Genomic DNA, 188,459 nt, shown 5'->3' on the forward strand with positions numbered 1-188,459 from the left:
CGGCACCAAGGCCGTCGCCAAGAGCGATCCCGATGGCTACACGCTGGTGCTGGGCTATACCGGCACGCTGGCGATCGGGCCCTCGCTCTACAAGAGCGCCGGCTACGATCCGCGCAAGGATTTCGCGCCGATCGGCCTGATCGGCAATGCGCCGAATTCGCTGGTGGTGCATCCGTCGTTTCCGGCCAAGACCGTCGCCGAACTGATCGCCCACGCCAAGGCCAATCCCGGCAAGGTCAATTTCGGCTCGGCCGGCGCCGGCACGGTCAGTCACATCACCGGCGAATATTTCGCCCGCGCCGCCGGCATCACGCTGGTCCATATTCCCTACAAGGGAACCGGTCCGGCGCTGACCGATCTGTTGGGTGGCCATATCCCGATGGCGTTCGCGCCGATCCCGGCCTCGCACCCCAACGTCTCGGCCGGCAAACTGCGTGCCCTCGCGGTGACCAGCACGACCCGCTCCAGCCTGCTGCCCGACGTGCCGACGATGGCGGAAGCGGGCCTGGCCGGCTTCGATGCGTCGCTGTATTACGGCCTCGCGGCGCCTGCCGGCACGCCGCGGCCCATCATCGACAAGCTCAACAAGGTGCTGCGCGATGCGCTTGGCTCCGACGAGGTCAAAAGGCAATTGGCCAATGACGGCACCGAGATCACGCCGGGCACGCCGGAGGATTACGCCGAATTCATCGACAAGGACGAAAAGAAGTGGTCGCAACTGATCAAGACCAGCGGCGTCGAGCAGGAGTGAGCGGCCCAGCGTCCCGCCGTTTCGGGCACTTTGTTAACTGACTTGAGCCCGGCAATTGATACAACGGGGCCATGCGCCTGCAATTGATTCGCCTTTATTTCTGCCTTGTCGCGCTCGCGCTTCCCGCGGGCGGGCCGCCGGCTTTGGCCTTGGACGCGCTGCCGGCCTCAACGGTGGATGCGATGGCGCAGGCGGCCTCGCCGCAGGCGATCGCGGAATATCGCCGCAAGCTGAAGGAATATCAGGCCGCGCGCGCCGCGTTCGAGCAGGAAGCCGAACCCTACTGGACCGCGATTGCCGAAAAGCGGCGCGGCCGCAACGCCAAGCGGCGCGAGCGCCAGGCCATCACGCTCGATGATTATGTGCTGACGCAACCGCCACTGTACGACGGGCCGAAGCGGCCGGTGGATCCGGAGCCCGACGACAAGCCCCGCGAGCGCAAGCCCCTTCCGGTGGTCGCCGATTTCCTGCAAGCCGCCGCGGCGCATTTTCAGTTTACGCCGCAGCGGCCGGCCAGCGAGGTCGAGTTCAAGCGCGCCTATGGCCGCGTCGCATTGGCTTCCGGGCTGACGCGCGAGCAGATCGTGCGGGTCTATTCGTTCGAGACCGGCGGCAACGGCAATCACGACATGCAATCCGGATTGAGTTCCTCGCGCCCGGGCTCGCGCGCGATCTCGACGGCGGTTGGTTACAACCAGTTGCTCACCACCAACACCGTCTCGCTGCTCGCCGAACAGGGGCATGACATCGTCAAGGCGTTGACGGAAAAGGCCTCCGGCCTGTCAGGACCGGCGCGCAAGGCGATGGATCACAAACTGGCGGTATTGAAGCGGATGGTGGCGTTCACGCGCTCGGTGCCGGTGCAATGGTCGGAGCACGAGAAGCTCGCCAACACGCCGCAGGGCTGGGGGGTCCACGCCATGGTACTGGACATCGACGTCGGCCCGCTGCTGCAGACCCACAAGCTGCTGACCTCGGTGCTGTTCGCGCGCGCCAAGGGCTATACCAGACCGCTCAGCGCCGCCGAACTCGAGATGATGAACCTGACCGGCGACAGCACCGGTCTCGACATGGTGACGATGCCGCAGGCGATGCGCGAGCAGGTGCCGACCTCGAATTTCTTCCAGCGCGGTGGCTACGAGCGTAACCCGGTCGCGATCCGCCACAACACGGTGGCAAAACTGCTTGCGATCACCGACGAGCGGATGGACGTCAACAGCGGCAAGCCAGGTGCGAAGGAACTGGCGGCGGCGTTTTAGTAAAGCTTGCGATGTCGTCGTCCCGGCGAAGGCCGGGACCCATACGCCGAGTCCCATCGTTGGGCAGTGGCGTTAGATACCTTCCTTGAACTACAGGCGCCGCGGAGTATGGGTCCCGGCTCAAGGCCGGGACGACATAGGTGGGCTCAGCCCTCAATTCGAGCCGAACTTGAACTTGCCGTCGTCTTCGAGGTAGGGGCCGGTCCGCATGTAAAGCTGGCCGTTCTCTCCGACGAAGAACAGCGTGCCCTTCGGCACTTTCTTGGCGCCCTTCAGCAGTGTGCCGGCATTGCTGGTGCCCAACTTGTACGCGAGCGTCTTGCCGTCCTTGCCGTAGGCATAGCCCATGTCGGACTTCAGTTCCCAGGGCGTCGGTGCGGCGGCCTGTGCGAATGCTGACGACGTCAGCACGCTGAGCGCGGCCGCGATCAAAAAGGTTTTGGTTGAAATTCTCGTCATCGTCATCCCTCCCAGCGGCCAAATTGGCTTCCGTCCCATCTCATTGAACAAATCACGAACGTCATTATTCCGTCAATGGTGCCTTTGCCGCATCACGCCTTCTCTGTGACTTTGTGATTTCCCGCCTTCGACTTCGCGACTATGTTCCGGTTTCCGGTTACAAACGCGCTATTGCCAGAAACGTTTATAGGGATGATTCGGATGAACCTCGTCGTGAAGATCGGTTTTGGTGTTGCGCTGTCGTTCATGACGCTGGCCTCCGCGGTCCAGGCCGACGAATTCAAGCTCAGCAACAACCAGCGGATTGCCTGCAGCCGCGGCCTGAGCCCCGGCAAGCTCAACACCGCGACCTGCAGATCGTACGCGTATGTCTTCAACATCAAGACCTCGGAATATTTCCGCTGCCAGGTCACGCTGGCGCTGACGCGCGACAACAAGGAAGTCATCAACGTGCAGGCGGACGGCAACTGCGCCAAGAAGCCCCGCATCTTCGAGACCGATTCGAACTATTCGTTCGACGCCACCGAAACCGAACCGCCGAACACCAACTCGTTCTTCGGACCCGGCGGCTATGCGGTGTGGGCCAGCGACAACAATGCGCGCAAGGTGCGCGGCTGCATCATCATCTCGTCCGGCCTCGGCTCCGACATCTCGAAATGTCTCGACATGAAGTTCGATTGATGGGCGGCGGGCGTGACAGCCGCCCCCTCCGCGCCGGGCTCGCCACCACCGCCCTGGCCGTTTCCTGAACGGCTTCCGTTCGAGGGACGCGCGGTGTCCCTCGAACCGCTTCGCGTCGGACACGCGGACGAGCTCTGGCACGCCGCGCAGGGCGCCGACGCGTCCTTTGCCTATTTGCGTTACGGGCCGTTCGCGCAGCAGTGCGACTTGCTGGCGCTGGTCACCGAATTGGCCGGGCGGGCGGATCAGCCGTTCTGGGTGGTGCGGCCCAACAGCAGCGGCGTGGCTCAAGGCTGGCTATCGCTGTGCGATATCTACCCGGCCGAGGGTGCGATCGAAATCGGGGCGATCTGGTTTTCGCCGCGGCTGCAGCGAACCCGGGCCGCGACCGAAGCGATCTTTCTCCTGATGCAATATGCGATGGAGGAATTGCAGTACCAGCGGCTGGTCTGGCGCTGCAACGCGGCAAACCAGGCGTCGCTGAACGCGGCGGCGCGCTACGGTTTTATGCCGGAGGGGACATGGCGTGGCTCGGCCCTCAGCAAGGGGCGTCGCTGCGACGTGGCGTGGCACTCGATCATCGCCGCCGAATGGCCGTTGCGCCGCGCCGCCATCGCCGCGTGGCTCGCGGACGGGAATTTCGATGAACATGGCCGCGCGCGCACGCGGCTGGTTCATCCGTGAGCCAGTTCTTGATGAAGTTCGGCTGAGTCGGGCCGAACGATCCCTCACGGCTTTTGCCTGGAGGGGGATGGCAGCACGTGGGGCGAGCGGGCAAATTTCTTGACCCCGAGCGGCTTGCTGAACAGATAGCCCTGGACCAGATCGAAGCCCATGTCATGCGCGGCGAGAAAATCGGTGCGGGTTTCGACCCCCTGGGCGATAGCGCGCGCACCATGGTCCTGCGCCAGCTCGACGATGTGGCGGCATACGGTCTGCTTCAAGCGGTCATCCGCGCAGCCGGTGACAAACTGATGATCGACCTTCAGCTCGACGAATGGAAAGTTCCGGAGCCCCAGGAGCGCCGGCCATTCCGGGCCGACATTGTCGACGGCAATCGCGATATTATGCAGGCGCACCTGTCTGGCGACGTCGATCACGAGATCCAGATTGTCCATCACCTCGGCGCTGTCGATCTCGATGATCAAACCGCCGAATGCGGGATGGTCGGGCATTCCGAGACACAGGTCGCGCACCGTCTCGCGGCCCCTTAAAAACGAAACCGGCAGGTTGATCGAGAGATCAACCGGACCTTGCTGCTCCAGAAGGTAATGCCAATCCTCGATCGCGCGGCCGATCACGAACTCGGACAGCGCGCGATAATGCGGATCCTTGTCGTCCGGAATGAAATACGCCGGTGGAACGACCCCCCAGGCGGGATGTCGCATCCGCACCAGCGCCTCCGCGCCGCTCGGAACCAGGGTGCGCGCATTGATCTTTTGCTGATACCACAATTCGAGCCACCCGGCCTTCAGCGCCTCGGCCACGTCCACCGCCGGGCTCGGCGCCGGTTCGGTGGGCAGCAGTGAAGCGACGCTGGCCCGCAACGTTCCGGCGCTGAAGGGCGTCGGCAGCGAGGGCAGCATCGCGATATCGTATTCCTCGGCAATTTGCCGAACCGCCTTTACCATAATCGAGTCCGGTGGGCCGATAATGAGCACCTTGCCGCCGAAATTTTTCCGGACCAGAACTTCGAGAATTTCGCCGACTTCGGTCCCGTTGACGGACACGCCGAGCACGACGAGGTCGGGCTGTTGTGCGTCAAGCACTCCCGCCAACTCGCTTGCACAAGCGCATGCGCTGGTGATGAAGCCGAGTTCCTCGAGCGCGTCAGAGAGGAACAGTCGCAGGTGTTTCTTGGCATCGGCCACGCAGGCCCGGGGCATCACCCTTCGCAGCCCGAAGCCACCGGTGCGCGCATGCGCGTTAGCATTGATCAGATTCATTCCGTCCCCCTGCACAGATATCGACGCTAGTCGTACATCCGCGCGGCGGCGCTAATCATGGAGTTTTAGGGACGCGGTGATGAATGCGCGGGTAAGGTTAAAGCCGCCAATGAAACTAGAATTGTAACGAAAGCGGCAAGTCATCTGGCTGTAACATGGCAACTCGTGAGCCCGATGGAGACCGATCCGTGCTCGTTGCTGTCGTGGGCATGCGCTATGAACGGATGCGTGCATTTGTGCGCTGTTTCATTGCTGGACGCGCGTTAACGCCTGTGGTCGCTTGTCGGCGCGACCACAGTTTATGTTCGTGCCGAACAGAAGAAACGCTTCATCGCAGGCGGGGCGTGCGGAATGCGATCGTCACTCGGGCTTGATGCCGGCGAACTTGGCCACCTTGCCCCACTTCTCGGTTTCCGCCAGCACGTAAGCTTGCATGTCCGCGGGCGACCCGCCGGCGGGCTCGGCGCCGAGCTTGCGCAGCCGCGCGATGCCGTCGTCGGTCTTGAGAAACTTGTCGACGCTGGCGTTGAGCCTGTCGATGATCTCCTTCGACGTCTTGGCCGGCGCGCCGATGGTGAACCAGGAGGACGCCTCGTAACCGGGTACGCCGGCTTCCGCGATCGTCGGCAGATCAGGCAGACCCGGCCAGCGCTTGGCGGAGGAGACCGCCAGTGGACGGATCGAGTTGGATTCGGCGAATGGCTGCGAGGCCGGCAGATTGTCGATCGTCAGTTGCACGCGGCCGGCGATCAGGTCGGTCAGTGCGGGGGCGCTGCCCTTGTAGGGCACATGGGTCATCTCGACGCCGGTCATCGACTTGAACAATTCGGTCGAGACATGCGCGGTGCTGCCGAGACCCGGCGTGCCGTAGAACAACTCGCCCGGCTTCGATTTGGCATAGGCGATCAGCTCCGCAACCGATTTCACCGGCAGCGAATTGGTGACCGAACAAAGATTGGGTACCCGCGCGATGATGATGACCGGAGCGATATCCCTGGCCTGGTCGTAGTTCATGTTCTTGAACACGAACTGGTTGATGGCGTGGGTGCCCGGCGTTCCCACCACGAACGTGTATCCGTCGGGCTCGGCCTTCGCGACGAATTCAGCCGCGATGTTGCCGCCGGCGCCGGTCTTGTTTTCGACGATGAATTGCTGGCCGAATTCCTCGGAAACTTTTGCCGCGACCACGCGCGCCAAAATGTCGGTAGTGCCGCCGGCCGCGAACGGCACGACCAGTTTCACCGGCCGTGTCGGCCATTGATCGGCGCCCGCCCGGCGCGGCAACAGCGACATACCGCCAAAGGCAGCGGCGCCGGTCAGCACAGCGCGGCGGTTGAGGCGGTACGGATGGATAATCTTCGAAGTCATGGCGGTCCCTCCAGAATTTCGGCGGACCGTATTGGTTAATCGGCGCGACCACCACCCCCGTCGGCGTCATGCCTCGCGGTCTCCGGCATCATGGCGCAAAACCCGATCAGGCCGACAGCGGCAACGCCAGCGAGAAACAGGAATGCTGCGCTGTAGCCGGCCTTGACGATGATGAAGCCGGCGACCGCGGTGCTCAACGCGCCGCCGAGCCCCGCGGCGGTTGCGATGGCGCCCTGGCTGACGTTGAAATGTCCGGTGCCGCGCGTCAGGTCGGCGACCACGAGCGGAAACAGTGCGCCGAAGATCCCGGCGCCAACGCCGTCGAGCAACTGCACGGACACCAGCCAATACGGGTTGTCCGAGAGGGGATAGAGCGCGCCGCGTAGCGCCAGCACTGCCAGCGCGGCGGCGAAAATCGGCTTGCGTCCCCAAGTGTCGGCCTTGTGTCCGACCAGCAATGCCACCGGCACCATGACGATTTGGGCCGCGACAATGCAGACCGACATCAGCGTGGTGCCGAGGTCGCGGTTGACCAACGCCAGCTTCTGCCCGACTAACGGCAACATTGCCGCGTTCGAAAAGTGGAATGCCACCGTCGCCAGCGCGAAGATCAGGAGTGGCCTGCAGGTCAGCAGCACCTGAAACCCCGAAGGCTTGTCGTGCGCGCCCGGTCCCCGTTCCGTCTGATCGTCGAGGCCGCGCGCGACGTGATCGTCGATCGCATCGGCGGGAATGGACAATGTTGCGAGGATACTGGCCGTCGCCATCGCGGCCAGCAGCCAGAACACCACAACAGGTCCGAATGAGTAGGCCGTAATACCGGCGATGGCCGCCGCGACGGCATTGCCGGCATGATTGAAGGCTTCGTTGCGTCCGGTCCGGCGCGCAAATGCCTTCGGCCCGACGATGCCCAGCGTCACCGCGGCGACGGCCGGCGCGAAGATGGCGCCCGCGGCCGCCGCGACCGCCTGCGTTGCGGCCACCAGTTCAAACCGCTGGATCAGCGGCAGCGTGAGGCACGCCAGCGTGACGAGGATCGCGGCTGCGACCATCAGCGCACGCTTGGCCGTGCTGCGGTCGATCAGTGCGCCGGCAGGTGTCTGGGCAATGATGCCGGCGAGTGCGGCCACCGACATCACGACGCCGATCGAGGCCTCGTCCCATTTCTGTTCGGTCAGGAGGTAAATCGCAAGATAGGGGCCGAGGCCGTCCCGCACATCGGCGAGAAAGAAATTCAGCGCATCCAGCGGGCGCTCGAAGTCAAATGGGTTGGCGCGCGCCAAAGCTCACTCGCGGTTGGGCCTGCCAGCAAACTATTCTGCAGCCGTCAGGTTCCATCCGACCAAAGAAATGACCGCGGTCCTTGCAGACCGCGGTCAAACTCAATCGATCGAATGTTGGAAGCCGGCTTAGCCGCCGATGCCTTTTTCCTTGAAATACTTCAGCGCACCGGGATGGAACGGGATCGGCGAGCGGTCCTGCACCTGGTTGTCGAGCGAGAAGCTCTCGGCTTCCTTGTGCACGGCAACGATGTCGGCCTTCTTCTCCACCAGCGTCTTGACGATCGTGTAGGCGTCGTCGTTGCTCATCTTGTCGCCGGTCACGATCAGGTTCCAGACCTCGGCGATGGAATTGTCCTTGTCGTAGCCGGGATAGGAGCCCGCCTTGATCTTGCTTGAAGTGTAGAGCTTGCCGTACTTGGCATTCATCTTCTCGGCAAGATCGCCGTGGTCGACCAGCTTCATCTTCAAGCCGGGCGTGGCCGCCAGATCGGTCACGGCCGCGGTCGGAATGCCGCCGACCCAGAAGAACGCGTCGATCTTGCGGTCCTTGATGGCGTTGACGGATTCAGCGACGCCGAGCCGCTCGCGCTTCATGTCCTTGTCCTTGTCGAGACCGGCGGCTTCGATGACGCGGAACGCCATCACTTCGGTCGCGCCGCCCGGAGAACCCGTCGAGACGCGCTTGCCCTTGAGATCGGCCATGGTGTTGATGCCAGTGCCTTCGATGGTCACCACGTGCATGCGGTTCGGATAGACCACGAGCAGCGCCTGCAGCGGCAGCTTGCCGCTCTTGAACTTGTCCTGGCCCTGCAGCGCGTCGAGCGCGGCATCGGCCATGGTGAAGCCCATCTCGCTCTGCCCGGTGCCGATCAGCTTGAGATTGTCGATCGAGCCGCCGGTGACCTCGGCCGTCGCCTGCACGTTGGGAAGGCTCTTCGACAGAACGTTGGCGACGGCGCCGCCAAGCGGATAGTAGACGCCGCCGGTTCCGCCGGTACCGATCGACATCGTCTTCTGCTGGGCATGGACGATGCCCGCGAAGGCGAGTCCGGCCGCAACAGTCACAGCCAGCACGGCCACGGTCTTTTTCATTATTTTCATCTCAATTACTCCCTTGACCCTATCCTTGACGTTATTCTTGGACTTAAGTTGTAAGCGCCGGTCGTTTCGGCGCCCGCGTTCTCGACTGCCACAGCAACACGCCGAAGCCGATGATCAGCCCGGGCACGTAAGTGTAGCTGATATCGCGGCCGATCATCCATTCGACGATCGCCTCGATCAAACTCGGAAATACCAGCAGCAATCCGGATAGCAGAAGCAGGCCGCCCTCGACCCGCGTATTTTGTCGCAGCGCCCAGTTCTGGGCAACTGAGGCCAGCGCCAGCAGTCCCAGGGTCGTCTTGATCGTGATTTCGAGGATGTCGAGCCATGATCCGCCCTTGGGGATTGCGAGCAGCAATCCGACGCCCTGCGGATCGAGCACGAACACGAACGGCACCAGGAACGCCGGCAAGGTGTATTTCCAGGACTGCAGCGTGGTCTTGTAGGGATCGCCGCCGGTGATGGCGGCGGCCGCAAACGGCGACAGCGCGGTCGGCGGCGATACCTCCGACAGCACGGCGTAATAGAAGATGAACATGTGCGCGGCGTAATCGGGCACGCCGAGTTTGATCAGCGCCGGTGCGGCGATCACCGCGCAGATGATGTAGGAGGCGGTCACCGGCACCGCGAGGCCGATGATCCACACGATCAGCGAGGTGTAGATCGCCGTCAGCAGCAGGCTGCCGCCGGCATAGCTGATCACGATCGCTGAGAATTTGAGACCGAGACCGGTCAGCGTCACGATGCCGACCACGATGCCGGCGCAGGCGCAGGTGGTCGCCGCATTCAGCGCGCCGGTCGAGCCTTCCGCCAACGCCTTTACCAGTTTGCTCGGCACCAGCGCGGTTTCCTTGCGCAGGAAGCTCAGCGCGAAGGTCACGACGATGGCATAAAACACCGACAGCGACGGCGAATAGCCGATCACCATGAACACGACCACGGCGAGCAGCGAGATGAAATGAAAGCCGTAGCGCCGGGTCATCTGCCCGAGCGACATCTCCGGCGTGAAGTTGACTTCCTTGGCGCCGAATTTTTTCGCGTCCAGTTCGACCATGAACAGCAGCGACATGTAATAAAGACAGGTCGGGATCGTCGCCATCCAGATCACGTCGAGATAGCTGATCTTGAGAAACTCGGCGATCAGGAAGGCCGCGGCGCCGAGCACCGGCGGCGACAGGATGGCGCCGAGGCCGCCGGCCGCCAGCAAGCCGCCGGCGGCGTTTTTCTCAAAGCCGGCCTTGGCCAGCATCGGGGAGGCCACGGTGCCGATCATCACTGTCGTGGCGACGCCGGATCCGGAGGGGCCGCCGAGCAGGAACGAGGACAGCACGACGGTTCTGCCGGCGCTGTTCGCCTTGCCGCCCATCAGTGCCAGCGAGAAATCGATGAAGAACTTGCCGGCACCGGATTGCGCCAGGAACGCGCCATAGATCGTGAACAGGATGATCAGGGTCGCCGACACGTCGACCGCGACACCGAAAATACCTTCCAGGGTGATGAAGAGATGACCGACCAGCCGGGGCAGATCGTAGCCGCGATGGGTCCATGGCGCCGGCAGATGCGGTCCAAGCATCGCATAGGCGATGAACAATACGGCCACGACGGGCATGATCAGCCCGGTGGTGCGCCGCGTCGCTTCCAGCACGAGCACGATGAAGACGACGCCGACGATGACGTCCCAGCGGTCGGGCGAGGTGGCGCGGTCGGTAAAGTCCTCGCCGCCCCACAGCGCATAGACGATGGTCGCGACCGCAAAGATGCCCGGCACCACGTCCCACCAGCGCACCCGGTTGCGAAACCGCGTCGCCAGCGGAAACAGCAGGAAGCTCAGCACCAGCGTGAAGGCGACGTGGGTGTAGCGCAGTTCCTGGGTCGGAACGATTGCGTAGGCCGCATAGAGGTGGAACAGGCTCATCACCACCGCAATGGTGGTCGAGATCCGTCCCGCCCATCCCATCAGGCGGTTGGCCGCGCCTTCCTCGGCCTCGATGAACAATTCAGCCTTATGCAGCGCTTCGTCGGAAACGGCGACGACGTCGTCATTGGGCAACGAATTGCCTGGTGGTTGACCCTGTGCGGCCATGCTTCCCCCGGAGCGCTCTTTCACTTCCCGGCTGGATCGCCGGGCCTTCAATGGCGGCGCATTCATGCCGGTTTGGGCAGGCGTGGCAAGGGCTTAAATCGAGAGACTTTGGGATGGTTACATCCATGCGAGGGTTGCATCGGCCGCCACGCGCTGGATGGGTTGACCGCGGGCCTATGCCCGTTCAACTTCCGGCCAAATCAAGGGGAGAGAAGTCGATGGAACGGCTCAAGGGCAAGACGGCGATGGTGGTCGGCGCGGGTTCGATCGGGCCCGGCTGGGGCAACGGCAAGGCGACCGCGGTGACTTTTGCTCGCGAGGGTGCGCAGGTGTTCTGCGTCGATCGCAACGCGGCGGCGGCCGAAGAGACCGTGAAGATCATCACGGGCGAGGGCGGCAAGGCGGCGGCCTTCACCGCCGACGTCTCGCGCGCCGCCGAAGTCGAGGCGATGGTGGCGGCGTGCCTGAAGACCTATGGCCGTATCGATGTGCTCGACAACAATGTCGGTATTGCCGAGATGGGCAGCGTGGTCGAGACGACGGAGTCCGAATGGGACCGCGTGTTCGCGGTCAACCTCAAGAGCGCCTTCCTCGCCATGAAGCACGTTATTCCGGTGATGCAGAAACAGGGCGGCGGCTCGATCATCAATATTTCGTCGATCGCCTCGATCCGTCACGTCGGCATTTCCTACGTCTCCTATGGGGCGTCGAAGGCGGCGATGAACCAGATGACGCGCACCACGGCGGTGCAGTTCGCAGCCGATCATGTCCGGGTGAACTGCATTCTGCCGGGCTTGATGAAAACGCCGATGGTCGAGCACTCCGCAGGGCTTGCGGCGAGTTATGCCAAGGGCGATGTCGAGGCGATGTGGCGGGCCAGGGATTCGCAAGTGCCGATGGGGCACATGGGCGACGCCTGGGATGTCGCCAATGCGGCGCTGTTTTTGGCTTCCGACGAATCCCGCTACGTCACCGGGCTCGAACTCGTGGTCGATGGCGGGATGACGGCGAGGTCGGCATAAGCCAAGCGCGGGTTCGGGCTTCCGCTACTGCGCCATCGCCAATATGCCGCCGGCAAAGGAGTGCCACATCGGCGTCATGCTGATCGGCCAGTTCAGCAGCTTGACGGCGATCAGCGCGGCGCCGCCATAGATATAGACCGGATGCGGGCGGCCGCGCGTGCGCCAGTCGTGCACGATGGCAACCACGAGCAGCAGATAGGCGACCAAGGCCGGCGGGATGGTGACCGGCACCGGCGGCGGGCCGAGCGGCCCGGGAGGCGCCAGGAAGGTGAGAAACCAGCGCGCCACGGCCGCATCCAGCAGCGAAATGCCGGCCAGCAGCATCAACCGCTTGTGGGTTTCGCCCCGGCGGATGTTCGCAATGGCCAGCGCGAACACCACCGCAAAGAAAAGAATGCCGCTGAGCGGGACGATCGCAAACGCGATGCCTGCGCTGGTCAGCCCCGCCGCCGCCGACCGCTTCATCGCGTTGACCGCAACCAGGAAGCCGAAAATCGTCATCGCGGTCGCCAGCGACACGCCGATCATTCCGATTGCGCGGTGCCGGGTGACATTTCCCGATGCGGCGAGCCAGGTCTGGAACGCAAAGTAGAGCGACCAGGCAAAAAACAGCAGGCCGTGAAAATGGACGACGGGCGAGGCTGACAGCGATCGCGACATCATCGGCAGCCAATAGGTCCGGGCAAAGCCGAGAAACGCGACGGCCGTGCAGGCCAGCGCCATGTAGAAGTAAAAATAGCCGGTTTGGGAATACGCGATCGCGCGCGGCGGAGTCGTGTCGGTCAGGATGGCCATGGTTTTGAGTCGATTGGGAAGGGGAAAGGTTCAACGAAAATTCTTCAATGGATAGACACACTTGCACGCGAAAAGCGCGGCTTCCCGGACGTCATGTTTCAGCCAGAATCGGGTTTCGAACGGCTGACGAAATTCGCGTTGGCCGCTGTCGGAAGCGCACCTCGCTTGCTAGGATTGTCCGTCGTCGAGAGCGTTTTTCCGGGTCTGTTGATGCGAGGTTGTCCTATCATCCGCAATATCGTCGTCGCTTCCCTGCTGTGGACGGCGTTCGGGCAAGCCGCCTTTGCAACCGGCGCCGAGCCAGCCAGGGATCCGCAAGTCGATCCCGCGCCTTGCATTGCGGCGGCGGCGGCCAATGACGACGACAAGACCATCAGCATTTGCGGCGCGTTGATCGGCAACGAAAAGACCGCGAGGTCCGACCGCATCAAGGCATTGATCGCGCGCGGCGGCGCCAACGATCGCAAGGATCTGATCGACCGCGCCATTGCCGATTATGACGGCGTGCTGCGGCTCGATCCGGCGCTGGCCGATATCTTCAACGCGCGCGGCGAACTCTGGCGCAAGAAGGGCGACCGGCCGAGGGCATTGCAGGACTTTGGCGTGGCGATCAAGCTCAACCCGGAGCATCCCACCGCGCGCGGCAATTACAAATCGCTGGCGCAGGAACTCGAGCGTCTCGGCGCGCTGATGGCGGTCTACAACAAGCCGAGCTTCAACTGCGCCACCACGAAGCAGCCGGTGGAAAAGGCGATCTGCGCCAGTCCGGACCTTGCCAAGTTTGACCGCGAGATCAGTGCCGTGAACACCAAGGTGGTCCGCGATGCGAGTGCCGACAGCCCGCGCGCCCGTGCCCTGCAGCGTGAGCAGGATGATTTCGTCGCCCGCCGCAGCGCCGCCTTCGGCCAGCCGGGTTACGATTTGCGCAGGGCCATGAAGGAACGGCTAGACCAATTGCTGGCGATTGAGTCGCGCTGAATGGTGGTCGGGCTTTAGCCGATCGCCAAGCTGTTCCGGCTTGATCTGGCGCCGCTTCCCGTGACAATGCGTGGCAAATATGATTGTCGCCCGCCGTAATGGCCGGGCTTGTCGCGGCCATCCACGTCTCGCTTCTCCAATGGTGAGCAAGGAGCGTGGATGCCCGGGACAAGCCCGGGCATAATGAAGGAGGAGGCGACAGACCGGGAGCGCGCCATGAACGTCGACGACAAAAGCCGGTACCACGAAATCCACGCCAGCTCGCTGAGGGATCCCGAAGGCTTCTGGGCCGAGGCGGCACGCGAAATCGACTGGATCGAGGCGCCGAAGAAAATCTTCGATCCCACGATGGGACCCTACGGCCGCTGGTTCACGGATGGCGTCGTCAACACCTGCTACAACGCGCTCGACCGCCATGTTGCAGGCGGGCGCGCCGATCAGGTGGCGCTGATCCACGACTCGCCGCTGACCAACGCGGTCACCAAATTTACATATGCGCAGATGCTGCAGGAGGTGCAGACGCTCGCGGCCGTCATGCAGGATTTTGGCGTCACCAAGGGTGATCGCGTCATCCTCTATATGCCGATGGTGGCGGAGGCCGTGTTCGCGATGCTGGCCTGCGCGCGGATCGGCGCGGTTCATTCGGTGGTGTTCGGCGGCTTTGCGGCGAAAGAGCTCGCGAGCCGGATCGAGGATGCGAAGCCAAAGCTGATCTTCTCGGCGAGCTGCGGTATCGAGCCCGGCCGCATCGTGCAATACAAGCCGCTGCTCGACGAGGCGATCCGGCTGTCGAGCGTTAAGCCGCAAACCTGCGTGATCCTGCAGCGGCCGCAACAGGCCTGCGAACTTAACGATGGCCGCGACCACGACTGGGCGCAATTGCGTAGCGCTGCGCTCGATGCCGGCAAAACCGCGCCCTGCGTGCCGGTCAAGGCGACAGATCCGCTCTACATCCTCTACACCTCGGGCACCACGGGGATTCCGAAGGGCGTGGTGCGCGACAATGGCGGGCATCTGGTCGCGCTGAAATGGTCGATGTTCAACCTCTACGGCGTCAAGCCCGCCGAGGTCTGGTGGTGCGGCTCCGACATCGGCTGGGTGGTCGGCCACAGCTACATCATTTACGGGCCGCTGATCCATGGCGCGACCTCGATCATGTACGAGGGCAAGCCGGTCGGCACGCCGGACGCCGGCGCGTTCTGGCGTGTGATCTCCGAGCACCAGGCGGTCGCCTTCTTCACCGCACCGACCGCGTTCCGCGCCATCAAGAAGGAAGACCCTGATGGCACCTTCATCCGCAAATACGACCTGTCGAAATTTCGAACGCTTTTTCTCGCCGGTGAACGCGCCGATCCGCCGACGGTGGAATGGGCGGAGCAGCAGTTGAAGGTGCCTGTCATCGATCACTGGTGGCAGACCGAAACCGGCTGGTGCATCGCCGGCAATCCGGTGGGGCTCGGCATGCTGCCGGTCAAGCACGGTTCGCCGACGGTGCCGATGCCGGGCTATCAGGTCGATGTGGTCGACGAGGCGGCAAGACCGGTGCCCGCGGGCACCATGGGCTCGATCGTCATCAAACTGCCGATGCCGCCGGCCTGCCTGCCGACGCTGTGGGAGCAGGAGGCGCGTTTCAGGGAAGCCTATCTCACTGAATTTCCCGGCTATTACAAAACCTCCGATGCCGGCTACAAGGACGAAGACGGCTACGTGTTCGTGATGGGCCGCACCGACGACATCATCAACGTCGCCGGCCACCGGCTTTCCACCGGCGGCATGGAGGAAATCCTGGCCTCGCATCCCGACGTCGCCGAATGCGCCGTGCTCGGCATCAAGGATGCGATCAAGGGCGAGGTGCCCTGCGGTTTTCTGGTGCTGAAGGCCGGGGTTTCGAAGAGCCCGGCGGAGGTCGAGAAAGAAGTCGTGGCGCTGGTGCGCGACAAGCTCGGCCCGGTCGCCGCCTTCAAGCTTGCGATCACGGTCGGTCGCCTGCCCAAAACCCGCTCCGGAAAGATCTTGCGCGGCACCATCAAGAAAATCGCCGATGGCGATGCCTGGACCATGCCGGCGACCATCGAGGATCCCAAGGTGCTCGACGAAATCGGCGACGCGCTGAAGGGCAGGGTGTAGCTGCTAGCGCCGTCATTCCGGGGCGATGCGAAGCATCGAACCCGGAATCTCGAGATTCCGGGTCTGGTGCTAGCGCACCATCCCGGAATGACGGGGTTTCATTTCGGGCAAAATGCCTTGATTTCGATGGATTGCCGGGTCAAGCCCGGCAATGACGAAACCGGACCCATGGATCAGTCATGCGACATAACCCCGCTCGACTTCTCATCGCGCTGCTACTCACCGCCCCGCTGCTCGCCGGCTGCCTGGAGAAGGGCCAGCCGACCATGGCCGATAGCAGCGCCGACGACGATGCGTTCTGCCGCGCCAACAACGTGGCGCCGGGGTCGAACGACTATGTCATCTGCCGCAAGAACCGCGACGTGCAGCGCGGCAACGCCAACGCCCGCACCGACCGTGCCCAGCGAAACCTCGCCGAGCAGATGCTGAACAATCCGACCAGGCCGTGATCAGGAGGTCATCATGAACGAAGACGTTTTCAACACCAGCCTGCGCGGCTTTCTCAAGAAGGTCGGCATCACCTCGCAGCGCGAAATCGAAAAAGCGGTCCGCGACGCCGTCGCCAGCGGCCGCCTCAAGGGCAACGAGAAGCTGCCGGCCAAGATGACGCTGACGCTCGGCGGCGTCAGCCTCACGCACGAGATTAACGACGAGATCGAACTGGGCTGAGCGACTCTTTCTTCCCCTCTCCCCTTGTGGGAGAGGGTGGCTTCGCGAAGCGAAGACGGGTGAGGGGTTCTCTCACCACGGTACACCTTGGATTAGGATAGAGACCCCTCATCCGGCGCGCTTCGCGCGCCACCTTCTCCCACAAGGGGAGAAGGAAGGAAGAGGCACTTCAACTTTTTTGGAAAGACACTTTTGTGGACATCAAGGTCAGAGATTCCAACGGCGCGCTGCTGGCCGAGGGCGACACCGTCACGCTGATCAAGGACCTGAAGCTGAAGGGCTCGTCCACCGTGCTGAAGCGCGGCACCGTGATCAAGAACATCCGCCTCACCGACAACGAAGACGAGATCGAAGGCCGCACCGACAAGGTCAAGGGCCTGGTGCTGCGCACGGAGTTCTTGAAGAAGGCGTGAGGGAAGCTCGCCGCAGCGAGGCACGCAGCCAACTACCGCTCATTCTTCGAATCGATGTTATAAGAACCCCATGGAACCGATTGCCATCAAGCTGCTGGGCTTTGCCGCCGCAACGTGCACGACGCTCGCTTACGTCCCGCAATTCGTAAAAGTCTGGCGAACCCGCTCGACGGAGGACATTTCGCTCGGAATGTTTCTCGTCATGGTGGTCGGCATCCTGCTGTGGCTGGTGTACGGCCTGCTTTCCGGAGATGGACCGTTGATCGTCGCCAATGCCATCACGATCGTGCTGGCCGGCGGAGTTTTGTTCATGAAACTGAAATACGGTTGAGCACCTAGGCATTGAAATACAAAAGCCTGCCAATACAAAAACGCGGCAGGTTGCCCCGCCGCGTTTGAAATCCCGTAATCGGAATACAGGAAACCTATTCCTCTTCGTCGTCCTGCTTCTTGCCGCCGATCCCCTTCAACTTCGCAAACACCGCATCCACGTTGAGGTCGTCGCGCTGCTTTTCGGTCGGCTCGAATTCCGGCTCCTTCTTGGTGGTCTCGGAGGCCGGCAGCAGGGTGGCGCCGCCGTAGGCCGCGGGAACCGGCTTTTCCTTGGCGGCGCGCTGCACCTCGAAATCGAGCTCGATCTGCGAGCACAGGCCCAATGTCACCGGGTCCATCGGGGTCAGGGTCGAGGCGTTCCAGTGGGTGCGGTCGCGGACTGAGGCAATGGTGGTCTTGGTGGTGCCGACCAGGCGCATGATCTGGGCGTCCTTCAGCTCGGGATGGTTGCGCACCAGCCAGAGGATCGCGCTCGGCCGCTCATGGCGGCGCGACACCGGGGTGTAGCGCGGGCCCTTTTTCTTGGCCGCCGGGGGCAGGGTAACCTTGCTCTCGCCGAGCTTGAGGCGGTAATTCGGGTCCTTTTCGCCCCTTTCGATCTCGTCGCGGCTCAATTGGCCGGTCGAAATCGGGTCCATGCCCTTGATGCCCTGCGCGGCGTCGCCGTCGGCGATGGCGCGGACCTCCAGGGGGTGCATTTTGGTGAAGTCGGCCACCTGGTCGAAGGTCAGCGCGGTATTATCAACCAGCCACACGGCAGTCGCCTTTGGCATCAGCGGTGCATTGCTCATGGCAAATCTCCTTTGTGCCTCGCCCACCTCTTTTGGAGGCGAAGTCTGCGGTCATCGGGGATGACGGGAATTCCGGGCCTATATACCCCTTGAGGGCCTATTGGCGCAATGGCCTGCTAAAGTGCCTTGACAGCGCCCAAAAGCAGCCCCAAGTCCTTATACGAATTGGCCGTTCCCCGCCCACTGGCGAGGGGTGATTCGGTCCCTGAGATAGCCCCCATGTCTTCCTTGTCAGCGTCAGCCAAACCCGACCTGAAAATCGTGCTTTGTTCCCCCCGCGGCTTCTGTGCCGGCGTGGTACGGGCAATCGACACCGTCGAGCGGGCGCTCGCGATCTATGGCGCCCCCGTCTATGTCCGCCACGAGATCGTGCATAACCGCTATGTCGTGGACAGCCTGAGGACCAAGGGCGCGATCTTTGTCGAGGAACTGGCCGAAATTCCCGACAATACCAACGCACCGGTGGTGTTCTCCGCCCACGGCGTGCCGAAGTCGGTTCCGGCGGACGCCCGCGCGCGCAATTTCTTCTCGCTGGATGCCACCTGCCCGCTGGTCACCAAGGTGCACCGCGAGGCCGCGATCCATTTCAAGCGTGGCCGTGAAATCCTGCTGATCGGGCATTCCCATCATCCGGAAGTGGTCGGCACGCTCGGCCAGTTGCCGCCGGGCGCGGTGACGCTGATCGAGACCAACGAAGACGCCAAGACGTTCACGCCGAAGAACCCGGACAACCTTGCCTTCGTGACCCAGACGACGCTGTCGATCGACGACACCGCCGAAATCGTCGCGATGCTGAAGGAGCGTTTCCCGAACATCTCCGGCCCGCACAAGGAAGACATCTGCTACGCCACCACCAACCGCCAGCTTGCGGTGAAGAAGGTGGCGCCGGTGGTTGACGCCCTGATCGTGGTCGGTGCGCCCAACTCGTCGAACTCGCAGCGCCTGCGCGAAGTCGCCGAGCGCGAGGGCTGCCCGGTCTCGGTGCTGGCGCAGCGCGCCAGCGATCTCGACTGGTCGCGGTTCGAAGGCATCAAGAGCCTCGGCATCACGGCGGGCGCCTCCGCGCCGGAAGTGATCGTCGAGGAGATCATGGGCGCGTTCGCCGAGCGCTATACGCTGCATGTGGAGACGGTCTCGGCCGCGGAAGAAAACGAATTCTTCCCGCTGCCGCGTTCGCTGCGGCCCGACGCAGCTTAGGGCGCACTAGTAATAAGATTTTTCTGGTGTCCCTTTGATCCCGAAGTTCGCATCCAAGGGGCCGCGGGGGCGTGCGAACTTCGGGATCAAAGGGACACTACATGGCGGTTTACACGGACGTTGCCGCCGAAGACCTCGCGGAGTTCCTCAAGAGTTACGATATCGGCGAATTGCTCTCCTACAAGGGCATCGCCGAAGGCGTCGAGAATTCCAACTTCCTGATGCACACCAGCAAGGGCGCCTACATCCTCACGCTGTATGAAAAGCGCGTGGCGGTGGACGATCTGCCTTACTTCCTGTCGCTGATGGCGCATCTGGCCGAGCGCGGCGTGCATTGCCCGCAGCCGGCGAAAAACCGCCAGGGCGAAGTCTACAGCCATCTCGTCGGGCGGCCTGCTGCGATCATCAATTTCCTCGAAGGCATGTGGCCGCGGCGGCCCAACGCCGCGCATTGCAGCGGCGTCGGCGGGGCGCTCGCCAAAATGCATCTGGCGGGCGGCGACTTTCCTCTTGTCCGGAAAAATCCGCTGTCGGTCGAGGGATGGCGGCCGCTGTTCGACCTGTCGGCGCCGCGTGCCGACACCGTGCAGCCGGGCTTGGGCGATTTCATCGCCCGCGAACTCGATCACCTCGAGGCGAACTGGCCAAAGGATCTGCCGCTCGGCGTCATCCATGGCGATCTCTTCAATGACAACGTCTTCTTCCTCGGCGACAAGCTGTCCGGGCTGATCGACTTCCCGTTTTCCTGCAACGATATCCTGGCCTACGACGTCGCGATCTGCCTCAACGCGTGGTGCTTCGAGCCGGATCATTCCTTCAACGTCACCAAGGCGCGGGCGCTGCTCGGCGCCTATGGCCGCGAACGGAAATTGTCCGATGCGGAGCAGGATGCGCTGCCGCTATTGGCGCGCGGCTCCGCGCTGCGCTTTTTGCTGACGCGTCTGGTCGATTTCCTCGACGTGCCGCCGGGCGCGCTGGTGAAGCCGAAAGACCCGCTCGAATATGTCCGCAAGCTGCGCTTCCACCAGAGCGTCCAGTCCGCGCGCGATTACGGCCTGATGCAGGCGGGATGCGCTGCGTGAGCGATTCCAAGCCGCATGTCACGGTCTTCACCGACGGCGCCTGCTCGGGCAATCCCGGCCCCGGCGGCTGGGGTGCGATCCTGAAATTCGGCGACACCGAAAAGGAATTGAAGGGCGGCGAAGCGCACACCACCAACAACCGCATGGAATTGATGGCGGCGATCTCGGCGCTGGAAGCACTGAAGAAAGCCTGCGTCGTCGACCTCACCACCGACAGCCAATATGTGCGCAAGGGGATCACGGAGTGGATCCACGGCTGGAAGCGGAACGGCTGGCGCACGTCCGACAAGAAGCCGGTCAAGAATGTCGACCTGTGGCAGCGCCTCGACGCGGCGCTGAAGGCGCATGAAGTACGCTGGCACTGGATCAAGGGCCACGCCGGTCACGACGAGAACGAACGTGCCGATCAGCTGGCCCGCGACGGCGTCGCGATGGCACGGTTGAAGGCGTAGGTTTCGGGGAGCTGCCCTCTGTTTCCCTCTCCCCTTGTGGGAGAGCGTGAATGTTGACCTGCGCGCGCTCAACATTGAAATAGAACGAATACAGGGAGTGAAGATTGGTCTAGACGCTCCGCTTCAACAGTCACCAGCGAACCTGATGACCGGTGGCGCGGCCCGCGTGGTTATTTAGAACGGCGCCCTCCGGGGCGCTATTGCTTGTTGAACCCATCGGTTCTTCTCTTCGACAAAAGTAACGATATTCTCGGTATGGGGCGAGGCCTGACCTGTTTCAAACCCGACAGCGGCGGCACCGAACAAGCGACGGAGAGGCGAATATGAGTTCGATTGGATCGCTAGTCAGGAGGGGACTGCTTGTGGCTGGTTTGCTTATATCAGCGGGACCGGCGCTGGCGGCGGGGAGCGATGACGGTTTCGCAGCGTTCTGGATGCAATTCAAAGCTGCAGTCGCCAAGAGCGATCAGAAGGCCGTATCGCAGATGATCAAATATCCGGTCCTACTCTATGATCTGCGGCAAGAGGCTGACTTCCCTGTGATCTGGAGAGGCGCTTTCAAACCGGCACATCGGGCGTGTCTTGCCAAGCAGAAACCCGTCATGGACAAGCAGAAGGACAAAGTCAGTTATTCTGCCTTTTGCGACTCGCTCATCTACGTTTTTGGCAAGGATAGTTCCGGCTGGAAACTGACGGACTTTGCCGTAAACGACTGATCGAATTGGCCTTGCAAGAACTGATTGCCAACAATCCCGATGCTGTGTGCATAATACCTGGGTGGGGAATAAGAACACCGGGGCGGGGCGGCCGACAGGCTTCAAGCCCGAGTATATCCAGCAAGCCGCTAAGCTCTGTTTGCTCGGTGCGATCGATAAGGACATTGCAGAATTCTTCGGTACGAGCGTTGTGACGCTGAACGCATGGAAGAAGAAGTATCCTGAGTTTCTTAAGTCCCTCAAGGATGCCAAGGCCGAAGCTGACGCCCGTGTTGTGAGGAGCCTTTACCAAAGGGCGGTGGGCTATGAAGGCCCGGCCGTGAAGATATTCAACGCCAACGGCTCGGCGCTGGTTGTCCCTTACACAGAGCATTATCCCCCTGAAACGGCGGCAGGCATATTCTGGCTGAAAAACCGTGACCCTGAGAACTGGCGCGACCGACACGAGGTGACAGGCGCCAACGGGAAGCCGGTTGGCGGGCCTACCTTCGCCCTCGATTCTAAGACGGCAGCGGCGATTGCCAAGAAAATCAATGAGGACGTGTGATGCGTGACGCCGGAAGAGATTGCCGTCGCACGCGCCCTGGCTGAGCAAAGCCTCCTCTTCTTCACCCGCTTTATGTTCAAGGCCCGGTTCGGGTCGAAGTTCATGGTCAACTGGCACCATGAGGAGATTTGCGAGCACCTAGAGGCGGTCCACCGGGGGGAGATACCGCGGCTGCTGGTGAACTGCCCGCCCGGCTCCAGTAAAACGGAGTTGGCCGTCATCAACTTCGCCGCGTGGGCTGAAGCCAAGAACAGCTGGTGTCGGAATCTGCACCTCTCTTACTCTGACACGCTGGCCACGCTGAACAGCGCCACCACGCGCAAGTCATCAGCTCTGAAGAGTTTCAGGAACTTTGGCCGATGGCGATTGCGCCAGACGCCAAAGCCAAAGCGCAGTGGAACGTCCTCGAAGGGACGAAGGTGGCGGGCGGGATGTACGCCACGTCCACCGATGGGCAGGTGACCGGCTTCCGTGCCGGCCGGTTGGTGGGTGACGGGTTCCAGGGCGCCATCCTCATTGACGACCCCATCAAGCCCGCCAACGCGGAAAGCGATGTTCTCCGGGAGCACGCGAATACCCAGCTTGCGCAAACCGTCCGCTCGCGCCGGGCTCGGCCGGATACGCCTATTGTCTGCATCATGCAGCGGCTCCATGAGCGCGACGTGTCTGGCTTCCTGCTGGAAGAGGACATAGGCGAGCCCTTCGAGCACCTGAAAATTCGTGCGCTCGACGACGCGGGCAAGAGCTACTGGGAAATCAAGGAGCCTGCGGCGCAGCTCCTCTCCTTCGCGGCAAAGCAGCCGTACATCTTCTCTGGTCAATACCAGCAAGATCCCACGCCGGAGCAGGGCAGATGCAAAGCATCGCGGACGGGTGAGGGTTCTCTCCGCGGATGCAACTCCCTCTACGGATAGAGACCCCTCATCCGGCGCCATAGCCGATGCAACGCATCGGCGTTCTAAGAACGGCGGCCGGAGGCCGCCTATGCCACCTTCTCCCACAAGGGGAGAAGGGAAGATATGTGCGAGCGCAGCTCTTACAGCTGCCCCAGCAGCGTATCGCCGCCGGAAACTTCGACCTTGCCGGGGGCCGGCTCGAGGTTGAGCTTCTTGACCACGCCGTCTTCCACCAGCATCGAATAGCGCTTGGAGCGGATGCCGAGGCCGTTGCCGGACGCGTCAAGCTCCATGCCGATCGCCTTGGTGAAGTCGGCATTGCCGTCGGCCAGGAAGATGGCTTCGTCGCGCTGGTCGGTGTCGCGCTTCCATGCGTTCATCACGAAGGCGTCGTTGACGGAGACGATCGCGATGGTGTTCACGCCCTTGTCCTTGATGGCGTAGGCGTTGAGGAAGATGCTCGGCAGATGCATCTTGTGGCAGGTGCCGGTATAGGCGCCGGGCACCGCGAACAGCGCGACCTTCTTGCCCTTGAAAATATCGTCGGTGGTTTTGACCTGCGGCCCTTCAGCCGTCATCACGCGAAACTTGGCTTCCGGCAGCTTGTCGCCAACTTGGATCGTCATCGTCAATTCTCCCTCAATGTGCGGATGGGTCTTATAGCGTTTTCGAGCGAAGTGGGTACCGGTTCGCGTGAAGAAAACGCGTCAAAACAAGACTAACCTTTGCGGATGACCGGCACAATATTCGGTGTCCCGGAAACGGCAATGCCGCCGTGCCTTCACTGTTCTGTCATCAGCCGGTAAAGCCGCCGGCGTCGAGGAATGCCTGTTCTTCAGGCGTCGTTTCGCGCTCCAGGATGCGGTTACGGTGCGGAAAGCGCCCGAACCGGCGGATGATGTCGGCGTGATGCTCGGCGTATTCCCTGTTTTCGGTATTGGCCGTGCCGCCGAACAGTTCGATGCAGCGCAGCTGGTCGGGCAAATGTTCCGAATGCATGAACGGTAGATAGAGGAATTCGAGCAACGCCGGGTCGATGCGCTTGTCGGTGCCCCGGTCGATGGCGCGGGCGGCGACGTCGCGCGCCAGCCTGTCGCTCGCATAGGTCAGGGCGTCACCACGAAACATGTTGCGGGGAAACTGGTCGAGCACGATGGTGAGCGCCAGCGCGCCGTCATCGCTGGCTTCCCAGGACGACAACTCGCCTGCGGCCGCCTTCCGCCACAGCTCGAGATACCGCTGACGCACTTCCGCGTCGAACGCATCGTCGCGCTTGTACCAGCGGTCGTGGCCGGCTTCGCGCCAGAATCTGAGGATGTCAGCCGGCACAGGCTCGCGAGCGTCAGACATGATCGGACGCTCGCGCTAGAGCGTTTTCAAGCGAAGTGGGTACCGGTTCGCGTAAAGAAAACGCGTCAAAATAAGAAGATAGCATTGGCCTTCAGGCCGCGGCCTTCTTTTCGTCGCGCAGCTCGCGGCGCAGGATCTTGCCGACATTGGTCTTGGGCAGGTCGGCCCTGAACTCGATCTGCTTGGGGACCTTGTAGGCGGTCAGCTGCGTGCCGCAGAACTTGATGACGTCGTCGGCCGTGAGGTTCGGGTCCTTCTTGACGATGAAGGCCTTGACCGCTTCGCCCGATTTTGCGTCCTGGACGCCGATCACGGCGCATTCCAGCACGCCCGGATGGCTGGCGATCACTTCCTCGATCTCGTTCGGATAGACGTTGAAGCCGGAGACCAGGATCATGTCCTTCTTGCGGTCGACGATCTTGGTGTAGCCGTCCGGCGTCATCACGCCGATGTCGCCGGTGCGGAAGAAGCCGTCCGCCGTCATGACGTTCGCGGTCTCTTCCGGCCGGTTCCAGTAGCCGGCCATCACCTGCGGACCCTTGGCGCAGATCTCGCCGGCTTCGCCGAGCGGCACTTCCTTGCCGTCGTCGTCGCGGATCGAGAGGTAGGTCGAGGGCACGGGAATGCCGATCGAACCGGAGAACTTGTCGGTGTCGGCCGGGTTGCAGGTCAGCGTCGGCGAGGTTTCCGATAGGCCGTAGCCTTCCGACAGTGCGCAGCCGGTGACCTTGAGCCATTTCTCGGCCACGGCCTTTTGCGTTGCCATGCCGCCGCCGAACGAGGTCTTCAGCTTGGAGAAATCGACCTTCTCGAAACCGGGCGAGTTCAACAGGCCGTTATACAGCGTGTTGACCGCCGGGAAGCTGTTGACCTGGTATTTCATCAGCTCCTTGATGAAGCCCTGCATGTCGCGCGGGTTCGGGATCAACAGATTGACGCCGCCGGCCCGCACCCCGAGCAGGAAGCACGCCGTCAGCGCGAAGATGTGATAGAGCGGCAGTGCGCAGACGATGAACAGTTCGTCGACATGCGGCGGCTTCTTCAGCGCCGGCTGCAGCCAGGCGTCGTTCTGCAGCACGTTGGCGAGGATGTTGCGGTGGAGCAGCGTCGCGCCCTTGGAAACGCCTGTGGTGCCGCCGGTATATTGCAGGAAGGCGACGTCATCGCGGCTGAGCTGCGGCTTGTTGAGCTTCATGCCGCGGCCGGCGGCCAGCGCGTCGTTGAACGAAACCGCGCCCGGGATCGACCAGGCCGGCACCATCTTCTTCACCTTGCGGACCACCAGATTGACGATCACGCCCTTGAAGCCGAGCAGGTCGCCCATGCTGCCGACGATCACATGCTTGACCGCGGTCCTGGCGATCACCTGCTGCACCGTGGTGGCGAAATTCTCCAGCACCACGATCGCCTCGGCGCCGGAATCCTTGAGCTGATGTTCGAGCTCGCGCGGGGTGTAGAGCGGGTTGACGTTCACCACCGCATAGCCGGCGCGCAGCACGGCGGCGGTCGAGACCGGATACTGCAGCACGTTCGGCATCATCAGCGCGACGCGGGCGCCCTTTTGCAGGCCCTTGCTCTGCAGATAGGCGCCAAGGGCAGCCGACATCTGGTCGAGGTCGCGGTAGTTGATCGACTTGTCCATGCAGATGAACGCCTTGCGGTCGGCGAACTTCTTGAAGCTCTCTTCCAGCAACTCGACGAGCGACGAGTACTGATTGACGTCGATATCGGCGGGCACGCCGGCCGGATATTGCTTGAGCCAGATCCGCTCCATGGTATTTCCCCTCTGGTTAGTTCCCGATTTCTCGAATTCTTGGGCCGGGATGCCTTGTTTTGGGCAGTATTGAGAATGCCGCCGCCGATGGCAAGCGGCTGCGCGCTATCGACGCATTGGGAATCGACAAGTCCACGTCCGGAACGGGTGAAAACCGCCTGATTGCGGGGCCTTGCGGGCCTGTTAACCAGCCGGTTTGGATTCGCTCTTAGGTTTTGCGGCGGCCTTGGGCTTGGCGGGCTTCGCGGCCGGCTTATCGCCCGAAGCGGCAGGCTTCTCGGCAGGCCTGGCGGCGGGCTTGGCAGCTGCGGCAGGTTTTGCGGCGGCAGCAGGCTTTGTGGCGGCAGCAGGCTTTGTGGCGGCGGTGTCCGGTTTGACATTCGCGTGCCGGGCCGCGGCCGGCTTGGGCGCGGGTTTTGTGGCCTCGGTCCTGGCGGCGGTCTTGGCCTCAGACTTGGCCTCAGACTTGGCTTCAGTCTTGGCCTTGTCCGCGTCCGGCTTCTTCGCCGCGACCCGCGATTTCTTTCCGCGCCGCGTAACCTGCTTCTGGTCATCCGCGGCCACGGCGGCAATCAGCTCCGTGCCGGTCTTCTTCGGGCCGGTATAGACCACCATGGGCTCGCCAGCCGTGTACGCCGCGGCGAGCAGCTCCGAGGGTTTTGCCGTCGGCGCCTGCAGTCCAGCGGAAAAGAACGCCAGCGCCGGGCTTTCGCCCCCACCGGTGGCCACTGTCGTGTCCGCATCCTCGTCGGTGGCGGGCCGCTTGCGCCGGCCGTTGCACATCTCCTCGCGCAGGTTCGGCGGCGTGGCGTCGATCGGCACCAGATTGTCGACGGTGCCGAGCGAGGGTCGCAACCATCCCAGCCCGTTGCTGGCAAAGCCGCGCTCCAAGAGCTGGGCGGCGCGCACCGCGCGCGCCTGGCCGGAGGTCGAGCCGAGCACGACCGCGATCAGCCGCTTGCCGTCGCGTGTCGCCGAGGCCACCAGATTGTATCCGGACGCGCAGATGAAGCCGGTCTTGAAGCCGTCGGCGCCGGCATAGCGGCCGATCAGCTTGTTGAAATTGTTGGTGGTGCGGCGGCCGAAACGGATCGCCGGGATGTGCATGAAATATTCGTATTCGGGCAGATCGCGAATCACGGCACGCGCCAAAATCGCAAGATCGCGCGCCGAGGTGATCTGGCCATCGGCGGGCAGGCCGTTCGGATTGACGTAGCTCGTCTGCGTCATGCCGAGCCGCTGCGCGGTCGCGTTCATCATCCCCGAGAAGCCGTCGACGGAGCCGCCGACGCCTTCGGCGAGCACCACGGCCATGTCGTTGGCCGACTTCACCATCACCATCGCCAGCGCGTTTTCGACGGTGACTTGCGTGCCCGGCTTGAAGCCCATCTTCGACGGCGATTGCGAGGCTGCCACCGGCGAAACCGTCAGCACGCTGTCTAGGCGCAGGCGTCCTTCCTTGACGGCTTTGAGCGTGACGTAAGCCGTCATGATCTTGGTCACCGAGGCCGGATACCAGGGCATCGTCGCATTTTCGGCCTGCAACACCTTGCCGGTTTCGGCTTCGACCACCAGCAACGCCTCGGCATGCGCGGCGCGGGGCGTTGCGACCGCAAGCGCGGCGACGAGCAGGATCAGGTTCAACAATGGATGGCGAAGCAGCGGGCGAAGAAAATGCACTTTTGCGTTCCGGTCCTTTGAGACCCGCCTTCGAAGGAGGTCCTGAAATCTGACGTTCGGGTTTCAAGCGTGCGATCTTGAAACCAAATTTGCGCCGTCGCTCACGGCGGTTGCAAACCTATACCGGCTCGTTGATCGAGAACAGAGGCCGGGCAATTAAATCGTGGACGAAAAGGCGCAATTTCGCCGATAATTCAATGCGGATGGCGCAGGGGCGGGCTATTGTGCCTCAATGCTGGCCCGCGCGTCGGCCTGCACCATGAACTGGGCCCGCGCGAGTTCCGCGAAGCGGCCGCCTTTGGCCACCAGTTCATCGAAAGTTCCGCTTTCGATCACGTGGCCGTTGTCGAACACCAGGATGCGCGTCGCGTTGCGGATGGTCGAAAGCCGGTGCGCGATCACGAAGGTGGTGCGGCCCTTCATCACTTCGTCGAGAGCGGCGTTGACTTTTGCCTCGGTGACCGCGTCGAGCGCGCTGGTGGCCTCGTCGAGGATCAGGATCGGCGGGTCCTTCAACAGCGCGCGCGCGATCGACAGCCGTTGCCGTTCGCCGCCGGACAGCATGCGGCCACGCTCGCCGGCATGGGTCTCGAATTTCTTGTCGCTGCGTTCGATGAATTCGAGCGCCTGCGCCCGCGACGCCGCGATGCGCATTTCCTCTTCAGTGGCGTCCGGTTTGCCGACGCGCAGATTGTCGGCGAGCGAGCGGTTGAACAGCAGCGCCTCCTGGAACACCACGCCGATATTCCGCCGCAGCGCCGTCAGCTTCAGGGCGCGGATATCCATGCCGTCAATCTTGATGATGCCGGACTGCGGATCGAACGCGCGATGCAGCAGCGCGATCGCCGTCGATTTGCCGGCGCCGGTCGGGCCGACCAGCGCGATGGTCTGGCCGGGCAAGGCGGTGAAGGAAAGATCCTCGATCGCGGGCCGCTTGCCGTCATAGGAGAACGAGACGTCGTTGAATTCGACCAGGCCCGAGAGCCGCCCGGTGTCGACGGCGCCGGGCCGGTCGCGCACCGCGGGCACGGCGTCCAGCACGTCGAAGAATTCCTGCAGGCGCGGCGCTTCCATGAACACGCTGTTGATGAAGCTCACCACCTGTTCGAGCTTCTGGATCAGCATGGTCGCGAAAGAAACGAACATCACGATCTCGCCGACCGTGGTCAGCCCCTGCTGGTGCAGATAGATGCCGACGGTGAAGATCGCGAGCACGGTGATGGTGGTGGAGGCGCGGGTGATCACGGTGACCAGCGCCCACCAGCCGAGCACCGGCATCTGCACCGCGAGCAGCTTGTCGGCGACGTAGCGCAGGCCCTGCACCTCGGCGTCGATGCGCACGAAGCTCTGCACCAGCGCGACGTTGCCGAGCGCGTCGGAAGCGCGCGCAGAGAGGTTTGAGTAATGCTCCTCCACCTCGCTCTGCATGCCATAGGTCTTGCGCACCACCAGCGTGGTCAGCACCGTGAATATCACGCACAGCAGGAACAACAGGATCGCCATCCGCCAGTTGATGTAGAGCGACAGCGGCAGCAGCACCACCAGCGACATGATCGCGGCAAAATGTTCGCGGAAGAATCCGAGCCAGAGCCGCCACAGTGAATCCGTGCCGTTCAGCATCACCTTCATCAACCGCCCGGAATGGGTGCCGGTGTGGAAGGTCAGTGGCAGCTGCATGATGTGTTCGAAATAGTCGGTCAGCACCGCCTGGCGCTGGCGGTGCGCCAGCTTGTCGGCATGGAGCGCGACGAGGGCGCTGCAGGCGATGGTGAACAGTCCGAACGCGACCCAGGCCCCCAGCAGCGGCCAGGCCCCTGACGACGACAGCGGACCCGGCGCCGCCTTGCCGGAGAGCACGTCGATGATCTTGCCGAACAGCACGGGCTCGGCGAATTGCGCGCCGGCCAGCAGCAGATTGGCGCCGGCCAGAATCCAGCCCAGCCGCGCCTCCTTGCCGAGCAGCTCGAGCACGCGGGTGTAAAGGCGAATCATGGACATGCCGCAAGCACTGGAGGGGCAACGGGGCGATCAGTCGAGCCGCATTCTAATCAGGGATCGCCGCCGAGAACCAGCGTCCGCGCGACTTTTACTCAATTGATCAGCCGGCCGTTGACCGGGGGCAGGAACTGGTCGTCGAAAATATCAGCTGCTACCGGCCGCTTCTGGAATTTGAAGCCTTCCGCGAGCTGATCGATCGACCGCTCGAACCTCGCAACATCGATGCCGCCGATGCCGTTGCGCCTGACCTCGCCGGTCAGGATATTGTCGCGCAGGATGGCGCTCAGCCGTTCGAGCTCCAGATCGCGCGAGCCGCCGTCCATGCGGTTGACGATCTCGGTCACTGCGGCCGCGGGGTCCTTGACGGCCAGGTGCGTGCCGCCGATCACCGCCCGCACAAATCCCTTCACGGCTTCCGGCTTGGCCGCCGCCAGCGCCGGGTTGACGACAATGGCGAAACCATAGGCGTCGCAGCCATAGTCGGCGAATTTCAAGACCGCCAGATCGTCGGCCGGCACGCCACGGTCTTTCAGGTTGATCGCCGACAGATAGGAAAATCCGGTGACGGCATCGATCTGGCCCGCCGACAGCATCGGCTCGCGCACCGCGGCGCTGATATTGCTTTGCTTGACGCTCGCGATCTTGATGCCGTTCTGCTTCGCCACCGCCGGCCATAGCCGGATCGAAAGATCGCCCTCGGCGACGCCGAGATTCTTGCCTTCGATGTCCGACAGCGCCCGGACGCCGCGGCTCTTGCGGGCGATGATGGCGTAGGGTGCCTTGTTGAACAGCACGAACACCGCCTTGACCGGCGGGACGCCCTGCTTGTCCTTGTCGCGAAAGCGCACCAGCGCGTTGATGTCGACCAGCGCGAAATCGCTGGTGCCCGCTGCGACGCGCGCGATCGCATCCGGCGATCCGCTGGCGATGTTGATGGTGACGGCGAGCCCCTCGGCGGTGAACAGGCCGCCGGTGGCCGCCATCACGAACGGCGCGTCCGTCGCATCGATCGGCCGGTCGAGCGAGAACTGGATCGCGAGCGGCGGCCGTGGTTCGTCCGCGGCAAGGCTCGGCCCCGCACCAAAGCACACCACTCCGCAAAGGCCTGCAAGCGAGGCCAGCATCGAGCGAAGGGCGTTGGTTCGGCGTGCACGCATAGAGCTTACGTCACTGGGAGATGGGACAAGTTGCCGCGTGGGCCATTGTTGGATCGCAGGTCTGTTTCAGGACAAGAACACCGGCATTACAAGCCTTAAACGCAGGCATTCTGTCGCATCCAACGTGAACGGGCGATGACTGCCACGATTTGGCCAGAGATCGTTCAGCTTGCATTTGGTTTGGGGAACCTAATATCCGCTCGGTGGTTAGCAATTCGAGGCCTGTCAGGCCAAGCTCCCACGGAGGATATTGAGATGTTTGCACGATCAGGAGTGTTTTCATCGATCGGCCGCGCCGGCGCGGTGGCGACGGTTGTCGCGGTAGCGCTGACGGCCTACCAGCCGTCGGCAGCTTTCGCAGGCTCCGCGCCCGCCAAGGGCGTAACGGCCACGACCGGCACCAGCGACGCGACGGACTTCAGCTCGCGCGGCAGGAGATATTATGGCGGCGGTGGCGCTGCGGCGGCTGCGGCCTTCGCCGGCATCGTCGGCACCGGTATCGCGATTGCGGCCACCCAGAACCGCCGAGCTTATTACGGTGACAGCTATGGTTATTACGACGGCGGCCCGGCCTATTACGCTGCTCCCCCGGCCTATTACGGCGGCGGCCCGTACTACGGCGGTGGCTATTACGGCGGCGGTAACCAGTACTATGGCGGCTACAAGAATCCCAACGCCTGGTAATTCCAACGCCTTGTAATTGCGCGCGTTGCTAAGGCCGCTGTTAAACACGAATCCACCGGCCGCACCGGCCGGTGGATTTTTTTTGGTTGTCAAGTCGGCCGTTAACACGCTGGCCACGGCTTTCGATTAGGTTTGAGGGATGAGTGATTCGCTCGAACGGCTCTATCAGGCGGTGCTCGCGGCCAGGGATCTCGATCCGGCAATTTCGCGAACGGCGCGGCTGTTTCAGCGCGGCCCGGCCAAGATGGCCAAGAAGCTGGCCGAGGAAGCCATCGAAGTCGTGATCGACGCCGTCAACGGCGACACTGATGCGGTGGTCCGCGAGAGTGCTGATCTACTCTACAACCTGACCGTTCTGTGGGCGGCCGCCGGCGTCAAGCCCGAGGATGTCTGGCGCGAGATGGCGCGGCGCGAGCTGATGCTCGGCATCGCCGAGAAGCTGCCGAAATCGACGGTCAAGGCGCCCAAAGCGCTTCGTGACAAGGAGGCCTCCGCCAAGGCGTTACCCAAAGCGGTGACACCACCTGCGGTTCGGCGGCGAATTGTCGCGCTGGAAGGCCGCAGCCTGCGAAAGCGGCACTAAATCTTCCAAAATTCAGTCGTTTGCCGGCATGGACAAATCCGCTCCATGATGGTTCATGCGGCCATGCTTAAACGATCTTACGACTGGTTCATCGGCGCCGCCGACAAGCCCTACGCGCTCTGGATTTTGGCGGCGGTATCGTTCGCTGAAAGCTCCTTCTTCCCGATCCCTCCCGACGTCATGCTGCTGCCGATGTCGCTGGCGCGGCCGAAGCGGGCATGGTGGTTCGCGACCGTGTGCACGATCGCCTCGGTGGCCGGCGGCGTGGTCGGATACGCGATCGGCGCGTTGCTCTACGACTCGGTCGGGCAGTGGCTGATCAACGTCTATGGTCTCAGCGGCAAGGTCGAAGCGTTCCGGCAGTCCTATGCCGAATGGGGCGCGCTGATCATTATCGGCAAGGGGCTGACCCCGATCCCCTACAAGCTTGTCACGATCACGTCAGGGTTCGCCGGCTACAATATCTGGCTGTTCATCCTGTGCTCGATCATCGCGCGGGGCGGCCGGTTCTTCGTGGTCGCGATCCTGCTCAACCGTTACGGCGACCTCATTCGCAGCGAGCTGGAAAAGCGCCTCGGCCTCTGGGTTGCGATCGGCGCCGCGGTGCTGGTGCTCGGGTTCGTCATCGCGGTCAAATTGGTCTGACCTGCGCGCGGGGCGACTTGCCGGCCCAAAGGCTTCAGAACATGCACGCTTCAGGCTACGCTCGCTCCATGCCTGATCGAATCGGCCATCTTTTCAAGTCATTCGGGACGGCGTTCGCGGCCGCTTGCCTCGCGCTGTCGATGCTGGCGCTCGCCTCGGACGTCGGCTGGTCGCAAGGCGCGTCTCAGCCCTCGCTCGGCGTGCAGTCACCGGCCCAGCAGCCGGTGCCGCAAGGACCGGCGCCGCAGCAGATCGAACCGCCGCCGCAGCCGGAAAATCCCGGCCTGATCAATGAAATCGGCAAGCTGCTCGAGAAGTCCAAATCGATGCTGCCGAGCCTGAAGAGCCCGGGCGAGACCGACCCCAACACCCGCGCCAAGGATACTGCAAGGGATGCTGCAAAGGATACCGGCGACAGCCGGTCGAACCTGGCGCTTCCGTCGATCATGGTCACAGGACGCGCGGCCTGCCTGGTGTCGGCCAATGGCGCGCCGGACTGCAAGGCGGGGGCCGACAGACTGTGCCAGACCAAGGGTTACAGGGAAGGCAAGAGCCTCGACACCGACGCGGCCGAGAAATGCTCGCCGAAAGTGTTCATCCCGGGCCGCAAGCGCGAACCGGGCGACTGCAAGACCGAAAATTACGTGACGCGCGCGATATGCCAATAGCGTATGATGCGGACCCGCAGGGCCGCGTCTAGAGCGTTTTCCAGCGAAGTGGACATCGGTTCGCGTGAAGAAAACGCGTCAAAACAAGAATCTAGAGCCCCGTTCCGATTCCATCGGAACGGAAAAGGCTCTAGCGCAAAGCGGGCGCCGGTTTTCCCTCGGGACAAACTCGGGAGCGTTTGCCCGGAGATCATGCGCAAAAAAATAGCGCCAAAACGCAATACTTGACACTGGAAAGATTGCCTTGTTGGTATGACGTCTGGCATCTCTTGAGGCACCTCTCGGGTTATGCCCATGCCAGTTCCGGAACACGCATAAGGATTGCTTCGAATGTCCATGCCTGCCTTGTTCAAGGGCCGTCTGTCGATCCCCGTCATCGCTGCGCCGCTGTTCATCATTTCCGTGCCTGATCTCGTGATCGCGCAGTGCAAGGCGGGTGTGGTCGGATCGTTTCCGGCGCTGAACGCGCGGCCGCCGGCGCTGCTCGACGAATGGCTGGCGCGGATCAAGGAAGAACTCGCGGCGCACGACAAGGCGCACCCGGAAGCTCCCTCGGCGCCGTTCGCGGTGAACCAGATCGTGCACAAGTCGAACAACCGGCTCGATCAGGATCTGGCGCTTTGCGAAAAGCACAAGGTGCCGATGATGATCACCTCGCTCGGTGCGCGCGAAGAGCTCAACCAGGCCGCGCATGGCTGGGGCTGCATCGTGTTCCACGACGTCATCAACCAGAAATTCGCGCACAAGGCGGTTGAGAAGGGCGCCGATGGCCTGGTCCTGGTGTCGGCGGGCGCCGGCGGCCATGCCGGCGAAATCTCGCCATTGGCCTTCGTGGCCGAGACCAGGCAATGGTTCGACGGTCCGATCGCATTGTCGGGCGCGATTGCCAACGGCCGGGCCATTCGCGCGGCACGCATACTGGGTGCCGACTTCGCCTATATCGGCTCGGCCTTCATCGCCACGGCGGAGGCCAATGCGGTGGAAGGCTACAAGCAGATGATCACGGCCTCAGGCGCGGAAGACATCGTCTATTCCAACCTGTTCACCGGCGTGCACGGCAACTATCTGAAGCCGTCGATCGTCGCCGCCGGCATGGATCCCGACAATCTGCCGACCTCGGATCCGTCCAAGATGAGTTTCGGCACGGATGCTTCGGGTGAGCGCGCCAAGCCGAAGGCCTGGAAGGAAATCTGGGGCAGTGGCCAGGGCGTCGGCAGCGTGGAAAAAATTCTGCCAGCGGCCGAACTGATCGCAAGGTTCAAGAAGGAATACGCAGAGGCGATCGATCCGCCGCTGTGACCTTCCTTCTCCCCTTGTGGGAGAAGGTGCCTTCGCGCAGCGAAGGCGGATGAGGGGTCTCTATCCTCATCTTCGAACCCTACGGCGAGGAAAGAACCCCTCACCCGTCCGCGATGCTCCGCATCGCGTCCACCCTCTCCCACAAGGGGAGAGGGGAAGAACGCGATGCTCTCGCGTAGAGCATCACACGTTCAGATTCATCCACACCGCTTTCGGCTCGGTAAAATTCTCGATCGCGGCTGAGCCGTGTTCGCGGCCGAAACCGGAATCGCGCACGCCACCCCATGGCAACCGCACGTCGGTATAGCCATAGGTGTTGATCCAGACCGTTCCGGCCTTTGCATTCTTCGCGAAACGCTGCACCCGCCCGATGTCGCGGCTCCACACCCCGGCCGCGAGGCTGTAGGCGGTGCCGTTGGCGATCCGCAGCGCATCGGCTTCATCTCTGAACTTGATGACGCTGACCACCGGGCCGAAAATTTCCTCCTGCGAGATGCGCATCTCGTGTTCGACATTGGCGAACACGGCGGGGCTGATGAAATAGCCGCTGGTGCCGACGCGTGTCCCGCCGGTGGTCAGCAGCGCGCCTTCCCTTTGGCCGATATCGACATAATCGAGGATGCTCTTCATCTGCTTTTCGGAAATCACCGGACCCAGCGCCGTGGCGCGATCACCGGGATCGCCGATGCGGATCGACTGGGCGCGTTGCGTCAGCCGTTCGACCACTTCATCGTAGACTTTCTCATGGACCAGCACGCGGGAGCCTGCCGAGCACACCTGCCCGGCGTTGAAGAAGATTCCTGAAGCCGCGGCCTTGCTGGCGGCCTCGATATCGGCGTCGTCGAAGATCACGTTGGCGGACTTGCCGCCGAGTTCGAGCGACACCCGTTTGAAGTTGCCGGCGGCACCGCGCAGGATGCCGCGGCCGACGCCTGGCGAGCCCGTGAACGTGACCTTGTCGACATCAGGATGATTGACCAAGGCGTCGCCGACGACCCGGCCGGGGCCGGTCACGATGTTGAGCACGCCCGGTGGCAGGCCGGCTTCCAGCGCCAGTTCGCCGATCCGCAGCGCCGACAGCGAGGTCAGTTCGGCGGGCTTCATCACGATGGTGCAGCCACAGGCGAGCGCGGGCGCCAGTTTCCACATCCCGATCATCAGTGGAAAATTCCAGGGAACGATCGCCGCGACCACGCCGACCGGCTCGCGCACCGTGTAGGTCAGCGCATCGTCCCGCGTCGAGATCACCTCGCCGTGGATCTTGTCGGCCCAGCCCGCGTAGTAGGTCAGCGTGTCGATGGCGGCCGGAAGGTCCTGCCGCAGCACGCCTGAGATCGGCTTGCCGGCATCCAGGCTTTCGAGTGCTGCGATTTCGTCGGAATGCTTCTTCATCAGTTCTGCAAGACGGAGCAGGATCTGCCCGCGCTCGGAGGCGCGCATGCTGCGCCAGGGGCCTTCGAAGGCCCGGCGGGCCGCGGCGACGGCGCGATCGACATCGGCCTCGTTGCCTTCGGCCACGGTGGCAATGACCTGTTCGGTGGCCGGATTGAGCGTCTTGAAGGTGCGCCCGGAGATCGACGGCACGTGCTGGCCGTCGATCAGCAGCAACCGGGGCCTGGCGGCCGCGATCGCAGGCGCCGTCGCGGTGTAATCATATGCAATGGACATCATATTTCCTCCGTTTCTGTATCTCAAACTAGGAGGATATTCGGTGCAGTAAATATGATATGATCTGCCTATGGACCGCGAAAATATGCAGTCGACTTCATAGGTTGAGCGCCAATGCACCACATCGAGATCGAAACCGTCTGGCGATTTCACAAGGAGGGCAGCCCGCAGACAGCCGTGGTGATGCTCGGAATTCTCAACGAGATCCGTAAAACCGGAAAACTCACCAGCGCGGCCACGCACGCCCAACTGTCCTATCGCCATGTCTGGAATCTGGTCGAGCAATGGTCGGATTTCTTCGGCGTGCCGCTGGTCGAGACCCAGCGCGGCAAGGGCACGACGCTGACCGCGTTCGGCGAAAAGCTGGTCTGGGCCGGCGAGCGGATGCAGGCGCGTCTCGGCCCGCAGCTTGAAAACCTCGCGCAGGAGCTCGCGACCGAGATCAAGCCCTTCCTGCACCAGCGTCCGTCCGTGATCCGCGTTCACGCCAGCCATGGCTTTGCGGTCTCGAAACTGCGCGAACTGCTCGACCGCGAACCCGGGATCGGCGTCGATCTGCGCTATGTCAGCAACCAGAATTCGCTGCTGTCGCTGGCGCAGGGCGCCTGCGATCTCTCCGGCGTGCATCTGCCGCGCGGCGAGTTGCGGGCACAGGGCATCCGGGCCTGCAAGGAATGGCTCGATCCGCGCGAAGACCGCGTCATCAGTTTCGTGACGCGCGAAATGGGGCTGATGGTCAAACCGGGCAACCCGCTCAAAATTGCATCCATCAAGGATATCGTTGATAGCAAGGCGCGCTTCGTGAACCGCGATCATGATTCCGGAACGCGGCTGCTGTTCGATCAGTTGCTTATCCTGCACAGGATCGACGAAGCGAAAATCAACGGCGCCCAGCAGATGGAATTCACCCACGCGGCGGTCGCCGCCTACGTCGCCAGCGGCATGGCCGATGTCAGTTTTGGCGTCGAGGCGGCCGCACGGCAGTTCGGGCTCGATTTCATCCGGTTGCTGACCGAGGATTATTTCTTCGTCTGCAAGCGCGCATTTCTGGAGACCGAGCCGATGCGGCGCGTCATCGACATCATGAAGGGCCGCGAGTTCCAGCGCGAGGTGGCGAGCCTGCCCGGTTATGTCGCGACCGACACCGGTACGGTCAGCAACGTCAAGGCGTTCTTGGAGAGCGTGGCTAGCGGCGCGGCGTGAGAATGATATCGTTACGCCCATCCATGCTTTGCGACGGACGGGACCGATGACGAAACAGGACTTAAGCGCGCGTGTCGCGCTGGTGACGGGCGGCTCGCGCGGCATCGGCGCCGCCATTGCGATGACGCTCGCCGAACTCGGGGCCGCAACCGCGGTGAATTATCGCGAGCGGGCGGATGATGCGGAAGCGGTCGTCGCCAAAATCAAGGCTAGTGGTGGCCGCGCCATCGCCGTTGCCGCCGATGTGTCGCAGGCCGACTCCGTCGCTAAAATGGTCGAACAGGTCGCCCGCGACCTCGGCCCGATCGATATCCTCGTCAACAATGCCGGCATCGCGATCGTGCGCAGCGTCGACGAACTTTCCGAGGCCGATTTCGACCGCACCATCACGGTCAATCTGAAGTCGGTATTCCTGTGCACGCAAGCCGTGCTGCCGATGATGCGGGCGCGTAAATGGGGCCGCATCGTCAACATCTCCTCCGGTGCCGCGCGCGGCGCCGGCGCGATCGGCCCGCACTACAACGCCTCCAAGGCCGGCATGGAGGGACTGACGCGAGGGTACGCGGCGCGGCTGGTGAAGGAGGGGATCACGGTCAACAATGTGGCGCCGTCGCTGATCGAAACCGACATGATGCGCGGCCGCACCGATCTTGCGCGCAATATTCCGCTGGGCCGAATGGGGCAACCTGCGGAAGTGGCGCAGGCCGTCGCGATGGTGCTCGGCAACGACTACATGACCGGCCAGACCATCATCCTCAACGGCGGCATGGCCTTCATTTGACGCGAGGCGTGGGTGCGTTGCGTGCTAATGGCGCACAGGGGTCTGTGCCGCCGAGCCCTCGACTTGCGCGAGCGGAGCGGGCAGAAAAGCGCTTTCCTTCTCAAGGGATCATTGATTGATGGACGCTATCTTTCGCGTGGACGGCAACAGCGTCCTCACCAGCCCCCACGCGGCGGGGCCGTGGGATCCGAGCATGCAGCACGGCTCACCGCCGGCGGCGTTGGTGGTCTGGGCGGCGGAAGCGTTGCCGACGCCGGTACCGATGCGGATCGCGCGCGTGACGGTGGATCTGATGCGACCGGTGCCGGTCGCGCCGCTGACGATCGAGACCGAGATTCTGCGCGAAGGCCGCAAGATCCAGCTCTGCGCGGTAAAACTTCGCGCCAACGGCGTCGTCGTGGTCGCCGCCACTGTTTTGAAGATCAAGCTGCAGGCCAACGAATTGCCGCCGGAGGCGGACATCGAACAGGTCACGCTGCCGGGACCGGAGCAGTCGCGGGTCGAGCCCGCGGATTTTTCTTCCAGCCCGTTCGTGACCGGCATGTCGCTGCGCGCCGCCCGCGGCCGGTTCGGCGTGCCGGGTCCGGGCGCGATCTGGTATCGCGTCGATCGCCCGATCGTCGAAGGGGCGGCGGTGTCTCAGGCAATGCGCGCGATGGTGGCCGCGGATTTCTGCAACGGCACTTCGGCGGTGCTGGATTTCCGGCAATGGACGTTTCTCAATGCCGACCTCACGGTCAATTTCGCGCGCCAGCCGGTCGGCGACTGGATGCTGCTCGACGCCGAATCCTGGATCGGCCCCGACGGAGCGGGCCTCGCGATGGCGCGGCTCGCCGACAGCAGCGGCTATTTCGGCCGCGCCGTCCAGAGCCTGGTGATCGAGCGGCGTTGACGCGAGGGCGATCGGGTTGTCAGCCGATCCGGCCCGGCACAAACCGATCAAATTGCCACCACTTTTGCTAACCGCCACCGCTCATTGTAACTTCGGGTAGCTCTCGTGTCGCTCTTCTGGCGCCACGCGGCCGCTGAATGAGTTGTCATAATTAATCACTCATTAACCAAATCAGTCCCATCCTTAATTATTCAGTAACCAGGAATGGGTGGACCACCATGCAGGCAACAGCGGGGGCAACGCGACAATTGGTTCGCATGCGGGGCCGCTCGTATGTCGCCTTCGTGTTCACGCCGGAGATTCCGATTCTCGGCTGGCTCGAGGAGATCGATGCGACACTGGCGCGTTCGCCCGGCTTCTTCGTCGGCAAGCCTGTCGTGCTCGACCTGGCGGCGCTGGACCTCAGCCGCGCGGCCATCACCCACCTCGTCAATAATCTGGAAGAACGCAACATCCGCGTGCTGGGGATCGAGGGCGTGGATGCCGAGAAGCTCACGACCAGCATGCCGCCGCTGCTGACCGGCGGTCGTTCCTGCGTCATCACGCGAACCGAGCCTGTGGAAAAGCCCGAAGAAAAGGTCGAGGCCAAGCCGAAGCCGAACTCACTGCTGCTCGACAGCCCGGTCCGCTCCGGCCAGTCGATCGTCTTCACCGATGGCGACGTCACCGTGCTGGGCTCGGTAGGCTCAGGCGCGGAAATCGTCGCCGGCGGATCGATCCATGTTTACGGCACGCTGCGCGGCCGGGCGATGGCCGGCGTCAACGGCAATTCGTCGGCCAGGATTTACTGCCAGAAGATCGAGGCGGAACTGCTCGCCATCGACGGCTACTACCAGACTGCTGAAGAAATCGACGCCTCGCTGCGGAATCGCCCGGCCCAGGCCTGGCTGCAAGGCGACACCATGAAAATTACACCGCTGAATTAATCGGCTACGGAGATCAATTATGGCAAAGGTCCTGGTCGTTACATCAGGCAAGGGCGGCGTTGGAAAGACGACGTCCACGGCCGCGCTCGGTGCGGCGCTGGCCCAGGCCGGCGAGAAGGTCGTCGTCATCGACTTCGACGTCGGCCTGCGCAACCTCGATCTGGTGATGGGCGCGGAACGGCGCGTGGTGTTCGACCTCATCAACGTGGTGCAGGGCGTCGCCAAGCTTCAGCAGGCGCTGATCCGCGACAAGCGCCTGGAGAATCTGTGGTTACTGCCAGCTTCCCAGACCAGGGACAAGGACGCGCTGACCGACGAAGGCGTCGGCCGGGTCATCGCTGAGCTGCGGACCAAGTTCGACTGGATCCTGTGCGACAGTCCCGCAGGCATCGAACGCGGCGCGATGCTGGCGATGCGTTATGCGGACGAAGCCGTGATCGTCACCAACCCGGAAGTCTCCTCGGTGCGCGACTCCGACCGCATCATCGGGATGCTCGATTCGAAGACCGTCAAGGCGGAGCAGGGCGAGCGGGTGACCAAGCACATCCTGATCACAAGGTTCGATCCGGTGCGCGCGGCGCGCGGCGAGATGCTCAGCATCGATGACATCCTCGAAATTCTCGCAACCCCGCTGCTCGGCATCATCCCCGAGAGCCAGGATGTGCTTCGCGCCTCGAATGTCGGCTCTCCCGTCACCCTGAACAATGTGGCCAGTGCGCCGGCCCGCGCCTATACCGACGCGGTCCGCCGCCTGATGGGCGAAACCGTCGACATGGTCGTCCCGGCCGAACGCAGGGGATTTATGAACCGATTGCTCGGACGGAGGGCGGCATGAGTATGAATCTGCTTCGCCTGTTCAGCGGCCGCAAGGCAACCGCCCCGGTGGCGCGGGAGCGGCTGCAGATTCTGCTGGCGCACGAGCGCGGCCTGCGCGGTCAACCGGACCTGCTGGCGACGCTGCGCGAGGAGATCCTCGCCGTGGTTTCGCGGCACATCCAGCTCGATCCTGACAAGGTCACGGTCAAGCTTGACCGCGGCCCGGCCGTGTCGACGCTGGAAGTCGATATCGAAGTGCCGAATAATTTCGAGAAGACCAAGGCTCACGCTGAGAGGCGAGCAGGGGCGGCTTGATACCGCCATGAGGCCGGGCGATGGCGCTGCGGCGGGGAGCGCCGTTCCCCGCTTGCCGTGAAGCCGGCCGTCCAACGCTGGCCATGTCACCAACGAATTTCCGGCTGCTGGCCGGAAAATGGCGGGATGTGATCCGAATTTCCCCCTCATGGTTCCATCTCCGGGGAACCCCCTGATATCGCCGGAGTTGCCCTCCGTTAGGGGGCCTTATGAACGCAGCTGCAATACCCACAGACAAGGCAAAATCGGGCGTGTGGGGCCTGGACGACATCCTGTCCGGCGGCTTTTCGCGTGGCCATCTGTTTTTGCTCGAAGGCGAGCCCGGCACCGGCAAAACCACCATTGCGCTGCAATTCCTGATGGAAGGCGCGCGCGCCGGCGAAAAGTGCCTCTACGTCACGTTGTCCGAAACCGAACGTGAGCTGCGCGAGGGCGCGGCGTCCCATGGCTGGGCGCTCGATGAGCGTATCGACATCTACGAATTGTTGCCGCCGGAGAGCCTGCTCGATTCCGAACAGCAGCAGAGCCTGCTCTATTCGTCCGATCTCGAACTCGGCGAGACCACCAAGCAGATATTCGAAGCCGTGGAACGCACGCGGCCGGCCCGGGTGGTTCTGGACAGTCTTTCCGAAATCCGGCTGCTGGCGCAAAGTTCGCTGCGGTATCGGCGTCAGATCCTGGCGCTCAAGCATTATTTCGCGAAGTTCAATACCACTGTCATGCTGCTCGACGATCTGACCGCCGAGGCTGCGGACAAGACCGTTCACAGTGTGGCACACGGCGTGGTGCGGCTGGAGGAGCTGGCGCCGGCCTACGGCGCAGAGCGACGGCGGGCGCGCGTCGTCAAATATCGTGGCGTGAAGTTTCGCGGCGGCTATCATGACGCCACCATCACGACCGGCGGGATGAATATCTTTCCGCGGCTGGTGGCCTCGGAGTTTCGCAGGGCGGTTGAGCGAACCACGATGTCCAGCGGCATCGCGGAGCTCGACAGGCTGCTGGGTGGCGGCGTCGAGTCGGGATCGAGCACCCTGATCCTCGGGCCCGCGGGAACCGGCAAGTCGCTGGCCGCGATTACCTTCATTGTCGCGGCGGTCGCGCGGGGTGAAAGGGCGGCGTTGTTCGTGTTCGACGAAGAGCTCGGGCTGTTGTTTTCGCGCATGATCGGGCTCGGCATCAATCTCGAGGAAATGCAGCGCAGCGGCAGCCTGTTCATCGAGCAGGTCGATGCCGCGGAGCTGTCCCCCGGTGAATTCGCCCATCGCGTCCGCAAGCGGGTCGATGACGACCTGATCAAGACCGTCGTGATCGACAGCCTCAACGGCTATCAGGCCGCCATGCCCGAAGAAAATTCCCTGATCCTGCACGTACATGAATTGCTGCAGTATCTGAACCGCCAGGGTGCTGCGACATTCATGACGGTGGCACAGCATGGACTGATCGGAGATATGAAGGCGCCGGTGGATGTCACGTACCTTGCCGATACGGTTGTGCTGCTGCGCTATTTCGAAGCGCTGGGCAGCGTGCGGCGTGCGATGTCGGTCATCAAGAAGCGTACCGGCATGCACGAATCGACGATTCGCGAATATCGCATCGGCAATCGCGGACTGACGATTGGTGAACCGCTGGACGGTTTCCATGGCGTTCTGCGTGGCGTTCCGGTTTATGTTGACGAAGGGCAGCCCTTGCTGCAGGAACGCCACTTGTTCGAGGAGCAGCAGCCGTGAAACCGGGCGCATCGTCTGAGCGCGCCGTCATTCTCGCACCGACCGGGCGCGATTCGTCCGTGGCCGCTACGCTCATCAGGGAAGCGGGGTATTACGCCAATACCTGCAGCGATCTTGCCGGCTTGATCCATGAGATCGAAAGCGGGGCTGGCCTTGCGGTCGTCGCTGACGAGGCGATCAAGACCGCGGATCTCCGGGGATTGGTAGATTGGCTGAGCAGCCAGCCGCCGTGGTCGGATTTCCCGATCGTGCTGCTGACGCGACAGGGTGGCGGTCCCGAGCGCAATCCGGATGCGATGCGGCTCGGGCAAATCCTGGGCAATGTCACCTTCATCGAGCGCCCTTTCCATCCGACGACGCTTGTCAGCATTGTCGGCTCTGCGGTCCGGGCCAGGCGCCGCCAGTACCAGACGCGCTCGATCCTCGCCGATCTGACCGAAAGCGAAGGCCTGCTGCAGACCGCGCTGAATGCCGGTCATCTCGGGGCGCTTGAACTGCATTTGCCGGAATACAAACTCGAAGCATCGGAAACCTGCGCGCGCTTTTTCGGCCGCAAGCCGGGCGAGTCTTTTACTTTTCAGGATTTGTCGGCTGCGGTTCATCCCGACGACCGGGAGCGCCGTCTTGAAGCCATCGATCAGGCGATCAAGACCGGTGGGGATTACCGCATCGAATATCGGATTATCTGGCCGGACGGCTCGCAGCACTGGGTGGACACCCGCGCCCGCGCGGTACGGTGGCCGGACGGCAGCATCAAGTCGCTGGTCGGCGTCTGCTCCGATATCACCGCGCGCAAGGTTGCGGAAATCGAGCGCGAGGCCCTGCTCGCGCAACTCGCCGCCGAACGCACCGCGCTGGCGGAACTGACGGCGACACTGGAGCAGCGCGTCGAGCAGCGCACCGCCGATCTGATGAAGGAAGTCGCCGCGCGTGAAAAGGCGCAGGAACAGTTACGCCAGGCGCAGAAGATGGAGACGATCGGACAGCTTACCGGCGGCGTGGCGCATGATTTCAACAATTTGCTGATGGCCGTGATGGGTAACCTTGATCTGCTGCGCAAGCGCATGCCCGACGATCCCCGGCTTCACCGCCTGGTCGATGGCGCCATGCAGGGCGCGGAACGGGGTGCGTCATTGACCCAGCGCCTTCTGGCCTTTGCGCGCCAGCAGGATTTGCGCACGGTCTCGGTCGACCTCCGTTCGCTGATTCAGGATATGACCAACCTGCTGGAACGCTCGCTCGGCCCGCGCGTGGAAGTGCGGCTGGACATCAAGGACGGCCTGCCTCCGGCGCGTATCGATCCCAACCAGCTTGAGCTTGCGATCCTCAATCTGGCGATCAACGCGCGTGATGCGATGCCCGACGGCGGTCCGATCGACATCAGGCTGGACGAGCAGAAGATCACCAGGGATGCGGTGCTGAAGCCTGGCCGTTATCTCAGGCTGTCCGTCGTCGATACCGGCACCGGCATGACATCAGAGACACTGGAGCGGGCGATTGAACCCTTCTTTTCGTCCAAGCCACTCGGCAAGGGCACCGGCCTTGGCCTGTCGATGGTGCACGGCCTGGCGGTGCAACTCGGTGGCGCCTTGCGGCTTGCAAGCGCGGTCGGAAAAGGCACCAGCGCGACGCTGATACTCCCGATAGCTACCGCCGCACCGGAGGTCGAGGCTCCGGCGCCGGCGACGCAAGGCACCAAACGCTCGGCCGTGATCCTGTTTGTCGACGACGATCCGCTGATTGCCATGTCGACCATGGAGATGCTGGAAGACCTCGGTCACCACGTGATCGGCGCCAATTCCGGCCTGCATGCGCTCGACATTCTCAGGAGCGAGCAGCCGATCGATTTGATGATGACCGATCACGTGATGCCCGGGATGACCGGCATTGAACTCGCGGCAGCGACGCGCCAGGTGCGCCCGTCGCTGCCCATCCTGCTGGCAACAGGTTATGCCGAATTGCCCGAAGGCGCGCAGCTCGATCTGCCGCGGCTTGCAAAACCTTATCACCAGGACCAGTTGCGCGAACGGCTCGATCAGTTGCTGGCGTGAGCCGGAAATTTACCCCACCATCCGGTCGCGGCCGGTCCAGAAGCCTGCCTTCAGCACCTTCTTGTCGACCTTGCCGACGCCGGTCATCGGCAACTCCGTGACGAACTTGATGTGCTTCGGCGCATGCGCCGAGCCTTTTTTCGTTTTCACGAGATTGATCAACTCATCCGCATTCGGCTTCGCACCTTCGCGCGCCACCACCACCGCGGTGACGGCCTCGCCCCATTTGTCGTCGGGCACGCCGACCACGGCGACCATCGCGACGTCGGCATGCTGCGACAAGACGTCCTCGACCTCGCGCGGAAAAATGTTGAAGCCGCCGGAGACGATCATGTCCTTCTTGCGGTCGAGGATGAACATATAGCCGCGCTCGTCCTTGCGAGCGATGTCGCCGGTATGCAGCCAGCCGCTCTTGAGCGCTTCGGCGGTCTGCTCCGGCCGCTTCCAGTATTCGGCCATCACATGCGGCGCGCGCACGCAGATTTCGCCGGCCTCGCCGGTCGCAACCTCCTGGTCGTTGTCGTCGAGCACCTTGACCTCGCACGCCGAGATCGGGAATCCGCAGGACGTAAACATTTCCGGCGCCTTCGGATCGTGGTCGGCCTTGCGCAGCACCGACACTGGATAGCACTCGGTCTGGCCGTAGAGCTGCGAGAACACCGGCCCGATCCGCTCGATGCCCTCGACGAGGCGGCTCGGCGACATTGCGGATGCGCCATAGAGCAGCAATTCGAGCGAGGAGAGGTCGGTCCTGTCGAGCGATGGATGATCGAGCATCACGTAGATCATCGTCGGCACGAACAGCGTAAAATTGATGCGCTCGCGCTCGATTGTCTTGAACACGGCCTCGGGATCGAAGCCCTTCAGCATGTGCACGGTGCCGCCGCGCATCAGCGTCGGCAGCACTTTGGTGCCGGCGACATGGCTGATCGGTGCCACCGTGAGATAGCTCGGCCGATTCGGGATTTCGAAGTCCGCGAGGATTGCGCTGGCGGAGCCGCCAAGTTCGCGGTGGTATCGCAATGCGCCCTTGGATTTGCCGGTCGTGCCGCCGGTGTAATTCAGGGTCGCGATATCGTCGAGGCCGGCAAAGCAGCGTGCCGTGGCGCTGCCGGCAGCCTCGACCGCGGCGAGCAGGTCGGCGCCGTAATCGGCGGGCCCGAGCGTGAACACGGTCTTCAGACCGGTGGCCTTGGCCGCGAGTTCGCCGCCGCGATCGCGAAAGGTGACGCCGTCGACCACCAGCATCTGCGCTTCGGAGTCCTCCAGCTGGAACAGCTGATCGTCGAGCGAGCCCAGCGGATGCAGCCAGGTGATCGAAAGCCGCGACAATTGCGCGGCGACGCCCGCGCACCAGGCGTCGGCGCGGTTGGCGGTGAGGAAAGCGACGCGGGTACCGGGCTCGAAGTTCAGCCGCATGAACACGGCTTGAATGCGGCCGATCAGGTCGGTCGTGCCTTGATAGGTGATCGATCCGCCGGGCCAGCTGAACGCGGTCCGCTCCGGGTAACGCGCCAGCGCCCGCAGCGTCTGTTCGCAAGCAACCGGAGACGCGTACAGCGGATTGCTCATCTCAAAATTCCTCCCGCAACTTTTGTATTTGGCTCTCGATCATGCCAATGTTGATCCTATAGCGTTTTCAAGCGAAGTGGATACCGGTTCGCGTGAAGAAAACGCGTCAAAAAAATAAAGCCGCTAGCACACCAAGGCCACGGCTCAAGTTGCGATGATGCATACAACCGATCTTCTCGCGCGCTTTCAGGATCGTCTCAGCCTGCCGCTGATCGCGGCGCCGATGTTTCTCGTTTCCGGCGTCGAGCTTGTGGTCGCCGCATGCCGCAACGGCGTGATCGGCTCGTTCCCGACGGTGAATTGCCGCAGCCACGAACAACTCGAAGAATGGCTCGGCGAGATCGAAGGCCGTTTGCAGCGTCATTCGGACGAGAGCGGCAAGCCCGCCGCGCCGATCTGCGCGAACCTGATTGTGCATCGCTCCAATGCGCGGCTGGCGCAGGACCTGGCGGTGCTGCTGCGGCACAAGCCCGAGATCGTCATCACCTCGGTCGGATCGCCGGCACAGGTCGCGGCGCCGTTGCATGATGCCGGCGCGCTTGTCTTCGCCGACGTCGCCAGCATCCGCCACGCCGAACGCGCGGTCGCTGCCGGCGCTGATGGCCTCGTACTGCTGACCGCAGGTGCGGGTGGCCAGACCGGCTGGCTCAATCCGTTCGTGTTCGTGCGTGCGGTGCGCGGCTTCTTCGACGGGCCGCTGGTGCTCGCGGGCGGCATCAGCGACGGACATGCCTTGCGCGCGGCGCAGGCGCTTGGCTGCGACCTCGCCTACATGGGCACCAGGTTCATCGCCACGCGCGAGAGCATGGCGGATCCGAGATACAAGGATATGCTGGTCGCCAGCAGCGCCGACGACATTCTGCTGACCACGGCTTTCACGGGCTTGCAGACCAACATGCTGCGGCCGTCCATCGAAGCTGCCGGCCTCGATCCCGACGATCTGCCGGCGCGTGGCGCCATCGATATCGGCAAGGACATCGACATCGGCGCGCGCGAAAGCCGCCCCAAGCGCTGGAAAGACATCTGGAGCGCCGGGCATTCCACCTCGGGGGTGACGGAAGTGCTTGGCGTCGATGAACTCGTTGCACAGACGCTTGCGGAGTACCGCGCTGCGACGGCGAAAATCCAGATCACCTAGTTCGCCACAAAATACCAATTCTTGTCGTAGTGAACGAGCTGGCTCGGCGGCTTGTCGTCGAACTCGAAGAAGTCTTTGGGATCGCTGCCCGGCGGCACGTGCAGGAAGCCGGTGAAATAGTGTTTTAGGCCGCGCGAGGTCAGGAACAGCACGTAGGTGCCGTCCTTGGCCGTGTCGACGACGATGTCGTTTCCGCCGGCGGAAACGTTGGGCTCGGTTGCGCCCAGCGCGATCATGGATTTGTTGTAGGGGACGTTCGGCTTGAGCTCGCCGGCTTCGACGCGGGCCACGATCCGTTCGCGGTCGGCGCGGTGCCAGTGGAAATTCCGCTGCAGCGCGACTTGCTGCAAGGGTGCGTAGACCAGCAGCGCCAGCGTCGCCGCGCACATCAGGAACGGGATCGCGAATTTTGTCCCGCCCCGTGGGATGCGAAGCAGCAGTGTCGCCGTCCAGAGGCAGCAACCGAAGAACACCAGCGCCGTCAGCGGCAGGATGCCGAGCAGGACAAAGCCGGACGGCCACTCGGCCATCGACAATTCGAAGGTCGCGAGCAGCAGCGTGCCGATCGAAATGCCCGCGGCCGCCAGCAATGCGGCGCGGACCGACGGCCCGTTCGTGGCGGTCGTCGCTTCCTGAGTTGTTTCCGCCATGCAGGGTTGTTTCCCGTGCCGTTCCCGGATTAACGGGCCATTAACCAAATCCGCCCCAACAATAGAACCACAGGATAGCCGGCCGCACGGCCGGGCGATCCGCAAATAAGGGGGCGCAAGATGGATTTCGATCAGTTTTATGCCAAAACCCCGGCCACCATCGACGAAATCAGGTGGCGGGTGACCCGCGCGCTGGACCGGCATCCGCTCTGCCGCAATGTCGAATTCGACATCGTCAGCATGCCCCGCACCGGCAAAAGCAACTGGACCATCAGCCTGCGCTCGGTCGCCCCCGATGCGCTCTGGGAGGCCTCCGATATCGTGGCCGACATCCAGGAAGCCTATGATCTGGCCGCGGCGGCCTGATTTTTTGCCGATTCGACGCGAATCTCGCGCTTTTCCGGGGGCACTAACCCCTTGAGCGGCATGGTAAAGCCTTAATTACCGTCCAGTTTTCGGGCATCCTCGGTAGCGTTTTCGAGCGAGGTGGATACCGGTTCGCGTCAAGAAACGCGTCAAAATATTAAAGACTGGAGCCGACAGGCTCCGGGATCGGCGGAATGGAGACGTTGTTGACCAAAGTCATTACGATCGTTGCGTTGACCTGTTTTCTCGTGGTCGCCGCCGCCGCCACCGCAATTCTCGGCCGCGACAGCCTGTTCGCCGCGCATTACGAACTGGCCTCCGTACCGGCCGCGGTCCAAAACCCGGTCTCCAACAAGGAAAGCAAGAAGGACAAGCTCGCCATCGCGACAATGGCGCTGGCCGCGTTCGAACCGCCGCAGGCCGCGCCCGTGCTGAGCGAGCCGCTGCGCCAGGCCTATGCCTCGACCGGGCCGGCCGATCTCGGAATTCCGAAAGTCGCCGCACCCGCTATGGCGCCTGCTGCCGCACCGCCCAAGCCCAAAGCCGCCGCCAAGCCGGCCCCGCAAAAGAATTACGCGCTGCTCAGCGACATCCAGATCGCCGGGATCAAGGAGCGCCTCAAGCTTTCTGCCTCGCAGGAATCTTATTGGCCGCCGGTGGAGACCGCGTTGAAGGCTGTCGCCCGCAAGATTCACGCAAAGCGGCAGGCCGATCCCAATTCGGCGGCCGGCATTCCGATCGATCCCGATGCTGAAGAAGTCCAGCAACTGAAATCGGCGGCGATGCCGTTGTTGTTCCAGTTGCGCGAAGACCAGAAGAGCGAAGTGCGCTCGCTCGCCCGCATCATCGGGCTCGAAAAAGTAGCCTCCATGATCTGAGCGATTGCGGCGGCCGCAGCCCACGCCGCCGGTTCCATCGTTTCCACATTTTCCCATATCGGAACATCGGCCCTATCAGCGCGTTTTCCCGCGTGGATCAAGGAGCCGAACCATGCGCATTTCGACGGCATATTTTGCAGGCGTGGGAACCGTGGTCGCGGCTGTTGTCGCGGGCCTTGGCGGCGGCATGTTGATTTCGAACATCGTCAGCCCGCATGCGCCCAGGATCGAAACGAGCAAGCTTGAGCTGCGGATGTCGGAGAAGCCGATCCCGGCGAAGGCTTCGGAACCGGCACCGAACGTGGCGGCGGTCGCACCGAATGCAGCGCAGACCCAGCCACAGAACGAACCCGTCACGACCACCTCGACCCAGGCCCAGCCCGCGGGAGCTGCAGCGAGCACGCCGCCCGCAGCGTCACCACAGCCGACGACCGCCGCACCCGTGACGCAGGCGGCAACGTCTGAAAAGACAAATCCTGAGCCGATCAGAACGCCCGAAGCCGCTTTTGCCAAAACGCGCGACAGCGATGTCAGGGCGCGCGATGCCGACGTGAAGTCACGCGACGCCGATATCAGGCGAGAGGCAAGACGCGCCACTGAGGAGAAGCGCAAGGCCGAGCGTCGTCAGCACTGGGTTGAACGACGCCGGCCGCGGCAGGATCAGGAGCTTCGCGAGGTCGAGGAGAAGGTCCGCGAAGAGACCGAGCCGCGGCAGGTCTTTGCGGCCGAGCCGGTCGGGACGCCGCGGATCAGATTGTTCGATCTGGACTGATCGATCCGTTACCTTCCGATCCGGATCGCATCACCTATCCGCCACGCGATTCCACCACCCTGCGACAGGGGTCGGAGAGCTTCGACTTGTTGTCGCGGAGGCAGGCGTTCATCTGCGGCGGCTTGCCGATATGCTCGGCGCAGAATTTCCCGGCGTCGGAACGGCAAGCCATCTGTTCTTCGCGGCTCGGCCCGGATTGGGCTGAGACCACCCCACTGCCGGCGATCAGAAAGATCAGCGAGACGAGGGCAGTTGCGGCAGGCGTGGATTTTTGAACTGACTTTTTCATGGATCACCTTGGCTGGGGCGTTGACGGATTGAACGACAGTTCGCGGAAACTCGTCGAGGCCGGCTGCGCGGTCCATGCCATGTTCATGGCAGCGAAAATTCCCCTGCAAGCGCCCCGCGACATCGACACACCATCTTCATGGGATGTTGCCGCACGCCGGTCTGGCCCAAGTACCTTTCCGCGTCGGCTGCGGTGACCGGTCGGTCCATCGCAAGGCTGCACGGCAAAATCAGGAGAGGTTACATGCTGAGGAATTCTGGATGGCTGAGCGCCGGTCTGACCGCGGCGGCGCTTTCGACCGTGGCTGCGCTTTCGCTAGGCACCGGCTCGGCCCAGGCGGCGGTGGTCTATTGCAAGACGGTGGGCGTGCCGCAGGGCTGCGTGGTGCGGCCGACGCCGGTGGCCGCCGCCGTGGTCGCGACGCCCCGCGTCGGCGTGGTTGGCGTCGGCGCGCGCGGCGTCGGTGTCCGCCCCGGCACAGCGTGGAATCGTGGCGGCCCGGTCAACCGCGTCGGGCGGCGCTGAGGCATGATGTTCCTTTTACCTCGCCCCGCTTGCGGGGAGAGGTCGGATCGCATCGCAGATGCGATCCGGGAGAGGGGGTACAGGTCCATCGATAGATCGAGATGGAGGAGAGAGCCCCTCACCCCAACCCTCTCCCCGCAAGAGCGGGGCGAGGGAGAAGTACGCCGCTCTCATGCTCGGTCGATTCAACCATTCGCGTCGCTGTCGGGAAAGCGGTGCGGCAAGGTCAGCCGCACCCGCGTTCCGCCGGCGCCGGATGTCATTTCCAACCCGGCGCCGCAGCGGGCGGCGCGGCTTCGCATATTGCGCAGGCCGCGTCCCGCTTTGGCGCCCTCGGCTGGCGCTTCGCCGTCAGGCGCCAGCGCAAAACCCTTGCCGTCGTCCGCAATCGTGATGCAGCCCTGATCGAGGCCGTCAGGCTCGCGTCGCGTCTCGATGCTGACGGTGATGCGGCGCGCGCGGGCGTGCTTGACCGCATTGGTCAGGGCTTCGTCCAACAGCCGCATGATCTGGATCACGTGCCAGGGCCGCAATTCCGGATGCACCGGCAGGCCCGGCGGCGTTATCAGCCAATCGAGTTCGATGTCGTGCGGGCGTAGCTGCGCCATCGCGCGCTCGCGCCACGATCCCAGCGCCAGCATCAGGTCGCCGCCGATGTCGTCCATGGAGTCGATGACAAGGCGCAGATCCTTCAGCGCCGCCCGGGCGGCGTCGCCGATACCAGCGCTCGCATCATTGCCGCGTTCGCTGAGCGCCACGATGCTGACGAGCTGGCCGCCGAGGCCATCGTGCAGATCGCGCATCAGCCGGGTGCGCTCGCGGGCCAATGCTGCGGCGCGGGCGCGTTCTTCTTCGCGGGCGAAACTGGCCTTCAATTTGTCTTCGGCCTCGCGCACCTGGGTGACGAGCCGGCCGGCAAAACTGTCGACCTGGTTGAGCGCGCGTGCGAACCGCCAGGTCAGCGCCGCGCCGATCGCCACCAGCATCGCCGAATAGGACAATCGCGAGAAGAAGATGCGTCTATCAGGGACGATCTGCAGCACGGAGAGCATGTCGTGGATCCAGCTGGTCAGCACGATGGTGACCGCGCAGCCCAAGAGGATGCTGGCGACGTCCTGCCGCCGCAGCACCACATTCCCGGCGATGACCGCTATCGCGATCAGGCAAAGTCCAACCGTCGGCGTGCCGATGAAAAGATACAGCGACCGGACCGCGGCCTGGCCGCTGATCAGCCCGGTCATGGCGAGGATCACGCCGGGTGCAAAGATCAGCGCGCCCCAGCGCGGCCATTTGCGGCCAAAGAACAGGATCGCAAAGGCCAGCACAAGCCCGCTCTCGAGCGGCGCGGAGGCGATCGCAATGGCGTTGAGGCCGGCGTACGGTGAGTTATCGATCGGTGTCGACAGGAATGCCTGCAGGACGCCGACGGCCATCGCCGCCGCCAGCATGCCGTAAGCCGGTTCATGCCGTCGCATCACCCACATGATGGTCAGGATCACTGCGAGGATTGCCTGCCAGGCCGAAAACACGATCGGCAACGTGACGAACAGCAGCGCCCGCCGGTCGTAATAGGGACGAACGACATCGTCAGGTCCAACGTAGGGCGTGTCGAGAAACGCCGAGATCGGGCCCCACACCAGCACGCGAATGGTGAGTTCGTTCGAACCGCCGTGTAGCAGCGCCGACGGAATCACGGCGATCTGCGGCGTGGAGCGGTCAGGCCGGTTGGCGACCGGATCGCGCCTCGTGTCCAGCACCACGACGCCGTTGACGGCGACTTCGGCGGCATTGGTGAAGCGTGGCAGGTAGATCGACCAGGCGCGCGGCGGTTGCTCGGCAGGCCATGTGAACCGGCCGGAATAGGTTGGCTGATCGTCGGCAAGCGACCGCGCGCTGGCGAAGTGCGGCAACGTGACAGACCGCTCGGTGTCGCCTTGCCTCAGCTTGAACTCGGTCACGGCAAAACTCTGGGGCGGTACGGGCAGCGGCTGTCGCAGGATGAAGCCGCAGGCAGCGGCGATCAGCAGCTGCAGCAGCACGTATTGCAACAGGCGGGAGAGCTGCAGCCGTCGGCGCACCTCGCCGGGAGGAGCCTCGATTGCGGCGTCCTCGCTCACAGCCGGATCAGGCCTTGCTGCACCGCCTCGAACACCGCTTCGCCCCGGGTGTGCACTTCGAGCTTGCGATAGATGCTCTTGATGTGCCCGGGCACGGTCTGCCGCGACAGGCCGAGATGGCCCGCGATTTCGGCGTAGCTGAAACCCTTGGCAATGCCCCAGAGGATATCGATCTCGCGCGGGGTCAATTTGGCGGTGTTGAGCGGCGGGCCGGGCGGCGGCTCTGGATTGTTCTGGGTCCGGCGCACGATGAAACGCGCGATCGAGGCCGAGATCGGCGAATGCCCGGCCACGAGGTCGCGGACGGTGGCCGCGATGTCGGTCGGAAACGCGTCCTTGAGCAAATAGCCGGTGGCGCCGACGGTGATCGCCGAGATCACGCTCTCTTCGTCGCCGAGGATCGATATCACCATGATTTCGGTGTCGGGAAAGCGCTGGCGCGTCTCGCGGATCAGATCGATGCCATGCCCGTCAGGCAATTGCAGATCGGTCAGCAGCACCTTTGGCGCACCCTGCGCCAGGCCGGCCCTTGCCTCGGCCAGCGTCGCCGCCGCGCGCACCTGATATCCGGCCTTGGTCAGCGCATCCTGCAGCCGCCACAACGTCGGCGCGTCGTCTTCGACCAGCAAAACGGAAATGGCCTGCGAAAGCGGTTCGTCGCTCAACGGCGTCATGGAATTGGCTCCGGCCGCCTGTCCCCGCGCGGCCCTGCGCGAGTTTAACCGTTCGAGGGGGATTTGGGACAGCCATGTTTATGGGGGAGTAAGGGGAAGAGGGGCCATGCGGGGTATCGGTCGAAGGGTACGACATGGCCTGCGGAGCCTAGTGCGGACTGGGGGTGGTTAGAAAACTGTGGCACTTCAAATTTGGGCCACAAGGCCCACATAACTCCGACTACGCTTCCCTATCGCCAAAGGACAAGGCTGCCTACCCTGGTAAGTCTCGTCGCATGGTCCACGACGCAGTTTGATCGCGAATAGACCGCTCCCGCGAAAACGGGGCGGTCATTCTTGGGTGAGGGAAAGTGAATAGACAATGCCCTATGATTTTCCAGACCTTTATGCCGAAAAGCATAGCGTAGTAAGGGAACTCTTTATCTCTACGGCCGATGATAATTACACCCTGGCCAGATGGTGTTTCCAACAGAAGTTGAATGTTGATTTCTTCTGGTTGGCCGTCCATTGCCTCGAGAAGTACTTCAAGGCTGTGCTTCTCATGAATGGACGATCGTCGCGCGGATTCAGCCATAACATAGAAAGGTTGTACGAAGCGGTGAGGCCGCTTGCTCCGGAACTGCTGATCTCTCAATTCGTACGGCCTGAGAATATGCCGGAACGTATGTGGCGCGAAGAACCCGTAGTCGATTTTATTCGTCGCCTGTATCAGGACGGAGATGCTGACAATCGCTACCTGCTTTATGGGTATGGAAGAAACCCCGAGGATCTGTTCAAGCTGGATCAGGTTGTGTTTTCAGTCAGGCGGCTCGCGCAAGCATTGGAAGTGCGGTACGTGGGCGACAGAGAGGATGACGGATTGCCGAGGTATTCCCGCCGTGAAGCCTTGGCCATGAGGCCGACCAGACATGAAAACCTGCAAAGTAATCTTGAGCAGACGATGGAAGGCAAGCGAGGCGAAGAGTTGCAGAGCGTCTTGTTGAACTGGAATTTTCCGTTCACTGACCATCACTATCGGCATGAACAATCAACGTTCACCTTCGCGTACCAGAATCCCATTTTAATGACACGTCTCTACGAACCCCTCGACTGCGTCAGAGTCACTTCGCCGAGGGGGATAGATTGTGGGAATGGGTCCAAGCAAATATTCAACTGCCGTCCGCTCTTGTTGCGGAAATCGAAGCCGAGCGAGTGACGCGCAAAGCGGCGACACTTGCCGCTGGACGAGAGTAACTTGCTTGCAAGCGATACTTCTGGAGCTATTCAGGTCAAGTAGATCTGAACAGGGTTCCTCCGATCTGCGTCTCCCCCATCTGTCTCTGGTCGCGACACTCGATTGCCCGTCTGCGCGTCTGGCAAATAGGTTCTGGTTTTCGGAAGTCGTGTCAAGCCCCAAAATAAAATAAATTTCTGTTTACCAGAATGAAAATCGAGGGTATGTGTTTGGCCATCCCGTCCTACTCAGAAGGGCGTCGGCCGTCGTCACGGATGTTGGACGGGTTGCGGTGGACGCTGGTTTGCGCTGAGACGACGGCGCGGACGGGCGTACGGCAAAACCGTGTGGTCCTGGCGCCCGTTGCCGGCGTCAAGCTGTCGGATAAGCGCAAGCGGAAACGGCAGCGACGGAGTCAACCAAGAACTCGTCTCCGGGGAGATCACGGCATAAGCCGTAAAGCCATTGCGCAGGGAAGGCCGGGTGTTCTCCGCTGCCCTGTATGCTCGTGTGCAGCCTACTTAGTGCAAACCGCACGCGAGACCGCGGGTGCAGCGCGCACCCGGTCTTCCCTGCGCCCTCTTATTTCGAGGGCGAGGAATTTCTGGCAAAGCTCGGGCATATCGTGCCGCGAGATCGTGAAATCATGTTCAACCGTCATTGCGAGGAGCGAAGCGACGAAGCAATCCATTTCTCCGCATGCGGCGCAATGGATTGCTTCGCTGCGCTCGCAATGACGGGGGTAGGCCGCGGCGTACTGGACACCCCGCATGCGCGGGGTATGACGGCCTGGTGTGGAAGCCGACACTAGGAAGATCCCCCGTCTCCTGATCTTATCAAGCCCCCAGACACTCCGGCGAAAAGGTCCCCCCGATGACGACGCGACGCGAGCACGATCTCCTGGGCGACCGCGATGTTCCGGCAGAGGCCTATTACGGCGTCCACACCTTGCGGGCGGTGGAGAATTTCCCGATCAGCGGCACCCCGATCTCGATCTATCCGGATCTCATTGCGGCCCTGGCCTCGATCAAGATCGCCGCGGCGAAGAGTAACCGCGAACTGGGACTGCTCGATGCCAAACTCGCCGACGCCATCGTCGCCGCCGCGGAGGAAGTGCGATCGGGTGAATTGCACGACCAGTTCGTGGTCGACGTCATTCAGGGCGGCGCCGGCACCTCCACCAACATGAATGCCAACGAGGTGATCGCGAACCGCGCCCTGGAGCTGCTCGGCCGGCCCAAGGGCGATTACAAATTCCTGCACCCCAACGAGCACGTCAACATGAGCCAGAGCACCAACGACGTCTATCCGACGGCGCTCAAGCTCGCGGCTTACGGCGGCATCATGCGGCTGGTCGAAGCGATGGCGGTGCTGCGCGAGGCGTTCGAGCGCAAGTCCGACGAGTTCAGGGACATCATCAAGATGGGCCGCACCCAGTTGCAGGACGCCGTGCCGATGACGCTGGGGCAGGAATTTTCCACCTATGCCGTCATGCTGGGGGAAGACGAGCAGCGGCTCAAGGAAGCCGTGCTCTTGGTGTGCGAAATCAACATGGGCGCGACCGCGATCGGCACCGGCATCAACTCGCACCCGGACTATGCCGGTCTGGTGTGCCGGCATCTGCGCTCCGTCACCGGCATTCCGGTCGTGACCGCGTCGAACCTGGTCGAGGCGACGCAGGATTGCGGCAGCTTCGTTCAGCTTTCCGGCGTGCTCAAGCGCGTCGCCGTCAAGCTGTCGAAGACCTGCAACGATCTGCGGCTGCTGTCCTCAGGTCCGCGCGTCGGGTTAAACGAGATCAACCTGCCGCCGATGCAGGCGGGCTCCAGCATCATGCCGGGCAAGGTCAATCCGGTGATTCCCGAGGTCGTCAACCAGATCGCCTTCGAGGTGATCGGCAACGACATTACGGTGAGTTTTGCGGCCGAGGGCGGCCAGTTGCAGCTCAATGCGTTCGAGCCGATCATCGCGCACAGCCTGTTCAAGAGCGTCAATCATCTGCGCGCCGGCTGCCTGACGCTGGCCGACAAATGCGTCAACGGCATCACCGCCAACCGCGAGCACCTGCGCCGCGGCGTCGAAAACTCGATCGGCATCGTCACCGCGCTCAATCCCTATATCGGCTACGCCAACGCCACCGAGATCGCGCAGCAGGCGCTGGTCACGGGCGAAAGCGTCTACGATTTGGTGTTGGCCAGGAAACTTCTGACGCCGGAGCAGCTCGACCAGATCCTGCAGCCGGAAGTGTTGACCCGGCCACGCGCGATTACGGTGACGTTGGTGCAGGGCAAGGCGGAGGCAGGGACCGCAGGACCGAGTCAGATCGACTGATCGCGCATGCCCGTGTGGATTCGATCATGATTGCGTGAGGCGTTGCGACCGTGCGCAGCGTGATCCGCGCTGGCGGCGCGCGATGCTGTTCCTCATCATTGCTTGTGTGCGGCGCGAAAAGCATCCGTACTTCCGCGGCAAAGTCGCCCGATCAGGCCATTTCAACCTGTTCCGCGAATAATTTGTGAACCACATGGGGCGAATTCACCTGGCCTTTAACGCCTAACTCGTTCCATCGGCGCACAAAAGGCGATGGCAACGTCTTGCAAGGTGAATTCCGTGGCAATAGCGGAAGCCAATAAACCAGCGTGGAAGTCGCTCTGGTCGCGCGAACCCGACGAGACAGGTGACGCTTCCGGCTGGGCATGGACGCAGTCGCATCACCGGATGACCATTTCGGTCATTCTGCTGGCGCTGAGCTTCTCCGCGGTGTGCGGCTGGGTGCTGCTGGAGGCGCGGCGGGCGACCGAAGCGCGTGCCACCGAGGTCGCCACCAGCCTCGCCAATTCGCTCAAGGCCGATATCGCTCGCAACGTGGATCTGCTCAATCTCTCGCTCGAGGGGTTGATGAGCAATTTGAAGCTGCCCGGTCTCGATCGTCTCAGTCCGGAAATGCGCCAGCTGGTGCTGTTCGACTATTCCGCAACCGCGCGTCATCCGACATCGATGTTCGTCATCGATGACACCGGACGGATCACGCACGATTCCAAGAATCTGATCCCGCCGCGACAAAACATGTCCGACCGGGATTATTTCCAGTTTCACAGAGACAATGAATTTCCCGGCCTGTACATCAGTCGTCCGATCGCATCCCGTGTCACTGGCCTCTCGCTGGTGGCGTTCAGCCGGCGGCTGTCGCATCCGGACGGCTCCTTTGCCGGCGTCGTGCTCACGGCCATGCTGCAGGACCATTTCCAGGCGATGTTCAAGGATGCTTCGCTCGGCCCCAATGGCACGGTGACATTGGCGCGCACCGACGGCATCGTGCTGATGCGCTGGCCGTTCCGCCAGGATTTCATCGGCAGCAGCATCAAGCGCGCCGAACTGTTCACGCACTTCCCGAAGGCTCCCAGCGGCCACTATGAATCGAGGGCGGTATCGGACGGGATCAAACGGCTGTTCGTCTATACCCAGGTCGGCAATCTGCCGCTGATCGTCGTGGTCGGCCAGTCGCTGGACGATGTCCTTGCGGCGTGGTGGCGGCAGGCGATCGCGATCGGCGTCTTGATGGCCGTGCTGTGCGCCGTGACGGTGATGCTGGCCGCTTTCCTGCATCGCGAATTCGCGCGCCGCAGTGCCGCGGAAAAGAAGCTCACCATTCTGGCCACGATCGACGGGCTCACCGGTCTTGCCAATCGCCGGCATTTCAACCGCGCGCTGGCCTATGAATGGCGCCGCGCGATGCGCAGCCGCGCGCCGGTCGCACTGCTGATGATCGATGCCGACCATTTCAAGGTCTACAATGACGCGCGTGGCCATCAGGCCGGCGACAGGCTGCTGCAGGACATTGCCGCGTCGATCGCGGCGAATGTGAAGCGCCCTTCGGATATCGGTGCGCGCTATGGCGGCGACGAGTTCGCCGTTCTGCTGCCGGAAACGCCGCTCGGCGATGCGGCAGCGCTGGCGGCGCGGATTCGCGAGGATCTGATCGTCCGGTGCGGCGCGGACGAGATTCAGCGCGGCCATGCGAAATTGAGCATCGGCGTCGCGTCCCTGGTGCCCGGCGCGGAAACCAAGCATCGCGATCTCATCGCCGCCGCCGACAAGGCGCTCTATGAGGCCAAACGGCTCGGCCGCAACCGCACCGAATTGGCGGAAACCGAGGCGGGCTCGATCGTGCCCGATGCCGGCGCGTATTCCGGTGAAGAGAGCAGGGCTGCCCAGATGGCCAATCAAGCGCGATCTTCCGCGGTCGCCCGGATCTAACGGCCGGCCTCCCACGGGGAACGCGGCGCTACAGCAGCCCGCGATAAATCCCCGGCTCCGAACCTTCGATGGCCACCGCGCCGACCGCCTTCGAATAAAACTCCGCCGGCCCCACGCCGCCGATGATGGCGTAGCCAAAGCCCTGTTGCCGCATGTCCTCGAGGCAGGCGAACAGCAGGGCCTTTCCGACCCCGCCTTGCCGAGCCTTCGGATCGACGCCGGTCGGACCGAAGAAGTTGCGACAGGTCGCATCATGGCAGGCGAAGCCGATGATGTTTTTCTCCCGGATCGCGATGAAGCAGGAGACCGGCTGGCGACTGAACGCGACATCGGTTTCGCTGGCCCATGCCTCGCTGAAATTCTGCCGCACCCAGCCTGTGACCTTGTGCTTTTCGGGGGCCAGCGCACGGCGCATGACGATTCCGGCGCCACGCAATCGATCATACGCAGGCCGGGAATCCGGTAGCGCATAGAGTTTGACGAGCATGTCCATCGGGTGGCCCTGGTGATTCCTGACCGAGGTGGCAGTCCTGACAGACGCTACGAGGGGATCGCTTCGCTTCGCAAGAGGCTATGCCAGGCGCTCTTCGTAAGCGGCAGCGTGGCCGCGCCACGCGTAGCCGCAGGCGAAGCGTGGTGCCCCTGGCCGGAATCGAACCAGCACTCCTTGCGGAACTCGATTTTGAGTCGAGCGCGTCTACCAGTTCCGCCACAGGGGCCCTCGGGGCGTCGGCCAAAGGCCGGTGCCGCGAAGCCGGCGGAATATAGCGGGCGGTTTCGGCGGGTCAACCCGCGCGGATGTGATTGTCCCGCACCTCGACAGCGCCATATCAGCGGGATAGGACCTTGTTATCGTTGGAGAACGCCCGTGACGCTCGATGCCACCGCAAATCCGTCACATGCCGGGCTTGGTGCCAATCCCGTTGTAGTCGCCGCGCTGGCGATCGCGGGCATCGCGGCGGCGACGCTGGCGGGCGCCTGGTTCTTCCAGCTGGTGCTGGATATCCGCCCCTGTCCGCTCTGCCTCGAACAGCGCTACGCCTATTATCTGGCGGTCCCGCTCGCCCTCCTGGTCGCCTTCGCAGCCTCGCGGGACGCGCCGCGGCCGGCGCTGCTGGCGGGCCTTGGGCTGCTGGCGCTGGCGGCGCTCGCCAACGCCTGGCTCGGCGGCTACCACGCCGGCGTCGAATGGAAGTTCTGGCAGGGCCCGACCGATTGCTCGGGCCCGCTCGTCGATCTCGGCAGCGCCGGCACGCTGCTCGAGCGCCTCGACACGGTGAAGGTGATCCGCTGCGACGATGTGCAGTGGCGCTTCCTCGGCCTCTCGCTCGCCGGCTACAATGTGCTGATCTCGCTGGCGATGGCCGCGATCGCGGCGTGGGGCATGAAGTCCGTCAAGCGATAGCGTTTTCGAGCGAAGTGGGTACCGGTTCGCGTGAAGAAAACGCGTCAAAAATAAAGGAGCCTAGTCGTCCACGTCATCCTGCGGCCGTCCGAACAGATGGATGATTCCGGGCGTGGTGATGGAGACGAACACGAAGCGCGACAGATGGTGCGCGCCGACGAAAATCGGGTCGATATGCAGCGTCAACGCCAGCGCCAGCATGGCGTCCATCGCGCCCGGTGCGAACGCCACCAGGACGTCAGCCAGCCGCACATGGGTGGTCAGCGCGATGATGGCGACGAAGATCGCCGAGATCACGATCGCCACCGCAAACGAGCCCAGCCCCGCATTGACATGGCTGAGCAGCGTCGACCGTTTCACCCGCGCAAAGCGCGTGCCGATCACCGCGCCGATGCCGACCAGCGCCACGCCGCGCATCCAGGGCGGCAGCCCGCCCTCGATCATGTCGGTGCCGTGCAGCACGCTCGAGGCGATCATCGCGCCGAACATCCAGCTCGCCGGAAATTTCATCAGCAGCAACAGCAGCGCGACCGCGACCGCAGCCGCGATCAATACGGCCAGTTCGAGCGGCGAGGCGATGATGGCGGCGATGTTCGGCGGCGCCGATGGCGCGATTCCGGTCAATGCCAGCAGCAGCGGCAGGGCGGCGGTGAGGATGATCACGCGCATGGTCTGAACCACGGCGATACCAGCGACGTCGGCGCCCTTCTCGGCGGCGAGGATGGTGATTTGCGACAGCGCGCCGGGGCTTCCGGCCAGCAAGGCCGAGGTCTGGTCCCAGCCGTGGAAGCGCTGCAGATAGAAGCTGCTGCCGAAGGTCGAACAGAAGGTGGCGAGCGCCAGAAGTCCGATGGTCAGCGGATAGGAGCTCATGTGCTGGATCAGCTGCCGCGACACCAGCGAGCCCAGCGTGATCCCGAGCAGCAGCAGCACGCTTTGCGTCAGGATCGGCGGCATTGCGAGCGGCCGTCCGCAGATCGCGGCGATGCCGACCGCGAACATCGCGCCGGAGATCAGTCCACCGGGCAGGTTTGCCCAAAGAAACAGCAAGCCGCCAGCGGCGCCGAGGACGATTGTCTCGATCGTGGAGAGAATCCTGGCGCGGTCGGGAATCGCAGACGTCATCGATGCGGGGATCAGGCTCACGCCGCCTTATGGCAAATCCCGCATGAGGGGACAAATGCGCCACGCGATTGCTGCAATGCGTGCATCAGCCATCATCGGCCCTGGCGCGGGCGGTCAATGCGCGGGCAAGCCTTTGGCGCCCGCGCGGGTTCACGGGCGCCAACCAACACCGTCAAACATGCAGGTGCGAAATAGCCCTTGCCCTGAAGCAGCAGCGGCGGTGGTCACTTCGCCCCGGTGGCCGCCTTTTCCTTGTCGGCAAATTCCTTCTTGCAGGCGGAACGGAATTTCTTGCGTTCCTTGCCCTTGAGCCCCTTCTCGTCGGCTTGCTTGGAGCATTCGAGCGAGCCTGGCGTCCGCGGCTTCGCGGCGGCCTTTTTGTCGGCCGGTGCCTTGGTTTCGGTCTTCGGCGCCTCGGTCTTGGTTGCCGGCGCAGCGGTTTGCGCCGACGCCACGCCCATCAGCAGGAACGAAGCAATCGCGGTCGCGGTGACAAGGGAAGAGATCTTCGTCATGGGGCACCTCGGATTGAAGACAAGGGCGCGACCGTCGCGCCGTGATGCTGAACGTCAAGTGAATGGACCGGACTATCCGCGTCTTTGACAGCCACATTATTTTGAACGGAATATCGCGGCTTTCGTTGCCGCAAGCTTTGGTTGCGTTAGGATGGCGGTGCAGGTCAAAACCCCTGAATGATTGCACAGTAACTGCACAAGGACGACCTGCCCAAGTTGAATGGGGCAAGCTAATTTGCCCCGGTTGAACTGCTCCAAGGAGTCTTAGGATGACCAATCAAGCAAAAATACTCTGCGCAATGGCGGTGTCGGGTTTTGCGGCGTTCATGGTGACGTCGCCGGCGCAGGCCCTCACTACGCAGGAATGCAGCGCGAAATACCAGGCCGCCAAGACCGCCGGCACGCTCGGCGGCCAGAAATGGAATGACTTCCGCAAGGCGCAATGCGGTGCGGATGCCACTGCCGCGGCGCCTACTGCCGCGCCGGCCGCAGCACCCGCTGCCGCGCCCAAGGAAGCAAAGGCCAAGAAGGAAACCGCCCCCGCAAAGGAAGCTGCGGCGCCGGCGGTGCCGTCGGGACCTGCGGTCTATCCGAACGCCGTGGATCCGAAATACGCCAAGGAGACCGCCGGCAAGCAGCGCATGCACACCTGCCTCGATCAGTACAACGCCAACAAGACCAGCAACGGCAATGGCGGCCTGAAGTGGATCCAGAAGGGCGGCGGCTATTACAGCGAATGCACCAAGAAGCTGAAACCTACCGCCTGAGCCATCGCTGAGTTCTCAGGGCGCGGCCAATTGGTTCGGCCGCGCCTAACTAGTTCTACGCGTCATCCTAAGGTGCACGCTCTTGCGCGCCTCGAAGGATGAGAAGCGCCCGTGGCCCATCCTTCGAGGCTCGCTCCGCTCGCACCTCAGGATGACGGGTGCCGATCCGATTCAAAATCCTCACGCGCCTTAGCCTTCATCCTCGAGCAGCTTCTCGGCTGACTTTGCGATCAGCTGCGCGCGCTTGCGCGGGCCGCGTTCGAGGAACAGCAGGCTCTGGCCGAAGATGAAGCAGTAGAACAGGAACGCCTGCGCGTCGGCTTCCTCCGCCGCCAGCCCCGCCGCCCGATAGAGCTGCCCGACATTTTGCAGGCGCGCGGCATCGACGCTGGCGACCGCCGCGGCCGCGGCCTCGTCCGATCGCGCCCATTGCCGGATCGCAAGCTCCACCGCCATGCCCTCGGTATTCATCCGTTCCGAATAAAGCGCGACCAGCGCCCGCAAGCGTTCCCGCGCTGTGGCGCCATCGAGGCTGGTCTGCCTTTCGATCGCGGCGATGCGCCCGGTGCTCCAGTTCTGCAGCATGCCGTCCAGCAGCGCCGCGCGATCCTTGAAGCGGCGATAGAAACCGCCCTTGGTGACGCCAAGATTCTTCGCCAGCACCTCGACCCGCACGCCCTCGACGCCGGTTCGGGCGATTTCCGCCATGCCGGCCTCGATCCAAGTCCTGTCCTTACACGTCGCGTCCTTGCGGTTCTCGCTCTTGCCGTCGGTCATTGAGTCCAGCCTCACCGATTCTTGATACGGTGCCGTATTGCTAACCCGCATCCGCCCTGATACGCTACCGTATCAAGAATCGAAAGCCGGCCAGAAACGATAAGCGGGAGCGAGACGATGGAGACGGACGCGACCTATCGCGGCACGGTCTATCCGTGGCAATGCGATCATGTCGGGCACATGAACATCATGTGGTACGTCGGCAAATTCGACGAGGCGAACTGGAATATGTTCGCAAGGCTCGGGCTGACGCCTTCCTATTTGCGCGAATCCGGCCGCGGCATGGCCGGCGTGCAGCAGAACATCAGCTACAAGCGCGAACTTTTCGCCGGTGATATCGTCGAAGTCAAAAGCCGGCTGCTGGAAATCCGCGACAAGTCGATTCGCTTCCTGCACGAGATGCGCAACGCCGAAACCGGCGAGATATCTGCGACCTGTGAAATCACCGCCGTGCACCTCGACCGGCAGGCCCACAAATCGATGCCGTTCGCGCCTGAGATCCGCAATACCGCGCTGAAGCATCTCAGCCCGGCTGAGGCGGTGCCGGCATGAGCAGCATGGCGCGCTTCGAGCCGAAAAACCCGGACTATCGTGAGATCGCGACCGATACGTTCGAGCGCCAGCACGCGATGCGTACGCTCGGGATTTCGATCGCGCGGCTGGAGCCGGGCGAGGTCGAACTCGCGATGGCCTATTCCGCTGAACTCACCCAGCAGAACGGTTTCGTGCATGCGGGTATCATCACAGCCGGGCTCGACAGCGCCTGCGGCATCGCCGCCTTCACGCTGATGCCTGTTGGCTCCGACATCCTGACCGTGGAGTTCAAGACCAATCTGCTGGCGCCCGCACGCGGCCAGCGCTTTGCCTTCCGTGCCAGCGTCGTCAAGCCGGGCCGTACGCTCACCGTGTGCGAAGGCCGCGCCTATGCCGAGCACGACGGCGTCGAGACGCTGGTCGCGACCATGACCGGGACGCTGATGGCGCTGCCGCGGCGCGCCAGCGCTCCGTTGCAGGACAAGGCCCTCGCGCCCGCCTGACGTCGGACATTGTCCGAAACAACGCCGGCGCGCGGGGAACGCTGTTGCAGTGCAGGTTTGTGCTGCAGCCATGGCAGTCCATAGAAATTTCTTCTATGGTCGCGCCGTGCACATGAGTCTTCCATCTTGATCATCTCCACGACGCAAAGCGTGCTGGGGCTGGCGTCGGGGATGCTGGTCGGGTTTTCGCTCGGCCTGGTAGGCGGCGGCGGTTCGATCCTGGCGGTGCCGCTGATGGTCTATGTGGTCGGCGTGCCCGAACCCCATGTCGCGATCGGCACCAGCGCCATCGCGGTCGCCGCCAACGCCGCGGTCAATCTGTCCAACCATGCGCGCGGCGGCACGGTGGTGTGGTCCTGCGCGCTGACATTTGCTGTCGCGGGGATGGCCGGGGCCTTCGGCGGCTCGATCCTCGGCAAGATGGTCGACGGTCAGAAACTGCTGGCGCTGTTTGCGCTGGTCATGATCGTAATCGCGCTGCTGATGCTGAAGACGCGGTCGCGGATCGGGCTGCCTGATGTCAAGATGTCGATGTCCAACATGCCGGCCATCGTCAGCCTTGGCCTCGCGACCGGAACGCTATCGGGCTTCTTCGGCATCGGCGGCGGCTTCCTGATCGTGCCGGCGTTGATGCTGGCGACGGGGATGCCGATCATGAACGCGGTCAGTTCCTCCCTGGTCGCCGTCACCGCGTTCGGCATGACCACCGCGGCAAGCTATGCTTGGTCCGGCCTCGTCTCCTGGGCGCTGGCGGGGTTGTTCGTCGCAGGCGGTATTACCGGCGGCTTGGCCGGCACCCGCGCCGCCCGTCACCTCGCCGAGCGGCGCGGCGCCCTCAACATTGTGTTCGCCGTGGTCATTATTGCGGTGGCGCTCTATATGCTGGCGCGTAACATATCCTCATCCTGGGCGTAGACAGGGGTGAGGCCGTCGCGAGAGCAGCAATGAACCAGCAGAACAAACCAGCCGCAACCAATCCGGGACCCAGCCGGCGCGAAGCGCTCGGCCTGATTGGCGCCGGCGCAGTCCTGCTCGGCACCGCGGCGATGCCACATCAGGCGTTGGCGCATGATGACGACGCGGTGCTGACCGAAGCGCTGGTGCTGCGCGACCCGGATATTCCCGCGGCCGGCAACCCCGACGGCGACATCAACATCGTCGAATGGTTCGACTATAATTGTCCCTATTGCCGCAAGATCGCGCCCGAGATCGCGCAGGTGGTGCAGGACGACGGCAAGGTCCGCCTGGTGCTGAAGGACTGGCCGATCCTCGGCGACGTTTCCAAGATCACGGCACGGATGGCGCTGGCCGCCAAGTATCAGGACAAGTTCATGCCGGCGCACGAGGCGATGATCGGCGTCAGTTCACGGTTGACCGAGGCGCGCGCCCGCGAGTTGCTCACTGAGAAGGGCATCGACATGGACCGCCTCAACCGCGACCTCACCACCAACGCCAAGGCGATCGACGCCATCCTCGCGCGCAACCACGCCCAGGCCGAAGCCTTCGGTTTCCGCGGCACGCCGTCCTTTATCGTCGGCAAGTTCCGCGTGCCGGGCATCCTGACCATGGCGGAGTTCGAAATGGTCATCAAGGACGCGCGGAAGGCGAAGGCCGCGAACTAAGCGCCAATAGAAAGGACGCCCTCGTCGGTGACGAGGACGCCCTGATTTGGTGGGAGTTGGTCGCGTGATTACTTCGACGCGATCCTGGTCCACTCCTCATGGGCGCGCGTTTTCAGCGCCTTCCAGTCGGTCGCAGCGACATCCCAGTTGACGATCGTGCGGTTGGCCTGCGCGACCTGACCGTTCGCCACGCTGGATGTGTTCATCGAATCATAGACGTAAACGCCGCAAACCAGCAGCAGCGCGCCCAAAATCATTCCAAAAAAAGTTCGCATGACGTCCTCCGATGATGCGCTGATAACGTGGACCGTGGAGGAAAGTTCCGCATCAAATGCGACCGAACGCCCGCATCACATACTCGATGAACACGCGCACGCGCGGCGAGAGCTGGCGGTTGCGCGGATAGAGCAGCGATACCGGCACCCATGGCGGCGGACAATCCGCCAGCACCTCTATCAACGTCCCGTTCGCCAGATCGGTCTCGGCGTGAAAGCGAGGCACTTGCACAAGCCCAAGGCCGAGCCGCGCTGTGGCGAGATAGCTTTCGGGTCCCGTCACCGACATCACCACCGGCAACGGGATCTCGCGCAGCGCATCGCCGATCATGAACTCCATCGGCCGCAACCGTCCCGTGGTGAGCGAGCGCAGTCCGATCATGTGATGACCATCGAGTGCGTCGGGATCGGTCGGCGTGCCGTAGCGCGCGAAATAATTTGGCGCGGCACAGGTCAATCGCTCCAGCACCACCACCTGCCGCGCGATCATGTCGCTGTCGGGAAGATGGCCGAAGCGCAGCACGCAGTCGACGCCTTCGCGGATCAGGTCGATCCAGCGATCGCTCTCGCTCATATTGATCTCGATGTCGGGGTATTGCGCGAAAAAGCCCGGCAGGTTCGGCAGCAGGAAGTGCCGCGCCAGCGTGCCCTGCACCTCGAGCCGCAACATTCCCTTCGGCCTGGCGCCGCCGAACGCGCCCTCGGCATCTTCGAGGTCGGCAATCAGGGAAAGGCAGCGCCGGTAATGCGCCTCGCCATCCAGCGTCGGGCGGACCTGCCGCGTGGTCCGCTCCAGCAGCCGCACGCCGAGACGCGCTTCCAGCGTCTTCACGGCGTCGGTCACGGTCGAGCGCGGCAGGCCGAGATCATCGGCCGCGAGCGAAAAACTGCGCCGCTCCACCACCCGCGTGAACACCCGCATTGCGTCGAATCGGTCCATGGAATTATTCGTGTTTTCCGGATAGTGATGCCAATAAAGGCATGATTATCCGGGAAGGGGAAGGCCATAGGTTTCTTCCATCAGCAGCGGCCAAGCCGCTCAATTGTGGGAGAGATAGAATGTCAAACGAAACCAATAAGGTAGCTATCGTAACCGGCGCTTCGCGCGGGATTGGCGCTGCGGTCGCCGAACGGCTCGCGGCCGACGGCTTCACCGTCGTCATCAACTATTCCGGCGATACCAAATCGGCCGAGGCGCTGGCCCGCAAGATCGAGGGCAGGGGTGGCCGGGCGCTGACCGCCAAGGCCGATGTCAGCGACGCGAGCGCGGTACGCGGCATGTTCGACGCGGCGGAAGCGGCGTTCGGCGGCGTCGACGTGCTGGTCAACAATGCCGGCATCATGAAGCTGGCAAAAATCGCCGACAGCGACGACGCGTTGTTCGACCAGCAGGTCGCGATCAATCTCAAGGGCAGTTTCAATGCGATGCGCGAAGCCGCCAGACGGCTGCGCGATGGCGGCCGCATCGTCAACTTCTCGACCAGCGTGGTCGGAACCCGGATCGAGACCTACGGCGTTTATGCCGCGACCAAGGCGGCGATCGAAACCATGACGGCGGTTTTGGCCAAGGAGCTGCGCGGCCGTTCGATCACCGTCAATGCCGTGGCGCCCGGACCGACCGCAACGGATCTGTTCCTCAAGGGCAAGACGCAGGAAATCATCGAGCGCTTTGCCAGGATGAATCCGCTGGAACGGCTCGGCAAACCCGAGGACATCGCGGCCAGCGTCGCCTTCCTCGCCGGTCCCGACGGCTCGTGGATCAACGGCCAAACCCTGCGCGCCAATGGCGGCATGGTCTGAGGCGGTCAAGCACGTCCCATCCGCGTCATTGCGAGCGTTAGCGAAGCAATCCATCGCGCCGCAAGTGGACAGATGGATTGCTTCGTCGCTATCGCTCCCTTGCACAAACGCCTCGCGTTTGTTGCAGGCAATGACGAAACATGGCGCCTCAGGCGCCGTCGGCCGATTTCCCGCGCAGCCAGGCCAGCATCGGCGCGTTGATCTCGCGCGGGTAGGTGTGGCTGAGATCGTCGATCTCGCGATAGGTCACGTTGGCGCCGGCAGCCGACAGCAATTGCCGGGTTTGCCGCGCCACTTGCACCGGAAACATCCAGTCGAGCTTGCCATGCACGAGGTGAATCGGCAGGCCGCGCAATCTCTCCGCATCCGCCATTTCAGCCATCAGCGGATGGAACGTCGCCGAGACCGGCGCGAGATGCGTGAAGGGCGAGGCGCTTTCGAGCCCGCTGACATAGCAGAAGGTGCCGCCGTCGCTCATGCCGGTCAGCAGCATTTTTGTCGCGTCGATATTCCAGCGTGAGCGCACCTGTTCGAGGATACGCATCAGGTTCGGCGTGTCGGTGTCTTCGCCCATCAATGCCCAGGTACTTTTGCTGCTTGAAGCATTTCCGGTCGCGGTCGGCGCGATCAGGATGGCGCCGTGGCTTCGCGCGTCGCGCAGCCAGCTCCACAGAAAACCGCGACCATTGCCGCTGCCGCCATGCAGCGCCATCACCAGCGGCCAGGCACGATCGGGCGTGTAATATTCCGGCACATAGAGCGAGAAGCCACCGCGGCTGCCGGGCTCGTTATGGTCGTGGAAAATGCCGGTGTTTTCGTTGGCCGGTTGCGCCAGCCGTGCGGCGAGATCGGCATCCTCGCGCAACGAAGGCTCGACAAAGAACTCGCTGACCGGCGGCAATTTTTCGACCAGCGCATAGAGCGCCTCCTGCGCGCGCGGCGAATAGCGCAGTGCCCGAAACACGCTGACCAGATCGCCATTGCCGTTCTGCACTTCGCGCAATCCTGCGAAGGCGGCCAGCGCCGCGTCGCTGGCGGTCTCGAGGGCGGTCCTGATCTCGCTGAATTCCGCGGGCCACTGCGAAAGCCGCGGGCGCACCGCGCGCAGCGCCTCGTCCGGCGTGCCGGCAGCTTCCATCACGCGGCCGAAATCCGGCGGGTTCAGATGGCGCGCGACAAAGCCGAGCGCTTCGAGCGACTGCAGCAGCGGCGGCAGCACGGCCACGATGTCGTCCACCACGGCCTCGCTCATCGCGCATTCCCTGCTTATTGGAGCTTTTGTTCGAGCGCAGCGTTCTCGGTGCGGTCTTCTTAGTGAAGCCTTCTTAGTGAAGCCTTCTTAGTGCAGTCTTGCTCAGTGAAGTCTTCTTAGTGAAGTCTTGGCGCCTTCAGCAGCTTGGCGCGTTCGACCGAGGTCAGCACCACGTCGAAAGTGACGCCCTCATGATAGACCGTGAGCGGCACGTCGACGCCGGCAGGCCCCAGCGACCAGAGTTTTCGGTAGAAGCCGGTCTGGCTGGTGATCTTGTCGCCGTTGATCGCGAGGATGACGTCGCCGGTCTTGATTTCGGCGCGCGCCGCGGGACCCTTGCCGGCGACGCCGACCACCACGATGCGGTTGTCGATCTCGGTCGAAAACATCCCGAGCCATGGCCGCGCCGGCTTGTTGACGCGGCCGAACTTGCGCAGATCGTCGAGCACCGGCTTCAACAGGTCGATCGGCACGATCATGTTGACGTGTTCGGCCTTGCCCTCGCGCTCGCGTTCGAGCTGCAGCGAGCCGATGCCGATCAGCTCGCCCCGGCCAGAGATCAGCCCGGTGCCGCCCCAGTTTGGATGCGCGGGGTGGGTGAAGAGCGCTTCATCCAGCAGATATTCCCAATAGCCGGCGAATTCCTGCTTGGCCGCGATCTGGCTCGCAACCGATCGCGTGCGGCCGCCGGCGCCGCCGAGCACGACGCGGTCGCCGACCCTTGTGATGGCGGAAGAGCCGAGCGGCAGCGGCTCGATGTCGAGACGCCCGAGCGCCTGCACCAGGCCGAAGCCGGATTCGAAGTCGAAGCCGAGCGGATGGCCCTGCATCACGCGGCCGTCGCCCAGATGCAGCCACACGGTCTCGGCCTCGGTGATGAGATAGCCGATGGTCAGCACCAGGCCGTCGTCGATCAGCACGCCATTGCCGGCGCGCTCGGTGCCGAGCGTTTCCGCGCTGAAGGCGTCGGCGGGGATAATCGAATGCAGCCCGACCACCGAGGCCAGTGCGCGGTCGAGATCAAAGCTGTAATCGCCCGGGCGCGGCTGGTTGGCCGGCGGCACTTTCCATTCGGTCAAAGAGGGCATGAAGGGTCTCCCGTACGGTTGCGCGTCGCTTAACCAACGCCGCGCAACCCGAATAGATCATGGTCCTGTCAGCGGCAGCCTTTGCTGGATTATATCAGCGAAACGGCCGCGGATCGAGATCGCGGATCGAACGCGGGTTTGCGATCCGTGCATCGACGGAACGCGCGTCAGCTCCGCCATTCCCGATAATCGCGCTTGACTTTGTCGGCCGCCACCGCTGCGGCGGCGTTCAGCCAGCCGCGCGGGCGTCTGTCCAGGTCGGCCTTCAGCGTCTTGACCGGCACTTTGCCTGCCGCGTGGATTGACGCGAGGTCGAATCCCATCGCCTCCAGAATATTGACCTTGATCTTCGAGCCTCCAATGTCGGCGAGTTCGATCTTGCGGGAATCGGCGGCGATGCGCCGGAAAATGAACTTACCGTTCACTTTGAGAAACGGATCCGGTGCCCGGAATTCGCCATTCGCCAGGGCACGGAAATGCGACGCTTTGGATTTTCTGTCATTGGCCCAGGTCCAGGCCGATGGTACCAGCGCCTTCGCCTCGCGCAGGACATGTCCACCACGCCAGAACGCGACGGCCACATAGCGTGGCCGCCCGAGGCTGCCGCCGCCGGCGACGCGCGAACGGAGGTGGATGCGTTTTGCACCCTTCGGCAGGCTCGCAACCAGGGCCCTGGCAACCTTGCGCGGCGGGCTCGCCTTTGGATAATCGGCAACCTCTTTCCAGAATTTTTTTGCTTTTTTCTCGGTGTCGGCGGCATAGGGGCGCAGCCAGGTTTCGCCTTCGTCGAGCAATGCCGGCTGAGGTCGGGCCAGACCCGCCTGGTATCCCTTCAACAGCGCCTTGGCGGCGGCCTGATTGCGGACCCCGAGCCGTGGCGCAAGGTAGATGCTGGTGGCAAGCCGGACCAAGTCAAGCACATAGGGCATCACGGCTGCTTCGTCGAAATCGTTGACGCCCCAGACCAGGCGTCCGTCGGCGTCGCGCCAGGTGCCGAAATTCTCCAGGTGCATGTCGCCGATCGAAAGCACTTGCGGCGCGTCCATCAATTCCGGACACCAGTCGCCGATTTTTCTGGCCCAGCGGAAATAGGTCGCCCGCAGGAAGATAAAAGGGCTTTCTTTCATCCGCTCGTGCTTGCGGGCGATGTCTTTTTTGACGACGCGGCACTGCCTGGCCAGCCAGGCTTCGTAAGCCTTGTTGTCGCTGCGGAAAGACATTGCAGATCCTCATGCGGTGCGGCCGGCGACCGGCACGTCAATCGGATCATCCTACCTCAGGATGTCTTGATTTAGAACATCGCGAAAAACGAGAGGTGGCTTTCTTGACACTTCAGGCGGTCGCGCTGTTCAGTCCGCCCTCACTCCGCCTTGGCCCGCGCCCGCGCGGGCAATATCCGGAACGCGCGATTCTCCTTCAGCCAGGCGGCGCGTTCGTCGCGCAGCAGGGTGCGGCGGACCTTGCCGGAATCATCGCGCAGGCCGAAATTGACCACTTCAAAACTTTCCGGGTGCTTGTAGCGGCTGAGCAGGTCGGAGAGGAAATCGCCCATGCCGTCGGCGACCGATTGCGCGTCGGTGTCGGGCCCAAGTTCCAGGATTGCGTGCACGCGCTGGCCGAATTCCGGATCGGGCAGGCCGACCGCAACGCAGGAGCGAACTTTAGGATGCGCTGATACCGCAGCCTCGATTTCGGCCGGGTAGATGTTGGCGCCGCCGCGCAGGATCATGTCGGCGAGCCGGTCGCCGAGATACAGATAGCCGTCGGCGTCCAGCCTTCCGATATCGCCGAGCGATTCCCAGCCGTCGGCGCGGCGCTTTGGTTCGGCGCCGAGATAATGATAGCTGCTGCCGGCGCCGTCATTGGGCAGGAAATAGATTTCACCGGTCTCGCCGGTGGCGACCTCGTTGCCGTCCTCGCCGATGATGCGCAGGCGGGAGGTTTCGGCGATCTTGCCGACCGATCCCCTGTGTTCGAGCCATTCGACACCCGAAATGATGCATGCGCCCTGCGCTTCGGTGCCGCCATAGAGCTCATAGATGCGCTCGGGCCCGAGCCATTCGATCCATTTTTCCTTCAGCCATGGCGGCATCGGCGCCGCCATGTGAAACACGATTTGCAGGCTCGACAGATCGTAGCGGCTCCGCACCTCGCCCGGCAGCGCCCAGATCCGGTGCATCATGGTCGGCACGAAATTGACCCACTGCACCCGGCTCTCTTCGATCAGGCGCAAGCTTTCCTCGGCATCGAACTTGACGAGGCCGGTGACGCGCCCGCCATGGAACAGCGCGGTGTGCGAAACAATGAAGGGCGCGTTGTGATAGAGTGGGCCGGGGTTGAGCAGGGAAGCGCCGAGCGGCATGCCGAGCGCGGCGGGGCCTGCGGTATCGATCACGGCGGGCCGGTGGTCGAGGATCACCTTCGGCCGGCCGGTCGAGCCGCCAGAGGTCATCGCCTTCCAGTAGCGCGCCACCGGGTTGTCGATCGGATCTCCGGAAAAGCCGTCCGGCATGAAATCAATCGGTAGGGCATTTGGCGCATTCCAGTCCGGCTGACCGCCGACGACAAGCGAAGGCTTGAGAATTTCCAGCACCGCAGCGGCCTCGCCCCGCGGCAACCGCCAGGTCAGCGAGGTCGGCGTCGCGCCGCATTTCCATACCGCAAACGTGGTCTCGAAGAACGCGTTGCTGTTGGGCAGGCCGATGGCGACGAAATCGCCGGGCTTGACCCCCTTGGCGGCAAAAGCGCGGGCGCGGGCGTTGGCATTGCGCTCCAGCTGCTCCCAGCTCAGCGTCTCAGCGCCATGGCTGACCGCGATCGTGTCTTTCGGTTTGCGCTCGGCATACCAGCGCGGCACGTCGGCAAGGGGGATCAGCATGGGGAGTTTCCATTGCGGGGCGTCTTGATGCCGCTCTTGTGTTTCGTATCAGGCGGCTACGGCCACCGCTGGCACTTCGCCAACAGGAGACATTGTCACTCAAGACGGGCGCGGCGTCCATATTGCCGCAGATATCCCCGATCGCGAGCGTTCACCTCATTGCGCGGCTCGGGCGCCTGACCGCCGACGGCTTCCGTTCACGGACATTCCCGGGGTTCACCGTCATGTCTCAAAAGTGCTACCTGCCGATATCGCAATGGGCTCGCGCACCGATAGGTCGCGTCCGCTTCCATCGTGTGCCGTGCGCCGGAATTGGAACCACGCGTTCCGCATTACTACGGTGCTACGCATGCGCATTTTATTGTTGCGTCCGTCGCATTTGCATCTAACTCTTTGCGATGCTGCGAGCAGAAATCCACATCGCGGCCGACGGTTAGAGTTTTTTGTTGGGAGCAAATTTTTTGTCGAGAGTAACAGCGTACCAGGGTGAGTTTGATCTGTTGGCAAGATCGCCGTTTCGCGACGCTCCAGATGAGGAAGGCCGCGAATGTCTCATCGCGGGCTTCCTTCAGTGAAGCCTCTGGGCGGAACTGGTAACCGCCTTCTTGCAGCGCTGGCGCCGTCGGACCTCGACCTGCTGGGGCCCGTGCTGGAGACGGTCGCGCTCGCTCCGGACGAGGTCATTTCGCGAGCGGGTGACCCGATCGAGGATGTCTTTTTCCCTCATAGCGGCGCCATCTCGCTGATGATCGACATGGCGGACGGACAGACGGTTGCCACCGCCGCAGTCGGGCGCGAGGGAGCAATAGGCATTCTTTCAGTGCTCGGGCCGTCACCTTCGGCTGTTACCGCGGTCGTTCGCGCGGCGGGCATCGCCTCGCGGATTCCTGCATCGCGCTTTCACGCCGCTTTCAATCGGTCTCCGGCGATCCGGCACCAGGTCCAGAATCACGTCAGGGCGATGCTGGTACAGTTCCAACTCGGCTCGGCCTGCAATGCGCTGCACCCGGTCGAAGCCCGCATGGCGCGCTGGCTGCTGCAGTTTCGCGACCGCATCGACCACGACGTGCTCCCGCTCACCCAACAGGCGTTGTCGCAAATCCTTGGTGTGCGACGAACGACGGTGACGCTCTTGATGGGCAAACTGCGCGCTTCCGGAGCGATCAGGTCCGATCAACGAGGCCGGATCGAGATCGACCGATCGCGGCTCGCGGCGGCATCGTGCGAATGCCACGGCACCATGCGTCTCGAAGTCGAGGAGATCTTTTCGTCGAATACGGCCCGATCACGTGCGGCAGTTCCGCCCGTTGGTGTGCGCATCCCGGAAATTGAATCGGGCGATGTCGTGTGAGCGCGACCGCCGATCTATCCGCGCTGCGACTGGCCGTTGTGTCGTTTCTTCCCGTTGCGTCGTTTTTTCTTCGCCTCGAGCTTCGCAAGCTCGCGCAGCACCTTCGCTGTCTGGCGCAGCTCGTTGCGCGCGGGGCCCGGCTTTAGCCGTCGCGCTTCTTCAAGAAAGTCCCTGGCCTGCAGCAGCCAGGTCGACGTTTCAGTTGAGATTTCCATGCGCGCCATGGTGTCCCCCATTGCGCTAGCGACGATCAGGCGCTGGAGCCCGCGCCGAGACGCCGCGTCCGGATGCTCGGCTCGTGGACCCAGGCTTCCCGCGCGAACCAGTCGTGATAGGTGCTGCAGATCGGGCAATGCGTGCGCGAGAAGAACACCGCGCTGCGTCTAAAGCTCTCGCGATCGATCTTGATGCCGGTGGGGATCGCGCGTCCGCTTTGCGGACATTTCACCATAACCATACCCATGTTTCCCTCCCTTGAAATGGTACTTGCTGTCTTTGCAGCAAAGCACCGGCCGGTTGGATTGCGCCTCTTGTCGGTGCGGTGACTGGGGGGGCATAGCGCACCTGTGCCTTTGTTTGATCGAGCATGGGGTGGGCATGCTCGTTGCGGGGCTTAATCCAACCGGCCGGATCCCTCCTGAACGAATCCTCTATGTGAATGGAGCGCCGTTTTTTTAGCCGGCTTTGTGAAGAATCTTGGTGAAGTGATCTCTGATCGGCTCACCCGTTTCCGTCGCAAGCTTCTGGGCAAGGGCCAGCAATTCCTTGTTCTGGCCGGATGCGGCGTCGAAGGTCTTGCGCGCCTGCGACGCAGACAAGGTAAAGACATCCGAAACGGACTTGCTGCCCAGCAGATTGACGAAGAAATCGATCGCGGAGGCGGCATTGGCGTTCGAGATTTCGAGCACCTTGAGCCCGTAGTCGGTGGTGCTTCTGGCGTTGCTCGAATAGCTCTCGCGCAGCGCTTCCGTCATCGCATCTGACGCGACCTTCATCTTTTCGAAACCTTCCCGCGCGCGGGCAAGACCCTGCTCGGCCAACTCGAAGCTCACGCCAGGCAACGCGATCTTCGGGAGTTCCAACATCGGCATCCCGAATACATTCGTTCCGTTCGGTAGAACTTTCCCGTTCGGTAGAACTTTCGTTTCGCTTTCACTCACTGCGGAATCACCTTTCTCAAGCGAAAGCCCTTTCCCGAGACGCTCGCTTGCGTCACGAGAGCTCACGCTCCGTGTTCGATCTGCTTTTTTTGATGAGCTTCAATCCAGCCCCGCACCACTGTGCCCTGCGAAAACGGGGCGGTCGGTTCGATTTGCGACTCTCGATTAAAATTTTTTCGATGATGTCAATTCACACCATCGTATATAGGTATGGTTAACGGGGATGATGTTGTGAATTGAGTGGACACTGCGAGGCGCGGGCTTTCGTTCCGTTTCCGCCGCTGTCCTGGGCGGCCGCGTCGCCCAGGGGTAACCCAATAGGGCGCGTCTCAGGGGCATGCCCGTGCGGTAAAATTGCTGCCGATCGGCATGCACGCAGTATCGGAGCGGAGACCGAGATGCGCGAACCGACCGGGGAATTGCATTCAACAAATGGAGCTGATCATGAGCAGGATGGCACAGGTGATTGCATTCGTGCTGGCGTTGATCGGACCTGCGTCGGCACAGAAGGCGGAAATCGAGGCGACAAACGCCAAATGGATCGAATTCTTCAACAAGGCGGATTTCGCCGGGATCGCATCATTCTACACCGCTGATGCCATCGCACTTCCGCCCGGTGCTGCGATGGTGCAGGGACGAGCGGCGATCGAGGCAATGTGGAAAAGCATGGCCGAACAAGTTGGCGATCCGAAACTCACAGTGCTGGACGTCAAGCCGCTCGGCCCCTCTGCGGCACGCGAGATCGGGAATTTCAGCCTGAAGACGAAGGGCCCGACGCCACAGGAAGTGAGCGGGAAGTATGTTGTAGTCTGGGAAAAGGTCGGAAATGACTGGAAAATGACGACCGATATCTGGAACGATGGCAAGTAGGCTCCTCGCGGTTGTTGGCTGACAACACTCCGCTCGTGATGCTTTGGCTCGCCGCTGCAATCATGTTGGTCAGGTCATCCTGGCCCGCGACGGTAACGCTGGCACTCCAGGTCCCATTACCGCTCGGTTATGGCTCGGCAATCCGGGTCCGAACGTGCCAGAAGCGGAACTCTAACTTATTCTTCGTTTGGTCAGGACCTGCGTCCGCGCGTACCCGTCGTCGGCGACCCTGATCACGTAGGGCTTCTCGAGTTTGCGCTCTACATCAAACTCGGAGCGTCCAGTGTAGTTGATGTGCCGGCCGTAAGTGTGCAGCGACATCGAGATGCCTGTTCCAACGTTCCGGACGCTATGTATGTGTTCAGGATAACAACAGGCAGTGTCACCAACGGTCATCACTTGTTCACCGCTGCGTTTCAGGTCGGCATAGCCGGGCTTACCACCGTCATCGCGCCGGTCGTAGTTGATCTCTTGTTCCTGGCCTTCGATACCGACCACCACGGCCCAGGTTTTGTGGTTGTGCGGGGTGGTGCCGCGGTTAGGCAGCCACGATACCAGGAAAACGGCCAGATCGTGATTGGGCTCTTCATGGAGCATGTGAACGCCGAAGCCTTGCTCGGCATCGCATTCACGATATTCGGGGCGGCGTAGTTCCGGCGATTGCGCAAATTTCTTGGCGAGCGGTACGACTAGGTCCGTGATTTCAACTGGATCAGAATGCTGAGCAGTAATCTCGCGCAGGTCACGCACATACTGGTCGAGGGTCATTGCATCTACCTCCAGGGTTTCAAGGCGTTGCAATCCGGACGAAGTTTACGACGTTGGCTGCGAAACTCAATGTCTGCTCCGGGTCCAAAAGCCTGCATCTTCGCGCGGACACCCTGTGCGGGATACCTCTGTGTTGCCCGACGGGCAAATCAGTTCCGGTTTTCAGAAATCGTGTCAAGCCCTAGAATAAAAAATATTTCTGTTTACCAGAATGAAAATCAGGTGCATATGTTTGGCCATCCCGTCCCACTCAGAGGGCGTCGGCCGTCGTCACGGACGTTGGACGGGTTGCGGTGGACGCTGATGTCGCGAAGACGTAACGCGACAAAAGCGTACGGCAAAACCGTGTGGTCCTGGCGCCCGTTGCTGGCGTCAAGCCGTCGGCTAAGCGCAAGCTGAACCGGTGGTGACGGAGTCAACCAAGAACTCGTCTCCGGGGAGAGCACGGCATAAGCCGTAAAGCCATTGCGCAGGGAAGGCCGGGTGTTCTCCGCTGCCCTGTATGCTCGTGTGCACTTTGTTTTGTGCAAACCGCACGCGAGACCGCGGGTGCAGCGCGCACCCGGTCTTCCCTGCGCCCTCTCATTGGAGAGGGCGAAAAATGACGTAAAACTCGGGCATCGCATGCCGCGAGAACGTAGAACCTCGCGTCATCAGAGCGGGCGTCAGCGCCGATACTGCAGAGCAATGATGACAACAGACTCCCGGAGTGGCAGTGTTGGTGGCAATAGCGGCGTATGCGGTCAGGTCCATGGCAGCTCAATAAGGTTACGCCAAGCCGCCGATGATCCGGATCATTTTGATATCTGCGGAGCTCTTCTCGCTCGCCAATAGCTGGGCCAAATTCTACCAGGTGGACACCCACCGAAAGCCCGTTGCGATGAAGGATGAGTTCTAGCAAGCTGTCACAAGGAATGCAGCAAACTCCGTGGGATGTCCGTTTGAACGAAGATCACAAAATCGATTTCGAACGGCTCAATTCGACAATCATTGGATTGGCAATTCGACTGGCGTTTTTGGGCGCCATTTTATTTTTGGCGTTATCGATCGTTCGTCCGTTCCTGGAGACCATCGCCTGGAGCGTCGTGCTGGCCGTAGCGCTGTATCCGTTTTTTGATTGGATGGCGAATGTCCTCGGTGGACGTCGGAAATTGGCGGCAGCACTCATCACGATCCTGCTTCTCCTGATCGTATTTGGGCCTGTAACCTGGCTTGGTCTGGATCTGGTCGAAGTTCCGCGCATGATTTACGCGCGCCTCGACTCCGGCGCGATATCCGTTCCTGCACCGGACGAGAACGTAAAAAAGTGGCCCTTGATCGGCGAGCCGGTGTTTCAGTTTTGGGAGCTTGCATCGACCAATCTGACCGGAGCGCTTGCTAAAGTCGCTCCCCATCTTAAGCCGGTTGGGGGCACCTTGCTTGTTGCAGCCGGGAGCGTTGGAGCCGCGATCCTTCAATTCCTGGCCTCGGTAATCGTAGCGGGATTTCTGCTTTCACCGGGTCCGATGCTGGTGGAAGCCGTTGCCACCTTCTTGCATCGGCGTGTGTCGCAACGCGGCAGCGAATTCATGCAATTGGCCGGCGCAACCATTCGGAACGTATCCCAGGGGGTCATCGGCGTTTCACTCCTGCAGGCGCTGCTCGCGGGTATCGGGCTCATGGCGGTAGGGGTGCCCGGCGCAAGCCTGATTGCATTCGGCGTTCTCATCCTGGGGATCATTCAAATTGGCCCAACCGTGATCATAATTCCGGTTGTGATCTGGGCGTGGATGACAAAGGAGACAGCTACGGCGCTGATCTTCACGGCCTATATCGTGCCCGTAAATCTGATCGATAACGTTCTCAGGCCGATCATATTCACCCGCGGCCTGAAGACGCCGATGCTGGTGATCATTGTCGGCGTCATCGGAGGCACTCTGTCGAATGGCATCATCGGCCTTTTCGTCGGTCCGATCGTGCTGGCCGTCGTCTGGGATTTGCTGGTCGCTTTCGTCCGAGATGGCGATGCCAAGTCAGCCTAGCCAAGTCAGCCTAACCAAGTCAGCCTGGCTCATTTGTGCAAGGGTACCCGAGGGCAGGCGGGCCCCGATCGCGCAGGGAGCACAGACCTGCCACTGCAGGGGAGGTCCGATCATGGGTACCGAGCCGAGTCCGGAAGCCAAACAATTTCGGGTCGAACGTTCGCGCTTTGAGCAAACCGTTCTGTTGCTGCAGGGCGGCGGCGCACTCGGCTCGTATCAGGCCGGCGTCTACCAGGCGCTCGCTGAGGCCAATTTGCATCCGGACTGGGTTGCCGGTATTTCGATTGGCGCGGTGAATGCGGCGTTGATTGCCGGCAATCCGCCAGAGAAGCGCGTCGAAAGGCTGCGGGAGTTCTGGGAGGCCGTGAGCACGCCGCCGCTGGGCGTGCCTTATCTCAAATCGGTCGACATCAAAGACGATTTCACCCATCGCCTGGTCAATCAAACGCGGGCGCTCGGCATCATGATGTTCGGCGCGCCACATTTCTTCACGCCCCGTCCGCTCTCGCCGGTGTTCTGGCCGTCACCAGATGCCGACCAACTCAGTTTTTATGACGTCGCTCCGCTGAAGGCGACGCTCGAGCGCCTGGTGGACTTCGACCGGCTCAACGCCGGCGCCATGCGCTTCAGCGTCGGCGCGGTGAACGTCAAGACCGCGAATTTCGCCTATTTCGGCACCACGACCCATCGTATCGGTCCCGCGCACATCATCGCCAGCGGTTCGCTGCCGCCCGGCTTCCCGGCCACCGCGATCGACGGCGAATTTTATTGGGACGGTGGGCTCGTTTCCAACACGCCGCTGCAGTGGATTCTCGACAGTCGGCCGCGGCTGGACACGCTGGCCTTCCGGATCGATCTGTGGACACGGCAAGTTGCCGCGCAATCTGGGCGAAGCCGACGTGCGGCAGAAGGAAATCCAGTTCTCCAGCCGCACGCGTGCGGCGACCGATCAGTACAAGCGGGCGCAGAAGCTCCGCATCGCCTTCGCCAGTGTCCCCCGGCTGTGATCATCGTTAAGAAAAAGGGGGCCCCAGGATGGGCCCCCTCAATTTCGAGCCTAGTTGTAATCCGAATATTTGAACTGCGGCATCGCCTTGAGCTGCTCCTTGGTGCCGCTCATCACGGCATGATCGGGTACCCAATCATTGGCGCCGGCCGTGCGCGCGGGGGCCGTCGACGTTGTCGTGTTCGCCGGGGCTGTGGCTGCACCGGTAGTGCTATCACGCGTCGTCGCCGGAGCGGTTGAGGCGGTCCGGGCGGGCTCTTCCATGAACTTCAACTTGTCCATGGAAACGGCGATGTCGTGCTCGCCCATTCCCAGGAAGCCGCCGACGCCGATAACGACAGCACTAACCTTGCCGTTTTTGTCCAGGATGATTTCGTTGACATCACCCAACTTTTCATTGGCTTCATTGTAGACGTCGAGGCCCATGAGCTTCGACGCGCGCCAGTTTCCCTTGAGCATCATCTTGGTGTTGGAAGCCGCCGGGCTGGTGGTCGCGGCCGGGGCAGCGCGATCAGCAGGCTGAGCGGTCTGGGCATAAGCCGGGGTGCTAATTACGGCAACACTCAAAAGAGCGGCAGTGACGAGAGTCTTCATTTCATCCTCCAGTGTTTAAACAGTTCTTGGAGAACAGAACAGAAGATCAAATGTTCCAGCGGGCCAGAGGAAGCCGACAGCCCGCCGCACACGACGTGGCGGGGCGGTCGCCGTGCCGCGGCTTGCTCACTAGACCAGGAACAAGTGGCAATTGGGCAGGTTAGACCCTGTGATCGGCAGGGTTTTCTTTGCCCGGCGTTTTTTGATTTGCGGCGGCTCATTCAAAATCAGTGGCCGCGGAACGATTGGTACTCGCACTCGTTTGCGTTCGTTATCAACCGATGGGATGGCAGCACCCAGCGTGCGGCTTTCGACTGATCCGAACGCCAGGAACTTATCCTCGCTTCCCCGCTTTTCCCTGCAAGGTATCGTTCAGGCCTTTGACCTGTTGGCCGCAGGACGTCGACAATGGAGAGCACTTTAGTCAGGCGCGACCAGTTCAATATCACTCCGCAAGGCATCGTGCATAAGCCGACCGACGCAGCCTTCACGCCATATCCGGGCGATCCCTTTTCGGGAATCGAACGCTCAGGTCAACTCGCAAACAGACATCCGAATGGAAGCGGCTTCAGGGCTGAGGACGTAAGGCGGATGATGCGCGAGCTTTGGGCTGAATACGTCACGAGCAATCCGCAACTGTTTAACCTATGAGACGTCCGCGGGCCGGGCGGGATCGAGGTCGTCAAGGCGGCGAGCTGACGACGACGCTGGTTGCTGCCGCGGCGAAGCCTCAAAAAAGAACGGCCTCAGCGCACGGGGGGAAGCGCGCTGAAGCCGTTTAGGGGTCCTATGTCCGTGTCTATCAGACGCGGGATAACGCCAAGAATTGCCACTTGTTCCCGGACATAGGGAAGAAAGATTGCAGCATCCTGGTGAGCCGAAGCAGCACTTTCAGCCGCTTGAGCCATTCCTGTAAAGTTTTGCGCCCGGAACAAGATATAAGGCTGGCTATCCCCCGGACCGAGGCGCAGACGCGATGATTATTCGCAGCGTTGTTTTCGCATCGTGTTGCTAACCCTGACTTGAGCCTGCCGGAGATCTCATCCGGCGGGTTTTTTCGTTGGCGGTTTCCGGCGACGTGCGATTGCCGGCTCAGTTGCGATGCGGCTCAAAGGCCTGCCCGAGCCGCTCCACTTCGAGGCTGGCGCAAAACAGCGCGAACAGACATCCCGCCAAAATCACGCCGCGCCTGACGGCGAGCAGAATGTCGATGCCGCGATCAAGCTCGGGGAGGTGCCTGAAGACGGCGATGCCGAACAGCGCGCCGCCGAAGATGAAACTGAGCTTACCCAGAAACAGGAAGAACGTGATTGAGAATCAGGTTCGAACGCCGAAACGGAATCGGAACGCGGCGCATCACGGCACCAGAACGCGATTTGCATCACGCATAGAAGGCTGAAGGAGATGAGATCGGACCAGCCGTCACGCGGCAGCTGCTCGCCGGGATTGATTGCGACCTGCCTGAACTCAGGCATTGCCTGCCAGATGAAAGTGATCGTCCCCAATATCTGGATGGCAGGCAGCAGCAGATAGAGGGCGGATTTGCGAGGCTCGTTGTTCGCGTTCATCCGGGGTGATGATATCCGTCAATCAGTGCCGGTCTAAGACTGGCGCATGATCGTTTTTTACGGATGCAAGTGTGTTGTCGAAGCAAGAGCAAGGCGGCGAGGGGAGAACGTTCGAACCAGCCTGCCGTTGCCGTTTCGCAGCTATGGGGCGGCACCCGCCTTCGCTTGGGCTTCACCGCGGCACGCCGCGCCGAAGCGTAAGCGAAGGCGGGTGGCCTGCCACCCGAAGCCCGTCAGGGCGAAGGGTGGCGGAGCCGGAGGGATTCGAACCCTCGATAGGGCTTTACAACCCTATAACGGTTTAGCAAACCGCCGCCTTCAGCCACTCGGCCACAGCTCCGTAAGGGCGGATATGCCCGACGCGGGGGCGGGCCGCAAGCGGCAGATTCAGGTTACGCCGGGGCCATTTAGCGACGCTGCCGCCTCCCGGCACGGCTGGTACGCCAATTCGCATCTAGCGGCGCCGGTTTGAGAGGCTTCCTTGAGGGCTTCGGCAGCTCCCATGCGGCCAGGCGGTCAGCCGGCGTCCGTTCAATAAAGCCGGCTTTGGGATCATTTCGCGCGCGCCCTGGCTTTGACGTCTTCAAAATGCGGGATCCGTTGATTCAGGCGACACGCTGTCAGCGATTCGGCGCCACCCACCGCGGATTCGGATGAGGCGGGTTGCCCGCAAAGGTAAAGGCGCGTTTCGGCCGCCAGGTAATAGGGACTTTTGCAATCCTGGGGCGGGAGCTGTTCGTGGCCGCACCCGTTCCGGTAATGCGACACCCGCGGCCCCTGAGCCTTTATATGGCTGCGATGGATATATGGCGGCGAACGGGCATTACGGCGGTCGTTTCGCCGATCCTCGTTTCACCACGGGTGTGACGGTCTGACGGGGATTCGGTGATTTCGGGTGCTCGATTCGACGCTGCGACATGCCCGAGGAGGGAAAACCGCCCCCCGGCCGGCCGCCAGCAACAATTCAGGAGGCAAATGGAACTTTTAAAAAATGTCTATTTGAAACAATTAGTTACGGAGAAAGTCCGATCACGTCCGCGTGTTATTTGTGCAACACCCTCTGGAAAAGGCGCTGAGTCATGCGTCTGGAAGCGGTTCCTTTGTTGCGTGTGCAGAAGTCCTCGGTAATTGTGATCACGCGACGGAGGGGGGCATCCCGAGGTCGTCCCGTTAGGTGGTTCGCTTAAGTCCCTCGCGTTCATGCGGGAGTGTCCGAAGGCGCGAAGCGACTAAGCGGGTTTCAGGGATTAAGGGAACCAACCTTAGGGTGTTTGCACCCGGCGGATCCGGAACCTTCCCTACAGAGCAACTTGGAGGTTATCATGAAGATGGTTAAGAGCCTTATCCTCGGCTCAGCGGCGGGTCTGATCGCCATGAGTGGAGCACAGGCTGCCGATCTTCCCGTCAAGGCCAAAGCGGTCGAGTACGTGAGGATCTGCTCCCTGTACGGTGCTGGTTTCTATTACATCCCCGGCACGGACACCTGCATCAAGCTGGGTGGTTATCTGCGCGTTGAAGTGGCGCTCAACAGCCCCGGCCCCTTCGCCGGTGCTTACGCGACACAGGCGGGCGCTCAAAATCGCCTGTCGAACTATTATACCGCTCGTTCCCGCCAGGACCTGAACATTGATACGCGTACCGCGACCGAATACGGCGTCGTCCGCACCTACTTCGATGCGACGTTCTCCTGGACGTCGGGTCAGTACGCCGGTAACGGCGTCGGCGGCACGTTCTACTCTGGTGCTGCCCAGGCCGGCGGCTTCGGTGGCGTTGGCAACCCGTCTGACGGCGGTCTCTCGGGCGGTTCGCTCGGCGTCTACCATGCGTTCATCCAGTTCGCTGGGTTCACGATGGGTAAGACGATCTCGCAGTTCGACGCTCCCTGGAACAACTACCCGGGCAACAACTTCGACGGTCTCGTCGGCGGCAGCGGCATGGTCACTGGTGTGAACCAGTTCACCTACACCGCTCAGTTCGGCAACGGCATCTCGGGCACCGTGTCGCTCCAGGATCAGACTGCCTACTCGCAGGCTTCTGTGCTTAACACGAGCGCAGGCCTCGTCGCCCCCGCGACCTTCATTGGTGGCGGCTACGGCGCCAACGACATTGGCGGTTCAAGGGTTCCGGACATCATCGGCGTGCTCAAGGCCGACCAGGCTTGGGGTATGGTCCAGTTGTCGGCAGTGGGGCATAACATTCATGCTGCTTACTACGGTGGCACTGAACCCACCGGTCATCCCAGCGACACGTGGGGCTGGGCTGTCCAGGGTGCCTTGCAGATCAAGAACATCCCGACCGGTCCTGGCGACACGATCAACGTCCAGGCGGTCTATACCGACGGTGCGAGCCGCTATAACTTCCAGAACCTTGCTCCGCAGGGCTTCGCGATGTACGGCGGCACCAACGTGCCGGGCGCGTACCAGAGCGTTGGCCTCGCAGCAGTGGCTGACGGGATCTTCGGTTTGGGAACCAGCATTTCCAAGGTTCAGACCTGGGGTATGCGCGGTGCCTTCAACCACAACTGGGATCCCTACTGGAGTTCGTCACTCTACGGAGCTTACGCCCAGCTTAAGTATGGTAACGGCGGAACTGCTCTGCTCTGCGGCCCCGGTGGCGCTCTGACAGGCGTCGTGGGCATTACCAACTGCAACCCGGACTTCAACGTCGCCCAGATTGGTGTCATCACCCGCTGGACGCCTGTGAAGGGCCTGACCTTCTCGGCGGATGTTCTCTACACCCATCTCGACCAGAAGTTCGCTGGAACGGTTACGCCGGCAGCCCAGGCTGGTATCGCGAAGCCGGCAGCTACCTACGAGCTGAAGGATCAGAACACCGTCAGCATGCTGCTCCGCGCTCAGCGCAACTGGTAATCCAGTTCGTCTGATCAACGTCTAAGCGAGCCCCCGGCGGGAAACTGCCGGGGGCTTTGCTTTGTTCGGCAAGACATTGCGCGAGGTTTGCTCGCGCCACGACAAGTTGACGCGAGCATCGAGTGGCGCGATCGGGTGCCTGATGTAGGGTGCCGGTCGGTCGGATGTTACCGGAAGCCATTTCCCGGGCTTCAAGAAAGACCACCGTTCAGAGGTGACACACGATGCGTTGTTTGTTCTCGATCGCCGTCGCGCTTTCTGCTGCCGTTTCGACCGGCATCACGACGGCTTCAGCCCAGGCACGGGACTATCCGTTCTGCATCAAGGGCGCCAATTACGTTAGCTCGGTCGGGGATTGCAGTTTCGATACCTACCAGCAGTGTCTGGACACCGCGTCGGGCCGCTACGCCTTTTGCGACCGCAATCCCTACTTTGCCCAAACGAGCAAACCGAAAGTTGCGAAACGGAGGATTCGGAGCGGGCAGCAGTAGGCAAGACCGCCCCGGGGCCACGCTCGTGCGACGGCGCTACTCGACGCTGGAGCCGCGCCGCAAATCGGCTTCGATCTGAAGCCTGGTCCCGCCGCCGAACCGCGCGCGGTAGACCTGCAGGTTCTCCATGATCCGCTGCACGTAGTTTCGCGTTTCGGAGAACGGTATCTGCTCGACCCAGTCGACCGCGTCGACCTTGGGATCGCGCGGATCGCCATAGCGCTCGATCCATTTTTTGACGCTGCCGCGGCCGGCATTGTAGGCCGCGAAGGTCAGGATGTAGGAGCCGCGATAGTCCTCGAGCAAGCCGCCGAGCTCGGCGGCGCCCATTGCGGCGTTGTAGACCGGATCGGTCTTCATCCGGTTGAGGTCGAAGCTGACGCCGGCACGCTTGGCGACATAGCGCCCGGCATCCGGCGTTACCTGCATCAGTCCGTAGGCCTGCGCCGGGGAGACCACGGCCTGGTTGAAGGCGCTTTCCTGCCGGCAGATGGCATAGACGATGCTCTGCTCGACCTCCGGCCCGATCGACTTGAACGGCGGGATGCCGTTGACGGGATAGGCGTAGTGGTCGAACGGCAGTCCGCGATTGAGGGCGGCCTTGCCGAGCAACAGCATGCCCCGGGCATCGGTGTAGCGCGCGGTCAGTTCGCCGAGCCCGGCCAGCGCGTCAGGATCGCCATTCTCGCCCATGTCGCCGAAAATCGGGATGGCGAGCTCGCGCTCCTGAAGCTCGTAAAGCAATTGTACCGCGCGCACGATCTCGAGCCGCTCGGCGCCGCGCCCGCGGGGGACGCCGTTCAGTTCGATCTGCGGCAATCCAAGTTTGGCGCGCGCCAGCTGGCCGTAATAGCTGGTCGACTGTTCGGCAGCCCTTGTGTAGGCGGCGCGGGCCTCCTGGGCGCGGCCGGCAGCTTCCGCCGCGCGGCCTTGCCAATAGCCGGCGCGGGCCAGCGCGGTCGGGTTCACGCTGCCGACGCCGATCCGCGCGAAATGCTGGGCGGCTACCGCAGGGTCTTTGAGGAAGCGCAGCGCAATCCAGCCGGCGGTGAATTCCTGCTCGGTCTTGTAGATGTCGCGTGAGGGCAGGGCGGCGTCCCGCGCGATCAGATAGGCGTTGCGATGTTCGCCGACGTCCATCATCTTGCGCGCCAGGAGCCGCCGCTCGATCCACCATTCGTTGAGATTGTGCAGGCGGCCCGGATCCTTCGGCGCGCTCAGCATCAACTGGGCGGCCTCATTGAATTTCTCATCGCGGCGCTGCAGCTGGATCTTGCTGAACAGATAGCCGGGATCGCCGTGCAGCTCGCGCGGCACCGCATCGAGCAGCGACTTGCTGTTGGAGGCCTTCTTGTTGGCGGCGATGCGCGCCTTGGCCAAGGCCATGTGGCCCGCACCCAGCCGCTTCGCGGCGCGCAGGCCGCCGGCTTCCTGCTCGGTGCCATAGAGCAGAAAATCCATCCGCGCCTTGTGATCGCCGGCCGTCAGCAAGGCGCCGAACAGGTCGAGTGCGGCGTTTTCGGTGTCCTCGGTCATGCCGTCGTGCCGCCAGGCATCGCGGACCAGGCGTTCGGCGTTGGCGCGATCGCCGCGTCCGATCATCACCCGCGCCAGCGCGAACTTGCCCTTGGCCGAGATCGGCGATTCGTTTTCGAACCACGACCAGACGGTGGCGTCGTCGCGGCGGTCGTCCCACAGCGCGGCCTCGATGCGCCGGCGCAGGAAGGTCTGCGAGGGCCAGCTTGGATTGGCCGAGACGAAAGCGCGATAGCGCTCGACCGAAGCGCCATTGTCGTCGCTGCGCAGGATCACCCATTCCGCAAGCTTGCGGGCGACCGGATCTGAAATCGTGGCCTGCGCCTGCGTCGCATCCCCCGGTTTGCGCTTTCGAACGAGCTCGATGACGTTCTCCAGGGCGTCCTTGTCGGACTGCGAGGTCGACGACGTCGCGGCGACCGCGGCAGCGGTCGCGGGCTTACGCGCCGCGGGCACGGCGGCGTGCTGGCGCGTCGCAGGCGCCAGCACCGGTGCTGGAAGTGGCGCGGCGGGAGCTGTCGTTGCGGGCGCAGAGTGCTGTGTCGGGATTGCAGCCGTCGGGTTTGCAGGTGAGGTCTTGGGGACCACGTTGCGGGCGATCGGACGCGGCTTCGGCAGTGGAACCTTCGGCTGGGCCCAGGCATCCACCGACATTGCGGATAGCCCCAGCACCAGCCCTGTCGCCAGTGCGGTCGATCGCAATGCGGCTGCGCGGACGGAGCGGGTCACGGATTTCCTCTGCGGCGGCGAATCACTCAATCGCTCAAGCCTTAGGTCTATTTGATTGAATATGTGGACAAAATGCTAAAAACGTCGCGGCCGGGGGTGTTTGCGCCAACACCACGGCAAAATCGCGGCTACCGCGTTTTCGAGCCTTCCGGATTCGATCCGGGAACGCTTGCGCCTTGCGGCCGGAAAACGCGTCAAAAACAAAGGCCTGTGGTCATATCCTTCGGCCCTTTCGCCAGATCGCCAGACCCGATATGAATTGGCTGGTCATTTTTAGCCGTGCCGTCACGAACGCGTTGGGAGGAAATCCATGGCAGCCAAGACAAAATTCCAAGGATCCTTCACCGCCTTGGTCACGCCATTCAAGAACGGTTCGCTCGACGAGGCGGCGTTCCGCGGTCTCGTCAGCTGGCAAATCGAGCAGGGTTCGCACGGTCTCGTTCCCGTCGGCACGACAGGCGAAAGCCCGACGCTGAGCCATGCCGAGCATCACCGCGTGGTCGAGATCTGTATCGAGGAGGCAAAGGGGCGCGTGCCTGTGATCGCCGGCGCGGGCTCGAACTCCACGCGCGAGGCCGTCGATCTGGCTGTCCACGCCGAGAAGGCCGGCGCCGATGCCGTGCTGGTGGTAACGCCCTATTACAACAAGCCGACCCAGGAAGGGATGTATCAGCACTTCAAGGCGGTGAATGACGCGATCGGCATCCCGATCATCATCTACAACATCCCGCCGCGCTCCGTCGTCGATATGTCCGTCGAGACCATGACCCGGTTGTTCGAACTGAAGAACATCGCCGGCGTCAAGGACGCCACCGCCAATCTCGCGCGGGTGTCGCAGCAGCGCCATGCGATGGGACCGGATTTTATCCAGCTGTCCGGTGAGGACATGACGGCGCTGGCCTACATGGCGGCGGGCGGACATGGTTGCATTTCGGTGGTCGCCAACGTGGCGCCGAAACTGTGCGCCGAGCTGATGACGGCCGTCCTGAAGGGCGATTTCGCCACCGGACTGAAGCTCCAGGACCGGTTGACGCCGCTGCACGATGCCGTCTTCAAGGAGCCGGGCCTCGCGGGCGCCAAGCATGGCCTCAAGCTGTTGGGACGGCTGGAAGAAGAAGTGCGTCTGCCGCTGATGAATGTGACGCCGCCAACCGGCAAGGTGATCCGCGACGCCATGGTCCATGCCGGCCTGATCAACTGAAGCCGGCCTCTCACTTCGCCTGATGCACGAAGGAAACCGACTATGCTGAAGGAATTCCGCGAGTTTGCGATGAAGGGCAATGTCGTCGACCTCGCCGTCGGCGTCATCATCGGTGCGGCCTTCGGCGCCATCGTGACCTCGCTGGTCGGCGACGTCATCATGCCTATCATCGGTGCGATCACCGGCGGTCTCGACTTCTCCAATTATTTCACCGGATTGTCGAAGTCGGTGACGGCGACCAATCTGGCCGATGCCAAGAAGCAGGGCGCCGTGCTGGCCTGGGGCAGCTTCCTGACCCTGACACTGAATTTCGTCATCATCGCCTTCGTGCTGTTCATCGTCATTCGCGCCATGAACACGCTGAAGCGCAAGGATGAAGCCGCGCCCGCGGCACCGCCGAAGCCGACGCGCCAGGAAGAGCTGCTGACCGAGATCCGCGATCTCCTCAAGAAGAGCTAACGTGGCCGAGAAGAACGAGCGCCCCATCAAGGTCGTCGCCGAGAACCGCAAGGCCCGGTTCAACTATGCGATCGAGGACACCATCGAGACCGGCATCGCGCTGACCGGCACCGAGGTGAAATCAATTCGCAACGGCAAGACCACCATTGCGGAGTCCTATGCGGACACCAAGGACGGCGAGATCTGGCTGATCAACGCCAATATCCCCGAATATCTGCAGGCCAATCGCTTCAACCACGAGCCCAAGCGGCCGCGCAAACTGCTGCTGCACCGCAAGCAAATCAACAAGCTGATGGGCGCGGTCGATCGCGACGGCATGACGCTGATTCCGCTAAAACTCTATTTCAACGAGCGCGGCCGCGCCAAGCTGCTGCTGGCGGTGGCCAAGGGCAAGAAGCTGCACGACAAGCGCGAGAGCGAGAAGAAACGCGACTGGGGCCGGGAGAAGGGCCGCCTGCTGCGGGCGCGGGGTTAGCGGCTCCCTAATGTCTTTCCGTCATTGCGAGGAGCACTTGCGACGAAGCAATCCATCTTCCTTGCGGTACCATGGATTGCTTCGCTTCGCTCGCAATGAGGACGATGGAGAGTTGCAACAATGAATCAAAAAAACCTTCTCGAAGTCGATTGGAGCAAGATCCCGGCGCCGTCGGATGATGGCGCAGCTGCCCATCTGGTAGGCCTGGCGATCCCGCCGCTCAGCCTGATGGCGACCGACGACAATTCGGTCACGCTATCGGCGTTGCCGGGCAGGGTCGTCGTATTCGCCTATCCCCGCACCGGCGAGCCCGGCAAGATCAGCCTGGTCGATGATTGGGACATGATCCCGGGCGCGCGCGGCTGCACGCCGCAGACCTGCTCGTTCCGCGATCTGTTCGCCGATCTGAAGGCCGCCGGCGCCAGGCACGTCTTCGGCCTGTCGACGCAAAGCAACATCTACCAGACCGAAATGGCGTCGCGGCTGCATCTGCCGTTCCCGGTGCTGTCGGATGAGAAGCTGGCGCTGACCCGCGCTTTGAAATTACCGACCATGGAGGTGGCGGGGCTGACGCTGATCAAGCGGCTGGCGCTGATCATCGATGGCGGGCGCATCAGCCACGTGTTCTATCCGGTGTTTCCGCCGGACCGGAATGCCGGCGACGTGCTGGCGTGGCTGAAGGAAAACCGGGTTTGATCTTGTAGGGGTGGGCAAAGCGAAGCGTGCCCACCATGCTCGTTTCGATGAAGATGGTAGGCACGGCGCAAGCGCGCCTTTGCCCACCCTACGAATCCAGATCCGCCCTTACTTTCGCAAACACATTGCGAAACATTTCCGGCGTCAGCACGCGCGTATTGGTGTTGTAGCGGGAGCAGTGATAGCTGTCGTAGAGCCTGAGCGCGCCGGCCGTATGCACGGCGCCGTGCGCAAATGGCACCGCGGCGTTTCGCAGCCCCAGCGCTTTCACCGTCGATTCATGGGCGATGCGCCCGAGCGCCACGATGGCGCGAAGTTTTGGCATGCCGGCGATGGTCGTGATCAGGAATTGCCGGCAGGTGTTGATCTCGACCGGCAGCGGCTTGTTCTGCGGCGGCACGCAGCGCACCGCGTTGCTGATCCGGCAGTCGGCCAGCCGCAACCCGTCGTCGGGCCGTGCCTGATAGCTGCCTTTGGCAAAGCCATATTCCAGCAAGGTCGCATAGAGCAGGTCGCCGGCGTAGTCGCCGGTGAAGGGGCGTCCGGTGCGATTGGCGCCCTGCAGGCCCGGTGCCAGCCCCACGATCAATAGCCGGGCCTTCGGATCGCCGAACGAGGCCACGGGTGCATTGTGCCAGCCCGGCTCGCGCAGGCGCGCCTGCCCACGAAATTCGGCGAGCCGCGGGCAGAGCGGGCAGTTGCGGTCGGGTTCGGTTGCGGGAAGGGCGGCGACGCTAGCCATCTACGACCATAGCGTTTTCGAGCGCAGCGAATACCGGTTGGTGTGAGGAAAGCGCGTCACGACAAAAGCCAAAGCCCGGTTCTGATTCCAGAACCGGGCTCTAGCAGTGCAGCGGATCATTCTCAATCTTCGAAATCGTCGTCGCCGGCGGCCCGCGGCGCCATGGTGGTGGCGCGCTGCAGGAATTGCGGTGCGTGATGACGCGGCTCGCGCGGAGCGGGGCGCTCCGAGGGATCGCGGCCGAGCTTGGATTGCAGCTCGACCAGATCGGTGAAGACGTCGGCCTGGCGGCGCAATTCGTCGGCGATCATCGGCGGCTGGCTCGAAATCGTCGACACCACCGTGACGCGAACGCCGCGCCGCTGCACCGCTTCAACCAGGGAGCGAAAATCGCCGTCGCCGGAGAACAGCACGATCTGGTCGACGTGCTCGGCGAGCTCCATGGCATCGACGGCGAGCTCGATGTCCATATTGCCCTTCACCTTGCGGCGGCCGCTGGCGTCTATGAATTCCTTGGTCGCCTTGGTGACGACGGTGTAGCCGTTATAGTCGAGCCAGTCGATCAAAGGACGGATCGATGAATATTCCTGATCTTCGATGATCGCCGTGTAGTAGAACGCCCGCACCAGCGTACCGCGACTCTGGAATTCCTTGAGAAGACGCTTGTAGTCGATGTCGAAGCCGAGTGTCTTTGCGGTTGCATAGAGATTGGCGCCATCGATGAAGAGCGCGATCTTGTTGGAAGCGGGTGACATCAAAGGGTTCTCGCGTTGTTGTTAACGTTTTTAGCGCAGCGGGAATCGACCGCGCGCACTTTCCAGTTCAGCTGCCTAAAGTTCGGTGAATCTTTCCCCACGACAATCACCACTGCAATTATGGTGAGGCGAGGGCGAAATACCTAGTCTTTTGACGTTGTAAGGAGAGAATACTTGTCCCGAACGGTGTCCCGCCGTCTTCGGACGCTCCGGCCTTCTGGCCCCGGGAATTGGGTTACCAGAGCCCATTAAGAAGGCAAATCACAAATTTAGTCTTGCGAAATGCCATCCGCCCCTATAACTAGCCCCCATAACCGACATATTGGGCCCCATTTAACGGAGCGACAGTCTATGGCGCGCGTCACCGTGGAAGATTGCATTGATAAGGTCGACAACCGGTTCGACCTGGTCCTGCTGGCAGCACATCGCGCCCGTATGATCTCCTCCGGATCACAACTCACAGTTGATCGCGATAACGACAAGAATCCGGTCGTTTCGCTGCGAGAAATCGCCGACTCCTCGATCTCCCCGGAAGATCTGCGCGAGGAACTGGTTCATTCCCTGCAGAAATTCGTCGAAGTCGATGAGCCTGAGCCCGATACCGTGCCTTTGATCGGCTCGGCCGGCGCCAGCGTCGATGCCGACGACACCGAGGTTGCGGTCGAGCGCATGACCGAAGAAGAGCTCCTGAAGGGCCTCGAGGGCCTGGCGCCGCCGGAAGAGCAGCCCGAAGAGGACGAATAGACCCGGCAACGGGACGTCCCGAACACCCTGATCTGACAAAGGCCCGGACATTCGTCCGGGCCTTTGCTTTTGTTGACATTTTTTCAGGTACGATGCGTGCTTGGCGGATGGGTGCGAGATCGCCTGAACCGGGTTGGCGGCAGCTTGGCCGGGTTCGGCATCACAATCGTCCCAAGCCATGCGAAATTGATCGTTCGCGGACCCCTAACGGGGTGCAGCTTCGCTCGAAATCGCATTAGTGTTCTTGAGGCATTCTTGCAGCGGGCCGAGTTCGGCGCGCGGATGAGGCAGTAAATCGATGGCGTTCTGGCGCCGCATATCCCGGCAAATGCAGGCTGCGACCGATTCGGTCGCGGTGGCGCCGGCCTTGCCCGCGGTGGAGCGGCCCAAATCCCCCCGCTCGCGCATGATGCGGCAATACGATCTGGTCGAGCGTGTCCGCTCGTACAATCCGGACACTGACGAAGACCTGCTCAATCGCGCCTATGTCTACGCCATGAAGGCGCACGGCACCCAGACCCGCGCATCGGGCGATCCTTATTTCTCGCATCCGCTCGAGGTCGCGGCGATCCTCACCGGCCTCAAGCTCGATGATGCCACCATCGTCGCAGCGCTGCTGCACGACACCATCGAGGACACCGAGGCGACGCGCGCCGAGATCGACAACGTGTTCGGCCACGAGATCGGCGCGCTGGTGGAGGGCCTCACCAAACTGAAGCGGCTGGAACTGGTTTCGCGCGAGGCCAAGCAGGCCGAGAACCTGCGCAAGCTGCTGCTGGCGATCGCCGACGATGTCCGCGTGCTGCTCATCAAGCTCGCCGACCGCCTGCACAACATGCGGACCCTGGAATTCGTGCCGCACGCCTCGCGTCGCAGGATCGCCGAGGAGACGCTCGACATCTATGCGCCGCTCGCCGGCCGCATGGGCATGCAGGAAATGCGCGAAGAGCTCGAGGACCTGTCGTTCCACACGCTCGATCCCGAAGCCTATGCGGTGGTGATGCAGCGGCTCGACGCACTGGCCGAGCGCAACCGCAATCTGATCGGCGAGATCGAAAGCCAGCTGTCGAAGAATTTGCAGAAGAACGGCATCACCGCGCGGGTCTATGGCCGCCGCAAGCAGCCATTTTCGATCTGGACCAAGATGGAGCGCAAGTCGGTCGGCTTCGAACAATTGTCCGACATCTACGGTTTCCGCGTCGTGATGGGTGACGTCGAATCCTGCTATCGCGCGCTCGGCGTCGTCCATACCACCTGGCCGGTGGTGCCGGGGCGCTTCAAGGACTACATCTCGACGCCGAAGCAGAACGACTATCGTTCGCTCCACACCACCGTGATCGGTCCCGGCCAGCAGCGCGTCGAATTGCAGATCCGCACCGAGGAGATGAACCAGATCGCCGAATTCGGCATCGCTGCGCATGCGTTCTACAAGGAGGGGGAGGGCTCGCCGACCGAGCGGCTCAAGCACGAGTCCAACGCCTTTGCTTGGCTCCGTCACACCGTCGGCATCCTGTCCGAAAGCGCCAATCCGGAAGAGTTCCTGGAGCACACCAAGCTCGAACTGTTCCACGACCAGGTGTTCTGCTTCACCCCGAAGGGCAAGCTGATCGCGCTGCCGCGTCAGGCCAACGTGATCGACTTCGCCTATGCGGTGCATACCGACGTCGGCAACAGCGCGGTCGGCTGCAAGATCAACGGCAAATTCGCGCCATTGTCGTCGGAACTGCAGAACGGCGACGAGGTCGAGGTCCTGACCTCGCAGGCGCAGGCGGCGCCGCCGTCGGCCTGGGAGTCGCTCGCGGTCACCGGCAAGGCGCGGGCGGCGATCCGCCGCGCCACCCGGACCGCCGTGCGCGATCAATATGCCGGACTTGGCCGCCGTATCGTCGACCGCCTGTTTGCCCGCGCCAAGATCGAATACGCCGATGACAAGCTGAAGGGCGCGCTGCCCCGGCTGGCGCGCGCCTCGATCGAAGACGTGATGGCCTCCGTCGGGCGCGGCGAACTGAAGGCGTCCGACGTCGCGCGGGCGATGTATCCGGACTACAAGGAAGAGCGGATGGTGCGTTACGGGGCCAAGAGAAGCCTCGCGGACAAGCTGAAGCTGAAATCGCCGCCGCATCCGGCGCGCAGCGCGTCGGTGATCCCGGTGCGTGGCCTCAATTCCGACCTGCCGGTCAAGTTCGCCCCGAACGGCGGCGCGGTGCCGGGCGACCGCATTGTCGGCATCGTTTCACCGGGTGAGGGGATCACGATCTATCCGATCCAGTCGCCGGCGCTGAAGGATTTCGAGGAAGAGCCGGAGCGCTGGCTCGACGTGCGCTGGGACGTCGACGAGACCATGCCGCAACGTTTTCCGGCGCGGATTCTCGTGCACAACGTCAACGAGCCCGGCAGCCTTGCCCAGGTCGCCACCGTGATCGCCGAGCATGACGGCAATATCGACAATATCAGCATGTCGCGCCGCTCCCCCGATTTCACCGAGCTGACCATCGATCTCGAGGTCTATGACCTGAAGCATCTCAGCGCTATCATCGCCCAGTTGCGCGCCAAGGCCGTCGTCGCACGGGTCGAGCGTGTTAATGGGTAACTTCGCCCACAGGATTCCAAGAGAGTGAAATGCCGAAAGCTCTTCCGCTGCGCCTCGGGGTCAATGTCGATCACGTCGCTACCTTGCGTAACGCACGGGGCGGCGCGCGGCCCGATCCGGTGCGCGCCGCGCTGACCGCGATCGAGGCGGGGGCCGACGGCATCACCGCGCATCTGCGCGAAGACCGCCGCCATATCCGCGACACCGACATGGCGCGCCTCAAGGCCGAAATCTCAAAACCCCTGAATTTCGAGATGGCGGCGACCGAGGACATGCTGCGGATTTCGCTGGCGACCAGGCCGCACGCGGTCTGCCTGGTTCCCGAGCGTCGCGAAGAACTCACCACCGAAGGCGGGCTTGATGTGGTCGGCCAGCACAATGCGCTGGCGCCGTTCATCGCGCGCCTGAACGATGCCGGCATCCGGGTGTCGCTGTTCATCGCCGCCGATCCCGCCCAGATCGAGATGGCCGCGCGCCTCCGGGCGCCGGTGATCGAAATCCATACCGGCGGCTGGTGCGACGCGGTGGTGGATGGCCATGCCGCCAAGGCCGAGGCGGAATGGCAGCGCATTGTCGCGGGCGCGAAGCTGGCGCGCGCCGCCGGGCTTGAGGTTCATGCCGGCCACGGCCTCGACTACGACACGGCCGAGACGATCGCCGCTCTGCCCGAGATCGCCGAACTCAACATCGGCTACTTCATGATGGGGGAGGCGCTGTTCGTCGGCCTCGGCGAAACCGTCCGCAGTATGCGGGCAGCGATGGACCGCGGGCGCCAGCGCAGCGTGGCTCCGGCATGATCATCGGCATCGGCTCCGACCTGATCGACATCACGCGGGTTGCCAAGGTGATCGAACGCCATGGTGAGCGCTTCCTCGACCGCATCTTCACCGATGCCGAGCGCGCCAAGGCCGCGCGCCGCGCCAACAACGAGAAGATGCTGGTCGCGACCTATGCCAAAAGGTTCGCGGCCAAGGAGGCCTGTTCCAAGGCGCTCGGCACCGGCATCCGCCAGGGCGTCTGGTGGCGGGATATGGGGGTGGTGAACCTGCCGGGCGGCCGTCCCACCATGAAGCTGACCGGCGGGGCGCTGGCCCGGCTCGAGAAGCTGACGCCGGAGGGGTTCGAGGCCCGGATCGACCTTACCATCACCGACGACTGGCCGCTGGCGCAGGCCTTCGTCATAATTTCGGCGGTCGTTGCGGACAAATCATAGGGCAGGCGGCCGTTCGCGCCGGGGGACCGACGTAAAACTAAAAAACATTGATTTATCAATGGATTACGAAGTTTTATCGAGGCGCTTGATTGCACGGCCGCGAACAACCGTCTAAAACGCCGCAGCGACACTACCGAGCCAGGGCGAATTCGGGTTTTGCGCCGGAATTTGCCTTCAACATCAGTATCGAAGACCATTTTCTTGACGCGAACGGAACTCTCGATTCGCGTGAGGAAAACGTTCTGCCACCGTGCAGGCCAAGCCTCTGTTTAAGACTAGCCTTGCTTGAAGCAGCCTTGCGGGAATTGGGAAAGCGATGAGCGTGACATCCGGGACAAAAACTGAAAGCGGCTTGGGCGAAACCATCCGTGTCGTCATCCACGCCCTCCTGATCGCGCTCGTGATCCGCACCTTCCTGTTCCAACCCTTCAACATTCCCTCGGGATCGATGAAGGCGACGCTGCTGGTCGGCGACTATTTGTTCGTCTCGAAATATTCGTACGGCTACAGCCACTACTCGATCCCGCTGTCGCCGCCATTGTTCTCGGGCCGCATTTTCGGCTCGGAGCCGTCGCGCGGCGATATCGTCGTGTTCCGTCTGCCGAAGGACGATTCCACCGATTACATCAAGCGCGTGATCGGCCTGCCGGGCGACCGCATCCAGATGCGCGAGGGACTGCTCTACATCAACGACGCCCCGATCAAGCGCGAGCGCCTGAGCGATTTCATCGGTGAGGACCCGTGCGGCTCCGACGCCACCGCGCGCGTCAAGCGCTGGAAGGAAACATTGCCGAACGGCGTCTCCTATGAGTCGCTCGATTGCGTCGACAACGGCTTCTACGACAACACCACCATCTATACCGTGCCGGCCGGCCATTTCTTCATGATGGGCGACAACCGGGACAATTCGACCGACAGCCGCGTGTTGTCGGCGGTGGGCTATGTGCCGTTTGAAAACATCGTCGGCCGGGCGCAAATGATCTTCTTCTCCATTGCCGAGGGCGAACATGCCTGGATGTTCTGGCGCTGGCCGACCGCGGTGCGCTGGAATCGCATTTTTTCAATCGTGCGATGAACGACGAAACGCCCGTCATCAGGAATACCCCGACACAGGGCGAGAGCCCGCAGCCTGATGCCGGTGGCGAACCTGCGCCCAAGAAGAAGCGCGGCAGGGGCTCGGCCAAGGAATCGGCGAAGGCCGCGGCGGCTGCGCTTGAAGCGCGCATCGGCCACAAATTCGGCGATCCCAACCTCCTGACCACCGCGTTCACGCATGTGTCCGCGCTGAAACCCGCGCGCAATCGCGCCGAAAGCTATCAGCGCCTCGAATTTCTCGGCGATCATGTGCTCGGGCTGATCGTGTCCGACATGCTGTATCGCGCCTTTCCGAACGCCGACGAGGGCGAGCTGTCAAAACGCCTCGCCGATCTCGTGCGCAAGGAAAGCTGCGCCGATGTCGCCAAGTCGCTCGGGCTGGTCGACGACATCAAGCTCGGCCAGGTGGGCGCCAGCGCCAGCGCCCGGTTGCGTAAATCCGTGCTCGGCGACATCTGCGAAGCCGTGATCGGGGCGATCTTTCTCGACGGCGGCTACGGTGCTGCCGCCCAATTCGTCGAACGCAACTGGACCGAGCGGATGCGCAAGCCGCGCCGGCCGCTGCGCGATCCCAAGACGGTGTTGCAGGAATGGGCGCAGAGTAAGGGGATGCCGACGCCGGTCTATCGCGAGGTCGAGCGCACCGGGCCGCATCACGATCCGCAGTTCCGCGTTTCCGTGGAACTGCCGGGCCTCGAGCCGGCCGAAGGCGTCGGCGGCAGCAAGCGCGCGGCCGAGAAGGTTGCGGCGTCCGTGATGATCGAGCGCGAAGGCGTCGGCGGTGGTGGCAATGACAGCTGAATCTCCGGCCCAGACCGCTTGCGGCTTCGTCGCGCTGATCGGCGCGCCCAATGTCGGCAAGTCTACACTGGTCAACGCGTTGGTCGGCTCCAAGGTCACGATTGTGTCGCGCAAGGTGCAGACCACGCGGGCGCTGATCCGCGGCATCGTGATCGAGAACAACGCGCAGATCATCCTGGTCGATACGCCCGGCATCTTCGCGCCGAAACGGCGGCTCGACCGCGCCATGGTATCGACCGCCTGGAGCGGGGCGCATGACGCCGATCTGGTCTGCGTGCTGCTCGATGCCAAAGCCGGCCTCGACGAGGAAGCGGACGCGATCCTGAGCAGGCTTGCGAGCGTGCAGCACCCGAAAATCCTGGTGCTGAACAAGATCGATTTGATCCCGCGCGAGAAATTGCTGGCGCTGGCGCAGGCCGCCAATGACCGCATGAAGTTCGAACACACCTTCATGATCTCGGCGCTGTCGGGCGACGGCGTCGACGATCTGCGCGCCGAACTCGCCAAAATGGTGCCGGCAGGCCCGTTTCACTATCCCGAAGACCAGATGTCGGATGCGCCGATGCGGCATCTGGCGGCCGAGATCACCCGGGAGAAGATCTACCGCCAGCTGCACCAGGAGCTGCCGTATCAATCCACCGTCGAGACCGACAGCTGGACCGAGCGCAAGGACAAATCGGTCCGCATCGAGCAGACCATCTTTGTCGAGCGCGAGAGTCAGCGCAAAATCGTCCTCGGCAAGGGCGGCGCCACCATCAAGTCGATCGGCGCGGATTCGCGCAAGGAGATCGCCGAGATACTGGGTCAGCCCGTGCATCTGTTCCTGTTCGTCAAAGTGCGCGAGAACTGGGGCGACGACCCGGAGCGCTACCGCGAAATGGGAATTGAATTCCCCAAAGAATAATCAAGAAACATCAGCGATGATCGGCGTCTTCGATGACCTTGCCCAGGAACGTAGTTTGGTTTGAAGTGCTGCTCTATCTGTCGCTGACGCTGGATGCGGTGTCGGTCGCGTTCCAGGACCGGACGCCGAAAGCCGACATGACCGAGCAGATGGTCATGGTCGCGACCCTGATGGCGGCGGGCCTGATCCTGCTGCTGGTCTATTTCGTTCGGCTCGCGGCGCGGGACCGCAAGAACTGGCCGCGCTGGGTGCTGGCCGCGGCGCTGGTGCTGTCGGTGATCTCGCTGGTGCAGGTGATCGGTGCGAACGGCCTGCAACTCGACAGCGCCATCGAGGTCGTGTCCTGCGCGCTGACGACGGCGGGGCTGTATTTTTCCTTCACCGGCGATGCGGTGGGCTGGTTCAACGCGTAGTGATTGATGCCGTCATTCCGGGATGGTGCGTAAGCACCAGACCTCAGGTGCGCAATTGCGCACCTGGGAATCTCGAGATTCCGGGTTCGATGCTTTGCATCGCCCCGGAATGACTATCCTGAGATAGCTGCCCGCGCTGCCGGAATCCTGTAAACTCCCGCCCATGGAATGGACCGACGAAGGCATCGTGCTGGGGGTGCGGCGGCATGGCGAATCTTCCGCCATTGTCGAACTCTTGACGCGCAGCCACGGCCGGCACCTTGGCCTGGTGCGCGGCGGCGCGGGGAAACGGATGCGGCCGCTGCTGCAGCCCGGCAACAGCGTCACCACGGTGTGGCGGGCGCGGCTCGACGAGCATCTCGGATATTACGCCATCGAGGGCACGCGGCTGCGCGCGGCGACCTTGCTGGCGTCGGCGCATGCGACCTATGGCGTCACCCATCTGGCTTCGCTGGTGCGGCTGTTGCCGGAGCGCGATCCGCACGAGGACATCTACGAGATGTTCGAGCGCACGCTGGACGATTTCGACGACGTCGGCGGCGCCGCGGCGCATCTGATCCGGTTTGAGCTCGCGATGCTGGCCGAACTCGGCTTCGGGCTCGACCTGGAAAACTGCGCCGCGACCGGGGAGACAACGGAATTGATTTACGTGTCGCCGAAATCCGGCGGTGCGGTGTCGCGGCGCGCCGGCGAGCCCTACCGCGAACGGCTGCTGCCGCTCCCGGCATTTTTGCGAGAGGGCGAGGGCGGGGCGAATGGCTGGTCGGACCAGGACTTGCAGGACGGCTTTCGTCTGACCGGCATGTTCCTGCTCCGCCACGTGCTGGAGCCGCGCGGGCAGGGCCATTCCGACGCCCGCGATGGATTTATCAACGCGGTGACCAAATACCGGGCGCGAATCAGTTCCGCGGTCTGACGGCAGGGCCCGTCGTCCCGGCCTTGAGCCGGGACCCATACGCCGCGGCTTATCGATAAGAACCGTGGCCCCAGTCGATTTCTTTCAAAAACACCTGTGGTTATGGGTCCCCCGATGCGCAATTGCGCATCTGAGCCTTCGCCGGGACGACGCTGAAATGGTGTTGCCCCGATTCGCGGCTTGCCCGATTCAGCCCAAAAGTTTAACCCCTCCCCATGGGAAAACGAACGTTACCGCCGGAAGAGCCGGCCGAAATCCATGAAGTCATGCTGCGGGATGCGCTGGAAGAGCGCTATCTCACCTATGCGCTTTCGACCATCATGCACCGCGCGCTGCCGGACGGCCGCGACGGCCTGAAGCCGGTGCATCGGCGCATCCTTTACGGCATGCGGCTGCTGCGGCTCGACCCCGGCACGGCGTTCAAGAAATCCGCCAAAATCGTCGGCGACGTGATGGGCTCGTTCCATCCGCATGGCGACCAGGCGATCTACGACGCCATGGTGCGGCTGGCGCAGGATTTCTCCTCGCGCTACCCGCTGGTCGACGGCCAGGGCAATTTCGGCAATATCGACGGCGATAATCCGGCGGCCTATCGGTACACCGAAGCGCGCATGACCGCGGTGGCGCAGCTGCTGCTGGAGGGCATTGACGAGGACGGCGTCGAGTTCCGTCCCAATTACGACGGCCAGACCAAAGAGCCGGTGGTGATGCCGGGCGGCTTCCCGAACCTGCTCGCCAACGGTTCCCAGGGCATCGCGGTCGGCATGGCGACGTCGATTCCGCCGCACAACGCCGCCGAGCTGTGCGACGCCGCACTGCATTTGATCGACAAGCCGGATGCCAAATCGAAGTCGCTGCTGAAATGGGTCAAGGGGCCGGATTTCCCGACCGGCGGCATCGTCGTCGATTCCAAGGAGGCGATCGCCGAAGCCTACATGACCGGGCGCGGCTCGTTCCGCACCCGCGCGCGATGGACCCAGGAAGAGGGCGCGCGCGGCACCTGGGTCGTTGTGATCACCGAGATCCCGTGGCTGGTGCAGAAATCCCGGCTGGTGGAGAAGATCGCCGAACTGCTCAACGAGAAGAAGCTGCCGCTGGTCGGCGACGTCAGGGACGAATCCGCCGAAGACGTCCGTCTCGTGATCGAGCCGAAATCTCGCGCCGTTGATCCCGCGCTGATGATGGAATCGCTGTTCCGGCTGACCGAGCTTGAAAGCAAGATTTCGCTGAACCTCAACGTGCTGATCAAGGGCAAGATCCCGAAAGTGGTTGGCCTTGCCGAATGCCTGCGCGAATGGCTCGATCATCTGCGCGATGTGCTGCTGCGCCGCTCAAACTACCGCAAGACCCAGATCGAGAACCGGCTGGAAGTGCTTGGCGGCTACCTGATCGCCTATCTGAACATCGACAAGGTGATCAAGATCATCCGCACCGAGGATGAACCGAAGCCGGAGTTGATGAAGGCGTTCAAGCTGACCGAGGTCCAGGCCGACGCCATCCTCGACATGCGGCTGCGCCGTTTGCGCAAGCTCGAGGAATTCGAGATCCGCACCGAGGACAAGAACCTTCGGGCCGAGTTGAAGGGCATCAAGGCGCTGCTCGGCTCCGAGACCGAGCAATGGTCCAAGGTCGGCGATCAGGTCCGCAAGGTCCGCGACATGTTTGGTCCGAAGACGCCGCTCGGCAAGCGCCGCACCACCTTCGCGGATGCACCCGAGCACGATCTGGCCGCGATCGAGGAGGCCTTCGTCGAGCGCGAGCCGTGCACGGTGGTGATCTCCGAAAAGGGCTGGGTGCGCACGCTCAAGGGCCATGTCGAGGATATCTCCGGGCTCGCCTTCAAGACCGACGACAAGCTCGACCATGCGTTCTTCGCCGAGACCACCTCGAAGCTCTTGGTGTTCGCGACCAACGGCAAATTCTACTCGCTCGACGTCGCAAAGCTGCCGGGCGGCCGCGGTCATGGCGAGGCGATCCGCATGTTCATCGACATGGAGCCGGAAACCGCGATCGTGTCGCTGTTCGTCAACAAGGGCGGCCGAAAATTCCTGATCGCGAGCCACGAAGGGCAGGGCTTTATCGTCAACGAAGACGATTGCGTCGGCAACACCCGCAAGGGCAAACAGGTGCTCAACGTCGAAATGCCGAACGAGGCCTGCGCGATCACGACCGTTGCCGGCGACACCGTGGCCGTGATCGGCACCAACCACAAGATGGTGCTGTTCCCGCTCGACCAGGTGCCGGAGATGGCGCGCGGCCGCGGCGTGCGGCTGCAGAAATACACCAGCGCGAAACTATCCGACGTCGCGGTATTCGATTCCAAGGCGGGGCTCGGCTGGAAGGATTCCGCCGGCCGCGACCAAAGCATGAGCTGGAAGGAACTGGCCGATTGGCGCGGCAACCGCGCCGACGCCGGTCGCCTCGCGCACGGCCTGCCGAAGTCGAACAAGTTCCTGCGGGGTGTGGAGTAGGGCGGGGACGGGCTATACCAAACGTCGTCATGCCCGGCCTTGCCGCCTTCGCTAAAGCTCCGGCGGGCCAGCGACTCGTGGCCTCGTCGAAGCCTTGGCGGAGACGGGTGCCAGGCATCCACGTCTTGGCGGCGGATTACGATTTCGTTATCCGCTCGCGGTTTTGCTGGATGCCCTTTGACTGCATCAGGGTTCTCGCCGATGCTCTCCAGAAAAGGGGAGGCGGCATTGCGCAAAGCGGAATGGCAACGACTCATCGCAACGATCGGCGGAGCAGTCCTGATGCTCGCCATGCCGTCTTTACTCAACGCTCAGCCCATCCCCGGTGCGCTGCCTGAATCGGCCAAGGCATTGTCGCAAGGCGAATGGCCGGCCTATGCCGGGACCTACGCCGCGTCGCGCTATTCGCCGCTCACGCAAATCGAGCGGACCAACGCGAAAAACCTCCATGTCGCCTGGCGCTGGAAGTCGCCGGACATGGCGGTCAAGGAAGCCAATCCGTCCGTCGGCCCGACCCGCGCCCATGAATCGACGCCGCTGATGGTCGGGGGCGTGCTTTACACCTCGACGTCGCTGTCACAGGTTGCCGCCGTCGATGCCGTCACCGGCGAAACCAAATGGGTGTTTGATCCCAAGGTTTACGAAAACGGACTCGGCATTCCCGCCAATGATGGCTGGTTGCATCGCGGCGTCGCCTATTGGCGCAATGGCGAAGACGAGCGCATCATCATGCTCACGGCATTTGCGCAGATGATCGCGTTGGATGCGAAGACCGGAAAGCCGGTGCCGGGCTTTGGCAATGACGGCCGGATCGATCTCACGCAGGGTCTGCGTCGCGACGTCGACCGCGACTACTACACCATGAGCTCGCCGCCGGTGATCGTACGCGGCGTCATCGTGGTTGGATCGTCCGTCATGGATTGGTGGCGGAAAAGCCCGTCGCCGCCCGGCGACGTACGCGGCTTCGATGTCGTGACCGGCCGGCTGCTCTGGACCTTCCACACCGTGCCGCAGGGCGAAGAGGCCGGCGTCGAGACCTGGCAACGGGATTCGTGGCGCGAGGCGGGTAACGCCAATGTCTGGGCGCCGATGAGCGCGGATGAAGAGCTCGGCTATGTCTATCTGCCGGTGAGCACGCCGACCAACGATTACTATGGCGGGCATCGTCCCGGTGACGGGCTTTACGGCGACAGCATCGTGTGTCTCGAAGCAGCCACCGGCAGAAAGGTTTGGCACTACCAGCTCGTGCATCATGGATTGTGGGATTACGACACTCCGGCAGCGCCAACCCTGATCGACATCACCGTCGGCGGCAAAGCGGTCAAGGCGGTGGCGCAGGTGACCAAGCAGGCGTTCGTCTACGTGTTCGATCGCGTCACCGGCCAGCCGGTGTGGCCGATCGAGGAGCAGCCGGTGCCGGCTTCGACCGTTCCCGGTGAAATTGCATCGAAGACCCAGCCCTTTCCGACGAGGCCGGCCCCGATCGACCTTCAGGGCGTGCGCGACGAAGACTTGATCGATTTCACGCCTGAACTCCGTCAGGAGGCAAGAGACATCGTAGCGAAATACGATCACGGTCCGCTGTTCACCCCGCCGTCGGAACGAGGCACCATCCAGGTACCCGGCGTCGCCGGCGGCGGCAACTGGGCAGGTGCGGCGATCGATCCGGACACCGGCATGCTCTATGTCAGCACCTACCGGCTGCCGTTTGTGATCACCGTTCGCAGGCCGGCGCCGGGGGAGTCGCGCTACGACTTTATCGGCGAATTCCGTTACCTGTCCGGGCCGCGTGGCTTGCCGCTGCTCAAGCCGCCATTCGGCAGCATGCTTGCCATCGATATGAACAGCGGCGAGCATCGCTGGCGGATTCCGATCGGGCGTGCCGAGCTTATTCCGACCATTCAAGCCTTGGGCATACGTGAGCGGCTGGGATTTCCCACACGCAGCTGGGCGCTGATCACGAAAACGGTGATGATCGTTGTACAGTCAGGCTATTTCGGCGCGCCGCGACTGCCTGCGGGTGGAATGCGCCGGATCGCCGATCTCAACAATTTCAGTCCGCATCTGTGGGTCTACGACAAGACCTCGGGCGAGATGCTGGCAGAGATCGCGGTGCCGGCCAACGCCGTCGGCGCGCCGATCACCTATATCGCCGGCGGCAAGCAGTTCGTCGTGTTTCCGGTCGGCGGCGGTCCACTGGTGGAGGAACTGATCGCGGTCTCGCTCTGACGGGCAGGGCGCTGTGATAGTATTCGCAATTCCGCGCGCTATAAATCTGGCATGGCGCACGCACACCACCACCACCACGACCATTCCCACGGACATGACCACGCCGGGCACAGCCATGCGCCCGACAGTTTCGGATGGGCATTTGCCGTCGGCGCATCGCTCAATGCGGCGTTCGTCGCCGCCGAACTCGTCTTCGGCTATGCCGCCAATTCGCTGGCGCTGATTTCGGACGCCGTTCACAATCTCTCCGACGTGATCGCGCTGTTGCTGGCCTGGGGCGGGGCGTGGCTCGCGCAGAAGCAACCGACCCAGCGGCATACCTATGGCTACCGGCGGGCCTCGATCCTCGCGGCGCTGTTCAACGCCGGCCTTCTGCTGGTCGCCGTTGGCGGCATCATCGTCGAGGCGATCAATCGCCTCTCGGCCCCCGCGCCGGTGGCCGGCTGGACCGTCGTGGCGGTCGCTGCACTCGGCATCGTCATCAATGGCGGCACGGCCTTGCTGTTCATGCGCGGCCGCCATGGCGACCTCAATGTTCGCGGCGCCTATCTGCACATGGCCGCCGATGCCGGCGTGTCATTTGGTGTGGTGGTCGCGGCCCTGGTGATCATGTTCACGGGGTGGCTGTGGGTCGATCCCGCGATCAGCCTCGCCATCGCCGGTGTGGTGCTCGTGAGCGGGTGGGGGCTGGCGCGCGACAGCGTCAATCTCGCGCTCGACGGCGTGCCGCGCGGCATCGAGCTGGCAAAGGTCAGGGACTATCTCGGCGCACTCGACGGCGTCTCGGAAGTGCATGACCTCCACATCTGGGCCATGAGCACCAACGAGACCGCGCTGACGGCGCATCTGGTGCGGCCTGACGGCAGCGACGACGCATTCCTGCATCGGGTCTGCGAGGAGCTGTCGCACCGTTTCAACATTCATCACGCCACGCTGCAGATCGAGTCCAGCGGCGCGGTCTGCAAGCTCGCGCCGGCGGAGCGGGTGTAAGGCGATTACGCCGGGACGAGAGGCCGGTTACCTATCGGCCGGATGGTTTCCGGAGGCGCTGCCGGATTTTTGAAGCCCCGCCGACAGCCGCAGGCGGATGCTGTGCCCGCGACTGTCGTGGTGTAAGCCCGGTCCAGCGCTTGAATGCGTGAGTAAAGGCGCTGACTTCGCGGTAACCGAGCAGCCAGGCAATCTGCGAAATCGGAAGGTCGGTATCGCCCAGGTAATGACCCGCGAGGTCGCTCCTCAGCTCCTCTGCGATGTCCGAGAAGGTCAGTCCCTCCGCCGAGAGCTTGCGCGCCAGAGTCCGATGGCTCATGCCGAGGTGGCGGGCGATTTCGACGGCGTTCGCCGTTCCATGCGGGAGCAACGGAGCCATTACATTTTCCACGCTTGCGCGCAGGCTGGTGCGGGCCGGCAACCGATGAGCGAGAGCATCTTCGCAGTATTGCATCAGGAGCTGATTGAGGTGGCTGTCGGCACTGACGATGGGCAGCTGTGCGATCGCACTTGGAAAAACCAATTCATCCGCTCCGGCCCCAAATTCGATTTCGCATCCCAACAGCGACCGAAATTCGGCTGGCGTGTTCTTGCGGTGGTGAACCAGCCTGATCTTGCTCGGTATCAATCGGCGGTTGGTGAGTTGCCGGCACAGGCGAACGAGGGAAACCAGCCAGAATTCGATTTGATGGTAGTCTGAGCGTCGTTCGACGCCGACGTAATCCAAGGAGATCGCGACTTCCTTGTTGGCGCGATATGTCAGTGAAACGCCCTCGTTGGTGATCCGGCTGTAGCGTGCTGCCTTTTGCAAGGCGTCATTCAAGACTTCGGAGGATGCCAGGACGTAATAAAACAGGCCGATCTCGCGAAGATCATACTCCCGCGACAGATGAAAGCCCAAAAGGCCATCCTGCAGCACGTCGGCAGCGAGTTTCAGAATCTTGATTTGGCTCTGGACCTCGACGCGGGCGGCGCGATCATCAATCTGCTCAACGCTCAATCCGGCCTTCGACAAAAGTGGCGCCAGAGGAATACCTCGTTCGCGCAGCTCAGCGCAAACCATCCGGGCGATACCGCCTGAGGCACTCGGAATCGAATCGATGCGCCCCGGTTTGGTAGCAGGCACGAGACATCATCCTCTATTGCGACATCCGTTTGCGGTCTGTTCGCCGCGAGGGGGCATCGTGGCGCAGAAGATCAAATAATTGGCGCAGGATAGCAAGCCGGATGCGGGGTGTCTGCTAGATATGAATTGCTGCTTCGAGCCGGCCGGTTTCGGTTGCGCGATTTTTGCTGCGGTATCTCCCAGGTTTCACAGCGAGCGGATGAAGGTGTGTAGGGCGCCGAACGCCGTGTCTGATACCGCCATTCAGGGATTGCAAGATGTGCACGAAATCCGGCCATACGTCCGGCAGATTGCGAGTGACGCAGGCGTTCATAGCGCTGTCCGGCATTCCGGAGAGTGCCTCTGTGCCGAGCGTTATCTCAATCGTGAGGATCGGAATACACGAAATCCGGATGTTCAATGATTCATCGCCCGTGGGCGACGAGCCGCCGTTGTGGATCGAGTTGTTCGACCACGACACAAAGGTGTCGGTCGATTGTTGCAGCTTCCGCGAGATCGACGCGGCGATCGCTGCATTCGACGACATGGTTTCGCAAGCGGAACGTTTGAATGATGCTGGTGAGCCGGAAGCCGGTGACGCACCGGCCTGAACGACGCTCATTTTTTCTCGGTTCAAGGACGGTCATATGTTGCGATCGAAGCCCGGCAGAATGGCGATCTTCATCGATGGCCCCAATCTTCACGCAACCGGCAGGGCGCTCGGCTTTGACATCGACTTCAAGCGTCTGCTCCAGGAATTCCAGAACCGCGGTTCGTTGTTGCGGGCATTGTACTACACGCCTGTCAGTGAGGATCAGGAATTCTCCTCGATCCGTCCCTTGATCGACTGGCTTGGTTACAACGGCTACACCGTCATTACCAAGGCATCGAAAGAGTTCGCCGACGCCGGCGGTCGCCGCAAGTTCAGGAGCAGCATTGATATCGAACTCGCGGTCGATGCGATGGAGCTCGCCGTGCATCTTGACGAGATCGTGTTGTTCTCTGGCAATGGCGCTTTCCGCGCGCTGGTTGAATCGCTGCAGCGGCGAGGCGTCCGCGTCACCGTAGCCTCGACGATTTCGAGCCAGCCGCCGATCGTCGCCGAAGAATTGCGTCGTCAGGCCGACGGATTCATCGACATTGCGGAACTGCAAACCAGAATCGGTCGGGAGTCAGCCTAACTTCAGACGTGGCGCGACGGGATCGAACGCCTGTTTCGTGGTTAAGACGGGTGTCGGCGGCAGCGCCGCCCCTCAAATCATCCCCGTCAGCCGCAACGCCACGCCCGCCGCGCAGGACCCCGCCAGCACCCAGAGCATGCCGACATTGAGGCGGAAGATCGCGGTGGCGGCGGCAGCCGCCAGCACGAACGCGGCAATATCAATGCTCGACAGCACGGGCATGTCGAACGACAACCCGAACGATCGAACCGGCGTCGTCTGCCGGAACAGCGTATGCAGCGCGAACCAGATCGACAGATTGAGGATCACGCCGACCACGGCGGCGGTGATTGCGGTTAGCGCGCCGGCTAGCCCCTTGTTGCCGCGCAGGGTCTCGATGAAGGGCGCGCCGAGGAATATCCAGAGGAAGCAGGGCATGAAGGTGACCCAGGTCGCCAGCAATCCGCCGAGGGTCGCCGCCATCATCGGCGACAGCGTGCCGGGATCGCGAAAGGCGGCCATGAAGCCGACGAACTGCAGCACCATGATCAGCGGGCCCGGCGTGGTCTCGGCCATGCCGAGGCCGTCCAGCATCTCGCGCGGCTGCACCCAGTGATAGTGCTCGACCGCCTGCTGGGCGACATAGGCCAGCACGGCATAGGCGCCGCCGAACGTCACCATCGCCATCTTCGAGAAGAACAGCGCGATCTGGCTGAACACATTGTCTTGGCCGAACGCGATCAGCAGCGCGGCCACCGGCACCAGCCATAACAGCAGCCAGACCGAACTGACTTTCAGCGCCTTGGATACACTCGGGTGGACATGCTCGGGCAACTCCTCGCCGAGCAGGCTGTCGACAACAGCCGTTTTCTTGCCGCCGCCGCCACGTTCGACCGCGGCGAATTCCGGCCGGCCGCTCCGCGCGCCGAGATAGCCGATCACGCCGGCGGCAATGATGATGATCGGGAAGGGGACATTGAAGAAAAAGATCGCGACAAAGGCGATGCCTGCCAGCGCGATCATGACCCGGTTGCGCAACGCGCGTTTGCCGACCCGCACCACGGCCTGCACGACGATGGCGAGCACTGCGGCTTTCAGCCCGAAGAACACCGCTTCGACGAAGCCGACATTGCCGTAGGCCGCGTAGATGTAGCTCAGCCCCATGATGGCGATGATGCCGGGCAGGATGAAAAGTCCGCCGGCCATGATGCCGCCGGCGGTCCGGTGCAGCAGCCAGCCGATATAGGTGGCGAGCTGCTGCGCCTCCGGCCCCGGCAGCAGCATGCAGTAGTTCAGCGCATGCAGGAACCGGCTCTCGGAAATCCAGTTCTTTTCCTCGACCAGGATGCGATGCATCACTGCGATCTGGCCTGCCGGGCCGCCGAAACTCAAACACGCCACCCGCAGCCAGACCCGGAATGCCTCGCCGAAGCTGATGCCGTGCGCGTATTCGCTGTTGGCACCGGCCTCGGCTGTTTTGTTGATGGTCGCTTCCATTACGACTTCGCCTTGTTGCTCGGCCAATTGTGGGTTTCGCCGGTCGCATCGCGGCACCAGCGATAGAAGGCGTCATACAGCGTGATGCCAGCCTCCAATTGCGCGAGATCATCGTCGAACATTCGCGACAGGCCGAGCGAGGCCGCAAGCAGCCCCGGCGCTTCCGGCGAAAGATCGAGCCGGCCGGTATCGGCGGCGCGGACCATGGTTGCCAGCCGCAACAGAGCCGGCGTCGCCAGACCGAATTCCTCGATCATCACGTCGAAGGTGCAGAGTTCGTCGCGGTGGCTCCAGAACACGTTCTCGACATCGAACGGCGCCGCGTTAAAGCGTTCGCCAACCGCGAGCACTTCGGACGGGGCGACGAACAGGAATACCGCGTTTGGATCGACAAATCTGCGAATTAGCCAGGGGCAGGCGATGCGGTCGATCTTCGGCCGCGCCCGGGTGACCCAGACCGTGCGGCCTCGCGCATCGCGCGCGGGTAGCTTTGCGGCCGGCACCAGCGGCAGCTTGGCGGCCTTCCAGCCTTCAAAGCCGCCTTCGAGCGTTTCGGCCGACACGTCGAGATGCCGTAGCCAGGCGGCGGTGCCTTGCGCAAGCTTTTGGCCGCGCAGGCAAGTCACGATGGCGGGACGGCCGGAGAACTCCTCGCCCCAATTGGCGGCGTCCTGATGGCTACGCCTGACGGCGCCGGGAATCAGCCGCGGGTCGGCGGCGAAATCCTCGTCGGTACGGACGTCGATCAGGACAGGCATGTTCGCCGTGCCGATCAACCGCGCAAGTTTATCTGGAGATATCGTGGTGTAGGATGACATGGTTGCGCCCTCGTCAAGAGAAAACGGGCGCGATACTTGGGCATGTCGCCTCGTGGGGAGATCGCAACGTCCCCATGTGCCGAATTAACTGCTTGCCGGTTCGGCTGTCAACCCATGCACCGCTCCGTAGGATGGGTAGAGCGGAGCGAAACCCATCAATTGCGAATTGCCGATGGACGATGGGTATCGCTTCGCTCCACCCATCCTACGGGCCCGATGCTTGCGGAATTCTTTGTCCGGACCTAGCATGCGTCATATCGGGGACAAAGCAGGCTCCCCGTCAGACGGTCCGCCGTCCAAGCTCTGCGCACCGCTCGACGTGTCGAGTTGCGCATGAAGGCATGGATCGATGGCCAGCATCCCCACAGAGTCCAAATCGTCTACCGCAGCCTCGCTGATCACGCTGCTCTATGTCGCGCGGGGCTTGCGCGGATTCGGCGACGGTTTTGCGATCATTATCCTGCCGGCCTACATGACGCTGCTTGGTTATGACGCCATCGCGGTCGGCATCGTCGCCACCGCCTCGCTGCTGGGAACCGCGCTGCTGACCTTGATCGTCGGCTGGATCGCGCCCCGCCATGATCTGCGGCCGCTACTGATGTTCGGCGCCGGCCTGATGGCGGCCACCGGGATTGCGTTCCCGGGCGTCGAGCACTTTGTCCTGATCGTGCTGGTCGCCTTTATCGGCACCATCAATCCGTCCGGCGGCGACCTCGGCGTGCTGGTACCGCTTGAGCACGCTGTGCTCGCCCACAGCGCGACGGACGAGCGCCGCACGCAGATCTTTGCCCGCTACAGCCTGATCGGCGCGCTGGCCACCGCGGCGGGATCGCTGGCGGCGTCGCTGCCTGATTTTCTCGTTGCCGGCGGCAGCACCCAGCTCGGCGCGTTCCGCCTGATGTTCTATGCCTACGCCGCGCTCGGTATTCTCTGCGCCGCGCTCTATCGTCGTGTCCCTCACACGCGCGGCGAGGAGCGGGCGCCGCAGACGCCGCTCGGGCCTTCGCGCGGCACCGTCTACAAGCTCGCCGCGCTGTTCAGCATCGATGCGTTCGCGGGCGGTTTCGTCGCGCAGTCGTTGCTGGTGCTGTGGCTGTTCGAGCGCTTCGATCTTTCACTATCTGCGGCGGGATTGTTCTTCTTCTGGTCGAGCACGCTGAGCGCCTTCTCCTATCCGGTCGCCGCCTGGCTCGCCAGACGTATCGGCCTCGTCAACACCATGGTGTTCACGCATATCCCCTCCAGCGTGTTCCTGATCCTGGCGGCGTTCTCGCCCAATCTTTATCTGGCGCTGGGGTTGCTGTTGCTGCGCTCGGCGTTGTCGCAAATGGACGTGCCGACCCGCACTTCCTATGTGATGGCAGTCGTGACACCCGCAGAGCGGCCCGCCGCCGCCAGCGTCACCGCGGTGCCGCGCAGCCTCGCGTCTGCGATCAGCCCGGCGATTTCGGGCGCGCTGCTGATGACGGCATTCTCCGGCCTGCCTCTGGTGGTCTGTGGCGCGCTGAAGATCGCCTACGACCTCGCGCTGCTGTTCTCGTTCCGCCACATCAAGCCGCCGGAGGAGAACGCGAGGGACTAGTCATTCAGGAAACGTCTGCCTTGCGTTCTGCTGCCACTTGCCGCCACATCGCAGAAAGATTCGAAGGAAGAGCATTTTCGACTCGCGTGTTCGATTTACCACGACCATATCTCGCACGCGCGCTGCACAGACGGCGCGACGGGAGGCGGCGTTGGGCGAATGGGTCGGTGTTGCAATCGCATTGGTCTCGAGCTGCCTCGGCGGGACCGCGGCGGCGATCACGCGCTATCTCGCCGGCAATACCGATCCGGTCACGATGGCGATCCTGCGCTGGGGCATCGGCTTTTGCTGCGTGTTGCCTGCCGCGCTGCTCTTGAAGGCGCGCTGGCCGCAGCGCCGGGATTGGCCTGCCGTCGCCGCACTGGGCTTTTGCTTCTTTGGCGTGTTCTTCGTCCTCTACAACATCGCGATGTCCTATACGACCGCGGCGCGCGCCAGCCTCGCGCTGGCGACGCTGCCGCTGCACACCATGGTGGTCGGCGCGTTGCTCGGCATCGAGCCGCTGACGAAACGGAAATCGGTCGGCGTCGGCATCGCCGTGCTCGGCGTCTTCGCAGCCCTTGCATCGGGGCTTTCGAGCGCGCCGGCGGGCGCGTGGCGTGGCGAGCTGATCATGACGGCGGCCGTCTTGTGCATGGCGTTCTACAACGTCTGGTCCCGTCCGTTCATCCAGCGCTCGAGCGCGCTAGGCTTCCTCACCGTCGGCATGGGCACGGGTGCCGCCGCGCTGATCCTGGTGGGCTCCCTGACCGGGAGCGTCGCGGTCTTGAGCCAGTTCGGAACGGCGCAATGGATCGCAGGCCTCTATCTCGGGATCGCCGGCGGCGCGCTGGCGTTCATCCTGTGGGCGCTGGAGCGGGCGTCGCCGACCCGCGTGGCCAACACCATGACGGTCAACCCGCTGGCGGCAGGATTGCTAGCCACGCAGCTGGTCGGGGAGCCGATCACGCCCAACCTCGTGCTCGGGCTGGTCGCGGTGTTCGCCGGCATCTGGATCGCGACGTCGGCGGCGAACAAGCCGTCTAATGCGTGACGACTCACGCCGCAGCGATGGCCTCGATCTCGATCAGGAAATCGGGGCCATAGAGCTTCGACACCTCGACCAGCGTCACCGCGGGCGCGGCCGGCGGCGTGACGGACGCGAAGAAGCGGTTCCGGGCTTCCCGGTAGCGGCCGAGATTGTCCATGTCGGTGAGGAACACCGTGAGCTTGACCAGGTTGGCGGCGGTGCATCCGCTCGCCCGCAGCGCGATGGTGAGGTTTTCAAACACCTGATCCGCTTGCGCGGCGAAATCGTTTTTGCCGACCACATTGCCGTCGCGATCGAGCGCGGTTTGGCCGGCGATGAAGATGAGGCGGCCCGGACTGACGTCAACGATCTGCGAATAGCCGGGTGGGGTGCCGAGTTCGGGCGGGTTGATGCGCCGGATCGACGGCGTCGTGTCATCTACCATTGGGAGTCCTCATGATTGTGTCGTCATGGGCGGGTGGCTGCGCACCAAAAACAGCGCGAGCAGCGCCGCGAGGCTGAGCGCGGAGGAGACGATCAGAACGCGGCTGCCCATGATGTCGATCAGGAGGCTGAACAGCAATGGAGCGGCGGCCTGCGCCATCCGCGCCGGCGCGCCGATGATGCCGAGGCGATAGCCGTAATTCTGGGGGCCGAAGATCGCCAGCGGCAGCGTGCCGCGCGCGATGGTGAGGATGCCGTTACCGGCGCCGTAGAAGATCGCGAACACGCTGGCCGCGCCGCCACCGACCAATGCGAGTATCGCCGCGCCGATCGGATTGGTGACACATGCGAGCTTGGTCGAGACCAGCGGATGAAAGCGGCTGAGGAAGCCAGCCTCGAAGATACGCGCCGCCACCTGCGCCGGGCCGAGCAGGGCGCCGGCGAACACGGCCTGCGCGGTGGTGGCGCCGGCGGCTTCCATGATGCGTGGCAGATGGGCGGCCATTGCACCTGTCACGGTCCAGGCGGCGGCGAACACGAAGGCCAGCAGGATCATGGTGCGGTCGATCGCGATGTGCGGCTTGACCGCGTTCGCCACCGCCGCCTTGGCGCCCTTGACCGCCGGCAGCATCAGCAAATTGATCGGCAGGCCGATCAGGATATGCGCCGCCGCCCAGGTAAAGCAGGTGTTGCGCCAGCCGATGGTCTCCAGCCCCCAGGCCGACAGCGGCCATCCGACCGTGGATGCAAAACCCGCGAGCAACGTGATGCCGGTGATCGAGCGCCGCGCGTCATTGCCGTAGATGCGCCCGAGCGCGGCGAACGCCGCATCGTAGAGGCCGGCTCCCATGCCGATACCGAGCAGGAGCCATGCGATGGCCATTACCGGAATGGAGTAGCTGAACCCAAGCAGCGTCAGTCCTGCCGCGAAGACCATGTTGGACATCGACAGCACCGGCCGGCCACCGACCAGGTCGATCTGCCGGCCGATGCGCGGGCCAAGCAAGGCCGAGAGCACCAATGCGGCCGAGAAGGCGGCAAATATCCAGTTCGAGGAGACCCCGAGATCGCGCGAGATCGGGTCGGCCAGAATGGCCGGCAAATAATAACTCGACGCCCAGGCCAGCGTCTGCGTGGTGCCGAGCGCGATGATGATGGGGAGGGGGCGTGCGCTCATGGCTTATCTTTTTCGTTGCGACTGCTTGTTCTCGCCGCCGCCGTTCCAGCGTGCCGGAATCAAGTTGTCTATGATAATAGACAACTTGGAACCTAGGCGCCATGACGCCAGGTGGCAACAGGCTTGTGTCGCACTCATGCCTGAACCGCGGTCCGTCTCGACCAGTAGAGTGCCAATGGTCCAAGCAGAATACCGGCCGCGAGCACGGTAAACGCCGCCGTCCAGGCGGAGGCGCTCGACGGCCCCCCGGCCGCATCCAGCGCGACGCCAAGGGCCCAGGCGCCCAAAGCCGAAAGGCTGAAGCCGACGGTCGAATGCACGGCCATCGTCGCCCCGCGGTATTTCGGGTCCGCCGCCATCGTCATCCCCGATGTCAGCGCGCCGGAATCAGCGGGCACGGTGATGGCATAGGCCAGGATCAGCGGCAGCAACAGCCATGGCGATTTGTCGGCGAACGCACCGATCAAGAGCGCCACGACGGCAGAACTGAACATCACGGCGGTGATGGCGCGATGGCGGCCGAACCGGATCGCGCATTCATTGCCGAGAATGCTTGCGGGCATCGCGAGCACGGAGAACAGCACGCTGACGACGACGGGGGTCAGGATCGAGCCGTCCGAACTCCTCGCCGCCACGAACGTCCAGAACGCCACCAGCCAGGTTCGGATGCCGTAAAGTTCAAAGCAGTGCGCGCCATAGCCGAGAACGAAACCCATCGCGCTGGTGTTGCGGAACACCGGCGCAAAATCCAGCAAACGGCCTTGCGCTGGCTTCGGCGTCACCGGTTGCAGCAGGAAGCAGACCGAAAGCATCACCAGCGGGCCCAGCGCCGTCACCAGGAAGGCGGCGCGCCAGCCCCAGGCGTCCGCGACGAGCTGTGAGATGAGGAACGACAGTCCGACGCCGAACGAGAAGCTCGACGTGTAGAACGTGACCGCGCGCGATGAGTCGCCGGGCGCAAGCCGGTCGGTCAACGCCTTGAGGCCGGGCATGTAAGCGCCCGCAAATCCGATGCCCGCGATGGCGTTGAACAACGCCCCGGACCAGAGGCCGGTGGCAAAGAGGCCGAACAGCAATGTACCGATTGCACTGACCGCAGAGCCGGCGATTAGAATCTTGCGCGCGTCGATCCGGTCGGTCAGCGTCGCCAGCACCGGCACGGCCAACATGTAGCCCGCAGCGCCCGAGCCTGCGAGCAGGCCGGCCTGCGCGCCGCTCAGATGCCATTCCGGAATCAAAAACGCCGCGAGAATGGAAGGCACCACGACATGGGGGAGCAGGCTGCCGAGCTGCCCCACACACATCGCGACGATGACGGATCGGCCGTTTAAGGAAATGCGTTTCACCCCAGTTCGTTCAGGACGCGCAGCCGCATCCTGCTTTGCCTTGTTGCCTGGCATTTGCATCCGCTGCGCAACAGGCGTCAACATCTGATGGTGCCGGTCCGCCGCAGCACTGGCTTGCGCCGGGCGCGTCCGCGCGACTGCAAACGCCGGTTTCGGGCAGCACCAGTTCGACACGCTCTGCCGCCGCGTGATCGCCGGCAATATCGGCGGCAATCGAACGGACCTGTTCATAGCCCGTCAGCATCAGGAATGTGGGCGCACGGCCGTAGGACTTGATGCCGGCGAAATAGAAGCCGGGTTCGGCCTGCGCCAGTTCGCGCGCGCCGTGGGGCCGCACGGTGCCGCAGCTATGTTCGTTCGGATCGATCAGCGGCGCCAGCGCCACCGGGCATTCGATCGCCGGATCAAGCTGGATGCGAAGCTCGCGCACGAAATTCAGGTCCGGCCGGAAGCCCGTGGCAACAATCAGCTCGTCGACGGCGATCTGGCGGCAGCAACTGCCCGCGCTGGTCGCGACGGTGAGGCGAGGGCCATCCGCCGTGATGTGCGAAACCCGAAACTCGCTCTGGACCTTGATGCGGCCGGCCGCGACCAGCGATGCGAAGGCGGCGCCAAGCTCGCCGCGCGCAACCAGCTTGTCATTGGCGCCGCCGCCAAAGGCCTTGGCAGGATCATTGCCCCGCAACAGCCAGACCGGACGTGTCTCCGGCACCTCGGCGGCGAGCCGCGCGAGATCGGTCAGCGTGCCGATCGCCGAATGACCGGCGCCCAGCACGGCGACGGTCTTGCCGGCGTAGCGCGCGCGATCTTGTCCCAGAATATCGGGCATGCCGTAGGCGATTTTGCTCGCCGCCTGCGCCTCGCCGATGGCGAGGAGGCCATTGGCGCCGGCCGGATTGGGCGAATGCCAGGTGCCTGACGCGTCGATCACGGCGTCAGCCTTGACGACCTTCGGGCCTTGCCCGTTCTGATAGCGAATTTCGAACGGCGCTGACTCGCGTCCTTTGGTCTTGAGCTTGTCGAAACCAGCGCGACTGATGTCGGTGACGCGGCTGGAGGTGTGGATGTGGTCGGCGAGGGCGGTCTTGGCCGCGAGCGGTTCAAGATAGCCCTCCAGCAATTCCGCGCCGGTCGGATAGTGCTGCGGGTCGGGCGAATTCCACCCCGTTGCCGCGAGCAGGCGCTCCGCGGCGCGGTCGATGTTGTATTGCCACGGCGAGAACAGCTGGACATGGCTCCATTGGCGAACGGAATGCCCGACGTTGTCGCCTGCTTCCAGCACGATCGGCCGGAGCCCGCGCTCCAGCACCTGGGCGGCGGCGGCAAGGCCAACCGGGCCGGCGCCGATGATCGCAACGGACTTTGCCTCGCTCATACTGTTCTCCCATCAAACTAGAAATATCGAAATTGATGGCGGCGCAACTCACGCCGCGGTCTTGGCATCCTTGCTTTCGGCGTTGCCGGTGCAGCATTCCGCAACCAGGAACTCCACCAATCCTCGCATCACATCGTAATTGGCGTGACACACGAGTGTGGTTGCCTCCCGCACCTGATCGATAAGGCCGACGACCATCAGCGTCTTGATGTGGTGGGAAAGGGTGGATGGGGCGATCTTGAGCTTTTCCTGGAGCCGGCCGACCGGCATTCCGGCATCGCCGGCACGAACCAGCGCGCGATAGATTTTGAGCCGGGTCGGATTGCCCAGCGCCTCGAGATGTGCAGCGGCGTCGTCGAGTTTCATGGCGGCATCATGATATTCGAATCCGGGGTTGTCAACTGTATTTCTAGAATTATGGAAATAGCTAGTCCGGCTAAGGTGTCGTCCCGGCCTTGAGCCGGGACCCATACCGCGTGATCTCTCGATGAGGACTCGATAGCGGAGACCATTCGCAAAACTTCTTCCTGTGGTTATGGGTCCCCCGATGCGCAATTGCGCATCTGAGCTCAAGGCCGGGACGACGGCGGTGTTTGTTATTGCACCATCATCCAAACGCAACTTCGCGATCTCGCGACGCATTGCGCCCGAGCTTTGCCAGAAATTCTCCGCCCTCCAATTCAGAGGGCGCAGGGAATGCCGGATGCGCGCTGCACCCGCGGTCTCGTGTGCGAATTGTGCTAAGAAAGCTGCACACGAGCATACAGGGCAGCGGAGAACATCCGACATTCCCTGCGCAATGGCTTTACGGCTTATGCCGTGCTCTCCCCGGAGACGAGTTCTTGGTTGACTCCGTCACTGCCGTTTCCGCTTGCGCTTCTCCGACAGCTTGACACCAGCAACGGGTGCCAGGACCACACGGTTTTGCCGTACGCTCGATCCACGCCGTCGTCAGACGTGAGCCCAGCGTCCACCGCAACCCGCCCAACGTCCGTGACGACGGCCGACGCCCTTCTGAGTAGGACGGGATGGGCGAATATATGCACCTGATTTGCCGTTCTGGTAAACCGAAATATTTTTCATTTCGGGGCTTGACATGAATTCCGTAAATCGGAAGTGATTTGCCCGTCGTCGGGTTGTTTTGTCGCACTTAACCGTCATTGCGAGCGGAGCGAAGCAATCCATGGCACGGCTTGGGGCAATATGGATTGCTTCGCTGCGCTCGCAATGACGGGGAGAGGACGACATCAAATTTGCCCGTCGGGCAACATTGGTGTCGGCAAAGCATCGCGGGTACCTCCGCGAGGCTTGACAGCATGATATATATCCATAAGTCTGGATATATGGAATCAGAGCAAGCCATTCTCGCGCTCGCCGCGCTGGCGCAGCCGACCCGGCTCGAGGTGTTTCGCCTGCTGGTGAAGCACGAACCGGATGGGCTGGCGGCCGGCGATATCGCCAGGGCGCTGGCGGTGCCGCAAAACACCATGTCGTCGCATCTGGCGATCCTGTCGCGCGCAGGGCTGGTGACGGCCCAGCGCTTCAGCCGCTCGATCGTCTACCGCGCCGATCTCGACGCTTTTCGCGGCGTCATGCTGTTCATGGTCAGGGATTGCTGCGATGGGCGACCGGAAATCTGCACGCCGCTGATCGAAGACCTCACGCCGTGTTGTCCGCCTGCCAGGAAAAAGCGCGCTGATGCAAAAGTTTGATCTTCCGCGCCGCCTGACCGCCGAAGCCCTCGGCACCGCGATCTTGGTAGCAACCGTGGTCGGTTCCGGCATCATGGCGGAAACGCTGACCAAGGACGTTGCGCTCGCGCTGCTCGGCAACACGCTGCCGACCGGCGCGATCCTCGTCGTGCTCATCACCATTCTCGGGCCCATATCAGGCGCGCATTTCAATCCCGCGGTGTCGCTGGTGTTTGCGCTCCGTCGCGAGCTGACGGCGCGCGAGGCGTTGTCGTATGTGGCGGCGCAGATCGCCGGCGGCATCGCTGGAACCATCATGGCGCACGCGATGTTCGCCCTGCCGCTGCTGGATGCCTCGCTCAAGGTCCGAACCGGCGGCGCGCAATGGCTGGCCGAGGCCGTGGCCGCGTTCGGATTGGTTGTCACGATACTCGCCGGCATCAGGTTCAACCGGCCGGCGATCCCCTGGCTGGTCGGGCTTTACATCACGGCGGCCTATTGGTTCACGTCGTCGACCTCGTTTGCCAATCCCGCGGTCGCCATTGCCCGATCTTTCACCAATACGTTTTCGGGAATTCGTCCGACCGATCTGCCCGGTTTCATCGCCGCCGAACTTTTGGGCGCCATCCTTGCGATGATACTGATGGGCTGGTTGCTGCGCGGGGCAGGCGAGGTGACCGCAACTGCGAAGGAAGCTCACACATGAGCGTGACCATCTATCACAACCCGTCCTGCGGTACTTCACGCAATACCCTGGCGATGATCCGGCAGAGCGGCGAAGAGCCCGAGGTGATCGAGTATTTGCTGACCCCGCCGAGCCGTGCCCGGCTGGTCGAACTGATCGCGGCGTTGGGCATCTCCGCGCGCGAGCTATTGCGCGAAAAAGGCACGCCCTACGCGGAACTCGGCCTTACCGACCCCAAATGGAGCGACGATGAATTGATCGATTTCATGCTCGCCCATCCCATCCTGATCAACCGGCCGATCGTGGTGACGGCGAAGGGCGTGCGGCTGTGCCGGCCGTCGGAACTGGTGCTCGACCTGCTCGACCGTCCCGTCGACTCCTTCGTGAAGGAAGACGGCGAAGTCGTCATATCCGGGAAAACGTAAGGGTTTGCGGCAGGCTTCCGTCTGTCACGATTGCGCGGCATAATGGCGGCATGGAACTCACGCCCCGCCTGCGCCTGATGAACTGGATCGCCCACCAGAGCCTGACAGGCCTGCCCGAAAACGATCTGCTCCGTGGCTTTTGCGAGCGCTGCCGTGCCCATGGCCTGGAGCTGTCGCGCGCCATGGTCATCATTGACACGCTGCACCCGGTGTTCGAGGGCCGCGGATTTCGCTGGAGTCATTCCCAGACCAACGAGAGCGACAGTTTCGAATATGGTTCGAGTAGCGAGGGCGGCGCCGTTGCGGAAAACTGGCGGCGCTCGACATTCTACCATTTGCTTGAAACCGGTGGCGACGAACTGCTGATCGATCTGTCCGATTGCGAAGGCCTCGATTTCAACATGATCGAGGACCTGTCCGCCAAGGGGCACAAGCATTTTCTCAGCATGGTGCACCGCTTCGGCGAAGCCGGCACCATGGGCCAAATGGACTGCTTTTACTCGACATGGGTGACCCGGTGCGACGAAGGTTTTGGCGAGCAGGGGCTCGCCGCCTTGCGCGAGTTGGTGCCGGTGCTTGGGCTTGCGGTCAAATCCGCCGCACAGGCCGAAGTCGCGCGGACGCTGGGGCGGGTCTATCTCGGCCGGGACGCGTCGGAGCAGGTGCTGCGTGGCCGCATTGCCCGCGGCGTCACTGAGCGCATCAACGCGGTGCTGTGGTTTTCGGATCTGCGCGGCTCGACCTCGATCAGCGAGAGCATCGAGCCCGGCCAGATCATCCCGTTCCTGAACGATTATGCGCAGGCCTCGATCGACGCCATCCATGACGCCGGCGGCGAGGTGCTGAAACTGATCGGCGACGGCGTGCTGGCGATGTTCACCAACGAGAACATGGCCGTTGCCAAGCGCACAGCGCTGCGCGCCGAACACCATTTCCGGCGCAACATGGCTGCGGTCAGTGCCCGCCGTGCCGCCGAAGGCGTGGCGGTGACGACGGCCCATGTCGGCCTGCATGTCGGCGAAGTCTTCTATGGCAATATCGGCAGTGATGACCGGCTCGACTTCACCGTGGTGGGGCCGGCCGTCAACGAAGTCAGCCGCATCGCCTCGATGTGCCGCTCGGTCGACCGCGAATTGCTGACCTCGGAGGCGTTCAGGACGGGACTGGATGCGGCGGGACGCAACTATCTGGTTTCCACCGGCCGCTATGCGCTGCGCGGCATCGGCCGCGCGCAGGATCTCTACACGCTGGATCCGGATATTGCGTCGGATGAGGTCGTCGCTGGAAAGTACGAGCGCTATCTCGGCAGTTAGGCCGCTTTGGCGCGCAGCGTATACAGCCCGACCGCGACGAAGGAAAACACCGTCAGCACCACGCCGAGCGCGAACAGCGCTTCACGCGAGATCGTCGCGGCCAGCCAGACGCCGATCGCCGCCGTCATCATCTGCCAGAAGCCGACCAGAGCGGAGGCCGCGCCCGCTTTCTCGCCGAACGGGGAGAGCGCCTGCGCGGTGCCCAAGGGGTTCACGATGCCCATGCCGAGCAGGAACACGCTCATCGCACCCAGAAATGGTAAGAAGGCCGGGCTATACAGCGACACCAGCAGCATCGCGAGGCTGCCGGCAGCAGCCGCGAACAATCCGCCGCGGATCGAGCGGTCGAGCCCGTAGCGCGGCGCCAGCTTTGTCGCCAGCATGCCTGAGGCGAATACGATCAGCACGGTGCCGGCGAAGAACAGGCCCAGCTGGATCGGCGTAAAGTGCATCGCTTCGATCAGCACGCGGGGCGCGGCCGAGAACATCGCGAACAGACCGCCCATGATCAGGCTCACGGTCGCGGCCGGCACCACAAAACGCCGGTCGGCGATCAGGCCGAGATAGTTTTTGGCAATCGCGAGCGGGTCGAGCGGTGTGCGCGTCGCATGATGGGTCTCGCCCAGAACCATGCTGTAGGCGAGCGCGCCGAGCACCGCAAAGGCGGCGACAAGCGCGAATTCGGAACGCCAGCCGAAATAGTGATCTAGCGCGCCGCCGAGCAGCGGCGAGAAGCCAGGCGCCGCCGCCATCGCAATCATGATCAGCGCCATCGCGCGCGCCAGCGCGGCGCCGGAGAATAGGTCCCGCGCAATCGCGCGTGACAGCACGGAGGTAGCGCAGGCGCCGGCGGCCTGGACGACGCGGCCGGCGAGGAGGTTGGGCAGGTCGGTGGCGAGGCCGCACCAGACGCTGCCGGCAAAAAATACCGCAAATCCGATCAGTACCGGCCAGCGGCGGCCGTAGCGGTCCGAGATCGGTCCGACCACCAACTGGCCGACCGCGAACACCGCGAGAAAGATCGTGATGGCTGATGTGACCGCAGCGCTCGTGACGTGCAGCGAGGTGGCCATCTGCGGCAGCGACGGCAGCAGGATATTGGTCGCCAGCGTCCCGGTGGCCGCAAGCGCTGCCAGCACCGCGATGTGCAGGACGGTGGAGGAGGCCTCCGGACGGGGGCTCGCGATCGCTACGGTCTGGTCGGCCATGGAGGGTTCCCGCTCTTATATGAAATTACGAGTATCATATAAAGTGAAGCATGGAAACCGGAATGGACGGTGGAGGGTCATTTTGGAAGAAAATTGTCGCCAAGGCCGTCATTGCGAGCGAAGCGAAGCAATCCATCCCTCCGCGTAAAGGAAGAATGGATTGCTTCGTCGCTTCGCTCCTCGCAATGACGTGCGTGGTTACTGTCTCAGCGGCCCGTTGTCATCTCGCCGGTTCCGGAACCATGTCCGGCTGCCGGGTCAGCGAGACGGCGGGCGACATCAGGATCACCAGCGCTTGCGCGGCGAAGATCGCAGCCGCCAGATAGAGGCAGGCTTCGGCGCTGTAGAGGCCGCCGACGATGGCGCCGAGCGCCGAGCCGAGCGGGCGGGCGCCATAGCTCATGATGTTGATGGCGGAGACGCGTCCCAGGAGCGAGGGCGGCGTCACCGATTGGCGCAGCGTGGTGGTGGAAATCACCCACAGGATCGGGCCGACGCCGAGCAGGAAGAAGCTCAGGCCCGCGAGCAGCGGTGATGGAAAGATGGTCGTCAGCGCCATCACGGTGGCGGCGACGAAACCGGTCACCGGGCCGAGTCCGATCACGGTGCCGAAGGCGAGGCGCTTCATGACGCGCGTTGCCAGCAGCGCCCCGACCACCATGCCGACGCCGTACATTGCCAGCGTCGTGCCGACGCCGGTCGCCGAAAGGCCGAGATGACGCACGGCATAGGGCACGAACACGGCGAGCAGCAGGAACGAGGCCGTATTGAAGATGAACTGGGTGATGAACACCGGCCGCAGCAGCTTGTGATGCAGCACGAAGACCGCGCCTTCCTTGATCTCCTGCAGTGGATGGCGGCGCGGCGCGGGCGCGCGGGCGGGCTCATAGATGCCCGACAGCAGCACCACCGCGATCACAGACAGCGCCGCGGCAAATCCGAAGGCGGGGGCCGCACCGACCCATCCGACCAGTACGCCGCCGAGCGCGGGGCCGCTGGCGAACGCCACGGTACGCGCCAGCTCAATCCGCGCGTTGGCCGCAGGTAGTTGCTCCGGGTTCACCAGCGACGGCACCAGCGCCGGTGCGGCGACGCTATAGGCGACCGTGCCGCACACCGCGATGAAGCCGAGCAGAGCGAGCAGCGGCAGCGTCATCCAGCCGAGCCAGATCAGCAGCAGGATTCCGCCGAGCGCCACCGCGCGCAGCGCTTCGGCGCCCGCCATCAGCCAGCGCCGCGAGATGCGGTCGGCGAGCAGGCCGGCCGGGATCGCAAACAGGATGAAGGGGAGCGTCAGCGCGGTCTGCAGCAGGCCGGTCTGGCCTTCGCCGACGCCCAGCAGCAGCACCGCGACGATGGGGGCGGCGGCGAGCGCGACCTGCTCGGCCGATTGCGCGGCGAGGTTGGACCAGGCGAGGCGGTTGAAGGTCGGCGGCAGATGCGGTGTCTCGGCGGCGGACATGGGGGATTCCTTGGGGCGATTCCCTGATGGCTTTATTGGCCCTCATTGTCCGACGACTGCACGGTCCAACCCACCCGTTTCCCGACAAGCTGTGGGGCAATGAAAAAACCTCCACACGTGATCGTGTGGAGGTTTCTCACCTTGATGTGTCAGCTATGTCTCCCAACACCTGTCAGTGAACTGTCCGGGCTAAACACTTGTCCCGGCCATCCACGTCTTGCTGACCCATCAAATGTCGAACAGAAAGTCGTGCCTGCTGAGTTCATAGGGCCGCACGCCCGTCAGTTCGATCCAGTCGTCGCCGACCTGCACGATCGTGTTGCCGTGGTTGCTCGAGATTTTAACATCGCGAAAGTCGAGGCGCCCGGCGTGCTTGAACACCAGCAGGTCGACGCCGGGATCGAAGTCGGTGATCCTGGCTTTGGTGGCGCCGGAATCGAACACGTAGCGATCCGCGCCGGCGTTGCCCGTCATGGTCTGCTTGCCGGTGCCGGCGAATAGGTAATCTCCCTGCGGACCGCCGATCAAGGTGTCGGCGCCGTTGGAACCGATGACGATCTGGCGGGCGTCGGGATCCTCTGATTCCACGCCGCCGGCAAGCCCGGTGTGCCGGACATAGGTGACGAAAACGTCGTCCTGGATGTGCTTGGTGTCGGTGTTGCGCAGAATGATGTCGGCCAGCGTCGTGCCTTTGATCTCGGACAACGTCTTGGCATCGAAGCCCTGGTTCTCGAACCAGAGCCGGTCGCCGTCGCGCAGCGCCTCGAACTGCATCGTCAGGATGGCCTGAAAGGTTTCGCCGACAAGCGCGCCGGGGACATGGTTTTCCGACAGGCCGCCGGTCCACAGGCCGACATTGTTGACGTTGCCGTAGGCCGCTTTCAGTCCGGCCAGCGTCTCCGGATCGCTCGTGATCTGGCTGAAATCCGTGTAGGGGTCGAGCCCGAGCGCTTCACGGGTCTGGTTGAGCGTGCCGAGGCCAAGGTCGCGCGCGCGCTGGATGTTGATCGCGGCGAGATCCATCGACACCGGCGCATCGACCAGAAAATTACGCAGATCCTCGACGATGCGCGCATCGAGCGCCTGCGACGGATCGGCGGCCAGATGGCGCAATTGTCCGTCGGCGCCGCCATTGTCGATGAAGTTGGCCGCCGGCTGGAAGAACACGTCCTTCAAGTCTTCCTCGGAGCCGGCGATGACCTCACCGTTTTCCGCAAGGCCTTCGGTTTCACCCGACACGATCGAATGTCCGAAGCGGAACGCCGCGGCGACGAATTCCAGCGTCAAATGCGGATCGACATTGGGATCATAGCCGTCATAGGGCGTGAGCGCGTCCTTGCCGACGAGGTTCGGCAGGAATTCGGAATAGGTGATGTTGGCGATTTCGGCCGACACGATGGCGCGGGCGTAATTGTAGAGCTGGTCGCCGCTCCAGTTCGGATGCTCATGGTGCAGTTTGTCGACCTGATAATTGTGTTCGCGGACGAACAGCGTCTGCAGCGCGGTCAGCGCCGGATTTTCCGCGGCACGGCCGTCGCCGGCCACCACCATGCCGTTGACGATGGGCAAATTGTCGCCCGCTGACGTCTTCATGTGGCCGTCGGCGGTGCGCAGGCTGGCCGCGATCGCCGCACTCGACCCGTAGACCATCGAGGCGTCGAGCCAGGCGGAGTTGGAATTGACCGCCATCGCCGGATTGGCTGTGCCCGCACCGGTCGTGGGATCGATGACGGCGCGGGTGATCCGAATGATGGTGCCGGCGGGGAATACGGGATCGCCGGCGGGGACCACGACGCTGATGTCGTTGACGCCGTCGGTCCGCGTCAGCGTCATGTCGTGGTCGATGAATTGGCCCCAGGCGTACATGAACGCAGAAACACCTTCCGGATTCGCCACGTCGGCGTCGCCGGCGCCGACCACGAGATTGCTGATGGTGCGCGGATTGTTGCCGCCGAGCGGCACCGAAATGCCGTCGGCAAAATGCGCGGTGCCGATGCGCGCGAATTCGGTGCCGGCGGCGTTGAGGGTAGAATCCGACCGGTTGTTCTGCGAGCCGTCGAAGCTGCGGTATTCGATTTTTACCGGCTGCGGACCCGGTTGGCACGACGGGTCATCATGCGAGCCATGAGAGCCGTGGCCCCCGTGAGAACCATGGCCCCCATGAGAGGGGTGGGAGTCGTGCGAGCCATGTGGACCGTGAGGCTGGTGCGGCAGGAAAAAATGCTGGGAAAAATTGCCGAAGTGGAAATCGTCATGGTCTCCGTCCTTGCCGCCAAAAGCCCGCTTGAGCTGACGCATCGACCGCCTCCCTGACTTGCAATTGCGAATTATTCGCAACTAGTGTCACTAATGAGAGGCATTTGCAATAAAGAAATGGAGGAGGGACGAAAGCGCCGTGCCCGACAGGCGTAAAAAAAGCCCGCCGCATCGGGTGCGGCGGGCTTCTCTCTATTGGCGATCTAACGGCGGATCAGGCCGTCATGACGACTACGACTTCGGTCCGAGCGTCGCCTTGCCCGTGCCGGAGATGGTGTTGGGCGGGGTATCCGTGGAGGCAACCGGCGCCGCTGGCGCCTCCACTTCAGTCAGCGGGCCGCTGCCGGCACGCAGCGCATTCAACAGGCTGGTCATGGCGTCGGGGCCAGCCGGGAAGCCGGCCTCGCCGAGAATCTTGTCGATCATCGGCTTGAACGCCGATACCGACAATAGCTGCGCGGCGAGACCGTCGCCGAGTCCGAGACCGCCGTTGCCGCCGCCATTCATCGCGCCGTTGCCGCCACCACGACCGAGCATGCCGCCGGTGTCGAAGATCCGGATGTCCGAGATCTTCTCGATCGGCTTGACCGCCTCCGCCAGCGCGCCCGGAATGATGTTGATGCGGGCGAGGTTGAGGTCGTACTCGATTATCTCGGCACCGAGCTTGTTGCGGGCCTCGGCCTTCAGCGCCGCCACCTCGGCTTCGGCTTCACCGAGCGCCTTGACGCCGGTCGCGCGCGTGGTCGCGGCGGTGGCGTCGGCCTGGGCCAGCACGTTGATCGCTTCCGCCTTGTTGGCGGCGGCCTGACGTTCGGCTTCCGCCATCACGGTGATCGGCATCGCGTCGGTTTCCGCCACCTTGCGCGCCGCGATCACGTTGATGATCTTGTCGCGCTCGGCGATTTCGGTGGCCCGTGCGGTCGTGACCTTTTCTTCGGCTGCGATCGCAAGCGCGCGCGCCGTCTCGGCGATGGTCTGCGCTTCGGATTGCTCTTTGTTTTTGGTGGCGACGACGATCGCCGCTTCCTGCGCCACGATCTGGAGATCACGCTCCATTTCGGTGGTGCGGCGCTTCACCGCCAGATCAGCCTCGATCTTCTTGGTGTCGCGGGCCTGGTTGGCCTCGGTCTGGACGTTGGCGACGGCCAGTTCCTGCTGGATGCGGTATTCGGCCTCGTTCTGCAACGCCGTCTGCTCGACCTGCGCGGTCTGCGCGCGCATCGCGGCGGTCTTGTTGGCGATGTCGCGCTGCTGCGCCAGTTCCGCCTCGCGCTTGGTGCTCTCGATCGTCAGCGTGGTCTGGCGGGCGACCAGGTCCTGCTGCGCGATGTTCACCTCGGTGGTGCGGACGATCTGGTTGCGCTCCTGCTCGCGCTCCTTGGTGATCTTGGTCAGCGTGGTGAGGCCGTGCGCGTCGAAGAAATTGCTCGGATTGAAATGCTTGATGTCGCTCTGGTCCAGCCTCGTCAGCGAAACCGATTCAAGCTCGAGGCCGTTGTTCTGGATGTCGGCGCCGACCGCGTCCTGCACCGATTTGACGAAGGTCGCGCGCTGTTCCTGCAGCTCTTCGAGATGCATGGTGGCGGCGACCGAGCGCAGGCCATCGACGAATTTCGCCTCGATCAGTTCGCGCAATTCAGCGGCGTCGTTGGTGCGGTTGCCGAGCGTCTGCGCGGCCAGCGCGATCGACGACATGTCGGGTTTGACACGGACGTAGAATTCGGCGCCGATGTCGACGCGCATGCGGTCCTTGGTGATCAGCGAGTCCGGACCGCCACGGGCGACTTCCAGCCGCAACGTCTTCAGATTGACGGCTGCCGTCGAATGGAAGACCGGAAGCACGACGGAGCCGCCGTCGAGAACGACTTTCTGGCCGCCGAGACCGGTTCGCACATAGGCCTCGTCGCGGGTCGAACGCCGGTACAGCGTCGCGAACATGAAACCGATGATGACAAAGAGAAGGACGCCGATAGAGACCGGTACTGCTAATTCCCACATGTTCATGTCCTGTGTGATGACTATTGTTGTGCAATGAGGTCGGCTGGTGCGGCAATCGCGATAAAGCTCTTGGTGTCGCGGTCGACCAGCAACACGCTGCTGCCGACCGCGAGCGCTTTCGAATCGGGGCCGGCGCGCGCCGGGACAGAGTGCCAGTTGCCGAAGACATCCTTGAGACGGACGCGGCCGGGCAGTCCCTGGTCGAGCGGACCGATCGAAACCACGGCGATCTGGCCGACGAAGTCGGCGTCATCCACCGCATAGGTCTCGTCGCGCGGGATCACGCGTGAGATAGCGCGGCTGGTAACCCGGACCGCCGGAATGGTGCCGATGATGGCGCCGACGGCGGCGAGCGAAACCGGGAGAGAAATTCCGACACTGTGCGCAATGGCCTGCAGGAAAAATCCCACGATCGAAAAGATGCCAAGCGTCAACATCAAAAGAATCAAGAGCGGAACGCGCCCCGCATTGATCCAGAGAAACAGGCCGGAGATGGCGCTGTGGCCGTCGGCCTCGATCTCGACGTCCTTGCCGACGACGTGGCTGAGCGAAAACCCAACCATCGTCGACAGCAGTTCGATCACGGCAAGCACGACCACGATCGCCGCGGCAATCGTGAAGGGCCGGACGTCCGCCGCCAGCAGGAGGTCGATCACGGCGCTCATTGTGAGGACTGTTTGACGAGGGCCACCTTGTTGTTGCCTTCCAAATCGTCAATCGCCTGACTGGCGATGGCGGCAAGCAGCCGGCCGCTGCATGCGAGGATGCCTTCGTGGACCACTGTCTTCTCCTCCGGTCGGATTTGATTTCGATTTGACGCCGATGTGGATCTCGTAAGCGCGGCCTTCTGAGACCAGGTGGGCCGGGAAGGGACTTTCCCAACCGGCAAGGTAGCCCGGAACTGCGAATGGAACCAAGACGCGCCCTCTGATTGTGCTGATGGTCAGCATTGTTGGTCCCTTGATCGCGAACAGTTTGTCGTCGAGGGGGAATCGGCGGTTCACGGTTCCGGCCAAATAGCTGGCGCGGTCGCGCAGGCCGCGCCGGTATCGTTTATCGTTCTCGTGACCATCAGATGCAGTTGCAAATTAGTTGCAATAAGGGCGAATTTCGACCATCTTGTTGAGATGGATGCGCGAACGCCCGAATTGGGCCGAAAGACTAATTCGGAGAGCTTGCCTGTGGCCTTGCAAGACGCCGACGCCGGCTGGCGCGCCGACGCCGCCGCGAACAGGCAGGCCAGTCTGCCTGAGGTCAACGCGACCATCGCGGTGCCGCTCGGTGGCCATTGGGCACGCCGGCTGCTGGCGTTTCTGGGGCCCGGCTATCTGGTTTCCGTCGGCTATATGGATCCCGGCAATTGGGCGACCGACCTCGCCGGCGGATCGAAGTTCGGCTACACGCTGCTGTCGGTGATCCTGCTGTCGAACCTGATGGCGATCCTGCTGCAAGCGCTCGCCGCACGGCTCGGCATCGTCACCGACCGCGATCTCGCACAGGCCTGCCGCGCCAGCTTTTCGCGTCCCGTCAACTTCATGCTGTGGCTGGCCTGCGAGGCCGCGATCATCGCCTGCGATCTGGCGGAAGTGATCGGTACCGCGATTGCGCTGAAGCTGCTGTTCGGCATTCCGCTGATCGGCGGCGCGCTGATCACCGCGCTTGACGCCTTCCTGCTGCTGCTTCTGATGAACAAGGGTTTTCGTTTCCTCGAAGCCTTCGTCATCTCACTCCTGATCGTGATCGCGGTCTGCTTTGCGATCCAGATCTTCGCCGCCGCGCCGCCGGTTGCCGCGATGCTGCGCGGCTTCCTGCCGTCGACCGAGATCGTCACCAATCCGGAGATGCTTTACATCGCCATCGGCATCATCGGCGCCACGGTGATGCCGCATAACCTCTATTTGCACTCCTCGATCGTGCAGACCCGCGCCTATCCGCGCACCGACGAGGGCCGCCGCGACGCGATCAAATGGGCGACGACGGACTCGACCATCGCGCTGATGCTGGCGCTGTTCATCAACGCCGCGATCCTGATCGTGGCCGCCTCGACGTTCCATTCCAGCGGCCGCACCGATGTGGCCGAGATCGGGCAGGCGTATGAGTTGTTGTCGCCGCTATTGGGCCTCGGGATCGCCTCGACGCTGTTCGCCGTCGCGCTGCTGGCGTCCGGCCTCAACTCGACGGTGACGGCGACGCTGGCCGGCCAGATCGTGATGGAAGGCTTTTTGCACCTGCGCCTGCCGAACTGGGCGCGGCGTCTGATCACCCGCGGCGTCGCGATTGTCCCCGTCGTCATTGTCACCGCGCTCTATGGCGAGCGCGGAACGTCGCAGCTGCTGGTCTTCAGCCAGGTCATCCTGTCGATGCAATTGCCGTTCGCGGTGATCCCGCTGGTGCGGTTCGTTTCCGACCGCCGCAAGATGGGTGATTTTGCGATTTCCCGCTCGGTCGCCACGCTGGCATGGATCGTCGCCGGGATCATCGTGACGCTGAACGTGAAGCTGCTCTACGACACGCTGTTCGGCGGCTGACATTTCCCACAACTGTCATTGCCCGGCTTGCCGCCTTCGCTAAAGCTTCGGCGTGCCAGCACAGGGAAGCCTCGGCGAAGCCGGGACCGGGCGACCCAGTATTCCAGAGACGTCAGTGATCAATCGAGAAGCCGCGGCGTGCTGGGTCACCCGGTCAAGCCGGTAACGGCAAGAAGCCCTAATCCTGCGGCTCGGTCAGCACTTCGCCTGACGCGTCGATGCGCAGCCAGCCTGAGGGCGCTAGCCGCTGTTGCGGCAGGAAGCGGCCCTTGTAGTCCATCTTCTTGGAGCCCTCGATCCAGTAGCCGAGATAGACGTAAGGCAGCCCCAGCCGCCTGGCGCGCGTGATGTGGTCGAGGATCATGAAGGTGCCGAGCGAGCGGCTTTGCTCCGACGGCTCGAAGAACGAATACACCATCGACAGCCCGTCGCTGAGCACGTCGGTCAGGGCGACGGCGATCAGCTCGTCGCCGCGGCCGGTGATGCCGGAATCGACGTTGCGCTTGCGGTATTCGATGATGCGGGTTTCGACGTGGCTGTCTTCCACCATCATGGCGTAGTCGAGCACGGTCATGTCGGCCATGCCGCCATGGCGGTGGCGGCGATCGAGATAGGCGCGGAACACCGAATATTGTTCCGAGGTCGGGACCGCGCTGCGCTGCTCGCCGATGATGTCGGCATTGCGCGCGAGAATTTTGCGGAAATTGCGTGAGGGCCGGAATTCGTTGGCGACGACGCGCACGGAAACGCAGGCGCGGCACTGGTCGCAGGCCGGCCGGTAGGCGATCGACTGGCTGCGGCGGAAGCCGCCATGGGTGAGGAGGTCGTTGAGATCGCCGGCCTTGTCGCCGACCAGATGCGTGAACACCTTGCGCTCGTGCCGTCCCGGCAGATAGGGGCAGGGCGAGGGCGCCGTCAGGTAAAACTGCGGGGTATCACGCGAATGCTGGGTCACGTCGGGTCGTCAGGCCTCCGAAACACGAACGATAACGCTATCCGGTGAACAATTGGTACCGGTGAGGGAAGCTCGGACCAGATCCTGATCCGGGCTGAACAAACCTGAGCATCGCGCCGCGGGGGCTGACGGTCAATCAATTTGGAGTGTGACATCCCTTCAATACGCGCGCGCCGGAGGTACAACCTGTGTGCGAACCGAGCTGTTGATGACAACGGTTCCCAGCACGATGTCATGCAGCAGCCGGCGCCGGCCGTTGAACAGGCCGATCAGGAGCACCAGCGGCGTCAGGAACGAGATCGACACCCAGAACAGCACGGCATGGGTGGCGCCGAGCACGAAATAGCCCGGCGCGCCGTACCAGGTGCGCAGTTCCAGATCCATCACGCGCATGCCCATGGTCGCCGAATGCGGCCCGCCGAGGGAAGAGCCGTAATAGACGATGGCCCAGACGATCGTGGCCGGCCAGGCCAGCCAGAACAGCGCCCAGCCGAGCCCAAGCGTGATCAGGCCGAACACCGCGATGAAGATGTAGCCGAGGATCACCGGGACCGACAGCACGACGAGGTCGATCAGAAAGGCGAACACCCGCCGCGTCAGCAGGCCGCGAAACAGTTCCGGCTGCAAATCGGGGTCGAACGCATGCGGCTGCACGCCGCCATCGTTACGCCAGCCGCCGCCAGCACTTGAAGGGCCGCCACCGGTATTACCGGAACCGCTATACGACATGATCAGTCCTCCAGACCGTGCATATTCCCGCAAGCGGAAACATGGGAACCGCGCCCGAGCACGCAAGCCCTGCGGCAGTTACGAAACGGCAATATTCAGGCGATTCGGGGGCTGGCTAATCTGTCGTCCCGGCCTTGAGCCGGGACCCATACGCCACGGCCCAGATTGTTGGAAAAGGAAGATAACGACTGGCGTGCAAACCAATTATCGCCGGTGGTTATGGGTCCCGGCCTTCGCCGGGGACGACGGATGGAGAGAGACCAGCCCCTCAACTCTCCGCCTTGATCTTCTCCGCCGCCTTCGGCGCAAAGTAGGTCAAAATACCGTCGGCGCCGGCGCGCTTGAAGGCGAGCAGGCTTTCCATCATCGCGCGTTCGCCGTCGATCCAGCCATTGCCGGCGGCTGCCGCGATCATCGCGTACTCGCCCGACACCTGGTAGACAAAGGTCGGCATCGCAAAGGTGTCCTTTACCCGCCGCACGATGTCGAGATAGGGCATGCCGGGCTTCACCATCACCATGTCGGCGCCTTCGGCGATGTCGAGTTCGACCTCGCGCAGCGCCTCATTGGAATTGGCACTGTCCATCTGGTAGGTGCGCTTGTCGCCGGTCAGCGTCTTTGCCGAACCGATGGCGTCGCGGAACGGGCCGTAGAAGGCGGAGGCGTATTTCGCCGCGTACGACATGATCTGCACGTCGGTAAAGCCTTCATCGTCCAGCGCCTCGCGGATCGCGCCGACGCGGCCGTCCATCATGTCGGAAGGCGCGATCACGTCGCAGCCGGCTTCGGCCTGCACCAGCGCCTGCCGGACCAGCACGGCGACGGTTTCGTCGTTCAGGATTTTGCCGTCCTCGATCAAGCCGTCATGGCCGTGGCTGGTGAAGGGATCGAGCGCCACGTCGCAGAGCACGCCGAGACCAGGGAATTCCTTCTTGATCGCGCGCACCGACTGGCAGACGAGGTTGTCCGGGTTCAGCGCCTCGGACCCCTGTTCGTCGCGCAGCGAAGGGTCGGTATAGGGGAACAGCGCGATGCAGGGGATGTTCAGCTTCGCCGCGCGCTCGGCATCACGGACCGCCTGGTCGACGGTGATGCGGTCGATGCCGGGCATCGAGGCGACCGCGGTGCGGGTATTGTGGCCGCCGACGATGAACAACGGCCAGATCAGATCGTCGGTCGTCAGCACGTTTTCCCGCACCATCCGTCGCGCCCATTCGGCCTTGCGGTTGCGGCGGGGGCGGATCGCGAGGTCGAGCGGGGCCGAGGTGAGGGCGGTCTGGTGCCGCGGTGCGTCGCGCATTTCGATCGGGCGCCCGAATTTGATCGCCATATGATGGTACTCCCCGGCGGAAGGCTGATTTGGCCTGATTTGGACCTGGTCTAATTCTAGCATTCCGGAACGGCCGCGTCACCGCAGCTTGATTTGCGCCAGCGGCAATTGATTTTGCCGACCCGGCGGGCCAAGACTCTGCCTATACCAAGACTCCGCCTATAAGGACCCGTTTTCGCCTGTGAGCACCGATTCTCATGTCTGACACCTCCGCGCGCGACCCGTCGCGGGATAACAGGGACAATGCCCGGGACAATGCGATGTCGGTGGCGGCGATCTCGTCCGAGCGGATCGAGCCTGATGACAACGCGTGGACCCGGCGGCTGGTGCTGTTCCTGCGCATCATGGCGGTCATCTCGATCGCCAAGGGACTTTACCATTGGGCGCAGGTGACCGGTTTCATCGGCGGCGAGGAAGAGGCGTTCGAAAACCAGTCGATGGCCTGGCAGACCGCGACGATTTATTTCGCCGTGATTGAACTCGTCGCCGCTGTCGGTCTGTGGCTTGCGACGCCCTGGGGCGCGGTGGTGTGGCTCACGACAGTGGTGTCGATGGCCGTCATCGAATTGATGTTTCCTGGCATCTACGGCGGCAGCCTGACGGTGGTCGGCGTCGAAGCCGTGATGCTGGCAGCCTACCTCGCACTCGCCTGGATGGCCGCGCGCGAACGGCCGCCATAGCAGTAGTGCGCGTCTGCTTGAATGATGGTGGGATAAACGTTGGCCGCATGGTTCGAGACGCGCGGCGTTGCCGCGCTCCTCACCATGAGGGTCTCAAGCGCGCACCCTGAACTGCTCGACCTCATCCTTGCCGCGCAGTGGCGTCTCGAAGGATGACGCCCGAAAGGATGACGCCCGAACTGTTAATTGCGCCAGCGCATCTGCGTCCCAGAATGGGCCGCGCCATCCCGTAAGATTTTCGACGATTTTCGCGGTAACTTTTCAGTCACCGTAAAGGGTTCCCTCACGTCGGTTACCCAGGCGTTTCGAATTCAAACGAACCTGTTTTGGAATGCGACAACCCTGCCAGACGAAGCGTGAACAGAGGCCTGCCACCGTCAATGAAATGTTGCGAAAAGCCCTTTATCCATGGGCTTAATCCGCGATTCACTGTCTTAAATTCATGATCTCTTTATTGTCTTATTTAAGCGGATCTTCAAACGGCCCCCTTAAGTTGAAGCTATCAGGCGGGACAAAAGTTTCGTCGAATAAGTCGATAAAAACGACAACAGGGGAATGTCATGATGAAAGCCGTTGCAACGGCGGTGGAAACCGCTGAACGCTCTGCCGGTCAAGCTCCGGTGCAGCCGCTCTATCTTGAAGCATTGACTTTGGTGGAGCGGCTGCATCGCAGGCTGCTTGACGTGATCAAGGATGAATTCGATCGCCGCGGCCGCGCCGATATCAACTCGGTGCAGGCGTTGCTGCTCTATAACATCGGCGACAAGGAATTGACCGCGGGCGAGCTGCGCACGCGCGGCTACTACCTCGGCTCCAACGTCTCCTACAATCTGAAGAAGCTCGTCGAGCTCGGCTTCCTCGATCATCAGCGTTCGCGCGTTGATCGCCGCTCGGTCCGCATCCGTCTGACCCCGCAGGGCCAGGAGATCCGCAAGATCGTCGACGCGCTGTATCAGAAGCACGTCAAGACCGTGGAGCAGGTCGGCGGCATCTCGAACGAGGAGTTCGCGACGCTGAACAAGTCGCTGCATCGGCTCGAGCGGTTCTGGACCGACCAGATCCTGTATCGGCTCTGAGATTTACATAGCGTTTTCGAGCGAAGTGGACTTCCGGTTCGCGTGAAGAAAACGCGTCAAATAAGAATTCGAATCCGCGGCCAAGCCGGCCACTCAAAAGACCGGCAGCCAACAGCGGATCATGAACTGGCAAGGCAGTAAGCCCTGCCCAAGGCGCATCGGCTCCGGGTTACCGGATCCGGTGCGTTTTGCTTTTTGGGCCTGAGTATTGAGTGCAGCGGCTTCGTCCTTCGCGACGCGCGCAAGAGCCGCCTCGGGCATAGCCGCTTCGAGTGATAGCGGTCACAGTTTCACCTGATAAAGCGCATCAAAACAACAAGCTGCATCGCAATTCTAAGGTGACGCAAGCATTGGCGGCGGGCCGGGCAATAGCTGGTTTCCCGGAATGGAACTTCTGCCGGGCTCGCGCATTATCGCTCCTGACACGGGGACCGAAGAACATGCTCGTCGAGCGCGGATTGCGGGTGATGAATGTCGAGGTGGTGGGCGACGCTTACGCCATTGCTTCGAACTATCTCCGCAGGACCGGCGCCATCCCGGACACTTTCGCCACCGACGAGCGGCTGCTCGAAATCATCGTGCAGATGTTTCAGCGCGGCGAGTTGAACAAGATCCGCCTCGCCAACCAGGCGATCGCCAAATTCGAAGCCGAAACCTACATCGCCTGACCCCTACCGGAGAACTTCATGGAAGCCGCCATCGACCGCATCATGCACACCTACGACCTGCTGGTGAACCGCAGCTCTGCCGCGAACGATGAAGCGCGCGAGAAGGTGACGGACTATGTGAAGACGCTGTTCGAGGCCGGCGAAAAGGACACCCACCGCCTGACCGTGTGCGGCCTGACCTATCTGCGCCAGCTCGACGGCTCCACCGACCCGGTGAAGGCAGGCTATACGGGGATGTGAGTTGGCTCAGCCCGCCTTGCGATCCGCTTCGAGCTTCCGCAACGAGGCCGACTTGAGACTGGCGCCGGCCAGCATGTAAGCGTGATCCGATCCCGTCAGGATGAACTGCGCGCCGAGATCGGCGTAATGCTTCATGGCGTCCGGTTCGTAGACGCCGCCCATGCCGAGGAATTTGCCTGCCTTGCGGCACGCCGCGCCGACGCTTCGGTAGGCTTCCTCGACACGCGGATGCAGGATTTGACCGGAGATGCCCATCTCCGCGGTCAGGTCAGAGGTTCCGATCAGCAATCCGTCGATCCCATCGACCCCGGCGATCCCGGCGGCATTGGCCACGCCTTCGGGGCTCTCTATCATGGCAACGACCAGGATTTCCGGATTGATGGCCGCCTGGGCCTCGGCGGCGCCCGGCGTTTTGTAACCGAACAGAGCGGATGGTCCGCCCCAGCTCCGCGACCCCAAAGGCGGATAGCGAAAGGCCGAGGCGATGCGCCGGGCCTGATCGACCGTATCGACATGCGGTACGATGACGCCTGCGGCGCCGTTGTCGAGGGCCCGCGTGCCTTCATCAATCGCGCCTGCGCAAATTCGGACGATCGGGGTGATGCCGGTCGGCAACGAGGCGATGCAGATCTGCGCGACGTCATCCTGCGAAAATGCACCGTGCTCGAGGTCGATGAACAGCCAGTCGTGCCCTGTCGCCGCAGCGATCATGCCCGCTGCCGCGGTGCGTAAATGGTGCACGCCGAATCCGAGGGCGAGCCCGCCCGCTCGCAATTTCCTGATCGTGGCGTTCTCGACAAGCGGCATATGCTTCTCCGTGATGTCGCGCATCGAGGCGCGTCGCAAAGTGGTGGCTACACTGCCGACCTGTCCGGCGCGATGTAAGGACATGGCGCCTCGAGCGTTCCCGTCAACCCGCCGGCTTCCCCATGATGTAAGGCTTCAGCATCGCATACATCAGGCTGTGCGTCGGCGTCGGCACGCCGAGCTTTTTGCCGAGCTCGACCACCTTGCCGCCGAGCCAGGGCAGCTCCAGCCGGTTGCCGCGCTCGAGGTCGAGCGCCATCGACGGCTTTTGGTGGGCGGGCAGGCTGTCGGAATAGCCTGATATCGTCTCCACCGCGTTGTCCGGCAGCGCCACGCCGCGGGCGCGGCCGACATCCATCACTTCGCGGTAGGCCGACATCAGCACGGGGCGAATATCAGGATCGTCGCGCAACGCGCCGATTGGCTGGCGCGCCAAGGCCACCGTGCTGGCGTTGGCGGCGAGCAGGATGAACTTCATCCATAGTTCGGTGAGGATCGCGTCGCTCAGCTTGGCTTCGAAGCCGGCCTTCTGGCACAGTGCGAGAAATGCTTCGCCGCGCGGGCTGCTTCTGCCGTCGAGTTCGCCGAACACGATGCGCATGAAGGTGCCGACCTGCTGGATCACGCCTGATGCTATGATGTTGGCGCTGATTTGCGCGACGCCGCCCATCACGGCGTTTTCGCCCAGGATCGGGATCAGCCTTTCTGCGGCATCGACGCCGTTCTGCAGCGGGATGACAGCCGTATCAGGGCCGATCAGCGGCTTGATACTGATCCCCGCGCTTTCGACGTCCCACAGCTTGACGCAGAACAGCACGAAATCGACCTTGCCGATCTCGGCGGGATTGTCGGTCGCCTGTGTCGGCACCAGATGGATATCGCCGCGCGGGCTTTGAACCTTCAATCCGTCGCGCTTCATGGCCGCCAGATGCGCGCCGCGCGCGATGAAAGTGACATCCGCGCCGGCTTTCGCCAGCGCCGCTCCATAACCGGCGCCTACGCCGCCGGTGCCGACAATCGCAATTCGCATCGTTCTCTCCTCGTTGGCGAAAACCTAGCACCGCAGGCCGATACCACGCAAAGGTGTGTTTGCGCCTCGTCATTGCGAGCGAAGCGAAGCAATCCATGCATCCGCCCTCGAAAGTATGGATTGCGTCGCTTCGCTCGCAATGACGGCGTTAGAAATCTCTGTTAAACAACAACATTAACAAGAAACCCCTCGAGGAAACTGCCATGCTCACGGTTCATCATCTCAACGACTCCCGCTCGCAGCGGATCCTGTGGCTGCTCGAAGAGCTCGGCACGCCCTATGAGATGAAGCGCTATCAGCGCGATGCCACGACGCGGCTGGCGCCGCCGGAACTGACGGCGATCCATCCGCTCGGCAAGTCGCCCGTCATCACCGATGGCGGCACCACGATCGCGGAGTCCGGTGCGATCGTCGACTACATCATCCGCAAATACGGAAAAGGCGCGATGATGCCGGCGCCCGACAGCGCCGACTATGAGGCGTACAATGAGTGGCTGCATTATTCGGAAGGGTCCGCGATGCTGCCGCTGATGCTGAACCTCTATGTCGGCAGGCTGAAGGAAGCCGGCGCGCCGCTGCACCCGCGCATCGACAGCGAGTTGGCCAATCACCTCGGCTATGTCGATCGCGCGCTGAAGGGCCGGGAGTTCTTCGTCGGCCCGTCGCTGTCGGGTGCCGACATCCAGATGAGCTTTGTCGGCGAGATGGCAAAGGTGTTCGAAAAGCTCGCCCCGTATCCGAACCTGGCGGCCTGGCTGACGCGCATGCACGCGCGCCCGGCGTTCCAGCGCTCGATCGAGAAGGGCGGGGCGTACCGGTTCGCGAAGTAGGTCCGTGTCGTTCCGGGGCGCGAAGCGATCCCGGAACCTCGAGATTCCGGGTTCGATGCTTTGCATCGCCCCGGAATGACGAACGGGTGGCCCGGCCCTAGGCCGGGGCGACGGCGGTATTTGCCCGGGACTGGCATCCCCGCCATCCCCACCATATCTTGCATAAATATCAGATGGATACCGCAAGTGCTTGGCCGGCCCGGGCCGATGTGGTATCTCGCAAGCGCTTCTTTCGACCGCCACACGTAACCGACCGCTGTGCCGCTTAAGGCCTTGCGGCGGTGGAGATATTCGGCCCATGACCTCCAGCAGCAAGACCGCCTCCGCGCCCGACTCGTTCTTCACGGCGACCCTCGCCGAGGCCGATCCGGAAATCGCCGCCGCCATCAAGGGTGAACTCGGCCGGCAGCGCCACGAGATCGAGCTGATCGCCTCGGAAAACATCGTCAGCCGCGCGGTGCTGGAAGCGCAGGGCTCGGTGATGACCAACAAATACGCCGAAGGCTATCCGGGCGCGCGCTACTATGGCGGTTGCGAATGGGTCGACGTCGTCGAGACATTGGCGATTGATCGCGCCAAGAAACTGTTCGGCGCTGCCTTTGCGAACGTCCAGCCGAACTCGGGCAGCCAGATGAACCAGGCGGTGTTCCTGGCGCTGCTGCAGCCCGGCGATACCTTCATGGGCCTCGACCTTGCCGCCGGCGGCCATCTCACCCATGGCGCGCCCGTCAACATGTCCGGCAAATGGTTCAAGGCGCAGCACTACACCGTGCGCCGCGACGACCAGATCATCGATATGGACGAGGTTGCACGCCGCGCCGAGGAGGTGAAGCCGAAGCTGATCATCGCCGGCGGCTCGGCCTATTCGCGCGCCTGGGACTTCAAGCGTTTCCGCGAGATCGCCGACAGCGTCGGGGCCTATCTGATGGTGGACATGGCGCATTTCGCCGGCCTCGTCGCCGGTGGCGTCCATGCCTCGCCGGTGCCGCATGCCCATGTCACGACCACCACCACGCACAAATCGCTGCGCGGCCCGCGCGGCGGGTTGATGCTGTGGAACGACGAGACGCTGACGAAAAAGTTGAACTCGGCGATCTTCCCGGGTCTGCAGGGCGGTCCCTTGATGCACATCATCGCCGCGAAGGCGGTGGCGTTTTCCGAGGCGCTGCGTCCGGACTTCAAGATCTACGCCAAGAACGTTGTCGAGAACGCCAAGGCGCTGGCGGAGGCGCTGCGCGCGCAGGGCCTCGACATCGTTTCGGGTGGTACCGACAACCATCTGATGCTGGTCGATCTGCGGCCCAAGGGGCTGAAGGGCAACGTCTCGGAGAAGGCGCTGGTTCGCGCCGCGATCACCTGCAACAAGAACGGCATACCGTTCGATCCCGAAACGCCGTTCGTCACGTCGGGCCTGCGTCTGGGCACGCCGGCGGCGACCACGCGCGGTTTTGGCGTCGCCGAATTCCAGCAGGTCGCCTCCATGATCGCCGAAGTGCTCAACGCGCTGGCGCAATCGCCCGACGGCAAGGCGCCGCTGGTGGAAGCCGCGATCAAGGAACGCGTCAAGGCACTCACCGACCGCTTCCCGATCTATCAGTAAAGGCCACAGGTAAGGGATTCGTGGGATGCGCTGCCCCAGCTGCAACAGTCTCGATACGCAGGTGAAGGATTCGCGCCCCACCGAGGATTCCGCCGTGATCCGGCGGCGGCGGGTCTGCATCGCCTGCAACTTTCGCTTCACGACCTTCGAGCGGGTGCAACTCCGCGAATTGACCGTGATCAAGCGCAATGGCCGCCGCGTGCCGTTCGACCGCGACAAGCTGGTGCGCTCGCTGCAGATCTCCTTGCGCAAGCGCCCGGTCGATCCGGAGCGCGTCGAGAAGATGGTCTCCGCCATCGTGCGCGAGCTCGAAAGCGGCGGCGAGGCGGAGGTTTCCTCGGAGGCGATCGGCGAGATCGTGATGGAGCATCTGCGCCAGCTCGATGATGTGGCCTATGTGCGTTTTGCCTCGGTCTATCGCAACTTTCGCGAGGCCAAGGACTTTGAAGCCGTGCTCGGTGAGCTGTCCGGCGAGGAAGACGCACGGGTCACCGCGTTACGCAAATGATCTTCCGCATTCTGGAAGACCAGTACGCGCAGAAATCCAGAGAGTCCAAAGCCGCGGACGCGCGCTTCATGCAGCTCGCGCTTGCGCTCGGCCGGCGCGGGCAGGGGCGCACCTGGCCGAACCCCGCCGTCGGTGCTGTTATCGTCAAGGACGGCGTCATTGTCGGGCGTGGCTGGACCCAGCCCGGTGGCCGGCCGCATGCCGAGCCGGATGCGCTTCTGCGCGCCGGTGAAGCCGCGCGCGGCGCCACGCTCTATGTGACGCTCGAGCCGTGCTCGCATTTCGGCAAATCGCCGCCTTGCGTCGATGCCGTGATCGCGTCGGGCATTGCCCGCGTGGTGTCGGCGATCGAGGATCCCAATCCGGAAGTCGCCGGACAGGGCCACGCCAAACTGCGCGCCGCCGGGATTATCGTCGATGTCGGCCTGAATTCCGCGGAAGCAGCCTACGACCATGCCGGGCATTTCCGCCGCATCCGCGACAAGCGCCCGCATGTGATCCTCAAGCTCGCGGTCTCCGCCGACGACAGGATCGGCGCCGCCGGCCGCAAGCCGGTCGCCATCACGGGCGAGGCCGCAAGGACGCGCGTGCATCTGCTGCGCGCGCAGTGTGATGCGATCCTGGTCGGGATCGGCACCGTGCTGGCGGATGACCCGGCGCTGACCTGCCGCCTGCCGGGGATGGAGCATTTGTCGCCGGTACGGGTGGTGCTGGATCGGAGCTTGCGGATTCCCGGCACCAGCCGTCTGGTGCAGACCGCGCGCGAGACGGCGCTCTGGGTCATGACGTCGGATCTGTCAGAAGCGCCGGCCGCCATGAAGCTCGGCGCTGCCGGGGCGCAGGTGATCCGCGTCGCCGCGTCAAGCACGCCGCCGGGGCTGGATCTGCCGGCGGTGCTGCGTGCGCTGTCCGACAAGGGCATTTCGCGGCTGATGGTCGAGGGCGGGGCGCGCGTCGCGTCGTCCTTTGTATCGGCGGGGCTGGTCGACGAGGTCTGGCTGCTGCGCGGACCCGAGGCGGTCGGCGCGGGCGGCATTCCCGCGCTGGACGCATTGCCGCTGTCGGCTCTCACCGGGTCGCCCGCGCTAAAAGTCCGTGCTAGCGAAAGCCTTGGTTTAGATACTCTCACGATCTACGAGCGCGCTTAAATGTTCACCGGAATAGTCACCGATATCGGCGAAATCGTCAGCCTGACGCCGACGGCGCAGGGGCAGTTGCATCGCTTGCGCATCGCCTGCCGCTACGATCGCGCCACCATCGCCGATGGCGCCTCGATCGCCTGCAACGGCGTCTGCCTCACCGTGGTCGCCTCCGGCGTCGATGATGGCAAGACCTGGTTTGACGTCGACGCCGCGGCCGAGACGCTCGGTATGACCACGGCCAAGCACTGGGGCAAGGGCACAAAACTCAATCTCGAGCGCGCGCTGAAGATCGGCGACGAACTCGGCGGTCACATCGTGGCCGGCCATGCCGACGGCATCGCCAGCATCGTCAAGCGCGACGATCTGCCCGATATGGCCAGGTTCGAACTGCGCACGACGCGGGAACTGGCGCGCTTCATCGCCGTCAAGGGCTCGATCACGCTGGATGGCGTGTCGCTGACGGTGAATACGGTCGAAGACGTGGTGTTTTCGGTGCTGATCATTCCCCATACGCTCAGTGTCACAACACTGGGCGGCTGGAATTCGGGCAGCGAGGTCAATATCGAGGTCGATCTGATGGCCCGCTATGCGGCGCGGCTGTCGGAAATGAAATAGCAACAGCAACAATTGTGTCATACGCGGGCTTGACCCGCGTATCCATCCTCTTAACAGGATGGATTCCTGATAGGATGGATTGCCGGGTCGAGCCCGGCAATGACAAGAAGGTAGATAATGGCAGACGCACGACGCGCACCCCTGAAAGATCAGACCGATATTGCCGGCGCGCGCGCGCTGATCGTCGAGGCACGCTTCTACGACGATATCCAGGATGCGCTGCTGGAAGGCGCCGTCACCGAACTGAAGGCTGCCGGTGTCACGCATGACGTCATCACCGTGCCCGGCGCGCTGGAAATCCCCGCCGCGATCGCGATCGCGATCGACGCGGCCGAGAACAGCGGAAAGCCCTATGACGCCGCGATCGCGCTCGGCTGCGTGGTGCGGGGCGACACCATTCATTTCGAGATCGTCTCGATGGAATCCTCGCGCGCGCTGATGGACCTTGCGGTCGCGAGAAAGTTCCCGCTTGGCAACGGCATCATTACGGTCAACACCGAGGCGCAGGCCTGGGCGAGGGCGCGCGCCAGTGAGCTTAACAAGGGCGGCGACGCCGCCCGCGCGGCGCTCGCGATGCTGCGGATCAAACGCCGGCTGGCAAAGGCCTGACGATGGCAGACAGCAAGAAGCCCGCTCCGAAAAGTCCGGACAAGAAAGCCAACCGGCGCGGTGCGGCGCGGCTCGCCGCCGTGCAGGCGCTGTACCAGATGGACATTGGCGGCGCCGGGATCAACGACATCTTCGCCGAGTTCGAGAGCCACTGGCTCGGCAACGAGGTCGAGGGCGACAAATATCTGCCGGCTGAAGCCGCTTTCTTCCGCGACGTCGTCTCGGGCGTGGTGCGGGATCAGGCAAAACTCGATCCCCTGATCGACGACGCGCTGTCGAAGGGCTGGCCCTTGAAGCGGATCGACGCGATTTTGCGCGCGGTGCTGCGGGCTGGATCCTATGAACTGGAGCATCGCAAGGACGTGCCCGGCCGCGTGGTCGTGTCCGAATATGTCGATGTCGCGCACGCCTTTGTCGAAAAGGACGAGACCGGCATGGTGAACGCGGTGCTCGACCAGATCGCGCGCCAGTTCCGCGCCGACGAGTTCGCGCGTGGCTAGCGCGCCCGCGTCCGGCGAGGACTCGCTGATCGCGCGCTATTTCAGGCCGATCGCGACCGACCCGGGCGCCTTCAATCTGGACGACGACGCGGCGGCCCTGAAGCCTGATGGCGGCGACATCGTGGTGACGACGGACGCCATCGTTGAGAGCGTGCATTTCCTCCCCGACGATCCGCCCGACACGGTTGCGCGCAAGGCGTTGCGGGTGAACCTCAGTGATCTCGCGGCCAAGGGCGCGGTGCCGGCCGGTTTCGTGCTGACGCTGGCGCTCCGCGATACCGACGAAGCCTGGCTCAAACCGTTCGCGGCCGCGCTCGGCGAGGACGCGGCGCAGTTCGGCTGTCCGCTGCTGGGCGGCGATACGGTGTCGACGCCCGGGCCGCTGATGGTCTCAATCACCGCGTTCGGGCGCGTGCCGTCAGGCAAAATGGTCCATCGCAGCGGCGCCAAGCCTGGCGACCGGGTGCTGGTGACCGGCACGATCGGCGATGCCGCGCTCGGGCTTGCCGTGCTCGGGGGCGGAAAGGTCCATGCTGCGGTCAGCGATATCGCCGCGCGCGATCTGCTGATCGGGCGTTATCGGGTACCGCAGCCGCGCGTAGTGCTCGCGGAAATCGTTCGCGACCATGCCAAAGCGGCGATGGACGTGTCCGATGGGCTCGCCGGCGATCTCACCAAGCTCTGCGGCGTGTCCGGCGTTTCCGCTGCGATCGATCTGGAATCGATTCCGCTGTCGGATACCGCGCGCGATCTGGTGTCGCGTGGCATCGTCGGAATCGAAACATTGATCGCCGGAGGCGACGATTACGAAATCCTGTGCACGGTGGCGGAAGACCGCGTCGATGCGTTCCTGCAAGCCGCGCAGGACGCCGGCGTGGCGGTGAGTTCCATCGGAACCGTGGTCGCTGGAAATAGTGCGCCAATATTCCTCGACGGGCAGGGCGGTGAAATCGTGCTGAAACGGCGCTCTTACAGCCATTTTTGAGCGTCGCAGCGCCGCCTGAGGGCCTTTATTTGCAGCCGGCCATTGCAATTTCCCGGAAAATCTATAGTTGTGCGCGCATTCGATTGCCGCCGTGCCTTTTTGAACGCGCCTGTTAGGGCATCTTCCAGAGACATCGTCGATTGGATTTGAATCCGTGCGATCGCCGTGCGGAATGAAAGCCTACGTGCTTTGGAGAATAGAAAATGGCTACGGGAACTGTGAAGTGGTTCAACGGTCAAAAGGGTTTTGGATTCATTCAGCCGACCGACGGCAGCAAGGATGTGTTCGTTCACATCAGCGCCGTTGAGCGCGCAGGTCTGACCGGTCTGGCCGAAGGCCAGAAGGTCGAGTTCGAACTCAAGACCGACAAGATGCGGGGCAAGGTAAGCGCAGAAAACCTGTCGCTGGCCTAAGGCCTCGAAACGGTCGTTTCACGGATGTACTGAAATGGATCGCGGGCCCGCTCGACCCCCACGGGGGTTGGGCGGGCTCTTGTACTTTTGGGGGCTGCGCGCCGGAGACAATCGATTCCGGGTGGCCTGTCGCCGCTGACCGTGTTCGCGGATTTCCGCCACGTGGACTACCCGGCCTCCGGTGTCCCGGGGGGCTGCGCCATTTCCCGGTGAATCCTTTCGAAAATCGACGTTTTCTACTCCTCGTGGCGTTGCGCCGGGGAGACGATTTTGGCAAGGTCCCCGCCGAATGGAGGCCACCCTTCTGGGCAGGGAAAGGCCTCCTTTTTATGCGCTTGCCGCGTTCGCGGTAAATGGCGTGGGGAACATCAGGGATATAAGGCAAATTCAATGACAGCATTATGGGTGATTGTGCTCTGCGGAGCGCTTTCGATTGTTTACGCGATCTGGGCGACGGCATCCGTGATGAAGGCGGACGCCGGCAATCCGCGCATGCAGGAGATCGCAGCCGCGGTGGCCGAGGGCGCACAGGCCTATCTGAAGCGCCAGTACATGACGATCGGCATGGTCGGCGTCGTGATCTTCGCCTTGCTGGCTTATTTCCTCGGCATGCTGGTTGCGGTCGGCTTCCTGATCGGCGCGGTGCTGTCGGGCGCCGCCGGCTTCATTGGCATGAACGTTTCGGTTCGCGCCAACGTGCGTACCGCGCAGGCCGCGACCACCTCGCTGGCCGGCGGACTTGAGCTCGCCTTCAAGGCCGGTGCGATCACCGGCATGCTTGTGGCTGGCCTCGCACTGCTCGGCGTCACCATCTACTTTGCCTATCTGACCCAGATGCTGGGCCTGAAGGCCAACGACCGCGTCGTGGTCGACGCGCTGGTCGCACTCGGCTTCGGCGCCTCCCTGATCTCGATCTTCGCCCGTCTCGGCGGCGGCATCTTCACCAAGGGTGCGGACGTCGGCGGCGATCTCGTCGGCAAGGTTGAGGCCGGCATTCCCGAGGATGATCCGCGCAACCCCGCCACCATCGCCGACAACGTCGGCGACAACGTCGGTGACTGCGCCGGCATGGCCGCCGACCTGTTCGAGACCTATGCGGTGACCGCGGTCGCCACCATGGTGCTGGCTGCGATCTTCTTCGCGACCTCGCCGCTGCTGGTGAACATGATGACGCTGCCGCTCGCGATCGGCGGCATCTGCATCCTCACCTCGATCGCAGGTACCTTCTTCGTCAAGCTCGGCGCCAGCCAGTCGATCATGGGGGCGCTCTACAAGGGCCTGATCGCGACCGGTGTCCTGTCGCTCGTCGGCGTTGCCGGCGTCATCTACTGGCTGATCGGCTTCGGTCCGCTGGCGGGTGTGAAATACACCGGCATGGCGCTGTTCCAATGCGGCGTCGTCGGTCTTGTCGTTACCGGGCTGATCATCGTGATCACCGAATACTACACCGGCACCGATTATCGCCCGGTCAAGTCGATCGCGGCGTCGTCGGTCACCGGTCACGGCACCAACGTGATCCAGGGCCTCGCGATCTCGATGGAATCCACCGCCGGCCCGGCGCTGGTCATCATCGCCGGCATCCTCGTCACCTACAGCCTTGCCGGCCTGTTCGGTATCGCGATCGCGACCACCACCATGCTGGCGCTGGCCGGCATGATCGTGGCGCTCGACGCCTTCGGTCCCGTCACCGACAACGCCGGCGGCATCGCCGAAATGGCCGGCCTGCCGAAGGAAGTCCGCAAGTCGACCGACGCGCTCGACGCGGTCGGCAACACCACCAAGGCGGTCACCAAGGGTTACGCGATCGGCTCGGCCGGTCTCGGCGCGCTGGTGCTGTTCGCGGCTTACAATGAAGACCTCAAATTCTTCATCGCCAACGCCGCGAAGTATCCGTACTTCCAGGGCGTGCTGCCCGACTTCTCGCTGAACAATCCCTACGTCGTGGTCGGCCTCTTGTTCGGCGGCCTGCTGCCGTATCTGTTCGGCGCGATGGGCATGACGGCCGTCGGCCGTGCGGCCAGCGCGATCGTCGAGGAAGTGCGGCGTCAGTTCCGCGAAAAGCCGGGTATCATGCAAGGCACCGACAAGCCGGATTACGGCCGCGCGGTCGACCTTTTGACCAAGGCGGCGATCAAGGAAATGATCATCCCGTCGCTGCTGCCGGTGCTGTCGCCGATCTTCGTCTACTTCGTGATCTTCGCGATCGCGGGCGGCGGCGCGGCCGGCAAGTCGGCGGCGTTCTCGGCCGTCGGCGCCATGCTGCTCGGCGTGATCGTGACCGGACTGTTCGTCGCGATCTCGATGACCTCGGGCGGCGGCGCCTGGGACAACGCCAAGAAGTACATCGAGGACGGCCATTACGGCGGCAAGGGCTCCGACGCGCACAAGGCGGCGGTGACCGGCGACACCGTCGGCGATCCCTACAAGGATACGGCCGGCCCCGCCGTCAACCCGATGATCAAGATCACCAACATCGTGGCGCTGTTGCTGCTGGCGATCCTGGCGCACTGAGCGGCGAGAAGCCCGATCAAACAAAAAACCCCGCGGTGCGAGCCGCGGGGTTTTTCTTTGAAAGTTCGTAGCCCGGATGAGCGCAAGCGAAATCCGGGACCCCTCGCGCGATATCCCGGATGTCGCTTGCGCTCATCCGGGCTACGGGAGCTACGCCCCTCAGCCCGCGTCCATCTGCAGGCCTTCCTGCTTGATGATGGCGCCGAACTTCGCGGTTTCCGCCTGGGTGAAATCGGAAAATTGCTGCGGCGTGCCGTAATCGGTGCGGGCGCCGATCTTGGCCATGCTTTCCTTGATGTCGTCGCGCTCCAGGAACACCTTGATTTCCTTGTTGAGGGCATCGACGACCGGAGGCGGGCAGGCCTTGGGCAGGAAGATTCCGAACCAGGACGAGACATCGAATTTGGCCAGCTCCGGCCCGGTCTCGCGCACGGTAGGAATGTTCGGCCCTGACGGACTGCGCTCCGGCGTCGTCACCGCCAGCGCGTTGAGCTTGCCGTCCATGACCTGCGGCAGCGTCGGAAAGAGATTGTCCGACAGGATCTGGATGTCGCCGGCCAGCGCCGCCTGCAGCGCCGGCCCGGCGCCGCGGAACGGCACATGCACCATCTTCAGTCCGGTGAGTTGCAGCAGCCAGGCCATGGTGAGGTGAGGGCTCTGCCCGATGCCTGAGGAACCATAAGTCAGCTTGTCCGGGTTGGCCTTGATGTAGGCAATCATGTCTCCGATCGACTTGACCGGCACCGAGGGGTGCGCCGAGATGATGTTGGGAATCCGGATCAGGTTGGAGACCGGCTGCAACTGGTCGGCCTTGTAGGTCATGTTCCGGAAGATGCTGTAGGCGATGGCGTTGGGGCCGGGATTGCCGACCAGGATGGTGTGCCCGTCGCCCTTCTGGCGGACGACTTCAGCGGTGCCGATGGTGCCGCCGCCGCCGGAGCGGTTTTCCACCACCGCGGACTGGCCCCACGCCTTCTGCAAATGAGCCGCCAGCAAGCGTCCCATCACGTCCGTGGTGCCTCCCGGCGCGGCCGGCACGATCAGGCGGACGGTTTCGGTGGGCCGCCAGTCGGCGCCCAGGCTGCTGCGCGGCAGAATGGCCGCAGTGGAGAGCGCGGCGGCTCCGGTCAGAATATGGCGGCGGGAAAAAAATCGGCTGGTCACTAGGTCACTCCCTGCGGGGTTGTTGTTTTGCAGGCGACCGTAGGCAGCGCGCACGCTCAGGGCAAGCGGGCGACTTGGCGCAGGGCGTGGGAAAGGCCCGAGTTCTCGGGCCTAGTTAAAGCTGAGCAGCTTGAACAGCGGCGTCAGGTAGCTGAGCTCCTGGCCTGAGGTCGGCGTGGTGCGGCTGATGAAGTCGAAGATCTTGCCGTCCTGCAGCCCGTAATTGGCAAGCCGCTGCACCTGGCGATTCCTGTCGAAATAGATCGCGATCACCCGCTGGTCGACGACCTGCTGGTTCATGAAGGCGACTTTGCGCTCGGAGCGCTGCGAAATGTAGTAGAACACCTCGCCGTTCAGGGTCGCGACGGTGGAGGGCGTGCCCATCACAATCAGCACCTGGTCCTGGCTGGCACCGATCGGGATCTGTTCGAGCGCGCCGGCGGGCAGGATATAGCCCTTCTGGAATTGCTCGCCGGTGCAGCCGCCGAGCGCGGCGCAGAGCAGTCCCACGGCCGCAAAGCCGCGAAAACCGCGCCAGCGCGCCGTCAGGCGGCGCGGCGGGGGCGCGCATGAGCTTGAGTGGCCCGTCTCGGTCATTCCGGAATCGATCCCGTCCCCTTGCATCGCGCGAGGCGTTGACGTACCGGGCAGCACGCAGGATTGCAACATGCGCGGGCGCCCGAAGCTGAAACCCTGAAGGCTGAAACCTTCATGGCGGAAACCTTTGGGGCTCGCATGCGGAACCCACAATGCTTTGGCCGTTCAATCACTTCAGGAAACCCCGGTCCGCCCCGCGCGGCACCATTGAAGCCATCTATGGCATGATCGTGACGCAGGCGCGAGAACCGTTGTTTTATCGGGACTTGGCGGTCCCGGACACGGTTAACGGCCGTTTTGACCTGCTTCTGATGCATTTGTGGCTGGTATTGCGGCGGCTCAAATCGGTCCCGGCGGGCAAGGCTCTGTCGCAGGCGCTGTTCGACCATTTTTGCAATGATATGGACGATAATCTGCGCGAACTGGGCGTCAGCGACCTCAAAGTGCCGAAAAAGATGCAGGCCTTCGGCGAGGCCTTCTATGGCCGCACCGCGGCCTATGATCTGGCGCTGACCGAGGGCCGCGAGGCCCTGGCCCAGGCGCTGTGCAAGAACGTCCTCAACGGTGAGAACATCGAAAAGGCGCGCCAGCTCGCAGCCTATGCCGAGGCTGTCATGGCGGCGCTCGACCGGCAGGACGAGGCGGCGCTGGCCAGCGGCACTTTCAAGTTTCCATCGCCGGAGCAGGCCGGCCCCAAAGCATGAGCAAACGGCGATGACCAGGAGTGCCATGATCGAGAAGCCGGACCCGTGGCGCGTTCCCGTCGCGGTGGAGAAAATCCCGGACACGGGCCTGCATCGCGACCTCGAGGCCGATCAGGCCACGCGTGTTGCGGTGGCGGATATGGGAAGCCTGCGCGAGGTGCTGATGCTGCAGGCCTCGTTCGATGTGACGCCCAAAAGCGGCGGCCGCTTTCAGGTCGAGGGGCGCGTGCGGGCCCGGATCGGGCAGACCTGCGTGGTGACGCTGGAGGAGATGGAGAGCGATATCGACGAGCCGATCGATGTGATCTTCGCGCCGCCGGACCAGATTCCGGAGATGGCCGCACTGGTCGACGAGGCTGAAGAGAGCGACGAGGACACGCCCGATCCACCGGAGCCGATCGATAACGGCATCATCGATCTCGGCCGACTTGCGACCGACGCGCTGTATCTCGCGGTCGATCCATATCCGCGCAAACCGGACGCGGTTTTTGAACCGTTGGTCGAAGCTCCTGATCCCGAGGATCACCCATTTGCGGCGCTCAAGGCCCTGAAGGTCACGCCAAAAAAGTCGGGGGCAAAGAAGCCCAAAGACAAGTAACCGACACTTAAAGTGGCCGGTGAAGCAGGATTTCACTTGATGTGGCTATGATGCCTCATCAGGAATCTTGCATAAGGCATTGAAGTTGCTAATATTACGCTGTATTCCCGATTGCGGGCGGTGCTGGGTCCCATTCCCCAATGACCGTGGTCAAGAGGTTGTGTCAGAACGGGGACACGCTATTGTCGCGGCCCGGCGGGGGCGATAGCGATGCGCTCCGCCGAGCACTGCTTCGGCGGATGCTTCCAGCGCGCGGCCGGGCTCTAACAGGGCTGCAAGAGATCAGGTTTCCGGGACGTTCATGCCTCAAAAGGTTCGAATCGCGCTTGACGCCATGGGTGGCGATGTCGGCGCATCGGTCATCATTCCCGGCGCTGCAAGGGCATTGGCCCGGCATCCCGACATCGAGTTTCTGCTGTACGGCGACAGCGCGCTGATCGAGGCGGAGCTCGCCAAACATCCGGCCATGAAGAAGGCGTCGCGTGTGACCCATACCGACGTCACCGTCAGCATGCACGACAAGCCGAGCCAGGCGCTGCGCCGCGGCCGCAAGAAGTCGTCGATGTGGTTTGCGATCGACGCGGTGAAAGAGGGCAAGGCCGACGTTGCGGTATCTGCCGGCAATACCGGCGCACTGATGGCGATGGCGCGCTTTCATCTGCACACCATGCCGGGGATCGATCGGCCGGCCATTGCCGGCGTGTGGCCGACGATGCGTGGCGATTCCGTCGTGCTCGACCTCGGCGCCAGCATCGGCGGCGACCATCATCATCTGGTGGCGCTGGCGGTGATGGGCGGCGCGATGGCGAGCGTGCTGTTCGGCAAGCCGCGCCCGACCGTCGGCCTGCTCAATATCGGGACCGAGGAAGTGAAGGGCGGCGAGGAGATTCGCGCGGCCTCCGAGCAGCTGCGCGCGATGAACCTGCCGGAGCTCGACTATATCGGCTTCGTCGAGGGCGACGGGATCGGCAAGGGAGCCGCCGACGTGATCGTGACCGAAGGCTTTTCCGGTAATATCGCGCTGAAGGCCGCCGAGGGAACCGCGCGCCAGATGTCGGAGTTCCTGCGCAGCGCCATGGCGTCGAGCTGGCGGTCCCGTATCGGCTATTTGTTCGCCCGCAACGCCTTCACGGCCCTGCGGCACAAGCTCGACCCCAACAAATCCAACGGCGGCGTGCTGCTCGGCCTCAAGGGCGTGGTGGTCAAAAGCCATGGTGGAACCAACGCCGAAGGCTTTGCTTACGCGGTCGATGTTGGCTATGAGATGGTCCGCTGCGATCTCCTCACCAAGATCAATCAGATGCTTAATCGCGACGGCAGTGCGCTGGCTCAAGCGCAAACCGCGCAGGAGGCTGTCTCGTGACTGCTAAACGTTCGGTCGTGCTAGGCTGCGGCTCTTATCTGCCGCGGAAGGTCCTGACCAATGCCGAACTGGCTGCTCGGATCGATACCTCGGACGAGTGGATCGTGCAGCGCACCGGTATCCGGCAGCGCCACATCGCCGCGGACGGCGAGTTCACATCGCACCTGGCGATCAATGCCGCGCGCGCCGCTCTCGACCATGCCGGCATCGACGCGCAGCAAATCGATCTGATCGTGCTGGCGACCTCGACGCCGGACAACACCTTTCCGGCGACCGCGGTCGCGGTCCAGCATGCGCTGGGCATCAATCATGGCGTCGCCTTCGACCTGCAGGCGGTCTGCTCCGGCTTCGTCTTTGCGCTGGCGACCGCCGACAATTTCCTGCGCTCCGGCTCGCACAAGCGGGCGCTGGTGATCGGCGCGGAGACGTTCTCGCGCATTCTCGACTGGAGCGACCGCGGTACCTGCGTGCTGTTCGGCGACGGCGCCGGCGCCGTCGTGCTCGAGGCCCAGGACCAGCCCGGCAAGCCGACCGACCGTGGTATACTGACGACGCATCTGCGGTCCGACGGACGGCATAAGTCAAAGTTATTTGTCGATGGCGGGCCGTCTTCGACCCAGACCGTCGGCCACCTCCGCATGGAGGGCCGCGAAGTCTTCAAGCACGCGGTCGGCATGATCACCGATGTGATCGTCGATGCGTTCAACGCCACCGGGGCTTCCGCCGAGGAGATCGACTGGTTCGTTCCGCATCAGGCCAACAAGCGAATCATCGATGCTTCGGCGCACAAGCTGCATATTGCGCCGCAGAAGGTGGTCCTGACCGTCGACCTGCACGGCAATACGTCGGCGGCGTCGATCCCGCTTGCGCTCAACGTCGCCGTCAAGGACGGACGCGTCAAGAAGGGCGATCTGGTGCTGCTGGAAGCGATGGGTGGCGGCTTCACCTGGGGTTCCGCGCTCGTCCGCTGGTGAGGTATAAGTAAAATACCCGACAAAGCGGTTGCGCTGTTTCATGCGTGTGCATGATGGTCGCTGTTGACCATTGCGTGCTAACCTCATAATTTCAGAGAATAAATTGTTCGCCGAGAGTGCGGGGCAGGCGATGACCGGGACAGGAAAAACAGTCACACGCGTCGATTTGTGCGAGGCGGTCTACCAGAAGGTGGGCTTGTCGCGAACGGAGTCGTCTGCGTTCGTCGAACTCGTTTTGAAAGAGATCACCGATTGTCTTGAGAAGGGCGAGACGGTGAAGCTGTCGTCGTTCGGCTCGTTCATGGTGCGCAAGAAGGGTCAACGGATCGGACGTAACCCGAAGACCGGCACCGAAGTACCAATCTCTCCGCGACGCGTGATGGTGTTCAAGCCGTCGGCCATTTTGAAGCAGCGCATCAATGGTCACGCGGTGACGAACGGCGACGCCAAGGACGATTGAAGCCTTTGTGAGTGAAGCCGATACCGGTTCGCGTCAACAAAACGCGTGAAGATAGTCAGGTTAAGCGTTTAGAGTTTCTCTTCATTCTCTTGAGCTGAGAGGAGCTAGCATTTGGACAAGGCGCCGGATGCGTTCCGTACCATCAGCGAGGTCGCGGACGATCTCGACATTCCCCAGCACGTGCTGCGATTTTGGGAAACGCGATTCACCCAGATCAAGCCGATGAAACGAAGCGGCGGGCGGCGCTATTACCGCCCCGACGACGTTGATCTGCTCAAGGGCATCCGCCGCCTGCTGTACGGCGAGGGCTACACCATCCGCGGCGTGCAGCGGATCCTGAAAGAACACGGCATCAAATCGGTGCAGGGTCTTAGCGACCAGAACTCCGCCGTCTCGTTCGGCGCGGTCGAGGAGGCGATCGGCCTCAGCCTGCAGGAGCCGGAAGAGGGCGCAGGTGCGCTCGCCGGATCCGATGACGACGATTACGAGGGCGAAGCCACGGAAATCGACTACCGCTTCGTCGATACCGATGAGGACGGTATCCTCGCCCCCTTTGGCAAGGGCAAGGCGGCTTCCGTGCCCGGCCCGGTAGGCGGCCCCGACCGCGAACGCCTCGAACGCGTGCTGCAGGACCTGGTGGCCTGCCGGCAATTGCTGGATAACGCGCTGAAGGACGGCTGAGGGCAGGGCCGGAACCGGCGCCAGAGCGTTTTCGAGAGAAAGCCCATCCCGCACTTGATGCGGGATGGACCCCGGTTCGCGTGAAGAAAACGTGTCAAAATAAAAGACCAGGCGGGTGGTTTCGGGCCCGATTCCGGCTCGTTTGCGGGTCGGATCGCGCGCCTTGCGCAGGGCGCCGATCGCAGCTAATGGAACGGCATCGGAGCGTGGCGCAGCCCGGTTAGCGCACTAGTCTGGGAGACTAGGGGTCGGAGGTTCAAATCCTCTCGCTCCGACCATTTTATCCAACAAATTCAAAGCCGCTCACTCGGCCCGGTTTACGGCCAATGCCGGTTTACACTATTCGTTCTGGGGCCGTTCTTATGCGGTCGACGACACGGGCCTGCCTGGCGATCAATGGTCCCTTTTGATTCTGGGAGTGGTCCCTTTTGGTTTACGTGAAACGCCGGGCTTTTCCTGACTCCACAGAATTTTGCGAAAAACTTTATGATGCTCTTGCCCGGGCGTTTTTCATTTCGAACGAATTAGCGTTGCGGCGATGCCGCGGTTGCGCGCATTTCCGCGAGATGAAGAAGCTCCGGGATTGCCGGAGAGTCTTGCCAATCGGGATGAAATCGGCGGCAGTTGAACCACAGCGAGTCTGGTGCGACCAATCGGAATGCTTGGAAGCGCGCTCAGTGTGATTGCGGAAACCCTCTTCGTTGCCACCGGCCACGCCATACCCAAATTCTTCGAGTGGGAAGAGCTGCCGAACTCGTGGAAGCCCTTGTCGGTTTCGGCTTTATCGCGATTGGCTTCACGCTCTTTTTGCTGGGTCACTGAAGAACCGTGGGAGGCTCTTGCGCGATGAAGACGATCGCACTGCTCGCCGTACTGGCTATGATACTGCAAGGCCTCATCGGCACTGCGTCAAGCGTGGGCGGTCCGCTGACCATCATGCTGATCCTTTTTCTCACCATGCTCGCTGTGGGGATTTACGAGGCCTGGTTAAAGAAGCGCGGCGCGCTTGGATGGATCGTGAATATCGTCGCCTCGGTCATTGGCGGCTTCGTAGCCGCCATTTTCGTTGGCATGGCCATGGAAATGATACTTCCGCAGCTGCACTTGGAAGGGTCGCTCGCGTCCTCGCAGCACCCGCTGCTGTACATCTTGTTGGCAGGTATGGCGATCCTCACAGTGGTTGGATCGTGGGGCACGCTACAGATCGCCAACCGGTTTCGATGATGGCTTACTGAAGGACCTTTGGCAGCACGACCACCATCTCAATCGCGGAAGGGGTCTCACCGGCGAAATACAGATGAGGGCCGCCGTCCTCCGCCTTCACTCGTCGTTGAAAGCAAGAAGCGGAACGTCCACGTCGAACACCAATTCGAGCACCAATCCGACCGCGCAAACGACCACGGTCAGTTCGACGATCACAAAAGTGAAAATCGTGGTCAGTCCGACGACAGCGTTTTTGCGTCCGTTGATCATGATCCCCTCGCTAAGAAATCATTTAGCACCGGGCTATTCGGCTTGGTCGATGATGTGATTTTAACGTAAACGCGGAACCCGCGTGGAACCGGCGTGCCCGATTGCGGGCCCGGATTCACGAAAGGCGGGATATCCTGCGCCGAGGTTCTGAAAGGCGAGCAGGGGGCCGCCGGGTGGGAGGCGGAATCTCAGCCCGACTTGTTCATCTTCTTCACTTTTGCGTCGGTGGCTTCGATCGATGCCGCCAATTCCAGGATCGCCTTTGCCAGAAGGTCGGCGGCTTCCTTGGCGTCCTGGCAGCGTTCGGCGCGCAGCGCATAATTCTTGGCTGATGATAATGACATTGGTGGCGGCCTTCCCACGGAAAAACCCACCGGGTTGAGGCGGTGGGTTTCCCTACGCGTTTACGTCTCGCGGGGCCTTGGGGGCCGTCCGCGATTGCCCGAACCATAGCGCTAGCTGGTTAATGAATTTTCTGGCCGCTAAGGCGCGCGCCAGCTTGCCGGCAACGCCGGTGAGCCCGCTGCTGCTAAAGAAATTCGCGCAGCCGCACCAGCTCGGCGACGTGCTCGGCGGACAGGACCTCGGGGATCATTGGCGGCTGCGGCGCTGTCAGAATCTCGTACAGGTGCCGGGTCGATTCAGGCTTGGCCATGAATTCCCTCATGCACTCATCGAGCGTGCCCTCGAACACCATATAGGGGCCGGAGCTGTCGAGGCGGCGGGCGTTGTGAAGCGACGGCCATTTGCGGATGATGGCAGGAACATCAAAACTCACTGGTACTTCGGCACCATCCATTCGTCGTCGAGCTCCTCGGTCACTGGAAGACGGCCCCCCAGCCGCAAGATGATGATGGGCATCCCACCACGAAACTCATAATTCGCGGCGTCGCCGTTGGTTCCCGGCTGATGCCCCCGAAATTTTTGCCGCCGCCGTCTGTTGGGAACAAATTATTGCCGGGGAGCTTAGTCGGGCACGTCCGGACGCGAACCAGCCCCGTCGCGTTCGGCAAAAGGCGGCCTCAGCTCTCCCCCGTGCTGGGGCCGCCTCTTTCAACAGCGTTGCCGCGGCGCACAAGATTGCCCGCATCGTTGCGAACGGCCGAAGCTGGTTCTTGAACGGACTACTTCTTGAAGAAGCCGACAATGATCAGGAGGATCACCGCGCCAATGACGGCGTTGACGATCGCGGCCAGATAGCCTCCGACCAGGACAAACCCGATCATCGGCAACAGCCAGCCGGCGATCACGGCGCCGACGATGCCGACCACGATGTTGCCGACCAGGCCGAGGCCATAGCCCTTGACGATCTGCCCGGCCAGCCAGCCTGCGATCGCGCCGATGATCAGCCAGACGATGAGAGATTCAATCACGACCATCCTCCCCATTGCTGAGCGCCGCGGTATCCCGCGGTCGCTGCCCTCGAAGCCAACACGTTCAGGAAGCAAGACGTTCAGGAAGCAAGACGTTCAGGAAGCAAGACGTTCAGGAAGCCAAGACGCTTAGGAAGCGACGCTTTGGGAGTGGGACCGCTTGGCATTGCGCCAGCGCTGCCGTTCGCCCGTTGATCGATCTTAGGTAGTATTACGATCCGCTCTCGTTGGCTTGTCAACCAGTAGCTGGCTCCGGTTCGGTCAATCGCACCGCAACAACTTCTTACCGAATGTTCGCGGCGATGGATTTGAGCGTTTCGTTCTGCGCTTTGAAAATATTGCTCAGGACTTCAAAAAAGGACGTGCCGCCAATCACCGCATCCAGTTCGGTCGCACAAAGTTCGGTGGTCGCGGCGGCCCGTTGGTCGACGCTCGGCTGTGTCTGAAATGCGGTCATGATGTGCTCCGGTGGCGGGATGATGCCAGCCATCCTGACCCCGGTGAGAGGCTCGGGACTGTGATTGATGTCACAGCGACGGCGACGGCCGGGCGGCTAAATCGCCTTCATCAGCCATGATCCGACCTTGATCGAAAGGGAGCCGTCACCATGAGCACCATCATCAATCGCGCTGAATCCTCCGAGCGGGACCGTCAGGCCGACGCGCTGTCTGATCGCGAGCTCGCCAATGTCAGCGGCGGCAAGGGAAAAGCCACGCCCAGCCCGTTCGTGTTTATCAAGCATTACGACAAGGCCTCGCCCATATTGGCCCGCTGATACGTCAGGCCGGCGTTCGCGCGTGCTTGGCCGCCTCAAAGGCGGCCAGCCGTTCGGCGAACTTTCCGTTCGCAGCGCCGGCGCGCGCGACGATGACAGGGGCCTGGATCGTCTCGAAGAAATGACAGGCCACGCGATGGCCGGGCGCGGCCTCGCGCAGCTTCGGCTCCTCCGCCGAGCAGCGCGGCTGGGCGTGCAGGCAGCGGGTATGGAAGCGGCAGCCGGACGGCGGGTTGAACGGGCTCGGCACGTCGCCCTGCAACATGACGCGCTTGGTGCGCAGGCTCGGGTCCGGCTTCGGGATCGCTGACAGCAGTGCGTGCGTATAGGGGTGCAGCGGCTTTGCGTAGATCGTCTTCTTGTCAGCGATCTCGACCAGCTTGCCGAGATACATCACCGCGACGCGATCGCTGATGTGTTTTACGACCGCCAGATCATGCGCGATGAACAGATAGGAGAGACCAAAACGCTGCTGCAAATTCTGCAGCAGGTTGACGATCTGCGCCTGGATCGAGACGTCGAGGGCCGATACCGGCTCGTCGCAGATGATCAGATCGGGATTGACGGCCAGCGCCCGCGCAATCCCGATGCGCTGGCGTTGCCCGCCGGAGAACTGATGCGGATAGCGCCGTGCATGTTCGGGCAGCAGGCCGACGATATCGAGAAGCTCGCTCACCCGCGTCTCGCGCGAGGCGGGATCGCCGATGTCATGCACCCGCAGCGGTTCGGCCAAAATCTCGCCCACGGTCATGCGCGGATTGAGCGAGGCGTAGGGGTCCTGGAAGATGATCTGCATGTGCCGGCGCAGCCGCCGCAGTTCATCCTTGCCGAGATTGGCGATTTCCTCGCCCTTGAAGCGGACCGAGCCCGCCGTCGGGTCCATCAGGCGCAGCACCAGGCGTCCGGTCGTCGACTTGCCGCAGCCGGACTCGCCGACCAGCGCCAGCGTCTCGCCGCGGCCGATCTCGAAGCTGACGTCCTCGACGGCGCGCACAAGGCCCACTTGTCTGCGCAGGATGATGCCGCGGCTGAGCTGAAAATGCTTCACCAGGCCGTCGACCTGCAGCACCGGGACCGTGCTCATGACGCCACCTCGACCGGGGCCTTCCAGCAGGCGACCAGGTGACCCGGCGCGAGTTCGCGCAGCGGCGGCGGCGCCTCGCGGCAGCGCCGGTCGGCGAACGGGCAGCGCGGCCCGAAGCGGCAGCCCTTTGGCTGGTTGTTGGGGCTCGGCACCGTGCCTTCGATGGTGGCGAGCCTGATACGGTCGACGTCGAGGCGCGGGATCGAACCGAGCAGGCCGATCGTGTAGGGGTGCTGCGGATCGGCAAACAGATCGGCGACGTCAGCGCTTTCGACGATCTGTCCGGCGTACATCACCAGCACCTGGTCGGCGACCTCGGCGATCACGCCGAGATCGTGGGTGATGATCAGGATCGCCATGCCGAGCCGGCGCTGCAATTCGCCGAGCAGATCGAGGATCTGGGCCTGGATGGTGACGTCGAGCGCGGTGGTCGGCTCGTCGGCGATCAGAAGCGCCGGCTCGCAGGACAGCGCCATCGCGATCATGACGCGCTGGCGCATGCCGCCCGACAGATTATGCGGAAAGTCGTCGATGCGCTGCTTCGCCGATGGAATCCGCACCAGTTCCAGCATCTCGATGGCGCGCGCTTTGGCGGCCTGCGGCGACAGCTGGGTATGGGCGAGTATCGCTTCGACGATCTGCTGGCCGATGGTGTGGACCGGGTTCAGCGAGGTCATCGGCTCCTGGAAGATCATCGACATCTTGCCGCCGCGCAGCCGGCGCCGCTCGTCGGCCGACAGTTTCAGCACGTCGCGATTGCCGAACATGACGGCCTCGGCCTCGACCTTGCCCGGGCTCGCCACCAGGCCCATCACCGAGAGCGACGTCACGCTCTTGCCGCAGCCGGATTCGCCGACCAGACCGACGGTACGGCCGCGCGGCACGTTGAAGCTGATGCCGTCGACGGCGCGAAACAGGCCGCGGTCGGTGGCAAAATGGGTCTTGAGGCCGCGGACCTCGAGCAGGTTTTCCATCAGAACGAGTAATCCAGGCCTTTGTAGAAGGTGTTTTGATAGAGCATGTGCGGACGGACGCCCTTCAGTTTCTTCTGGCTCGTCGTGTACATCGCGATGTTCATCACCGGCATCCACAGATGCTCCTCGGTGACCCGCTGCTGGGCCAACGCGTAGTATTTGGTGCGATCGGCGTCGGTCAGCGACGCGCGGCCCATCTTCAAATACTCGTCGGTCTTCGGGTCGTTCCAGTTCATCCGGTTCGGCGCCGGCATGTTCTTCGAATCGAAGTAGAAGTTCAGGAGGTCGCCTGCCGATATGTAGGGGAACGTCACCGTCCACAATTCGTAGTCCTGCTTGGCCATCTCGGCCGGCGCGATCGTGGAGTCGAAGCCGACGATCTTCCAGTCGATGCCGATCTTGCGCATGTAGCCCTGGATCGCCTCGGAGACGCGGCCGAAATAGGAGACCTGCGTGAACAGCACCTTCGGCGCGAGCTTGACGCCGTCCTTCTCGCGGATGCCGTCGGCGCCGACCTTCCAGCCGGCTTCGTCCAGCAGCTTTTTGGCGCGTTCGACGTCCTCCTTGATGATGCCCTTGGTGGACGCGGCGAAGTCTAGCGCCTTGTCGTCGATGAAGGTGTAGGCCGGCTCGGCATTGCCGAGCATGATGCCCTTGACGATGTCGGCGCGGTTGATCGCGATGTTCATCGCCTCGCGCACGCGCTTGTCGGCTACCATCGGCCGCGTGGTCTTGTAGCCGTAATACATCAGTTGGAAGTTAGGCTGCGCCTCCTGCACGTTGAGGGTGGGCGCGGCCTTGACCTGCTGGATGAACTGCAGCGGGATCTGATGGCTGACATCGAATTGTCCGCCCAGCATCGCGGCGACGCGGCTGGAATCCTCCGGCACGATCTTGATGCTGAGTTTTTCGAATTTGACCGGGCCCTTGTTCTGGTACATCGACGGGCCCCATTTGTAGGCGTCGTGGCGCTTGAGCACGATTTCGGTGCGCGGCTGCCAGTTCTCGAAGCACCAGGGACCGGTGCCGTCGATCGCCTTGATGCCGTAATCCTTGCCGAGCGCCTCCACGCTCTCCTGGTTGTGGATCGCGGTGGTGAACATCGTGAGCTGGAGCAGCAAGTCGGCGAACGGCTCGTTCAATTCGTATTCGACGGTGTAGGGATCGGGCGCGCGCAGTTCCTTGATGTTGCCGGCGCGCCAGGCCAGCGGCGCCTTCAGCTCGGTGCTGGTCAGGCGCTTGAAGGAATAGATCACGTCGGCGGCGGTGAATTTCTTGCCGCTGCAGAATTGCACGTCATCGCGCAGCTTGAACACGTAGGTCTTGCCATCCTCGCTGATGGTCCACGACTTGGCCAGATAGGGGATCGGCGTCTTGCCGTCCCAGTCCATCGCGACCAGCGTATCCTGAATCATGTTGACGATGTCGGAGGAGGGCGACCATGTGGTGCGCTGGCCGTCATAATGCGGCGCGTCGAGCGACTTCATCATCTTCAGGGTCTGCGCCTCGAGCGGGGATGCTCCCGCCAATCCGAGCAGCACCGCAGCCGTCGTGAACAATCCGCGCATCGTCGTTTGCTCCTGGTTGTTGGTTATAGCGACGCGTCCAACCCCTTGTAGAACGTGTTCTGGTAGATCATGTGCGGTCGCGCGCCCTTGATCTTCTTGTTGGCGACCTGGTCCATGTTGATGTTGAGGACCGGGATCCACAGATGCTCCTGCATGACCTTCTGCTGCACCATCGCGTAATGTTTGGCGCGATCGGCCTCGGTCAGCGCCGAGCGGCCGAGTTTCAGCCACTCGTCGGTCTCGGCGTCCTTCCAGTTCATCCGGTTGGGCGTCGGGATGTTGCGTGAATCGAAGTAGATGTTCATGAGGTCGCCGGCCGACAGGTAAGGCACCGTCACCGACCAGATTTCGTAATCCTGCTCGGCCATCTTGGCCGCCGCGATGGTCGAGTCCTGCGGGTTGAGCCGCCAGTCGACGCCGATCTTGCGCAAATATCCCTGGATCGCGTCGGCGACCTTGGCCGAGTTGGCGTTGGCGGTGTAATAGACTTTCGGCGCCAGCTTGGTGCCGTCCTTTTCGCGCACGCCGTCGGCGCCGACTTTCCAGCCCGCGTCGTCGAGCAGCTTCCTGGCGCGTTCGAGATCTTCCTTGACGATTCCGGCGGTCTTCGGATCGTGGTCGAGCGCATCCTTGTCGACGATGGTGAACGCCGCCGTGGCGTTGCCGAGCAGAATGCCTTTGGCGATCTCGGCGCGGTTGATGGCGATGCTCATGGCCTCGCGCACGCGCTTGTCGGCGACCATCGGCCGCGTGGTCTTGAAACCGAAATAGAGCAGCTGGAAATTCGGCTTCGCCTCGCTCACGTTGAGCATTGGGGCGGCCCTGGCCTGGGTGATGAACTGGTGCGGGAACTGGTGGGTGATGTCGAACTGGCCGGCCATCATCGCCGCCACCCGGCTGGATTCCTCGGGCACGATCTTGACCACCAGCTTCTCGAATTTCACCGGGCCCTTGTTCTGGTACATCGACGGGCCCCATTTGTAGGCGGCGTGGCGCTTCAGCACGATCTCGGTGCGCGGCTGCCATGAATCGAAACACCACGGCCCGGTGCCGTCGGCGCCCTTGATGCCGTAGTCCTTGCCCAGCGCCTCGACGCTTTCCTTGTTGTGGATCACGTTGGTGAACATGGTGAGCTGCAACAGCAGCTCGGAATAGGGCTCCTCGAGTTCGTATTCGACGGTATAGGGATCAGGCGCGCGCAATTCCTTGATGCTGCCGGCGCGCCAGGCGTACGGACCCTTGATTGCGGGATCCTTCAGCCGCTTGAAGCTGTAGATCACATCCTCGGCGGTGAATCTCTTGCCGCTGCAGAACGAGACGTCGTCGCGCAGCTTGAACGTATAGGTCCGGCCGTCCTCGCTGATGATCCAGGACTTGGCGAGATAGGGGATCGGCGTGCGGCCGTCCCAGTCGAGCGCCACCAGCGTGTCCTGGAACATGTTGACGATGTCGGATGTCGGACCCCAGGTGGTGCGCTGCGCGTCGTAATGCGGCGCGTCGATGCCTTTCATCAAGGTCAGCGTCTGGGCCGATGCGGCCCCCGCGACGCCCATTGCCAATGCGACACCCAGAACGGTTCTGATCATGTCTGCAGCCTCGGATCGAGGACGTCGCGGAACGCGTCGCCCAGAAGGTTGGCCGCCAGCACGATCACGAAGATCGCGCAGCTCGGGATCGTCGCGATGTGCGGCGCCATGAACAGGAAGTCGCGCCCCTGGGCCGCCATCATGCCGAGTTCGGCGGTCGGGGGTTGCGCGCCCATGCCGAGGAAGCCGAGCGCCGAGCCGATCAGGATGATCTGGCCGAAGCGAAGGGTCAGGAACACGAAGATCGTCGAGATGCAGTTGAGCGTGAGATAGCGCCAGATCAGCGCGCCGTCGGTGACGCCGACCGCGCGGCCGGCTTCCATGAATTCCTGGCCCATGACGCCGACCGCGGCCCCGCGCGCCACCCGCGCGACGTCGGGCACGGTGGCGACCACCAGCGCGATGACCACGGCGGTGAGGCCGGCGCCGAAGATCGCGGCGACCGCGAGCCCGATCAGGATGGCGGGGAACGCCAGCATCACGTCGACCAGCCGCATGATCCAGCCGTCGAGCCGCTTGTAGTAGGCGGCGAGAATGCCGAGCACGCCGCCGAACAGGCCGCCGATGATGACGCCGACCAGCCCGAGCATCAACGTGGCGCGGGTGCCGAAGATGACACGGCTCAGCACGTCGCGGCCGGTGTTGTCGGTGCCGAACCAGTGCTCGGCGCCCGGCGGTTGCATGACCTTGGTGAGGTCGGTGAAGTAGGGGTCGTAGGGCGCGATCCAGGGCGCGAACAGCGCCGCGGCGACGATGGTGGTGAGCGTCAACGCCGCCCCGGCAGCGACCCGGTCGCGCGCGAGGCGCCGCAGCACGCCGGCACGGGCGAACGCGCCGGTTTCGGGCTCGGCGACAAAGACGGGTTCGAGGGCCTGAACGCTCATCGGCGCGCCACCCTGGGATCGAGATAGACGTAGAGCACGTCGACGATCAGGTTGATCGACAGGAAGGCTATGGCGAGGATCATGATCGCGCCCTGCGCGGTCGGGAAATCGCTGGAGACGATGGCGCCGACCGCAAGCCGTCCGACGCCGGGCCAGGAAAACATCGTTTCGGTAACCACCGCGCCGCCGAGCAGGAAGGCCGCCTGCAGCCCGATCAGGGTGACGACCGGGATCATGGCGTTGCGCAACGCGTGATGGACGATCACCGCCGTCTCGCGCAGCCCCTTGGCGCGCGCCGTGCGCACGAAGTCGGCGCCCAGCACTTCAAGTACGGCGGTGCGCGTCAGCCGCGCGATCGGTCCGATCAGCACGAGGCCGAGCGTGGTCGCGGGGAGGATCAGGCTCGGCAATCCGCCGTCCCAGATCGGCCCGGTGCGGCCGGTGAACGGCAGCAACGCCCATTTGAAACCGACATACTGGATCAGGATCAACCCGATGAAGAACACCGGCATCGAAACACCGGCCACCGAGCAGGCCATGATGATGCGGTCGGCGATGCGGCCGCGATTGACGGCGGCCAGCGTTCCGAACGCAAGTCCGCTCGGCACCGCGATCAGCATCGCGCCGAGCATCAGTTCGATCGTTGGACCGATCGTCATCGCAAGTTCCTCGCTCACCATCCGGTTGGAGATGATCGAGCGGCCGAGATCGCCGCGCAGAACCCGCATGATGTATTCGAAGAACTGCACCGGGATCGAGCGATCGAGGCCAAGCTCGAGCCTGATCGCCGCGATGGTCTCGGCCTTGGCGTCGGGACCGGCGATGATCATCGCGGGATCGGCCGGCACCACTTGCAACAGACAAAAACAGAGGAAGAGAACCCCGAGCAAAGCGGGGAACGAAATCAGCAGACGATGGACAATCTGTTGTCCCATGCGACGCCAACGGACCGTTAGGCCAACGGAAGGCGCCGCCGCTTACGCGCGCGTTGTGCTGTTCCCTCCCTGGCAGCGGCGCTTCGTCCGACGTGCGCGCGCTTTGATTAGCGGGATACTGACACGCACCGCGCGCGGCGTCACGCCCATTCTGCCGAACCGTTTCCGCCTGCGCTCCCTTGTCGCGTACGGGCGTAATGCCTTGTCGCGGAATATGCGAACGGCGAACGCTATGCGGAAGTTGCCACAATCAGCGCGCGGTCTCGCCGTCGTCGCGCTGATCGGCAGGTTTTTCATTATTGATCGCGACGAAGGGCAGCTGTCGCGTTGCCCTTGAAGGCCGTCCAATCCGCGCATCGTAGCTTTCTGCGAGCACCAGCAGTCGTTTTTTCGTGAAGGGATCGGCCTTGTCCGCAATCGCGCGGACGCGCCGGGACTGCTCCTTGAAATACGCGTCGTTCATAAGGCACCAAAAATTAATAAATCCAATAGCCGCAAACATACTACGGACGCGCCGGCTCCGTCGCCCTGAGTTTTCGTATGGTTAAGCGCGAAAGCCGTGAGCCCTTGCAAGTGACGACGGTCTGGAACGGCCAAAGGAAAGGCCGAGGCCACTTCCGTTCTGGCCCGGCTGTCACCTGGGGAACAGCGCGGCCGTCGCCGATCCGTCATTGTCCCGGTCAGACCGAGGCAACGTTGCACCGGGACAGCAACAGGAGACGCACCATGGAACGCAGGACTGACAAGCCGATCGAACTGACGACGCAGCAGCTGGATATCGTGACCGGCGGCAGGCTGGGCACCGGCCCCACGCACCTTCCGCCCCGTAATCCCTTTGGTCCGCCGAAGCCACCCCGCTAAGCGAGCAAAATAACCCCGGCATGACTTGCCGGGGTTTTTTCGTGCAAAGATTCAGATGTTTGTGCCGCTCGAACTGGGAGCCGCGCCTCCGCCCGTTATGACGCCGCCACGACCCAGCCCACCGATGTCTCAACTGGATTGCCCATCCGGCAACGGTTAGGCTTTACCCGCCGATCGATGATGACAGCCAAAGAGCGGGGTCGGATTTGGGAAACGGAAACGCAAGGGGTCGATGATGAAAGTACGCCCGACAGGCGTGATACCGCCGATGACAACGCCGTTTCGCAAAGACGGCGAGATCGATTTCAAGCAGGTCGCCCCGCAAGTCGACTGGCTGATCGGCGCCGGCAGCCACGGCATGGCAGCGGGCGGTTCGACCGGCGAGGGGCATACGCTCGATCATGACGAGTATCGCGACCTGGTGGCGGCGACGGTGGAGGCAGCCAGGGGCCGCGCGCCCGTGATCGCCGGCATCATCGTCGATTCCACGCGCGACGCGATCCGGCGCGGCAAATTGGTGCGCGACATGGATGTCGCCGCCCTGCAGGTGACGCCGGTGCATTATCTGTTCAAGCCGGACGAGCAGGCGATGGTCGATCATTTCCGCCGGATGGCCGACGAGACCGGCATGCCGATCATCATCTACAACGTGGTGCCGTGGTCGTATCTGTCGCCCGCGCTGCTGACGCGGATCATGAACGAGGTGCCGCTGGTGGTCGGCGTCAAGCAGAGCGCCGGCGATCTAAAACTGTTCGCCGATCTCATGATGATGGCGCCGGATAAATTGATCTACAGCGCGGTCGACGCGCTGATGTATCCGTCCTACGCGCTCGGCGCGCACGGCTCGATCGCCGCGATCCTCTCTGCCGCGCCGCATGCCTCGGTCGAGCTGTGGGATGCGGTCAAGGCCGGCGATCATGTCCGCGCGCTCGACCTGCACAAGAAATTGCTGACGCTGTGGAATGCGATTGTCTCAGACAATCTGCCGGCCTGCACGCGCTACGCGCAGTCGCTGCAGGGACTGCCGAAGACGTTTTCGCGCGCGCCGATGCCGGAAGCATCGCCTGCGCAGCAGGCCGCGATCAAGAAGGCGCTGGAAGGGTTGGGGGCATCGGCGGGCCAACGCGTCGAGGCGGCGGAGTAGGGCAGGTACTCAACGCGTCGTCATGCCCGGCCTCGTGCCGGGCATCCACGTCTTTGGTCCGCTTAGGCCGGGAAGACGTGGATGGCCGGGACAAGCCCGGCCATGACGGGCTATATTTTCGTCTGTAGTGAAAAAGAAAAAAGGATCAACATCTCCATGAAGGAATTCGCCGGAAAGATCGCCGTCATCACCGGAGGCGGCACGGGCATGGGCCGCGAGCTGGCGCGCCAGCTCGTCGCCGAGGGCTGCAATGTCGCGATGTGCGACGTCTCCGCCGAGGCGATGGCCGAGACCAGGCAGCTGTGCGAAGCCGAGAAGCTGCCGCAGGGTCTGCGCGTCACCACGCATGTCGCGGACGTCGCGATCGAGGATCAGCTCAAGCGGTTTCGCGATGAGCTGATCGAACAACAGGCGACCGACAAGATCCATCTATTGTTCAACAATGCCGGCATCGGCGGCGGCGGCAGCCTGTTCACCAATTCGCGCGAGCAATGGGAGCGCACCTTCAACATCTGCTGGGGCGGCGTCTATCTCGGAGTCCGTACTTTCATGCCGCTGCTGCTGAAGGCCGACGAGGCCCACATCATCAATACGTCCAGCGTCAACGGCTTCTGGGCGTCGGTCGGCCCCGGCGTGTCGCACACCGCCTACGCCGCCGCCAAGTTCGCGGTGAAGGGATTTTCCGAGGCGCTGATGACGGATCTGCGGCTCAACGCGCCGCATATCAAGTGCTCGGTCGTGATGCCCGGCCACATCGGCACCTCGATCGTGTCGAACTCGCGCAAGATCCAGAGCGGCAGCGAGACCGAGCGCTTGACCGATGTTGAAATCGGCGTGACCCGGGAGCGGCTGAAGGGCATGGGCACCGACACCACGAACATGTCGGATGAGGACATTCAGCAGCTCGCACTCGACCGCGCACGATCGTTTCATGATGATGCGCCGACCACGGCGGCGGCCGCTGCAAAAATCATCCTCGACGGCGTCAAGGCGGACCGCTGGCGCATCCTGGTCGGCGACGATGCCCACAAGCTCGACGAGCGCGTGCGCAAGACGCCGGAGGAGGCCTACACGCTCGACTTCTACCAGAGCTATCGGGACGAGGTTGGCTGGAAGCTGGCCTAAGGGCCTGATCTGAATAGCGACCAGAGCCTGAACTCAATAAGAGTCGTTGGCTCACCGAAGCGTGTGCCACGCTGACGGGAAAACGCCGCGTGGCGGTATCGTAGGGTCTACCGGGTCTCGCCGGTTCAGCGGGTGGTACGACCTGTACCTTGGGATAGTATTCTGCGGGTTCTAAGCGGAACTAAGCTGAGCTCATCTAACGACCACGGAGCATCAACCATGAAGATCGTGGTGATCGGAGGCACCGGCCTGATCGGCTCGAAGACCGTCGCCATTCTGCGCCAGGGTGGCCACGAAGTCGTCGCCGCCTCGCCCAAAAGCGGCGTTAACGCGATCACCGGTGAGGGTCTCAAGGAGGTCATGGCGGGCACACAGGTGGTGATCGACCTGGCCAATTCGCCCTCATTTGAAGACAAAGCGGTGCTCGAATTCTTCGAGACCTCCGGCCGCAACCTGCTCGCCGCCGAGGCCGCAGCGAACGTCCGGCATCATGTCGCACTGTCGATCGTCGCGATCGATCGAACCGACAATGGCTATTTCCGCGCCAAGCTCGCCCAGGAGAAACTGATCGAAGCCTCGGGCATTCCATACACCATCGTTCGCGCGACCCAGTTCCTGGAATTCGTTCGCGGTATCGCCGATTCAAGTGCGGACGGAAACACAGTGAGGCTCCCGCCTATCCTGTTCCAGCCCATCGCGTCGGACGACGTTGCTGCCATCGTTGCCGATCTGGCACTCGCGGCGCCGCGAAGCGGTATCGTGGAGATCGCCGGACCGGAACGAGCGCCGCTCATTGACATCATCGCCCGCTATCTGAAGGCGGTTGGCGACCCGCGCGAAGTCGTGAGCGATCCCGAGGCCCGATACTGGGGCGGTCGGGTTGACGAGCACTCGCTCGTGCCGTTGGGCGAGGCGCGCCTCGGCCGCATCGGTCTCGACGCATGGCTTCGCCGCACAAAGGCCTGATCTCGCATCGGCAATGAACGAAAGAGGCGATTATGGCAAACAAACTCGTTGCGCTGGTTCTTCTGTGCTTGATGACCGGAACGGCGGTTGCTCAGGAGCCCAAGGTGACGCCGCTCATGTCCAAGGATCTTCCGGATAATCCCGGCAAGGAAGCTTTGATGATCACGGTCGAGCATGCGCCCGGCGGGTCGAGTGCTGTCCACCGACACAACGCACATGCGTTTGTTTATGTGCTGGAGGGTTCCGTCGTGATGCAGCTGAAGGGTGGACAACCGGTGACTCTGACAGCAGGACAAAGTTTCTATGAAGGCCCCGATGATATTCATGTCGTCGACCGGAACGCGAGCGGCACCCAGCCGGCGAAATTCCTGGTGCTCTTGATCAAGGACAAGGGGGCGCAGGCGCTCGTGCCCGCGCAGTGACTGCTACAGCCGTGGAATGGTCGTGCCCGATATTTGCTGCGCTCTAGGCAGAGAGTGTGTCAGACAAGGTCACGCCCGGGCCACGCGCTGGCGCGAGCCGGGCTTGTAGGCGAGGCGGGTGTGGCCGACGCAGTAGGGCATACCCTTGAGCGGTGTGTTGCCGCAAAAGCAGAAATCTTCCGCGCCGGGCGTGCTGATCGGCCAGCGGCAGCGCTCATGGCTGAGTTCGAGCAGCGAGCAGGGCCGCTCGCTGGCGATCGGGGCGTCGGGGGCCGGTTGCCCGTTCTGGTAGACCACTTGCAGCATCCGGTACTGGGCGCGGGGAACGGATTTCGGGCTGCGTTCCCTGGTGGTCCCTTGCAAATGCTGTTCGATATTGGTCGGCCCGCGGGTCAAACCGAGCCGTGTCAATTTGCCGATCACTGCGTTGCGGCTGACGCCGATGTGAGCGGCGATCTCGCGGCATGAGAGGCCGGATTCGAAATGTTGCTTGAGGAGTTCGACGCGCTCGGTGGTCCAGGTCGGTATGGTTGCGAACATGCTTGCGGTCCCAAATTCTTTGAGGAACCGCCGCGCTCCTGTCTCCCGTCAGCGAATTTTCCGCTGGCGTGCCATCAAGGCCTGCCATTGTCGCGGATCGACAGCAGCCCGTCCTTGATGGCGAGCCGGATGCCTTCCTCGATCAGGGTCTTCGCAACGCCGGGAACGCTAGTGCCGTGGGTACCCTGTCTCACCAGTTTTTCGAGATAGCTGATGGTCGAGATCGCCAACGTCACGGGAATGCGGTCGGTTTCGGCTTTTTCTGTAGCCATGCAAGAACGCTAACTTTTAAACGCCGTACTGAAAAGTATCTATTTAGACTCTATTAAGTTTCATGGGGATAAGTCAATTGCCACCAAGGTCGCAGCCTATCTCCTTGTAACAGCGTCGAAAAAGTCGACTGGCGCCTCGCAGGCTCCGATGTTGAACAGCGCTGCGCGACCAACTACCGGCCTGACGGCGCCAATCCAGCCGCGGCGAAACGATCCAGCGCCTCGCTCATTTCCCGATTGCCTCAGGCCGTATGCACAGTCGATGCTGCTGCGGACGGGGGACAATCCTGCGATGACGATCACCAACGGTCTCTACTCGATCCTGACCGAAATGATGGAGGGCGGGCGTGGCCACGCCAGCGGCGTCATCGTGCTGCTGGATGGCAGGATCGTCGGCGGCGACTCGCATTTCTATTATACCGGCTCCTACACCGCCGACCGCGGCAAATGGCGCGGCGAACTGACCACCACCCAGCACACCAAATCGGCTGGCGTGCTGCCGCTGTTTGGCGGGCGCGAGGTCACCACCGGCTTCAGCGGCACCTATACCGCCGATCGCGCTGACGTGCAGGGGGCGGCGCTGGTTGGAAAGACCAGCGTCAGGATTCGTTCAACGTTGGAACTGCTTTCGCCGCTGTGACGGCGCACCGCGCTGAAATCAGCCGTGCACCACACTCTTTGCGATCATGCAGTGGATGCCCTTGGAGCCGTTGACCGTCTGCGTCACCCGCAGATCGGCGGCGAGGCTGCAGAGCGTGTAGGCGTCCTCGCGCGACAGATTGCGCTTCTCGCCGAGCAGCACGATCATGTCGCGCAGCGCGCGCACCACGCATTGGTCGAGGTCGGGGTCCATCGCCATCGTCATGTAATGATCAGGCGTTTCCGCGCGCGGATATTCCAGCCGCAAATCCTTGCGCAGTGTCAGGCGAAAGCGGCCCTGCAGCGCGGTTTCGATCGCTGTGACGCAGACTTCGCCGTCGCCTTGCACGCCGTGGCCGTCGCCGCAGGAAAACAGCGCGCCGGGCACGAACACCGGCAGATAGAGTTTGGCGCCGGCCCCTAGCTCCTTGTTGTCCAGATTGCCGCCCATCGCGCGCGGGATCAGCGAGGTGATGCGGCCCCAGGCCGGCGGCGGCGCCACGCCCATCACGCCGAAGAACGGCTTGAGCGGCAGGTCGAGCCCCCACGGCATCCGGCCGACCATCCGCTCGCGGTCGAGCGGAATGTTCAGCAGGCGCGTCTCGTGGAAATCGTCGGGCAGGGTGCCTGACAGCGGCTTGATCAGATTGTAGCCCCAGTCCTGCCGGAGCTGGACGTCGAGAATGTCGACCTCGAGCACGTCGCCGGGGGCTGCGCCTTCCACCGCGATCGGCCCGGTCAGGATATGGCCCGGCACCATCCGTTCGTTCTGGGCGTGCACGTCGGCAAGCTCCGGCGGCACGTGAAATTTGCTGCGGTCGGGCACCACGTCGGGGCCGCCGGTGATGGTATCGACCGTGACCTCATCGCCGCTGGCAATGGTCAGGACCGGCTTCAATTTCGCTTCGAAAAAGCCCCAGTGGCAGGTTTTGGGGCTGGAATGCAGGTGATGATGGGTCATGGGGGACCTTCTTGTCGGTGTTGTCTCGTCCTATTTGTCATTGCCGGGCATAGTAGTCTGCTTGCGCAGACTACGTAAACTTGTCTGCGCCCCGGCAATCCATCATTTTCGCATGACGCTTTTTGCGAAGAAGATGGATACGCGGGTCAAGCCCGCGTATGACGAGCCGGAAATCCAAGAGGCCTTCCTTGTTCTTTGTTCTCTCCAAGACGCTCGGCTACATGCTGATGCCGACGAATTTCCTAATCGGCGTCGGTTTCATTGGCGCCATCCTGCTGCTGACGCGCTTTGCATCGCTCGGCCGCAAGCTCGTGATGGCCTCCGTGCTGTTGCTGGTGATCTGCGGATTGTCGCCGCTCGGAAATCTGTTGCTCTATCCGCTGGAGCAGCGCTTTCCGCGATGGGAGGCCGGAGCCGGCCCGCCGCCGGACGGCATCGTCGTGCTCGGCGCATCGATCGAGGCTGACATATCGGCCGCGCATGGCACGCCGGTGGTGCGCAGTGCGCCGGACCGCATCATCGCGGCAGCGGCCCTTGCGCGTCGTTATCCGAATGCGCGCATCGTCTTCACCGGCGGCAGCGCCAATCTGATTTCGAACGATGCGCGGGAAGCCGATTTCGCCGGCGCGGTTTTCGAGAGCCTCGGCATCGCCAAATCGCGGTTGATCATGGAGCGTGCATCACGGAATACGCTTGAGAATGCCCAGTTCTCCAAAGCGCTGGTGGCGCCGAAGGACGGCGAGCGCTGGTTGCTGGTGACCTCGGCCTTTCATATGCCGCGATCGGTCGGCCTGTTCCGAAAGGCTGGATTTGCGGTCGAGGCCTATCCGGTCGATTGGCGGGTCGGCGGCCGCGGCGACCTGATGAAGTTCTCTAACGCCATTCTTGATGGCCTCGGACGGACCGAAACCGCGGCGCGCGAATGGATGGGGCTGGTTGCGTACCGGGCCACCGGCAAGATCGACGATTTGCTGCCGGGGCCGGCGCCGAAGTAGAGGTCGCAACAGGGGACCGGCCGGGCTAGAATTGACGCCAACAGGCGCAGCGCGCCGATCCAGGGAGTTTACGCCATGCAACAGCAAACGCCGCCGGAAGCGTTCGATTTGAACGGCATGGCTGCCGACCTGATCAGCCTGTTGCGGCTCAGGACCACCGTGATCGGCATCAAGATGTTCGCGACCGTCGAGGAGATGGCGGCAATCCCGAAGATTCGGCGCCCCAGTGCGGTCCATACCACCGACCAGATCGTCAGCATGGCTTCAAGGCTCGGCTGGACCGTCGGCATCACCGGCGAAGACCTCGTCGGCGCGCAATGCCGCGCCGTGATCGGGCTGGCGCCAACCGACGAGAAATTTCTCGAAGGAAAGAATTACGTCGGTGTCTGGCATGGCACCGAGGAAGACGCGCGGCTGCGCCAGGAAGCGCTCGATGTCGTGCCATATGGCAAATACCAGGCGATGGCGGTGAGCCCGCTCACCAGCGGACGGCTCAATCCGCCTGACATTTGTCTGGTGTATGCGACGCCGGGCCAGATGATCATCCTGATCAACGGGCTGCAATATACCGGCTACAAGAAGTTCGAATGGGGCGTGGTCGGCGAGACCGCCTGCGCGGATTCCTGGGGGCGGGCGCTCAAGACCGGCGAGCCCTCGCTGTCGCTGCCGTGCTTCGCGGAACGTCGCTATGGCGGCGTGCCCGACGAGGAAATGCTGATGGCACTGCAGCCCGCGCATCTCGCCAAGGCCATTATCGGCATGAAGCAACTGGCGAAAAACGGCCTGCGCTATCCGATCGCGCCCTATGGCATCCAGGCCGACGTCCGCGCCGGCATGGGCGTTTCGTATGCTAAGAAATAGCCTTGCGAAATGAAGGGGAAACCGTCATTGCGAGCGCAGCGAAGCAATCCATAGCCACCAAGTAAGATAGCCACCAAGTAAGTATGGATTGCTTCGTCGCTTCGCTTCTCGCAATGACGAGTATTAGGGAACTAAAACATGTCTTCGTCGAAATTCGACATCGTAGTCTACGGCGCTACCGGCTTCACCGGCCAGCTCGTCGCTGAATATCTCGCCGCGCATTACAAGGGCGACAGCAGCCTGAAATGGGCGATGGCCGGGCGCAGCAAGGACAAGCTCGCCACGGTGCGCGATGCGATCGGCGCGCCGTCGGATACGCCGCTGATCGTGGCCGACGCGTCAGATGCTGCGTCGTTGAAGGCGATGGTGGCGCAGACGAAATCCGTGATCACCACCGTCGGCCCGTATCAGTTTTACGGCAATGAGCTGCTTGCGGCCTGTGTGGAGTCGGGTACCGACTATTTCGATCTCTGCGGCGAGCCGCTGTGGATGCGCCAGATGATCGACAAGCATGAAGCCGCGGCGAAGGCGAGGGGCGCGCGCATCGTGTTTTCGTGCGGGTTCGACTCGGTGCCGTTTGAGCTCGGTGCTTTCTTCGTGCAGGAGGAAGCCAAGCGGGTGTTCGGTGCGCCGGCTTTGCGCGTCAAGGGTCGCGTGCGCGATATGCGCGGCACCCTGTCCGGCGGCACCGCTGCGAGCGCCAAGGCGACCTTCGACGCGGTTGCCAAGGATCTCAGCCTCGTTGCGATCCTCAAGGATCCGTTCGCGCTGACGCCGGGATTCAAGGGGCCGAAGCAGCCGCCGGGCAGCAAGCCGTCCTATGAGGAAGACCTGCAGTCCTGGATCGCGCCCTTCATGATGGCGCTCATCAACACCCGCAACGTCCATCGCTCGAACATGCTGATGGGCTTTCCGTACGGGCAGGAGTTCGTCTACGACGAAATGGTGCTGACGGGTGCCGGCGAGAAGGGCGAGGCCAACGCCAAGCTCGTGATGGCCGCAAACACCGAAAAGACCGGCCCCGGTGCGCCCAAGCCGGGCGAAGGGCCGTCGAAGGAAGAGCGCGAGAACGGCCTCTATGATTTGCTTTATGTAGCGATCGCTCCCGATGGCCGCCAGGTCCGTGCGGCGGTCAAGGGTGACCGCGATCCCGGCTATGGCTCGACGTCCAAGATGATCTCGGAATGCGCGATCTGCCTGCTGCGCGATACACCCGATGTGCCCGCCGGGATCTGGACGCCGGGGGCGGCGATGCAGCACAGACTGATCAAGCGGCTGGTCGACAACGCTGGCCTGACGTTCACCGTGGAGAAGTAGCTCCAGTTTTCGAGCATCATCTTCCCGGAAGTCAGACCATGCCTTCGTCGAAACTCGACATCGTCGTCTATGGCGCCTCCGGCTTCACCGGCCAGCTCATCGCTGAATATCTCGCCGCGCAGTACAAGGGCGACGGTAATCTGAAATGGGCGATGGCCGGGCGCAGCCTGGACAAGCTCGCTGCCGTGCGCGACGCGATCGGCGCGCCGGCTGATACCCCGCTGATCGTTGCCGATGCCGGCGATCCCGCCTCGCTGAAGGCGATGGTCGGCCGAACCAGATCGGTGATCTCGACCGTCGGTCCGTATCAACGCTATGGCTCCGAACTGGTCGCAGCATGCGTCGCGGATGGCACCGACTATTTCGACCTCTGCGGCGAGCCGCTCTGGATGCGGCAGATGATCGACACGCACGAGGCGGCCGCAAAGTCGACCGGCGCACGCATCGTATTTTCCTGCGGCTTCGATTCGCTGCCGTTCGAGCTTGGTGTGTTCTCCGTCCAGCAAGAAGCAAAGAAGATTTTTGGCGCCCCGACCAACCGCGTCAAGGGCCGGATCCGCGACATGAGTGGCACGCTGTCCGGTGGTACCGCCGCGAGCACCTGGGCGACGTTCGCGGCTGCCGCGCAAGACCTCAGTCTGGTCGCCCTGTTGAAGGATCCATTTTTGCTGGCGCCGGGATTTGAAGGCCCGAAGCAGCCGCGCGGGAACAAGCCGCTGTTCGACGATGATCTGGGCTCGTGGACGGCGCCTTTCGTGATGGCGACCATCAACACCCGCAACCTGCACCGTTCCAATTTGCTGATGAACTTTCCGTACGGCAAGGACTTCGTTTATGACGAGATGGTCCTGACCGGTCCGGGAGAGCAGGGCGAAGCCAACGCCAGGCAGCTCGTCGCCGCCGTCAACGCCGAGAGGATGGGCGGCGCAAGCGGGCTGAAGCCTGGCGACGGTCCCTCGAAAGAGATGCGGGAGAGTGGTTTCTTCGATCTGCTGTTCGTCGCACTCGCTCCCGACGGCAAACAGGCCCGCGCCGCGGTGAAGGGCGACCGCGATCCCGGCTATGGCTCGACGGCGAAGATGATCTCCGAATGCGCGATCTGCCTGTTGCGCGATGCGTCTGATGTGCCCGCCGGCATCTGGACGCCGGGGGCGGCGATGCAGCACAGACTGATCGAGCGGCTGGTCTACCATGCCGGCCTGACGTTTGCGGTGGAGAAGTAGGCTTTGCACCGCTACGCCGCACGGGGATCGTACGCGTACATAAAGTCCATCGCCCGTGCGCCGACCGGCAGCATCAGTTTCATCATCCGGTCACGGATCCAGGCGCCGGTCGGACTGAACTCGCGCTTGCTGTTGCCGTTGCGGCGGGCCAGCGCCACGATCTTTTCGGCGCGCGGACGGCGCTCGGCCTCGAAATTCCTAAACGTCAACGCGAGTTCCTGGCGGGTCTGCATCAAGCGGCCAAGCCGCAGCGCATCCTCCAGCGCCAGTGACGCGCCCTGGCCGGCATGCGGACTGGTGGCGTGCGCGGCGTCGCCAATGAGAAGCGTCCGCTGGCGCGACCAGGTCGGCAGGGTCGCGACATCGAGCGTGTCCGTGACCACGATGTTCTCGGCCGCATCGATGATTTGCAGGATCGGATCGTGCCAGCCGGCGTGAAAGCTGCGCAAATGCTGCCGCAGCTGATCCTGGCTCATGGCACGGTAGGTCGCGGCACTGGCGCCATGCGCGGGCTGCGTGCTCCACCACATCAGGCCGTCATCGGGATCGGAACTGCAGAAGCCGTAGCCGAAGAATCCACTCTGGCCGAACGTCGTCACCACGCGCTGGTCGATCGGCGAATTCTCGATCACCGCGCGTGGCACAAAACCGCCGAAACCGATCAGCCCGGTGTCGAACGGCTTTGGTCCGTCCGGGATCACGTGGCCGCGGACGGCCGAATGCACGCCGTCGGCGCCGATGACAAAATCGCCCTCGGCAAAGCTGCCGTCGGAAAAATGCGCCACGACTGGCTGGTCGGGGCGATCCTCGATTCCCACCAGCCGCTTCTCGAACCTGAGCTCGACATTGGCGCACCAGGCCTTGTCGATCAGCATTTCATTGAGCGTGGCGCGGCACATGTTCACCGCCGGCTGGCCGAACCGCGCCTTCATGTTGCGGTTGAGCGAGCCGAGGCGGGCGCCTTTCTGCGAATAGAAATCGAAGGATTCGGCGACCGAACCGCGGCGGATCATCTCGGAGGCCAAGCCGATCTCGGCCAGCACGTGCATGCCGTTCGGCGCGATCTGCAGGCCGCCGCCGATTCCGGTGGCGTAGGGCCAGGCCTCGAACACCTCGGCATCGATGCCGGCCTGCTTCAGGAAGATTCCCGTCACGGGACCTGCGATGCCACCGCCGATGATCAGGGCTTTGGGTCGGTGGGCCATGCCTTGCTCCGTGCGTCCGCGGGATGGTAGGAAATATCAGCTGCTAATTATCTTAGTAGCTAAGATAATGATGGACTAAGATATGAAATCGACCGTGTCAAGGCCGAAGGCGCGGGCTGCGCTGATGCAGGAACTGGAGGAAGCGCTGCGGCGCTCGACCGCGCAGGGCGTGCTGTTCGGCCAAACCGTTGCCAACGTGGCGGGAATTTCCGGTTCCGACCTCGAATGCCTGGATTTTCTCAATCTGGAGGGCCGCGTCACCGCCGGCCGTCTTGCCGAGGTCACGGGGCTGACCACCGGCGCCATCACCGGCGTGGTGGACCGGCTCGAGAAGGCCGGCTTCGTGCGCCGCGAGCGCGACGCGGCCGACCGGCGCAAGGTCTTTATCGTGACCGTGCCTGACAACGTCGCGCAGATCGGGCGGTTCTACGTGCCGATGCAGGAGGCGATGTACAAACTGTGGGGCAGCTATTCGGACGCGGAGCTGCAGCTGCTGCTTCGCTTTGCGAGCGAGGCCTACAAATCGGTGCTGGAGGCGACCGAGGCGCTGAAGGGATTGATCGACGCGCCGAAGGAGAAGGCGCCTAAGAAGCTGGGACGGCCGCGCCGTTGAATGCCTGGCTAGAGCGTTTTCCAGCGAAGTGGACACCGGTTCGCGTCAAGAAAACGCGTCAAACCAGGAATCTAACGCGGGCCTTGTAAAGTTCCGCCGCGACAAACATGCCCCACATGAGCCCCAGCATCATCCAGAAATGCCGCCAGTGGTCGGTGTCGATGATAAAACTCTCGCCGACGGTGCCGAGATAGGCGGCGAAGACGGCCAGATAGGCGCGCTGCCAGGGCGCGCGGACGAAGATGTAGCGGAATCCGTTCAGCGCCGTGACGAACACCAGCGCCGGGTAGCAGACGCCGGAGAGCCAGCCGCCCGACATGAACGCGTTCAAATAGGAATTGTGGGTGTCCTCGGGAAAGTAGCGGGTGAACTGCAGCGGACCTATTCCGAACGGCAGATCGAGCGCCATGTTGGCGCCGAGGATGTAGCGCCCGAACCGGCCGAACCGGCCGGAGTCATAGCTTTGGTCGAAACTGGCGCGCTGCTTGAACATCTGCGCGATCGAGTCGAACGACAGCAGCACCGCCACCAGCGCCGCCGCGAGGATCGCAGCGACAAGCGCGATCATGATGATGCGTGAACGCTGCGCCTGCGACCGGCTGGTCAACACCATCAGCGCCAGCATGAACATCGAGGTCAGGATCAACCCGCCCCAGGCCGCGCGCGAAAACGCCAGCAGGATCGCCAGCGACATGATGCCGAAGGCGACGGTGTTGCGCAGCGATTTTCCGAATTTGTCCGAGACCACGCTTTGCAGGCAAAACAGCGCCGGCAGGATCAGGAACGCGCCGAGCACGTTCGGGTCCTTGAAGGTGCCGCGGGCGCGATCGTACAGCGTCAGGAGGTCGCGTCCGCCCGGGACGAGGTTGAAATAGCCGGCGACGCCGAGGCTCGCCGCGATCACCGCGCCGACGACGAGGCCGCGCCGGAGCATGTCGAGCCGGGCTGCGGTGTCTTCGGCCACCACCATCGCGAACAGCATCACGGTGATGGCCATGTACCAGGAGGTCGCGATCCACATGCTGACACCGGGCCGGTCAATCACGGCGGTGGCGCTGATCGTGTAGCCGGTATTGAGCAGGAACAGCGCCAGCAGCAGCGGAATGAACACCAGCCGCATCCGCAAACCGCCGGTGGCAAAGAAGATCAGCGACGCCAGCAGCGTTGCGATCTCATAGGGGCTGGGCTCGATGAAGACGATGGCGCCGGACGCGCCGACCAGCCATACCATCGCGCGCTGCACCGCGAGCACGCCCGGCGCGGCTGTCAACGATGGAAGGGATCCCTCGGCTGTCGCCGCATACGCCATTCGATACTCACGCACACACTAGACACTACATTACGCAGCAACCGCTACTTCCGTCATTGTCTGCAACAAACGCGGAGCGTTTGTGCATGAGAGCGAAGCGAAGCAATCCATCTATCCGCTATGCCGCGCCATGGATTGCTTCGCTGCGCTCGCAATGACGGCAGGTAGTCCTCAGAAACTCAATAAGCGTTCTCGTTCTTCGTCATCAGCGCCAACGGCGTCCTGAGCAAAATGAAGAGGTCGAACAGCACCGACCAGTTCTCGATGTAATAGAGGTCGAACTCGACGCGCTTCTGGATCTTCTCGTCGGTGTCGACTTCGCCGCGCCAGCCGTTGATCTGCGCCCAGCCGGTGATCCCGGGCTTGACGCGGTGGCGCGCGAAATAGCCGTCGACGGCCTCGTCGAACAGCCGGCTCTGCAACTTGCCCTGCACGGCGTGCGGGCGCGGGCCGACCAGCGACAAATTGCTCTTGAACACCACGTTGAACAGCTGCGGCAGTTCATCGAGGCTGGTCTTGCGGATGAAGCGCCCGACGCGGGTGACGCGGGCATCGTTCTTGGTCACGACCTTGGAGGCGGTGGGATCGGCGAGATGGTGGTACATCGAGCGGAACTTGAAGACGTCGATGCGCTCATTGTTGAAGCCGAACCGTTTCTGGCGGAAGATCACCGGCCCCGGGCTGTCCAGCTTGATGGCGAGCGCGACCAGTCCCATCACGGGCAGCGCCAGCATCAGGATCAGGAAGCCGACGACGTGGTCGAACAGCCACTTCATCACCAGATCCCAGTCGGTGATCGGCGCCTCGAACACGTCGAGCGTCGGCACCTCGCCGAGATAGGAATAGGAGCGGGGACGGAAGCGCAGCTTGTTGGTGTGCGCGGACAGACGGATGTCGACCGGCAGCACCCACAGCTTCTTCAGCATTTCCAGGATGCGCGTCTCGGCCGAGATCGGCAGCGCGAACAGCACGAGGTCGACGCGGGTGCGGCGGGCGAATTCGACGATGTCGTCGACCTTGCCGAGCTTCGGGCTGCCGGCGCAGGTTTCCAGCGCGCGGCTGTCGTTGCGGTCGTCGAACACGCCGAGCACGTCAATATCCGAATCGTGCTGGGTCTTGAGCGCCTCGACCAGCTGCTCGCCGTTCTGGTCCGAGCCGACCACGATGGTGCGGCGGTCAAGCCGGCCCTGCCGCGCCCAGCTGCGCACCAGCGTGCGCAGGAAGGCGCGTTCGATCAGCAGGGCCGCAAGGCCGACGACGAAGAACGATGCGAGCCAGATCCGCGAAATCTCGCTGCCGAGCTTGACCAGGAAGGAAGCGCCGATGAACAGCAGGAACACGAAGGCCCAGGACGAAATCATCCTGGTCATCTGCCGCAGCTGGCCGCGGAACACCTGGACTTCGTAGATGTCGGCAGCCTGGAAGCAGATCACGGCGGTCGCCGTCATGCCGATGATCGCGGCGACATATTCCCAATGGAAACCCTTGAGGCGCACGACATAGGCGAAATAGAGCGCAAGGCCGATCAGGCTGAGCATGACGAAATCGACCAGGCGGACCGCGCCCGCGATCACGATCGGCGAATAGGCGCGGCTGACCTTCTGGTTGGTGACGGCAAGGGCTGCCGGCGAGAGCCGGCGGCGCCGTTCGATCGGCGGGCGTTCACCGGTAGCGGTCGCCGCGGCCGTTGCTGCCGCAGCGTCTAACATCGAGCGAGCGTTAAGCGGTTCCACTGTTCCAAGTCCGATTCTGATTCCGTTCTTAGGCCGGCACATAGGGATGCGCCCGCCGATGCGGAATTCCCTGCCATCCGGCTTAAGGGACAAATCGGAAGAAACAGTTACGTTGGTAAAGAACGGTTAACGATTGGCAAACGCGTCGCGGTAGCCGGTCAATACGCCCTCGACCATCGCCTTCTGCGAGAAGTGCTGAAAAATCCGCTCGCGCAGGGATTTAGCCCGCTCCAGCGTCGCCGCCGGATTCTCCAGTGCAACCTCGATCGCATCCGCCATCGCGGCGGCGATGTTGGGGGCGAACAACGCCTCGGTATGCGCGCCGAAAATCTCCGGAATGCCGCCGACATTGGCGGCCACCATCGGAATTCCCGCCGCCGCGGCCTCGATCACGACATAGGGCATGGAATCGCCGCGGGAGGGAACCACCAGCAGCGAGCCCTTGGAAAAGCCGTAGCGTGCCTTGACGTGGCCGATGAAGCGGATCGCCTCGCCGAGGCCGAGCCGCTGCACCTGTGCCTTCAAGGCAGCGCTTTCCTCTCCGTCGCCGGCGAGCGTCAGCGTCACCGGCCGGCCGTCGGTGCGCAGCCGGGCCACCGCGTCGATCAGGAGGTCGGCGCCCTTGATGTGCCGGAACTCGCCGACATAGAGCACGTCGGTAGCGTCCTCGGCCTTGACGACGGGGTCGAACTCATTGGCGGTGACGCCGTTGAACACGCAGCGCACCAGCCCTTTCGGGGTGCCGATGGTGCGCTGATAGGTGTTGCGCGCGAACGCGCTCTCGAACAGGAACAGATCCGTGGAGTCCATCAGCGCACGCTCGAGGCGAGCGTAGAAATTGCCCTTGAGCGTCGACAGCGGGTAATGCAGCGACCCGCCATGCGGCGTATAGACCCGGATCGTATCCCTGGCGGCGATCTTGGAGCGTATGAACACACCGGCCTTGGCGCCATGGCCGTGCAGCACGTCCGGTTTCAGGTTCCGGACCAGGCGCAGGAAGCGCACCCATGCCAAGGTGTCGCTGGGGCGCGGTTCGCGGTGGATGGCGACACGATGAACGCCGAGCTTGAGGCGGGGGGCGATTTCAGCCAGCGCCTGCTCGGCGCGCTCGCCGCCGGTGAGGCTGTCGGCGATGATGCCGACGTGATGGCCTTTGTCGGCCTGGCCGTTGGCGAGATCCAGGATATGGCGAAAAATGCCGCCCACCGGGGCGCGCGTCGCGTGCAGGATACGAAGGGGCTGACCGTCGACGACAGGCATAATCAGAACCAGCGTTCGCCAACGAGCACCGTATCGCCCGGGCTGATGGACGTTCCCGGCGGCACCACGTAGCGCGCCGTTCCGGATCCGTCGGTGTGCGTGACCGTCACCCGGTCGCGCAGCGCGCGCGGCGAGAAGCCGCCAGCGATGGCAACGGCGCTTTCAACGGTCATGTTCGGTACATAAGGATATTGTCCGGGCGCCGCCACTTCGCCGAGGATGAAGAACGGCCGATAGGCTTCGACTTCGACGGCGACCGAGGGCTCGCGGATGAAACCGCGGCGCAGCCTGGCGCCGATGTCGGCGGCCAGCCCCGCGGGCGTGCTGCCGCGCGCCGGGACCGAACCGATCAGCGGCATCGTGATCGAGCCGCTGGCATCGATGGCATAGGTGTTGGTGAGGCCTTCCTGGCCGTAGACGACGACGCGGAGCTTGTCGCCAGTATCCAGATGATAGGCCGCGTCAAAGCGCGGCGGCGCCGGTTCGGCATAGGCCACCGCGATCGGGGCGGGCGCCACGGCAACCGGCGTAGTCCGGCCCATGCAGCCCGCAAGCGCCAGCGCAGCAACCAGACATGGGATCGGGGCGAGCGCGCCTCGCATGGGGGAGAATCCTGAAAAAGTATCCGCCCGATTAAGGGTGTTCATGGTTAACAAAACATGACCGCAGCCCTGCGGGGCGGTCATTGCAGCCCGCAAATCGCGCGGATTAACCCAGCGGCAACCTTAATGGAGTGTAATCGCCGGGGTTGAGATAGGGTCGTGGCGTTTTCGAGCGAAAACGCGTCACGATTTTAAGTGGCGTCCGCGGGAGTGTGCGATGCGTTTTGAGTTTTGGCGTACGGGCCGGATCAAGGCCGTGTTGGAGCGGGCGCTTCCAAAGCCCGCACCGGCCGTCACCAAGGCCGTCGCCACAGAGCCCGCCGTGGCCAGATCTGCTGTCACCAAGTCTGCCGTCACCAGGCAGGTCGCCGCGCCGGAGTCCGGCGATCTGGACCTCCACGCGCTCGGTCAGGCCCTGATCCGAAAGCGCGCCTGGATCATCGTCCCGACGGTGCTGGCGCTGGTGCTGTCGATCGCCGCCGTCAACATGGTCACTCCGCGCTATAAATCCGAAGCCCGCATCCTCGTCGATGGCCGCGAGAACGTGTTCCTGCGGCCCAACGGCGAGCGCAATGAAGAGCGCAACACGGTCGACGCCGAGGCGGTGACGAGCCAGGTGCAGCTCTTGTTGTCGCGCGATCTGGCGCGCGAAATCATCAAGAAGAACAAACTGGCCGAGCGCCCGGAATTCGATCCGGTGCTGCAGGGCTTCTCGCCGCTGAAGTCGCTGCTGGCGCTGTTCGGTATAGGACGCGATCCGTTGTCGCTGACGCCGGAAGAGCGGGTGCTGGACGCCTATTTCGAGCGCTTTACGGCGTATGCGGTGGACAAGTCGCGCGTCATCGTCATCGAATTCCAGTCGCGCGATCCGGAGCTGGCCGCGCGCGTCGCCAATTCGATCGCGGAAGGGTATCTGGCGTTGCAGCAGGGCGCGCGCCAGGACCAGGCGAAATCCGCCAGTGGCTGGCTGTCGGGCGGTATCGAGGATCTGCGCAAGAAGGTCGCGGAAGCCGAGCAGCGCGCGGAAGATTTCCGCTCGAAGTCGAGCCTGTTCATCGGCACCAACAACACCTCGCTGTCCAACCAGCAGATGGGTGAGATCAACACCCAGCTCAACAACGCCCGCGCGCTGAAATCGGACGCCGAGTCCAAGGCGCGCATGATCAAGGACATGCTTCAGAGCGGCAAGCCGATCGAGGCTTCCGAAGTGCTCAATTCCGAATTGATCCGCCGGCTGTCCGAACAGCGGGTGACGCTGCGCGCGCAGCTCGCCGAACAGTCGTCGACGCTGCTCGACGGTCACCCCCGCATCAAGGAACTGAAGGCGCAGCTCGGCGATCTCGATCGCCAGTTGCGCGAGGAGGCGAGCAAGATCTCGCGCTCGCTCGAGAATGACGCGCGCCTCGCCAGCGGCCGGGTCGATAGCCTGAGAAACGAATTGGATCTGGTCAAGAAGCAGGCCTCCGCGTCCAATGGCCAGGACGTGCAGCTGCGCGCGCTGGAGCGCGAAGCCAAGGCGCAGCGCGATCTCCTGGAATCCTACCTGGCGAAATACCGCGAAGCCGCCGCCCGCGAAAACATCGACGCCGCGCCGGCCGACGGCCGCATCATCTCGCGCGCCACCGTTTCCAACACGCCGGCCTATCCGAAGAAGCTCCCAATCGTGCTGATCGCGACGCTCGCGACGTTGCTGCTGACCTCAGGCGCGATCGTGACCGGCGAACTCCTGCGCATGACCGCGCCGCGCGCGGCCGCCGCTGCAGCGCCTGCTGTAGTGACTACAGCCTCTGAACCGGCTCGCGTCTCCGCGCCTCCGACTGCACCGTATTTCGAGCCTCAAGATGATTTCGGACCGGAACCTGATCATCCCGTGACGGACGACTCAAGGCCTGCCTTCCGCGAGCCTCGTGCCGAGCTCGCGGCAGGAATCGAAGAAATCGAGCAACTGGCCGACCGGCTCGGCCAGGCAGGCGGGGCGGCGCGCAAGGTAACAATCCTCGGCACCGCGTCGAGCGAAGGCATCGCGCTGACCGCCCTGACGCTGGCGCGCTTGATGGCGCGGCAGGCCAAGATCGTGGTGGTCGACCTGACCGCGTCTTCGCCGACGATGACGGCGGTGTCGGTCGATCCGGCGGCCCCCGGGCTCGCCGAACTGATGCAGGGCGAAGCAACCTTTGCGCAGATCATCACCAGGGACCGGCTGTCGCGCGTCCATCTCGTCAGCGCCGGACGTCCGGGCTTCGATCGCTCGCAGCTGCAGTCGCCACGGCTGACGCTGGCGATCGACGCGCTGCTGCGGGTTTACGACCATGTGTTGCTCGATGCCGGCTCGGCCTCCGACCTGCCGGCGGAACTACTGACCGCGCATGCCCGCGCGGTCGTAGTCCCCGACGCCTCGATGGATTCGGACGCCCGCAGCATCATGTGCGACCAGCTCCGCGCGGTCGGCTTCTCCGACGTCATGATGCTGCGCAAGCCGTGCCAGCCGTCGGACGCGGTCGAACGCGCCCCGCGCGTGGTGGCCGCCTAAAGGCGCGATCAACCACCGTCATTGCGAGCGCAGCGAAGCAATCCACCCATCCGCTATGCCGCGCGATGGATTGCTTCGCTGCGCTCGCAATGACGACAGAATGTAGGATGGGTAGAGCGAAGCGAAACCCATCATCTCTCCGCGAGTCCCAATCGATGGGCTTCGCTTCGCTCTACCCATCCTACGAGTTCTCGTCATTCCACGATGCGCAATTGCGCATCGGGGAATGACGGCGGATGGATTGCTCGCACTGCGACAAATTAACCCGACGGGCAAAATTCCGCTTTCCTCGTCGGGCAAATCAGCGGTTTGAATTGTCGCGTCCCGCCCAACAAGAGGGGCGTTGCGCACGTCACGAACGCGCGGCGGGATGCGGTGGACGCTGGTTCGCGCCTGACGACGGCGTGGACGGGCGTACGGCAAAACCGTGTGGTCCTGGCGCCCGTTGCTGGCGTCAAGCTGTCGGAGAAGCGCAAGCGGGAACGGCAGTGACGGAGTCAACCAAGAACTCGTCTCCGGGGAGATCACGGCATAAGCCGTAAAGCCATTGCGCAGGGAAGGCCGG

General features: G+C 63.1%; 190 protein-coding genes, 3 tRNA genes and 1 pseudogene (1 of these 194 only partly in view). 113 read left to right on the plus strand and 81 right to left on the minus strand.

Annotated features, from left to right (window positions below; all coding sequences use genetic code 11):
* Nucleotides 1–751, plus strand: partial view of a Bug family tripartite tricarboxylate transporter substrate binding protein gene (locus tag JQ629_RS06945; protein ID WP_212412042.1) — the 3' portion only. It extends 224 nt beyond the left edge of the window; the window shows 751 of its 975 coding nt (coding positions 225–975); its start codon lies beyond the left edge, outside the window; its stop codon occupies nucleotides 749–751.
* 71 nt (nucleotides 752–822) lie between these two features.
* The gene (locus JQ629_RS06950; RefSeq protein WP_212412043.1) at nucleotides 823–2,010 is read left to right on the plus strand and encodes a hypothetical protein; all 1,188 of its coding nucleotides are present in this window, start codon (nucleotides 823–825) and stop codon (nucleotides 2,008–2,010) included.
* 153 nt (nucleotides 2,011–2,163) lie between these two features.
* Here JQ629_RS06950 and JQ629_RS06955 read toward each other — a convergent pair whose 3' ends face one another.
* Nucleotides 2,164–2,469: a hypothetical protein gene (locus JQ629_RS06955; protein WP_212412044.1), complete on the minus strand. Its 306-nt coding sequence runs from the start codon at nucleotides 2,467–2,469 to the stop codon at nucleotides 2,164–2,166.
* Nucleotides 2,470–2,670: 201 nt separating this feature from the next.
* Between JQ629_RS06955 and JQ629_RS06960 the strand changes: the two genes are divergently transcribed.
* Both JQ629_RS06960 and JQ629_RS06965 read left to right on the plus strand, forming a co-directional pair.
* The gene (locus tag JQ629_RS06960) at nucleotides 2,671–3,150 is read left to right on the plus strand and encodes a hypothetical protein (protein ID WP_212265207.1); all 480 of its coding nucleotides are present in this window, start codon (nucleotides 2,671–2,673) and stop codon (nucleotides 3,148–3,150) included.
* A gap of 12 nt (nucleotides 3,151–3,162) precedes the next feature.
* Nucleotides 3,163–3,834, plus strand: a complete 672-nt coding sequence (locus JQ629_RS06965) for a GNAT family N-acetyltransferase (protein WP_212412045.1) — start codon at nucleotides 3,163–3,165, stop codon at nucleotides 3,832–3,834.
* A gap of 44 nt (nucleotides 3,835–3,878) precedes the next feature.
* On the opposite strand, the gene JQ629_RS06970 is transcribed toward JQ629_RS06965, so the two are convergent.
* From JQ629_RS06970 to JQ629_RS06990, 5 genes are all read right to left on the minus strand, one after another.
* Nucleotides 3,879–5,096, minus strand: coding sequence for an EAL domain-containing response regulator (locus JQ629_RS06970; protein ID WP_212412046.1), 1,218 nt, complete (start codon nucleotides 5,094–5,096; stop codon nucleotides 3,879–3,881).
* A 360-nt stretch (nucleotides 5,097–5,456) separates the two neighbouring features.
* Entirely contained in the window at nucleotides 5,457–6,464 is a 1,008-nt protein-coding gene (locus tag JQ629_RS06975; RefSeq protein ID WP_212412047.1) for a Bug family tripartite tricarboxylate transporter substrate binding protein, read from the minus strand.
* 35 nt (nucleotides 6,465–6,499) lie between these two features.
* Nucleotides 6,500–7,747 carry an MFS transporter gene (locus JQ629_RS06980; protein WP_212412048.1) on the minus strand — a complete coding sequence of 416 codons (1,248 nt, stop codon included), beginning with the start codon at nucleotides 7,745–7,747 and terminating at the stop codon, nucleotides 6,500–6,502.
* A gap of 126 nt (nucleotides 7,748–7,873) precedes the next feature.
* Nucleotides 7,874–8,848, minus strand: coding sequence for a TAXI family TRAP transporter solute-binding subunit (locus JQ629_RS06985; RefSeq protein WP_212412049.1), 975 nt, complete (start codon nucleotides 8,846–8,848; stop codon nucleotides 7,874–7,876).
* A 43-nt stretch (nucleotides 8,849–8,891) separates the two neighbouring features.
* Entirely contained in the window at nucleotides 8,892–10,931 is a 2,040-nt protein-coding gene (locus JQ629_RS06990) for a TRAP transporter permease (protein ID WP_212412050.1), read from the minus strand.
* Nucleotides 10,932–11,149: 218 nt separating this feature from the next.
* Between JQ629_RS06990 and JQ629_RS06995 the strand changes: the two genes are divergently transcribed.
* Complete coding sequence (locus tag JQ629_RS06995; protein WP_212265201.1) at nucleotides 11,150–11,953, plus strand: SDR family NAD(P)-dependent oxidoreductase; 804 nt, start codon at nucleotides 11,150–11,152, stop codon at nucleotides 11,951–11,953.
* Between the two features lie 24 nt (nucleotides 11,954–11,977).
* On the opposite strand, the gene JQ629_RS07000 is transcribed toward JQ629_RS06995, so the two are convergent.
* Nucleotides 11,978–12,748 carry a hypothetical protein gene (locus JQ629_RS07000; protein ID WP_212412051.1) on the minus strand — a complete coding sequence of 257 codons (771 nt, stop codon included), beginning with the start codon at nucleotides 12,746–12,748 and terminating at the stop codon, nucleotides 11,978–11,980.
* Between the two features lie 210 nt (nucleotides 12,749–12,958).
* Between JQ629_RS07000 and JQ629_RS07005 the strand changes: the two genes are divergently transcribed.
* The 6 genes from JQ629_RS07005 to JQ629_RS07030 all read left to right on the plus strand — a co-directional run bounded on the left by JQ629_RS07005 (nucleotide 12,959) and on the right by JQ629_RS07030 (nucleotide 17,266).
* Nucleotides 12,959–13,726 (plus strand): hypothetical protein, encoded by a 768-nt coding sequence (locus JQ629_RS07005; RefSeq protein ID WP_212412052.1) that lies wholly within the window; start codon nucleotides 12,959–12,961, stop codon nucleotides 13,724–13,726.
* 216 nt (nucleotides 13,727–13,942) lie between these two features.
* Nucleotides 13,943–15,853: a propionyl-CoA synthetase gene (locus JQ629_RS07010; RefSeq protein WP_212412053.1), complete on the plus strand. Its 1,911-nt coding sequence runs from the start codon at nucleotides 13,943–13,945 to the stop codon at nucleotides 15,851–15,853.
* Between the two features lie 179 nt (nucleotides 15,854–16,032).
* Complete coding sequence (locus JQ629_RS07015) at nucleotides 16,033–16,302, plus strand: hypothetical protein (RefSeq protein WP_212412054.1); 270 nt, start codon at nucleotides 16,033–16,035, stop codon at nucleotides 16,300–16,302.
* Nucleotides 16,303–16,315: 13 nt separating this feature from the next.
* On the plus strand, nucleotides 16,316–16,522 hold the full coding sequence (locus tag JQ629_RS07020; protein ID WP_212412055.1) for a DUF6494 family protein: 207 nt from the start codon (nucleotides 16,316–16,318) through the stop codon (nucleotides 16,520–16,522).
* A gap of 194 nt (nucleotides 16,523–16,716) precedes the next feature.
* Complete coding sequence (locus JQ629_RS07025; RefSeq protein ID WP_212386381.1) at nucleotides 16,717–16,935, plus strand: alkylphosphonate utilization protein; 219 nt, start codon at nucleotides 16,717–16,719, stop codon at nucleotides 16,933–16,935.
* Between the two features lie 70 nt (nucleotides 16,936–17,005).
* Entirely contained in the window at nucleotides 17,006–17,266 is a 261-nt protein-coding gene (locus JQ629_RS07030; RefSeq protein ID WP_211994205.1) for a SemiSWEET transporter, read from the plus strand.
* 94 nt (nucleotides 17,267–17,360) lie between these two features.
* Here JQ629_RS07030 and JQ629_RS07035 read toward each other — a convergent pair whose 3' ends face one another.
* Nucleotides 17,361–18,059, minus strand: coding sequence for a DUF1013 domain-containing protein (locus tag JQ629_RS07035; RefSeq protein WP_212265193.1), 699 nt, complete (start codon nucleotides 18,057–18,059; stop codon nucleotides 17,361–17,363).
* A 219-nt stretch (nucleotides 18,060–18,278) separates the two neighbouring features.
* Between JQ629_RS07035 and ispH the strand changes: the two genes are divergently transcribed.
* The 6 genes from ispH to JQ629_RS07065 all read left to right on the plus strand — a co-directional run bounded on the left by ispH (nucleotide 18,279) and on the right by JQ629_RS07065 (nucleotide 22,967).
* Nucleotides 18,279–19,256: a 4-hydroxy-3-methylbut-2-enyl diphosphate reductase gene (gene ispH / locus JQ629_RS07040; RefSeq protein ID WP_212265192.1), complete on the plus strand. Its 978-nt coding sequence runs from the start codon at nucleotides 18,279–18,281 to the stop codon at nucleotides 19,254–19,256.
* A gap of 101 nt (nucleotides 19,257–19,357) precedes the next feature.
* Nucleotides 19,358–20,338, plus strand: coding sequence for a homoserine kinase (locus tag JQ629_RS07045; protein ID WP_212412056.1), 981 nt, complete (start codon nucleotides 19,358–19,360; stop codon nucleotides 20,336–20,338).
* Nucleotides 20,326–20,790: a ribonuclease HI gene (gene rnhA / locus JQ629_RS07050; protein WP_212209851.1), complete on the plus strand. Its 465-nt coding sequence runs from the start codon at nucleotides 20,326–20,328 to the stop codon at nucleotides 20,788–20,790. Before JQ629_RS07045 ends, rnhA begins: the two co-directional genes overlap by 13 nt.
* A 362-nt stretch (nucleotides 20,791–21,152) precedes the next feature.
* Nucleotides 21,153–21,506, plus strand: coding sequence for a hypothetical protein (locus JQ629_RS07055; RefSeq protein ID WP_349631222.1), 354 nt, complete (start codon nucleotides 21,153–21,155; stop codon nucleotides 21,504–21,506).
* Nucleotides 21,507–21,567: 61 nt separating this feature from the next.
* Nucleotides 21,568–22,053 (plus strand): helix-turn-helix domain-containing protein, encoded by a 486-nt coding sequence (locus JQ629_RS07060; RefSeq protein ID WP_212036312.1) that lies wholly within the window; start codon nucleotides 21,568–21,570, stop codon nucleotides 22,051–22,053.
* A 359-nt stretch (nucleotides 22,054–22,412) separates the two neighbouring features.
* Nucleotides 22,413–22,967, plus strand: a complete 555-nt coding sequence (locus JQ629_RS07065) for a hypothetical protein (protein WP_212412058.1) — start codon at nucleotides 22,413–22,415, stop codon at nucleotides 22,965–22,967.
* A gap of 122 nt (nucleotides 22,968–23,089) precedes the next feature.
* On the opposite strand, the gene JQ629_RS07070 is transcribed toward JQ629_RS07065, so the two are convergent.
* From JQ629_RS07070 to JQ629_RS07095, 6 genes are all read right to left on the minus strand, one after another.
* Nucleotides 23,090–23,575, minus strand: a complete 486-nt coding sequence (locus JQ629_RS07070) for a peroxiredoxin (protein WP_212412059.1) — start codon at nucleotides 23,573–23,575, stop codon at nucleotides 23,090–23,092.
* A gap of 169 nt (nucleotides 23,576–23,744) precedes the next feature.
* Entirely contained in the window at nucleotides 23,745–24,299 is a 555-nt protein-coding gene (locus JQ629_RS07075; protein ID WP_212412060.1) for a DUF924 family protein, read from the minus strand.
* Nucleotides 24,300–24,390: 91 nt separating this feature from the next.
* Complete coding sequence (locus JQ629_RS07080; RefSeq protein WP_212412061.1) at nucleotides 24,391–26,073, minus strand: long-chain fatty acid--CoA ligase; 1,683 nt, start codon at nucleotides 26,071–26,073, stop codon at nucleotides 24,391–24,393.
* A gap of 183 nt (nucleotides 26,074–26,256) precedes the next feature.
* Entirely contained in the window at nucleotides 26,257–27,753 is a 1,497-nt protein-coding gene (locus JQ629_RS07085) for a D-alanyl-D-alanine carboxypeptidase family protein (protein ID WP_212412062.1), read from the minus strand.
* Nucleotides 27,754–27,972: 219 nt separating this feature from the next.
* The gene (locus tag JQ629_RS07090) at nucleotides 27,973–29,751 is read right to left on the minus strand and encodes a glucan ABC transporter ATP-binding protein/ permease (RefSeq protein WP_212412063.1); all 1,779 of its coding nucleotides are present in this window, start codon (nucleotides 29,749–29,751) and stop codon (nucleotides 27,973–27,975) included.
* 92 nt (nucleotides 29,752–29,843) lie between these two features.
* A complete protein-coding gene (locus JQ629_RS07095) occupies nucleotides 29,844–30,908 on the minus strand; it encodes an ABC transporter substrate-binding protein (protein ID WP_212412064.1) in 1,065 nt (354 codons plus the stop codon).
* Between the two features lie 255 nt (nucleotides 30,909–31,163).
* Between JQ629_RS07095 and JQ629_RS07100 the strand changes: the two genes are divergently transcribed.
* The 5 genes from JQ629_RS07100 to JQ629_RS07120 all read left to right on the plus strand — a co-directional run bounded on the left by JQ629_RS07100 (nucleotide 31,164) and on the right by JQ629_RS07120 (nucleotide 34,787).
* Nucleotides 31,164–31,592 carry a hypothetical protein gene (locus tag JQ629_RS07100; RefSeq protein ID WP_212265184.1) on the plus strand — a complete coding sequence of 143 codons (429 nt, stop codon included), beginning with the start codon at nucleotides 31,164–31,166 and terminating at the stop codon, nucleotides 31,590–31,592.
* A gap of 139 nt (nucleotides 31,593–31,731) precedes the next feature.
* The gene (gene hisE / locus JQ629_RS07105; protein WP_212412065.1) at nucleotides 31,732–32,175 is read left to right on the plus strand and encodes a phosphoribosyl-ATP diphosphatase; all 444 of its coding nucleotides are present in this window, start codon (nucleotides 31,732–31,734) and stop codon (nucleotides 32,173–32,175) included.
* 45 nt (nucleotides 32,176–32,220) lie between these two features.
* Nucleotides 32,221–32,820, plus strand: a complete 600-nt coding sequence (locus JQ629_RS07110) for a YqaA family protein (RefSeq protein ID WP_212265182.1) — start codon at nucleotides 32,221–32,223, stop codon at nucleotides 32,818–32,820.
* A gap of 68 nt (nucleotides 32,821–32,888) precedes the next feature.
* Nucleotides 32,889–33,488: a hypothetical protein gene (locus JQ629_RS07115; protein ID WP_502752531.1), complete on the plus strand. Its 600-nt coding sequence runs from the start codon at nucleotides 32,889–32,891 to the stop codon at nucleotides 33,486–33,488.
* Nucleotides 33,489–33,818: 330 nt separating this feature from the next.
* Nucleotides 33,819–34,787 carry an NAD(P)H-dependent flavin oxidoreductase gene (locus JQ629_RS07120; RefSeq protein WP_212265181.1) on the plus strand — a complete coding sequence of 323 codons (969 nt, stop codon included), beginning with the start codon at nucleotides 33,819–33,821 and terminating at the stop codon, nucleotides 34,785–34,787.
* A 183-nt stretch (nucleotides 34,788–34,970) separates the two neighbouring features.
* Here JQ629_RS07120 and JQ629_RS07125 read toward each other — a convergent pair whose 3' ends face one another.
* Nucleotides 34,971–36,455, minus strand: coding sequence for an aldehyde dehydrogenase family protein (locus tag JQ629_RS07125; protein WP_212412066.1), 1,485 nt, complete (start codon nucleotides 36,453–36,455; stop codon nucleotides 34,971–34,973).
* A gap of 114 nt (nucleotides 36,456–36,569) precedes the next feature.
* Here JQ629_RS07125 and JQ629_RS07130 point away from each other — a divergent pair, with 114 nt between their 5' ends.
* The 8 genes from JQ629_RS07130 (at nucleotide 36,570) to JQ629_RS07165 (ending at nucleotide 45,166) form a co-directional block, all read left to right on the plus strand.
* Nucleotides 36,570–37,658 (plus strand): substrate-binding domain-containing protein, encoded by a 1,089-nt coding sequence (locus JQ629_RS07130; protein WP_212412067.1) that lies wholly within the window; start codon nucleotides 36,570–36,572, stop codon nucleotides 37,656–37,658.
* A gap of 46 nt (nucleotides 37,659–37,704) precedes the next feature.
* Nucleotides 37,705–38,439, plus strand: coding sequence for an SDR family NAD(P)-dependent oxidoreductase (locus tag JQ629_RS07135; protein ID WP_212412068.1), 735 nt, complete (start codon nucleotides 37,705–37,707; stop codon nucleotides 38,437–38,439).
* Nucleotides 38,440–38,557: 118 nt separating this feature from the next.
* On the plus strand, nucleotides 38,558–39,331 hold the full coding sequence (locus tag JQ629_RS07140; RefSeq protein WP_212412069.1) for a thioesterase family protein: 774 nt from the start codon (nucleotides 38,558–38,560) through the stop codon (nucleotides 39,329–39,331).
* Nucleotides 39,332–39,549: 218 nt separating this feature from the next.
* Nucleotides 39,550–40,257 carry a septum site-determining protein MinC gene (gene minC, locus JQ629_RS07145; RefSeq protein WP_212412070.1) on the plus strand — a complete coding sequence of 236 codons (708 nt, stop codon included), beginning with the start codon at nucleotides 39,550–39,552 and terminating at the stop codon, nucleotides 40,255–40,257.
* Between the two features lie 19 nt (nucleotides 40,258–40,276).
* Nucleotides 40,277–41,092: a septum site-determining protein MinD gene (gene minD, locus JQ629_RS07150; RefSeq protein WP_192735279.1), complete on the plus strand. Its 816-nt coding sequence runs from the start codon at nucleotides 40,277–40,279 to the stop codon at nucleotides 41,090–41,092.
* A complete protein-coding gene (gene minE / locus JQ629_RS07155; RefSeq protein ID WP_212036347.1) occupies nucleotides 41,089–41,388 on the plus strand; it encodes a cell division topological specificity factor MinE in 300 nt (99 codons plus the stop codon). Before minD ends, minE begins: the two co-directional genes overlap by 4 nt.
* 209 nt (nucleotides 41,389–41,597) lie before the next feature.
* On the plus strand, nucleotides 41,598–43,115 hold the full coding sequence (locus JQ629_RS07160; protein ID WP_212412071.1) for an ATPase domain-containing protein: 1,518 nt from the start codon (nucleotides 41,598–41,600) through the stop codon (nucleotides 43,113–43,115).
* A 59-nt stretch (nucleotides 43,116–43,174) separates the two neighbouring features.
* Nucleotides 43,175–45,166, plus strand: a complete 1,992-nt coding sequence (locus JQ629_RS07165; RefSeq protein WP_349631223.1) for a PAS domain-containing protein — start codon at nucleotides 43,175–43,177, stop codon at nucleotides 45,164–45,166.
* Nucleotides 45,167–45,175: 9 nt separating this feature from the next.
* On the opposite strand, the gene JQ629_RS07170 is transcribed toward JQ629_RS07165, so the two are convergent.
* Nucleotides 45,176–46,738 carry an AMP-binding protein gene (locus JQ629_RS07170; RefSeq protein WP_212412073.1) on the minus strand — a complete coding sequence of 521 codons (1,563 nt, stop codon included), beginning with the start codon at nucleotides 46,736–46,738 and terminating at the stop codon, nucleotides 45,176–45,178.
* 157 nt (nucleotides 46,739–46,895) lie between these two features.
* Here JQ629_RS07170 and JQ629_RS07175 point away from each other — a divergent pair, with 157 nt between their 5' ends.
* Entirely contained in the window at nucleotides 46,896–47,876 is a 981-nt protein-coding gene (locus JQ629_RS07175) for an NAD(P)H-dependent flavin oxidoreductase (protein WP_212412172.1), read from the plus strand.
* On the opposite strand, the gene JQ629_RS07180 is transcribed toward JQ629_RS07175, so the two are convergent.
* A complete protein-coding gene (locus tag JQ629_RS07180; RefSeq protein WP_212412074.1) occupies nucleotides 47,873–48,526 on the minus strand; it encodes a hypothetical protein in 654 nt (217 codons plus the stop codon). The genes JQ629_RS07175 and JQ629_RS07180 overlap by 4 nt on opposite strands.
* Nucleotides 48,527–48,646: 120 nt before the next feature.
* Here JQ629_RS07180 and JQ629_RS07185 point away from each other — a divergent pair, with 120 nt between their 5' ends.
* From JQ629_RS07185 to JQ629_RS07195, 3 genes are all read left to right on the plus strand, one after another.
* The gene (locus JQ629_RS07185; protein WP_192735271.1) at nucleotides 48,647–48,892 is read left to right on the plus strand and encodes a hypothetical protein; all 246 of its coding nucleotides are present in this window, start codon (nucleotides 48,647–48,649) and stop codon (nucleotides 48,890–48,892) included.
* A 206-nt stretch (nucleotides 48,893–49,098) separates the two neighbouring features.
* Complete coding sequence (locus JQ629_RS07190; protein ID WP_212412075.1) at nucleotides 49,099–49,770, plus strand: hypothetical protein; 672 nt, start codon at nucleotides 49,099–49,101, stop codon at nucleotides 49,768–49,770.
* Nucleotides 49,771–49,882: 112 nt separating this feature from the next.
* Nucleotides 49,883–50,542, plus strand: a complete 660-nt coding sequence (locus JQ629_RS07195) for a hypothetical protein (RefSeq protein WP_212412076.1) — start codon at nucleotides 49,883–49,885, stop codon at nucleotides 50,540–50,542.
* A 34-nt stretch (nucleotides 50,543–50,576) separates the two neighbouring features.
* Here JQ629_RS07195 and JQ629_RS07200 read toward each other — a convergent pair whose 3' ends face one another.
* Nucleotides 50,577–50,831 carry a cysteine rich repeat-containing protein gene (locus JQ629_RS07200; protein ID WP_249134869.1) on the minus strand — a complete coding sequence of 85 codons (255 nt, stop codon included), beginning with the start codon at nucleotides 50,829–50,831 and terminating at the stop codon, nucleotides 50,577–50,579.
* 243 nt (nucleotides 50,832–51,074) lie between these two features.
* On the opposite strand from JQ629_RS07200, the gene JQ629_RS07205 reads away from it, so the two are divergent.
* Nucleotides 51,075–51,356: a hypothetical protein gene (locus tag JQ629_RS07205; RefSeq protein WP_212412077.1), complete on the plus strand. Its 282-nt coding sequence runs from the start codon at nucleotides 51,075–51,077 to the stop codon at nucleotides 51,354–51,356.
* A gap of 185 nt (nucleotides 51,357–51,541) precedes the next feature.
* Here JQ629_RS07205 and JQ629_RS07210 read toward each other — a convergent pair whose 3' ends face one another.
* On the minus strand, nucleotides 51,542–53,473 hold the full coding sequence (locus JQ629_RS07210; protein WP_212412078.1) for a sensor histidine kinase: 1,932 nt from the start codon (nucleotides 53,471–53,473) through the stop codon (nucleotides 51,542–51,544).
* Nucleotides 53,470–54,147, minus strand: coding sequence for a response regulator transcription factor (locus JQ629_RS07215; RefSeq protein ID WP_212265165.1), 678 nt, complete (start codon nucleotides 54,145–54,147; stop codon nucleotides 53,470–53,472). The genes JQ629_RS07210 and JQ629_RS07215 overlap by 4 nt, the downstream gene beginning before the upstream one ends.
* Nucleotides 54,148–54,508: 361 nt before the next feature.
* Here JQ629_RS07215 and JQ629_RS07220 point away from each other — a divergent pair, with 361 nt between their 5' ends.
* The 3 genes from JQ629_RS07220 to JQ629_RS07230 all read left to right on the plus strand — a co-directional run bounded on the left by JQ629_RS07220 (nucleotide 54,509) and on the right by JQ629_RS07230 (nucleotide 59,617).
* Complete coding sequence (locus JQ629_RS07220) at nucleotides 54,509–55,342, plus strand: hypothetical protein (protein ID WP_212412079.1); 834 nt, start codon at nucleotides 54,509–54,511, stop codon at nucleotides 55,340–55,342.
* Between the two features lie 891 nt (nucleotides 55,343–56,233).
* Nucleotides 56,234–57,691 carry an aspartate ammonia-lyase gene (gene aspA, locus JQ629_RS07225; protein WP_212412080.1) on the plus strand — a complete coding sequence of 486 codons (1,458 nt, stop codon included), beginning with the start codon at nucleotides 56,234–56,236 and terminating at the stop codon, nucleotides 57,689–57,691.
* A 279-nt stretch (nucleotides 57,692–57,970) separates the two neighbouring features.
* Nucleotides 57,971–59,617 (plus strand): sensor domain-containing diguanylate cyclase, encoded by a 1,647-nt coding sequence (locus JQ629_RS07230; RefSeq protein WP_212412081.1) that lies wholly within the window; start codon nucleotides 57,971–57,973, stop codon nucleotides 59,615–59,617.
* Between the two features lie 28 nt (nucleotides 59,618–59,645).
* On the opposite strand, the gene JQ629_RS07235 is transcribed toward JQ629_RS07230, so the two are convergent.
* Together JQ629_RS07235 and JQ629_RS07240 are read right to left on the minus strand one after the other, a co-directional pair.
* Nucleotides 59,646–60,110: a GNAT family N-acetyltransferase gene (locus JQ629_RS07235; RefSeq protein WP_212412082.1), complete on the minus strand. Its 465-nt coding sequence runs from the start codon at nucleotides 60,108–60,110 to the stop codon at nucleotides 59,646–59,648.
* 141 nt (nucleotides 60,111–60,251) lie between these two features.
* A tRNA-Leu gene (locus tag JQ629_RS07240) sits at nucleotides 60,252–60,336 on the minus strand.
* A gap of 149 nt (nucleotides 60,337–60,485) precedes the next feature.
* Here JQ629_RS07240 and JQ629_RS07245 point away from each other — a divergent pair.
* The gene (locus tag JQ629_RS07245) at nucleotides 60,486–61,022 is read left to right on the plus strand and encodes a disulfide bond formation protein B (RefSeq protein ID WP_212412083.1); all 537 of its coding nucleotides are present in this window, start codon (nucleotides 60,486–60,488) and stop codon (nucleotides 61,020–61,022) included.
* A gap of 60 nt (nucleotides 61,023–61,082) precedes the next feature.
* On the opposite strand, the gene JQ629_RS07250 is transcribed toward JQ629_RS07245, so the two are convergent.
* Nucleotides 61,083–62,168 carry an AbrB family transcriptional regulator gene (locus JQ629_RS07250; RefSeq protein WP_409363353.1) on the minus strand — a complete coding sequence of 362 codons (1,086 nt, stop codon included), beginning with the start codon at nucleotides 62,166–62,168 and terminating at the stop codon, nucleotides 61,083–61,085.
* 203 nt (nucleotides 62,169–62,371) lie between these two features.
* Nucleotides 62,372–62,662, minus strand: a complete 291-nt coding sequence (locus tag JQ629_RS07255) for a PsiF family protein (RefSeq protein ID WP_212270285.1) — start codon at nucleotides 62,660–62,662, stop codon at nucleotides 62,372–62,374.
* Nucleotides 62,663–62,931: 269 nt separating this feature from the next.
* On the opposite strand from JQ629_RS07255, the gene JQ629_RS07260 reads away from it, so the two are divergent.
* Complete coding sequence (locus tag JQ629_RS07260; RefSeq protein ID WP_212412084.1) at nucleotides 62,932–63,429, plus strand: hypothetical protein; 498 nt, start codon at nucleotides 62,932–62,934, stop codon at nucleotides 63,427–63,429.
* Between the two features lie 189 nt (nucleotides 63,430–63,618).
* Here JQ629_RS07260 and JQ629_RS07265 read toward each other — a convergent pair whose 3' ends face one another.
* On the minus strand, nucleotides 63,619–64,206 hold the full coding sequence (locus tag JQ629_RS07265) for a TetR/AcrR family transcriptional regulator (protein WP_212412085.1): 588 nt from the start codon (nucleotides 64,204–64,206) through the stop codon (nucleotides 63,619–63,621).
* Nucleotides 64,207–64,323: 117 nt separating this feature from the next.
* Here JQ629_RS07265 and JQ629_RS07270 point away from each other — a divergent pair, with 117 nt between their 5' ends.
* The 4 genes from JQ629_RS07270 (at nucleotide 64,324) to JQ629_RS07285 (ending at nucleotide 66,865) form a co-directional block, all read left to right on the plus strand.
* Complete coding sequence (locus JQ629_RS07270; protein WP_212412086.1) at nucleotides 64,324–64,758, plus strand: acyl-CoA thioesterase; 435 nt, start codon at nucleotides 64,324–64,326, stop codon at nucleotides 64,756–64,758.
* Nucleotides 64,759–64,763: 5 nt separating this feature from the next.
* Nucleotides 64,764–65,243, plus strand: coding sequence for a PaaI family thioesterase (locus JQ629_RS07275; protein WP_212412174.1), 480 nt, complete (start codon nucleotides 64,764–64,766; stop codon nucleotides 65,241–65,243).
* Between the two features lie 129 nt (nucleotides 65,244–65,372).
* Nucleotides 65,373–66,158 carry a sulfite exporter TauE/SafE family protein gene (locus JQ629_RS07280; protein WP_212412175.1) on the plus strand — a complete coding sequence of 262 codons (786 nt, stop codon included), beginning with the start codon at nucleotides 65,373–65,375 and terminating at the stop codon, nucleotides 66,156–66,158.
* Between the two features lie 29 nt (nucleotides 66,159–66,187).
* A complete protein-coding gene (locus JQ629_RS07285) occupies nucleotides 66,188–66,865 on the plus strand; it encodes a DsbA family protein (RefSeq protein WP_212412087.1) in 678 nt (225 codons plus the stop codon).
* Between the two features lie 68 nt (nucleotides 66,866–66,933).
* Here the strand turns inward: JQ629_RS07285 and JQ629_RS07290 are convergent, their stop codons facing one another.
* Both JQ629_RS07290 and JQ629_RS07295 read right to left on the minus strand, forming a co-directional pair.
* Nucleotides 66,934–67,140 (minus strand): hypothetical protein, encoded by a 207-nt coding sequence (locus JQ629_RS07290; RefSeq protein WP_212270280.1) that lies wholly within the window; start codon nucleotides 67,138–67,140, stop codon nucleotides 66,934–66,936.
* 52 nt (nucleotides 67,141–67,192) lie between these two features.
* Nucleotides 67,193–68,080, minus strand: coding sequence for a LysR family transcriptional regulator (locus JQ629_RS07295; protein WP_212412088.1), 888 nt, complete (start codon nucleotides 68,078–68,080; stop codon nucleotides 67,193–67,195).
* Nucleotides 68,081–68,199: 119 nt separating this feature from the next.
* Here JQ629_RS07295 and JQ629_RS07300 point away from each other — a divergent pair, with 119 nt between their 5' ends.
* On the plus strand, nucleotides 68,200–68,940 hold the full coding sequence (locus tag JQ629_RS07300) for an SDR family oxidoreductase (protein WP_212412089.1): 741 nt from the start codon (nucleotides 68,200–68,202) through the stop codon (nucleotides 68,938–68,940).
* A 148-nt stretch (nucleotides 68,941–69,088) separates the two neighbouring features.
* Here JQ629_RS07300 and JQ629_RS07305 read toward each other — a convergent pair whose 3' ends face one another.
* The 4 genes from JQ629_RS07305 to JQ629_RS07320 all read right to left on the minus strand — a co-directional run bounded on the left by JQ629_RS07305 (nucleotide 69,089) and on the right by JQ629_RS07320 (nucleotide 74,158).
* On the minus strand, nucleotides 69,089–70,192 hold the full coding sequence (locus JQ629_RS07305) for a carboxylesterase family protein (protein WP_212412090.1): 1,104 nt from the start codon (nucleotides 70,190–70,192) through the stop codon (nucleotides 69,089–69,091).
* A gap of 116 nt (nucleotides 70,193–70,308) precedes the next feature.
* Complete coding sequence (locus JQ629_RS07310) at nucleotides 70,309–71,280, minus strand: S1C family serine protease (RefSeq protein WP_212392151.1); 972 nt, start codon at nucleotides 71,278–71,280, stop codon at nucleotides 70,309–70,311.
* 167 nt (nucleotides 71,281–71,447) lie between these two features.
* On the minus strand, nucleotides 71,448–72,500 hold the full coding sequence (locus JQ629_RS07315) for a DUF2252 family protein (RefSeq protein WP_212412091.1): 1,053 nt from the start codon (nucleotides 72,498–72,500) through the stop codon (nucleotides 71,448–71,450).
* A 140-nt stretch (nucleotides 72,501–72,640) separates the two neighbouring features.
* Nucleotides 72,641–74,158 (minus strand): AMP-binding protein, encoded by a 1,518-nt coding sequence (locus JQ629_RS07320; RefSeq protein ID WP_212412092.1) that lies wholly within the window; start codon nucleotides 74,156–74,158, stop codon nucleotides 72,641–72,643.
* Nucleotides 74,159–74,705: 547 nt separating this feature from the next.
* On the opposite strand from JQ629_RS07320, the gene JQ629_RS07325 reads away from it, so the two are divergent.
* Nucleotides 74,706–75,509 carry a Crp/Fnr family transcriptional regulator gene (locus JQ629_RS07325; RefSeq protein WP_212412093.1) on the plus strand — a complete coding sequence of 268 codons (804 nt, stop codon included), beginning with the start codon at nucleotides 74,706–74,708 and terminating at the stop codon, nucleotides 75,507–75,509.
* A gap of 14 nt (nucleotides 75,510–75,523) precedes the next feature.
* Here JQ629_RS07325 and JQ629_RS07330 read toward each other — a convergent pair whose 3' ends face one another.
* From JQ629_RS07330 to JQ629_RS37685, 3 genes are all read right to left on the minus strand, one after another.
* Nucleotides 75,524–75,733 (minus strand): hypothetical protein, encoded by a 210-nt coding sequence (locus JQ629_RS07330; protein ID WP_212412094.1) that lies wholly within the window; start codon nucleotides 75,731–75,733, stop codon nucleotides 75,524–75,526.
* Between the two features lie 26 nt (nucleotides 75,734–75,759).
* Nucleotides 75,760–75,972, minus strand: coding sequence for a hypothetical protein (locus JQ629_RS07335; protein ID WP_212412095.1), 213 nt, complete (start codon nucleotides 75,970–75,972; stop codon nucleotides 75,760–75,762).
* A 211-nt stretch (nucleotides 75,973–76,183) separates the two neighbouring features.
* The gene (locus JQ629_RS37685) at nucleotides 76,184–76,735 is read right to left on the minus strand and encodes a phasin family protein (RefSeq protein WP_349631224.1); all 552 of its coding nucleotides are present in this window, start codon (nucleotides 76,733–76,735) and stop codon (nucleotides 76,184–76,186) included.
* A gap of 378 nt (nucleotides 76,736–77,113) precedes the next feature.
* On the opposite strand from JQ629_RS37685, the gene JQ629_RS07345 reads away from it, so the two are divergent.
* On the plus strand, nucleotides 77,114–77,539 hold the full coding sequence (locus JQ629_RS07345; RefSeq protein WP_212412096.1) for a YybH family protein: 426 nt from the start codon (nucleotides 77,114–77,116) through the stop codon (nucleotides 77,537–77,539).
* A gap of 171 nt (nucleotides 77,540–77,710) precedes the next feature.
* On the opposite strand, the gene JQ629_RS07350 is transcribed toward JQ629_RS07345, so the two are convergent.
* Nucleotides 77,711–78,307 carry a cysteine dioxygenase family protein gene (locus tag JQ629_RS07350; protein WP_212412097.1) on the minus strand — a complete coding sequence of 199 codons (597 nt, stop codon included), beginning with the start codon at nucleotides 78,305–78,307 and terminating at the stop codon, nucleotides 77,711–77,713.
* Between the two features lie 941 nt (nucleotides 78,308–79,248).
* Here JQ629_RS07350 and JQ629_RS07355 point away from each other — a divergent pair.
* From JQ629_RS07355 to JQ629_RS07375, 5 genes are all read left to right on the plus strand, one after another.
* Nucleotides 79,249–80,328 (plus strand): AI-2E family transporter, encoded by a 1,080-nt coding sequence (locus JQ629_RS07355; RefSeq protein ID WP_249134870.1) that lies wholly within the window; start codon nucleotides 79,249–79,251, stop codon nucleotides 80,326–80,328.
* A gap of 112 nt (nucleotides 80,329–80,440) precedes the next feature.
* Nucleotides 80,441–81,574 (plus strand): patatin-like phospholipase family protein, encoded by a 1,134-nt coding sequence (locus tag JQ629_RS07360; protein WP_502752546.1) that lies wholly within the window; start codon nucleotides 80,441–80,443, stop codon nucleotides 81,572–81,574.
* 57 nt (nucleotides 81,575–81,631) lie between these two features.
* A complete protein-coding gene (locus JQ629_RS37695) occupies nucleotides 81,632–82,246 on the plus strand; it encodes a hypothetical protein (RefSeq protein WP_349631227.1) in 615 nt (204 codons plus the stop codon).
* A gap of 90 nt (nucleotides 82,247–82,336) precedes the next feature.
* Nucleotides 82,337–82,579, plus strand: coding sequence for a hypothetical protein (locus JQ629_RS07370; RefSeq protein ID WP_212263666.1), 243 nt, complete (start codon nucleotides 82,337–82,339; stop codon nucleotides 82,577–82,579).
* A gap of 450 nt (nucleotides 82,580–83,029) precedes the next feature.
* Nucleotides 83,030–83,242, plus strand: a complete 213-nt coding sequence (locus JQ629_RS07375; protein WP_212388240.1) for a hypothetical protein — start codon at nucleotides 83,030–83,032, stop codon at nucleotides 83,240–83,242.
* Nucleotides 83,243–83,742: 500 nt separating this feature from the next.
* On the opposite strand, the gene JQ629_RS07380 is transcribed toward JQ629_RS07375, so the two are convergent.
* A tRNA-Ser gene (locus JQ629_RS07380) sits at nucleotides 83,743–83,836 on the minus strand.
* A gap of 982 nt (nucleotides 83,837–84,818) precedes the next feature.
* On the opposite strand from JQ629_RS07380, the gene JQ629_RS07385 reads away from it, so the two are divergent.
* Both JQ629_RS07385 and JQ629_RS07390 read left to right on the plus strand, forming a co-directional pair.
* Entirely contained in the window at nucleotides 84,819–86,366 is a 1,548-nt protein-coding gene (locus JQ629_RS07385) for a porin (protein WP_212412098.1), read from the plus strand.
* Nucleotides 86,367–86,590: 224 nt separating this feature from the next.
* The gene (locus JQ629_RS07390; protein WP_212412099.1) at nucleotides 86,591–86,857 is read left to right on the plus strand and encodes a DUF3551 domain-containing protein; all 267 of its coding nucleotides are present in this window, start codon (nucleotides 86,591–86,593) and stop codon (nucleotides 86,855–86,857) included.
* A 36-nt stretch (nucleotides 86,858–86,893) separates the two neighbouring features.
* On the opposite strand, the gene JQ629_RS07395 is transcribed toward JQ629_RS07390, so the two are convergent.
* Nucleotides 86,894–89,047: a lytic transglycosylase domain-containing protein gene (locus JQ629_RS07395; protein ID WP_212412178.1), complete on the minus strand. Its 2,154-nt coding sequence runs from the start codon at nucleotides 89,045–89,047 to the stop codon at nucleotides 86,894–86,896.
* Nucleotides 89,048–89,432: 385 nt separating this feature from the next.
* Between JQ629_RS07395 and dapA the strand changes: the two genes are divergently transcribed.
* From dapA to JQ629_RS07415, 4 genes are all read left to right on the plus strand, one after another.
* Nucleotides 89,433–90,323, plus strand: a complete 891-nt coding sequence (gene dapA / locus JQ629_RS07400) for a 4-hydroxy-tetrahydrodipicolinate synthase (RefSeq protein WP_212038330.1) — start codon at nucleotides 89,433–89,435, stop codon at nucleotides 90,321–90,323.
* A gap of 42 nt (nucleotides 90,324–90,365) precedes the next feature.
* Nucleotides 90,366–90,782 (plus strand): large conductance mechanosensitive channel protein MscL, encoded by a 417-nt coding sequence (mscL, locus tag JQ629_RS07405; protein WP_212263662.1) that lies wholly within the window; start codon nucleotides 90,366–90,368, stop codon nucleotides 90,780–90,782.
* Between the two features lies 1 nt (nucleotide 90,783).
* Nucleotides 90,784–91,257 (plus strand): SsrA-binding protein SmpB, encoded by a 474-nt coding sequence (smpB, locus tag JQ629_RS07410; RefSeq protein ID WP_027537130.1) that lies wholly within the window; start codon nucleotides 90,784–90,786, stop codon nucleotides 91,255–91,257.
* 120 nt (nucleotides 91,258–91,377) lie between these two features.
* Nucleotides 91,378–91,953, plus strand: coding sequence for a peroxiredoxin (locus tag JQ629_RS07415; protein ID WP_212412100.1), 576 nt, complete (start codon nucleotides 91,378–91,380; stop codon nucleotides 91,951–91,953).
* An 88-nt stretch (nucleotides 91,954–92,041) separates the two neighbouring features.
* Here the strand turns inward: JQ629_RS07415 and JQ629_RS07420 are convergent, their stop codons facing one another.
* Both JQ629_RS07420 and JQ629_RS07425 read right to left on the minus strand, forming a co-directional pair.
* Nucleotides 92,042–92,695, minus strand: a complete 654-nt coding sequence (locus JQ629_RS07420; protein WP_212388257.1) for a uracil-DNA glycosylase — start codon at nucleotides 92,693–92,695, stop codon at nucleotides 92,042–92,044.
* A gap of 122 nt (nucleotides 92,696–92,817) precedes the next feature.
* A complete protein-coding gene (locus JQ629_RS07425; protein ID WP_212412101.1) occupies nucleotides 92,818–93,450 on the minus strand; it encodes a LabA-like NYN domain-containing protein in 633 nt (210 codons plus the stop codon).
* Between the two features lie 351 nt (nucleotides 93,451–93,801).
* On the opposite strand from JQ629_RS07425, the gene rpoZ reads away from it, so the two are divergent.
* From rpoZ to JQ629_RS07485, 12 genes are all read left to right on the plus strand, one after another.
* A complete protein-coding gene (gene rpoZ / locus JQ629_RS07430) occupies nucleotides 93,802–94,194 on the plus strand; it encodes a DNA-directed RNA polymerase subunit omega (RefSeq protein WP_074276225.1) in 393 nt (130 codons plus the stop codon).
* A 328-nt stretch (nucleotides 94,195–94,522) separates the two neighbouring features.
* The gene (locus JQ629_RS07435; protein ID WP_249134871.1) at nucleotides 94,523–96,784 is read left to right on the plus strand and encodes a RelA/SpoT family protein; all 2,262 of its coding nucleotides are present in this window, start codon (nucleotides 94,523–94,525) and stop codon (nucleotides 96,782–96,784) included.
* 29 nt (nucleotides 96,785–96,813) lie between these two features.
* Nucleotides 96,814–97,581, plus strand: coding sequence for a pyridoxine 5'-phosphate synthase (locus JQ629_RS07440; RefSeq protein ID WP_212412102.1), 768 nt, complete (start codon nucleotides 96,814–96,816; stop codon nucleotides 97,579–97,581).
* The gene (acpS, locus tag JQ629_RS07445) at nucleotides 97,578–97,997 is read left to right on the plus strand and encodes a holo-ACP synthase (RefSeq protein ID WP_212412103.1); all 420 of its coding nucleotides are present in this window, start codon (nucleotides 97,578–97,580) and stop codon (nucleotides 97,995–97,997) included. Before JQ629_RS07440 ends, acpS begins: the two co-directional genes overlap by 4 nt.
* 316 nt (nucleotides 97,998–98,313) lie before the next feature.
* A complete protein-coding gene (lepB, locus tag JQ629_RS07450) occupies nucleotides 98,314–99,072 on the plus strand; it encodes a signal peptidase I (RefSeq protein WP_212038338.1) in 759 nt (252 codons plus the stop codon).
* Nucleotides 99,069–99,893 carry a ribonuclease III gene (gene rnc / locus JQ629_RS07455; RefSeq protein ID WP_212412104.1) on the plus strand — a complete coding sequence of 275 codons (825 nt, stop codon included), beginning with the start codon at nucleotides 99,069–99,071 and terminating at the stop codon, nucleotides 99,891–99,893. The genes lepB and rnc overlap by 4 nt, the downstream gene beginning before the upstream one ends.
* The gene (gene era, locus JQ629_RS07460; RefSeq protein WP_212263656.1) at nucleotides 99,883–100,797 is read left to right on the plus strand and encodes a GTPase Era; all 915 of its coding nucleotides are present in this window, start codon (nucleotides 99,883–99,885) and stop codon (nucleotides 100,795–100,797) included. The genes rnc and era overlap by 11 nt, the downstream gene beginning before the upstream one ends.
* Before the next feature lie 32 nt (nucleotides 100,798–100,829).
* On the plus strand, nucleotides 100,830–101,210 hold the full coding sequence (locus tag JQ629_RS07465; protein ID WP_212412105.1) for a hypothetical protein: 381 nt from the start codon (nucleotides 100,830–100,832) through the stop codon (nucleotides 101,208–101,210).
* Nucleotides 101,211–101,373: 163 nt separating this feature from the next.
* Nucleotides 101,374–102,126 (plus strand): DNA repair protein RecO, encoded by a 753-nt coding sequence (recO, locus tag JQ629_RS07470; RefSeq protein WP_212412106.1) that lies wholly within the window; start codon nucleotides 101,374–101,376, stop codon nucleotides 102,124–102,126.
* 215 nt (nucleotides 102,127–102,341) lie between these two features.
* Complete coding sequence (gene parC, locus JQ629_RS07475) at nucleotides 102,342–104,597, plus strand: DNA topoisomerase IV subunit A (RefSeq protein WP_212388275.1); 2,256 nt, start codon at nucleotides 102,342–102,344, stop codon at nucleotides 104,595–104,597.
* A gap of 282 nt (nucleotides 104,598–104,879) precedes the next feature.
* Complete coding sequence (locus JQ629_RS07480; RefSeq protein ID WP_212412107.1) at nucleotides 104,880–106,826, plus strand: PQQ-binding-like beta-propeller repeat protein; 1,947 nt, start codon at nucleotides 104,880–104,882, stop codon at nucleotides 106,824–106,826.
* A 51-nt stretch (nucleotides 106,827–106,877) separates the two neighbouring features.
* Complete coding sequence (locus JQ629_RS07485) at nucleotides 106,878–107,816, plus strand: cation diffusion facilitator family transporter (protein ID WP_212412108.1); 939 nt, start codon at nucleotides 106,878–106,880, stop codon at nucleotides 107,814–107,816.
* A gap of 31 nt (nucleotides 107,817–107,847) precedes the next feature.
* Here JQ629_RS07485 and JQ629_RS07490 read toward each other — a convergent pair whose 3' ends face one another.
* Both JQ629_RS07490 and JQ629_RS07495 read right to left on the minus strand, forming a co-directional pair.
* Nucleotides 107,848–108,942: an AraC family transcriptional regulator gene (locus JQ629_RS07490; protein WP_349631225.1), complete on the minus strand. Its 1,095-nt coding sequence runs from the start codon at nucleotides 108,940–108,942 to the stop codon at nucleotides 107,848–107,850.
* A 115-nt stretch (nucleotides 108,943–109,057) separates the two neighbouring features.
* On the minus strand, nucleotides 109,058–109,543 hold the full coding sequence (locus JQ629_RS07495) for a hypothetical protein (protein WP_212412109.1): 486 nt from the start codon (nucleotides 109,541–109,543) through the stop codon (nucleotides 109,058–109,060).
* Between the two features lie 25 nt (nucleotides 109,544–109,568).
* Between JQ629_RS07495 and JQ629_RS07500 the strand changes: the two are divergent.
* Nucleotides 109,569–110,093: pseudogene (locus JQ629_RS07500) on the plus strand (LabA-like NYN domain-containing protein); the annotation flags it as partial.
* Nucleotides 110,094–110,174: 81 nt separating this feature from the next.
* Here JQ629_RS07500 and chrA read toward each other — a convergent pair.
* Nucleotides 110,175–111,578, minus strand: coding sequence for a chromate efflux transporter (gene chrA / locus JQ629_RS07505; protein WP_212412180.1), 1,404 nt, complete (start codon nucleotides 111,576–111,578; stop codon nucleotides 110,175–110,177).
* Entirely contained in the window at nucleotides 111,578–112,396 is an 819-nt protein-coding gene (locus tag JQ629_RS07510) for a chromate resistance protein ChrB domain-containing protein (protein WP_212412111.1), read from the minus strand. Before JQ629_RS07510 ends, chrA begins: the two co-directional genes overlap by 1 nt.
* A gap of 349 nt (nucleotides 112,397–112,745) precedes the next feature.
* Here JQ629_RS07510 and JQ629_RS07515 point away from each other — a divergent pair, with 349 nt between their 5' ends.
* On the plus strand, nucleotides 112,746–113,978 hold the full coding sequence (locus JQ629_RS07515; RefSeq protein WP_212412112.1) for an MFS transporter: 1,233 nt from the start codon (nucleotides 112,746–112,748) through the stop codon (nucleotides 113,976–113,978).
* 151 nt (nucleotides 113,979–114,129) lie between these two features.
* Nucleotides 114,130–115,011 (plus strand): DMT family transporter, encoded by an 882-nt coding sequence (locus JQ629_RS07520; RefSeq protein WP_212412113.1) that lies wholly within the window; start codon nucleotides 114,130–114,132, stop codon nucleotides 115,009–115,011.
* Between the two features lie 4 nt (nucleotides 115,012–115,015).
* Here JQ629_RS07520 and JQ629_RS07525 read toward each other — a convergent pair whose 3' ends face one another.
* From JQ629_RS07525 to JQ629_RS07545, 5 genes are all read right to left on the minus strand, one after another.
* Nucleotides 115,016–115,432, minus strand: coding sequence for a RidA family protein (locus JQ629_RS07525; protein WP_212412114.1), 417 nt, complete (start codon nucleotides 115,430–115,432; stop codon nucleotides 115,016–115,018).
* A 9-nt stretch (nucleotides 115,433–115,441) separates the two neighbouring features.
* Nucleotides 115,442–116,608 carry an MFS transporter gene (locus tag JQ629_RS07530; RefSeq protein WP_212412115.1) on the minus strand — a complete coding sequence of 389 codons (1,167 nt, stop codon included), beginning with the start codon at nucleotides 116,606–116,608 and terminating at the stop codon, nucleotides 115,442–115,444.
* 134 nt (nucleotides 116,609–116,742) lie between these two features.
* Nucleotides 116,743–117,912, minus strand: a complete 1,170-nt coding sequence (locus JQ629_RS07535) for an MFS transporter (RefSeq protein ID WP_212412181.1) — start codon at nucleotides 117,910–117,912, stop codon at nucleotides 116,743–116,745.
* Between the two features lie 52 nt (nucleotides 117,913–117,964).
* Nucleotides 117,965–119,329 (minus strand): NAD(P)-binding domain-containing protein, encoded by a 1,365-nt coding sequence (locus JQ629_RS07540; protein WP_212412116.1) that lies wholly within the window; start codon nucleotides 119,327–119,329, stop codon nucleotides 117,965–117,967.
* 48 nt (nucleotides 119,330–119,377) lie between these two features.
* Nucleotides 119,378–119,695, minus strand: a complete 318-nt coding sequence (locus JQ629_RS07545) for an ArsR/SmtB family transcription factor (protein WP_212038354.1) — start codon at nucleotides 119,693–119,695, stop codon at nucleotides 119,378–119,380.
* 977 nt (nucleotides 119,696–120,672) lie between these two features.
* On the opposite strand from JQ629_RS07545, the gene JQ629_RS07550 reads away from it, so the two are divergent.
* Genes JQ629_RS07550 through JQ629_RS07565 form a run of 4 tightly spaced genes read left to right on the plus strand, consistent with a single transcriptional unit; the run spans nucleotide 120,673 to nucleotide 123,443 of the window.
* Nucleotides 120,673–121,041 carry an ArsR/SmtB family transcription factor gene (locus tag JQ629_RS07550; RefSeq protein WP_212412117.1) on the plus strand — a complete coding sequence of 123 codons (369 nt, stop codon included), beginning with the start codon at nucleotides 120,673–120,675 and terminating at the stop codon, nucleotides 121,039–121,041.
* The gene (locus JQ629_RS07555; protein ID WP_212037762.1) at nucleotides 121,028–121,726 is read left to right on the plus strand and encodes an aquaporin; all 699 of its coding nucleotides are present in this window, start codon (nucleotides 121,028–121,030) and stop codon (nucleotides 121,724–121,726) included. The genes JQ629_RS07550 and JQ629_RS07555 overlap by 14 nt, the downstream gene beginning before the upstream one ends.
* Nucleotides 121,723–122,130 carry an arsenate reductase (glutaredoxin) gene (arsC, locus tag JQ629_RS07560; RefSeq protein ID WP_212412118.1) on the plus strand — a complete coding sequence of 136 codons (408 nt, stop codon included), beginning with the start codon at nucleotides 121,723–121,725 and terminating at the stop codon, nucleotides 122,128–122,130. Before JQ629_RS07555 ends, arsC begins: the two co-directional genes overlap by 4 nt.
* 50 nt (nucleotides 122,131–122,180) lie before the next feature.
* Complete coding sequence (locus JQ629_RS07565) at nucleotides 122,181–123,443, plus strand: adenylate/guanylate cyclase domain-containing protein (protein WP_212412119.1); 1,263 nt, start codon at nucleotides 122,181–122,183, stop codon at nucleotides 123,441–123,443.
* Here JQ629_RS07565 and JQ629_RS07570 read toward each other — a convergent pair.
* The 5 genes from JQ629_RS07570 to JQ629_RS07590 form a co-directional block, all read right to left on the minus strand.
* Nucleotides 123,440–124,651, minus strand: coding sequence for a multidrug effflux MFS transporter (locus JQ629_RS07570; RefSeq protein ID WP_212412120.1), 1,212 nt, complete (start codon nucleotides 124,649–124,651; stop codon nucleotides 123,440–123,442). The genes JQ629_RS07565 and JQ629_RS07570 overlap by 4 nt on opposite strands.
* 220 nt (nucleotides 124,652–124,871) lie before the next feature.
* The gene (locus JQ629_RS07575) at nucleotides 124,872–126,113 is read right to left on the minus strand and encodes an MFS transporter (RefSeq protein WP_212412121.1); all 1,242 of its coding nucleotides are present in this window, start codon (nucleotides 126,111–126,113) and stop codon (nucleotides 124,872–124,874) included.
* 228 nt (nucleotides 126,114–126,341) lie between these two features.
* Nucleotides 126,342–128,411, minus strand: coding sequence for a peroxidase family protein (locus JQ629_RS07580; RefSeq protein WP_212412122.1), 2,070 nt, complete (start codon nucleotides 128,409–128,411; stop codon nucleotides 126,342–126,344).
* A 189-nt stretch (nucleotides 128,412–128,600) separates the two neighbouring features.
* Complete coding sequence (locus JQ629_RS07585) at nucleotides 128,601–130,367, minus strand: flotillin family protein (RefSeq protein WP_249134872.1); 1,767 nt, start codon at nucleotides 130,365–130,367, stop codon at nucleotides 128,601–128,603.
* Between the two features lie 20 nt (nucleotides 130,368–130,387).
* Nucleotides 130,388–131,020: an OB-fold-containig protein gene (locus JQ629_RS07590; protein ID WP_212412182.1), complete on the minus strand. Its 633-nt coding sequence runs from the start codon at nucleotides 131,018–131,020 to the stop codon at nucleotides 130,388–130,390.
* Nucleotides 131,021–131,494: 474 nt separating this feature from the next.
* Here JQ629_RS07590 and JQ629_RS07595 point away from each other — a divergent pair, with 474 nt between their 5' ends.
* Nucleotides 131,495–132,895, plus strand: coding sequence for an Nramp family divalent metal transporter (locus JQ629_RS07595; RefSeq protein ID WP_212412123.1), 1,401 nt, complete (start codon nucleotides 131,495–131,497; stop codon nucleotides 132,893–132,895).
* Between the two features lie 178 nt (nucleotides 132,896–133,073).
* Here JQ629_RS07595 and JQ629_RS07600 read toward each other — a convergent pair whose 3' ends face one another.
* The 3 genes from JQ629_RS07600 to hemB all read right to left on the minus strand — a co-directional run bounded on the left by JQ629_RS07600 (nucleotide 133,074) and on the right by hemB (nucleotide 135,909).
* Nucleotides 133,074–133,850 carry an arginyltransferase gene (locus JQ629_RS07600; protein ID WP_212296230.1) on the minus strand — a complete coding sequence of 259 codons (777 nt, stop codon included), beginning with the start codon at nucleotides 133,848–133,850 and terminating at the stop codon, nucleotides 133,074–133,076.
* 159 nt (nucleotides 133,851–134,009) lie between these two features.
* Nucleotides 134,010–134,579, minus strand: coding sequence for an RDD family protein (locus JQ629_RS07605; RefSeq protein WP_212388337.1), 570 nt, complete (start codon nucleotides 134,577–134,579; stop codon nucleotides 134,010–134,012).
* A 268-nt stretch (nucleotides 134,580–134,847) separates the two neighbouring features.
* Complete coding sequence (hemB, locus tag JQ629_RS07610; RefSeq protein ID WP_192733587.1) at nucleotides 134,848–135,909, minus strand: porphobilinogen synthase; 1,062 nt, start codon at nucleotides 135,907–135,909, stop codon at nucleotides 134,848–134,850.
* A gap of 197 nt (nucleotides 135,910–136,106) precedes the next feature.
* Here hemB and JQ629_RS07615 point away from each other — a divergent pair, with 197 nt between their 5' ends.
* The 4 genes from JQ629_RS07615 (at nucleotide 136,107) to JQ629_RS07630 (ending at nucleotide 138,573) form a co-directional block, all read left to right on the plus strand.
* A complete protein-coding gene (locus JQ629_RS07615) occupies nucleotides 136,107–136,589 on the plus strand; it encodes a DUF6163 family protein (RefSeq protein WP_192733586.1) in 483 nt (160 codons plus the stop codon).
* Between the two features lie 560 nt (nucleotides 136,590–137,149).
* On the plus strand, nucleotides 137,150–137,665 hold the full coding sequence (gene ldtR, locus JQ629_RS07620; protein ID WP_212412124.1) for a transcriptional regulator LdtR: 516 nt from the start codon (nucleotides 137,150–137,152) through the stop codon (nucleotides 137,663–137,665).
* A 440-nt stretch (nucleotides 137,666–138,105) separates the two neighbouring features.
* The gene (locus JQ629_RS07625; RefSeq protein ID WP_212263627.1) at nucleotides 138,106–138,333 is read left to right on the plus strand and encodes a hypothetical protein; all 228 of its coding nucleotides are present in this window, start codon (nucleotides 138,106–138,108) and stop codon (nucleotides 138,331–138,333) included.
* Between the two features lie 18 nt (nucleotides 138,334–138,351).
* Nucleotides 138,352–138,573, plus strand: a complete 222-nt coding sequence (locus JQ629_RS07630) for a hypothetical protein (protein WP_212037750.1) — start codon at nucleotides 138,352–138,354, stop codon at nucleotides 138,571–138,573.
* 6 nt (nucleotides 138,574–138,579) lie between these two features.
* Here the strand turns inward: JQ629_RS07630 and JQ629_RS07635 are convergent, their stop codons facing one another.
* Nucleotides 138,580–139,464, minus strand: a complete 885-nt coding sequence (locus tag JQ629_RS07635) for an HpcH/HpaI aldolase family protein (protein WP_212412125.1) — start codon at nucleotides 139,462–139,464, stop codon at nucleotides 138,580–138,582.
* Nucleotides 139,465–139,483: 19 nt separating this feature from the next.
* Nucleotides 139,484–140,410 (minus strand): ketopantoate reductase family protein, encoded by a 927-nt coding sequence (locus JQ629_RS07640; protein WP_212412126.1) that lies wholly within the window; start codon nucleotides 140,408–140,410, stop codon nucleotides 139,484–139,486.
* Nucleotides 140,411–140,613: 203 nt separating this feature from the next.
* Here JQ629_RS07640 and JQ629_RS07645 point away from each other — a divergent pair, with 203 nt between their 5' ends.
* From JQ629_RS07645 to JQ629_RS07690, 10 genes are all read left to right on the plus strand, one after another.
* A complete protein-coding gene (locus JQ629_RS07645) occupies nucleotides 140,614–141,240 on the plus strand; it encodes a glutathione S-transferase family protein (RefSeq protein WP_212412127.1) in 627 nt (208 codons plus the stop codon).
* A gap of 298 nt (nucleotides 141,241–141,538) precedes the next feature.
* A complete protein-coding gene (glyA, locus tag JQ629_RS07650; RefSeq protein WP_212412128.1) occupies nucleotides 141,539–142,840 on the plus strand; it encodes a serine hydroxymethyltransferase in 1,302 nt (433 codons plus the stop codon).
* A gap of 25 nt (nucleotides 142,841–142,865) precedes the next feature.
* Nucleotides 142,866–143,348 carry a transcriptional regulator NrdR gene (gene nrdR / locus JQ629_RS07655; RefSeq protein ID WP_192733576.1) on the plus strand — a complete coding sequence of 161 codons (483 nt, stop codon included), beginning with the start codon at nucleotides 142,866–142,868 and terminating at the stop codon, nucleotides 143,346–143,348.
* Nucleotides 143,345–144,496 carry a bifunctional diaminohydroxyphosphoribosylaminopyrimidine deaminase/5-amino-6-(5-phosphoribosylamino)uracil reductase RibD gene (gene ribD, locus JQ629_RS07660; RefSeq protein WP_212412129.1) on the plus strand — a complete coding sequence of 384 codons (1,152 nt, stop codon included), beginning with the start codon at nucleotides 143,345–143,347 and terminating at the stop codon, nucleotides 144,494–144,496. Before nrdR ends, ribD begins: the two co-directional genes overlap by 4 nt.
* The gene (locus JQ629_RS07665; RefSeq protein WP_212412130.1) at nucleotides 144,497–145,105 is read left to right on the plus strand and encodes a riboflavin synthase; all 609 of its coding nucleotides are present in this window, start codon (nucleotides 144,497–144,499) and stop codon (nucleotides 145,103–145,105) included.
* Nucleotides 145,106–145,222: 117 nt separating this feature from the next.
* A complete protein-coding gene (gene ribH / locus JQ629_RS07670; RefSeq protein ID WP_212412131.1) occupies nucleotides 145,223–145,714 on the plus strand; it encodes a 6,7-dimethyl-8-ribityllumazine synthase in 492 nt (163 codons plus the stop codon).
* Nucleotides 145,715–145,716: 2 nt separating this feature from the next.
* Nucleotides 145,717–146,214 (plus strand): transcription antitermination factor NusB, encoded by a 498-nt coding sequence (gene nusB, locus JQ629_RS07675; protein WP_192733572.1) that lies wholly within the window; start codon nucleotides 145,717–145,719, stop codon nucleotides 146,212–146,214.
* Nucleotides 146,207–147,199: a thiamine-phosphate kinase gene (gene thiL / locus JQ629_RS07680; protein ID WP_212412132.1), complete on the plus strand. Its 993-nt coding sequence runs from the start codon at nucleotides 146,207–146,209 to the stop codon at nucleotides 147,197–147,199. The genes nusB and thiL overlap by 8 nt, the downstream gene beginning before the upstream one ends.
* A gap of 203 nt (nucleotides 147,200–147,402) precedes the next feature.
* Nucleotides 147,403–147,612 carry a cold-shock protein gene (locus JQ629_RS07685; RefSeq protein ID WP_192733570.1) on the plus strand — a complete coding sequence of 70 codons (210 nt, stop codon included), beginning with the start codon at nucleotides 147,403–147,405 and terminating at the stop codon, nucleotides 147,610–147,612.
* Between the two features lie 390 nt (nucleotides 147,613–148,002).
* A complete protein-coding gene (locus JQ629_RS07690; RefSeq protein WP_212412133.1) occupies nucleotides 148,003–150,123 on the plus strand; it encodes a sodium-translocating pyrophosphatase in 2,121 nt (706 codons plus the stop codon).
* A gap of 159 nt (nucleotides 150,124–150,282) precedes the next feature.
* Here the strand turns inward: JQ629_RS07690 and JQ629_RS07695 are convergent, their stop codons facing one another.
* Both JQ629_RS07695 and JQ629_RS07700 read right to left on the minus strand, forming a co-directional pair.
* Nucleotides 150,283–151,287 carry a Bug family tripartite tricarboxylate transporter substrate binding protein gene (locus JQ629_RS07695; protein ID WP_212412134.1) on the minus strand — a complete coding sequence of 335 codons (1,005 nt, stop codon included), beginning with the start codon at nucleotides 151,285–151,287 and terminating at the stop codon, nucleotides 150,283–150,285.
* A 111-nt stretch (nucleotides 151,288–151,398) separates the two neighbouring features.
* Nucleotides 151,399–151,884 (minus strand): outer membrane protein assembly factor BamE, encoded by a 486-nt coding sequence (locus JQ629_RS07700; protein ID WP_212412135.1) that lies wholly within the window; start codon nucleotides 151,882–151,884, stop codon nucleotides 151,399–151,401.
* A gap of 152 nt (nucleotides 151,885–152,036) precedes the next feature.
* Here JQ629_RS07700 and JQ629_RS07705 point away from each other — a divergent pair, with 152 nt between their 5' ends.
* The 7 genes from JQ629_RS07705 to JQ629_RS07735 all read left to right on the plus strand — a co-directional run bounded on the left by JQ629_RS07705 (nucleotide 152,037) and on the right by JQ629_RS07735 (nucleotide 156,942).
* On the plus strand, nucleotides 152,037–152,588 hold the full coding sequence (locus JQ629_RS07705) for a ubiquinol-cytochrome C chaperone family protein (protein ID WP_212412136.1): 552 nt from the start codon (nucleotides 152,037–152,039) through the stop codon (nucleotides 152,586–152,588).
* Between the two features lie 10 nt (nucleotides 152,589–152,598).
* Entirely contained in the window at nucleotides 152,599–153,186 is a 588-nt protein-coding gene (locus JQ629_RS07710) for a YceD family protein (protein ID WP_212412137.1), read from the plus strand.
* Nucleotides 153,187–153,487: 301 nt separating this feature from the next.
* Nucleotides 153,488–154,549 (plus strand): phosphate acyltransferase PlsX, encoded by a 1,062-nt coding sequence (gene plsX / locus JQ629_RS07715; RefSeq protein ID WP_212208174.1) that lies wholly within the window; start codon nucleotides 153,488–153,490, stop codon nucleotides 154,547–154,549.
* Complete coding sequence (locus JQ629_RS07720; RefSeq protein ID WP_212412138.1) at nucleotides 154,546–155,523, plus strand: beta-ketoacyl-ACP synthase III; 978 nt, start codon at nucleotides 154,546–154,548, stop codon at nucleotides 155,521–155,523. Before plsX ends, JQ629_RS07720 begins: the two co-directional genes overlap by 4 nt.
* Before the next feature lie 130 nt (nucleotides 155,524–155,653).
* Nucleotides 155,654–155,983 (plus strand): integration host factor subunit alpha, encoded by a 330-nt coding sequence (locus JQ629_RS07725; protein ID WP_192734233.1) that lies wholly within the window; start codon nucleotides 155,654–155,656, stop codon nucleotides 155,981–155,983.
* A 111-nt stretch (nucleotides 155,984–156,094) separates the two neighbouring features.
* Nucleotides 156,095–156,664, plus strand: coding sequence for a MerR family transcriptional regulator (locus JQ629_RS07730; RefSeq protein WP_212412139.1), 570 nt, complete (start codon nucleotides 156,095–156,097; stop codon nucleotides 156,662–156,664).
* A 200-nt stretch (nucleotides 156,665–156,864) separates the two neighbouring features.
* A tRNA-Pro gene (locus JQ629_RS07735) sits at nucleotides 156,865–156,942 on the plus strand.
* A 232-nt stretch (nucleotides 156,943–157,174) separates the two neighbouring features.
* Here JQ629_RS07735 and JQ629_RS07740 read toward each other — a convergent pair.
* Nucleotides 157,175–157,483, minus strand: coding sequence for a hypothetical protein (locus tag JQ629_RS07740; protein WP_212412140.1), 309 nt, complete (start codon nucleotides 157,481–157,483; stop codon nucleotides 157,175–157,177).
* 27 nt (nucleotides 157,484–157,510) lie between these two features.
* Between JQ629_RS07740 and JQ629_RS07745 the strand changes: the two genes are divergently transcribed.
* A complete protein-coding gene (locus tag JQ629_RS07745; RefSeq protein ID WP_212412141.1) occupies nucleotides 157,511–157,888 on the plus strand; it encodes a hypothetical protein in 378 nt (125 codons plus the stop codon).
* A gap of 96 nt (nucleotides 157,889–157,984) precedes the next feature.
* Here JQ629_RS07745 and JQ629_RS07750 read toward each other — a convergent pair whose 3' ends face one another.
* The 5 genes from JQ629_RS07750 to JQ629_RS07770 all read right to left on the minus strand — a co-directional run bounded on the left by JQ629_RS07750 (nucleotide 157,985) and on the right by JQ629_RS07770 (nucleotide 160,000).
* The gene (locus JQ629_RS07750; protein WP_212412142.1) at nucleotides 157,985–158,137 is read right to left on the minus strand and encodes a hypothetical protein; all 153 of its coding nucleotides are present in this window, start codon (nucleotides 158,135–158,137) and stop codon (nucleotides 157,985–157,987) included.
* 188 nt (nucleotides 158,138–158,325) lie between these two features.
* Nucleotides 158,326–158,481 carry a hypothetical protein gene (locus JQ629_RS07755; protein WP_192733559.1) on the minus strand — a complete coding sequence of 52 codons (156 nt, stop codon included), beginning with the start codon at nucleotides 158,479–158,481 and terminating at the stop codon, nucleotides 158,326–158,328.
* A gap of 185 nt (nucleotides 158,482–158,666) precedes the next feature.
* On the minus strand, nucleotides 158,667–158,936 hold the full coding sequence (locus JQ629_RS07760) for a hypothetical protein (RefSeq protein WP_212263607.1): 270 nt from the start codon (nucleotides 158,934–158,936) through the stop codon (nucleotides 158,667–158,669).
* 325 nt (nucleotides 158,937–159,261) lie between these two features.
* Nucleotides 159,262–159,516 carry a GlsB/YeaQ/YmgE family stress response membrane protein gene (locus JQ629_RS07765; RefSeq protein ID WP_192733557.1) on the minus strand — a complete coding sequence of 85 codons (255 nt, stop codon included), beginning with the start codon at nucleotides 159,514–159,516 and terminating at the stop codon, nucleotides 159,262–159,264.
* Between the two features lie 277 nt (nucleotides 159,517–159,793).
* Entirely contained in the window at nucleotides 159,794–160,000 is a 207-nt protein-coding gene (locus JQ629_RS07770; protein ID WP_212412143.1) for a hypothetical protein, read from the minus strand.
* A 117-nt stretch (nucleotides 160,001–160,117) separates the two neighbouring features.
* Here JQ629_RS07770 and JQ629_RS07775 point away from each other — a divergent pair, with 117 nt between their 5' ends.
* Complete coding sequence (locus tag JQ629_RS07775; protein WP_212412144.1) at nucleotides 160,118–160,285, plus strand: Hcp family type VI secretion system effector; 168 nt, start codon at nucleotides 160,118–160,120, stop codon at nucleotides 160,283–160,285.
* A 4-nt stretch (nucleotides 160,286–160,289) separates the two neighbouring features.
* On the opposite strand, the gene JQ629_RS07780 is transcribed toward JQ629_RS07775, so the two are convergent.
* The 7 genes from JQ629_RS07780 to JQ629_RS07810 all read right to left on the minus strand — a co-directional run bounded on the left by JQ629_RS07780 (nucleotide 160,290) and on the right by JQ629_RS07810 (nucleotide 167,818).
* Entirely contained in the window at nucleotides 160,290–161,369 is a 1,080-nt protein-coding gene (locus tag JQ629_RS07780; RefSeq protein WP_212412145.1) for an ABC transporter ATP-binding protein, read from the minus strand.
* Complete coding sequence (locus JQ629_RS07785) at nucleotides 161,366–162,343, minus strand: ABC transporter ATP-binding protein (protein ID WP_212412146.1); 978 nt, start codon at nucleotides 162,341–162,343, stop codon at nucleotides 161,366–161,368. The genes JQ629_RS07780 and JQ629_RS07785 overlap by 4 nt, the downstream gene beginning before the upstream one ends.
* Nucleotides 162,343–163,911, minus strand: a complete 1,569-nt coding sequence (locus tag JQ629_RS07790; protein WP_212412147.1) for an ABC transporter substrate-binding protein — start codon at nucleotides 163,909–163,911, stop codon at nucleotides 162,343–162,345. Before JQ629_RS07790 ends, JQ629_RS07785 begins: the two co-directional genes overlap by 1 nt.
* 23 nt (nucleotides 163,912–163,934) lie before the next feature.
* A complete protein-coding gene (locus tag JQ629_RS07795) occupies nucleotides 163,935–165,497 on the minus strand; it encodes an ABC transporter substrate-binding protein (protein WP_212412148.1) in 1,563 nt (520 codons plus the stop codon).
* Entirely contained in the window at nucleotides 165,494–166,381 is an 888-nt protein-coding gene (locus tag JQ629_RS07800; RefSeq protein ID WP_212412149.1) for an ABC transporter permease, read from the minus strand. The genes JQ629_RS07795 and JQ629_RS07800 overlap by 4 nt, the downstream gene beginning before the upstream one ends.
* The gene (locus JQ629_RS07805) at nucleotides 166,378–167,316 is read right to left on the minus strand and encodes an ABC transporter permease (RefSeq protein ID WP_249134874.1); all 939 of its coding nucleotides are present in this window, start codon (nucleotides 167,314–167,316) and stop codon (nucleotides 166,378–166,380) included. Before JQ629_RS07805 ends, JQ629_RS07800 begins: the two co-directional genes overlap by 4 nt.
* A gap of 250 nt (nucleotides 167,317–167,566) precedes the next feature.
* On the minus strand, nucleotides 167,567–167,818 hold the full coding sequence (locus JQ629_RS07810; protein WP_212412151.1) for a hypothetical protein: 252 nt from the start codon (nucleotides 167,816–167,818) through the stop codon (nucleotides 167,567–167,569).
* Between the two features lie 224 nt (nucleotides 167,819–168,042).
* On the opposite strand from JQ629_RS07810, the gene JQ629_RS37470 reads away from it, so the two are divergent.
* From JQ629_RS37470 to JQ629_RS07830, 5 genes are all read left to right on the plus strand, one after another.
* Nucleotides 168,043–168,177 (plus strand): hypothetical protein, encoded by a 135-nt coding sequence (locus tag JQ629_RS37470; RefSeq protein ID WP_283815903.1) that lies wholly within the window; start codon nucleotides 168,043–168,045, stop codon nucleotides 168,175–168,177.
* A 235-nt stretch (nucleotides 168,178–168,412) separates the two neighbouring features.
* On the plus strand, nucleotides 168,413–169,321 hold the full coding sequence (locus JQ629_RS07815; RefSeq protein WP_212412152.1) for a dihydrodipicolinate synthase family protein: 909 nt from the start codon (nucleotides 168,413–168,415) through the stop codon (nucleotides 169,319–169,321).
* Between the two features lie 156 nt (nucleotides 169,322–169,477).
* Nucleotides 169,478–170,446: an SDR family oxidoreductase gene (locus JQ629_RS07820; RefSeq protein WP_212412153.1), complete on the plus strand. Its 969-nt coding sequence runs from the start codon at nucleotides 169,478–169,480 to the stop codon at nucleotides 170,444–170,446.
* A 219-nt stretch (nucleotides 170,447–170,665) separates the two neighbouring features.
* Nucleotides 170,666–171,412 (plus strand): SDR family oxidoreductase, encoded by a 747-nt coding sequence (locus tag JQ629_RS07825; protein ID WP_212412154.1) that lies wholly within the window; start codon nucleotides 170,666–170,668, stop codon nucleotides 171,410–171,412.
* A gap of 32 nt (nucleotides 171,413–171,444) precedes the next feature.
* Nucleotides 171,445–171,834: a cupin domain-containing protein gene (locus tag JQ629_RS07830; protein WP_212263595.1), complete on the plus strand. Its 390-nt coding sequence runs from the start codon at nucleotides 171,445–171,447 to the stop codon at nucleotides 171,832–171,834.
* A gap of 69 nt (nucleotides 171,835–171,903) precedes the next feature.
* Here JQ629_RS07830 and JQ629_RS07835 read toward each other — a convergent pair whose 3' ends face one another.
* Nucleotides 171,904–172,374, minus strand: a complete 471-nt coding sequence (locus JQ629_RS07835) for a GcrA family cell cycle regulator (protein ID WP_212412155.1) — start codon at nucleotides 172,372–172,374, stop codon at nucleotides 171,904–171,906.
* A gap of 74 nt (nucleotides 172,375–172,448) precedes the next feature.
* The gene (locus JQ629_RS07840; RefSeq protein ID WP_192733542.1) at nucleotides 172,449–172,646 is read right to left on the minus strand and encodes a hypothetical protein; all 198 of its coding nucleotides are present in this window, start codon (nucleotides 172,644–172,646) and stop codon (nucleotides 172,449–172,451) included.
* Nucleotides 172,647–172,938: 292 nt separating this feature from the next.
* Here JQ629_RS07840 and JQ629_RS07845 point away from each other — a divergent pair, with 292 nt between their 5' ends.
* Nucleotides 172,939–173,286: a GrlR family regulatory protein gene (locus tag JQ629_RS07845; RefSeq protein WP_249134875.1), complete on the plus strand. Its 348-nt coding sequence runs from the start codon at nucleotides 172,939–172,941 to the stop codon at nucleotides 173,284–173,286.
* Nucleotides 173,287–173,304: 18 nt separating this feature from the next.
* Here JQ629_RS07845 and JQ629_RS07850 read toward each other — a convergent pair whose 3' ends face one another.
* Nucleotides 173,305–174,246 carry an acetamidase/formamidase family protein gene (locus JQ629_RS07850; protein ID WP_212296208.1) on the minus strand — a complete coding sequence of 314 codons (942 nt, stop codon included), beginning with the start codon at nucleotides 174,244–174,246 and terminating at the stop codon, nucleotides 173,305–173,307.
* Nucleotides 174,247–174,434: 188 nt separating this feature from the next.
* On the opposite strand from JQ629_RS07850, the gene JQ629_RS07855 reads away from it, so the two are divergent.
* The 4 genes from JQ629_RS07855 to JQ629_RS07870 all read left to right on the plus strand — a co-directional run bounded on the left by JQ629_RS07855 (nucleotide 174,435) and on the right by JQ629_RS07870 (nucleotide 178,642).
* Entirely contained in the window at nucleotides 174,435–175,241 is an 807-nt protein-coding gene (locus JQ629_RS07855; RefSeq protein ID WP_212412157.1) for a YdcF family protein, read from the plus strand.
* Between the two features lie 75 nt (nucleotides 175,242–175,316).
* The gene (locus JQ629_RS07860) at nucleotides 175,317–176,102 is read left to right on the plus strand and encodes a DUF169 domain-containing protein (protein ID WP_212388388.1); all 786 of its coding nucleotides are present in this window, start codon (nucleotides 175,317–175,319) and stop codon (nucleotides 176,100–176,102) included.
* Nucleotides 176,103–176,240: 138 nt separating this feature from the next.
* Nucleotides 176,241–177,419 carry a saccharopine dehydrogenase family protein gene (locus JQ629_RS07865; RefSeq protein ID WP_212412158.1) on the plus strand — a complete coding sequence of 393 codons (1,179 nt, stop codon included), beginning with the start codon at nucleotides 176,241–176,243 and terminating at the stop codon, nucleotides 177,417–177,419.
* 38 nt (nucleotides 177,420–177,457) lie between these two features.
* On the plus strand, nucleotides 177,458–178,642 hold the full coding sequence (locus JQ629_RS07870; RefSeq protein ID WP_212412159.1) for a saccharopine dehydrogenase family protein: 1,185 nt from the start codon (nucleotides 177,458–177,460) through the stop codon (nucleotides 178,640–178,642).
* An 11-nt stretch (nucleotides 178,643–178,653) separates the two neighbouring features.
* On the opposite strand, the gene JQ629_RS07875 is transcribed toward JQ629_RS07870, so the two are convergent.
* Nucleotides 178,654–179,847 carry an FAD-dependent oxidoreductase gene (locus JQ629_RS07875; RefSeq protein WP_212412160.1) on the minus strand — a complete coding sequence of 398 codons (1,194 nt, stop codon included), beginning with the start codon at nucleotides 179,845–179,847 and terminating at the stop codon, nucleotides 178,654–178,656.
* Nucleotides 179,848–179,929: 82 nt separating this feature from the next.
* On the opposite strand from JQ629_RS07875, the gene JQ629_RS07880 reads away from it, so the two are divergent.
* Nucleotides 179,930–180,460 (plus strand): MarR family winged helix-turn-helix transcriptional regulator, encoded by a 531-nt coding sequence (locus tag JQ629_RS07880; protein WP_212412161.1) that lies wholly within the window; start codon nucleotides 179,930–179,932, stop codon nucleotides 180,458–180,460.
* 58 nt (nucleotides 180,461–180,518) lie between these two features.
* Here JQ629_RS07880 and JQ629_RS07885 read toward each other — a convergent pair whose 3' ends face one another.
* The 4 genes from JQ629_RS07885 to JQ629_RS07900 form a co-directional block, all read right to left on the minus strand.
* Nucleotides 180,519–181,769, minus strand: coding sequence for an O-antigen ligase family protein (locus JQ629_RS07885; protein ID WP_212412162.1), 1,251 nt, complete (start codon nucleotides 181,767–181,769; stop codon nucleotides 180,519–180,521).
* Nucleotides 181,770–181,948: 179 nt separating this feature from the next.
* On the minus strand, nucleotides 181,949–183,478 hold the full coding sequence (locus JQ629_RS07890; RefSeq protein WP_212412163.1) for an undecaprenyl-phosphate glucose phosphotransferase: 1,530 nt from the start codon (nucleotides 183,476–183,478) through the stop codon (nucleotides 181,949–181,951).
* A gap of 150 nt (nucleotides 183,479–183,628) precedes the next feature.
* Nucleotides 183,629–184,762: a glycosyltransferase family 4 protein gene (locus JQ629_RS07895; protein ID WP_212412164.1), complete on the minus strand. Its 1,134-nt coding sequence runs from the start codon at nucleotides 184,760–184,762 to the stop codon at nucleotides 183,629–183,631.
* A gap of 2 nt (nucleotides 184,763–184,764) precedes the next feature.
* Nucleotides 184,765–185,364, minus strand: a complete 600-nt coding sequence (locus JQ629_RS07900) for a polysaccharide biosynthesis/export family protein (protein WP_212412165.1) — start codon at nucleotides 185,362–185,364, stop codon at nucleotides 184,765–184,767.
* Nucleotides 185,365–185,581: 217 nt separating this feature from the next.
* On the opposite strand from JQ629_RS07900, the gene JQ629_RS07905 reads away from it, so the two are divergent.
* Nucleotides 185,582–187,894: a GumC family protein gene (locus JQ629_RS07905; protein WP_212412166.1), complete on the plus strand. Its 2,313-nt coding sequence runs from the start codon at nucleotides 185,582–185,584 to the stop codon at nucleotides 187,892–187,894.
* Nucleotides 187,895–188,459 lie beyond the last annotated feature (565 nt).

The sequence above is a fragment of the Bradyrhizobium sp. AUGA SZCCT0222 genome (genome assembly GCF_018130205.1).
Classification (GTDB): domain Bacteria; phylum Pseudomonadota; class Alphaproteobacteria; order Rhizobiales; family Xanthobacteraceae; genus Bradyrhizobium.

Coding starts and splice junctions, on each gene's coding strand:
- JQ629_RS06950 (WP_212412043.1), top strand. CDS start 823: ATGCGCCTGCAATTGATTCGCCTTTATTTCTGCCTTGTCGCGCTCGCG.
- JQ629_RS06955 (WP_212412044.1), bottom strand. CDS start 2,469: ATGACGAGAATTTCAACCAAAACCTTTTTGATCGCGGCCGCGCTCAGC.
- JQ629_RS06960 (WP_212265207.1), top strand. CDS start 2,671: ATGAACCTCGTCGTGAAGATCGGTTTTGGTGTTGCGCTGTCGTTCATG.
- JQ629_RS06970 (WP_212412046.1), bottom strand. CDS start 5,096: ATGAATCTGATCAATGCTAACGCGCATGCGCGCACCGGTGGCTTCGGG.
- JQ629_RS06975 (WP_212412047.1), bottom strand. CDS start 6,464: ATGACTTCGAAGATTATCCATCCGTACCGCCTCAACCGCCGCGCTGTG.
- JQ629_RS06985 (WP_212412049.1), bottom strand. CDS start 8,848: ATGAAAATAATGAAAAAGACCGTGGCCGTGCTGGCTGTGACTGTTGCG.
- JQ629_RS06990 (WP_212412050.1), bottom strand. CDS start 10,931: ATGGCCGCACAGGGTCAACCACCAGGCAATTCGTTGCCCAATGACGAC.
- JQ629_RS06995 (WP_212265201.1), top strand. CDS start 11,150: ATGGAACGGCTCAAGGGCAAGACGGCGATGGTGGTCGGCGCGGGTTCG.
- JQ629_RS07000 (WP_212412051.1), bottom strand. CDS start 12,748: ATGGCCATCCTGACCGACACGACTCCGCCGCGCGCGATCGCGTATTCC.
- JQ629_RS07005 (WP_212412052.1), top strand. CDS start 12,959: ATGCGAGGTTGTCCTATCATCCGCAATATCGTCGTCGCTTCCCTGCTG.
- JQ629_RS07010 (WP_212412053.1), top strand. CDS start 13,943: ATGAACGTCGACGACAAAAGCCGGTACCACGAAATCCACGCCAGCTCG.
- JQ629_RS07015 (WP_212412054.1), top strand. CDS start 16,033: ATGCGACATAACCCCGCTCGACTTCTCATCGCGCTGCTACTCACCGCC.
- JQ629_RS07020 (WP_212412055.1), top strand. CDS start 16,316: ATGAACGAAGACGTTTTCAACACCAGCCTGCGCGGCTTTCTCAAGAAG.
- JQ629_RS07030 (WP_211994205.1), top strand. CDS start 17,006: ATGGAACCGATTGCCATCAAGCTGCTGGGCTTTGCCGCCGCAACGTGC.
- JQ629_RS07035 (WP_212265193.1), bottom strand. CDS start 18,059: ATGAGCAATGCACCGCTGATGCCAAAGGCGACTGCCGTGTGGCTGGTT.
- ispH (WP_212265192.1), top strand. CDS start 18,279: ATGTCTTCCTTGTCAGCGTCAGCCAAACCCGACCTGAAAATCGTGCTT.
- JQ629_RS07045 (WP_212412056.1), top strand. CDS start 19,358: ATGGCGGTTTACACGGACGTTGCCGCCGAAGACCTCGCGGAGTTCCTC.
- rnhA (WP_212209851.1), top strand. CDS start 20,326: ATGCGCTGCGTGAGCGATTCCAAGCCGCATGTCACGGTCTTCACCGAC.
- JQ629_RS07065 (WP_212412058.1), top strand. CDS start 22,413: ATGGCGATTGCGCCAGACGCCAAAGCCAAAGCGCAGTGGAACGTCCTC.
- JQ629_RS07070 (WP_212412059.1), bottom strand. CDS start 23,575: ATGACGATCCAAGTTGGCGACAAGCTGCCGGAAGCCAAGTTTCGCGTG.
- JQ629_RS07075 (WP_212412060.1), bottom strand. CDS start 24,299: ATGTCTGACGCTCGCGAGCCTGTGCCGGCTGACATCCTCAGATTCTGG.
- JQ629_RS07080 (WP_212412061.1), bottom strand. CDS start 26,073: ATGGAGCGGATCTGGCTCAAGCAATATCCGGCCGGCGTGCCCGCCGAT.
- JQ629_RS07090 (WP_212412063.1), bottom strand. CDS start 29,751: ATGTCCATGATTCGCCTTTACACCCGCGTGCTCGAGCTGCTCGGCAAG.
- JQ629_RS07095 (WP_212412064.1), bottom strand. CDS start 30,908: ATGCGTGCACGCCGAACCAACGCCCTTCGCTCGATGCTGGCCTCGCTT.
- JQ629_RS07100 (WP_212265184.1), top strand. CDS start 31,164: ATGTTTGCACGATCAGGAGTGTTTTCATCGATCGGCCGCGCCGGCGCG.
- hisE (WP_212412065.1), top strand. CDS start 31,732: ATGAGTGATTCGCTCGAACGGCTCTATCAGGCGGTGCTCGCGGCCAGG.
- JQ629_RS07110 (WP_212265182.1), top strand. CDS start 32,221: ATGATGGTTCATGCGGCCATGCTTAAACGATCTTACGACTGGTTCATC.
- JQ629_RS07115 (WP_502752531.1), top strand. CDS start 32,889: ATGCCTGATCGAATCGGCCATCTTTTCAAGTCATTCGGGACGGCGTTC.
- JQ629_RS07120 (WP_212265181.1), top strand. CDS start 33,819: ATGTCCATGCCTGCCTTGTTCAAGGGCCGTCTGTCGATCCCCGTCATC.
- JQ629_RS07125 (WP_212412066.1), bottom strand. CDS start 36,455: ATGTCCATTGCATATGATTACACCGCGACGGCGCCTGCGATCGCGGCC.
- JQ629_RS07130 (WP_212412067.1), top strand. CDS start 36,570: ATGCACCACATCGAGATCGAAACCGTCTGGCGATTTCACAAGGAGGGC.
- JQ629_RS07135 (WP_212412068.1), top strand. CDS start 37,705: ATGACGAAACAGGACTTAAGCGCGCGTGTCGCGCTGGTGACGGGCGGC.
- JQ629_RS07140 (WP_212412069.1), top strand. CDS start 38,558: ATGGACGCTATCTTTCGCGTGGACGGCAACAGCGTCCTCACCAGCCCC.
- minC (WP_212412070.1), top strand. CDS start 39,550: ATGCAGGCAACAGCGGGGGCAACGCGACAATTGGTTCGCATGCGGGGC.
- minD (WP_192735279.1), top strand. CDS start 40,277: ATGGCAAAGGTCCTGGTCGTTACATCAGGCAAGGGCGGCGTTGGAAAG.
- minE (WP_212036347.1), top strand. CDS start 41,089: ATGAGTATGAATCTGCTTCGCCTGTTCAGCGGCCGCAAGGCAACCGCC.
- JQ629_RS07160 (WP_212412071.1), top strand. CDS start 41,598: ATGAACGCAGCTGCAATACCCACAGACAAGGCAAAATCGGGCGTGTGG.
- JQ629_RS07170 (WP_212412073.1), bottom strand. CDS start 46,738: ATGAGCAATCCGCTGTACGCGTCTCCGGTTGCTTGCGAACAGACGCTG.
- JQ629_RS07175 (WP_212412172.1), top strand. CDS start 46,896: ATGCATACAACCGATCTTCTCGCGCGCTTTCAGGATCGTCTCAGCCTG.
- JQ629_RS07180 (WP_212412074.1), bottom strand. CDS start 48,526: ATGGCGGAAACAACTCAGGAAGCGACGACCGCCACGAACGGGCCGTCG.
- JQ629_RS07185 (WP_192735271.1), top strand. CDS start 48,647: ATGGATTTCGATCAGTTTTATGCCAAAACCCCGGCCACCATCGACGAA.
- JQ629_RS07195 (WP_212412076.1), top strand. CDS start 49,883: ATGCGCATTTCGACGGCATATTTTGCAGGCGTGGGAACCGTGGTCGCG.
- JQ629_RS07200 (WP_249134869.1), bottom strand. CDS start 50,831: ATGAAAAAGTCAGTTCAAAAATCCACGCCTGCCGCAACTGCCCTCGTC.
- JQ629_RS07205 (WP_212412077.1), top strand. CDS start 51,075: ATGCTGAGGAATTCTGGATGGCTGAGCGCCGGTCTGACCGCGGCGGCG.
- JQ629_RS07215 (WP_212265165.1), bottom strand. CDS start 54,147: ATGACGCCGTTGAGCGACGAACCGCTTTCGCAGGCCATTTCCGTTTTG.
- JQ629_RS07220 (WP_212412079.1), top strand. CDS start 54,509: ATGCCCTATGATTTTCCAGACCTTTATGCCGAAAAGCATAGCGTAGTA.
- aspA (WP_212412080.1), top strand. CDS start 56,234: ATGACGACGCGACGCGAGCACGATCTCCTGGGCGACCGCGATGTTCCG.
- JQ629_RS07235 (WP_212412082.1), bottom strand. CDS start 60,110: ATGGACATGCTCGTCAAACTCTATGCGCTACCGGATTCCCGGCCTGCG.
- JQ629_RS07255 (WP_212270285.1), bottom strand. CDS start 62,662: ATGACGAAGATCTCTTCCCTTGTCACCGCGACCGCGATTGCTTCGTTC.
- JQ629_RS07260 (WP_212412084.1), top strand. CDS start 62,932: ATGACCAATCAAGCAAAAATACTCTGCGCAATGGCGGTGTCGGGTTTT.
- JQ629_RS07265 (WP_212412085.1), bottom strand. CDS start 64,206: ATGACCGACGGCAAGAGCGAGAACCGCAAGGACGCGACGTGTAAGGAC.
- JQ629_RS07270 (WP_212412086.1), top strand. CDS start 64,324: ATGGAGACGGACGCGACCTATCGCGGCACGGTCTATCCGTGGCAATGC.
- JQ629_RS07275 (WP_212412174.1), top strand. CDS start 64,764: ATGGCGCGCTTCGAGCCGAAAAACCCGGACTATCGTGAGATCGCGACC.
- JQ629_RS07285 (WP_212412087.1), top strand. CDS start 66,188: ATGAACCAGCAGAACAAACCAGCCGCAACCAATCCGGGACCCAGCCGG.
- JQ629_RS07290 (WP_212270280.1), bottom strand. CDS start 67,140: ATGCGAACTTTTTTTGGAATGATTTTGGGCGCGCTGCTGCTGGTTTGC.
- JQ629_RS07295 (WP_212412088.1), bottom strand. CDS start 68,080: ATGGACCGATTCGACGCAATGCGGGTGTTCACGCGGGTGGTGGAGCGG.
- JQ629_RS07300 (WP_212412089.1), top strand. CDS start 68,200: ATGTCAAACGAAACCAATAAGGTAGCTATCGTAACCGGCGCTTCGCGC.
- JQ629_RS07305 (WP_212412090.1), bottom strand. CDS start 70,192: ATGAGCGAGGCCGTGGTGGACGACATCGTGGCCGTGCTGCCGCCGCTG.
- JQ629_RS07310 (WP_212392151.1), bottom strand. CDS start 71,280: ATGCCCTCTTTGACCGAATGGAAAGTGCCGCCGGCCAACCAGCCGCGC.
- JQ629_RS07315 (WP_212412091.1), bottom strand. CDS start 72,500: ATGTCTTTCCGCAGCGACAACAAGGCTTACGAAGCCTGGCTGGCCAGG.
- JQ629_RS07320 (WP_212412092.1), bottom strand. CDS start 74,158: ATGCTGATCCCCCTTGCCGACGTGCCGCGCTGGTATGCCGAGCGCAAA.
- JQ629_RS07325 (WP_212412093.1), top strand. CDS start 74,706: ATGTCTCATCGCGGGCTTCCTTCAGTGAAGCCTCTGGGCGGAACTGGT.
- JQ629_RS07330 (WP_212412094.1), bottom strand. CDS start 75,733: ATGGCGCGCATGGAAATCTCAACTGAAACGTCGACCTGGCTGCTGCAG.
- JQ629_RS07335 (WP_212412095.1), bottom strand. CDS start 75,972: ATGGGTATGGTTATGGTGAAATGTCCGCAAAGCGGACGCGCGATCCCC.
- JQ629_RS07345 (WP_212412096.1), top strand. CDS start 77,114: ATGAGCAGGATGGCACAGGTGATTGCATTCGTGCTGGCGTTGATCGGA.
- JQ629_RS07350 (WP_212412097.1), bottom strand. CDS start 78,307: ATGACCCTCGACCAGTATGTGCGTGACCTGCGCGAGATTACTGCTCAG.
- JQ629_RS07360 (WP_502752546.1), top strand. CDS start 80,441: ATGGGTACCGAGCCGAGTCCGGAAGCCAAACAATTTCGGGTCGAACGT.
- JQ629_RS07370 (WP_212263666.1), top strand. CDS start 82,337: ATGGAGAGCACTTTAGTCAGGCGCGACCAGTTCAATATCACTCCGCAA.
- JQ629_RS07375 (WP_212388240.1), top strand. CDS start 83,030: ATGCGGCTCAAAGGCCTGCCCGAGCCGCTCCACTTCGAGGCTGGCGCA.
- JQ629_RS07385 (WP_212412098.1), top strand. CDS start 84,819: ATGAAGATGGTTAAGAGCCTTATCCTCGGCTCAGCGGCGGGTCTGATC.
- JQ629_RS07390 (WP_212412099.1), top strand. CDS start 86,591: ATGCGTTGTTTGTTCTCGATCGCCGTCGCGCTTTCTGCTGCCGTTTCG.
- JQ629_RS07395 (WP_212412178.1), bottom strand. CDS start 89,047: ATGTCGGTGGATGCCTGGGCCCAGCCGAAGGTTCCACTGCCGAAGCCG.
- dapA (WP_212038330.1), top strand. CDS start 89,433: ATGGCAGCCAAGACAAAATTCCAAGGATCCTTCACCGCCTTGGTCACG.
- mscL (WP_212263662.1), top strand. CDS start 90,366: ATGCTGAAGGAATTCCGCGAGTTTGCGATGAAGGGCAATGTCGTCGAC.
- JQ629_RS07415 (WP_212412100.1), top strand. CDS start 91,378: ATGAATCAAAAAAACCTTCTCGAAGTCGATTGGAGCAAGATCCCGGCG.
- JQ629_RS07420 (WP_212388257.1), bottom strand. CDS start 92,695: ATGGCTAGCGTCGCCGCCCTTCCCGCAACCGAACCCGACCGCAACTGC.
- JQ629_RS07425 (WP_212412101.1), bottom strand. CDS start 93,450: ATGTCACCCGCTTCCAACAAGATCGCGCTCTTCATCGATGGCGCCAAT.
- rpoZ (WP_074276225.1), top strand. CDS start 93,802: ATGGCGCGCGTCACCGTGGAAGATTGCATTGATAAGGTCGACAACCGG.
- JQ629_RS07435 (WP_249134871.1), top strand. CDS start 94,523: ATGCAGGCTGCGACCGATTCGGTCGCGGTGGCGCCGGCCTTGCCCGCG.
- JQ629_RS07440 (WP_212412102.1), top strand. CDS start 96,814: ATGCCGAAAGCTCTTCCGCTGCGCCTCGGGGTCAATGTCGATCACGTC.
- acpS (WP_212412103.1), top strand. CDS start 97,578: ATGATCATCGGCATCGGCTCCGACCTGATCGACATCACGCGGGTTGCC.
- lepB (WP_212038338.1), top strand. CDS start 98,314: ATGAGCGTGACATCCGGGACAAAAACTGAAAGCGGCTTGGGCGAAACC.
- rnc (WP_212412104.1), top strand. CDS start 99,069: ATGAACGACGAAACGCCCGTCATCAGGAATACCCCGACACAGGGCGAG.
- era (WP_212263656.1), top strand. CDS start 99,883: ATGACAGCTGAATCTCCGGCCCAGACCGCTTGCGGCTTCGTCGCGCTG.
- JQ629_RS07465 (WP_212412105.1), top strand. CDS start 100,830: ATGACCTTGCCCAGGAACGTAGTTTGGTTTGAAGTGCTGCTCTATCTG.
- recO (WP_212412106.1), top strand. CDS start 101,374: ATGGAATGGACCGACGAAGGCATCGTGCTGGGGGTGCGGCGGCATGGC.
- parC (WP_212388275.1), top strand. CDS start 102,342: ATGGGAAAACGAACGTTACCGCCGGAAGAGCCGGCCGAAATCCATGAA.
- JQ629_RS07480 (WP_212412107.1), top strand. CDS start 104,880: ATGCTCGCCATGCCGTCTTTACTCAACGCTCAGCCCATCCCCGGTGCG.
- JQ629_RS07485 (WP_212412108.1), top strand. CDS start 106,878: ATGGCGCACGCACACCACCACCACCACGACCATTCCCACGGACATGAC.
- JQ629_RS07495 (WP_212412109.1), bottom strand. CDS start 109,543: ATGAGCGTCGTTCAGGCCGGTGCGTCACCGGCTTCCGGCTCACCAGCA.
- chrA (WP_212412180.1), bottom strand. CDS start 111,578: ATGGAAGCGACCATCAACAAAACAGCCGAGGCCGGTGCCAACAGCGAA.
- JQ629_RS07510 (WP_212412111.1), bottom strand. CDS start 112,396: ATGTCATCCTACACCACGATATCTCCAGATAAACTTGCGCGGTTGATC.
- JQ629_RS07515 (WP_212412112.1), top strand. CDS start 112,746: ATGGCCAGCATCCCCACAGAGTCCAAATCGTCTACCGCAGCCTCGCTG.
- JQ629_RS07525 (WP_212412114.1), bottom strand. CDS start 115,432: ATGGTAGATGACACGACGCCGTCGATCCGGCGCATCAACCCGCCCGAA.
- JQ629_RS07530 (WP_212412115.1), bottom strand. CDS start 116,608: ATGAGCGCACGCCCCCTCCCCATCATCATCGCGCTCGGCACCACGCAG.
- JQ629_RS07535 (WP_212412181.1), bottom strand. CDS start 117,912: ATGTGTGTGGGGCAGCTCGGCAGCCTGCTCCCCCATGTCGTGGTGCCT.
- JQ629_RS07540 (WP_212412116.1), bottom strand. CDS start 119,329: ATGAGCGAGGCAAAGTCCGTTGCGATCATCGGCGCCGGCCCGGTTGGC.
- JQ629_RS07545 (WP_212038354.1), bottom strand. CDS start 119,695: ATGAAACTCGACGACGCCGCTGCACATCTCGAGGCGCTGGGCAATCCG.
- JQ629_RS07550 (WP_212412117.1), top strand. CDS start 120,673: ATGGAATCAGAGCAAGCCATTCTCGCGCTCGCCGCGCTGGCGCAGCCG.
- JQ629_RS07555 (WP_212037762.1), top strand. CDS start 121,028: ATGCAAAAGTTTGATCTTCCGCGCCGCCTGACCGCCGAAGCCCTCGGC.
- arsC (WP_212412118.1), top strand. CDS start 121,723: ATGAGCGTGACCATCTATCACAACCCGTCCTGCGGTACTTCACGCAAT.
- JQ629_RS07565 (WP_212412119.1), top strand. CDS start 122,181: ATGGAACTCACGCCCCGCCTGCGCCTGATGAACTGGATCGCCCACCAG.
- JQ629_RS07570 (WP_212412120.1), bottom strand. CDS start 124,651: ATGGCCGACCAGACCGTAGCGATCGCGAGCCCCCGTCCGGAGGCCTCC.
- JQ629_RS07575 (WP_212412121.1), bottom strand. CDS start 126,113: ATGTCCGCCGCCGAGACACCGCATCTGCCGCCGACCTTCAACCGCCTC.
- JQ629_RS07580 (WP_212412122.1), bottom strand. CDS start 128,411: ATGCGTCAGCTCAAGCGGGCTTTTGGCGGCAAGGACGGAGACCATGAC.
- JQ629_RS07585 (WP_249134872.1), bottom strand. CDS start 130,367: ATGTGGGAATTAGCAGTACCGGTCTCTATCGGCGTCCTTCTCTTTGTC.
- JQ629_RS07595 (WP_212412123.1), top strand. CDS start 131,495: ATGGATGCGCGAACGCCCGAATTGGGCCGAAAGACTAATTCGGAGAGC.
- JQ629_RS07605 (WP_212388337.1), bottom strand. CDS start 134,579: ATGTCGTATAGCGGTTCCGGTAATACCGGTGGCGGCCCTTCAAGTGCT.
- hemB (WP_192733587.1), bottom strand. CDS start 135,909: ATGGCGATCAAATTCGGGCGCCCGATCGAAATGCGCGACGCACCGCGG.
- JQ629_RS07615 (WP_192733586.1), top strand. CDS start 136,107: ATGTCTGACACCTCCGCGCGCGACCCGTCGCGGGATAACAGGGACAAT.
- ldtR (WP_212412124.1), top strand. CDS start 137,150: ATGATGAAAGCCGTTGCAACGGCGGTGGAAACCGCTGAACGCTCTGCC.
- JQ629_RS07625 (WP_212263627.1), top strand. CDS start 138,106: ATGCTCGTCGAGCGCGGATTGCGGGTGATGAATGTCGAGGTGGTGGGC.
- JQ629_RS07630 (WP_212037750.1), top strand. CDS start 138,352: ATGGAAGCCGCCATCGACCGCATCATGCACACCTACGACCTGCTGGTG.
- JQ629_RS07635 (WP_212412125.1), bottom strand. CDS start 139,464: ATGTCCTTACATCGCGCCGGACAGGTCGGCAGTGTAGCCACCACTTTG.
- JQ629_RS07640 (WP_212412126.1), bottom strand. CDS start 140,410: ATGCGAATTGCGATTGTCGGCACCGGCGGCGTAGGCGCCGGTTATGGA.
- JQ629_RS07645 (WP_212412127.1), top strand. CDS start 140,614: ATGCTCACGGTTCATCATCTCAACGACTCCCGCTCGCAGCGGATCCTG.
- glyA (WP_212412128.1), top strand. CDS start 141,539: ATGACCTCCAGCAGCAAGACCGCCTCCGCGCCCGACTCGTTCTTCACG.
- nrdR (WP_192733576.1), top strand. CDS start 142,866: ATGCGCTGCCCCAGCTGCAACAGTCTCGATACGCAGGTGAAGGATTCG.
- ribD (WP_212412129.1), top strand. CDS start 143,345: ATGATCTTCCGCATTCTGGAAGACCAGTACGCGCAGAAATCCAGAGAG.
- JQ629_RS07665 (WP_212412130.1), top strand. CDS start 144,497: ATGTTCACCGGAATAGTCACCGATATCGGCGAAATCGTCAGCCTGACG.
- ribH (WP_212412131.1), top strand. CDS start 145,223: ATGGCAGACGCACGACGCGCACCCCTGAAAGATCAGACCGATATTGCC.
- nusB (WP_192733572.1), top strand. CDS start 145,717: ATGGCAGACAGCAAGAAGCCCGCTCCGAAAAGTCCGGACAAGAAAGCC.
- JQ629_RS07685 (WP_192733570.1), top strand. CDS start 147,403: ATGGCTACGGGAACTGTGAAGTGGTTCAACGGTCAAAAGGGTTTTGGA.
- JQ629_RS07690 (WP_212412133.1), top strand. CDS start 148,003: ATGACAGCATTATGGGTGATTGTGCTCTGCGGAGCGCTTTCGATTGTT.
- JQ629_RS07700 (WP_212412135.1), bottom strand. CDS start 151,884: ATGACCGAGACGGGCCACTCAAGCTCATGCGCGCCCCCGCCGCGCCGC.
- JQ629_RS07705 (WP_212412136.1), top strand. CDS start 152,037: ATGCTTTGGCCGTTCAATCACTTCAGGAAACCCCGGTCCGCCCCGCGC.
- JQ629_RS07710 (WP_212412137.1), top strand. CDS start 152,599: ATGACCAGGAGTGCCATGATCGAGAAGCCGGACCCGTGGCGCGTTCCC.
- plsX (WP_212208174.1), top strand. CDS start 153,488: ATGCCTCAAAAGGTTCGAATCGCGCTTGACGCCATGGGTGGCGATGTC.
- JQ629_RS07725 (WP_192734233.1), top strand. CDS start 155,654: ATGACCGGGACAGGAAAAACAGTCACACGCGTCGATTTGTGCGAGGCG.
- JQ629_RS07745 (WP_212412141.1), top strand. CDS start 157,511: ATGAAGACGATCGCACTGCTCGCCGTACTGGCTATGATACTGCAAGGC.
- JQ629_RS07750 (WP_212412142.1), bottom strand. CDS start 158,137: ATGATCAACGGACGCAAAAACGCTGTCGTCGGACTGACCACGATTTTC.
- JQ629_RS07755 (WP_192733559.1), bottom strand. CDS start 158,481: ATGTCATTATCATCAGCCAAGAATTATGCGCTGCGCGCCGAACGCTGC.
- JQ629_RS07760 (WP_212263607.1), bottom strand. CDS start 158,936: ATGGATGGTGCCGAAGTACCAGTGAGTTTTGATGTTCCTGCCATCATC.
- JQ629_RS07765 (WP_192733557.1), bottom strand. CDS start 159,516: ATGGTCGTGATTGAATCTCTCATCGTCTGGCTGATCATCGGCGCGATC.
- JQ629_RS07770 (WP_212412143.1), bottom strand. CDS start 160,000: ATGGCTGGCATCATCCCGCCACCGGAGCACATCATGACCGCATTTCAG.
- JQ629_RS07775 (WP_212412144.1), top strand. CDS start 160,118: ATGAGCACCATCATCAATCGCGCTGAATCCTCCGAGCGGGACCGTCAG.
- JQ629_RS07780 (WP_212412145.1), bottom strand. CDS start 161,369: ATGAGCACGGTCCCGGTGCTGCAGGTCGACGGCCTGGTGAAGCATTTT.
- JQ629_RS07785 (WP_212412146.1), bottom strand. CDS start 162,343: ATGGAAAACCTGCTCGAGGTCCGCGGCCTCAAGACCCATTTTGCCACC.
- JQ629_RS07790 (WP_212412147.1), bottom strand. CDS start 163,911: ATGCGCGGATTGTTCACGACGGCTGCGGTGCTGCTCGGATTGGCGGGA.
- JQ629_RS07795 (WP_212412148.1), bottom strand. CDS start 165,497: ATGATCAGAACCGTTCTGGGTGTCGCATTGGCAATGGGCGTCGCGGGG.
- JQ629_RS07800 (WP_212412149.1), bottom strand. CDS start 166,381: ATGAGCGTTCAGGCCCTCGAACCCGTCTTTGTCGCCGAGCCCGAAACC.
- JQ629_RS07805 (WP_249134874.1), bottom strand. CDS start 167,316: ATGGGACAACAGATTGTCCATCGTCTGCTGATTTCGTTCCCCGCTTTG.
- JQ629_RS07810 (WP_212412151.1), bottom strand. CDS start 167,818: ATGTTTGCGGCTATTGGATTTATTAATTTTTGGTGCCTTATGAACGAC.
- JQ629_RS37470 (WP_283815903.1), top strand. CDS start 168,043: ATGGAACGCAGGACTGACAAGCCGATCGAACTGACGACGCAGCAGCTG.
- JQ629_RS07815 (WP_212412152.1), top strand. CDS start 168,413: ATGAAAGTACGCCCGACAGGCGTGATACCGCCGATGACAACGCCGTTT.
- JQ629_RS07820 (WP_212412153.1), top strand. CDS start 169,478: ATGAAGGAATTCGCCGGAAAGATCGCCGTCATCACCGGAGGCGGCACG.
- JQ629_RS07825 (WP_212412154.1), top strand. CDS start 170,666: ATGAAGATCGTGGTGATCGGAGGCACCGGCCTGATCGGCTCGAAGACC.
- JQ629_RS07830 (WP_212263595.1), top strand. CDS start 171,445: ATGGCAAACAAACTCGTTGCGCTGGTTCTTCTGTGCTTGATGACCGGA.
- JQ629_RS07835 (WP_212412155.1), bottom strand. CDS start 172,374: ATGTTCGCAACCATACCGACCTGGACCACCGAGCGCGTCGAACTCCTC.
- JQ629_RS07840 (WP_192733542.1), bottom strand. CDS start 172,646: ATGGCTACAGAAAAAGCCGAAACCGACCGCATTCCCGTGACGTTGGCG.
- JQ629_RS07845 (WP_249134875.1), top strand. CDS start 172,939: ATGACGATCACCAACGGTCTCTACTCGATCCTGACCGAAATGATGGAG.
- JQ629_RS07850 (WP_212296208.1), bottom strand. CDS start 174,246: ATGACCCATCATCACCTGCATTCCAGCCCCAAAACCTGCCACTGGGGC.
- JQ629_RS07860 (WP_212388388.1), top strand. CDS start 175,317: ATGCAACAGCAAACGCCGCCGGAAGCGTTCGATTTGAACGGCATGGCT.
- JQ629_RS07865 (WP_212412158.1), top strand. CDS start 176,241: ATGTCTTCGTCGAAATTCGACATCGTAGTCTACGGCGCTACCGGCTTC.
- JQ629_RS07870 (WP_212412159.1), top strand. CDS start 177,458: ATGCCTTCGTCGAAACTCGACATCGTCGTCTATGGCGCCTCCGGCTTC.
- JQ629_RS07875 (WP_212412160.1), bottom strand. CDS start 179,847: ATGGCCCACCGACCCAAAGCCCTGATCATCGGCGGTGGCATCGCAGGT.
- JQ629_RS07880 (WP_212412161.1), top strand. CDS start 179,930: ATGAAATCGACCGTGTCAAGGCCGAAGGCGCGGGCTGCGCTGATGCAG.
- JQ629_RS07885 (WP_212412162.1), bottom strand. CDS start 181,769: ATGGCGTATGCGGCGACAGCCGAGGGATCCCTTCCATCGTTGACAGCC.
- JQ629_RS07890 (WP_212412163.1), bottom strand. CDS start 183,478: ATGTTAGACGCTGCGGCAGCAACGGCCGCGGCGACCGCTACCGGTGAA.
- JQ629_RS07895 (WP_212412164.1), bottom strand. CDS start 184,762: ATGCCTGTCGTCGACGGTCAGCCCCTTCGTATCCTGCACGCGACGCGC.
- JQ629_RS07900 (WP_212412165.1), bottom strand. CDS start 185,364: ATGCGAGGCGCGCTCGCCCCGATCCCATGTCTGGTTGCTGCGCTGGCG.
- JQ629_RS07905 (WP_212412166.1), top strand. CDS start 185,582: ATGCGTTTTGAGTTTTGGCGTACGGGCCGGATCAAGGCCGTGTTGGAG.